Raw genomic sequence first — 224,492 nt, 5'->3', positions numbered from 1 at the left:
GTTGATAGGTTCGGTGTGGAAGCGCGGTAACGCGTGGAGCTGACGAATACTAATCGGTCGAGGACTTATCCACACACTTAGCAATCATGCGTATTCAGTTTTGAAGGAATAAAAGAAGCCATCCAACTTGGATGGTTTTTTTGTGTTAGTACAACTAAGGATACGCTAAAAACAATGGTGTAGCAGGGTGTTTGTTTTCATTCATGGGAGTGTTGTTACGCTAACTGTTTCACTTGATCAATAAAACAGCGGCTGTCTAAGATGACTGTATATCCTTGTCTGAGACGCAACTGTGAAAAAAGATTTTGCAAGTGAAGTCAGAAATCTTCCTGTTCTGCTTTCATAATGGAGGACAAGGAATTTTATTGGGTAACAAAAACCCCATTTTCCCAACGATAAATTTGCAATGTAGTCTCAGGCTTGCCCGGCAGTAGTTCACCTGTATCCGGATTCAATTCCTGCTTCGTTTGCCAGTGGTAGAGCAGTGGTTTTTCACCGTCACCATGCAGGATTTGATAGCTGCCTACGGTCTGAAAAAGCTGACCTCCCGGCACGGAAACCGTTTCCCGTAGCAGTCCTTCCCATGCTTTGACCAGACGACCTTTTTCCAAATACCAAAGATTCGCCTCGTAGACCGATATGCCAGATCCGCCAGTATGCTGGACTGTTTCAAAAACCCGTTTTCCTGCGAGCAGACGCGGTTCATCCTGGTCGTTCTTGCCTATCTGCGGGTGATTCACTTCTCGTGTATAATCCCAACGATCCAATTGCAGGCGGGGTGGATTCCATTCCTCTTCGGCGATAAGGGCATACGTACGATTCGGCTTTTGATCCAAAATGTAAAAGCTTCCGATATGTACGCTGCCGTTATGCTTGGCGACAATTTCTCGTTCCGGGTCATCATCCAGATTAACGAGCTGAAAGTCAAAGTTGTCGGTTACAATTGAGTTTTTGGCTTGCTTGTTAATCCATTCGAGTACTTGGGCTTTGGTAGGCTCCTTGGAGGCAGGGGACACTGGGGCAGCCTGGACGAGAAATGGGATGGCAAGTACAGCTGTTAAGCTGAGCAACAGGCGAGAAATACGCAACGGTAACGAGCTCCTTTCCAGGATGAGATCGCGGATCACGATCTGTTTAGTTGGAAGACGAGCAGTCAGTGGCAAAAGTTACGGCGAAGTGGAGTAAATTTCAACCCGCGAACAGCGCTGTCTTTTGTTACAATGAAAAGCAAACACATGATCGTGGAGAGTGATACAAGTTATGCGGATTTTACATACGGCCGACTGGCATTTCGGGCGACAGCTGGAAGGGCGCGACCGACGAATAGAACAAGCGGCATTTGTGGACGAGCTTTGCGGCATTGCAGATGAGCGGGAAGTAGATTTGGTGCTTATTGCAGGGGATGTGTACGATTCGGTCAATCCGCCTGCTTGGGCTGAAGAGCTTTTTTATGATGCATTGGAGCGCTTGTCTTCGGAAGGCAGGCGAGGTGTCGTCGTGATCGCGGGGAACCATGATCAGCCTGAGCGGGTACGGGCAGCAGCACCGCTTGCCACCAAACACGGGATTGTTCTGTTAGGGTTGCCGAAGGAGGCGCCTTTGCTCACGCAGGAAGCTTCGCCAGATCGTGTGCAAATCATACAGGGCGGCCCTTCCTGGCTGGAAATGAAGATTCCTGGCTGCGCGGCGAACGCGGTCGTTTTGGCCTTGCCATATCCTTCAGAATCAAGATTGAAGGAGCTCTTGAGCGAGAGCTTTACCCAAGAGCAGATGCAGCTTGCTTTTTCCGAGCGTATTGCGCAATTGCTTGCGGAACTGTCTGTTCATTTTCGTGAGGATACCGTGAATTTGGTTACGAGCCATTTGTTTGTCATGGGCGGGATGGAGACAGATTCGGAGCGACCGATTCAGATTGGTGGGGCTTTAACTGTTTCACCGCAGGCTTTTCCAAAGAACGCGGATTATGTGGCGCTCGGTCATCTTCATCGTCTGCAAAAGCTCAGTGACAAGCCGTTGGTACGCTACAGTGGTTCACCGATTTCCTACAGCTTTTCCGAGGCGGGACAAAGCAAGGCAGTTGTGATTGTCGAGGTAGAGCCAGGACAGGATGTGCGCGAGGAGATTGTGTATTTGACGAGTGCACGGCCACTGGCGCGTTGGAGGGCGACGGAGGGGATTGAACAGGTCGAGCGCTGGCTTGCAGAGGGACGCGATGCAGGGGCGTGGATTGACTTGGAACTGCATGTGTCTGGCGTAATCGACCCGGCAGAATTTCAGCGTGTCCGCAAGCTGTCCGATGACTTTTTGAAAATACAACGCGTCGTCGTCCGGGAAGAGCGTGAGGAAGACGATACAGAGAGGGTCGAGCTGACAGAGCTGACGTCTGATCAATTATTCAGACGCTTCTACGAACGGAGAAGGGGAGCTGAGCCGGATGAGCAGCTGGTTGCCCTGTTTCAGCGGCTATTGGCAGAAACCGGAGGAGAGGGGGAGGACGAGTGAGACCGATACGATTGAAGCTGGCAGGGATGCACAGCTACCGGGAAATGCAAGAGGTTGATTTCGAAATGCTTTGTCAGGCGGGATTGTTTGGGATATTCGGCCCGACAGGAAGTGGTAAATCGACGATCCTGGACGCGATCACGCTTGCTTTGTACGGGCAGGTCGTCCGGCTGGGCGGGGGAAATCATCCTAAGGAAGTACTGAATCAGCTGGAGCAACGCGTTTTCGTTTCTTTTACATTTGAGCTGGGGACTGGCGACGAACGCCGACAATATACAGTAGAACGGGAATTTGGTCTGGATAAAAAGGGGAACAAGCGACAGCCTGAAGTGAGGCTGATTCAGTCAGGAGCCTTAACCGGAGAGCCGGATGTCGTATTGGAGTCCAAAGCCACGTCGGCGACAGCAGCGATTGAAGCGCTGATTGGTCTCACTTTGCAGGACTTTACCCGTGCGGTTGTTTTGCCACAGGGTCAATTTTCTCGCTTTCTGACGCTGAAGGGCAGTGAACGAAATGAGATGCTGCAACGGATGTTCCGCCTACATATTTATGGGGAAAAGCTGAGTGAGCGCGTACGACACGCTTTGGAGCAGGTCAAGGAACAGATGCATCGTTTACAGCTGGCAAGCGCGGCTTTGGGAGAAGCAGGGCCTGAAGCATTGGAGCAGGCGAGACAGACGTGGGAGGATGCTGCCCAAAAAGAGCAGGAATTCTCCCAGCAAAAGCAGGAGCTGGTCGGGAAGCTCAAGGAGCTGGAGCAGCTTAACCAGTGGCATCAGGAGCTATTGCATGTCCAGGCGCAGCTGCAGCAGCAGGAAGCAAAAGAAGCGGAAATGACCGTGCTGAAGGCGAAGATTCGCGAGTGGGAATCAAGTATTCGATTGTGGCCATTACTTCAGCAATATGAGCGATTGGATCAGGAATGGCTTGCAACAACAACGGCGTTAGAGCGCAGCCGCGAACGACAGGAGAGCGCGCGTTTGGCCGTGGATGAGGCAGAGCGTGAGTACCAAAAGGTTCAAGCTGAGCTGACTGTCCAGGAGCCGCTGTTAATTGAGCAAAAGGGCAAGCTCGTACAGGCGCAGGAATGGGAAGAGGAGCTCAAGTCGATCCGGGAAGAATGGACAGGCTTGGAGCGCGACTGGAATGAGGTGTCTGTTGCCTTAACCAGCACAGAACAACAGCTGGAAAAGGACGAAGCGGACTTAAAGAACTGGGAGCTTGAGTGGGCCGACCTGCAAGAACAGATGAAGCAGGTCATGATCTCTCCCGAATGGCGTGCACAAATAGCGGCAGCCAGAGAGGCGAAGCAGCAGTGGGAGCGGGACCATGACAAGGTGCGTGAGTTGGAAAAAGAACAACTCGCAGCGCAGCAGCACACTCAGGCCGCAGTCCATACTGCCGATGAGCACAAGCGTAGCTGGGAAGCGTGCGCGAGCCGTCTGGCACAAAAGCGGGAAGAGCTGGCAGCACCACCGGAATCAGCTGTGATGAGCGAAGCGGAGTGGGAAAAAGCAAGAAACGTTTTGGCAGAGATGAAGCAGGTAGGTCGCCAGTGGCGTGAAGTATTGCAGTCTGTTTCAGCTTGGCAGGAGAAGTGGCAGCAAATCGTTCAGGAACGCAAGCAGGTGGAGGAGCGCAATCAGGAGCTGACGCGGGCAGTCGAGGCAAGTGAAGCACTTGTGGCGAGTCAGCTGGCAGAGAGGGATGGCTTGCGTCAGGAATGGGAACGCTGGCAGCAGGAAAATATGGCGCGATTTTTGCGTGAACGTTTAGAAGAAGGCAAGGAGTGCCCGGTATGCGGTTCCGAACACCACCCACATGGCCACCAGAGCCATACGACAGCGACTGACGCGGGGACTGAGGGTGACGGGCTGCGTACTCGAATCAAAGCGTCAGAAGAGGCTTTGCGTGCGGCAGAACAAGAAGCGGCTAAGACCAAGGAAGCTTGGCTGGGAGCCAAGGGAGCGCTGGCTGCATTTGATGAGCGCCTAGCAAGTGTTAAGGCTGAACAGGAGCAGCTGGAAGCGCGCCTTTTGGCGATCAAGGCAGAGTGCAGTGAGTACGGACACCCTTGGACGGTGGATTCTTTTGAAGAGCTTATCGCGGTCTATCAGCGTGAGGAAAAGGATCTGATCGCCAAGCAAGCTGACAGGGAGCGGGCAAAAGCAGAGCGGGAACAATTGCAGCAGCAGCTGGAGGCATTGCGTGAGGAAGAGGCGGAAAAGAAGCGCCTGATGGAACGGAACATGCTGTTGCTAGAGCAGGCACAGAAGGCAGATGAGGAAATCAAAGCCCGTTTGAATGTTGCTTCCACGCAAGAAAAGCATTCAAGAGAAGAATTGGATGCGAAGCGCAACGATCTACCCATCGAGGAAATCGAACAACGCTATGAGAACATCGGAAAGTCAGATCGGCGTCTGGCAGAGCTGCAGCAGGTTCGATCCGAGAAGGAAGCACTGCGCGGGAAGCTGTTGACGCAGGTAGAAGCAGCCAAGTCGCGCAAGGCAGAGGGCAAAGCACGGGAAGCAGCGCTGAAGGAAAAGCTGGAGGACAGAAAGCGCATGTGGGAGCAAAAGCATACTCAATGGCTGGAGCGAACGGCAGGTCTTACTGCGCAGGAGTGTTTAACACGGGTAGAAGATTCACTCCTCGGCTTGCGACAGGCTGTCACGCTGGCAGAGACGAAGCGCAAAGCAACAGCCGAGGCGCGGGAAACGGTGCAAAACAATCTGGTCAAGTATTCGGAGACCTTGGCAATCCTCACACGACAACGAACGGAAGCTCACGAAACATTGTACCAAGGCTTGCAGGAAACTGGTCTCGGTACTGTCGAGTATGTAAGGGAACGGTACGCAGAGCGCGAGCAGTTGCCGCAGGCGCAGGAACAAATCGAGGCGTACACGCGTGTCGCAGGGCAGCTTCGTTACGAGGAAGAAAGACTGCAGCAAGCAGTAGCAGGCCGTTCATTTACGCAAGAAGAGCTCACCACTGCAAAAGAGGCGTGGGAACAATGGGAGCAAGCCTTCCAGGAGGCGCAAAAGCAAGTGGCTGTCGCCAAAGAGCACGTAGATCGCATGGAAAAAAATCATGACAAATGGCAAGAGCTTCATAAAGAGATGGTACAGCAGCAGGATGAGCAGAGCCGTTTGGAAGAGTTGAAAAAGCTGTTCGAGGCCAAGGCGTTTGTCCAGTTCATTGCGGAGGAAAAACTGGTATCAATCGCAAGAGACGCTTCCTATCACCTGAAGCGGATGACCGCCAACCGTTACGGGCTGGAAATCGGTGACGAGGGCGAATTTGTTTTGCGGGACGAGGGAGCTGGAGGAATGCGCCGTTCAGTGAGCACATTGTCTGGCGGGGAAACATTTCTTACTTCCTTGGCGCTGGCCTTGGCCCTGTCGATGGAGATTCAAATGCGTGGCGGACGCCTGGAGTTTTTCTTCTTGGACGAAGGCTTTGGGACACTCGATCCGGAGCTTCTGGAGGTCGTCATGGATGCCCTTGAGCGACTGCGCATGGACGATTTCACCATTGGCGTAATCAGTCACGTCCCGGAAATACGTGTGCGGATGCCGCGTCGTCTGGTTGTAACACCGGCAGAACCGATGGGGAAAGGCAGCACACTGCATCTGGAAATGGAGTAGGGAAGGGGAAAAAACATGGCAGTCCAATTTATATTGGGACGGGCAGGAACGGGGAAGACGGGCGCAATCCATCGGCAGATACAGCAACGCCTGCGGGAAAAGCCGTTGGGGTCGCCCATGATATTGCTCGTACCGGAACAGGCCAGCTTTCAGGAAGAGTATGCCCTCGCCACACTGCCAGAGCTAGGCGGTGTGATGGGGACACAAGTGCTCAGCTTCGGTCGATTGGCTCACAGGCTGATGCAGGAGCTGGGCGATCTGACTACCGTGCCAGTTGACGATTTAGGAAAGCATATGGTCTTGCGCATGCTCTTGGAGCGGCACAAAGAAGAGCTGAACGTATTCGGGCGCTCGGCGACACAGCCTGGATTTGCGTCTCAGCTCGGCCGCTTGATCAGCGAGTGCAAGTCGTATGGGGTATCCTTCACACATTCCGAGAATCTGGAGTGGGGAGGAGCCAATCTCAACCAAAAAATACATGACCTGCGCTTGATTATGAATGCGTACGAGGCTTACTTGTCCGAAGGGTACTGCGATGCTGACGACATCCTGAACCGAGTGGCAAGCGTGGTGCGCGATTCGAAGTACATCAAGCAGGCTGAAATATTTATCGATGGCTTTACCGGGTTTACGAATCAGGAGCTGCGCCTGATCGAGCAGCTGATGCAGCATGCCAAGCAGGTGACGATCGCCCTGACGCTTGACCCGGATGAACGAGATGCCTCTGTGGACGAGCTGGGACTGTTCCACCCTACACTGCGAACGTACCAAGCCTTGACACTGATGGCGCGTGAATTGGGAGTATCGATCGCCAAGCCGCTTTTATTGACTGAAGCACAGCGATTCAAGAATAGTCCGTGGCTGCGTCAGGTCGAACAAGTGTATTTCCAGTGGGGTGACCCGCCGATCCCGGATCAGCCCGGACGTGCAGATGAAGTGACGATGCTCTCAGCAGTGAACAGGCGTGCTGAGGTAGAGGCTGTTGCACTGAAGCTTCTTTCCTTGTCGAGGGAAGAGGGCTATCGCTGGAAGGACATGGCGATCCTGCTTCGGGAAATCGGGACGTACGCCGATGAGATTTCGGCTGTGTTTACCGAATATGGCATCCCGCACTTCTTGGACCAGAAACGCTCCGTCATGCACCATCCATTGGTGGAGCTGGTTCGCTCAGTATTGGAGGTCATTGTCACGAGATGGCGGTACGACGCTGTTTTCCGCTGCTTGAAGACAGATTTGCTGCTGCTGGATATCACGGATGAGCAGACAGCCCGCAATGAAATCGATCGACTGGAAAACTACGTACTCGCTCACGGTGTTTTTGGCTACCAGTGGGCAGAGGAGTCTGCTTGGCATTTCCGCGGGCAAGCAGGTGCCGAGGAAGACGCGCAAATCGATGAGCTGAGACGCAAATACGCAGCACCGCTCTTGTCCTTTGAAAAAGAGATGAAGCAAGCAACGGGCAAAAACGTCCGGGAAATAACGATGGCGCTATACAACCTGCTGGTCGCTCTGGATGTGCCAAACAAGCTGGAGCAGTGGCAGCGAAAGGCAGAGGATAAAGGCGACCTCGATGCAGCACAGGTACACGGACAAGTGTGGACGGGATTGATCGAGCTGATGGATCAGGTCGTAGAGGTAATGGGCGACGAGAGTATGGACTTGGCGACGTACGCCCGTGTGCTCGACAGCGGCCTGGAGACGATTGAATTGGGACTCGTTCCCCCAGCCTTGGATCAAGTGCTGATCGGGGCTATGGAGCGCTCCCGTCAACCGGATGTCAAAGCCTTGTTTTTACTCGGGGTAAACGAGGGCATTATTCCTTTGCGTCCAAAAGAAGAAGGAATTCTGGATGAGGCGGAGCGCGAGCGTTTGGCAGAAATGGGCCAGTCTCTCGCGCCGAGTGCCAAGCAACGGCTGATGGCAGAGCCGTACCTTTTGTACCAGGCGATGACGAGACCGTCGGAGAGGCTGATGTTGAGCTGTGCGTTGGCAGATGAAGAGGGCAAGGCGCTGCTGCCATCCTCCGTATTTACACGCATCCGCGAAGTGCTGCCGGACATTTCGCATCAAGTGTTTTACAACGAACCGACGGGGCTGCACGAGACAGATGCGTTCCTGCTCGGACATCCGCGTCGTGTGTTCCGTCATCTTTTGACGCTATTGCGCTCCATGAAGAAAACAGGTGAGCTTCCCGACTTCTGGTGGGAGGTATACGACTGGTATATTCGTACTTCTTCGGATGTCATACGCGAAAAGTGGCTGTTGTCCGGCCTGCGATATCTGAATCGTCCGCAGGAGCTGGATTCGGAGACGAGCACGACCTTGTACGGCAAACAGCTAAAGATGAGCGTATCACGTCTGGAGCGGTTCCAGTCATGTCCGTTCTCTCATTTTTCTTCACACGGGCTTAGACTGTCCGAGAGAACGATGTACAAGCTGGAGCGTTTCGATGTAGGGGAGCTGTTCCACGCTTCACTGAAACGCGCGGTTGAAAAAATGAACGAAGACAATCTCGAGTGGAGCAGACTGACGGAAGACAACAGCATGCAGCTTGCGAACGAGGTAGTTGAAGAGCTGGTGCCTGCGACTCGCAGCAGCATTTTGACGCGGACAGCCCGTTATCGTTACTTGTCTGGCAAGCTGAAGAGAGCGGTGGGCCGCGCCATTTACGTACTCGGAGAGCATGCGAAGCGCAGCCGTTTTGCTCCGGTTGGACTGGAGGTTTCCTTTGGGCCGAATGCTGATTTGCCAGGCTTGGGCTTAACGCTTGAAAACGGCGTGGAGCTTCAGCTGATTGGACGGATTGACCGGGTAGACCAGTCACTGGATAGTGAGGTTCCTTATTTGCGCGTGATTGACTACAAATCGAGTCCGAAGCAGCTGTCGCTCTCAGACGTCTGGAATGGTCTGAATTTGCAGCTGCTCGTCTATCTCGATGTCGTCGTGGCAAATGCCGAGGAATGGCTAGGGAAAAAAGCCGAAATGGGAGGCGTCTTCTACTATCAGGTAGCCGATCCTTTTGTGACGGCAAAACGTTTGTTAACGGCTGACGAAGCTGCCAAGGAACGGGCGAAGCGCTTGCGTATGAAGGGCTTAATGCTGGCTGACCCTGAGCTGGCGCGGATGATGGATGGATATGTAGAGCAAGGGGCGTCAGAGCTGGTGCCTTTTGAGATCAAAAAGGACGGAACGCTTTCGTCGCGTTCATCCGTGGCTACCGCTGAACAGTTCCAGGCGTTGACCTCCTATGTTCGCGATACCGTGAAGCAAATCAGTACGCGTATGACCAACGGGGAAATCCAGATTGAGCCGTACTCGAACGGTACGATGACCGCTTGCGATTACTGTTCGTACAAGCCGGTATGCAAGTTCGATGGAGATGCAGGCGGGAATGAACACCGACAGCTTGCCAAGTGGAACAACAAGCAAATATGGAGCATGCTGGCTGAGCAGCAGATGGCAGGAGAAGGAGGAATGACCGATGGCGGATCAACAATTGCAGGCCAAGCCTGAACAATGGACGGACGAGCAATGGCAAGCGATTATCCAGCGCGGGAATAATCTCCTGGTCGCAGCGGCGGCAGGCTCAGGGAAAACGTCGGTCCTGGTTGAGCGGATTATCCGGCGCATCATGGATGAGAATGATCCGGTCGGAGTCGACCAGCTATTGGTGGTGACCTTTACCAATGCGGCTGCGGCAGAGATGCGTCACCGGATTGGCGATGCTTTGCGAAAAGCATTGAAAGAAGACCCGCATTCTTCTCACCTGCGCCGTCAGCTGGCGTTGCTGCAGCGAGCGACGATTACGACACTTCACTCGTTTTGCTTGGGCATTTTGCGCCAGTATTACTATCTCATCGAGCTCGATCCTGATTTTCGTATTGCCGATCAGATGGAAGCGGAGCTTTTGCGTCAGGATGTTCTGGAGGAACAGCTCGAGAGCTGGTACGAGAATGACGCAGATTTTCATGCATTAGCTGACGTGATGCTGGACGGTCAGGATGACCATGCGCTGACGATATTGTTGCTGCGTCTCTATGAGTTTTCGCGCAGTCATCCCGCACCTGAGCAATGGCTCTATGAAGCAGCCGGGATGTTTGAGATTAAGGATAAAAGCGGTCTGGACGGGCTCGAGTGGACCAGAAGCGTACTGCGTTCTGTAGAGCTGGCACTCGGTGCAATGACGGCAAAGCTGCGAAGAGCGGTTCTGTTAGCGGGCTCTCCAGAAGGACCTGCTGCATATTTGCCTTTGCTTGAGGCGGAAGCGGCTGCCATGGAGCGTGCTGGAGCGGCTTGCAGAGATGGCTGGGAAGCGACTGTCCAAGCTGTTCGAGGTGTTGTCTTTTCCAAGCTGCCCCCAGTAAAAGGCACAGATCCTCTCGTGAAAGAGCAGGTGCAGGACCTGCGAAACAGCGTGAAAAAGGAACTGGCTGAGCAAATCGAGCAATATTTTTCGACGACAGTCGAGCAGTACGTCGCTGATTTGCAGCGGATTGCCCCTCACATGCAGACGCTGGCAAAGCTGGTTACGGCATTTTCGGACGCTTTTCAATTGGAGAAGCGCTCGCGTGGCTTGGTCGACTTTGGCGATCTGGAGCATCTTGCCCTGCGTGTTCTAACTGAAACGAATGAGCTTGGGGATACAGTTCCTTCGTCTATCTCGACCCAGCTGCGAGAACAGTTCGCTGAAGTGCTGGTAGACGAATATCAGGATATTAACCTCGTGCAGGAGACGATCCTGCAAATGGTTTCCCGAGATGGGACGAGTGGTCAAGCAGCGAATCGCTTCATGGTGGGCGACGTGAAGCAGAGTATTTATCGGTTCCGCTTGGCAGAGCCGAAGCTGTTTCTCGAAAAATATGTCACCTATCAAAAAGATGGTGATGCTAACGAAGAGTGTATCGGGCGGCGCATAGACCTGGCGGCGAACTTCCGCAGCCGAGGTGAAGTCGTGGATGCCGTCAACTTTTTGTTTCGTCAGATTATGTCTCACGGGGTAGGTGAGATCGGCTACGATCCTTCGGCGGAGCTGATCAATCGCGCATCTTATCCAGAAGCACAGCCGAATCGATTACAGGCAGAGCTGCACCTGATTAACAGGAATGCTGCACTAGTAGAAGAAGGACAGACGACAGTGGCAGAGATGACAGAAGAGACCGAAGCAGGTATTCCTGAGACGGCAGGTGAGTCCGCAGAGGAAGCCAGTGTCGCACAGCTGGAAGCGAGACTGATTGCCAGCCGCATTCGCCGTTGGATGGAGCCAGGTGAAGGAGAAGAGCCGCTGCTCGTTTTCGATAAAAAGGCTGGAGGAATGCGCCCGCTCGCCTATCGCGATATCGTTATTTTGCTTCGCGCGACCTCAGGCTGGGGACAAACGATGCAAGAGGAGCTGCATGCAGCAGGTATCCCTGTGTATGCAGAACAGACTGCAGGTTATTTCGCGGCGACAGAAGTGGAGACGATGCTCGCACTGTTGCGTGTAATCGACAACCCGCTGCAAGACATTCCGTTGGCCGCCGTATTGCGCTCTCCAATCGTCGGCTTGCGGGAGGAGCAGCTCGCTCAAATCCGCATTCAATATACAACGGGACCGTTTCATCAAGCTGTTGTTCAATACGCGGAGGAGCGCCCGGCGCAAGCGTCGTGGGAAAAACGGCTGCGGATGTTTTTTGGCCGGCTGGAAGCGTGGCGGACACAGGCTCGCCGAGGTGCTTTGTCCGAGCTGCTTACCATGCTGTATCGGGAGACAGGCTATCTCGACTATGTGGCGGCTCTGGAAAACGGTCAGCAGCGACAGGCCAATCTGCGAGCTCTCTATGATCGTGCGAGACAATACGAAGCTGGCTCCTATCGTGGGCTGTTCCGCTTTTTGCGCTTTGTCGACCGACTGCAAGAGACGGGCAATGATATGGGGGAAGCACGTACCATTGGAGAAAACGAAGATGTCGTCCGCATCATGACGATCCACAAAAGTAAGGGGCTGGAGTTCCCTGTTGTTTTTGTGGCGGGTATGGGCAAGCAGTTCAATACGATGGATTTGAAAAGCCAGTTTTTGCTGCACAAGGATTTGGGCTTCGGTCCGATGGCTGTAGAGCCCTCTATGCAGCTGCGCTATCCGAGTCTGGCTGCATTGGGCATCCGTCAGAAGCTGCGACGGGATATGCTCGCAGAGGAAATGCGCGTGCTGTATGTGGCTTTGACGCGTGCACGCGAGAAGCTCATTCTCGTAGGTTCAGCCAAGGACTTGGCGAAAAGTGTGATGGACTGGGGCAGACAGGATGACAGTGAGCGGCTCAGTGACGAAGACTTGATTCAGGCAAAAGGCTACCTAGACTGGGTAGGACGTGCCATGCTGCGACATCCTGGTGCGGGAATGCTCCGGTTGTATCCGGAGCAACAAGGCGCGGGAGAAGTCGTTCATGTGAGAAGTGTGCCAGATGATTCCGTTTGGTCGTTCCACTTTTATCTAGCAGATGAGCTACGTGCACAAGGCGAGTCAAACAACGACGAGGCGTCACTGTGGCAGCGCATGACCAAGCGGGAGGCAATAGAAGAGCGACCATCTGACGAGTCTTTGCGAGAAATCGTCGACTCGCGATTAGGATGGAAGGACCCGCATCCGATTGCTCCGCGCGTCGCTGCGAAATGGAGCGTCAGCGAACTGAAGCGACATGCCAAAGTCAGCAAGGGTGGACAGCCACTCACACTGCCTTCCATTACGGAGAAACCAAAGTTTTTGTCTGAGCAAAAATCAAATCGACTGACAGCAGCAGAAAAAGGTACGATTACGCACCTTGTGTTCCAGCATCTCGATTTGCAGCGTCCGCTGGATGAAGCGGATATTCGCGAGCAGGTGGCAGTGCTTGCGGCAAAGCGTTTTTTGACAGACGAGCAGGTACAGGCAGTAGATGTGTCCCAGATTGCCCGATTCTTCGCTGATCCTTTGGGACAGCGGATGAAGTCGGCGGCGGTCGTCCATCGTGAACTGCCGTTTACCCTCGTGCTGCCTGCGAATGAAGTAGAAGCGGAGCTAGGCAGTGAGAGCGGTGAGCGGGTCATCGTCCAGGGGGTTATTGATTGCCTGTTGGAGGAGCAGGATGGAGGCCTCGTCCTGATCGATTTCAAGACAGACTGGATGGCAAAAGAGGCGACTGCCCAAGCCATTGAAGAGATGAAGAGAAGATACGAAGGCCAGATCAGGCTATACGTCCGGGCGATCAAGCAAATCCTCAAGCCGACTGCGAACGTGTCTAGCTATCTTTATTTACTCTCAGGTGGATTTTCTCTATCGTTTTCAGATGAAGGTATGGAATAGTTTGTTAGACCGTCGGGATTTGTTCTGGCGGTCTTTTTGTTTGAATTACTGCAGTGGTGGAGGAAGAAGTGCATTTCCAGTCTACGCTTCGGCCTACGCCCCGCAAGGGGAGATTGACTGTCCGCTTCGAAATGCATGGCGGGAGCGCTTCAAACGTAGAAGTTTCGATGAAGGATTCCATGGGTGAAGCTGAAATTCCCCGCCATTTTTTCCTACGCTGAGATGGGCTCCAGAGGCGCTTGAAATGGAAATGCACTTCTTCTACGCCGCTTTTTATTAATTCCTTGAAAGTAGATCTAAGGAGTTTCATGCCAACTGAATTGTTTTTCGGAAGCTTCCTGCGTTAACTTGCAAAATGTTTTAAAACACGAAGGAATCCACAGCTGTACGAAAGTCCTGTCACATGTTTGGAAGGAGACCGCCCGAACGAAGAGAGGATACAGGCGACTGGAAAACATGTGGCAGGGCTTCACCCGACAACTATTGTTAGAAGACAACCACTAAGAATTTTACAAAATACGAACATACGTGCTATAATTAGTTAAAAATTCCCTAATCTTCAAAATGATCAAACAAGGAGTGAATCCAATGAAGATGTTCTTCCAATATAACTGGCAGGTTCGCGACGAGTGGATGGAATGGTGTACACAGCTCGCACCAGAAGAATTGCTGCGCGAGCGCACCGGTGGTGCAGGTACGATTTTGTACACGCTGTTTCATATTGCAGATGTTGAATATAGCTGGCTCCGGGGCGTGCAGGGAAAGCCGGATATTTCCGTGCCGTACGAAGCGTACAAGACGCTGGACAAGGTAAGAGAGCTATCGGATGCATGGCGCGCGGAATTGCGGGATTTTATCGAGAGTTGGTCAGACGAGATGGAGTACGAGCCTGTGAAGGTGGAGTGGGATGATGAAGTGCATACGAAGGGTGAGCTGCTTCGTCATGTCATTGCCCACGAGATTCATCATATGGGACAGCTGTCCGTTTGGGCGAGAGAGGTTGGGATTACACCCGTTTCCGCCAATGTCATTGGGCGTGGATTGGCGCAGCGGGAACGCTGACAGATGAGATCTACAGGCTCTTGTGCATAATTTTCCTCTTCGCGGTTCATACTCCAACTGTTTTCAATCAAAGGTTGTGAGTGGATTGTCCGCTTGGGAGGACGCACAATATGTCATGGAAAAAACAACTGCTACGAAAAAAGACGGTTGCACAAATGCTGGAGCAGGCCGACAACAACGAAGGCTCTCTCAAAAAGTCATTAGGAGCTTTTGACCTGACGATGCTGGGAATTGGAGCAACCATGGGGACTGGGATATTTGTTATGACCGGTGTGGCGGCTGCTTTATATGCTGGGCCAGCACTTGTTGTGTCTTTTGTCATCGCGGGACTTGCCTGTGTATTTGCTGCGCTCTGCTATTCGGAATTTGCTTCGACCGTTCCGGTATCGGGGAGCGCCTATACTTACAGCTATGCGGCTTTTGGAGAACTGGTTGCCTGGATGATCGGATGGGATTTGATTCTCGAATACGCAGTGGCTTGTGCTGCGGTGGCAAGTGGATGGTCAGGCTACGCCCAGGGATTGCTGGCCGGGTTTCATATCTACCTGCCGCATGCGCTCACCAGTGCGTTTGATCCATCGAAAGGGACGATTATTGATTTACCTGCTGTCTTCATCATTGTGATCATAACGGCCTTATTGATGAAGGGAACGAGAGAGTCTGCGAGCCTGAATACGATTATGGTGTTAATAAAAGTAGCAGTGATTGTCCTGTTCCTCGTCGTCGGGGTTATGTATGTCAAGCCGGAAAACTGGAGTCCGTTCATGCCGTTTGGCTTTGCGGGAGTAGCGACGGGTGCGGCAACGGTGTTTTTTGCTTTTATCGGATTTGATGCTGTCTCTTCCGCAGCGGAAGAAGTGCGCAATCCACAGCGAGACATGCCCATCGGAATCATCACGTCCTTGCTTGTGTGCACGATTCTGTACATTGCCGTCTCACTGACTTTGACAGGGATTGTTCCGTACAACATGTTACATGTCAAAAACCCGGTCGCGTTTGCGCTAAACTATGTCAATCAGGACTGGGTAGCAGGCTTTATTTCGGTAGGAGCCATCGTCGGGATTACGACCGTTTTGCTGGTCATGATGTATGGGCAGGCTCGTATGTATTTTGCCATGAGCAGGGATGGATTGCTGCCTGCCCTCTTCTCTCAGGTACACCCTCGAACGCAAGTACCACAGAAGAGTACCCTCGTCGTGGGCATATTAGTGGCGACCTTCAGTGGAGTTTTGCCACTGTCCAGATTGGCCCAGCTCACGAACATCGGCACCTTGTTTGCCTTTATTCTAGTCTCGGTTGGTGTGGTTGTATTGCGCCGCACCCATCCGCAGCTGCACCGGGCTTTTCGTGTCCCATTCGTCCCGCTTGTTCCTATTCTTGCTGTACTCTTTTGTGGATATCTCGTGTACAATCTTCCTGTGCTTACAAAGGTCGCTTTTCTCAGCTGGCTGGCAGTCGGAGCGATTGTCTATTTTCTATATGGACGCAAACACAGTCGGTTGGCAAATGACGACTCTCCCAAGTCATGAGGCTTCTATCATTTGATTTTTAAGTTTCGGGCATGTTCTTTTGCGAGCATGTCTTTGTTTGGTATCTGACAAAGACAGCCAATTCATGATAGAGTAAAAGGAACCAAAACGACGAGGGAGAACAGGCCATGAAGCGAAAACGAGCAGATCGACCTGGTTGGAGACGAGTGAAGCGATTGGGCTACCAGAAGAAATGGGTAGATGCTTTATCTTTTTCTGGGTACGCTGTTCGCCTGACTCTGGACGAGGTAAGTGAACCTGCATACATGCCTGTTGGCGATAAAACACTGTGTGTGGGCGATAGAGGATATGTTTACTTGCAATACTTTCCGCGTGGCCAAGCTTATGCCGTTACGAAAATGATGGATGAGCTGGGGAACACCGTGCAATGGTATATCGATATTTGCAAGGCGCATGGCAAGGATGAGCACGGGAACATTTGGTATGACGATTTGTACCTCGACATCGTAGTGCTGCCGACAGGGGAAGTCTACCTGCTGGATGAGGATGAGCTCGATGATGCATGGAATCAAGGAGTCATCACAAAAGAAGAGCACCAGTTTGCCACGGAGACGGCGGATCGCTTGTTTCAGGATATTTTGGCGGGGAAACGAGATGCTTTTGACTTTCCGAATTTCTTTGCATAGAATGGTGGAGAGTTTTACGCAGGGAAATATAAAAAGGAGGGAATGGGAATGAATGACAAAATCATGCAGCACCCATTCTACTCTGATTTCAAAGAACGAAGGCGATTATTGCTTTCGTTCTTTTTTTGATGGGTTCCGAAGAAAAGAACGTAGGGGGAGGCGCCATGCGGTATAAACGTGTCCTGGTCAAATTAAGCGGTGGAGCGGTAGCCAAGGAAAACGGGTTTGGTTTTGATCCTGAGCAGCTGGAGCATATCGCGGGGGAGATTCTGACTTTGCTGGATATGGGGGTCGAAGTAGCGATCGTGATAGGAGGCGGCAATATTTTTCGCGGAAACATGGCCGATCAATGGGGGATCGAGCGGGTGGAAGCCGATAACATCGGGACATTGGCCACCGTCATTAACAGCTTGATGCTGCGTGGAGTTTTGAAGGCCCGCGTAAACAGGGAAGTCCGAGTCATGACTGCCGTTCCGATTAATGCAGTTGCCGAGCCTTACATTCGTCTTCGTGCCGTACATCATTTGGAAAAGGGGCATGTGGTCATTTTCGCTGGGGGAAATGGTCAGCCTTACGTGACAACGGACTATCCTGCTGTTCAGAGGGCGCTCGAGGTAGGCGCAGACGCGCTTTTGGTAGCGAAGCATGGCGTGGATGGCGTGTACACCGCCGACCCGCGAAAGGATTCTACCGCCAAGCAGTATGTGGAGGTTTCCTTTGACGAGGTAGTCAAAAGAGATTTGCGAGTGATGGATCAAGCCGCGATGATTTTGGCCAGAGATCACCAATTGCCGCTGCACGTGTTTAACTTTGACCAGTCGGGAGCCATGGCGCGGATTTGTCGTGGAGAACAGGTAGGTACGTACATCAGCTCTGAGCTGGAGGCATTGTATAAGTAAGCAGAGGTTGGTGTGCTTGCGCTTGCAAAACGGTTGTCTCGCATCCATGGGGCAGCCTTTTGTATTTATAAGCCCCTTCTTCCTGCTTTTTTGTTTACAATGGATACAAGAATGTTGAATTGGTTTGAAAGGATGTCGTACATGAGTAAAACAGTCGTACTGGCAGAAAAGCCTTCAGTTGGACGTGACATTGCAAAAGTGCTGCAGTGTCACAAAAAAGGAAACGGCTTTTTTGAAGGAGATCAATATATTGTGACGTGGGCGCTCGGGCATTTGGTCACCCTGGCCGATCCGGAAGCGTACGGGCAGCAATTCAGCTCGTGGCGAATCGAGGATTTGCCGATTATGCCGTCGCCATTGCGTTTGGTCGTGATCAAGGAAAGCAACAGGCAGTTCCAGGTCGTCAAACAACAAATGAGACGCAACGATGTCGGGCAGATCGTCATCGCGACGGATGCAGGGCGTGAAGGAGAGCTCGTCGCCCGTTGGATTCTCGAGCTGGTGCACGTGAATAAACCAATCAAGCGCCTGTGGATTTCCTCGGTGACAGATAAAGCGATCCGTGAAGGCTTCCGCAATTTGAAGGACGGCAAAAGCTATGAAAACCTGTTTGCCTCCGCCGCAGCTCGTGCAGAAGCTGACTGGCTCGTAGGAATCAATGCCACCCGCGCCTTGACGTGCAAGCATAACGCCCAGCTATCATGCGGCCGTGTCCAGACGCCAACACTCGCCATCGTGGCGAAGCGAGAAGAGGAGATTCGTCGCTTTACACCCAAGCCGTTTTACGGAATGTCTGCGTTAGCACAAGGACCGATTCAGCTCCAATGGCAGGATCAGCAAACGAAGGATGTCAGAACGTTTGCCAAGGAGAAAGCGGATCAGCTTCTCGTCTCTCTCAAACAGGAGAAAAGCGCTGAGGTCATCGAGGTTACTCGTGCACACAAAAAGACGTTTGCCCCACAGCTGTACGATCTGACAGAGCTGCAACGAGATGCCAACCGGATGTTTGGCTATTCGCCAAAGCAGACGCTCTCCATCATGCAGGGTCTGTATGAGCATCACAAGGCAGTGACGTACCCGAGAACGGACTCTCGCTACCTCTCTGCAGATATCGTCGAGACGCTGCCTGATAGAATCAAGGCTGTCCAAATGAAGCCATATGCACCTCTCGCAGCAAGAATTCTGCGTGCGCCAATCAAAGTGAACAAATCCTTCGTGGATGACAGCAAAGTATCTGACCACCATGCGATCATCCCGACGGAGCAAGCTGTTTTTCTAGGCGATTTAAGTGATAAGGAGCGCAAGATTTTTGACCTCATCGTGAAGCGTTTCCTGGCTGTTCTGCTGCCTGCCTTCGAGTATGAGCAAACAACCATTCAGGCGAAAATCGGGAATGAGACGTTCCTGGCAAAAGGAAAAACCGTGCTCTCCCAAGGCTGGAGGGAGGCGTATGACCACGAGGTGGAAGATGACGAAGCGAAAGACGGCGTAAAAGAACAAATCTTGCCTTCTCTTGCAAAAGGGGATCGCCTGCACATTCAGTCAATATCCCAAACCAAGGGCGAGACGAAGCCACCCGAGCCTTTTACAGAAGCCAGTCTGCTGTCCGCAATGGAAAACCCGGCGAAATACATGGCAAACGAAAGCAAGGATTTGATCAAAACGATCGGGGAAACGGGCGGACTCGGTACAGTAGCAACCCGCGCGGATGTGATCGAGAAGCTGTTTAACAGCTTTTTGCTAGAGAAGCGCGGCAAGCATATTTTTGTCACAGCAAAAGCCAAGCAATTACTAGAACTCGTTCCAGATGAAATGCAGTCGCCGACCTTGACCGCCCAATGGGAGCAAAAGCTCGGTGCGATCGCCAAGGGAAGCTTGAACAAGCGAGCGTTTATCGAGGAGATGAAATCGTACGCCAAAGAAGTCGTCCAACAAATCAAGAACAGCGATCAGACTTTCCGTCACGACAACCTGACCAGAAGCAGGTGCCCGGAGTGCAATAAGATTTTGCTTGAGGTAAACGGAAAGCGCGGCAAAATGCAGGTGTGCCAGGATCGGGAATGCGGCTATCGCAAAAGCATTGCCAAGCAAACGAATGCCAGATGTCCGAAATGCCACAAAAGGCTGGAGCTGCGCGGGGAAGGGGAAGGACAAACCTTTGTTTGCGCGTGCGGGCACAAGGAAAAGCTGACGACCTTCCAGGAGCGCCGCGATAAGGAAAAGGGCAGCAAGGTTTCGAAGAAAGAAGTAGCCAAGTATTTGAAGGGACAGGACAAGGAGCAGGACGACGGAATCAACTCAGCGTTGAAAGACGCACTGTCTAAATTTAAGTTTGACTAAAAACAAAAGGCGGCCGACCATTCCTGTCAGCCGCCTCCTTCTATTTACTTTTTCTCCAGCACAGCAAAGTAATTCTCTTCATCGTCTGCGAAGTTAAAGACGCGGCCCGAAGGCATCGTGACAATGTCTCCAACCTTCACATTTTTATGAACGAGGTCGTTACGCAATTCCTCGATATTTTCCGAAAAAAGCAGGAGCGAAGGAGTACCAAGATTCATTCCGGGTGACATTTTCGCAACGAATTCCTTATTGTGCAGAACGATGCTTGTTTCTGCGCCTTGGGAGGGAGCGATTTCAATCCATCTCATTTCGCCGTTCTTCTCTTCAGAAATAACGCGAAATCCTAGTTTTTCTGTCCAAAAAATCACGGCCTGATCCTGGTTATTGACATACAACATGATTTGACCGACTTTGCTAATCATCATAAATATTTTCCACTCCCTGAATTGTAGTGAAATCCCGACGCTCTTAGTCCTTTCCATCGCCAAGGCATCTGATACCCATTGGAAGGATGACTCGTCTTGCTTGTCTCCATATTAGCATGAATAGTCAGACAGGGTTTCTTTTCGATTGCTCATGTAAAAATGAATTGCATTTTACGGGAGAGGATCATATACTCACAGTAAAAGTGAGTAATCACTCGCTAATTATTGAAGGTCATCGGCATATTGGTTCTGTGGCTTGTTTTTTTGGCATAAAAAGAAAGTGATTACTCACTCTATTATGGTGGTAGGGGGAAGTGTTATGAAACCAGTTGTTCGCTCCATTTGTATCGGAGGACTGTTACTGGCATTGTCGGGCTGCAATTGGACTTCTGAAAATCATCCGTCTTTATCCGGGACAATTGAGGCGATCGAGCTGCCGATCGTAGCTGAAGTTGGCGGATTGGTCACAAACGTTACGGCAGAAGAGGGAACTACAGTGAAAAAAGGAGAGCTGCTGGCCCAAATCGATAAACGGAGCTACCAAATTACTGTGGCAGAAGCGCAGGCAGCGTTGGACCAAGCGACAGCGAGGCTGGAAGAGGCGAAAGCAGGCTCACGCGACACAACGATCCAAAGAAGCATTGCCAATGTCCAACAGGCCAATGCGAACATCGAACTGGCACAAGCGAGAAAAAATCAGGCGGAAGCGGGTAGAGCGCGGGCTAGTGAGCAGATGACGCAGGCAGAGACGCAATGGCAGGGAGCGCAGCAGACTCTCCTTTATCAACAAAAAAGACTGGAGGAAGCAACAGCGCTCTACGAAAAAGGAGCGATCTCAGCCAAAGACCTCGATACACAGAAAGAAGCAGTGAATCAGGCAAAAACACAGGTAGATCAATGGGCGGCACAAGTAGCTCAGGTGCAAGCACAGTACCGTTCTGCTCAAGAAGACATCGCTGCTGCTGCGGCCCAAATCGGCACAGCACAAGCCGCGCAAGCCGGAGCGCAGGCGGATCTCGATCAGGTGAAGGAAGGAAGTACTGATTACGCGATTCGGGCACTGCTCGCCACTCAGCAGCAGGCGAGGGCGAAACTGGATCAAGCCTTATTGCAGCTGGAAAAAGCCCAGATTACCGCAACAGACGACGGCACTCTCTTGCGCTCCTCCATCGAGCAGGGGGAAGTAGCGAAAACAGGAGCTACTCTGTTTACGATGATGAGGACAGATAAACTCGAGCTCGTAGTGTATATCCCGGAGGCACAGTTGAATCGGGTGAAAAAAGGGCAAGAGGTTGGGATACAGGTAGATGCCTATCCTGGTGAGACGTTTACGGGAACGATTAGTCGTATCTCGGAAAAGGCAGAGTTCACACCGAAAAATGTACAGACGCCGGATGAACGTACAAAGCTAGTATTTGCTGTCACGATCCATATCACAGAAGGACTCGACAAAATCAAACCGGGTATGCCTGCCGATGCTTGCAGACGAGGAGGGAGGTCAATGAACTCCGCCATCCAATGCGAGCAGCTGACGAAGCGTTTCGGTGATCGAGTGGCTGTGAACAGTTTGACGCTGACGGTTCCCAGAGGCTCGATCTATGGTTTTCTCGGTCCAAATGGCTCAGGGAAATCGACGACAATCCGGATGCTATGCGGTTTGTTGACCCCGACGACGGGAAAGGGGACGGTGCTTGGCTTCGATGTCATGACGCAAAGTGAGGAAATCAAGCAACGGATCGGCTATATGTCCCAAAAGTTCAGCCTGTATGAAGATTTGACTGTCGAAGAGAATCTTGATTTTTATGCCGGGGTTTATCGATTAGGAGCTGCAGAACGCAAAGAGCGGAAGGCTGAACTGATTGAGATGGCAGGACTGACAGGCAGGGAAAAGCAGCTTGCTGGCTCGCTGTCAGGCGGCTGGAAGCAACGCCTCGCGCTCTCCTGCGCCCTGTTGCATAAGCCAGAGCTGTTAATTTTGGATGAACCGACTGCAGGAGTCGATCCTGTGTCCCGCCGGATTTTTTGGGACGTGATTCATGAGCTGGCGAGCCAAGGGATAACGGTACTGGTGACCACACACTACATGGATGAGGCGCAGACATGCGATTGGATCGGATTTATCTTTTTTGGAAATTTACTGGCGGAAGGCACTCCCCAAGAGCTCATAGACAGCATGGGAGTAGGTAATCTGGAAGATGTCTTCATCGATCTCGTCAGGCGGGAGGAAGCCAGACAGGCGGCGGAGGAGGGAGTCCGATGAAGCATTTTGTCTGGGAGCGTTACTGGTCAGTAGTGAAGAAGGAAGTCATCCAAATCAAGCGGGATCGTCCCAGTCTGGCGATTGCACTGGTCATGCCGCTGATGCTGTTGTTTTTGTTCGGATATGCCGTCAATACAGACGTGAATGATATCAAGATGGCGGTCTGGAATCAAAGTCCTTCTGCTGCCAGCCGGGAGCTGGTCGATCAGTTCGTCAATACGCGTGTGTTTGAGGTGGCAGCTAATGTGAGCGGCTACGAGGCAATAGAAGCCATGCTGGATGACGGCTCGGTGAATGTCGCCCTCATTATCGGTCCGGACTATACACGCAAGCGTGATCGCAACGAGCCTGTTGACGTTCAGATGCTTATTGATGGCTCTGATCCGAATATCGCACGTACTGCTACTTCTCATGCCCAGTTGATCGTTCAACACCAAGCGATTTCCATGCAGGAAACGAAACTGCAAAAGCAAGGACTGGGAGAGCTGGAACAGCCTCTCGGGTTGGACACACGCGTACTATTTAATCCCAACATGGAAAGCATTGTCTTCAATATTCCCGGCTTGATCGGTTTGATCATGCAAAACGTCACGATGATTCTGACGGCGTTTTCTCTCGTACGAGAAAAGGAGCGGGGAACGATGGAGCAGTTAATCGTGACGCCCATACGACCATTGGAGCTGATGCTCGGCAAAATTACGCCTTATGTGGGGGTAGGTCTCTTCTCGTTTTGTCTGGTGTTACTACTCGGAACGTATTGGTTCGGGGTTCCTGTAAAAGGCAGTATCTCACTCTTGGTTACCCTATCGGTCCTGTTTTTGGTGACCACGCTTCTCTTGGGTATTTTCATCTCGACGGTGGCGAAGACACAGCTTCAAGCGATGCAAATGGCGTTTGCCTTCATCTTGCCCAGCGTGCTTCTGTCCGGCTTTATGTTCCCGCGCGATTCGATGCCGCTCGTGATACAATGGTTAGGCGGGCTTGTCCCGTTGACTTATTTTCTGGAAATATTGCGGGGGATTTTCTTAAAGGGCGTGGACATCGATGCGCTCTGGAAGGAAGTCATTGGCATGAGCGGCTTTTGTCTCTTTATCCTGACAGTCGCTATCCTGAGATTCCGCAAGAAGATCGAATAAGAGGAGCGTAATAGTAGGATGAACAAGCCACCAACATTTGTAGAGGGCCTGTTGGAATATGTAGAAGAGCTAAAAGACGAGAGTGAGATGACAGAGAAGCAGCGCAATATTTTGCGTGCATCGGTGAAGCTGTTCGCCGAAAAAGGCTTTCATGCCAGCTCCACCGCCGAGATTGCCAAGGAAGCTGGGGTTGCAGAGGGAACGATTTTTCGTCACTACAAGTCGAAAAAGGAAATTTTGCTTGCCGTCGTAGCGCCTGTGCTGGTCAAATTCGCGGCTCCGTTTATGCTCAAGGATGTTCGTGAGATATTCAAAGAGCAGAACAATAAAACATTTGAACAAATCATGACAGAGCTGTACCGGAACCGGCTCGATCTAGTGATGGCGAACGAAAATCACATTCGCATTTTGCTGCAAGAAGCATTTTTCCATGACGAAATCAGGGAAGCGCTGATCGCTACTGTTTTCACCGGTGTGAAGGAGATGGCGACTAAGCTCATCGAGGCAAAGGTAGACGTAGGCGAATTGCGTCCGCTCCCGACACAGGCTGTCTTTCGGGCGATACTTTCCTCGATGATCGGGCTGGTTCTGTTCCGTCAGGTGTTGGACACAGATGAGTTCAGGACGTATAGCGACGATGAGCAAATCGCCATGACTGTAGATATTTTGCTAAACGGTATTGCAAATCGCGGTTAAAAATATGCTTTATCTAAAATGTTTTATTGATCAATCATCGTTTTTCTCTCTTTTTGGGTATAGAAATTCCAACTGGGAATGGTATAATTGCAAACAACTTTTTGTCTGTAAAAAACGGTCATGCCCGTTTTGTTTATCGATGGAGGAGAGAAAAACATGCATTTGTTATCAGAAAGAGAATGGCTTGCGTACCGAGAGAAAAACAAAGATCGTGCGCGCATGCTGATTTCTTGCCCGGACCGGGCGGGTATCGTTGCGGCGGTGTCAAACTTCTTGTTCCAACAAGGAGCAAACATCGTTCAGTCTGACCAGTATACGACTGACCCGGAAACAGGACGCTTTTTCATGCGGATCGAATTTGACTTGGTTAATCTGGACGAGCGCTGCGAGGAGATCAAGGAAGCATTCAGTCCTGTAGCGGAGAGCTTTGGCATGGAATGGTCCTTGGTCGAAGCGAACAAGCGCAAGAAGGTCGCACTATTTGTTTCCAAAGAAGATCACTGTCTATTGGAACTGCTGTGGCGCTGGAAATCAGGGGAGCTGTTCGCAGATATCGCGGTTGTCGTCAGCAACCATCCTGACATGCAGGAGACCGTAGAGTCGTTTGGCATCCCGTATCGCTGCATCCCTGTTACGAAGGATAACAAGCCGCAAGCAGAAGAAGCACAGCTGGCAGCGGCAGAAGGCGTCGATCTGATTGTCTTGGCGCGTTACATGCAGATTTTGTCCCCGCGCTTTTTGGACGATTACGCGATGCGGATCATCAATATCCACCATTCCTTCCTGCCTGCCTTTGTCGGTGCGAAGCCTTACGAGCAAGCGTATCGTCGCGGCGTAAAGCTGATCGGAGCGACAGCGCATTACGTCACCGAGGAGCTGGACGCAGGGCCAATTATCGAGCAGGACGTTCAACGTGTATCGCACCAGGAAGACGTCGAGGCATTGAAGCAGCTGGGACGTCAGGTAGAGCGTACGGTGCTGGCACGTGCGGTTCGCTGGCATCTCGAGGATCGGGTGCTGGTATACGGCAACAAGACGATTGTGTTTCCATAAGCATTGCCTATAAGAAGAGGCCTTCCTTTTAAGGAAAAGCCTCTTCTTTTTTTGCATTTTTTTCCGTATGAAGAGATTTTCCATTTTTTGATTCGTCATATAGAAGTGTACGAACAAAAAGGCAAAAGCTGCGCAGCGACCTTTTTGGCTGGAGGGGAGCAAACAGATGGAGGACGACAAAGAGATTATCGAGCAGGTGCTTCATGGCAATAGGGAAGCATACACGCAGATTATTCTCAAATATCAGGTGAAGGTGCTTTCTCTTATTCACAAAATGCTTGGGTTTCGCGAAGAGAAGCAGGATATCGTTCAGGAGATTTTTATAAAGGCTTACTATCATCTTCCCGAGTATAAGCCTCAGCACAAATTCTCGTCATGGCTATATCGCATCACGGCGAATCATTGTCTGGACGAGATTCGCAGGAGGAAGCGAACGCCCTATCTCGGTAAATTGGATTTTGAAGTAAGCGATTCCACTACCCCAGAGACTATTTTTCTGGAAAAAGAACAAAAAACGATACTCCAGCAGCGGATAAAGAGCTTGGAGAAAAACTACCGGGTTGTTCTCGAAATGCGTTATCTTCAGTCCTTAACATATGAAGAGATTGGAAATTCATTGGGCGTACCGATAAGCACCGTGCGAACACGCCTCGCTCATGGGAAAAAGAAGCTGCGGGAGATTTTTAACCAAGAGGGTAAAGGAGGGGAGTAGTATCTATGAGTTGTCAGAAAACGAAACAGCTTGTTGCCTATCTGGAAAACACGCTGTCTGATCAAGAAAGTGAAGAGATGGAAGCTCATCTGGAAAATTGTCTTCATTGCCTAGCATCGTTAGATAGTATTGTTGAAGGCATAAGTAGCACATATACAATGGCAGAAGAAGAGCTACGGAAGGAACCGATAGCCGACAAAATCATCGAGAAGCTTCCTGACTATCCCTTGGGAATCTTGAAGCTGAGAACGATAGAAGAAGCACCACCACAAATCGGATGGAAAGAAAGGGGTATCGATATTATGAAAAAAACAGCATTAGCCGTAGCGAGTATTGCCGCTGTTGTAGCGATGGGGACAGCCGTTTCACCGTCGTTTGCTACTTATGTAACTGGCCTGTATGCCAATACCACGAAAAATGTAAGCCCGACTGCGAGTCAAAGCATTCTTTCGAGCATCAAAGAATTGGATCAGGGAGTGTTGAAGGCCGCTTCCAATGGATTTGCGCAACCGCTCAAACTGTCGGCTACCGATCAGGGGCTCACCGTGGAAATGAAAGAAGTGCTAGCCGATCCACTGCGAATTGTAATCGCCGGAGTTATTAAGGATAAAGATGGAAATTCCGTTGGTATCCAAAATTGGAGAGGGAATGTTCAGGTAAAGAATAAAAAAGGAGAGGTTTTAAAACCGTTCCACGAGAGTAAGGTCGGGGGTGAAAAAACGCCAGAAAGGTCAAAGTGGTATGGTGACAACTATGGTGGCTATCTGGTGCTTCAACGGGAATTAAGCAGCTTTTTCAACGACGAGAACCCATTGCCAGATGACATCGTAGTAGAATTCCGGATCAATGAGTTTTTTAATCCTTCCACCGAAAAAAGTATCAAGGGCAAGTGGAATTTTGATATCCCGATCAATGTGAAGCAGACGAAGGCAGCGACGAAAACGCTGGAAGTGAATCAGCAGTACACTAGCCCTCAGGGGACTGCTTTTACGGTAAAAGAAATGAGCTTCGCACCGAGCGGAACCCGGATTGTCACGGAAACAAACATCAAAGGTGGCTGGGACCGAGATATGTTCAGCTTCCAGATTCTTGACGAAAAAGGAAACGTTGCAGCAAACTGGGAGGATGTAAGAAGTGTTCAACGTGATGAAAATGACGTGATAACATTCGGAAAGAACGTCATACGACTAGCGAGTAGCATTCAATACAATACCGAAGACAAAACGACTTTCTTGCCAGTGTTTGCCCCTCTCGATCCGAATGAAAACTATACGCTTGCGCTTGAGGAAATCAACAAGCTGGAGAAAGCGAATTTTAAAACGCAAAAGCTCGTACTCGATAGCCTCAAAGAAAAACCCGTGACGGTGAAACAGGATGGCCATACCTTTACTTTTGGTGAAGCGAAAATGGAGAAGAACGTGCTGGGTAATGAGCATATCGTCATCGACATCGAAGGTACACTGGGCAAAGATATTGTAACTGTGGAAGGCTGGAGTGCGGTAGACGAACATGGGGTAATGCGATCCGCATATTTCGATGGAAAACAGAGCACAGATGGTGCCGGGAATGTGGTGCTAGACGGTAAACTCTTCATGGATACCAAACAGTACAAAATGGAAAATGGAGAAGGAGTGGAAGTTCCTAGAACCAAGGAGATCAAGGAACTGACAATTGATTTCGCCTCCCAGCGAAAAGCACAGCCGAATGTGAACTGGGAAGTACCTTTACAAGCGAAAAACTAGGAAATACACAAAAAAGGGGTTATCTCAAAAGCCGTGGAAGGCTTAAGAGATGACCCTATTTTGTGTGAAATAGAAATTTTCCTATTTTTATATCGTCATCTACAAGTGTACGACAAAAAGGCAAAAGCTGCGCAGCATCCTTTTTGGCTGGAGGGGAGCAAACATATGGGGGACGACAGAGAGATAATTGAGCAGGTGCTTCAAGGCAACAAAGAAGCGTATGAGCAGATTATCCTCAAATATCAAGGGATGGTACTTTCTCTAATCAATAAAATGCTTGGTTATCCAGGGGAAAAGCAGGATATCGTTCAGGAGATATTTATTAAGACTTACTACCATTTGCCTGAGTATAAGCCACAGCACCAATTCTCCTCATGGCTATATCGCATTACAGCCAATCATTGTCTGGACGAGATACGCAGAAGAAAACGAACGCCCTATATGACCGAGATGGATTTCGAAGTAAGTGATCCTTCTACGCCAGAGGCGATCTATCTGGAAAAAGAACAAAAAACGATATTCCGGCAGCGGATGAAGAGCTTAGAGAAACAATACCGAGTTGTTCTCGAAATGCGCTATCTCCAGTTTCTATCCTATGAAGAGATCAGTCGTTCTTTAGGGATACCAATAACGACAGTTCGAATGCGCCTCAATTATGGGAAAAAGAAGCTTCGGGATATTTTTCAAAAACAGGGTAAAGGAGGGGAGTAGTATCTATGAGTTGTCCGAGAACGAAACAACTAGCTGCATATCTGGAAGACAAACTGGCTGAACATGAGCGCAACGAATTGGAAGATCATTTGGAAGATTGCCTTCCATGCCAACGTGCATTAGACAGCATCGTGCTGGAGATTTATCAGGCAGACGCAGAGGTGGAAGAAGAGCTGCGGACGAATCCTGTTTCCAGAAAAATCATAGAGAAGCTTCCTGACTATCCGCTGGGTATCTTGAAGAAAAAAACAATGGATAAAGCACCACTACAAATAGGATGGAAAGAAAGGGGTATCGATATTATGAAAAAATCAGCACTAGCCGTAGCGAGTATTGCCGCAGTGGTAGCGCTGGGGACAAGCGTTTCACCGACATTTGCCACTTATGTAGGCGGTCTGTACGGATACAGCGTCGCAGATGTAGGCGTCAATACGAGCGAAAGTATCATTTCTACGATAAAAGAAATGGATCGTGGTGCACTAGAAGCAGCCAAGAACGGCTATGTACAACCGCTCAACCTGTCTGTTACGGATCAAGGAATCACCATTGAAATCAAGGAGGTTCTGGCTGATCCATTGCGAATCATGATTGCAGGTCAAGTGAAGGGCAAGGATGGTAAGCCCATGAAAGATTCTGTAAGGTGGAATGGCGATTTTACTGTGAAAAACAAAACAGGCGAAGCATTAAAGGCATTTTACGTGCAATATGGCGAAGGGGATGCTGCGACAAAAGAGGGCGATCCTAAGCAAGAAAGCGAAAACTGGTATCACGGCTCTTATGGTGACTACCAGGTACTTGAGCGAGAGTTAAGCAGCTTTTTCAATGATGAGTATCCTCTGCCAGATGAATTGGTAGTAGAAATCAATATTAATGAGATTTATACATTCTCAAGAGAAGCACAAACCGAAGAAAGCATCAAAGGAAACTGGAAGCTGGAGATTCCTGTGAATATGAAGAAAGCAAAAGCCGCTACGAAAAAGGTGGAGATCGATCAGCAATACACCAGCCCAGGAGGCGTTAAGCTTCATGTAAAGGAGTTGAAGTTTGCACCAAGCGGAACACAAATCATCACGGAAACGAACATCAAAGGCGGCTGGAATCGAGACAGCTTCAACTACCAGATTGTCGACGAAAAGGGATCTGTTGTAGCCGTGGCGGACGATACGGGCTTTTACAATGAAAAGGAGAACGGTTCTCATAGCGGATGGAACGTAATCGATGGACTATCTTACGTTCAATACAACACCAAAGACAAAAGCACGTTCATTGATACGTTCGACTATATGAGCTCGGATCAAAAGTATACGCTGAAGCTAGAGGGGATCAATAAGATGGAGAAAGCAGCTTTCGAGACACCGAAGCTCGCATTGGATACACTGGAAAAGAACCCGGTTACGGTAGAAAAGGATGGCGCTATCCTTACATTCAGTAACGCGGAAATCGAGAAGGACGAGCGGGGAGAGGATCAAATCGCCGTCGATATCAAGGGTACACTCGGCACAGGGGTTGTAATGGTTCAAGGCTGGGGTGCTGTAGACGAGCATGGAGCAAAACGAAGAATGGATTTCAAAGGGGAACAGAACAAGGATGCAAATGGAACGATCGAGTTGGACGGTAAACTCTACATGAGTACAGTGGCATACAAAATGGAAAATGGAGAACCAGTTGAAGTGAAGAGCGACAAACCAATTAAGGAACTGACGATCAATTACGCCTATAAGCGGGAGGTACAGCCAAATGTAAGCTGGGAAGTACCCCTGCAACCAAAAAACTAGCATGGTAGTAAAATGGGAGTGTCTCATTTGTCGGGAAAACGACGGTGAGACCTCCCATTTTTTTCACCCAAACCTCTCTCGCTTTAGCAAATCAAGAAACTGCGCAACAACAGGTCGTTGGTCGGTGTCATCATCTCGGGTACAGACGTAAACGGGGCGCTTGATATCGACCCCAGGCACCCGTACGCGACCAATCTCTCCATGCTCGACCATTTCTCGGACTGCCACAGCAGGTGCCAGCATCGTTCCATATCCAGCCCGAACAGATTGGATGGATTCGACCAAGCCGTGGTATTGCAGTCCGACCCGCGGACGCTTGACGCCATGCTCGCTACAAAGAGCAAAGAGCCAATCCCGGGTCGAACTGCCTTGCTCCCGTAACAGAAACGGCTCCTCCACGAGCTGTTCCATACTGATCTCGGTTCCGACAAGCGGATGATGGGCAGGCAAAATAAACCAATAGGGTACATCCATCAAATGGAGTCGCTTAATGGGCAGCTCATCCCACGATTCCTTGATAATGACGGCCACGTCGACCTCGCAACTGAGAAGCAGCTCAATCGATTGCTGAGAATTGCGCGTGCGAATTTCCACATCGACTCCATCATGGTAGCGCTTGTACTGAGCCAGCCACTGAGGCACGAGGTAATGGGAGGGGAGGAACGTAGAAGCAATCCGCAACCGTCCCTTCCTGCCTTGCTTGAATTCTGTCAGCTGTGTTTCGATTTCACGCTCCCAGTCGTAAATACGGCGTGCTTTTTCATAGAGAAAGCGTCCCTCATAGGTGAGAGAGATACCGCGACCATCCGGGATTATCAAAGTCATGCCCAACTCGTTTTCGAGCTTGCGGATTTGGGCACTGACGGCAGGTTGACTGATCGAGAGTGCGATTGCTGCTTCGGTGACACTACCTCGGGAGGCTACTTCTACAAAAATACGGAGTGCATGCAGGTTCATCCAGTACCTCGATTCATAACTTTTATTTATGAGTTGTAGATAAAGATGTATTAGAAATGATGAGTGTCTGATCGTATGGTAGAACGCATAAAGACGAAAAAACGAGTAGAGAGAAGGATAGGGAGATGCGAGAAGTCAGTGGCAAGACACAGGTCGTAGCTGTCGCACTGGTGACGGCATTATGTATGGTAGGAGATTCTATGCTGTACGTGGTGCTTCCTCTTTTCTGGAAGGAAGCGGGGTTAACTTCGTTGTGGGAAGTAGGGGTATTGCTGGCGGTGAATCGCTTCATCCTTGTACCACTCGGACCTCTCGTAGGAAAATGGTATGAGCGCTCGGGAGGACGTACAGGCTTGCTTGTGGCCGTTTCATTGGCTTGTATGACGACCCTCGCGTACAGCTTGCAAGGCTTTTGGCTGTGGCTGGTGATGCGATGCTTGTGGGGAGTGGCCTGGACATTTTTAAGACTAGGTGCGTATTCCTTGATCGTGACCGTTTCTGATGAGTACAATCGAGGACAGCTCATGGGCTTGTACAACGGCTTGTATCGATTAGGGAGCCTCGGGGGTATGCTGGTCGGAGCGCTTCTGGTGTCTTGGTACGGGCTGTCTGTTGCTTCCATTGCTCTCGCGGTGCCACCCTTGTTTGCAGCGATTCTCGTTTTTCGCTATATACGTCCTTCCTTTACCAGTCAGGATCAGACAGGCGTGAAGCGGATGGAAACAAGAAAACGTATGTGGAATCAGGGAGCGGTGCTTATGATGATGATTACGGCACTACTCGTCACGATGGTGTACCAAGGGATATTTACCTCTACGTTAAGCAGAGTAATCGAAGTGCGCGATCCATTTATTGTGGTCGGCGGAATCGTGTTGGGGGCAGCGGTGATTGCGAGTCTGGTACAAGGCATACGCTGGGGATGGGAACCGTGGGCTGCCCCGTTGGTTGGTCAATGGTCTGACAAGCATGGCAGGACGAAAATGTTCATCGTGACTTTACTGGTCGCTGCTGTTCTGTTTGCCGGGTTGCAGGGAATGACTCCACTGCAAGGAACGACTGCGCTTGTGATATGGTTTGCCATTCTATTTGGCATTCAGTTGACTGCGACGATTATCACGACCTTGCTGGATACACTCGCGGCAGATGTAGCAGCGAGACAGGCCAACAGCCAGGCATTGATGACACAATATTCAGTCGTGAGCGATCTGGGCGCGGCGTTGGGGCCGCTCCTTGCCTTTTGGCTGGATGAACATGTAGGACTGAGTGTGATGTACATCGGAATTGCTAGTGTGCTGCTTATGCTTGCACTTGCCTGGTTGGGCCGGCCGAAGCTGATCAAGATGGAAAACGTCTCTTGATCGTGGCCATAACGTGGGCAATCGCAGCCTCTTTGTCAGGTCCGTGCAGCAGCATATGGTTGGAATTCTCGTACCAAGAAATGTGCGGGGAAGCTGCTTCATCCACACTGGTCGCGAGTATTTGTGCACTCACGGCGTGGACAGTATCGTCCCGCTTTGCTTGCAGCAAAACATATGGCGTCGTAATTTTGGATAGAAGCGGCTTTGTTTCTGCCAACAGCCGACGAAACTGCAGCATGCTGCTAAAAGGAATTCGGCCAATACCATGAATGTAACGTTTGGAGTGAGTAGGGAAATCCTCGCGCAAATAATGCATCGCTTCTTTGACATCCCAATATTTATAAGGGGTGTTGATGGTAATAAGCAGGGCGACGGAGTATTTGGTCGTCAAGTGAAAGGCGAGCAGTCCCCCCATGGAAAATCCAATGACCACGATCGTGTCGGCGCGCATGGCCAGGCGCTTGTAGCCTTCCTCTGCCGAGCGGAGCCAGTCGTGGCGGGTGCTTTTTGCCATGTGACGACGAGTAGTCCCATGTCCCTCCAAGGTAGGGCATTCCACCTGATAGCCAGCCTCGCGGAGCTTTTTGGCGAGTGGGAGTATGTCGTTGATGTCTCCGGCGAATCCATGGATGAGTAAGCAACCGACTGTTCCTGACATGGAATCTCTTCCTCTCAGATACTGGGAAATTTGTTTGACCATCATATTATATACGAAAAGGGGAGAGGGAAGCGACAGCACAAGTGTGCTAGCAACAATTGGAAAATGAAAAAGCGACTTCATGCAGCTGCGATGAAGTCGCTTCTCTACTAACGGATGTCTGTACCAGAAAAATAGGTTACAGCCCAATCGTTTTGAGTTCCGGAGAAACAATGAGCGTCGGTTGCGTGCAGGCTTGAATGTCTTCTGCTGTGTAGCCTTCTGCCACTTCGACGAGGACGAGCCCGTCTGGCGTTACGTCCATGACAGCTCGATCCGTTATGATGCGGTTGACAACCTTCTTTCCAGTAAGTGGAAGGGCGCATTCATTCAAAATTTTCGTCTCACCATGCTTGTTCACATGATCCATGATGACGACGATTTTTTTCGCGCCGTGAACGAGATCCATCGCACCGCCCATGCCCTTGACCATTTTGCCAGGGATCATCCAGTTCGCGAGATCGCCCGCAGCGGAAACCTCCATCGCTCCCAAAATAGCGAGGTCAATATGGCCGCCGCGAATCATCGCAAACGATTCAGCACTGGAGAAGTAGGCCGCACCTGGAATAGCAGTAACGGTTTCCTTTCCCGCGTTGATCAGATCAGGATCGAGGTCTTCCTCAGTCGGGTATGGACCGATTCCGAGCAAGCCGTTTTCGGATTGCAGCACGACCGTTTTTCCTTCCGGGATGTAGTTGGCGACGAGCGTGGGCATCCCGATCCCCAGGTTTACGTAAAAGCCATCTTCTATTTCCCTGGCGGCACGAGTGGCGATTTGCTCACGTGAAAGTGACATCTATGTTTCCTCCCTTGAATGTAATCCGTTTCTCTCTGTGGCTGTTTATGAGCGGACTGTGCGTCGCTCGATGCGTTTTTCGAATGAAGGAGCCTGTATCACTCGTTGCACATAGACACTTGGTGTGTGAATATGTTCGGGATCGAGCTCACCTGTCTCCACGATTTCTTCCACCTCGACGATGGTGATTTTTCCGGCTGCTGCCATCATCGGATTGAAGTTTTGCGCTGTTTTTCGGAAGACGAGATTGCCCATCTTGTCTGCCTTCCACGCCTTGATGAGTGCGAAATCACCTGTGATGCCATACTCGAGCAAGTACTCTTTCCCCGCGAAGTCGCGAGTTTCCCGTCCTTCGGCGATGGGTGTACCGACTCCAGCTGGGGTATAGAATGCTGGAATACCAGCTCCGCCGGCGCGAATTCTCTCTGCGAGCGTTCCTTGTGGCGTCAATTCGACTTCGAGCTCACCCGACAGAAATTGACGTTCGAATTCCTTATTTTCTCCCACATAAGAGGAGACCATTTTTTTGATTTGCTTTTCGCGTAAAAGAAGACCGAGTCCCCAATCGTCGACACCACAGTTGTTAGAGACAACTGTCAGGTTTTTCACTGCCTTGTCACGCAAGGCGATAATCAGATTCTCTGGAATTCCTACCAGACCGAAGCCACCCACTAATAAAGTGGCCCCATCGTGGATATCAGCCACGATGTCCGTGTAAGAAGTGTAGATTTTGGCCATGAAGATCACTCCCACCATGAAAAAATAAAGAATGTTTGTAAATGTGTAAGCGCTAACACTCTTATCATACAAGATACGAGTTACAAACAAGTGACGAGACATTTGGATTTTGAACACTCCCTCCACCTTCGCTCATGTTTAGAGGTGGGGGATTCTTGGGTAGTCACCTCTACTGAGGTGAAATGCACCAAGCTATCCCTGTCGTCCCGACAGTTAAGTTGTTTCACACAACAAGCGAAGTCCTTCATGCTTTATATTGATCGCGGCATTCTCGTCACGGTCATGTAGTGTCGCACAGTTAGAACATGTCCATTCTCGTAAATTCAAGTTCTTTACATCTTTGTTGCGGTTTCCGCAGTTGGGAGTGGAGCACAGTTGGCTGGAAGGAAACTGTTTACCGACAAAAGACAGCGTTCTTCCATACCATTCGGCTTTGTAGACCAGCATGGTACGAAAAGTGGACCATGACGCATCAGCAATACTTTTGGCCAATTTGTGATTCTTGATCAGGTGATTCACTTGCAAATCCTCCAAACAGATCACTTTGTTTTCGCGAATCAGTCTGGTGGACAGTTTATGTAAGAAGTCATTTCGGGTGTTGGTTACTTTTTCATGCAAGATGGCTACTTTCCTTCTCGCTTTTTCGTAATTTTTCCCGCTTTTTTGCCTGCGTGAGAGCATCCTTTGCCACTGAACAAGTTTCTTTTCATACAATCGAAGGTACTTGGGATTGCCTATCTTTTCCCCGGTGGAAAACGTTGCAAAATCTTTGAGCCCCAAGTCGATCCCAATGGTTTTCTTTTTATCCACGGGAACATACGAAGAGTAAGGGACTTCACAAAGGACGGAAACAAAATATTTCCCAGTAGGATTCCTTCGCACTGTGACGTTTAGAATCCGACCTTCTACTTCTCTGGATTTTGCGAATTTCACCCAGCCAAGCTTCGGTAGTTTGATTTGGTTACCATCGATCCTGATGTTTCCATTCGTATGTTTCGTCGTAAAAGACTGGACTTTATTTTTCTTGCTTTTGTAACACGGCGCTTCATTTTGTTTTTTGAAAAATCTTGTGAATGCATCTGCGAGGTTTTGAAGGGAGGATTGAATGGCGGTGCTATCTACTTCTTGGAGCCAGGTTAGTTCCTTTTTTAACTGTGGCAGTTGAACTGCACAGGAATGGTAGGATAACCCTTTACCCGTTCGTTTGTAGGTTTCGTTCCAACGTGCAAGAAATCGATTGAAGACAAAGCGACTGCAACCTAATGTTTTCGCGATGAGTACGGCTTGTTCCTGATTGGGAAAAATGCGAAATTGGAACGCTTTTTTACGGAGCATCATGATTCACCTCCTCCCATGAAGAGTTTACCACAAAAAGAACATACGTTCTACAAAAGCTGCAAGAAGTACTGAAAAAGCAACACCCCTTTCTTCACAGTGCCGATTCACCCCCCACTTTCGCCAGGCTATGCAAGGCTTAGAAGTGGGAGTCTTCTCGACTGTTATGATAAAAAATAATGTAAAATGACAGAAAAGTAGTACAATTATACCATGTTTTTCTGTAAAATATATTTTGTCAATGATTATCGATTCTTTGTCATAACAGGAAGATTTAGGGCGAAATGTGGGGTTCAGGAATGATAAATAAGAAAAAATGGATGGGTCTCTCGGTCGTGGTCCTGCTACTCGTAGGGTGCGAAAAGCTGAATGAGAATATTGAAAGTCTGAAGCGAACGAAAGAAGAAACCGTGATCAAGGTGAAAACCGTGAATGCGTATACGGTGGAGCAAGGCCAGGATGAGCGACTGATGGAAGTTGCAGGTGTAGTAGCACCGCGTCAGGAGCTGGCCCTGTCGTTTGGGGCTTCCGGGAAAATCGCCAGCATTCTCGTTGAAAAAGGAGCCACTGTCAAGGCGGGGCAAACGTTGGCAACCTTGGATGGTACGGCCCTGCAGCACGGAATTAGTGCGGCCCAGGGACAAGTAGCAAGTGCTACGATCAAGCGAGAGAAGGCCTCCAAGGGACCGGAGAGCCATGAGTTGCAGACGCAGAAGCTGCAAGTAGAAAAAGCAAGTGAACTGGCGCAAAAAGCGGAGCAGGAGCTCGCAAAAGCGGAGATTCTGTATGCGAATGGAGCCATCTCGAAAGATGACAAAGACAAGCTGACTTCGGCGCTGCGACAGGCCAAGCTGAGTCTGGAAGAAGAGCAAGTCGCATACAACAACTTGCTGAAGGGCGCCGATCCACTGGATATCGAAGAAGCGAATGCAAGCATCCAGCAAGCAAATGTACAATTGAGCCGCGCGAAGCAGGAAGCCGCTGATGCAGTGATAAAGGCTCCGTTTACAGGGGTGGTCGCAGCGATTTCCAAGACAGAGTCGGAGCAAGCTGGCCCTGGGACAGAAGTCATTCGGATGGTCGATACGAGCTCCTGGCTAGTCAAGCTGCAGGTAGAAAGGGAGCAAATCTCCCATTGGCAGGCAGGTAAAGTGGTAAAGGTGAAAGCTCCAGACGGCACTGAAGCTGAAGGAAAAGTGACGTTTGTCTCGCCTGTTATGGATACCAGTTTGGGGTCTTATCCAGTAGAGGTGACGGTAGACGGCAAAAATGTAGCGTGGAAGGGCGGCATGACCGTTACTGCTCAGTATCCGCTGCCTGCGTCAAATGTTGCGCTGGTTCCCGTTAGCAGCATCGGTGTCTCTGATGAGGAATATTTCGTCATGAAAATCAATGAACATACAGTTGAAAAGACGTTTGTCAAAGTGGGAGCATTGCAAGGAACCTTCTATGAGGTAGTGGAAGGTCTAGTGCCTGGTGACCAGATTGTTGCTGCAGGCTTGTCCTATGTAGTGGATGGTGAGGCGGTGAAGGTGGCGGATGAATAACAAGACATTTGTATCCATTATCCCCTCCTTTGCCCGCATCCTGGCGGTTATTTGCTGTCTACTGGCGATAGGGGCATGGTTCAGGCTGGATATCAAGACGTTCCCTGATCGATCTGTGCCGGAATATAGCATTAATCTCACCGTACCCAAGCTCTCCTCTGCGGAAGTGGACGAATCAGTCACGAGAAAAGTAGAGGAAGCCGTCCGAGCGTTAGGCAGTACGCTTACGATGACTTCTGAATCCCGGACGGGGTCAGCGACCATCACCGTAAAAACATCGGAACGAATCGGGTCGGATTACAAGGAGCGATTGGAAAAGAAGCTGGGAGAAGTAACGAAGCAGCTGCCAGTAAAGGAGTACAGTGTCAGCCAAAGCAATCTGGCGGATAGCAAAATTGGCTTTTACGTCCTGTACGGTACTGATTTGCAGACCTTGTCTGATATTGCTCAAAATACCGTCTATGACAAACTGATCAACCTGCCGGGAATCGCTCGCATCGAAATCGACAAGCAAGCTTTGCGGGAACAGGTAGATATCATTTTCCGACCGTCCATGCTACTCGCCTACGGGCTAACACCTGCCGATGTTCTGTCGCAGCTACCGACAGATGTGGTTGGGGAAGAGGTAGGCTCTGTTGGAGCAGAGGCAGATCGAACCATTTTTCAATGGACGAGTAAATCGGAAGGGCTGCAAGGGCTTGGGAAGCAATTGATCTCCACCGATAAAGGATACGTGCCTCTAAATATGTTGGCTGACATTCGTGATCGACGCGGAAGTAAAGGCGAACAAATCGGGATGTATCAAGGCTCTCCTGCATTAGGAATCACTGTGTATGCAGCAGATGTCGGGCAATTGCCTGTGATCAGCAATCACGTACATGAAGCGGTCGAGGAGCTGAATCAGGCTTCAGGCGGCAAGTACAGGCTCGATTTGTTTCGTGACGACGCACAGACAATCACAGTGGCAGTAAGACAGCTTGGAGCGCTGGCTGTTCTGACGGCTATCATTAGCTCGCTCTGTTTGTACCTGACCCGGAAGTCTTTGGCAGGGGCTTTACTCGCGCTTTTGGCGAACGTTCTTGCAGTCGGCAGTGTCCTTGGGGGCATGTGGCTCTCGGGAATCCCGTTGTCACTCTCCACGCTTGGTCCACTCATATTGTTTTCGCTCTTGTTCACAGGAGCAGGCTCTGCACTGTTTCATCAGTTTTCTCAATTGCCCTCGTACTCGTTTGTCCGTTGTTTGCAAGTGGCATGGAGTCTGATGAAGCCGTTTTTGCTTACGGTTGTCGTAGTGGCAGCTTGTTGGACGGGTGTCGTTTTCACTGATTTTCTCAAGGCAGAAGAAAAGGTTGTCTTGTACGATGCTTGGCCTGTTCTTTTGCTGGGGACTTTTGCTCTTATTCTTGTCTATGGATTTATCATGCCGGTACTGACAGGATCGTGGCTGGAAGCTTCCGAACGAGTAGAGAAGCAAATGCCACGTACCTCCAATAAAGTGGCAACTTACTTTCAAACTCGCTGGGAACGTCTAGTGGAGCTTGGGTACTTGCCCTATGGAATCACACTGGTTGCATCGATTGTGTTTGTCTTTTTGCTCAAGTCGTTTATTCTTGTCGATCCGTATGCCAAGCTTGATTATGTGGACAAGTCGCTGTCTTTGCCAATGGTACAGGGAAGCAGCATCGATGAGGCCATGCGGGCAGCACAAATAGCCGAGGAGCGTTTGCTCGCCATTGCGGAAGTCCGAGATGTATACACGATTGCATCCGAAGAAAAGCTGACGTTTCAACTCCTGCTCGTAGACAAATACGATCGGACGCGATCAATCTCGGAGCTGGAAAAAGAACTGGACAAAGAGCTGCGAGATATTCCACAGACAGACCCGTTTGCACTGGTGATTAATGAAGAAAAGGCAACTCGTCTCGTATTGACGATCATGGGGCCATCCTTGCAAACGACGCAGAATATCGCCAACGAAGTTCTGGCATTCATGGAAAAACAGACTGTGAAGAATAAAGATGGGCGTGAACTTGTGACCGATGAAAGAGTCGGTGAGGGTGCAGAGGGAACCTTTATCGACATTCGCCCGAAACAAGAGATGCTGGCACGCTACCGGATTACCCAAGAGGAGATCAAGCGACAACTGGAGAGTTATTTAGGGGAAAAAACGGTTGGCAGCGTCTACTGGAACGATCGTCAGGTACCTATTCACATCCGATTCCCTGACGGGTGGATGGACTATCCGGATCAGGTGAAAAATATTTTGATACGTACATCACAAGGCACAGTGCGCTTGTCTGAGCTGGTAGATTGGTCAATCGGCAGCGAACCAGCTATCTATCAGCGCGAAGACGGACTGTATGTCTTCAAAGTAAGCAGCGCCGTCTCAGACCCAAGTCGAATTGAGCTGTGGTCTTATATCATTCCGTATACCATGCAAGAAAAGGTGACGATGCCTGAAGGCTATACCGTATATAATGACAATGAACTGAATGATTTGGAGGAGAAAAAGCTCAATAAGGTCGATTGGAGCAGCCGGGTCCTGACGGTTGGCACCATGGTAGCCATCGTGCTAATCGCGAGCTTGCTATTGCAAAGGAGAACACGAGATGGAATATTTGCCCTCGTTCTCTTGCCAGCTTTGTCTGGAGGCTTCGCGCTAGGGTTGCTGTGGTTGGATCGACCGATGAACGTCATGGGCTTTTACGGAATGGCTGCTGCTGTTGCCGTCATTGTTCTGCAGACGTTACTTGCAATGGATGAGCTGTACAAGGCACAAGCCGAGCAGGAGCGGGTGTGGGAAGGTATCAAGCTAGGGGCCAAACGCGTCATGACCAATCAAGCAGGAATATACATTTCCATAGGGATAGCGAGCCTGCCACTGGCTGGGGGCTTGGGAGTTGGGAATGATTCGTTTGCGTCTTTTGCTAGCGTATTGTTATTTGGCATCGTGATGGGTGCTTTTTCTACAATGGTGCTCCTTCCTGGCATGCAGAACGCTGCAACGCAAAGACAGGCTGCCCATTCAGAGATGTCTTTACCGACCCTCATTCGTCATGTGCGTATTTGGTGGGAAAACGGCCAAGTACGTCGCCGCGATAGGAAGGAAAGACAACGGGAACAAGACCGCACACGAAAAAAAGGGCAAGCAGAAGCAAAGGACCACAATGCCCGAGAGTATGTGCCTGTAAAAGAAGACTTTCTGCCTCTTTCCTCTTCCACACAAGACGTCAACCGCTAAACGGGTTGACGTCTTTCTTTGTATAATCGTTCACGTAGCTGTAACGGACTAGCAGGGTATGCGTCATGGTAAGATAAGAAAGTGAATCGAAAGCAGGGGGAAGCAAAAACGTGCGTCGATATCGAAAAGTTTGGGATTACTTGTTTTTGGTTGCCATCCTGCTGGGGTTGTTCATTTCTTCTTCACAGCCGTACGCCAAGCAAGACATGCGGGGGACGATAGACAAGCTGGTGGATGAACAGAGCTTACTTGATCGTATGGGCGATATATCCATTCCGTATGCAGGCAAGGAAGTCAGCTTGGAAGAAAAAGGAGCAGCTGGGTTTATTGAGTTTTTCATACGGAAAGGGACACACTTTGTTGTCTTTGCCCTCTTGGCTCTTGGCTGGTATCGCGTGTTTTCACACCATCTCTCGTTTGGGCAAGCCTTGCCATGGAGCGGTTTTTGCAGTGTAATGACGGCTGTTTTGGACGAATGGCACCAGACGTTTACACCAGATCGAACCGGAATGGTTCAAGATGTTTTGCTAGATGCATCCGGATCTGTCACGATGTTGTTGATAATTGCTCTCAATTACCTGTATTCACGAAGAGCATATCGTTATAAAATGTAGGGAGCCTATCCATCCTATGAGGGAGAGAAGGCTGTGAATGAATGATTGGAGAGTGGATTAAATCGTGTTAGAAAAAAAGAATGTCCTTGTACTCAACTGTGGAAGTTCTTCTGTTAAGTACAAGCTGTATGAAATGCCTTCCAAGACTTTGATTGCGCATGACTATTTGGAGCAAATTCAGCGTGATCAATATGAAGATACTATCCGGGGAGTGTTTGAATCCCTCAAACAATATTCGATAGATATCGTTTCCCATCGTGTTGTACATGGCGGGGAAGCCTTCAAGCAGTCCGTTGTTGTAGATGACCAAGTAAAAGATCAAATTCGTAACCTGTCTCGTTTTGCCCCGCTTCACAACCCTATCAACCTGACCGGTATTGAAGTTGCTCAAAGTCTGTTCCCTGATCTGGTTCATGTGGCTGTCTTCGATACAGCGTTTCACCAGACGATGCCACCATCCTCTTATTTGTACGCGCTGCCTTATGAGTACTACGAGGAATACGGGATTCGCAAATACGGTTTTCATGGAACGTCTCACCGTTATGTAATGGGACGCGCAGCAGAAATGATGGGTCGCCCGAAAGAGCAGCTTCGTCTAATCAGCTGCCATATTGGTAGCGGGGTAAGTATTACTGCGATTCGAAACGGTGAATCGTTCGATACGTCGATGGGAATGACGCCATTGGCAGGGTTGTCAATGGGTACCCGCAGCGGAAACATTGATCCAGGGATCATCCCGTACATTGAGGAAATTGAAAAGACCGACACGGCTGGCGCTATTAAAATTTTGAATAACAAGAGCGGGCTGATGGGCGTATCTGGCGTATCCAATGACTTGCGCGACGTTATGAAAAAAGCTGAAGAGGGGCATCACCGCAGTAAGCTTGCGCTGGAATTGTTTACCACGATTCTGCATAAGCATGTTGGGCTGTACCTCGCTCGACTGAACGGAGTCGACGGCATTATCTTTACAGCAGGTGTTGGCGAAAATAGTGCTGCCGTACGAGAACTGGTTTGCGCAGGTCTGGAATTTGCCGGGGTCAACCTTGATCGTGAGGTAAATCGCACAAGCAAAGGTGAGGCATTCATTAGCACGAAGTACTCTCCAGTGAAAGTTATGGTCATCCCGACGAATGAAGAGCTCGTTATGGCGATGGATGCATTCGAACTGGGCCATAAATAGTTTAGAGTATGCACCTAGAAAGAATAGGCTTTTCAGTATTGGAATTTCTCTGCTATACTAAGAGAATGAGGCTTCTGGTTTGAGGTTCTCACCATTTTTCTGAAAAAATAAAAGGAGTGCAAACTGGATGGCAGTACAAGTGGGAAGCATCATCGAAGGAAAAGTGACAGCGATTAAACCGTTTGGGATGTTCGTAGCAGTCAGCGAAACCGAGCAGGGGCTGGTCCACATTTCCCAAGTAGCAAACGGTTTTGTTAAGGATATCAATGATCACTTTACCGTGGGGGCACAAGTAAAGGTAAAAGTACTCTCCATTGATGATGCAGGTAAAATCTCGCTTTCGGTTCGCGCAGCACTCCCAGCGCCTGAGCGTCCGGAACGTGAAGAGCGCCGTGGTGGTGGATATCGTGGAGGCGACCGCGGAGGGAATGCAAAACGAGAAAGCGGAGCTTCTTTCGAAGATAAGATGAAAAAATGGTTGAAGCACAGCGAAGAGAACCTTGCGACAATCAACAAAAAGAACGCAAAACGCGGCTACTAAGCCTTGCGATAACGTAAGAAGGACGGGACCTTGCTCCCGTCCTTTTTTGCGTCTAGTGTTCCAGAGGATTTCCTTCTTTTTCCCAATACTCAATCCCGCCGAGCATCTCTTTTACTTGAAAGCCGAGAGCGGCCAGTTTGGCGCAAGCCTTTGCGGCTCCATTGCAGGCGGGGCCCCAGCAGTAAACGACCAAGAGCTTGGTTCGATCGAGCGCAGCCGTCGTTTCCGTGGAAATCAGGGAATGAGGAAGATGCAGGGCGCCCGGAACGTGCCCGTCCCGATACGCTTTTTCACTGCGGACATCAAGGATACAGAATCCCGATACCTTGTTTTGCAGGTCATTCCATACGTCAGACACATCGGTTTCGAGTGAGAGCTTGGCGAGGAAATGACGCTCGGCTATTTCTGGTGGGGCAGCTGGTGTTTGCAGAACGATTGACATAGACATTCTCCTTACGTATGGTGATTGGGTTGTTTACAGCATAGCATTGAACTAATGATTACAGTTATCTATACTAATTGATGATTACCATTACTAATTTCTATGGGAGGGGACCGGATGGAGCTTGTCTACTTACATACGTTTCGTGAAGTTGCACGATACGGGAGCTTTACGCGAGCGGCGGAGGAGCTAGGATATGCTCAGCCGACAGTTACCGCCCAAATGCAAAAGCTGGAGCAGTCATATGGCGCACCGTTATTTGAAAGATACGGACGCAAGCTGCGGTTGACCCAGGCAGGTGAGGCTCTGCTGCCATACGCCCGAGAATTGATTCGTCTTTATGGGGAGTCTAAAGAAGTAATCAAGCAACAGGCAACGGGTCCGATTACGATTGGAACCATTGATACATTGGCTGCATTCTTTTTGCCTCCTTATTTGCAGGCTTTTTGTCAGGAATTCCCTCAGGTTGATTTGGTATTACGTACGGCAGGGGGAGCAGAAATTGTGCAGCAGATCAGGGATGGCTATCTCGACATGGGGGTCATTTTCGATAGGCCCTGTGCAGACCCTGAGCTAGTTACCCACGTCATTCGCGAGGAAGAACTGGTGATCATCATGCCACCAGAGCATCGATTCGCCCGAGCTGCTACGGTTACTGTCCACGATTTGGACAGAGAGCCCCTTGTATTGACCGAGGAAGGCTGCACATATCGGGGAATGCTGCTTGCGGCGTTTGGAGAGATGGGAATGACCCATCGGATCGCCTGCCAGTTCAGCAATCCGGAAGCCATTAAGCAATGCGTACGCTGTGGGTTGGGAGTGGCATTGTTGCCGTTGATGGCAGTAAAGAGAGAGCTGGCAGAAGGGGTACTCACCGCCATTCCGTTTCAATCGGATAAGCCGCCTTTTTCCATTCAGCTTGTTTATCATAAAAAGAAATGGCTATCACCTTCGATGGTGTCGCTTGTGGATACGATCACGAGATCAAAGAGAGAGGAATCGTGAGCAGGATGCAGCTAGATATTTCACCATTTGTCGCATGTACACCTGAGGAGACAGTTATTTCAGGAGTGCGGCTCTATACTGTCAGCTACTACAGTCAAGACTTGCTGGTAAAAGCAGCCCTGGCAGTACCAGAAGCCTATTTTCAGGAGGGAGCAAATCTGCCAGCGCTTCTGTATTGCCGAGGCGGGATTAAAGGAGTAGGACGTGTAAGACCCGAAAGAATCAGTCAGATGGCAGCTTTTGGCTACGTAATACTCGCTCCTCATTACCGTGGCAACGAAGGCGGAGAAGGGCGGGATGAGTTCGGAGGAGCGGACAGGCATGATGTTTTCGCTGCGTACGAGCTGCTCCGCAAGATGGAGAAAGTGGACAGCGGGAGAATCAGTGTCTATGGGTTTTCACGCGGTGGCGTCATGGCATTGTTCGCTGCTATGGAGTGCAAGGGCGTGCTGTCATGCGTCGTTTGGGGGGGCGTCAGCGACATGTTTTTGACGTACGAGGAACGGGTTGATCTAAGACGGATGCTGCGCAGAATCATCGGTCACCCGCGCAAGCAGGAGGAGGACTATCGTTATCGGACGCCTTTGTACCGGATTGACGAGATTTCTTGTCCTGTGCTCATCATCCATGGGATGGAAGACGAAAATGTCGGAGTGGAGCATGCGCATAAATTAGCTGATGCGCTGAAGCTGGCTGGCAAACCGCATGAAAAATGGCTGGCGCAAGGGGCCAGCCATCTGTTTGTCGGGGAAGATATTGAGACGTATACGCGCAAGATGTTCGCTTGGCTGGATGCACAAGCCTAATCTACTTTGGGTGTCAGCGGCAGAGTGATGATGATTTCTGTTCCGTTCCCAAGCTTACTGTTGACGTGCAGCTCACCGCCGTGGTTTTCGACCATTCGGCGCGAAATCGGCAGTCCCAGACCTGTTCCATCCTCTTTTAAGGAGAAGAACGGGTCGAATATACGCACGAGATACTCTTGGGAAATCCCTTCACCCGTATCCTGTACGTGAATGTGGACAGCTTGATCGTCCAGGCGGCTTTCGATGGACAGAACGCCGCCGTCCTTCATGGCTTCAATACTGTTTTTCATTAAATTTAGCAAGATTTGCTTTAATTGCTCGACATCGACGTGAATGCGAATGCCAGGATCGCAGCGGTCCACGATTTGAATGCCGTGCAGCATCGCCTCGGCATTCATCAACGGAAGAATCGAATGAATGACACCGGCTAGTGCAACCTCCCGATAATCAGGCTTGGACGGCTTGGAGAGCATCAATAATTCCGTCACGATACGGTTGACCCGCTCAATTTCCTGCAAGATCAAGGGCAAGTAGTACAAATCGCGCTCTTGATTCGATAACCGCTGCTCCAATAGCTGGATAAAGCCATAGATGACCGTAAGCGGATTGCGAATCTCATGAGCTGCTCCCGCTGCCAATTGACCGACCATGGCCAGCTTCTCGGATTGGTTCAAGTAATCTTGAATCTGCTCTTGCTCCGTAATATCCAAGAAGGCGACCATCCACCCTGTTTCCTGATCGTGGTGATGATTGTGCAGGGGGATGTACGACACCAGGGCAATGAATGGCGTGTCGTCTTTTTTGTACAAGGTCATTTTGCGATTGACGAACCAGGGAGTCGGCTCATTGCATGTAGGTGCTTCTAAGGAATCCTTGGACACCGGATAGCCCTGATCGTCGAGCTTGACTAATTTCTGTGCCAGCTGGTTTACATGAAGACCTACTGTCGCATGAGAATGGGTGATAATGCCGACAGGCAGGGAGTTTAAGATTTGCTCCCGGATGTTTTTTTCTTCGGTCAAAATTTGCCGCTGTATTTTATCTTGTTCGAACAGATTGGCAATGCTGCTCGACATTTTGTTGAACTCCTGCGCCAACTCAAGGAATTCGTCCTGATGGGTATAGACGATTTGCTGACCGAATGTCCCCTTGGATACTTCACGCGCTTGTTGCATCAAAGACTGAATCGGACGCAACAGCTCATTGCGGAAGTAAAACGTGCAGAATAACCCAAACAAGATAGAAGCAACCGAAACCGAATACGTCAGGATCAGTGAAACCTTGATGCTCTCGTTCGAATTCTGAAACTCTTTGTTCGTCTGATACTCCAGCTGATTGAGTGAAAACGAGAGGTCTCGCTCCAAACGGTCGAGTAATGGCTGGACTTCATTGGTAAGTACATAGCTGACGGCTGGAACATTTCCTGCTTGTAGCAGCGGATTGATTTTGTTCAAAAAGATAAAGTCCAGTTTGGATATCGATTCAATAATGGAAAACAAGCCGCTGTTCGCCTCGGTTTTGGGAAGCGAGGAAAAACGAGTGGTATCAATCAGATTCGTATAGTACTGATCAAGGTAAGACTCGTCACGTGTCAACGTATACATGTTTAGTGCATACGTCTTGGTGTAGATCTGGTTTTTGACCTCCAGCAAGGCGCTCGTTTGCGGCAACAGATTTTGCGTCAAATACACTTCATCAGAGGTGACCTTCGTCATTTGATAGCTGAACAGGGTAGTTACGCAACCGATGAGAAGCATCATTACGAGATAGCTGAGCATGATTTTTTTCTGAAATCCAAGATTGCTGAAAAGGGGCATGCCGATTAACCTCCATACGAGCCACGGGAAGGAATAAGATTTTGCAATTCCCGTTCTAAATCTTCACGTACATCTGCTGGAACCATATGACCGAATTGACTGAGACGGTTGACTCCTTCGGCAAGTCCGTACATGACTTTTCCATTAGGTAGTTGCTCTTGAATAAACTGCTCCATGATGATGCGGTAGCATTGACGAACATCCTGCATCATGGAGGCCAGCACGTAGTCTGGGGCAATGTAGCGCTGGTCTGCAATATATCCGATGGTGAATACTTTTGAGCGTTGGGCTTCTGTAATCACTTCGAGATTGAAGCTGTCGCCTGTGGTGTAGATGACGTCTACGCCTTGTGTAATCATGTCGCGTGTCGTATGAATGGCTCCTTCAATATCATTGAAATCAGGAACCTTTCCCACGATCACAGACGTATTGGGTGAAGCTTTTTTCACTCCCTCGATAAATCCTTCTACTTGGGAGAGCTCTGTCGGCTTGTCTACCATGATGTAGCCGACTTTTTGCGATTTCGTCATTTTCGCTGCAAGCATACCGACTAGCTTACCGGCAGGCTTCATATCGTAACGAATCGTCGTTTGATTGGGATGCGGAGCCTCACCGTTAAAGGAAACAAAGTGAGATTTCGGATAGCGTTTCGCCACATCAGTAAAAGGATCGGAGAAGATGAGGCCATGACCGAGTATCAGATCATAGTCATTGGCTGCATACTTCTCTGCTACTTTTGTGATTTGCTCCGGTTTTATATTGTTGGCGACTTCTAATGAAAAGTTAAATCGTTTTTGCAGTTCTGTCATGCTCTCCAGCGCACTGCTGTTCCATCCCTGATCGTACGTAGGCCCCTCCAATAGCAGGGCGACACGCAATTTTTCAGAAGAATGGCTGCTTTTATTCATGACTTTATCGATATGTTCCATACTTGTTACGAATTGACTGGTAATGAGCAGAAGCAGCCCGACTACTAAACCGGTAAACAAGACGGGAAATGGCAGCAGCTTTGGCATGCGGGATTCCTCCATAGAAAAAAGCATAATCCACTTGAAAATATAGATACATGTCATGCCTATTATATAGGTTCTCTGAAGGTTGTGCATGGAAAAAAGGGATACGGACAGGCTAAGAGTACGAAGAACCTATACCACAGCCATAAGGAAACGGAAGGGAGTCGTACACGAATGGACAACGATATGGTGGAAATCCCCCAGATTCATATTCCTGATGAGGTAACACAGGTCGATCGACCGGAGATCGGAGAGACCACTCCACACCCGAAACCAGATAGCCCACTTGCGTCTGGAGGGACAACTGAGTCTGTCAGCGACAGCAATTCGAATGAGAGTGAGAGTGGCGAGCGAATCGGATTTTTTACATAATGGCGATCGGAATTTGCGCATTCGACAAAAGAAGTCATTTTCTCTCGTGGACAAGGCTTGCGATTTCTGCAAAAGTAGGAAGTAAGATAGCAAGCGAGATGTGAGGGGATAAGAGTGCATGGCCCGATTGCTGATAGTAGATGACGCAGCCTTCACAAGAAGGGTGCTGACGGATATGTTAGGAGAGCAACACGAGATTTGTGGAGAAGCGAGTAATGGCTTGGAGGCAATCGAAAAATACAAGGAGCTCAAGCCAGACATTGTCACGATGGACATTACCATGCCGCACATGCACGGAATTGAAGCGATGCGTCACATATTGGATTTTGATCATGATGCAAAGATTTTGATCTGCTCGGCAGTTGGGCATCGGCAGAAGGTGTTGGAAGCGATGAAAACAGGAGCGAGTGATTTCGTCGTGAAGCCTTTTCAAAAAGAGCAGATGCTCGATGCAATCGCACGACTTTTGTAGACAGGCAAACAGCCGCCAGATCCCGGTTGGGGTGGCGGCTGTTTCTCTTTTACAAGCTGATTTCTGTCCCAATGCCGTTTGCTTTCGCCCGTTCATAGACGGTTTTGGCAACAGCTGTGTCGAGGTACGCAACACCTACGGATTTGAACAACGTGATTTCCGCATCGTTTTCTCTGCCAGGTTTATTCCCGATCAGAATGTCTCCCAACTCGGCATGCATTTGTTCAAAGCTCCATTCTCCACGTTCAATCGGGATGAGCAGATCGCCCGCTTCGTGCTGGGCTCCTTCCAACGTATCGACCACGACTTTACTGTTTTGTACGGTAGTCAAGTCGACCTCCTGCATATGGGGAAGAAAAGCACCGATGGCATTGATATGTGTACCGGGACGCAAGCGTGTCCCATCAAACAATGGGCTGGTAGCCTTGGTGCTGCAAATGACGATATCAGCATTCGCAACGGCCTCGCTGGCATCCTCCACGACGGCAATCTCGCCTTGCCACTCAGGATAGAGGGCCATTAATTTTTGTTTCATTTCGTCGGCTTTCTCACGCGTGCGGTTATAGAGATAAATGGTTGTCAGTGAGCGGACTTCCATGACAGCTTGAATCTGTCCGATGGATTGTGCCCCGCAGCCTAAGACCGCGCAGCTCTCAGCATTTTCTTTCGCCAAGTATTTGGTCGCGACGCCACTGCTGGCTCCTGTGCGCATAATCGTCAACAGGCTCGCGTCCATCATCGCCACATGCTTTCCCGTTTTCGCTTCGGTCAAGACGATGACGCTCTGGAGTGCTTTGATATCGTGCTTGTGGTTCTCCGGGAAAATGCTGATGATCTTCACGGCTACGTAATCGTCGGTTTCCAGATAGGACGGCATATACAGGCTGGTTGCCCCGTATTTCGGATGGTCAATAGCAGTACGGACAGGGGTGGTGACGTTGCCTAGCATATGCTCGCGGAATACGTGCTCCACATCTTCCAAACAATCTTTCATCGTATAGATTTGCTCAATGTTTTCACGGCTTAATACAAGCATCTCATTCTTCCTTTCCATCAGGATTCGTCCAAATCCAAATCCTTTGTTTCCTTCGTAGCAGAGACCGCAATGAGAGAGATCACTCCGGAAATGACGATGTACAAGGCGATTGGCACCCAGGAGTTAAAGGAACTTAACAGGGCAGTAGCAATGAGCGGTGCAGTACCACCCGCTAGAGCTGCACCGAGCTGGTAGCCAACAGTAACCCCAGTATACCGTACATTCGTACTGAAAATCTCAGAGAACATCGTACCCAATACAGCTGTGACCGGAGCCCAGAGAATGCCGAGTCCGATGACGGTAGCGACTGTAAGCCAGAGGGCCGATTTCAAAGACAGCATATAAAAGTAAGGGAATGCAAACAGCATCATGGCTACAGTCCCCGCGATATACAATGGCTTTCTGCCTACTTTATCTGACAGCATGCCCATGTACGGAATCGCGATGGTAGTCACCAATGTGGCGATCGTCACGGCATTGAGTACCGTTATTCGGTCATAGCCCAAGTAGTTCGTCGCGTAGGCAATAATAAACGTTGAGAAAATGTAGAACGGCGCCGTTTCTACCACCTTCGCTCCAACGGCGATCAGTACAGCCTTCCAGTGGTAGCGGAATGTATCAACGATGGGTACTTTTGCGATGTTCCCGGTCTTTTTTGCTTCCTGAAAAGCTGGAGTTTCATCGATGCCATTGCGAATCCAGAGTCCTACAAAGACAAGAGCGGCACTCAACAGAAACGGAATTCGCCAGCCCCAAGACATGAATTGGTCGTCTGGAAGTGCACTCATCAATGAAATCGCCAACGTACCGAGCAGCATGCCGATCGTTACACCCATTTGCGGGATACTTCCAAAAAAGCCGCGTCTGCCTTTTCCGGAGTACTCTACGGCAAGAAGCAACGCACCTCCCCATTCACCGCCAATCCCCAAGCCTTGAATCAAGCGCATCAGGACGAGAAGAATCGGAGCCCAAATGCCTATGGCGTTGTAATCAGGCAGCAAACCGATCAGGACGGTGGCGCCTCCCATCAGCGATAACGTCAAGACCAGCGTCTTTTTGCGGCCAATTTTGTCCCCGATATGACTGAAGATAACGCCACCCAAAGGACGGATGAAAAAAGGAAGACCAAACGAAAGATAAGAGAGCAGTAAGCCTACAGTCGGATCTGAGGAAGGAAAAAATAGCTTGTTGAATACGAGTGAAGCCATGGTTCCATACAGAAAAAAGTCAAACCATTCAATGGAGCTGCCAATCAGGCTCGCGACCAATGCTTTGTTTTGAACCTTTTTGGAAACGCCCGCTTGTGTTTGTAATGCCATCGGGTAATCCTCCTTTGTCGGTAGATATTGAAGTGTCACTTCAATCAATGAGTGAAGTAGCACTTCAATTTTGAGAATAAAGCGATTACATATCTGATAATAGTAAAGATTATAAGTTGCAATACAATTTCTAGCAATAGTAAAAATTGATACTTATGCTAACTTTACAACTTTTTTGCGCAAAGAGTATGATAGACCTATCCTTTTTACGACGAGGTATGCAAATGGAACCTACCATTGGTGTATTACTTAAATCGCTTCGTGTCGGCAAGAAGAAGACGCTCAAACAAATCGCTGAAAAAACGCAGCTGTCGATCAGCTTTTTGTCCCAAGTGGAGCGCGGGAAGTCTTCCATAACGTTGGAGTCCTTAAAAAAAATTTCGGAGGCCTTGGGAGTGAGCCCGGGCTATTTCTTTTCAGGTGAAGCGAGCGGGACAAAAGAGCATGTGCGCAGGGCGAGCAGAGAGAAATCCCAGCTTACGCGTGCTCCGTTTGTGTATGAGGACCTGTCAGGTGATTTGGCGAATCCGTCGCTCGTCCCGATTCTTGTCACGCTTTCACCGAATGGGGAAAAAGGCACGCCTTTTGTGCATAAGGGTCAGGAGTTTATTTACGTCCTCGAAGGAGTGCTGACTCTTTTGCTGGGAGAAGAGGAGCATGACTTGTTCCCGGGGGACAGCATTCATATGGATTCTTCCGTCCCGCACAACTGGTTGAATCGTACAGGCGAGGTTACCAGATTTCTGTGTGTCAATTCACAGGAAGAGACTTGAAGTCCGTTTTTCTACTATAATAAAGGAATGCGTAGAAAAGAGCGGTAAAGAGGTGGAAATGTGCCCGTAGAGCCTAACTATTTTCAACAGTATCAGCATGCTGATATCGACGAATTGGCTGATGTCATTGGAGAACTTTTGCAAAATCCGATAACGGTTGAAGATGCCGATCATAAACTGATTGCTTACAGCTCACACGGAGAGAGCACCGATGAAGCGCGCTGGTCTACCATCATGGGGCGACGGGTACCGGAAAAAGTGCTGACGCGCCTCTGGAAGGACGGCGTATTTCAGGAGCTGTTAACGAAAGACGACCCTGTACACATCCCTGCCAAGGACGAAATCGGTTTGGGTAAACGCGTGGCGATTGCCATCCGCAGAGGGAGTGATGTGCTTGGCTACATTTGGGCACAAGAGGTGAATCGACCGATTACCCGAGAAGATGATGAGATTCTCCGCCAAGCTGCACGCGTGGCTGTCTCGCGTCTCATTCAGCGGCAGGGAAAGCGCAAGGCGGAGGAACAGCGGCGCAAGGAATTTCTGTGGGAGCTGTTGCTGGGGAATCACAGCAGTGAGACCGTCATTCGCCAAAAAGCAGACAGCTTGCAAATGCAGCTACCGACCTCTTATTTAATCTGTATCATTGAAGCGGCAGGCGCGCGTCTGGATCAGTACTTGTATCCATTATTAATGCGTGACAAGCTGCTCTGGGTTGTGGACGGCTCCCAAATCATCTTATTGATCGGTCTGTCCGAGGCGAAAAAAGACAAGAGTGATGTGCTCATTCGCAAGGTGGAGCAGTTCCTGTCCGATTCGCTAGGCAAGCTCGAAGCGCATGTCACGGAAGGACGCCAGGTGATCGCCGGGTACGGCAGAGATTACAAGACGTATACGGATATTGTGAAAAGCTACAGGGAAGCGCTACATGCGGTCAAGATCAAGAAGCTGTTCCCGCGAGAAAATGAGGGCATTCACGGGTACCATCAGCTTGGGATATATCGATATCTGCTACAGCTGAAGCAGTGGGAAGAGGAGCAGGGCTATCAGAATGAACGGCTGGAAAAGCTTCGTCAGTACGATCGCGACAACCAGACTATGCTCTTGACGACATTAGAGACTTTTTTGGATGCAGCAGGCAAGGTCAACAAGACGGCTGAGCGACTGCACATTCACATCAATACGCTGAGCTATCGATTGCGGCGTATTGAGGAAATCATCCGTGTCGATCTCGACAATATGAACCAGCGGGCTGCCTTATACTTAGAACTGAAAATAGCAAAATTGGATGGGGAACAGTAGTTTGTTTGTGAATTTTCACAAATGAAAAGATGCTAAAATTAAAGGAATCTCCAAGGAGTATGCCGGAAGATACGCTGTACAATAATAGTAATCGCAAAGAAATCGGCGTTTCCAAGGAGGACATACTTATCATGATCGTCGGAATTCCTAAAGAAATTAAAAATAATGAGAACCGCGTAGCAATTACCCCAGCAGGTGTAGCTGCTCTCGTACAAAACGGTCATTCGGTTCGTGTAGAGACAAGTGCAGGTCAAGGTAGCGGTTTTACGAACGAAGATTACACAGCAGTAGGCGCAGAGATCGTCGAAACAGCAGCAGATGCATGGGCGGCTGACATGGTGATGAAAGTAAAAGAGCCACTCCCTGCTGAGTACGGATATTTCCGCGAGGGTCTGATTCTGTTCACCTATTTGCATCTGGCACCAGAGCCTGAGTTGACGCGTGAGCTTCTCGATAAAAAAGTGATTGCAATCGCTTACGAAACCATTCAGCTCGACAATGGCGCACTGCCACTGTTGATGCCGATGTCTGAAGTAGCTGGGCGTATGTCCGTTCAAATCGGTGCTCAATTCCTGGAAAAGCAATACGGTGGAAAAGGCGTTCTGCTCGGTGGCGTACCTGGCGTACCAAAAGGCGAGGTCGTTGTCATTGGCGGCGGGATCGTAGGTACGAATGCAGCGAAAATGGCGCTCGGACTGGGTGCCAATGTGACGATCATCGATGTAAACGCAGACCGTCTGCGTCAGCTGGATGACCTGTTCCAAGGCCGCGTTCAGACACTGATCTCCAATTCCTTCAATATCGCAAACGCTGTGAAAAAAGCAGATTTGCTGGTAGGTGCTGTACTCATTCCGGGTGCTCGTGCTCCACGTCTGGTAACAGAAGATATGGTAAAAGACATGACACCTGGCTCTGTGATCGTAGACGTAGCGATTGACCAAGGTGGATCGATTGAAACGGTTGATCGCATCACGACCCACGACAAGCCAACCTATGAGAAGCACGGTGTGATTCACTACGCAGTAGCGAATATGCCTGGTGCAGTCGCTCGCACATCTACATTGGCACTGACCAACGTAACGGTTCCTTACGCTGTACAATTGGCGAACAAAGGCTACGCACAAGCGATTCGTGACAACAAGGCTTTGGCAAAAGGGGTAAACGTTATCGACGGTAAAGTGGCTTACAAGGCAGTGGCAGATGCACACAACCTGCCATATGCTTCTATTGAAGAAGTTTTGCTGGTGAAAAACTAGCTTCAACGGTAAATAGAAAAGAAGAAACTGCTTGTCCGAGCTTACGGCAAGCAGTTTTTTTTATTCATTCATTCGGCCCAAGGGGGTCAGGGTATTTCACCGGATCCATCTTCATTTTTCCGGAATCACTTAAGTACATATTCACCTGAATTTCGGTCAGGGAATCAGGTGTGAGCTTATTGCGCTTGCGTATTTCGTACTTTCTCCAAGCCTGGTAGTCTTTTTTAAACAAACCTTCCTCCAAGCTATACAGATCAACCCCTGCTTTGACTCCTTTTAGAAACGTCCCGCGAATTTGCTCGGCTACCTGTTCTTCGGAGTTTTTTCGCACGAAAGCAGGCGTAACGGTACTCATCAGTTCACGAATGAATCCCTTTAGTCGGACATTGACCTGATAACGAGGATACTCCCCGGTGGTAATCGGAATAACCTCCAATTCAACGTGCTCAATGCGCATTGTTGCTTTGGGAGTGTTGTTTTGTCTCACAATGAGTCCTGCAAATTGCGTGTCATTATTCATCCACCGAAGCCCCATTAGATCACGACTGGGGAAGTAACCCTTCCAATGTCCACGATAAATGGCGTGGATGCCATCGATGGAGAGGCGAGAGATGAAAGTGTTATTTTCTTTCCAGGAACGCTTGTAAAGCGTGATGTTTGGCAATAATACGGTGTTCGATGGCTCCCAAAAGCTCGAGATAAACCGATAAAATTGGAGCGGCTCGATAAAGGAACGCTGCTGGTAAACATCCTTTGGTTGATGCAAGAGAGAGTCCAATGGAGAAAATCCGACCAAAGAATGAGAGCTTAATACTTTGTCAATCGGCTCCCGCGTTCCGAATACCCATTTGGTGTAACGAATCAGACCGTATCTGTTCATAATATCGTGGGAGGTGAGAACGCCCTTTTGCAAGAGGCGCTCATGAAATACGAGGGAGGATACAAAGCCTAGAAACACGGGTACCTGTGCGTTTTTTTGCAGATTATCAAAGGCAGACTGAAGTGTTTTCCCTTTTCCGATCGAAATGGTGGCAGGTGGCGATTGCAGGGTGGTTGATGACTCCTGCTTGGCGACGGTAGACAGATCGGTGGATTGGGCGTATAAAACATACTCGTTGTTGACGTAATCAATGCCCATTGCAGATAAATAGCGAAGGTCCTGAATCGATTTCTGGTCCCAGCAGCCGCTAAGAAGAGTCATTGCCAACAGCAGCATTGCCGAAGCAATCCGCATGCACTTCATTTGTTATCGCCACCCTTGGCATGCCTCGTCCGAAAAAAACCGGTCATGGACTTGAACAAGACATTGAGCAGTGTGGACAAGGAGTTGGATGAGCCCATCAAAATATACGATCTACCAAAGGAGGTCAAGGTGGACAAGTAGTACACGATGGCAATCATTCCAAGGACAAAGCCGTACATGCCGATGGTTGCAGAAAGGAAGAAAACAGCGAAACGAGCTACGGTAACTGCTCCGCTTAATGCCTGATTGACCAGTGTGAAGGACGCAACGACTGTAAGGGAGCCGATAAACAGCATCGAGGGAGATGTCAGTCCTGCACGAATGGAAGCATCCCCAATAATCAGTGCGCCGACCAGTGCTAGAGTTTGCCCGACGTTTTTGGGTAAACGGGCCCCTGCCTCGCGCAGAAATTCAAAGATAAACAAGATGATAAATAGCTCCATCGGCGCGGAAAAGGGCAGCCCTTTTCGGCCTTGTGTAACGGTAGCGAGTAATTGAAAAGGATATTGCTCGATATTATAGGCGGACAGTGCGATCCAGAAGCCTGGCAGAAAGATTGCGATCCAAAATCCACCCAGGCGCAGCATGCGTTCCAGCCATACATAAGTTACAGGATACTGATCATCCTCGGGAGATTTGATCAGTTCGAGCAAGGTAACAGGTGCCACGATGCCTAAGGGCGAACCGTCTACCAACACGATAACCTTACCTTGCAGCAGCATGTAAATCGCAAAATCAGGACGTCCCGTATAATCAACCAATGGAAACACGGAACGAGTGTTGTCGCTCAGCAGTTTTTCCAAAATGGCGCTGTTCACAATTTTTTTTGAGGTACATTTGCGTAGTCTCTCACGCATCATCTCTACCAGACCTTCAGATACACCGTCTGTGATATACATCATTCCGACTCTTGTACGCGAGCGCGTCCCGAGAACAAAAGGCTCATAGGCCAGGGTAATGGTTCGCATGCGCTTGCGAATGAGAGCCACGTTCGTGGAAAGATCCTCGACGAAGCCGTCACGGGGACCTTTGATCGAAATCTCCGTATTAGCTTCCTCAGTGCCGCGCTCTGGCCGCTTGGAGATATCCCAGGCAAATGGCGGGGAGTCTCCAATGAAAATCAGCAAATCTCCTGCAAACAGTCGCTCAACCCACAGCTCTGGATCGGTGAAGAGTGGGAAAAGAGGCAGAGAACGCAAATCACCAATAGCCAGGAATCGCTCCAGCTGTGGCAAGGCCGTATCTTGTAATTGACGTACGTCTGCAAGTCCTTCGCAATAAAGCATCAACACAGGCTGGTCTTCGGTAGTGACTGTGCGCATAAAAACGACATCCGCACAGTGTGCGAATTTTTCCCGCAATTCCTCTTCAAGGGTCATGGCCTATTCCCTCCTGTCTGGGTGGCTTGCGCAGAGTAACCAGAATGAGTGCGAGAGTAATCACTAAGATAATGACTAAGTAAAGCGGATAGTATACGTGCGTCAGGAACGATACGAACTGCATGTCACTGAAGGGGAGGCTGGTAAAGGCGATCATGCTTCCAGCTAGAAACATCATCATGAATTTGCGCTGTTTTCGGGTACGGATTGCGAGTAAATCTCCCAAGAGCAGCAAGCAAATAGTGATACGTATAAAAGCGCCAGCAAGCCATTGAAAAATCGAGAAAAACTCCATATTCTCGATGTCTTTTCCAATCGTGAGTAGCCGCCATTGCTCAAAGGCTGGAAAGCGTTGACGCGCAGACTCCACGGGTCCAAATTCAGCAATAGCCCCTGTCAACGGACTGAGTGTTAGCAGAAGCGTGATACCGAGCATGACCAAAAAGTGCACAAGGCGAAATGGCTGACGGACATGATGCTGGAGCAATAGCAGCAGAAACAGCTCCGTAAAACCGCCACCTACGTAGAGCATCCCGTGAAGCAGAGGACGATACCCTTGCTGGAAAAGTGGCAACAAAAGACTATAATCCTTTTTAGGAATATTGCCAAAAGCAACGAAAAATCCGAGCAACACGACTATGGGCAGCAAGATTCCTGCTGTGATTCCAACGGAGGTCATTCCTCCAATAGATGCGAGTACACATAGCCCCATCAAGGCAAAAGCAGTCACCCACTCGGGCGTTCGCGGCAAATAGTTAACGGTTGTCCATGTCTGCGTATCGATCAGATTCGTTAGCGCCATCATGTACAAACAGATCATGATCGGGACGAGCAAGAGATGGCTGACGAGTTTTCCTGATCGTTGCGAAAGCCATTCATACAAGGACTGTTGGTTCAAACTTCGATTTACGACAAACAAGAGATACACCCACAAGGAAAAGGGAATACCAGCAAGCAACACGCTAAACCAAGCATCTCTTCCAGCCTTACTGAGTAAGAGGGGGATGACGGTTACGTGGTTCGTAATGCCGATCGTCAGCATCATCACCATGATGGCTTGGCCAATCCCGATTTTTCCATCCACTTTCATAAAAGACTTGTCCCCCTGTGCGTGGTGGTGCTGTTAGGATTTGCCTGCTCACTTGGAAATATGTATCATGCATAAAGGTTACCTCCTCCCGAAAAAGTGTGGTATTCTACTATGAGGTGTAGAGGTAGAAACGGAGTAAGGAGTGCAGCCGTGATGTATCAACTCATACGAAACTATCTGTTTAAGCAGGATACGGAAGAGATTCATGAAAAGACAATTGGTGCCTTAAGGCTGGTAGAGGATTCTGCCCCAGGCAAAAGTATATTGAAGATGATGTACCAAGTGAAAGACGAGCGTCTGGAGAACAAGCTGTGGGGGCTGACTTTTCCCAATCCAGTTGGACTTGCAGCTGGTTTTGATAAAAATGCTGAGGTTTATCATGCGTTAGGTGCGTTAGGTTTCGGGTTTGTGGAAATCGGGACGTTGACGCCGCAGGGGCAGCCTGGCAATCCGAAGCCGCGTTTATTCCGCTTGCCGGAATATCAGGCAATCATTAACCGGATGGGCTTCAACAATCACGGTGCGTATCTGGCTTCCCAGCACCTGGTCGATTACGCCTATTCAGACGTTCCGATCGGGATTAATATCGGGAAAAACAAAGTAACTCCGAATGAGGAGGCGGCCAGCGACTATAGCAAATGTATGGACATGCTCTATGCATACGGACATTACTTTGTGATTAACATCAGTTCTCCCAATACCCCGAATCTGCGTGACTTGCAGGAAACGGAGAGCTTGCGTCATTTGGTTCGTGCGGTAAGGGAAAAAGCTTCTGAAATGGAATCACGCAGCATCAAGAAGAAGCCGATTTTGTTGAAAGTAGCACCAGACATGTCGGATGAGCACATGCGTGATGTCGTCCACGCCGCGGTAGAAGAAGGCATCTCGGGAATTATTGCCACCAATACGACGCTGTCACGCGAGGCGGTTGAAAGGCATCGTTATGCCGAGGAAGCGGGCGGCTTGAGCGGAAGACCGCTTACGGAGCGTTCTACTGCTTGGGTGAAGGAAATTTATCAAGAAGTAGGGGATAAGGTACCAATCGTCGGCGTCGGGGGCATATTTACCGGTGAAGACGCCTACGCGAAAATACGCGCAGGGGCCAGCCTCGTTCAGGTTTATACGGGGATGATTTATCAGGGACCAGGTATCGCCAAGCAAATCAACAAAAAACTGCTCAAGCTCATGAAGCGTGATGGTTTTAATCATATTAGTGAAGTGATTGGCGTAGACGCAAAAGAATAGATAGAACAAGTACGCATAAGCCGATGGCTCCGTTCGTAGCGGATCATCGGCTTATGCGTTTTTGCTTATATTCTTCCGCTTTATGTAGTGATCCGGTATAATGATGTGGGGCAAACATGAATTGTCTGCCAATTTCATATTGTCGGCGTTAGGTGCCTTTATGTGACGCATAAAGGGTAACAGGGAATCGGGTGAAAGTCCCGAGCGGTCCCGCCACTGTAACCAGGGAGCTCTCTTTGAAAGAAAACCACTCATTTTCGTATGGGGAAGGACAAAGAGCGCATGGATCTGGAAGCCAGGAGACCTACCTAGTAGCCACACCCACAAAAACCTTCGCGGAAAGGAGCGGTGAATACGAGGCAATGAGGCTGTGCAATCAGTCTATTGTTTTGTGCGCGTATCTCGTCCATTGATGGATGGGATTTTTTTGTTTGTACGAAAGAATGAGAAGCAGTGAAGGAGGAATGAACATGAATCGATCACGTATCGTATCTACTTGTCTGTTGATCACGGGCTTTGTCCTTTATTTTCTTTTGAATGAACCAGAGACAGGACATGCGATGCACATCATGGAAGGGTATTTGCCATTATCCTGGGCATTATTTTGGTGGGCTGTCTTCTTGCCGTTTTTTATTCTCGGGCTTCGCTCGATTAACAAAATCGTCAAAGAGCATCCAGAGATGAAGCTCCTGATAGGAGTGGCAGGAGCTTTTGCGTTTGTTTTATCTGCACTAAAAATTCCATCCGTTACAGGCAGCAGCTCTCACCCGACTGGAACGGGTCTTGGCGCCATTATGTTTGGGCCTTTCGCGATGTCTGTGCTAGGGAGCATGGTGCTCTTGTTTCAAGCCTTGCTTTTAGCGCATGGAGGTTTGACTACGCTAGGAGCAAATGCTGTATCCATGGCAGTAGTAGGACCACTGGTGGCATACGGAATCTACCGGATGATCATGAAAGCCAAGGGAAGCCAACGTCTGGCTGTTTTTGCGGCGGCGGCCTTGGCTGACCTTGCTACTTATGTAGTGACATCGATTCAACTGGCACTGGCATTCCCGGCTGAATCTGGCGGAGTGCTGGCCTCGTTTGCCAAATTCGCAGGAATCTTTGCATTCACACAAGTACCGCTTGCAATCAGTGAGGGTCTATTGACCGTCCTCGTCTGGAACTGGTTGTTATCCTATAACGCAAAAGAGCTGACACAGCTCCGTTTGCTCAAACGGGAGGAATCGCTGTGAAAAAAGGATGGAACTGGCTATTGCTCTTGGGGGTAGTCGTACTGGCTATTGTCCCGCTTTTATTGGTACAGGATTCGGAATTTGGCGGCGCAGATGGCGTGGCAGAAGAAGCGATCAAGGAAATCGCTCCGAACTACGAACCGTGGTTTCAACCGCTGATAGAACCACCAGGTGGAGAAACGGAGAGCTTGTTGTTTGCTGTACAGGCGGCATTGGGAGCCGGAGTAATCGGCTATGCTGTGGGTTTGTACAAAGGTCGGTTGGATAAGCGGAAAAAATGAACTGGCAGCAGCTTGATTCTCTTTCCTATCAAAATCGGCTGAAGCTTTTGCCGCCAGTCCACAAGCTATTGCTGGCGAGTGCATTGTTACTGCTCGTCTTGGTAGGGCATGTATGGATGCAGATGGCCGTCGTTGTCTGGATGACGGTATGGGTAGTGGTGTACGCTCGTATTCCTGTCCGTATCTATTGTTTATTTATGATGTTGTCCCTCTCGTTTTTTGTTGTGGGACTCCCTGCGTTATTGGTGGAAGGGGCGAGAGCAGGAGAAGTGCAGGTCCAGTACGTCGCATCGTGGGAGCTGGGTTCGTATGTGCTCTATGTGCCACTCTCATCGTTTGGTAAGGTATGGATACTACTTTGGCGTACCATGGCGAGCTTGACTTGTTTTGCTTTCATTTTGTTTACCGTGCCGTTTGCGGAGATCCTGCAGGTGCTTCGCCGACTGCGTATCCCTGTCATTGTGACCGATCTTTTGATGATCATGTATCGATTTATCTTTGTATTGTTGACGATTTCACACCAGCTCTGGATTGCGCAGCGTTCTCGTGGAGGCCATCGTGGTTTTTTGGCGACACTTCGAGATGCAGGGGTTCTTGTTGCTCAATTGTTCATCAGAGCGATGCGCAAATACGAAGCCTTGTACAAAGGAATGGCGGCTAGAGGATTCGGAGAAAGCATGCAGGTGCTCTCTTTTCATACGCATACGCGTTCGCGTCGCTATGAATGGGAGTCGATAGCAGGCTGCATCGTACTGATCCTGCTAGAGTGGTGGACAGGAGGCTGGCGGTTATGACAGCGCGGTTGTTGGAGTTCATCGATTTGCATTACACGTATCCGGGAGGGCGGAGGCCCGTCCTGTGTGGGCTGTCCTTATGGATTCCAGAGGGGAAAAAATGCGTCCTTCTGGGTCGAAACGGCTGTGGGAAATCCACCTTGTTCTTGCATGGCAACGGGATTATCCAGCCACAGCAGGGACAGGTGCTGTGGAAGGGGAAACCGCTTGTCTACAAACGAGCCGCACTGCAAGAGATGACGCAAAAGGTAGGCTTGGTCTTTCAAGATCCCGAGCATCAGCTGATCGCAAGCACGGTCGCGGAGGATATATCCTACGGATTATGCAATCAGAAGCTGCCTGCGGACGTAATCCGGGCAAAAGTAGAAAAGGTGCTGGATGCATTCGGGTTGAGAGAGCTGGCAGATGCTCCGATTCATCACTTGAGCCTTGGACAAAAGCGGCGTTTGGCACTGGCGGGGGTCATGGTTATGGAGCCTGAGCTTTTGCTCTTGGACGAGCCTACGGCATATCTGGACCGTTATCAGACGAAAAATTTGCTGAGAGAGCTCGATACCATTCATCGGCAAGGAACGACTGTTTTGATGGCGACACACGATATGGACATTGCGTTTGAATGGGCAGAGTGGATTTGTGTGATGGACGAAGGTAAGCTTGTTTTCGCGGGAGATCCTCAAGAGGCATTGGAGAACAGAAGAATGCTGGAGAGCCTTCATCTGGGTATGCCGTTGCTCGTTGATGTGTGGGAGGCATTGCCTGGGCAGTGGAAGCGGGAACTGGGCGGAAATACGCCGCGTTCGGTCGACGAGCTGCGCAAAATGCTCAGTGTTCAGCGGGTGTGGTGAATGGGGTGGCCGCTTTCGGGCAAGCTAAGCCAAAAAACCATGGAGGTACGCTGGTATGGAACAAGACTCTGTCATGAGTACATCGGTCCCGAATCACCAGGAAAAAGAAATTTCACGCAAGGTGAAGGATGAACTGATGTATCAAGTATTGGAAAAAGATATGACAACGGTCGAACAGGAAAAGAAAGTAAAAGACGATTATTTAAAAGGAAAGGCGTAAAATTGCGCCAAAAAGCCCTTCTCGCCACATAAAGGCGTGAAGGGCTTTTTTACATGGAATGATCCCCGTACCCACCCTCGTCTGTCCGTCAAAATCAACACATGGTAGTAACAATACAATGTGCTCATTACTCATGTCACATTACTGGGCGTCTTATGTAAGAGAGGGATTTGAACCCTCGGGTGGCCCCTCGACCCTACCGATAAGTTTTCAACATATAACCCTGTTGAACGGGGGACGTGTTCGCCTTTTGCAGACAGACTACCGACTTTCCATGAACGTGGGCTTACGCTTCCTGCAATTCCGTTAACCAGTTGAATTGTTGAATACCTGCATCCAATTCCCGGTACTGCTTGGACAGCTCATCGACTTGCTTTTGCAGCTGGGCAATATTTACGGTCGAACAAATCTTGACCTCGGAACGGCTGTAGCGATCATGCTTGACTGTAGCCGCTCTGATCAGGTCGGCCAGCTCATTTCGCTTTGAACCGAGAACATCACGTTTGGTTAACGCATCAGAGAGCGTCATGGATTCAATAAAACGGCAAGCTGCATTGGTGCGATTTATTTGCTGCACAATACGTTCGAGCTGGTCAAACAGCTGATTCAGCTCAGATAAGAGATCGTTAGGATTTTCAGGAGGAAGCTCGCCTTCCTGAACCTTTGCGCTGTTATGCAAACGGTGACCCATCTGTTCGATTCTTTTTTGATAATCGGCACGAATGATTAACGCTTCCGCGAGTTTCACAACCGTTACCCCCTATACCAATCTGATTGTTTATACGCTTGATTTTTCTGTTAGTTGTGGTGATATCTATATTTTTTGGTAAAAGTTACTTTTCGCTGAAAAGTTAAGAAGATTTGTGCGGATTTTGTAGGGATATGTCCGTTCATCACGAATAACGTTAAGGAGGCACTTACTTACAATGGGAGAAGTGATGAGGTTGTGATTTCAACTTTGAATAAGACGCTATGCGTTCAGCAACTCGTAGAAAAATTAAGAGACAAGCAGCTTCTTCATGTACCGATATTTGATCTAAGAGAATCGAACAGAGCGTTGTATGAGTACGTCAATCAGCTCAATGATTCGATTGCGATCATTCCGACCACGATTAATTCAGTCATTACAGGTGTGATTCGCTTTCAGGAAGGGTACTTTATTACCTTGGGCATGCTGATCTGGAAGGACGCCAACAAAAAAGGGGCCTTCAAAGAAGGGACGTTTCTTTTTTACAAGCATGACTCTCATGATTCCATTGAGGAATGCGTCCATATTACGAACTCGATCGAGAACCACAATCTGATGGAGAGCTTGTTCTTTGCATGCTGCGAAAGCAAGGATGGTGATTCAGTGCTTACCTATTCGCACATCGAGCATGCGATTACATACGGAGAGTTATATCGGGACATGAAGTCAAAAATTAAAAAAGGGTTTGCCTAATAACTGTGATACAAAAGATGGAGTGGTAGATTTTGAAATGGCTTATATGCTTGCTGCTTGCGACAAGTGCTACAGGTTCATGGGGAGAGTCATTGGATGTGATCCAGACGGAGCTTGCCGAGCGTGAAGCACATACATTCGTTGAGCGATTCATGGCGGAAGATCTGGAGAAGCATCCAGATGTCAAAGCGTATATCGTAGGAAAAGGGTACGAGCATGTATTGAAAAAGGATGGACAGACAGACGCAGCGTTAGTTTCGCAGTTTGAGCTGCAGGATCCTGAGAGAAAAATCGAAGGCATAGATAAGGAAACGATTGAAAGACTTGAACAAAAATACAACTTAAAGCCACCAGAGCCCGAAATTATAGCCTATGATCAGCATATTCTAGTCGAGCGTTTTAAAAAAGACAACAAGATTCGCAATGTGATGATCTTCACGATCATTAACACACACGCGCGAGGAAGAATAGATGTTTTGAATGTAAGAACAGGCGAGCTCGAGTCTCAGAAGTTCAATGGCCCGATGTCCTATGATTTTGGTGGTCCAGGGTGGCCGGAAGAGCCAATTAAAAAGTAGTCATTTTCCTCCTTGGAGAAACTTTACATCCCAGGTTTTGAATGATATACTACTAAAAATTTTTAAAAATTTCCAATTGAAGAGGAGTTTTCCACTTGATGATGACCAAGAAGTAACGTCCTGCCATTTACCAGTTGGCCCGACCCCCTCCATGTAAATGGTTTCGTCTTAGTAAAAGAAAAAACCACTTACAACCAAATGGAGGAATATAACGATGAGTAAACCAGAAATGAATGTTGCCTTAGTAATCGGTCCGGATACGGATCTGGATAGCCAAGCAATCCGAAATACACTTGAGTATTTTGGTGCTCGAGTCTTTACGTACTGGATTGGTCGACCAAGCGATTTAATTGATGTATTGAATGGCAGTGACCTATATCCGAATACCGACATGATTATTCTGAATTTCCATGGCGATGAGGGAACCTTCGTCATGCCAGAGCTGGGCGAGGACGTTTACGAAGAAGGAGAACCAAAGAATGATTTTGGTCCTGACGAGATTAGACGTTTTGCCAAGCTGGATGGAAAAATCGTCATAGGTAACGGATGCACGCTCGGTGATCCCGAACTAGCCAAGGCTTTTCTGGACAGTGGTTGCCATACGTATATCGGGCCAAATGATTACCCGGACGGAAATTCTGCACTGATGTTCGCGCTGCGCTATTTCTACGAGGTAATCCAAAACAAGAAAAGCGTGGAAGAAGCTTTTCGAATCGCAAAAGCTACAGATGAAGTAACCGAGATGTATCAGCTTTACGTAAAAGAGTAATTGCCATGCAAAGGGAGCCTGCTTGTGGGCTCTTTTTGCGTTATTATAGGCCCAAGAACCCATGGTAGTACGATCCGGAGCCAATGCCAGCTTTCCTTTCCTGGACGGGATTCTTCAAGGCAAATCGCGGATGGGATTGCAATAGGATGAAAAAGGGCGTAGGCAAATGCTTGCGTCCTTTTTGCTGTAGGTGAATGTACAGGCGAAACATGAGCAAAGCGCATAGAGTAATATGTCTATGGAAAGGGGGAGGCAGATTGGGATTCTTTGATGGCTTTGATGACTTTGCTCTGATCCTGGTCCTTTTCGTTTTGCTGGTCATTGTCGGTTGTTCCTTAGATTAAAGCAGTATATGTGCACGAAAAGAGTAATGCAAAGGGAGAGGTATTCCCTTTGCATTATTCATTTGAGAATCGAGGTGAGCGTGAGAGGTGGCTAGACATATCAACGGTTTTACCCCTGAATTTACGGATTGGCTGAAGTCGAATAAGGTCTCGATCAGAAAGCTGCATAAAAATCCTGAATCGTTAGGGCAATATTATCAAGAGTGGGTAAAATCGAACCGTAGGGAAAGAAGACAGTCTCGACTAAGGCTTTCTAACTTAAACCTAAATATAGATACAATAGTAAATGGAGTACACATAGCAAACGAGGTTATCAGAACTTTCCAGGGAACGAATGGGCTTGCCAATTTATTTCGATTCAAATAAATAGCAAGCGGTGTCCAGGAAATGAAAAGCCCTCCTCATCAGAGAAGGGCTTCGCCTTTTGCGTGATTTTACAGATCATAATACAGTTCATACTCTTTCGGATTCACAGTTCGCTCCACTTGCTCAATCTCACTGCGCTTTTGCGAAATCCAGCCTTCAATCACTTCTTTTGTAAAGACATCGCCTTCGAGCAAGAAATCATGATCTTGTTCTAGTGCAACAAGTGCTTCTGAGAGAGAGCCTGGAGCGCTCTTGATTTCGTGTTTTTCCGCATCGGACAAGTCATAGATGTTTTTATCCAATGGACCAAAGCCTAGCTCGCGCGGGTCGAGCTTGCGTTTGATTCCATCGAGACCAGCCATCAGCATGGCTGCGAATGCCAAATACGGGTTAGCAGTAGAATCCGGGGTGCGGAACTCAATGCGGGACGCTTTTGGTGTGACGGCAGCAATCGGAATCCGCACGGCTGCAGAGCGATTTCCTTGGGAGAAGACCAAATTCACAGGTGCTTCGTAACCAGGAACCAGACGCTTGAATGAGTTGGTACTCGGGTTCGTCAGGGCGATGAGCGCAGGGGCGTGGTGCAAAATACCACCGATGTAGTGCAAAGCAGTCTCACTTACGTTTGCGTACCCACCTTGCTCATAAAACAATGGGGTATCGCCGTTAAACAAGCTTTGGTGAACGTGCATCCCAGACCCGTTGTCGCCAACGATTGGCTTTGGCATGAAGGTCGCTGTTTTTCCGTGTTTCGCTGCGACATTACGCACAATGTATTTGAACAGCAATAGATTGTCTGCTGTACGAGTTAGCGTGTCGAAGCGGAAGTTAATCTCACCTTGACCAGCTGTTGCCACTTCATGGTGATGGCGCTCCACATGCATACCGCATTTCGTCATCAACGTGCACATTTCATTTCGGATATCCATTTGGGAGTCCGTTGGTTGAACAGGGAAGTAACCGCCTTTGTTGCGTACTTTGTAGCCTAGATTTTGTCCCTCTTTTCCGGTGTTCCAGAAAGCTTCTTCTGAATCAATATGGAAGAAGGAGCCGGATGGACCAGAGGCATAGCGTACGTTATCAAAGAGGAAAAACTCGGACTCGGGACCAAAGTAAGCAGCAGTAGCGAGGCCAGTTTGTTGCAGGTAAGCTTCTGCCTTGAGTGCAATGCCGCGGGGATCGCGTGTGTAGACGGTGTTGTCAGGATTGACGATGTTGCAGATGATATTCATCGTTTTGGCTTCCACGAACGGATCGATGAAGGCAGTTGCTGCATCTGGCATAGCCACCATGTCGCTTTCCTCGATGGATTTGTAGCCGGTCAGACTGGAGCCGTCAAAAGCGACACCATGGCGGAATGTCCCTTCATCTACCGCGTAGGCAGGAACGGTGACATGATGTTGACGGCCGAGCAGGTCAACGATGCGAAAATCTACATACTCCACTTTTTCTGCGTCAATTGTGGACAAGACTGTTTTCATATCCAAAACGATTCACTCCATTCACGAATTATAGTTAGGAAATCATTTTTCAATGTTCGGATTTTTCTTGTTTTCTATATTTCGAATTATATCGACAATTAACATTGTTCGTCAAGAGGTTTTCTAACGTTAATTGTAAGGTTTTCTAACATGATATTACGGGGTTTAGAAAATGGTTACTTTTTTATAGAATGTAGACAAACAATGACGAATAAAAGCGGAGGCGATTCAGATGAAGGTTCTCGTATTGGGAGCGGGGGGCATTGGCGGATATTTTGGCGGTAGGCTGGTAGAAGCAGGTGTAGATGTAACATTTCTCGTGCGTGAACGTAGATACAAACAGCTGCAGGAGCGTGGCTTGCGCGTGCAGAGCATTCATGGGGATTTGCAGCTGGAGCATCCGCAGCTAATTCAGGCGGGTGAGGAAGCGGGACCATTTGATGTTGTGCTCTTGTCCAACAAAGCTTACACGCTGGCAGATAGTGTCGATGCCATTGCTCCGTACGTGGGTGAGGACACTGTTGTCATCCCGTTATTGAATGGAATCGCGCATATGGAGCTGCTATGGGATCGTTTTGGTCGGGAGCGTGTGCTCGGAGGTCTCTGTTTCATTGAGACGACGTTGAATGCAGACGGAGATGTCGTACAGACCAGTCCCATTCACGATGCTGTATTCGGTGAGTGGGAAGGCGGTAAAAGTAAGCGTGTAGAGCGGATCGAGCAAGCTTTTTCCAAGATCAACGGAACGATGCGTGCAAGTGCGAACATTCAGCGGGAAGCCTGGCACAAATACTTGTTTATCGCGACGTTTTCCGGTATTACTACGCTGATGAATTCGGCTGTTGGACCGATCCGCGAGTCTGCATGGGGCGTAGAGCTGACACGCCAACTGGCTGAAGAAATCGCTTCTGTCATGAATGCTTTGGAGGCGCCAATCAAACCGGATATCGTCGACAAGCAGATGGAAACTTTCCAGAATCAGCGTCCACAGACGAAATCGTCCATGCTGCGCGATATGGAAAAAGGTCTTCCGGTGGAAGCGGATCATCTTCAAGGTTATCTCTTGGAGCGAGCAGAACAAAAAGGCTTGTCCACCCCGCTTTTGAAAGTTGTCTACAATAATCTGAAGGTTTACGAACAGAAGCGTGATGCAGACAAATAAGGTATAATAATGAACGTATGTTATTAGAGGATGTTCAAAAAGTCGCCTTTTGATCACGAAGTAGTTCTGGGAGCTATTTCGACATCCTATTTGAACTTGAATTATTTAGAAGAATAGGAGGGGTAAAGATGGAAGTCATCAAGATTTCCCCCCGTGGATATTGTTACGGTGTAGTGGATGCTATGGTATTGGCACTGCGAACAGCGCAAAACTTTGACTTGCCCCGCCCGATTCACATTTTGGGCATGATTGTACACAATGCACACGTCGTCGAGGCGTTTGAAAAACAAGGGATAAAAACATTGGATGGAGAAGATCGACTGGCTCTCTTGGATCAGGTCAATGAGGGAACCGTAATCTTCACCGCCCATGGCGTGTCTCCCGAGGTGCGCAAGAAAGCGCGCGATAAAGGCTTGACCGTAGTCGATGCGACCTGCCCGGATGTAACGAAGACACATGACTTGATTCGCGAGAAAGTAGCAGATGGCTATCATGTGATCTACATCGGGAAAAAAGGACATCCAGAGCCAGAGGGCGCTATGGGAATTGCGCCGGATCACGTACATCTGGTACAAAAGCTGGAGGAGCTGGATGCACTTGATCTGCCGACAGACAAGCTGATTGTTACCAACCAGACGACGATGAGCCAATGGGATGTCAAACACTTGATGGATGCGATTCTCAAGCGTTATCCTGGGGTGGAAGTGCACAATGAAATTTGTCTCGCTACACAGGTGCGTCAGGAAGCCGTGGCGGAGCAAGTAGGAGAGGCAGATTTGTGCATCGTGGTAGGTGATCCGCGCAGCAACAACTCCAACCGTTTGGCACAGGTATCGGAAGAAATCGCAAATGTTCCGTCGTATCGAATCGCCGATTTGTCTGAGCTGGATATTGAATGGCTGCGTGGAAAGAAAAATGTGGCGGTTACCTCCGGAGCATCGACGCCGACTCCATTGACCAAGGAAGTCATTTCCTTCCTGGAGCAGTTCGATGAATTCAATCCTGCTACATGGGACAAAAAGCGGACCGTCAATATGGCGAAAATATTGCCAACGGTAAAATAACCTCAAAATAGGAGAGTTATATGCCAGAATCTCTTTCCGGTATAGGGCTGGGGGGCGCAAGAGGCAGATTCGTAAGTCTTTGCGCCCTTTATCTTTTTATTTACTACGGGTTTGGCGCCTTTGCTCCGTTAATTACGCAATACTACGAATCCATCCACTTAACAGGGACCCAAATCGGTCTCATCAGTGCAGTCGCGCCGATTGTGTCCATTGTGGCGCAGCCGATGTGGGGCGTGATCTGTGATCGCTACCAAATTCGCAAAACTGTGCTGATTCTGACTTTGGTAATTACCGGTTTGGTTGGCCTTTTCTTTACAGGCGTTTCCACATTTGCTTACGTGTTTTTGCTCTACATCTTGCTGTCATTTTTTCAAAGTGCTGTCGTTCCCATCTCAGACAGCTTGGCTCTTGGCTATGCCAAGGGACATGGCATGCAATTCGGTGACATTCGCTTATGGGGAGCGATCGGCTTTGCGCTAGCGGCATTCATCACAGGTCTTCTCGTCGAGCGATGGGGGCCAAACGTTCTTTTTTACTCATTTTGCATGGCGTTTCTGATTGCGATTCTGTTTCTTCTGAAGGTTCCGGAAGAAGTGACAGAGGCATCGCGGTTTCGCGTCAGTATGCTTGCGGGGATAAGAGATTTGGCGCGGATTCCACGCTTTGCGTTGTTTTTGATTTCATCGTTTTGCATGATGGGCTCTGTAAACGCCAATAATATTTGGTTTTCCCTGTTCTATCAGGACATTGGAGGGACGGTTGCAGGGATAGGTCTTGCCTTCTTGTTGTTTGCGGGAAGTGAGGCCCCATTTATGAAGCTGGCGGGTTATATCGTCCGCCGCTGGGGATTGGAGCTCACGCTGCTGTTATCTGCGATTTTTTGCGCAATGCGCTGGTTCTGGTATAGCTCTGCTCCGAGTACGACTGCCGTGATTGCCATGTTTTTTGTGCAGGGGATTTCCGTTGGCTTTTATTTGGCGACAGCGGCCCAATTTGTGCGCGAAAATACGCCCGCTTCCCTTCAGGTGACGGCGTTGGCCATCTTCTTTTCGGTGGGAGGCGGGCTTGGTACGATGTTCTGCAATTTGGTCGCCGGATGGATCAAGGATTCGTTTTCGGTGCTAGCGATTTATTTGTTTTTCGGAACCATCACCACGATCGGGATTATTCCTCTTCTCATGATCAAATTCGGTCGGTGGAAGAAAATCTCACATGAAGATGAAGTGCATACTAGTCAATGACCAGCATGCCTTGGAATCCTGTTTCCGGATAGCCGGGTGCGTCCGAGACGAAATGATATCGTCCGCGTTTATCGGCAGAAAACTGCAAGAGAGTAGATTGAGTCGGCTTTAGTTCTGTAGATGTCAGGTTCAGGTCACGAATCGATAAATTGTGAGGGCGCGTATCGGTGTTGACGATCATCAACGAGACGCGCTCTCCTTCGTGTGCGGTTAATTGATTCGGTAAAAAGCCGGCGCTAGAAATCGTAATCGTATGCGTTCGCGTGGCCACAGCGTATGAAGCGGGCAATCGAAAGTGATGATGTGTCCAAAGTAGCGATAATGTCACAGCCAGAGCGATGATTGGATAACGAAGCAGCCGATACCATTGACGAGACATTTTGCTTTCAACTCCTTTGTGGACAATAGCATGGGAAGTTACTATTATCCTGTCCCCGGAGTGAATCTGATAAACACTTTTTTCCTATTCGGTTGAAGTCAATCACGAGACCTTCTTGGAAGAGGAACGACTTGTGTAGGGCTACCTTACTAACTCCAATGAGCAGGCCCATGTCTAATGATGGATTCCTTTCATAGTTGCACTAAATTACAATAGGAGTTGGTTTTTATATCCAAATTGGAAGAAGGGATGGAAAAACGTATGAAAAAAATCGTTTCAGGTATGATCAGTTTCTGTATGGCCGCACTTCTTGTACTTTCCCTGCAATCCGCAACCAGTCCGTCACAAGCTTTTGCCTCAACGAATGCCGTAACGACTACGAATGCAGCAACAACGACAGAGGCAGCCTCGAAAAATACTGAAAGTGCCTTGCAAAGCCAATTCCATCTGGGTCACGTGGTCAAAATCTATGTTCCGTCCACAATGAACGGAAGCACGCCGGTTACAGATGAGGTACATGCAAAATACGTCGATCAATCATTGACGCAATTTTCAAACCTTTTTGGTGGAGCGACTGCTGTTAGCGGAACAGGGGCGTGGGTGGACGATGACAAGAAACTGATTAAGGAAAAAGTCACGATCGTGTACAGCTTTGCTGAAAAACTCGACAAAAAGGCATTGGATGAAGTCGTAGCCTACGCCAAGCAATTGAAGAAGGACATGACGCAATCCGCTATTTCTCTTGAAGTGGACGGCAAAATGTATTTCATAGAATAACGGGATAGACGCTGAAAGACTGTTGATTGATTCAACAGTCTTTTTTATTTTGCATTTTTTGTAACCTTTTGCTATTTCTTACGATTAATTAACGTTGAAAAAATACGGGGAGGATGTAAATAATGAAAAAGCTGAATAAAGTGATTTTTGTGGTAACAGCTGCAACGCTACTTGCTACTACACCAATCCATCTGACGAACAATGGACAAGTGCTGGCGGAGGAGAGCAAGGCAAAGGAGCTCGGGCCTGAATGGAAAGTGAAGGTAGAGCGGGCAATCCAAAAGGTGAAGGAAAGACTGTCGTACTTGGCCGATTTTTCTTACAGTACACTTGAGATTTTAGAAAATGATGATGGTACGAATGACATAACGATTATCTTGCAAACCTCCAAGGAGAAGAAGAAGCCGTCTTTTGAATTCAGTTTGGATGAACAAGGGAATCCGGATACTTTTCGCTACAACGAGGAATTTCCCGAAGAAGGCAGACCGAAGATTGAGCATGACAAGGTAGTCAGCAAAGCAACAGATTTTATGAAGCAATGGTACGGAGCAGATATGGGTAGCTTCAAATATAACCCTAATTATTCGGATAAAAATAATGCTTTTTTTACGAAACAGGTAAACGGTCTTCCGTATCTGAATGTGGGTGTTTATCTAACCGTAAACAGCAAGGGAGAAGTCATATCGAAAGGGTCAGGCTTTTATCAGCTCGGGGACGATGCACCAGCCCTCGAAGATTTGAAGTTTGCTGATCCTAAGGAAGCCATATCCAAGGATCAGGCTGAACAAGCCTTCGCCAAACACCTGAAGCTCTTTTATTTGAAGCGGCCAGTAGTGGGATGGGACGAGCAAACGAAGAACAACCTGTATGGCTCTCCTACCTTACGCTACAAATCGGAATTCTCGGAATTCATTGACGCTAAAACAGGCAAGGAAGTTCCTGTTTATGACGGTACGGGGAGTGCATATAATCCCATTGTCAACGTGAATCCTGTCGGTAAGGAAGTAACCGTAAAGACGACAGAGGAAGCAGCAGCCATGTTTGCGGCCTTTGGGCTTGAGAGCAAAGCTGACAAAGTCAAAGAAGGCTTGTCTGAAGACACGAAAGGGAAGACATATACGCATGAAATCAATAAAGACTTTGAAGCCGAAATTGAGACGCAGGAAAAAACAGGACGATTCATGAGCTACCGTGTGGTTGACAAGAGAAAGGGAGAAAAAGAAGTCCCTCAAGAAGATCCAAACGGAAAGAAATGGCTAACGCGAGAAGATTCGATGAAACTAGCGATTGCTGCGTTGGAAAAGTACGCACCAAAGCATCTAAAAGAAGTGATGCCGATTGGGACAGCAGAGTTTGGACAGAGACTTAGTGGGCAGCAGTTCAAATTTGTAAGTGTTCACGAAGGGATTCCCGTTCTGGATGATGAGATTTATATCAGAATAGACCGTATCACGGGAGAGGTGATAGGTCTGCATATGGAGGATGTATCTTGGGAACCACTTATTCTGCCTGACCCCAAAAAGGCTGTTTCACATGAGCAGGCTGTAAAGGAATACCTAAAAGTACGTCCGCTGGAGCTGCAATATTTCACATCGGATGTCGATATCGAGTCGGATAACCGAAACTATCAACCCATTCTGGTATACAGAACAGCTATCTCGCTAGACCATCGGGAAATTGATGCCTTAACCGGCAAATTCACTACATCAGGTGAAATGCATTACAGTCCGTACTAAGAAAGGAGGCTAACCCGTGCAGGAGGATATCGAGCAGCGGATCAGCGCGATCTATCATGCTCACTATCAGGACGTTTACTACTTTCTGCTCCATTTTACCGGCAACCAGAATGATGCCGAGGATTTGACGCAGGAGGTTTTTACGAGAGTGTTAAAAGGGCTCGCCGGATTTGATGGCAGAGTCACTCTGAAAACATGGCTCTTCTCTATTGCCAAGCATGCGGCGATCGACCAGCATCGCAAGCAGAAGGTCAAGTCCTTTTTCTCAGAAAACTGGCTGATGAAGCTGGCGACCAAGGAAGGGAGTCCGGAAAACGTCCTGACCAAGAGGGAAAACGCTCGTGAGCTGAAGCAAGCGATCCAAAAGCTTGCGCCTCATTATCGTCTTGTTCTGATCTTGCGCTGCATTGAGGAATACAGCGTCAAGGAGACGGCAGAAATCCTGGGTGTAACGGAATCCAAGGTAAAAGTAAATACACATCGGGCATTAAAGCTGGTCAAAGAAATGATGGATGATACGGAGGAAGGGGGCTTTCTAAATGAGTGGGCTAGAGGATGAGAAGCTGACGGTCCAACTGCGCGGGTTAAGAAGGCAGGACCCACCACCCCGTCAGGAATTTGTTACCTATTTGGATCAGACACTGGTTAAACAGGCACGGCAGATAAAGAAGAGGCAAAAAGTGAGCCGCATCTTGTCGATGACAGGAGGCGCAGCTGCGGCTGTAGTACTCGCTCTATTGGTCGCTGTGCCTGACGGAAAAGAAGTACCAGACGGGACAAGCAGTGTACGCACGGAGCAGCGGGCAGAGAATGCGCCCTCACTGGCAAAGGAGAAGGAAATACCGGAGCAAAGTAATATTCCCCCTGTTGCCGAGCAACGGAAAACAAGCCAGGTGAAAGAACAGCCCAAACAGAAAGAACAGAGTATCATTACGAAATCTCAACCGCTCCCAAAAAGCCGAACACAGCCAAAAACGGCAACCACGGTAAGCAATGCGCCAACTCTGCCTGTGGAGCAATATATCAAGCAGAAATTAGGCGATAAGAGTAAGCAGTATCAACTCGCTTCTAACCATCAGGAAAAAGATACGGCTGTTTTTCAACGCGTGATTAACGGTATTCCGTTCGCCGACAGTGTCGTGAAGGTTCCATTGGAGTCAGATGGAAGACCGGCGGGTATGGTTATTGAAGAGAATCTCGATGCAGCAACGGATCTCTCGATATTCCCCAGTCCAGCAAAGGCAATTTCCAAAGAGGAAGCAGTACAAAGGCTGACTGCCAGTTTGAAACAAGAAGAAGTCGCGACTTTTGCAGGCTATATCAACGCATTGAGCGGGGAAGTTCTCGACCGTCACTTTCAGAGCGTGGCAGCAGCTCGTAGCTACAGCCTGATCCCTATTCAGGCACAAGGTAAGCTGCTCGTGGCCAGCTCAGAAGAGGAGATAGCTTCTCTCATCCAGGAAGAATTCGGTGTTCGTATCGGAGGGGAAAACCGTCCATTATCAACGGAACAACACGAAGCGTACATGGAATACACCTGGAAAATGACGGATGATACTTATCTCACTGCAAGATTTGCGAGCAAGTCTGGTCAACTTCTGGCGTACCGGATGAAAAATAAGACGGAGTCAGATACTTCCGCGGAGTTGTCCCAAGCGCAGGCTGCCGAAATCGGTGCCAAAAAACTGGCGTCGTATTTACCAAGACAAATCACACAGCTTGCAATAGAAGGTGCTGCAGTGGAAGACTCAGCAATCAGGCTAGACTTCATAGCCATTACCCAAGGAGCAAGAGTAGAGAGTCACAAGTATAAGGTGTGGGTGGATAGCACCAGCAAACAGGTAGTAGGCCTGGAAGGGAATTTTTCAGAGATTGGCGAGTCATCTACAGAGTCCAACAAGGGGAATAGCCCCTCACTTGAACTGCTTTATGTTTGGCCGGAAGTAAACGGAAAACGGACGCCAGCACCCTATCTGGTGTACCAGGTGAAACAATGAAACGAACTGGCTGTCTATTTGTTCAAGACCATCTCGACTTTTTTGAGTGGTCTTGTTTTTTTTATGAGCAGAAGCAACATGACACATACTACTTTGTTACACATAGTAATATGTGTTATGCTGTAGATGCGAGGTGAAGGGGATGAGTGACAGCAGTATTAGCAGTGACATTATCCGCGGTCATATCGATACGATTATTCTTCGTGTACTGTGTGACGGCGATAACTATGGGTACGAAATCATCAAAGCCATTTTCAAAAACAGCGGCGGTCGCTACGAACTGAAAGAGCCCTCTTTGTATACCAGCCTGAAAAGATTGGAGTCACAAAAACTAATCGCTTCCTACTGGGGAGATGAGAGTCAGGGGGGCAGGCGCAAATATTATCAGGTGACTGCGGAGGGCAGAGAGGCGTATGAAAAAGCGCTGGCATCCTGGAAAGTCGCCAAGGAATTAATTGACCAGCTCATCGAAAGGCGGGAGGAAGTGTAATGGAGAGTTTACACCACCATGTCGATCAAATCTTTCAAAAGTATAGAGGAAGTAAACAAATCGAAGAGCTCAAGTGGGAAGTACTGAGCAATCTGGAGGCGAAGGTGGCCGATTTGGTTGCGGATGGTCTATCGCTGGATGAGGCAGTGATAAAAGCAAAGGCCAATCTCCCGTCAATTGATGCGATTGTCGGCGAACGCCGCAGGGTATTCATAACCCCACTCTTGCAAGAGCTACTGCAGCACGGATTGCTGTACGCACTCATTGCCTGGATTGTAACCATGCCTCTGCGTATATGGGGAATGGGTATCTTCTTGAACTATGGCTTGTTTGCCATCTGCATTTTTATCGGAATCCTCTACTTGATCGTGCTTGGGATCAAACGACCGATATCCTCGCAGCATTTCACCAGCATGAATGTACGGTCAGCCTTTTTGTTGCGGAAAACGGGGTGGATGCTATGGGCGCTTTATATAGTCGGGACACTCGTGTTTACGACCGCTCTTCATTTTGGCAGTAATCTGTGGTTCTCCACTCCAGTTAATCTCACTGGACCATATCAATTCGCCAAAATTGCCGTAACGTATGCACTGCCTTTCATCTCCATTCTCATACCACTGTGGCTCCACGCCATTCCGCGGCTTATTTTGAAATACGATGCAGGGGAAAGTGACAAATATGCGTAATAAAATCATTCTTGCTTTGGTACTTGTCGGGGTTGTTCTGTTCATGATCATACAGTTTGCGATCATCCCGAAACAAGAAGAACAATCAGAGCAATATCGTTTGGCTCAGCAAAGCCCGCTGACTCATGATTTGGAATCAATCTTGCCTTATAAAAACAAGTATATGGGAGCGACTTCGAATCTGGTCATGTTCAATCATCTACCTCTGGATCATCTCAAGGGCACCTTTCAGCTCCGTCCGGATACGTTTACGATTGAGATTCATTACGAGGAGAAGACGACCAGCGTCGAACCGAAATTGTTTAACCAAGCCATGCTCTATAACTCTGTCGCAGCCTTTGCTTTGGTGGACAATCTGCAAGTGGTTGAATATCGTTTTACTGATCAGATCATTGTTGCTGCGCGCACGGACATTCAGAGCCTATTCGGTGAAAATTTGACTTCACTTCTCACAAAAGAAAAATGGCGTACAGGCGTACAGGACAAATTGCGGGATGACAGCTTTATAGAAGAGGGCATGAAAATCCTGATGAAAAAGGAATAGACGAAAACCAATAAAAGGGACTAGCCTGCTTCTAACAGACTCGTCCCTTTTCTGTTTCTTAGATAAACAAGCTTAGCAACAAATAAATGGCTGCAGCGAGCAAGGCAGAAATCGGCAGCGTAATAAACCAGGTGATCACAATGCGTTTTGCGACGCCCCAATTGACGCTCTTCAGTCGCTTGGCGGCACCGACCCCCATGATCCCGGAGGAGATGACATGGGTAGAGCTGACAGGCAGTCCTAACTGCGTAAACGTAAAAATAATCGAGGACGACGTGAGATCAGCGGTGGCTCCATTGATTGGTTCAATCTTGGTAATTTTGCCCCCGACCGTCTTAATTATCTTCCAGCCACCTACAGAAGTGCCTAATCCCATGGCGAGAGCGCATATAAACTGAACCCAAAACGGAATGGTGTTCGTATCCCCATGCAGGTCAGCCGCAACGAGTGCGAACACGATAATGCCCATCGCTTTTTGTGCGTCGTTCGTTCCATGGGTAAAGGATTGCAGAGCAGCCGTGAAAATCTGAAAGAAGCGAAACCCTCGGTTTACCTTGGTAGGGGGAGCCATGATCTTGCTGAAAATAAAATAAACCAATTTCATCATGAGGTAGGCGGCTACCAGTGCGATAACAGGTGACAAAATGAGCGCCTGAAAGATTTTCAAAAAACCAGCCCAGTTGATTTGCGAGCTCCCGGCGGAAGCGAGGACTGCTCCAACGAGAGAGCCGATGAGAGCGTGAGAAGAGCTGCTGGGAATGCCGTACCACCACGTAATCAAGTTCCAGAAGATCGCAGCCAAGAGAGCCGCCATGACCACCAGTACACCGTATTCCAGCTTGGCAGGATCGGCGATGTCACCACCGATCGTTTTGGCAACCCCGGTAAATGTCAGGGCACCGATAAAATTCATAATGGCCGCTAACCCAATGGCGATTTTGGGCGGAAGCGCTTTTGTGGACACAGTGGTAGCGATGGCATTGGCTGTATCGTGAAACCCGTTGATGAAATCGAAGGAAACAGCCAGGATAATAACAGCGACAACAAGTGGGAGGCTCGTTTGCATAGAAAGTAGGTCTCCTTGGTTAAGAGTTGCCCATGATTACTGATTCCATCGCATCCGCGACATCCTCACAATGGTCCATGACATCTTCTAGCACCTCATAAATTTCTTTGAGCTGCATGATGTGAATCGGATCGCTTGATGTCTTGAACAATCGCCGGATGCTATCCCGTACTAAGTCATCCCCTTCGCTTTCCAAATCGTTAATGCGGATGATGTATTCCTTCATGGCCGACAGCTTTTGCTTTTGCAATAGCTCGATGGCGAGAAGAATTTGCTTGGTAGCGTCTTCGATAAGTTGGCCGAATCTCACCATCGTATCATCCGCTTCCATGATGTCGTACATATAGAGCCTTGAAGCGCAAAACTCCAGTCCATCCAGCACATCATCCAGCTTGACGGCAAGGTCCAAGACGTCCTCGCGCTCGATGGCGGTTATAAATGTCTTGTTGATTTGAACGATGATTTCATGGATGAGCTTGTCGCCTTTTGTTTCATATTCCTTCATCGCTGTAGCAAAGCTTTTGACCGTTTCTAATGAAGTAATTTTGTATTCGTTAAAATAAATCGCTGTTTGATGAACATTTTTCGCAATCTCATACAACTCATCCAAGAGTGCGTCCGATTTGGTAAAAAGCATAAACAGACCTCCACTTCGAAAAACCCGAATAGAAGTATTGTGAGTGGAGGCGGTGGGGATTATTCACTTTTTTCCCGAACGCTTTACGTGGTAAGAAGCTGGACTGCCATGTAGATGGCAACGGCCCACATGATTACAGCAGAAACCATATTCAAACTACGCTGCAATTTTCCAGAACGGTCCAATCGTCTAGCCGTACGACCTGCTACCGAAAGTCCGAAGAACCAGAGGCAGGATACGAGAATGCAAGCAATCGTAAAGCCCCATTTCTCTGTTCCGGTATAGCTGAGTGAGCTGGTGCCAATGACGCCAATCGTATCGAGTATGGCATGTGGGTTCAGTAAAGAGACGGAGGCAGCAAACATGATTTGCTTTTTGGCCGAAAAACGCTCCTTCTCCCCATCATCTGTGTTTGGCCGGCTACGCCATGTTAAGTAACCCATGTACATCAAAAAGAAGAAGCCGACGACGTACAGTACGGTTTTCAGCCATGTGACAGTCAATACGACCAAGGAGACTCCCAATACCGCCAACAAAATGAGCAACGTATCACAGAGTGCCGCAGTCAGTACGACGGGCATGGCTCGTAGCAAGGTAGGTTGTAGAGCCCCTTGATTAAAAACGAAAACATTTTGTGCGCCCAACGGTAAAATAAGTCCAAAAGCAAGCACAAAGCCGTGCAAAATCGCTTCAAGCATGATAACTTCCTCCCCGTTTCTCTCTGGATGCAAAAACAATTTGCATTACTGTCATTATTCACGGTCGTGAATCAATTGTCTCCAGCCAATTGGTTTACATGCAATCCAACCAATTTGTACAATGATAAGACGAGGAGGAATGAGCCTGTGCTTACGATAGACTGGAAGCCTGATAAATCATCTGACATACCGATCTACGCGCAGATTGTGGTTTATATAAAGGGAAAAATTGCTGGGGGAGAGTGGCCGATCAACAGTAAATTACCGACCCAAAGAGCGTTGGCCCAAGCCTTTGAAGTAAACCGCAGCACGGTTGTGACTGCGCTGGAAGAGCTAAAAGCGGATGGCTTCATCGAAGCAACAGTTGGGAGTGGCTCCGTCGTTAGCAACAATACATGGTCCTTACTGACGACCGCGCCACCGCCAAATTGGCTGGGCTATGTTCAGGCGGGGGCCCATCTCCCCAACTCGCCAACGATTCAGGACATCAATCGTTATGAGCCAGACCCGAGCTACATTCGCTTAGGGACAGGTGAATTGTCGCCCAGCCTGATTCCTGTTGCAGAAATGGAGGAGGTTCTGGCTAGCTTGCAGGGAAAGATGACACATCTCGGATATTCAGAGCCAAAAGGACTGTTGCCTTTGCGACAGGCGATCAGCAAGCATTTGCGGAGCAGGGGAATCGAAGCTTCGCCAGCCTCTATTTTGGTCGTTTCGGGAGCTCTTCAGGCTCTGCAGCTGATATCGATTGGCATCCTTCATCGTGGATCGGCCATCCTGCTCGAACAGCCTTCGTATTTATTCTCCTTGCCGTTGTTTCAATCATCGGGGATGCGCCTTATCGGCGTACCTATGGATGCGGAAGGAATTTCTCCCCATGTGCTGACGAGACAAAAGCAGGCACATAACGCTGCGTTACTCTATACCATTTCGGCCTATCACAATCCAACGGGAATAAGCATGACCGAAACGAGAAGGGAGCAAGTGTTAGCGGCTTGCGAGCGGGAGCGACTGCCTGTGTTGGAAGACGATGTGTACGGGGAAATGTGGTTAGACGAGCCCGGGCCATTGCCGCTGAAGGCAAGGGATCAGAGTGGATTGGTTCTGTATTTGGGCAGCTTGTCCAAAACGCTAAGCCCTGGTCTGCGGATTGGTTGGATTGTAGGTCCTGAGCCTGTCATTGAACGCCTCGCGGATGTGAAAATGCAGACTGACTACGGAGCGAGTGCCATTTCCCAATGGGTGGCGACGGAATGGTTGACTTCCGACAGGTATTCCAGGCATATGGATCGGATTAGAGCCGAACTGCGAGAGAGAAGGGATCGGATGTGCGAATGCCTCAATCGCTGGTTTAACGATTTGGCCGAATGGAGCGTTCCCTCAGGCGGTTTTTATATTTGGCTTCGTTTGCGTCAGGCTGTTTCAATGCGAAAGCTATTCACGGAAGCGCTGGCAAAAGGGGTTTTGTTAAATCCCGGCTTTGTCTACGATCAAACGGACAGTCATCATTTACGGTTGTCTTATGTGTACGCAGAGGATGCCGAGATGGAAAAGGCATTATTGATCCTATCTCAGTTGCTCCGTGACAGGGGCTAATCATGAACAGAAGACACCTGCTTGGGCCAGGTGTCTTCCGCTATCCTCAATGGTAAGGGAACTGTGTAGAGTACCCGCTAAACTGCTGATAAGCCTGTTGCAGCTGTTGCTGCTCGGCAGCCTCCATCTTGTACCAGCCCTTTTGGAACATAAGATTGAAAGCATCTCGTGCAGATTGATGCGTTTCATTCAAAATTTGCACCATGTCATCATAGAGCTGCTGATGGCTAGCTTCACGGACCGCAATGTTAAAGTTATCCGTCAAATATTTGCAGGTAGCCAGACAGTCGTTGAGATAATCACGATCGTTCATTTGTGGCCCCTTCGCTTGAGGCAGCTGACCTGATTGTGGATTTGCGATCTGGTTTTGGTTTGGCATCCCGATTCCTCCCTTACTGCATCTGTTGTTGCTGCTGTTGTTGCTGTTGCTGGGATTGCATCTGCGGAATGCTGGCCATGACTGCGGTGTTATTGTTTTGGAGGTGACCCAGCAGCTTTTGGTAATGCCGTTGATGCATTTGTCCTTGCTGCTCCAGACATTGCTTGACCTGTGGATCGGTAGCCTGCTGCGCGAAGGCATGGAGCTTTTTGAAAGCGATCAGTTCCCATGACAATGCATCCTTGAGGTAGCTCAAGTCCTTTGTCGTGATGACCTTGGGCGGTTCGGGAATCGGTGCTTGCGTAAAGGGCTTGGAAGACAACATGGATGGCATCGGGTTGCTCCTTTCAGATGGAATCAAGTATAGGATGAGCAACAAGGCAGGATGTAACCCCTGAGGATTGCAGCCAAAAAAATCCGGTCGCAAAGGACCGGATCAGGATAGCTCCAGCGAAGAAATGACGATGTCGATGCTGGCGGGAGCGATATTGAGACAATATTGAGCTTCCTTGTACAACGTAGATTGAAGTTCATGGATAAGTGCTGGAATATTGGTCATGTAAGGCAGCGTAAGAGCAATCGAGACCTGAAACCGGGGTAAACCCTCAAAGGAGGAAACAATCTTGACCACATGATGGACCTCGTCAAACTGGTTGCAGGCCGCTTGCACGATTTTTCGCAACACCTGGGGATGAATGATGATACGTCCGCCTGAAAAAGGAGGATGTACCACAGTCGTCTCCCCAATCACTTCTTTTTTCGAGCTGAAAATTTGTTGGGCAGAAGAGATCAGTCGCTGGAGGAAATCTTTTTCTACCTCCACACGCGGAATCGGTATCGTGTGCTTGCCCATTGTTTCCCGCACGTAGCGAGCAGCCTCGATATCCTGTGGGGGCTTGATGGATTCAATCGGAATGAAATCCACTTGAAAAGGCAAATGCAGGGCTTCGACAATCCGTCCGATCATCCGCTGCGACGTCCCCAGAATCAGTAGGCGAGCTGGTTGAACCTCACCGAGGCTTCGCCGTACTTCATCTGCGTGCTCCTTATAGTGAAAAATGGCTCGTTTTACCGCCTGGATTTTTGTCTTCTCGTATTTGGCAGAGGTTCCGGCCACCTTGCGTCCCTGGTAAATCAGGATGCCATCGTCAATAATGGCGTCGATGTTCATTCGGTGAGCGAGTTCTAATGCACTGGTGCTTTTTCCTGTTCCACTGGTGCCGTACAAGGCGTAAATTTCCATGGGACCTCCTTCGTCCATTTTCTCGACTTTGCTTGATCCCTTTTATTATACATGACTTTTGATTATACATGACATAGAGGGAGCAAAACGCCCTTACTGGTATTGTGCCCCCATCTCCCGCGATCTTTCTGCTGCCCGCAGGATGGCAGCTGTGACGGCCTCCTGGAATTGATAGGCTTCCAATACTTCAAGTCCTGCCTGTGTCGTTCCACCAGGGCTCGTTACTTTTTGGCGGAGAACAGAAGGCTCTTCTCGCGTGTCGAGCAGCATATGCGCCGCTCCAATTACTGTTTGCAACGTTAGCTGGCGTGCCATTTCCCGATCCAGTCCCGCAGTGGCTCCCGCACCCATCATGGCTTCTACCAAATAGTAAATGTAAGCAGGGCCGCTTCCGGACAATCCGGTAATGATGTCCAGCTCTTCTTCGGCTACTTCGTATACCGTGCCAATCGCTTCGAAGAGTCGGGTAGCCAGCTCACGGTGCTCTGCCTGGACAAAAGGATTCGCGGACAGACCTGTAGCAGACAGACCCACCGCGGACGATGTATTGGGCATCGTGCGAATGATCGGGCAATCTGTACCGAGCCACTCTCCGATCAGGCTGGTGGAGACGCCAGCGACCACGGAAATAATCAATTGGTCACAACGAACGATTCCACGCAAATCCTGTAATGCCTCCGCAGCATCCTTCGGCTTGATTGCCAAAATCAAAATATCGGAAGAACGGACTACCTCGAATTTGTCTTCTGTAGAGGATACGCCATAATCATTTTCTAACTGCTCCAAGCGCTCCATGTTGTTGCGGTTGGTAACGGCGATACGCTCAGAAGGGAGTAAACCTTTCTTTACGATACCGGAAAGCATGGCCTCCACGATGGAGCCTGCACCGAGAAAACCGATCCGCCCTTCTGTAATCGCTGTTGCTTGGTTACTCATGGTGATTCCCTCCCTTTGGACTAGCGGATTTGGCCGCTTCCGCGTACGACATACTTGTAAGAAGTGAGCGCTGGCAAGCCCATAGGACCGCGAGCGTGAAGCTTTTGCGTACTGATGCCGATCTCGGCACCGAAGCCGAATTCTCCTCCGTCTGTAAAGCGGGTAGACGCATTATGATAAACGGCTGTCGCATCGATTGCAGTCAAAAACTGACGTGCTGCGTGTTCGTCTTCCGTTACGATCGCCTCGGAATGACCTGTGGAGTGTGTGGTAATATGCTCGATGGCATCTTCTAGACTATCGACAGTACGGACAGCCAGAATCAGCTCGGAGTATTCTGTATCCCAGTCTTCTGCGGCAGCATGGTGCAGCTGTTCAGCGAGGTCGACATGCAGCTCCCTCGTAAGCTCGCAAGCACGGAGTTCAACGCCTTTTGCGAGTAGCTTTTGGAGCAAAGCTCGCTGATTGTCCTGTGGCCAACTGCGGTGCAAGAGCAATGTTTCAGCAGCGTTACATACAGCAGGTCGACTTGTTTTCGCATTGATCACGATGTTTTCTGCCATGTCATATGGAGCTGCTTGATCCACAAAAATGTGGCAGTTGCCGACGCCCGTTTCGAGTACAGGGACGCTGGCGATTTGCAAAACTCGTTGGATCAATCCTGCACCACCGCGAGGGATGATGACATCCACGAGGCCGTTGGCGGTGCATAAGAAGTCGACTGAGGCATGCTCGGCAAAAGGCAAATATTGCACAGCTTCAGCCGGAAGACCTGTATCGGTGAGCGCTTGACGAATGCTTTTCACCAAGGCGAGATTGCTGTGAACAGCGCTGTGGCTACCGCGCAGGACGATCGTGTTGCCTGTTTTAATGGCGATAGCAGCAGCGTCAACGGTTACGTTCGGTCTGGCTTCGTACACCATTCCAATGACACCGAGAGGAACGCGGATTTGTTCGATGAAAAGTCCGTTGGGCCGTGTCCACGAGTCGATTCTTTCTCCGACCGGATCGTCGAGTGATGCCAGCTGCGAGAGGCTATCCACGAGCTGCGTAATTCGCTCCGGGGTCAACAGGAGACGATCGAGATAAGAGGCAGGCTGACCGTCTGCTTCCGCGCGGGCGAGGTCCTTGGCGTTTTCAGAGAGGATATGAGCCTCATCTGCCAGGAGCTGATTGCCAATTGCGACCAGCACATGGTCTTTTTCTTTGCGAGAGAGTATCGCCATTCTTCGTGATGCCTGTTTCGCCAGGCTGATTTGTGCATGCACTTTTTGCTTCAAGCTGTCCATGGTTTCTCCAACTCCTTATTCTGTCTACGTGGATTCGTTTAAATGACGGGCGTCCATTCATCCCGATGTATAACAGTACCGCTGTGTCGCGTTACGTTATCAGGGGAAAGAAAATCACTTAACTGTGATGCAGTGAATCTGCTGATACCGCGACCAATCAAGGTGCCCTCACAATAAACCTCGATCACCTCGCCTTGGTCGAACATGCCTGATACATCGCGGACACCTGCCAAGAGCAAGCTTTTGCTGTTTTCCAAAATCGCTTCAGCCGCGCCACTATCCACTGTGATTTTTCCGCGGGTAGGTGAGTGAAGTGCAATCCATTGCTTCCGTGTAGGAACGCCATTCGTTGCAGGCGCTTCCGGGTGATAGTTGACATAGGTGCCGTTTCCGCTGCCGGTAAGAACATCCAGCAAATCCGATGAGTCCGTCAATTTTCCGATAAAGCTAGGGATTCCTAATGATTGGGCAGTCTTTGCTGCGATCAGCTTTGAGCGCATGCCGCCCGTTCCTAGCTGCGAAGCTCCACCTGCAAGTGCCTCGATTTCGTCGGTCACGCGTTCAAGCCAGCTAATGTGTTTGGCATCTGTATGATGACGAGGGTCTTTATCATACAAGCCATTCGTATCGGTCAGGATCATGTACAAATCAGCGTGAATGAGACCAGCGACGAGTGCGCCAAGCATATCATTGTCTCCGAAGGTCAACTCTGCTACGGATACCGTGTCGTTTTCGTTGATAATTGGCAAAATATTTTTATCTAGCAGCAGTGACAGGGTGGAGAATGCGTGCTGATACCGCTCCTTGTGGGAGAAGTCGCCACGGGTCAGCAGGATTTGTGCCACGCTAAAGTTATGGGCGCCGAACATTTGTGTGTAGGTTTGCATCAACAGGCTTTGTCCGATGGCAGCAGCTGCTTGCTTGGCTGCCAAGGATCGCGGTCGTTGCTGATAACCGAGACTTTGATAGCCGCTGGCGACTGCTCCCGAGGACACTAACACAACCTGATGACCAGCCTCACGTAATTGGCTGACAGCGGAGACGAGCAGTGACATTTTCGCCGGATCAACACCACCTGTAGCTGCCGCTATTGAGCTGCTTCCCACTTTTACTACCAAACGCAATTTACCCTTTTTCATGCGTAAAACCTCCTTGTTTCCAACAAAACGGTCACGACCGTTTTGTTTGACCGCAAGCGATCACATCCATTTTTATGAAAAACGTCGAGACGTTTTTCACAGAAAAAAGCCCTCTCGTCTCTTTGATAAGGACGAAAGGGCTTGATAACCTCACGCGGTACCACCTTATTTGACGTTTTTGACCAAAAGACATACTTCGGTCAAGAAACACCCGGCTCTCTTTCTTTGATAACAGGTGAAAGAAACCTGTCCAGGTCTTCCCTGGATGCTCTGGGGTGGGTTCAAACCGATTCAAGGACGAAACCTCTCAGCCGGTGGATTTCGCTCTCTGGACCTGAAGGGCGGTTTTACTATTCCCCGTCATTGCCGCTCACTATGTGCTTATTAATTCACTATTATTCGCTGGTTCCCTAAGAAATGTCAAGAGGCTTATTGAAATTGTTCATTTCCGTAAGCGCCGACCCGGGATTTGATTTCGAACCGTTTTGATTTTTGATCGCGTACGAGTCGATAGCGGAGCGTACGGTCAGAAGCAAAGGAGGAATCCGTCGCATCCTCGATCGTCACGCTGATTTCCCCATTGCTTTTTTGAACGGTCGTATTTCGTACGGAGATCAAAGTCGGATAGTCGACGCGGGGGATCGCCACGTATAATTTTTCCTTCACGAGCTTGGTTGTCATGTTGTCGTACATGGCTTCTGCCAGTGGACGACTCCAAAAACGACCGAAGTAACCCGTTATTTTATCTTTGCTGTCAAAGCGCTTGGGCAATTCACGAAAGACGAGACCATCCTCATACACAGACTTGCCCTTCGCATTGTCCGCAGCCGCATAATACACATCTTCGAGCAGATGCTCCGCCTGATTCAGAAAGAGGACAACATCCATTTTGTTATCACCAAGCTTTTGGATAGCAGATTGCTTGGGTGGCTTGCTTTGTGTTTTGGCCTTGCTTTTTGCCTGCTCCTGCTTGCCGGGAGTCATGCATCCTGTGACGAGCAAAGAGAGAGCAAGAATAAATATCCAGTTTTTCCAGTTGATTTTCATAGCGCACCTCACTTGGAAGCAATCGTTATTACTTTAGCGTGTGTTCAAAAAAGACAATTAGCCAAGTTAATATTTGGATAGGGGTTGTCTGACTCTCGGATTATGTCTATCATGGAGAGAGTTGGACAGATCGAATAATTGAGGTGGAATCTATGTTTGGGTTTGGAAAAAAAGCAAAGAAACCGGACGGTATTGATATTTTGATTATCAAAACGGAAGAAGCAAAAAATCGCAACTTCTATCAAGTTGCTTTTCCGAGTGTGCTAGCGAATGATATTTTGTCCATGCTGCAAAAATTGGAGAAATCAAAAATAAACAAGCAAGAATTCCTTGGGGAAATCGGCGGTTTTCGTATCGTGACTCACTTGGAGGCCTTGACTGGCTTTGATATTTTGGATGAGGCCGACATGGAGGCACATCCGGTACAGATTCAGGATTTTGCCAACATGCTTCTGCGTCGTTTGGAAGCGTTGGAGGAAAGTGGCAAGCTGGACGAGAACGAAGATTTTGCTTTCATCATGGGTGAATTGACAATGCTGCGTGATGGCAGCTTTGTACCGCAAAACTAATAAAGAGAGCCGTTGGGGATGACTGACGGCTCTTTTACTTTTCTTGGAACTTTTTCTTGATTCACTCGTAATAAAAGGGAAAAGGAGAGAATCCAACAATGATTGATCTGGTCAATGTGACGAAAAGCTACAACGGCACCATAAAAGCAGTGGATCAAATGAATCTCACAGTGCCCAAAGGAGAAATTTTTGGTTTCCTCGGTCCAAACGGAGCTGGCAAGACAACCACGATCAAAATGATCACAGGTATCACACGTCCGGATCAAGGCGAGATCACGATAAATGGAAAAAATATTCGATCTGAAGCACTCGAAGCAAAGCATCAATTCGGTTATGTACCGGATAGCCCTGATCTTTTTTTGCGACTGAAGGGCCTAGAGTATGTCAGCTTCATGGCAGATATTTATGAGGTGCCGCAAGACGTACGAGGAACCCGGATATTGCAGCTTGCGGATCGCTTTGATATGAAAAGCGCGCTGGGTGATCCGATTCAGAGCTATTCGCATGGCATGCGTCAAAAAATCATGATCATGGGTGCGCTCGTTCATCAGCCGGAGGTATGGATTCTCGATGAGCCTTTGACTGGACTTGATCCCAAGTCATCCTTTACGCTAAAAGAAATGATGCGAGAGCACGCCGATAGCGGTCGAACCGTATTCTTTTCCACACATGTACTGGAGGTCGCGGAGAAGCTGTGTGATCGAGTCGGGATCATCAACAAGGGCAAAATCTTGTTCTCTGGGACCTTTTCTGAGCTGCGCGAGCATTTTCAGTCAAACGTATCGCTGGAAAGCTTGTTCCTGGAGTTGACGAAGCATGAATAAAGTGCTGATTTTGACGAGGATGATGATGAAGAACGCGGAACCTGCCTGGAGAATGGGGAAGGGGAGTGGCTGGAAGACTGCGCTCTTGTATATCGTCATTGCAATAGGTGTTCTTCCAGTGGTTGCTTCGGCTGTCGTGATGATTTCAGAGCTGTACGACGGATTGGCTCCGCTTGGACAGGAGGGTGCCATCCTCGGATTAGGTGTGGCCATGTCTTCTCTCGCCATCTTTTTGTTCGGAATATTGTACGTCTTAAGCGTTTTCTACTATTCGAAGGATGTCGAGCATTTGCTGCCAATGCCGTTTGCTCCCGGACACATTCTCGGTGCGAAATTTGCCCTCGCCCTCTTGTATGAATATTATACAGCGCTGGTTTTTCTGGGACCGTTGTTCATTACGTATGGAGTGAAAAGTGGCGCAGGGATCATCTACTATCTGCTGGCGATCCTTGTCTTTCTGATCGTTCCTGTCTTGCCGCTTGTTTTTGCGGCTCTTATCGTGATGCTGTTCATGAGCTTTACGAACGTCAAAAAATACAAAGAACGCTTCCGGATCATTGGGGGTCTAATCGGGATTGGCATCGTCGTTGGTCTTCAAGCGATGTTCCAACGCCAGTCTAGCGGAAGTGAATTTGGTATCGAGCAATTTCAGCAAATGCTGTTGACACAAGAAAATGGGCTGTTGAGTCTTGTCACACAGCTGTTCCCTGGGAGTAATCTGGCTGCCCTTGCCTTGGTAGACAGCGGAACATGGGGCTCTCTCGGGTATTTGATTGCTTTTCTTCTCGTGGCAATGACTGCTGTAGCAGTCTTACTCTACGTCGGACAGCATATCTACTTTTCGGGTGTTATGGGAATGAGTGAGTCAGTTGCCAAACGAAAAGAAGTAGTCGATACTGCATTTGCCAAGCTGATTCAAAAACGTCCAGCAGTACTTGCCTATGCGCTCAAGGAATGGAAAATGTTATGGCGGACACCAGCTTTTCTGATGAATTGTTCGTTATCCAGCATTTTGATTCCGATACTCGTTTTGATCCCATTGCTAAGTCGCCGTGACAGTGGGGAGACGATTGCGTTCATTCAAATGGTCATGCAGAAGGAATCGGTAGCGGGTATGAGTATAGCGATCGCCTTTGCTGCTTTTCTCCTCATGGGTGCAATGAATAGCACGTCTGTAACCGCCATATCCAGAGAGGGTCAGGGGTTTTTTACGAATAAGCTTTTGCCGATGCCATATCGACAGATCCTGCTGGCGAAGCTTTTTCCAGGACTGGTGCTAAGCGCGGTGAGTATGTTGTTGCTTCTTGCAGAAGCCGTGTGGTTATTGCAGCTTTCACCTACTTTTATCATGCTTGCCATCGTGAGCGGAATTTCTGGCCTGATTTTTATCAATCTTGTTGGTATCATAGTGGATTTGCAGCTGCCCAAGCTGCGCTGGAGCTCGGAACAGGAGGCGGTTAAACAAAATCTCAATCCGCTTTTCCCGCTGGTAATAGGGCTAATGGCAGGAGGCCTGGTCGTACTGACCAGTTTTTCGCTGGGGATCTCTATGCTTGGTACAGCGCTTGGGATATTCGTCCTGTTCACTCTCATCAACATTTTCTTATATCGATTGCTTGTGACCAAGGGACCAATCTGGCTAGAACAGATCGAGGGCTAGTCAGTGTATGCAGGAAAAGAATATTTTTGGGCCGCTATATGCAAAGTGCGGCTTTTTTTCATTACTTTTGAAAAAGTATAATGAACTCCCCCGTTCATCCCGATACAAGAAAGGGAGAGATCAGACCCAGGAAAAATAGACCAATCTGGCAGGAATGGATGCTACTGGGGACGAAATACCAGAAAAAGGGAGTAAGGAATCTATCATGAAAAGAAAGGAGTTATCGTAAGTCATGGTAAAGCGTTTTGCTGCCGTTTTTCTCATGGCATTGCTAGTAGTGCAAAGCGTTTATTCAGGGAGTGCGAATGCAGCTGCACCTGGTATGTTTACGGACATACAGGAACACTGGGCTCGTGAGCACATTAACGAGATGGCAGATCTGGGTATCGTAAAAAGGAAGGGTTATCAGCCTTTTTACCCAAACAAACCGGTTACACGAGGCGAAGCTTTGGCTATGCTGAATCGCGTCTTTGAGACGGTATATGGTCCTATCGAAAAGCCAGAACGAAAAGCAAACCTGGATCATCGCTATCTACTCCGGGGGGAAGTAGATCAACTGCTGAGCAATCTGAAGACCCTGATGAGAATCGAGACGGACGATCTGAGCAAATTCGATCCAGGAGACCGGATGCTGTACTATTTATATTTGGCTGAAAACGGTCACTTGATGAAGAAGCAAGCGAAGGAAAACCCGGAATGGTGGATGTCCAGTGCCGGGATGCAGTGGCCACTGTCGAGAGAAGAAGCCAGTCTGGTGCTATTGCATATGCTTGCGCCGCAAAAATACCGTACGGCCAATATTAAACCACAGGATGCAGCATCTTACTTTAACAGCTACTACGAATGGAAGCGTGATCGCTTCTACCGGGATACATATTCACCGTACGCACTAGGCATCCGAGAGTTCAATTTGTTTCTCACGGACAAGACCTTTTCGCCGGATAAGATCATGACGCGAGCAGAATACGTAGTTGTCATGAAGCGACTGATCGATTATTACCGGGTTGATACGGCAGCGCAGTTTCGTGGTTCGCCTGCGAATCAGCAACACATCGCGCAGGTGTACTTACGAGCAGCGAATTTGGCGTACGAAACGAAAAATCAGAAGCATCTGTCTGCGATTTTCACAGAAGATGCACTCAAAAGCATGACAAAGCTTGCGCAAGTGCCGAAGTATAACGGACCGGTTAAAATAACGGTCAAGGCAGACGAAAACAATTCCAAAGCCATTTGGGTAATTGCCCATTATCTCGACCCGAAAAATGGAGACTTCCAGATTGAATACAAATTGGAAGAGGACGCGTCCAATATTTTCGGGCGCAAGATCACCACACTGATTTACTCGCAAAAATAGCAAAGTATACAGGGGCGCCGGACACCGGTACGCCCCTTTTGTTTTCTTTATAAAAAGAAGCGACAAGTGACGATTGCAACTGACAGAATTTTCGATTACAATAAAAACTGAACGGTGATTCAGTTGGTGGGAGCGTAACATCTCCGGGCGTGCAAGGGAGCCCAAACGTGGGATGTCCTTTTTTAACCCACATACTGAATGAGTATTCATTCAACAAGAGACATGAGCTGATGTATACAGGAATATCCTATGGAAAAGTAGAAGTTTTACAAATGCTCTGTTAGTCTGAATATTAGGTATTTACTGTAGCGAGGCCATTCTTTTGACCATGAAAAAGCCATGACTAGGTTTTAAAAGGAGGATTTGGAGATGGAACGCAAAATTCGCAAGGCGGCTGTTCTCGGTTCAGGCGTCATGGGCGCTGGGATCGCAGCACATTTAGCCAACGTCGGTATTCCCACTTATTTACTGGACATCGTGCCGCGTGAATTGACAGCAGATGAGAGCAAAAAAGGACTTACTTTGTCTGATAGCGTGGTGAAAAACCGGATCGCACAGGCGGGCCGTGACCGACTTTTGAAGGAAAAGCCGGCGCCGCTCTACGATATTAAGAACATCGATTTGATTACGGTTGGTAACTTCGCAGACCACCTCTCTTACTTGAGCGAGGTCGATTGGATTATTGAGGTAGTTGTCGAGAACATCGAGGTGAAGAAAAGCGTCTTCGCCATGGTAGAAGCGCATCGCAAGCCAGGGACAATCGTCTCTTCCAATACGTCCGGGGTTTCTATCAATGAAATGGCAGAGGGTCGCTCGGATGACTTCCGCAAGCACTTCCTTGGCACGCACTTTTTCAACCCACCGCGCTACTTGAAGCTGCTGGAGTTGATTCCAGGGCAAGATACAGACCCGCAAGTCGTCTCTTTCATGAAGCATTTTGGTGAGCAAGTGCTCGGAAAAGGAATGGTCGTGTGCAAGGACACGCCTAACTTCATCGCTAATCGCATCGGTACATATGGATTGCAGGTGTCGATCCACGAAATGGTGCGTATTGGGCTTGGGGTAGATGAGGTAGATGCGTTGACAGGGCCGGTCATTGGCCGACCGAAAAGCGCGACGTTCCGCACTCTGGATGTCGTCGGACTGGATACTTACGTGCATGTGGCGGGCAACGTCAGGAACAAAAGCACGGATGAGCTGGAGCGTTCGGTTTTTGAAGTGCCGGAATTCGTCCTGCAAATGGTAGAGAAAAGATGGATCGGGCAAAAGGCAGGTCAAGGCTTTTTCAAGCAAGTGAAAACGGAGAAAGGGAAAGAGATCCTAGCGCTGTCGGTTGACACGCTGGAATACCGTCCAAGTGTGAGGCCGAAGTTCGCTTCCCTCGAAGCAGCCAAAACAGCCAAGACATTGCCTGATAAGTTGAGAGCGCTCGCATACGGCAAGGACAAGGGCAGCGAATTCGTCTGGAGTGTTTTCAAAAAGGTACTGCTGTACTCGGCTGAAAAGGCTCATGAGATCGCAGACGATATCGTCGCTGTCGATCAGGCTATGAAGTGGGGCTTCGGCTGGGAGATGGGGCCATTCGAGACATGGGATGCCATCGGAGTCGAAAAGTCAGTTGCGAGAATGCGTGAGGAAAACGAGAAGATTCCAGCACTCGTCGAAGAGCTGCTCGCGAGCGGGAAAACTTCCTTCTATCAAAAAGAGCAAGGGAAGAGCCGCGTGTTTTCTATCGGGGGCGCCTACAAGGACGTCGAAGAGAGCAAGGAAAACATCAATCTGGCTGCGCTTAAGGAACAGGGCAAGCTGATCAAGAAAAATGCGGGGGCTGCACTGGTCGATTTGGGGGATGGAGTGGCATGTCTGGAATTCACTTCCCCGCACAATGCGCTCGGGATGGATGTTCTGCAGATGGCGAATCAGGCAGCAGAGGAAGTGCAGAAGAACTTCGCCGGACTGGTTATCGGAAATCAGGGCAAAAACTTCTGCGTCGGAATGAATCTCGCAATGGCGCTGATGGAAGCACAGGATGAGAACTGGCTAGAGCTCGACATGCTCGTCACCAACTTCCACAAAACCGCACGGGCATTGCGCTACATGCATCGTCCAGTCGTCGCAGCACCGTTTGGCATGACGTTGGGCGGCGGTGTCGAGGTCGTCTATCTCGCGGATCGTGTGCAGGCGTCGGCTGAAACCTACCTCGGATTGGTAGAGGTTGGCGTAGGACTTCTGCCAGGTGGTGGAGGAACGAAGGAAATGCTGTTCAGAGCCATGGAAAACGTTCCGGAGGGAGGCAGCGTGCCAGTCGATCCGTTCCCGTTCGTGGCGAAGGCGTTTGAAGCGATTGCCATGGCAAAGGTATCTACCAGCGGACAGGAAGCGATCAATTTGGGATACCTGCGCCCAACTGACCGCGTCAGTGTCAATGCTGACCACCTGCTATACGATGCGAAGCAGCTGGTACTGATGATGGATAAAGAGGGCTACACGCCCCCGGCACCACGCAAAATCCGCGTGATCGGAGAAACCGGTTATGCGAACCTGCGCCAAAATATTTATGCGATGAAAAAGAGCGGATATATTTCCGAGCATGACGAGCTGATCGCAAGCAAGGTCGCGTATGTCATGTCAGGTGGTAATGTGCCAGCGGGTACAGAAGTGACCGAGAGCTACATTCTGGAGCTGGAGAAGCAAGCGTTCCTCGAACTGATCAAGACGCCGAAAAGCCAGCAGCGGATGCAGCACATGCTGACCAAAAACAAGCCTTTGCGTAACTAGGGAGAGGGAGGGGTAACGATGAGAGAAGCAGTTATCGTCGCGGGCGCCCGCACCGCGATCGGCAAAGCGAAAAAAGGTAGCCTCAAGGATGTTCATCCAGTCGATATGGGAGCCGCAGTCGTAAGTGACCTGTTGCGCCGCGTCCCACAGCTCGATCCGGCTGACATCGAGGATATCATCATGGGGACGGCTGTACCGGAAGCAGAACAAGGAATGAATATGGCTCGCTTGATTGGACTGCGCGCCGGTCTGCCGACAAATGTATCGGGAATCACGATCAACCGCTTTTGCTCCTCCGGCTTGCAGACGATCGCCTACGCTGCTCAGCAGATCATGGTCGGCAGCTCTGATGTGGTCGTTGCTGGCGGTGTAGAGAGCATGAGTCTGGTACCGATGCTCGGTCACAAAATTGCACTCAATCCGACACTGGTAGAAACGAAGCCGGAAGCGTACATGAGCATGGGCCATACAGCAGAAGAAGTAGCGAAGCGGTACAACATTTCCCGTGAGGATCAGGATGCTTTTGCTCTGCAAAGCCATCAACGTGCCACGGCCGCGATTACCACAGGGAAATTCCAGGATGAGATCGTACCGTTGACTGTGAAGCACCATTTTGTGGATGAAGCAGGCAAGGTTCACGTTCAGGAACGTGTTTTTGACAAGGATGAAGGAGCGCGTGCGGATACGACGATGGAGGCACTCGCCAAGCTGAGACCAGTCTTTCATGTACAAGGCAGCGTAACGGCAGGTAACTCCTCGCAAACAAGCGACGGTGCAGCAGCAGTTCTCGTCATGTCTGCTGAAAAAGCAGCCGAGCTGGGTGTCGAGCCGATTGCCAAGTTCCGGTCCTTTACGGTTGGCGGTGTAGATCCAGATATCATGGGCATCGGACCTGTCGTCGCGATTCCAAAAGCATTGAAGCTGGCGGGAATCAGTGTCGAGGATGTCGATCTGTTCGAGCTCAATGAAGCGTTTGCTTCTCAGTCGATCGCAGTCATTCGCGAGCTGGGACTCGATCCTGAAAAGGTCAATGTAAATGGCGGAGCTATCGCATTAGGCCACCCACTCGGTTGCAGCGGTGCGAAGCTGACCGTACAGCTTTTGAACGAAATGAGACGCAGGGGCGGCAAATACGGAGTCGTTACAATGTGTATCGGCGGGGGTATGGGTGCTGCTGGTGTTTTTGAAATGATCTAATTTCAATATAAGGAGAGGGATAGTTATGGCAGAAACAAAAGATTTGATCCGCGGTGGAAGCTTTTTGATTGATGCAGGCTCGGCTGATGATGTGTTCGTGCCAGAAGAGTACAGCGACGAGCAGAAGATGATCGCCAAGACGACAGAGGATTTCGTCAACAATGAAGTTCGTCCACATTTGGAAGAGCTGGAGAACCATCAGTTTGATATTTCGGTTCGTTTGTTGAAGGAAGCAGGCGAGCTGGGTCTCTTGGCTGGTGATGTTCCGGAGAAATACGAAGGTTTGGGGCTGGATAAAGTCAGCACCGCATTGGTAACAGAGAAGTTCTCGCTTGCTCGTGGCTTTGCGCTCAGCTATGGTGCGCATGTCGGAATCGGATCATTGCCGATCGTGTACTTCGGAAACGAGGAGCAAAAACAACGCTACCTGCCTGATTTGGCGTACGGAAAACGAATTGCCGCTTACTGCCTGACCGAGCCTGGCTCCGGCTCGGATGCGCTGGGGGCGAAGACGACGGCTACCCTCTCCGAAGATGGTACGCACTATATTCTCAACGGGGAGAAGCAATGGATTACAAACGCTGGCTTCGCTGATGTATTTATCGTGTACGCCAAAATTGATGGCGAGAAATTCACTGCGTTTATCGTCGAGCGCACGTTCCCGGGCGTTTCGTTTGGACCGGAAGAGAAGAAGATGGGGATCAAATGCTCTTCTACACGCACCGTGATTTTGGAAGATGTACCTGTGCCTGTAGCCAATCTGCTCGGTGAGCCTGGAAGAGGTCATGTGATCGCGTTCAACATCTTGAACGTCGGTCGTTACAAGCTCGCTGTTGGTGCAGTCGGCTCCGCAAAAAAAGCGGTGGAAATCGCGACGAACTACGCAAAAGAGCGCAAACAGTTCAAAACGCCAATTGCCAACTTTACCTTAATCAAAAATAAATTGGCGAACATGGCAGTGAAAACGTATGCGGCAGAAAGCTCCGTCTATCGGACAGTTGGTTTGTTCGATACTGCGCTGACACGCTTGGGTGAAAAAGCGGACGATGGCGCAGAGGTGGCGAAGGCGATTGCCGATTACGCGATTGAATGCTCGATCAATAAAGTATTTGCCACAGAGGTTCTGGATTACTGCGTGGACGAAGGCGTGCAAATCCACGGTGGCTATGGTTTCATGTCCGAGTACGAGATCGAGAACATGTACCGTGACTCGCGTATTAACCGCATTTTCGAAGGAACGAATGAAATCAACCGCTTGCTCATCCCGGATACGCTGGTGAAAAAGGCGATGAAAGGCGAGCTGCCGCTCCTGCAAGCAGCAAGCAGTCTGCAAGCAGAGCTGATGAGCTATTATCCGGAAGAGATTGAGGATGCGCCTTTGGCTGTAGAGAAGCACCTCATTGACATCACGCGCAAAATCATTTTGATGGTGGCTGGTTCAGCACTGATGAAATACCAGCAGGCGATTTCCAAGGAACAGGAGCTCTTGGCATTCGCGGCTGACATGCTGATCGAGCTGTATGCGATGGACAGCATCGTGAAACGGACGGAAAAAGCGATTGCGGCAAATGGCATCGAGGCGGAGCAGCAGAAGCTGGAAATGACCGCTGTCTATGTGCATGAAGCGTTCGACCGTGTCGAAGGCTGGGCGAAGGAAGCATTGGCGGCGATGGAGGAGGGCGATGAGCTTCGTCTACGCCTCTCGATCCTGAAAAAGCTGACGCGCCGTACACCGATCAATACAGTAGCGCTCAAACGTTCGATTGCGGATCGCCTGATCGAAGCGGGAGAATACGTAGTGTAGTCTAAGGAGAAAACGAGGGAGCAAAGCGTTGAGCTTTGCTCCTTTTTCTTTTCACTATCCGTTTATCCGCAGAAAAAATAGCAAGATCATGAATATACTAACTTTAGTTAGATTTCTTTTAGAGAGATTATTGCTATATTTTTCTTGATTGAAATCTGGAGGTGGTCGATCGTGATGGAATTTCTGATGAAAGGAGGAAACATAAGGCGTCTATGAAAAAAATGTTGGCTCGTTTCCTGATATTCATTCTGATTTTTACGATGATTCAGCCGATTTATTTTCATGAAGGAGCACAAGCTGCTGGTACAACTGATTCAATCCCAGTAACCCTTGATAAATTTGTGGAAAACGACACGAAATCTTATAAAGATGGTGATAGGGATGGTGCTGAATACCCGTATATTCATTGGGTCGGCTTTTATACAGAAGGCGGAAAACCGATCTATTCCAAAGCAGCTTTGCAATTCGATTTACCCAAAGATCGAGTCATTGAAAAAGCTGAGTTAAAAATTGAAATCAAGCGAATCAATATAATTGCTACTCCAGAACCCGAGACTTTCATGAATATTTATGGTTCAAAAGACGATGCATGGACAGAATCAGATACCAAAATACCTGATCCGAATGATCACACTAAAACCGTTCCCATAGTATCCAAAGAGGTATTGAAGTACCCGGGAACAAATGTAAGTAAGAAATTCGATGTCACTTCCTTTATAGTGGAACAACAACAGACAGATCAAAAAGCCAGCTTTGTCCTAACCGGTCCAGATGCTTCCACTGGAGGAGATACTTCACACTATTTGTTCTATGACAAATTAACCTCTGGAAAGGGCGCCGAATTGATTGTCACGTACGCTGCTGTGCAGCTGTCTAAAAATCAAATTGCCGAGAATAACAATGTCGGTGATACGATTGGGACTCTCTCTACACCGGGAATGACTGCCACCAGCTATACAAGGAGTGGCGTAGATGCTGATGCATTTACGATTGCAGGAAATCAATTGAAAGCAAATCAGTCATTTGACTTCGAGACGAAGAACAGTTATACGGTGACGATTGAGGCAAAAGACGGGGCAGGGGCTACGATGGCGAGTAAAGAGTTTACCATTCAAGTCACCAATGTCGATGAGCCACCAACGGCCGCTACGATTGCGATCAATGCAGGAGCAATAATCACAAATAATACAGATGTGACGCTCGGCTTAACCCACAACGACCCTGACTCTGTACCACAATACCGCCTATCCAATAACGGAGTCGATGGATGGAGTGAATGGAAGGCGTTTGCTGCGACTGTTCCTTGGCGTCTTTCCTCAGGGGACGAAAATAAAACGGTGTATATGGAGCTACAAGATACGACAGGCGGTGTAATAAAAGCACAGGATGACATTGTGCTTGATACGACATCACCAACAGTAACAGGGGTAGCGAATAACACTGTTTACAATACGGACGTCAAAATCGATTTTACCGAGGGAACTGCCACCCTGAATGGAAGTCCATTTACGAGCGGGACAAAAGTGAGCAGCGATAACAACTATTTATTGATCGTGACAGATGCGGCAGGCAATACGACGACGATTACGTTTATCATCGATAGAACAGCACCGACTGGATCGGTTAACATCAATAGTGGTGCGGCCTACACCCGAAATCAAGACGTCATGCTGACCGTTGACGGAAGAGATGGCGGTTCAGGTAATGTCCAGATGAGTTTTTCTAGCGATAACACCACTTGGACTGCGTTTGAACCGTTCCTGCCTGCCAAACCGTTCACTTTGTTGCCTCCGGGCGAAGGGGAAAAAACGGTTTACATGAAGCTGATGGATGGAGCAGGGAACACCGCGAGCTTCGAGGATCAGATCACGCTAGATATGACGCCTCCGACCGCAACGATGGTCATCAATGAGGGGAAGGAAGCTACCTCGACAGAAAAGGTAGCCCTGACGATCAGCGCGAGTGATGTCCACGGGGCAGTACAGGTGAGCTTATCCAACGACAGTAGCACTACAGGGGACTGGCAGCCTGTACCACCTAGCAACACCTTGGACTGGACCTTGGCCAGTGGTGATGGGGAAAAAACGGTTTATGCCACGTTCCGCGATGGCGCCGGAAATGAAAAGACGATCTCTGATACAATCATGCTGGATACGAAGAGCCCCATCGTTAGCGGGGTTGTAGACGGCAGCTTTTACAATACAGATGTGACGCCTACCTTCACGGAAGGGACAGCGACGCTTGACGGAGACAGCTTTACCAGTGGTACTACGATTAAGAATGAAGGCGTGCATACGCTGGTTGTGAAGGATGCAGCGAACAATACTACGACGGTTACCTTTACGATTGATAAAACCGCACCTACTGGCAGTCTTGTGATCAATAACGGAGACACCCATACGAAACAATCAGATGTAAACCTGCAAATCACATTCACTGACGCCAATGCTGGTGTGCAAATGCAGTTCTCATCCGACAACACCACATGGAGTGCACCAGAGAGCGCTGCGACGAGCAAAGCATGGACATTGCCTAGCGGCGACGGTTCGAAAACGGTCTACATGAAGCTGATCGACAGGGCTGGCAATACCGTTGACTTGCAGAAGTCGATTACATTGGACACGGTTCTCCCAGTGGTCACAGGTGTAGAAAATAACAAGCTGTACAGCGAAAATGTCACGATCCACTTCAATGAAGGAACGGCTACTTTAAATGGCAAGAAGATTGAAGACGGAGAGGTTGTCAGCGAAGACGGTGAGTATACGCTGGTCGTTACTGATGAGGCTGGCAATCAGGTGACGCTTCAGTTCTCCGTAGATGTGACGAAGCCGACGGGTAGTCTCTCGATTAATAACGGTGCGGCAATGACCAATACACTCGCCAGTACGCTGAAAATTGATGTGAATGATTCAAGCAGCGGTCTGCAAATGCGTTTTACCCATGACAATAGCGATCCGGCTAGCTGGAGTGCGTGGGAAGCGCTGGCACCAACAAAACCATGGACTCTGTTAGCAGGAGACGGAAGCAAGACAGTGTTCATGGAAGTAAAAGATCAGGCAGGCAATACCGCGAGCATGAGTGACGAGATCGTACTTGATATGATTCAACCAACGGGCAGTATTACGATCAATGAAGGAAAAGATCAAACGAATGCAAGCAAAGTGACCTTGGGCATTGAGTCTGCTGATACACACAAGGTACAAATGCGCCTCTCAAACGACAATGTTACATGGAGCGCTTGGGAAGCGGCCCCGGCGAAAGGGAATGTTTCCTGGGAGCTGGATGGATCAGATGGCATCAAAACGGTCTACGTGGAGCTGAAGGATGAAGCGGGTAACCAGATTTCGTACCAAGATCAAATTACGCTGGATACAAAAGCACCCGTCGTCACGGGTGTAGCCGATAATCAGACTTACAGCAATGACGTTACGATTACGTTTGATGAGGGCACGGCTTTGCTCAACGGCACCCCTTTCACGAGTGGCTCTGTCGTCAGCACAGAAGGAACGCATAAGCTGGTCGTGACAGACAGCGCGCAAAACAGCACGACCGTTACCTTTACACTCGATAAAACACCGCCGACTGGAAGCGTCAGCATCAACGAAGGAGCAGAGTTCACTACATCCGAAGACGTCACGCTCCAAATCAACGTGCCAGGCGATACAAACGGCATCGAGATGCTGGTGTCCAACGTGGATGACAGCTCGGGCACATGGGAGAAGTTGACTGAGACGAAGACATGGAATCTCGCGGATGGCAGTACAAACGGTATAAAAACCGTCTACGTAAAGCTGAGAGATAAAGCGGACAACATGACAAAGCTGAGCGATACGATTGAGCTGGACGCTGTCGCTCCAACTGGATCAATCTCCATCAACAACGGTGCCGGTGAGACGAAGTCCCGCGACGTCACGCTCACAGTAACTGCCAGCGACAGCACGAGCGATGTGCAGGTGCGCTTCGCAAACGGCGACAGTGACTGGAGCGGCTGGGAAGCTCCTGCTGGGACAAAAGCATGGAAGCTAACAGCCGATGACGGAACGAAGACCGTTGAGATGGAGATCAAGGACGAGGCAGGAAACGTTACGACCGTCTCTGATACGATCGAGCTGGATGCAGGCGTTCCAGTCGTCAAAGGTGTAGAAGACAAAGGGATTTACAACGAAGACGTCACGATCACCTTTAACGAAGGAACAGCGACATTGAACGGAGCGTCTTTTGCAAGTGGTGATCAGGTCACCAGCGAAGGCGTGCACGAGCTGCGAGTCGTCGATGCTGCTGGCAACGAAACCGTCCTGACCTTTACCTTGGACAAAACGGCGCCGGATGGTTCTATTCAGATTAACGGAGGCGCTGAAATTACGACGTCTACACAAGTGAAGCTCGACATTACGGCTACAGACGCACTTGGCGATGTCGAAATGCGCATTTCCAATGAAAAAGCCAAATGGACGGATTGGGAAAAGATAAAGGCTGACGTCACTTGGAGAGTCGATTACGGTAACGGAAAGAAAAAGGTACTGCTAGAGCTACGTGATGAAGCAGGAAATACCGCTTCGTTTGAGGATACGATCGAGCTGTATATTCCACATCGCCCTGATCCGCCTACAGGTGAGCCAGTAACCGGGGTAGAGCTGGACGAGGAGGAGCTGTCGCTTCGAATCGGTGAAACCGAAACTCTACGTGCTAAGGTGAAGCCTAGCAATGCCACGAACAAGCGAGTCAAGTGGGAAAGCAGTGATCCCGATATCGCCCGGGTAGATGAAGAAGGAAAGATCACGGCGATTAGCGCGGGAACCGCGATCATCACGGTGACGACGGAGGACGGCAACAAGACCGCTACGTGCGAAGTAACCGTCAAGGACAAAGCAACGTTTAAGCTGGAAGCATCGGAAGCGTCCTTCTGGCTCAAGCCAAAAGCAAAAGCAACCTTCAAGCTGTACAAGGTTGATGGCAAAAAACGGACCGAGATCACCAAAGACAACCATGTAGAATACGAGACGGAAAACGAGCTCGTCACCATCAAGCAGGGACGTATTACTGCCGGAAAAACAGAGGGAGAAGATACGATCACCGTTATCTACCTGGGCGAAGAGCTGGAGATTCCGGTAACGGTATCGAAGAAAACAATCCGTTCGTTAATCCCTTCCCAGAAGGAAGCGGTGCTGGAGGAAGGCGACGAGGTACAGCTTACTCTTACAGCCATCTACAGTGACAAGAACGAGCAAGAGGTGACGGAGCTGGCCACTTGGTCTTCCAGCGACGAAGATGTCGTAGAGGTAACAGAAGATGGCGAACTGACTGCGCAGGGAGAGGGAAGAGCAACCATCACCGCGACATATGGCGGTAAAAAGGTAACGATCCGCATCCTGGTCGTGGAAGAAAAGGAACTGGAGAGTCTGAGGGCATCGAGTACCTCTATTCGCCTGAGAGCTGACAAAACAGGAGAGGTCATCCTGTATGGGGTTTACAACCAGGGCTACAAAGAAGTCGTAACTGAAGAGGTTGAATGGACCGTAGAAGATTCAGAGATTGTAACCGTAGAGAAGGGTGTCATTACAGCATTGAAACCAGGTCGCACCAAGATCACAGTAGAGTTCGGTGGAGAGACGGTCACAATAAAAATTTCCGTCTGGTAGCTGTGGAAGTGTCAGCTCGGGCTGACACTTCCTGCTTTTTCTCTTATGTTGATGAGCTGACCTGAAAAGTATTAGAATAGATAGAAAAGTGAAATTATTTTTCGTTTATGGAGGATTATGATTCAGACAAGGTTAGTCATTCCTGAGCAAGACGAGGCTTTTTTACACGAGCTATACCGTTCGACCAGAGAGGAAGAAATGGCGCATTGGGGCTGGAATGAAGCGGACAAGCTGACATTTATGCAGATGCAATTTCGTATGCAGCAGCACTCGTATCACGCGCGGTTTCCTGTGCTGCTCCACCAAATCATTGTGCATGATCAATGGGCGGTCGGCAGGATCATGACGGCAAATGCATCCGAAGCGATGCAGCTCGTCGACATCTCTTTGTTGCCTGCCTTTCGTGGAAAGGGAATCGGCACACAGTTGATCGGAAAGCTACAGGATGAAGCATCCGGGTCAAATATGCCTGTTCGCTTACACGTGCAATGCGAAAATCCAGCCATGCGTCTGTACGAACGGCTCGGGTTTGTCGTGACGGGTTCAACGGAAATGTATCACGCCATGGAGTGGCGCTCATCAAAGACTCCAACACAAAAATAGGACAAAACAGGAGTGAGACGATGGTTATCCCTACTTACGTAGCTTTTTTGGAGCAAGTCAACACGGCATTCCAGGTTCCGCTTCCTGCGCCTTACGAGACCATCGAGATTTCGTTACAGGAAGCAAATGAACGTGAGGATGAAATGTTTTCCAGCTTCACCCTGCTCTTTCAGGGACCAGTATCTGTGCAATTGGAACAGGGCACATATGCCCTATCACATCCGACGTTAGGCGAAGTCTTCTTGTTTCTCGTCCCAGTCATGCGTACGCCCCAAGGGTTTCAGTATGAGGCAGTGATTAATCGATATAAGTAGCAGTAAGGGTGGACAAGCATTCATCGAAACGATGAGGAGGATGAAGAAATGGCAGAACCGTATCTTGGAGAAATCCGTATGTTTGGCGGGAACTTTGCCCCAGCTAACTGGGCATTATGTAATGGGCAACTGCTGTCTATTGCAGAGTACGAAACTTTGTATGCGCTGATCGGAACGACGTATGGTGGAAACGGGGTCACCACATTTGCTCTTCCGGATTTGTGTGGTCGCATACCAGTTCACCAAGGGAAGGCTACGGACCAGCCTACTGATTTTGTAATAGGGCAAAAAGCGGGGGTAGAATCGGTGTTCTTGACCAAAGATAATCTCCCTGCCCATACACACACGGTTACATGCTCGAGCCAGCTTGGTACAAAAGATAGTCCGTCAGGTGCCGTATGGGCTAAACAAGCACAGGAGTTTTCCACGAATGCACCGGAAATTGCGTTGAATGCAGCTTCTATTAGTAGTGTCGGTGGAAATCAGCCTCATGAAAATTTGATGCCATTTGGTGTGATTACCTTCATTATTGCTGTGCACGGAGTATACCCTAGCCAAGACTAACACTTTCACAAATCGGAAGGAGGACGTACGTATGGCAGAACCATTTCTCGGGGAAATCAGGCAGTTTTCATTCTCTTTCGCTCCAAGAGGTTGGGCGTTATGTAATGGACAGCTCTTAAATATTAATCAGAACCAAGCACTGTATGCGCTACTTGGCACTACATATGGGGGAAACGGGACAACGAATTTTGCCTTACCGGATTTACGGGGACGTGTTCCTGTTCATTGGGGGAATGGTGTTACTTTCGGACAGAAAGCTGGGGCCGAGACGCACACGTTAACCGTTAAGGAAATGCCAGCTCATAATCACCTGGCAATTGGGACAAATACGATTGGCGACACAAGAGTTGCCGATAAAAACTATTGGGCGCAAAACAATTCCACCACGTACGCAATGGTCATGGACGCTGACATGAGCGCACAAGCATTGGCAAAAAGCGGCGGGTCCCTTCCGCATCAAAATATGCAGCCATATACCGTCGTCAATTTTTGTATCGCGTTGCAGGGCATTTTTCCGACAAGAAATTAGAGGAGGCTAGCATATGGCTGACGCATTTTTTGGAGAAATTCGTATCTTTGCTGGAAGCTTTCCACCGAAAGACTGGGCCTTTTGCAACGGGCAGCTCATACCAATTCATCAAAACACCGCGTTGTTTTCCATTTTGGGGGTTCAATTTGGTGGGGATGGAAAAAGTACATTTGCCCTGCCTAACTTGCAGGGAAAAGTGCCGATGGGTCAAGGGGCTGGGCCAGGTCTAACTCCTCGTGTTGTTGGGGAAATAGGGGGCGTTGCTAATGTGACGTTGCTCCACACGAATATGCCTGCTCATACCCATGAAGCCAAAGCCTCCAATACGCCGACAATTGACAGTCCTGTAAATGCGATCTGGTCGAGCACAAGCGGACGCGGAGGGATTGGTGCTTATGGAACGACTAGTGACAACACACACCTAAGCCCGGAAGCAATCGGAATTACGGGAGAAACACATCCTCATAGCAACATGCAGCCTTATTTGGGACTTTCTTTTATCATTTGTTTAAATGGAATCTTCCCGCCGAGGGGATAAGCAGGAAGGAGCAAAGTTCAACGCTTTGCTCCTTTCCCATTTAACGCACTTGTTTCACCTTCGAAATCCCGCCATCGTGAATCTTTACTTGGACGTTTACAGCCCCCAGAGAAGACGAATGGAGGGGGAGAGCTTCATTTTTCTGCAGGCGTTTCCATTCTTTCGGATATTTGCGATAAAGGGTGTGCCCTAGTTGGAGTGTGTCCATATTTTGCTTCAACCCTTTTTCGTACAACCCCCGAATCTCCTCTTCGATTTTTTTCGCAGCTTCCTTCTCGATTTCCCGAATCGGGCTTATGTGCTGGTGTTGCGGTATGAAGCCCAGCAGCTCCACATCAATCTGAAAAGTGACTTGATTGTCTCGCAACAGCGGCTCAATTTTTACTTTTGGTTTTTGCAGGACGAGATTAGCCAGAGGCTGATTGCCCTTCTTTATTGTCAGTAACGATCGGTTCATCTGCTCGTCGACCCAGCGCAATCCTAGAAGCTCTGAGCGTGGCCAGCATCCCTTGACCTCCTTGTTTTGCAGCATGCAGGCACCTGTTGTTTTTAGCTGGGGTAACGGTTTATCGTCCTCCGACCAAGTCTTCGTGTTAATGGAGAGCATTGGTACGTAGACAACCTTGTTTGGCTCATCTCTTTTGCTGACGACTTGAAACAGCTTCAGCGGATAAAGAACAGAGTTTTGCTTGTAGAGATCTTGTGGATTGGACAGTTGCGAATAAATCACGGGCTGGTTGAATACTTGCTTGGGCGTAAGAATATCCATCAGTGGCTCTTGGGTTGCATACGTCCAGAGGGTGTAACGAAATTCGTAAAATCGGTCGAGTTCGTCCAGGACCTGATCGAAATGAGGACGCTTCAGTACCTGTTCACTAAGAACAATGGAGCGAATATGGCTCCAAGTCATTTGCTCCTGATTCGCAGGATACAAACTAAACAATGCACTGACAAAAGAGTCACCGCTGCCTTTTGCAATAGCAACCCCGCTCGTAGTTTGCTCTCCACCTGCTTCTTGCTTGGCGATTGTGGAGAAGCTCAAAATTTGGGCGTATACGACAAATTTGTTATCAACATAATCCACACCCAGTGCAGTGACATAAAGCAGATTCTCAATTTCACGCGCGTTCCAGCAGCCACTGAGCAAGAGCGAGAGGAGGAGGGTTACGGCAATGACGCGGATGCGAGTCATGTCAGGATCCCTTCCTTTTTTGAGGGGACTGATGAAGAAACTCAGGGCTTTTCTCTGCTTTGCGCCAAGGTGTGCGAATTAAGGTTTTATACAAGTCAGGCCAGGAGGTCGGGGCAAGCGGTGACAAATAGTATACGCCAAATGAGCGCATGTTGGAAAAGAACAGAACCATTGCCAACAGAGACATCATAAAACCAAACATCCCGAGAAGAGAGCATAAGAGCAAGATTCCGAACCGAAACAGTGTTATCGTCGAGACGATATGTTGATTCGATAATGTAAAAGTAGCCATTACGGACAGAGCGACAATGACAAGGCTGCCTGTGGACGTCAAGCCTGCCGATATCGCTGCTTGTCCAACGATCAAGCCTCCTACAACAGACAGCGTTTGACCGATGGACATCGGAAGGCGCAAACCAGCCTCCTTGAACAGATCAAACAACAGCACCATGAGCAAAACCTCCAAGGCAGCTGGCAAGGGAACGCCTTGTCTCGATTTTACAATGGTGGCTATCAGTGTATAGGGGAGCTGTTCTTGATGATACGTAGTAAGCGCGACCCAAAAGCCAGGTAAAAAAAGCGAAATGATCACACAGGCGATCCGCAACACACGAACGAATACCACAGAAAAAACAGAGGAGCTGGTATCTTCGGCAGCGTTCAGCAGCATGAAAAAGTTAACCGGGCCAATGAACGCAATGGGAGAGCCATCGACCAAAATAGCAAACCGTCCTTTTAACAGGGCGTTCACTACGTAATCCGGTCTACCGGTGTACTGATATTCTGGCAAAAGAGTAAAGGGGGATCGAGATAGCCTTTCTTCTACCTGCATACCGCTAATGATGCCCTTACTATCAAGCGAATCCATTCTGTCGTGAATTTCCTTCAACAGTTGCGGATCGATTTGGTCCTGCAAATACAATAAACCAATCCGCGTATGAGTATGGGTACCGACAATATACGGAACGAATTTCAATTGATACGTCCGAAGCCTTTTGCGGATCAAGCCCAGATTCGTATTGATTTCCTCCGTGAAGCCGTCGCGTGGGCCGCTAATCGATGCATCAGTGTTGGTTTCTTCGGGTTCACGTCTGGGTGGATTCCCAGTCTCCACATAATAAACAGCTTGAAAGTCTTCAAACAACATTAACAAATTTCCGGAAAAAACATGCCTGCATATCCAATCGACATTCGTCGGCTGAGTCAGCTCATTCATATAAAAGAGTCGTTTTTCAAGTAAATCCTCTGCATCGAGGATGACTTCGTTGACAAAAAGCTGCATGAGCTGCGGCATCAAATACTCGCTGATGTGGTCTAAATCGCAAATGCAGTCCGCGTATATAAAATGCACGCGTATGGGAGAGGGCCCCGGAACCAGCGTGTGCGTATCAATGCATACGTCATTGCAGTCTTGAAACAGAGTTTGAAAAGCCGGTACGGAAATAGAAGGTAATTCCTTGAAGTCAGATGCTTGTGCATATCCTTTCACCTTGGCAAACCTACGATTCTTCATGTTGTTTCCTCCTGGGGGCGAAGGCTGTCAAGAGAGCAAAAACGATGGAAAGAAACAGGGCTATTACCAAGAGACTGGGCAAAAGCTGTTTTGATAACAGGCTGTAAAATTGAATCGCACTCATGGGATAAAGAGAGAGAGCAGATGAGATGAGAAAGAGACCGATTAACCACCAAACCCGTTTCTTGCCGTACGGAATTATTAGAATTTCTACGATCAGCAACAGCGATAGAGAAATCCGCGTAAAGGCACCGCTAAACCATTGGTATATGCTCAGGAAATCGAGATGCTCGATATACAAGCCAATATTGGCGAGCCGCCACTCTTCATAGGCAGGATAGCGCAATTTTCCTGCTTTATCAGGACCGAATTCCACAATAGCCCCTAGTGTGGGACCGAATGTAAGACCAATCAGGACAAACGCAAGGATGAAGATTTGATAGTACGGCACTCTGGATTGAAGGTGATGCTTGATAAACAAAAAGAGGAGCAGCTCGGCAAAGCCTGTGCCCGCATACATCATTCCTTTTAAAACAGGTGTCATCCCATGTTCCAGCATAGGGAGGAGCAGGCTGTAATCCTTGTTGGGAAAGTTCGTTGACATGATAAAAAAACCAAGGAGTACAACCAACGGCAAAAGTACAGAAGAAGTAATCGCAATAGAGCGAATGCCAAACATCGCATTTACGAGACACAGGACTGCAAACAGGATCGTGTGAACTTCCAGTGGTGTTTCTGGAGCAAACGATAAATTGATCCAGGTAATCGTATCGGTCATCGTCATGGTGGCGATTGTAAAGCAGTATACACAAGTCAGCAGCGCCAATACGAAATAAAGCGGGAAGCCGTACGTCTTTTTGATCCAGTGAAACAAATGTTCATGCTCCGTTTTTTTATAGATGGAATAAAGTAAGCCTGTCCACAACAAGTAAAGCAGACCAGCTAACAAAACCGAAATCCAGGAGTCTCTTTTGGCCGAATCTAGCATCATCGGAATGACAATGACGTGGTTCATCAATCCGTTGGTTAAGAGCAGCATGACGACGATTTGTGTAAAAGATAATCCGTTTTTCATGATTCTCCCGCCAAAGTAATCTCTTACTCCCAACAGTATTTGCAGGGCGTTGGGATTTATTCGATTTGGCGGCAGGATGTGCCAAGTTGCATGCATATTTTTGGAAGCTCTCACGAACGCTAATGGAACATTATTCGGTAAGGGCGGGAGCGTACGAGATGGCGATGAGAGGGTGGCTGAGAAGGAGAAAGACATCGATCAAAGACAGGCTTCTCCACTCGGGTGAGTCTATCCGTGTCCGCGAAATCCATGGTCAATTAAGCGAGAACATTGCAGAACTGAATGCGATCTTTACGTTGACGCCTGATTTGGTGATCCGTACGTTTGACAGCCGACATGCGGGAGGGAAAGTCACACTCGTCTATCTCACCGGATTGGTTGACAAAAACTCCATAAACAATAACGTGCTTCGTCCGCTTCTGTCTCAAAAGGTAGAAGGGGTAAGCAGCAGCATTTTTGACCTGTTATCTGTTGGAAAGGTATTTGTTGCCTATGACTTTCAGACCGTAGAAAACGAGATTCTGAAAGGCAGCAGTGTTTTGTTTATCGAGGGGCGAAAAGAAGCGCTCGTAATGGAAACGAATGGATGGCCGCAGAGGGCTATTGAAGATCCGTCATTGGAGGCCGCACTGAAGGGGGCCCATCAAGGATTTGTTGAAACGGACTCCCAAAACGTCGCCTTGATTCGCCGCTATATCCCTAATCGCGAGCTGAAAATCAAAGAGCTTTGGATCGGAGAACGAGGGGGGACGAAGCTCTCTATCATGTTTTTGGCCGATGTCGCGAATCCGCAGGTGCTACAGGAGCTGGAAGAGCGGCTCGGGCGTATTCAGGTTGATGCGATCCTCAATACGGCAGAGCTGGAGGAGTACATCGAGGATAGTCCATTCTCACCTTTTCCGCAGTTCATTACATCGGAAAGACCAGATACTGCGGCCTCTCATTTACTCCAAGGGAAGATTGTCGTTGTCTGTGATCGTTCGCCAAGCGTATTGATAGGTCCTGTTGGTTTCGCTTCCTTTTTCCAAAATGTCGACGACTACAGCATGCGCTGGCCTGTTGCCTCATTTATTCGCTTGCTTCGATACCTGGCTTTCCTGGTGGCAACTTTTTTGCCTGCGATCTATATAGCGTTGATTTCATTCAATTATGAGGTCATTCCGCTCGATTTGATCCTGTCGATCGGAGAGTCGCGCGAAAAAGTGCCATTTCCTCCTTTGATCGAAGCGCTGCTCATGGAGCTCACGCTGGAAATGCTTCGGGAATCGGGAATTCGTTTACCGGCTCCGATCGGACAAACAGTCGGTATCGTCGGCGGTATCGTTATCGGCCAAGCAGTTGTTCAGGCAGGAATCGTGAGCAATATTATGGTGATTGTCGTGGCTTTTACTGCAATCTCGTCTTTTATCATTCCGAATTATGACATGGCTTCCGCTGTTAGGCTCATCCGATTTCTCATGATGGTATTAGCAGCGATGTTTGGAATCGTCGGGATTGTAGTGGGGCTGATGGCGTTGATTGGGCACTTGATAGGGTTACAATCCCTGGGTGTCCCCTATGGAAGTCCTCTTGCTCCTGTTCGCTTCGCAGATTGGAAAGACCTGTTTATCCGCTTGCCTCTGTGGAAAATGATTGACCGCCCAAAAGGAGCCAGAGCGGTTCAACCAAAAAGGCAGGAGGATAATCAGCCAAAGGGGAGTGGCGAATGAAAAAATATGCGTATTATGAGTTGTCCGTCCTGCAATACATTTTTCTCATTCACGGGACACAGATTGGGATTGGCGTCTTGACAATCCCGCGAGAATTGGCGGAGCAGGCAGGTACAGACGGATGGATATCCCTGTTTATTGGATGGGCAGCAGCGGTGCTCGTAAGCCTCGTTACCACCAATATGATGAAACGTTACCCGGATAAGACGATCATTGATATTTTCCATCTTCTCTTGGGCAAATGGTTAGGAAAAGTGGCAACGATTTTCATGTGCATGTATTGCGGGTTTGCAGCGACTGTCCTCTTTGTCAACACAACTGCGATTATCAATGTATGGATATTGTCGCAAACACCTGGATACATCATTGTCGCATTATTTGCGATTCCCGCCTATATTGTCGTGCAGGGGGGACTGCGTGTGATTGGGAGGTATTCTGAGCTGGTGTTCTATCTCACTCTCTGGATGCCGCTCGTACTCGCGACAGCTTTAAGGGACGCACATTGGTTGCACTTTTTGCCTCTGATAAAAGAGGGATGGATGCCTATCGTGTTGGCTAGCAAGACTACCGTCCTGTCTTTTCTTGGGTTTGAATTAGCCTATTTTGTATACCCCTTTCTTCAGAAAAAGCAGTACGCATCGATCGGTATTGTAGTGGCAAATACACTTACCTTGCTCGTTTATTTGTACATCACCATCATTTGCTATACCTTTTTCTGTCCAGATGAGATCACCCAATATACTTGGCCTACGCTCAACTTGTGGAAGGTGATTGAATACCGCTTTCTGGAGCGCATCGATATTATTTTTCTTGCGTTTTATTTGTTCATTTTATCGACAACGGCAATGACCTATATGTATTTCACCGTTTTTTCCACAAGCCAGTTATTCAATAGCCCGGATCATCGAAAGCATTTGCTGGTGTTTCTCTGCTTGGTATCGGTCGCGGCTTGGTTGTATACGCCTTCTTTCATCGAGGTGAATACTATAACGGAGACCTGGAGTTTTGTTGGAATGCTCTTCGCTTACTTGCTTCCTCTATTGGCTTGGGGGCCGATCTGGCTATCAAAGCGAAATGAGAGGGGAGAAAAGGCATGAAGGCGTTTGTGCAGATCATCCTATCGACTGTATTGGTCGTCATGCTAACCGGATGTATGGATCGGATCAATCTGGAGGATGCGACCCTTTCTTTGATGATGGGAATCGATTTGAATGAAAAAAATGAACTTCTCTTTTATATGTCAAGCCCGGTGTTCAGCAAGGAAGCAAAAGAAAAGACGGAGGAATACGGAGTCAGGGCCTCTAGCACAAGAGAGTCGAGAATGGGCTTTGATGAGATCGTAACGGCTCTGACTGTATCAGGCAAAATCCAGATTATTGTGCTAGGTAAGCGGCTGTTGCAGCATCCGGACTGGTTTTCGATACTGGATGTAGTTTTTCGCGATGCGAAGTTCAGTGTTAACGCACGAATGGTCATGCTGGATGGCCCTTTGAACGAGATGTTTGAATACAAGCCGAAGGACAAGCCTCGTCTTGCTCTGCATCTGACAAAGCTGATTGATACAGCCAATCGAAGAAATCTGACGGTAAAGACGAGAGCGCAGGAATTTCATCGGCAAATGTTTGAAAAAGGTATGACTCCCCACATCACAGAGCTGAAGAAGGAGAAACATGGGGTAAGAATAAAGGGAACAGCATTGTTAACGAAAAAAGGAGTCTATGCCGGATCTGTCGATACGCATAATACGGTGCTCTTGCAGATGATGCTTCATGAAAAACAGGGGGAAATATCCATCACCATCCCAGTGAAGTTGCAGAACGAACAGCACCCAATTATAAAGGACAGAATCAGCTTTATCGTAAAAGGCGTCAATAAAAAAGTAAAGACGACCTATCGGGACGGCAAGTTCCATTTCGATGTTCAAATGAATTTTCGTGTGGCGATATCAGAAAGATTGTTTGCATACAACATGGAAAAGGACTACAGAAAGCTGGAACAGTTGATCATTGAGGAACTACGAAAGGATTACGCTCAGATGATCAAGAAATGCCAAGAAGCCAAGACGGACCCGTTTGGTTTTGGACTGTATGCACGTGCCTATGAATACGAGGAATGGAAAAAGGTTCAACATGATTGGCCGACAGCATTTGCAGATGCAACAGTTCAACTCAAACCAGAAGTATCTATTAAAGGAAATGGAGTCGTGAAATAAAAGAAACACCCTGGCAACCGAAATGGACCAGGGTGTTGACGATTAATAGATCGCTTCCCAGCCTGCTGGAGTCACGAACAGGCGGATCGCTTTTATTTTGCGGTCGTCCATCAAGGTGAAGTAGTGACGGTAGTTTGGCGGTACGGAGATCAAATCGCCTGGTTCCAGCTCAACGTCAAAGTAACGACCGTCCTTGCCTTTAATCGCGAAAATACCGTGGCCGTCTACGCAGAAGCGGCACTCATCGTCGGTATGGTGATGCTCGCCTTTGAATTTTACGAGCAGCTCGTCGAGATTAGGCGTTTTGTCAGAGAGAACGATAATATCTGCAGTCAAGTAACCGCGACGTTCGCTGATCGCATCGATTTCCGGCTTGAAGGTGTCCAGAATTTCTTGTTTCTCTTCGTCTGTCGGGCTGTAGTTATCACGGTGCTTCGGATCGAGACGATCGACGCCCCATTTTTCGTAAATGATTTCTTGGGTGTCCAGGAAGGAGACAACTTCCTCAGGTGATGAGATGTACTCATTGTTGTCGTGGAAACGAATTTGTGCCATCGTTTGTTCCTCCTTAATTGGTGGTTGTAGTGGACACGACTGCTTGGCGCAATTGCAGCCAGCGGGCGTGATACTCGAACAGGAATTCAAATGTTTCCAGGTGGCGCTTGGCCTCGAAGTCATTTCCGCCCCAGGTGTAGATACCGTGGTTGCGGATGAGTACACCGGGAACCTCCGGCGTGATCACTTTTTCGATCGCTGCAGCCAAGGTCGGAATATCAGCAAAGTTCTCAACAATCGGAACAGTAATGCGCGCGTTTTCCTCCCAGATTCCGAGTCCCTTGATCAGCTCTTGCCCCTGGATGGAGAAAGCGCGTTGACCAAAGTACAGCTCGGAGATGAGATTGTTCCACACTGTATGGACGTGGAAGCAAGCGCCCGCATTCGGGAAGTTTTTATAGACGATGGCGTGGATGAGCGTTTCCGCGGAAGGCTTGAGCGTGGTTTCATCAACCGGGCGCGAGTCTTCATCTACTACCAGATAATCTTCAGGGGACAGCTTCGTTTTGTCTTTGCCGCTTGCCGTTACAGCAAATTGCAAAGGCTCACTTTGTATTTTTATCGAGAGATTGCCGCTGGTGCCGGGAAACCAGTCCCGGCGGGCAAACGTTAGCTTGGCATCATCCAGACGGCGAAAGGCATCCAGACGTTGTTCGAGTGTTGCGGTCATGAGTTAGACAACCTCCTGTTTTACTTCCTGTATAATGCGAATCACGTCGTGGAACGTGGCAAATGTGCTGTGCGGCAATTGCAGCTCTTCTGCCTTTTCGGCGAGGAAGGAACGGGCAATCACGTAGTCGGCAATTTTTGCTCCAGCCAAATCCGTAATGGAGTCACCGATGACGATACGGAAATGGTTCTCTGGATCGTAACGGCGGATGATCGTCGTTTTGCACATGCCGCAGCCGTTCGTGCAATGCTCATCGCAAGCGTTGGGCCACGTAATGGTGATCCGCTCTCCGCCAAAATCACTGCCATTGCAGTAGATCGGCACATCAGTCAGATCAAATGGGGCGAGGATGGGCTCCAGGAAAAAGTCGATGCCACCGCTCGTAATCAACAGCTCGATGCCTTCTTCGCGGCAATAGCTCACGAATTCAGCGAATCCAGGGCGAATGGTCGCTTCATGGACAATGAAATCGATAATTTCCTGGCGCAAGGAGGAGGGCAGTAGTTGAAATAGCTTGCCTACGCCTTCCTGAACACTTATTTTTTGGGAAAGGATTTGCTCCGTTAGTGCTTCCCACTCAGGGGGAGCAAACTTGCGGACAATCGCTACGATGTTGTCTTTTTCGGTAATCGTTCCGTCGAAATCGCAGAACAGGACGAGCTTCTTGCTCATCGTGCGCCACCCCACTTTTCCAATGCAATTGCCAGTTCTTGTGACTGGGAGGCTGCTTCTGCAAGAGTACGACCAGCAGTGACAGCTTCAATCGCAGCGACAAACGCTTTCGCTCCTGCTGTTGCTCCACCAGGATGTCCGTGAATACCGCCACCCGCGTTGACGATTTGGTCCAAGCCGAAATCCGCGAACAGCTGTGGAACGAGTCCTGGATGAATTCCAGCAGATGGGACTGGGAAGGAGCGTCGAATTCCTTCCAGTGGGTCTGTCAAATGCGTTGCCAGTTGTAGTGCTTCTGTTTTGTCCAGTGCCACATTGCCGTATGGAGATGGGAAAAGAACCAAATCAGCTCCTGCTACGCGCATCAAAGTACCGAGTAGCAGCGGAGTAGCGATTCCGTAGTCAGGTGACGGATAGTAAGCCCCTGCCAATGCTGGATGAGCCATGATCGGTACGTGTACATCAGGATCGTCAGCCAAACGGTGCAGAGCATCGAAGCCAAAGGCCAGCACGTTGAACAAAAGGCAATCAGCACCTGCATCTACCGCGCGTTTCGCTTTTTCGTTCAGCTCATGCACAGGTCCGGTCAGATTCGCCGCATAGAGGACGGGCTTGCCTGTTTCGGCTTCCGTCTGCAGTGCGATTTGCTTGAACGCTTTGATCCGTTCGATAAAAGGAGCACGGTCATCTGCAAAGAAGATTTCGTCATCTTTTACGAGATCAACGCCGCCCAATGCCTGTGCACGGAATTGTGTCTTCAGGTCGTCGAAAGGAAGACCCAGGCACGATTTGAAAATGCTCATCAAGAGCGGACGGTTATGTGCCCCTAATCGTTCGCGTAGACCTTCAATGCCGAACTTCGGTCCGGGAAAAGCTTGGAGGAATGAGTCAGGGAAAACGATGTCGATTAGCTTGATTTTGCCGTCCATCGACAGTTTGCCGAATATTCCGGTCAACAAGGATGGGATGTCCGCTGTAAAATTGCGAGTCGGATAGCTGACGGTAATCAGACCGCGTGTTTCTCCGTTTTCGAGTGTCTCAAGTGGTGTCGCACTCACGGCTTCACCAAGATAAGGCGCTAGCTCAGCTTGCTTGGCTAGAGGCAGGTCTGTCCAGGAACCGACAGTCATGCCGACAGCAATGGCTTGGGCCTTCTTGTTCAAGTCTTTCGCTTGTGTTAGATAGGTTACGAGGATACGTTGCTCACTCATGGTACGTCTAATCCTCCTTCGAAGAATGAAAAAAGCCTCCCCATTGAGCGGGGAGGCGGTTGTCGACTATGAAAGCGTCTCGTCTCCTCTCATCTCTCGGGTCAGTAGCCGAGACGAGTGTAAAGATGCTCCATCTCGACTCTTATCCGTTGGAATTAGCACCGTTTCGCTATCCAGAGTACGCATCATCATCGTACGGTTCATGGTATAGCGCCGGTTGCCGGGCATCATAGGGCCAGTCCCTCAGCCAGCTCGCGATAAGAGTTATTCGTTTCCCCCATGATATGACGTTCGCTGGGAGGAAGTCAATCCTTGTTTTTGCGAGGAATATGCAGTCTTCTGTCAGAAAAATGGGACGAAGTGGAACTTTTTCGCTACCATTTCGTGGTAAGGGATGAAAGGGTGTGAACGGCTTGGGAAAGTAGGTCTGGAGGAAGTGTACCAGCTGCATGTAAACGATATTTACCGCTATCTTTTCCGGCTGACACGAGATGAGAGGCTGGCAGAGGATCTGACACAGGAGACCTTTTGTCGCGCCTACTCTTCCCTGGACGATTACCATGGAGAAAAAGTACGGCCGTGGCTGTTCAAGGTGGCCTATCACGCTTTTGTAGACGGGCATCGCAAGCAAGCGAAGCGCCCGGTTACTTTGGTGCAAAGCCTCCCGGACCAGCACGATCACTCTGTTGTAGACCCGGCAGATCAGCTCGTAAACAAGGAGCTGTGGGAAATTGCCTATGACTATTTGGAGCGACTACCGGAAAAACAGCGACAAGTGATTTTACTGGCAGCGATGCAGTTTACCTACGCGGAAATGGCAGAAGTGCTTGAAATTGATTTGGCAGACGTCAAGCGTTCGTTGTTTCGGGGGAGACAAAAGATGCGGCAGTTGTGGAGGGAGGAGAGCTAGTGAAGAATATGGGTGATCATGAGCGGGAACAAAGGCTGCTCGCTTATTTGCGTAAAGAGATGTCAGGGGAAGAGGTAAAACGATTCGAGGAGGAGATTGCCGCTGACGAGGAGTACGCACAGCGGTTGGAGAGGTTGTTGCTGGGGGAAGAAATGGGTGAAGACAGTACGGAGGCAAAACAGACTGCAACGTTGTCGGCTGAAAAACAGCGTGCCATTGTTCGCCGGGGGAAATGGAAAAATCGGTTGTCCAACGCTGGATTCACCATAGGGCTTCCCTTTTTGACTGCTATGGTGCTGTTATTTTTGAATGGCTGGGTAGGGTCACTGATGCATGAAGATCTGTTCCGCGTCGCGAAGGCAATGGTTAATTTTACTCAGCCAGGTGTAAGTGTAGGCGGGAGTGGCTCGCAGGTCGGATTGCTATACGGCAATATCAGCATGGAGCTGCGTGAAAGGGTTGGAGCGGAAGAAAAGAATGCTGGCCGCTTTGAAAGCTCAAATGTGCTGTGGAACGTAGATGCTGGGCCGCAATGGCTGAATGGGGTCAGGGAGCAGAAGCTATATTTCCGTTATCCGAAAGAGGGGGCAACGCAGGATACACAGTCTTTCTCATCACCTGCCTGGACGACGATGGAGAAGCTGCCTGAGGGAACTGTTTCTCAGCTTGCGATTTCCTTCGATCGTTTCCTGACGTACGAGGAGTATTATGAATTGGTTTCACGTCATGTTCCTTCTTCGGGACAAGATACGGTTTGGTTTGCCGTAGACACAGGGGTAGAGACCAAGGAGAGTGAAGATGGAAAATTGATGTTGGGCCCGGGACGTGTATGGGGTTTTGCAGAGCATGAGCTGAATTATGGCGGACCTATTCTTGTAAACGGAGAATGGGATAGGCGGATGGCGACTTATTTGAACGAAATGAAGTACTTGTCCGAGAGAGAAGGTTTGACTCGCGAGATCGGCAGATCCTTGTTATTTCATAGGGACCCACAAATTACAGAACGATACAACTACATGCAGCAAAACGGAGTGCGAATCTACGGAGCTGTCCTCACCGGACCTACGAAAGAACTCCTGAAGCTCAAGGCTGAAAAGTCAATTACAGCAGCGCTTTTAGGCAAGGTAGACTGGTGGAATTGGGAGCGACCCGCGGCCTCGGGAATACATTACACCTACTAGTAGCAAGGTGCGAATTTTTGCACAAAAGGGTGTTGACATCGTGGAAGCGTTGGTTGTATGATTCAAACTAAATCAAAAACCGAATACGTTTTGGATACCTTATCCAGAGAAGGTGGAGGGACTGGCCCGATGATACCCGGCAACCGACATGACGCCATTCAGACGCGAGCAGCGAATGATTGACAGGCGACATGCACGGTGCTAATTCCTGCAGAAACAAAAGTGGTCTGGAAGATAAGGGGGACATCAACACGGTTCTTACACGTGACGACACGACCTCTTTTCTTCGGGAAAAGAGGTCTTTTTTTTACTCCAGGTACGCAAACAAAACAAGTAGAGATAGAGGAAAAATACGTAGAGGGGAGTTTTGTAATCATGGCATATCGCGCATTGACTGAGCAGGAAGCAGTAGAGTACGTAAAAGGAATACCGGGACTTTTTAGTGAAGGAGCAGAGCTGACCAGCCACGAAATCGGGGATGGCAACCTCAATCTGGTCTTTGACATTCAGGAGCCGGCAACCGGAAAGAGCGTCATTGTCAAGCAAGCACTGCCTTTTGCCCGCGTCGTGGGAGAATCTTGGCCGCTGACGATTGATCGGGCTCGCATCGAGAGCGAAGCACTCCGCATTCAGCACAAATACGTACCAGACCTGGTGCCGCAGGTGTATCACTTCGATGGGGAACTCGCGTTGACCGTCATGGAAAACGTCGGGGACCACATCATCATGCGCAAAGGTCTGATAGAAGGAAGACGCTATCCGCTTTTCGCGAAACAAATTGGTCGTTTTCTGGCGCAAACCTTGTTCTTCACTTCTGACTTGGGCGCGCATCCGTACGATAAAAAAGCGCTAGTCGGAACATTCATAAATCCAGAATTATGCAAAATCACAGAGGATCTCGTCTTTACCGATCCGTATGAAAATGCGCCAACCAACAATTTCAACCCGCTGATCCGTCGAGAGGTCGAGGCGATCTGGAACAACAAACCGCTGAAGCTGGAAATCGCCAAGCTGAAATACGATTTCCTCACGCGCTCGGAAGCGCTGCTGCATGGTGACTTGCATACGGGTAGTATTTTCATCACGGAAAACAGCCTGAAAGCGATCGACCCGGAGTTCGCTTACTACGGTCCCATCGGTTTTGACATTGGGGCGGTCATTGCGAATCTGCTGCTCAACTACGCAGGACAGCACGGTTTGCAAAAAGATCAAGGAGAACGGGAAGCGTATCGCGAATATTTACTGGAAACGGTCGAGGATGTCTGGAATGAATTCGTTTCGCAATTCGTTCAGCTCTGGCACAAGCACGCGAAAGAGCGCAGCGCCCATGTCGAAGGACTGTGGCAAAGCTACGTGAAGCGCGTGATTCAGGATACAGCAGGCTATGCTGGATGCAAAATCTTGCGCCGTGTTATCGGTTTGGCAGGAGTAGCGGACCTGAATGCCATTGAAGACGACCATACCCGCGCAGAAGCAGAGCGTCTGGCTCTCTCGATTGGAGAAGCGCTGATTCTCGGTCGCGGCAGCATAGACGAATCGACAGACATCACAGACATCGTTCGCACTGTGACCGAACGTTACTATCAGGAGGCTACAACAGTATGACAACCAGCACACGATTGGCACCTGTAAAGTGGGAGAATGATGCACTGGTCTTGCTTGACCAGACACGTCTGCCAGTAGAAACGATCTATTTGAACTTGACCACCTCCGAACAGGTATGGGGTTCTATTCGTAACTTGGAAGTGCGCGGCGCACCAGCGATTGGCATGGCGGCTGCTTACGGGCTCTACCTGGGCGTTCGTGGCAGTGAAGCGAGTAACTATGACGAGTTTTGGCAGGAGCTGACCAAGCAGGCTGATTATCTGGGCTCTTCCCGTCCGACAGCCGTGAATCTGTTCTGGGCGTTGGATCGCATCAAGGCTCGGGTGGAAAAAGAAAGCGGAGCGTCGATTGCCGAGTTGAAGGCGGCCGTGCTCGATGAAGCACTGGCGATTCAAAAGGAAGACGCTGAAGTTTGCAGGACTATCGGAGAGCATCTGCTCACGCTGTTGCATGATGGTATGGGAATTCTCACGCACTGTAATCCAGGGGCATTGGCTACGGCGGCGTATGGAACGGCTACCGCCCCATTTTATTTGGCAAAGGAACGCGGCTGGAATCTGAAAGTGTACGCAGACGAAACTCGTCCGGTACTGCAAGGTGCTCGTCTCACTGCTTTTGAGCTGCAGCAAGCAGGGATTGATGTGACGCTCATCTGCGACAACATGGCGGCGATGGTCATGTCTCAAGGAAAAGTAGAGGCTGTCATCGTGGGTACAGACCGCGTAGCAGCAAATGGCGATGTCGCCAACAAAATTGGTACGTATGGGGTAGCAGTATTGGCAAAAGCACACGGCATTCCTTTTTACGTAGCAGCACCTTTGTCATCCGTCGATTTGGAGACACCGACAGGCGCAGATATTCCGATTGAGGAGCGTCCAGCCGAAGAAATTACTCATGGCTTGGGCAAACAGGTAGCTCCAGACGATATCAAGGTGTACAATCCTGCGTTCGATGTGACGCCAGCGAAGTACATCACAGCCATTGTCACGGAGACAGGCATTTTCAAGCCGGAAGAGATCGGCAATAGCAAAAAGTAAACGACATCTGTTAGCGTTCGCCCTCTTGCTGGCGAGCGCTTTTTGCTCGTTTTAGCGTTTTTTAGTAAAATATCCAACAAAAGGGGAGAGTCGTATGCCGAATATTCAAAGGATAGCAATCAATGAAGACACGTACCTGAAACAGTTGGAATTAGCCGATGCTGAGGAGTTGTTTTTGCTTACGGATTCGAACCGGGAGAATCTTAGGGAATGGCTGCCGTGGCTGAATTTTACAAAGCAAGTGGAGGATTCGCGCCAATTCATCCAAGCGACGATCAATCAGTACAACGATAATCGCGGCATTAACTACGGCATTTGGTACCAAGGGCGTCTGGCGGGAACAGTCGGCGTACATACGGTGGATTGGATCAACAAAAAGACTTCCATTGGCTATTGGCTGGGTGCAGAGTTCCAGGGCAAGGGCTTGATGACAGAAGCGGTGGCGACCTATTTGGACGTTTTGATCTTCGGGTCTTGGGATTTGGAAAAAGTAACGATTCAGGCTGCTACGGAAAACTACAAGAGCAGATTGATCCCGGAGCGATTAGGGTTTCATCTGGAAGGGGTACTCCGTCGGAATGAATTCCTTTACGATCATTACGTGGATCATGCGACTTACAGCCTGCTAAAAGAGGAATGGCTTGACTGGAAAACCGATAAAAAAAGTTAGACTGAACTGTATGGGCAGATTGACAATGAAAATTCTGTAAATTACGATGGTGAGGACAGATCAAGAGGGCTGCGCGTGATTCGCAAGCCCTTTTTTTAGTCCTGCAATTAGGTTTGAATAAATAGAGGTGATTTACATGCAGACTCTTCGGCAATTATCGTGGTTTTTTCGCGCCCATTGGAAGCGGTACATCATTGGAATTTCTGTGCTGTTCATCATTGACGTACTTATGCTTTGGCCTCCGAAGCTAATCGGGGACACGGTCGATTCTATACGTAACAGTTCCCTGACAAACGCTGCCTTGACGCAAACGGTGGTCATCTTGCTCGCATTGGGTGTTAGCTTGTATGGATTGCGCTTTCTATGGCGGTACTTGTTAAATGGGGGAGCCTTGATATTGGAGCGGACGTTGCGAGAGCGACTGTTTGCCCATTTGACGAGAATGACCCCGTCATTTTTTCATCGAAAACGCAGTGGAGATCTGATGGCAGTTGCAACAAACGATATTCCTGCCATTGAACAAACGGCGAGTACAGGGGTGCTTACGCTTGTCGATGCGCTGTTCATGACCTTGTTAACGCTGGGCGTCATGGTGACAGCGATCGATTGGAAGCTGACGTTGGCTGCACTGATTCCGATGCCGTTTTTGGCTTGGTCTACTGCTTATTATGGAAGACTGCTGCATGAGCGCTTTTACTTGGCGCAGGAAGCCTTCGGAGAGATGAACGATCATGTACAACAATCGGTCTCAGGTGTTCGTGTTTTGAGAGCGTTCGTTCAGGAAAAAGCCGATGTAGAAGCATATCGCAAGGTCAGTGAAAAAACGCTGGAGCGAAATGTGAGCGTATCGCGGATCGACGCCCTTTTTGAGCCGACGATCGCAATTATTATTGGCTTCAGCTTTTTGATCGGGCTGGGCTATGGGACGTATCTGGTTTTTACCAGCGCGATTTCTTTGGGTGATTTGGTTGCGTTCAATTTATACTTGGGACTTTTAATTTGGCCCATGTTCGCCTTTGGTTGGCTGGTCAATGTGCTGCAACGCGGTGGCGCTTCTCACAAGCGTTTTACAGAGCTAATGGTGGAGAAGCCAGATGTGACGGAGGTTGCGAATCCGATCACGAACCAAGCAGCCAATACCGTGGAAGCACGCCAGTTTTCCTTTGCGTATCCGGGAACTGACAAGCCGGCACTCACCGACATCTCGTTTCGTTTGGGTGAGGGTGAAACGCTTGGGATTGTCGGGCGGACGGGAAGCGGGAAGTCGACTCTTTGCCGTGCCTTGCTGCATCAATATCAGATGAAGGAGCAGGCGCTGTTTATCGGTGGAATCCCGATTGAGGAGCTCGCGTTCGATACGCTGCGGGAAAAAATCGCCTATGTACCTCAGGAGCATTTGCTGTTCTCGCGGACGATCGCTGAGAATGTCACATTCGGTAAACCGGAAGCGACAACAGAGGACGTCATTCACGCTTTGGAGCTGGCTGAAATGAGTAGAGATCTGGCTCAATTCAGAGAGGGCTTGCAAACCATGGTTGGAGAGAAGGGGGTCACCCTCTCCGGGGGGCAAAAACAGCGCATTTCCATCGCGCGTGCTCTTCTGATGGATGCGGGGATTCTGATTCTCGATGATTCTTTATCGGCGGTTGACGCGCGGACAGAGGAGAGCATCCTCCGGCATCTGCGACAGGAGCGCGCGGATAAAACGACGATTATTACGGCACATCGCCTGTCTGCCGTACAGCATGCGCAGCTGATTCTCGTGTTGGATGAGGGGCAGATCGTCGAGCGAGGGACACATGACGAGCTGATGCTGCTCAATGGCTGGTATGCGGAGCAGTACCGCCGTCAGCAAATGGAACAGGATGTGGCCGGTTGAGAGAGGGGGAGAGCGTCTCATGAGCAAAGAAAATATATGGGGGCGTCTGACCGATTACGCCAGACCCTTTCAAAAGCAAATCTTCGGAGCGCTGTTCCTGCTCTTATTAGGAACGAGCGCTGAGCTGGCAGGTCCATTTTTAGCCAAGGTCATGATCGATAATCACATCCTGGCGATCCAGAAGCCCTGGTATCAACTGGACGAGGTACCACAGCAAGCAGAGGGCCAAGTCGCCTCACTCAACGGTACGAATTATATTCGCGAAGATGTGGCAGCGAAGACTGGTCTCGTAATCAACAGCGTTAAACAAAAAGAGGTAACCGTGCTTGCAGAAGGCACGACGTATTATTTGGTAGCGGGCAAGGTAACTCAAAACGCCGAGAAGCAAATCACCCCGATAGCACCGGAAAACGGACGGGAGCGCTTCGAGGTAACGACGAAGGATGCCTCAGGCAATCAAGCGACTTCGACAGGCATTCGGCTGACCGCAGAAGAAGTCAAGGCGATGTATCAGGGGGATGTCCTGCCCATTGTCTGGCTGTCCGTAGGCTATGGAGCACTGATCTTGCTCTCGGCTGGCTTCAACTACGTCCAGATTTTGTGGCTGCAAAAAATCGCGCAGCGCATCATTCAGCAGATGCGGATGAAGCTGTTTATCCATCTGCAAAAGCTCCCGGTTGCCTTTTTTGACAAGACGCCAGTAGGTGCGCTGGTCTCGCGTGTAAGCAATGACACAGAAGCCATTCGCGAGCTGTATGTAAGTGTGCTCGCCACGTTTGTGCAGAACGGTCTGTATTTGATCGGAATCTTGATCGCGCTCTACATCTTGCAGCCTGAGCTGGCCCTCTTCTGCTTTTTGACGGTGCCCGTGCTCGTACTGTTGGTCTACGTATATCAAAAGTACAGTTCCCGCTATTATGCGGTGATTCGGGCGAAGCTCGGTGATATGAACACGACGATCAATGAAATGATCCAGAACATGACAATCGTGCAGGCTCTTCGTCGGGAAAAAGGCGTGCAAAAGGAGTTTTCAGATGTAAACGCAGATTACTTCAAGGTGCGGATGAAGGAAATCAATCTGGAATCCTTGCTGTTGCGCCCAGCAGTAGACCTGATCTGGAAAATTTCCTTGACCCTGATCGTCTGGTATTACGGCTCGACGTCCTTTCACAGTGCGATTTCCTTCGGTGCGCTTTTTGCTTTTGTAGACTATATGGGACGTTTTTTCGAACCGATCAACATGATTATGAACCGTTTGTCGCAAATGCAGCAGGCGACGATTTCGGCGGGGCGTGTCTTCGAAATTATGGATGAGCTGCCGGAGAAGGCAGAAACCGGTGCACAGATCGAGCGCCCGCGTGGAGAAGTCGTATTTGATCATGTCTCCTTTGCCTATCAAGGTGACGATTACGTCTTGAAAAACGTCTCCTTCACCGCGAAGCCTGGTCAGACGATTGCACTGGTTGGGCATACCGGCTCAGGGAAAAGCTCCTTGATGAATTTGCTGCTCGGATTTTATCCGGTGACAAAAGGGAGTATCTTCATCGACGGACAGGATATGAGACAGATTGACACGCACTCGCTGCGCAGTCATGTCGGACTTGTTTTGCAGGACCCGTTCTTGTTTACAGGAAGCATTGGATTCAATATCCGCATGTATAATGAAACGATTACGGATGAAGAAGTGAAGCGGGCTGCAGAAGCCGTACGCGCTGACGAATTCATTTCGAAGCTGCCAGGTGGCTATGACGAGCCAGTCGTTGAGCGAGGCATGACGCTATCCGCAGGCCAGCGTCAACTGATCTCTTTTGCACGGGCACTGGCTGCCGATCCTGCCATGCTGATTTTGGATGAAGCTACGGCAAGCATTGACAGTGAAACAGAGCTAGCCATTCAGGAAGCATTGCATGTACTATCAAAAGGTAGGACGACATTCATCATTGCGCATCGGCTGTCGACGATTCAGCACGCTGACCAGATTCTTGTTCTGTCCCGTGGAGAAATCATGGAGCGAGGCACGCATGATGAACTGATGGCGAAGAACGGGCTGTATCAAAAAATGTATCAGCTTCAGCAGGGGAGTGCTTCTGTAGAGAGTGCTTAAGTAGGGAGCTAGGAAGGAGAAACAACACCATGTCACAGTCGCGCTACACCTTTTGGGTGTTGATATTGGTTGTCGGTATTGCGGGGTTAAGCCAAGGCTTGACGATCCCGATGCTGACGGTATTATTGGAAAAACAAGGTGTTTCATCCGTGATGAACGGACTCAACGCTGCTGCTTTGTATATTGGGATGGTCATGGTCAATCCATTTTTGGAAATCCCGCTGCGGCGCATCGGATACAGGGCCACGATATTGTGGGGGTTGCTGTTGGTGACGATCGCAACAGCACTCATCCCGATGTTTAACCATTTGGCAATCTGGTTCTTTTTGCGTTTATTAATGGGTGTGGGCGATAGCGGTTTGCATTACGCCAGCCAAATGTGGGTGACCAAGATTGCAGCTCCCGAGAATCGGGGACGTGATCTTTCCATTTACGGGCTGGCCTATGGAGTGGGCTTCAGTATTGGTCCATTGGGCTTAAGTGTGTTGCATTTGGGGATTTGGGTACCGTTTGGCGCTCTGCTCGCTTTGTATCTCGTTGCCTTTTTGCTATTATCCCGGATCAAAAATGAGTTTCCCGAACAGATCAAACAAACGGAAAAGAAGCAAAACAAATACGCGTTTGTTTTGCGACTCGCTTGGCTGGCGCTGATTCCTTCGTTTTTGTACGGCTTCATGGAGACGTCACTCAACGGAAGTTTTCCCGTGTATGCCTTGCGTACGGGCTTGTCCGTTGAATGGGTTTCCTTGATCCTTCCGTCGTTTGTCGTGGGAAGTATTATCTTGCAGATGCCGCTGGGGGCATTGAGTGACCGCATAGGACGCAAACAGGTTATGCTCGTGTGTGCTCTCGTAGGGGGATTGGCCTTCTTCTTATTCCCATTTGCAGGTGAAAACGTATGGCTGATGATGCTGCTGTTGGCTATAGCAGGTGCGGCTGTTGGTTCCTTTTACTCGCTGGGATTGGCTTTCTCGGCAGATATTTTACCAGCATCGATGGTTCCTACCGCAGGAATTATCGCGGGCGTCAATTTTGGTGTCGCCAGTATTTTGGCTCCGAATGTGAATGGCCTGCTGATGGACATGTGGGAGCCGTGGACGATCTTTTGGCTGATGGGATCGCTGCTTATTGTTTTTGCGGCAGCTTGCCTGTTTTTCAAACAAAAAGCAAGCCAAGAAGAGACGTATTCGATGCCGTTGCAAAAGCAGGGGTAAATACAAAGATGGGTAAGCTTCGCCAAGCTTTTGGCGAGGCTTTTATTTTTTTCGCCCAAAAAAGCATAAACGGGCATCAAGGAGGGAAGCGTATGAATAGTAAGTAGAACTGCATGATTGGAAGGGGTTACCCAATGCTGACACCATGCATTTTCAGAAGAGGCATTGCTTGGATTTTGTTTTTCGTGCTCAGTCTGGTAATCATCCCGTTTTTCTCAGATGACGCCCAGGCTCCGACACCGTCTGTACCTGCACCTGCCACTACTAATGCAACTTCCCAGCCATAGCAACTGACAAAGAGGCTACAAAAAAAGACCGGTTGATCTGAGAAAGGTACAGTCACTCACAAAAGATGAGGGGACTGTACCTTTTTCTTTAGAAAAAATGTGATTGAGCTTTTTTGATTTGAAGAAGCATGCAGGTGACAAATCGAAAATAAGGGGGGATTGCTGAAATTTTAAGGGGGTAAATCGAGATATGTACACATTTACGAATTTTCACATACGCGAATGATCTCTTTAGGTATTGACTCAAAAACCAACACTTCTGGTTTTAGATAAGGTTTTTTTAACAAGTACTCTCCTAGTGTCATCATACTATTCCAATACAATTTGATCCAATGCTCAAGAGATTCACCAGTATCAAAATCCAACGCCTCTTCAAAGGTGAATTTATTATCTTCATAGAATGATTGGTCATATATATTCATTGTAATATTCCCATCAAAAACTAAAATTTTATCCGTAAAGATAGGAAAGTAAAACGATTTAGGCTTGTGAGGCTCTATGTTTACTCCTATAGCTGTCTGAAAGTTCACCCAGATAGGAGCATTAAGAGGTTTTAACCTATCAGCTATCTGTGACTTAATTTCCCCACCATTCCCATACCAGTTATTAGATTTTGTTGAATACTTTATCCCTCGACTCATAATTTCTTCGATTGAAACATGGTGATCATGATCTTCAGGCAATATTGCATGATAAAGAAACATAGCCATTTGTGTACCTGCTTTCTATTCTTTATTTCTAGGAACATGAGGAAAATGGGAACTATTTTTCGGATTATCTAAATTTTCGAAGACCCTGTGACTTCCTGTCGGTGTGTCAGGCGTACTTATATTCCCGTCAAATTCCTTATAATATTCGTTATTTTATTTGGATTTGGATTATTGGGATTGGGCCAATTTGTATAAGCTTTGTCTGGATTAGTCATGGTTTCCCTTCTCAATTCTTTTACATCAACATCCTGACCATACTGGGATCTATTCTTTGTGGAAGGTTTACTAGAATCGTAAATATGTTTTTTCGCATGCTCATTTACAAAATTTAGATCGCTCCCCCCACCGATTTTTATAGGAACTGGAGGTTTACCCGTTGCCTTCTTTCCCTTCCTTAAAGCACTCACTAAATCCTGAATGGATTTACTTCTTCCCAAAGTCAGAGCTTGTATGGCAAGCCCACTGATTGCAGATGAATGACTGATATCCAATCTATATAAATAAAGGTAATAATACCCATATATTGAAGTATCGGATGTGAAGTGGTCACAAACAATAGATAGAAAGCCTTGAATGTACTATGCATCTATAGGTACTTGGATATAATTTCTAGATGAAACATACAAAAGACGACCCTATCCCAAAAATTTGAGGAAAGGGTCGTCTTTTGAAGCAGTTACGGAAATCTTTAACGAGTGACAAAATTTTGCGTGAAATACGGGCGGCCGTCTTTCATAACGACACCGACACCGAGCTGCTTGAATTTCGGTTGGAGCAAGTTTTGACGATGACCTGCGGAGTTCATCCAGCTCATATGGACTTCAATCCCGTCTAGCTGTCCGTAGGCGATATTTTCACCAGCCAAGCTGTAGCGAATGCCGGCTTGCTTCAAGCGATCAAACGGACTTCCCGTAGATGGGGAGGTATGGTTGAAAAAGTTATACTGGGCCATGTCTTGGCTGTGTGCTCTGGCCACTGCTGCAACTTGTTCATCCCAAGTGACAACAGGCAGCTTGGCACGCTGTCTCGCAACGTTGAGCAAGTCCAAATTTTGTTTCTCGTATGCGAGCGCTGCTTGCTTCATCTGTGTGTCTGTCAGTTTCGGCAGTTCAGGTAATTTCGTATAGGAAATGGGATACATCAAGCCAATCGCAATGGTGGCAAAATGCTCAGGGGTAGAGATACGCACGCCTGCGACTTTATTTTCACCCAGTTTATCAATAGAGAACGTGATCACCTGATTGTTTTGTACATAGGTCGGGTTAGCAAGCGTATTTTTTTGGATACGCAGTGTCGGGATGATCGTCAATGTGCTTTGTGGTGCGCCCCAGCTATCCTGCAGCGCTTTGGTTGTAGAGCCAATCGTGATGCCACCCACATTCAGCTTGGCGCCGTTGGTAAACAACGTCACTACTTTGCCATTTTGCATACCGACTTGGATATAGTTGTTCAAATCTTGATTGTAAATCCACCACTCTACACCTGTATGACTAGGGTCGATGCGGGCAGGCTTGCCTAATGCTTGTTCTACCTGCGCTGCGCTCATTCCTAGCTGAAGGTTATAGACGTGATTCGTTTTGACGGCTGCTTTTTGGGGGACAGCAGTTGCAGCTGAAACAGGAAGGACAGGGGCAAGGTGGCCGAGCAGAGCCAGCGAAAGGCTCAGGGCGAGGATGCTGGTTACTTTCTGTTTACGCATGTATCTTCCTCCTCGGTTGGATAGGATCTGCCTTGTTGATAATGGTATCGGCAGGAAGCCTCTACAAAAATAGGGACCAAGGAAGCAAAAATAAAACCCCCGCGATGGAGCGGAGGTTATGGTTTGCGGTCTCGGATGACGTACGTTTTGGCGATCAGGTCATGCCAGCCTTGCTTGCGCGGGTGCCATGCGACCCATAAATAACCCAGTCCGAACACGAGCGAAGCGACGAATTTGCCGATCACTTCGCGCAGAAGTACCTGTCCAACAGACAAACTGCCTCGCGCCTGTCTGGCACTGATGACACGTATACCTGTGATCAGCTTTCCCAAGGTTTGTCCGGACCACCAGGTCAGCAAGATCAAGTAGAGGAGATCAAAGACGACCTCTAACAAGTCGATGAAGTGAAAAGAGGCGTAAGGAACGGCAAAAACGCGCCGTAACGGATTGAATACAAGGTAGCTGATCCCAATCAAGAAGAGCGAATCCAGAAGTGATGCGACGACGCGAATCCAGAAGCCAGCATACAAATGCTGTGGATGGGCTTCTGGATAAGGCTCAAGGGATGCGGGATCATTTGCTTTTTCTTCGTCGGGTAGCTGGTTCATGTGAAGTCACTCCTTTAAGTTATATAAGGCTACGGAATGAACTGATACAGCAGGCGAGGCGAGGTTTGGCGGTCCATAAAGCGTGTCAGACCGAGCGGATCAGGATTCGACCAGTACTGCTTCATGCTGAATAACAGCTTGCTGATTGAGAGCTGGTCTGCATAGCGTATGACCATGGCTTCCTTTTCACCAGACAAGGAGAGCGCGTAGCGTGTCGCTTCCTCCAAATCGCCGAATTCATCGATCAGCCCCAGTCGCTTTGCTTGCTCACCGGAATAGACACGACCATCGGCGATTTCCACCACGCGTTGGCGGGAGAGGTTGCGGCCTTTGACGATGACATCGACGAAATTGCTGTAGCTTTCGTTGACGAGTGTTTGGAAAATTTGCCGCTCCGGGTCCGTCAGTGGCCGGGCGGGGCTGCCAATGTCCTTGAAGCGTCCGCTTTTGATCGCGTATTGATGAACCCCGAGCTTGTTGGCGGCTTCGCTGTAGTTGAACAGATTGAAAATGACACCGAGACTGCCGGTTAGTGTGTTGGGATTGGCAAAAATCGCATCGCCTGTTGTGGCCAAGTAATAGCCGCCTGAGGCTGCTGTGGACCCCATGCTGACAACGATGGGAAGATTGCGGACCTGCTTGAGCCGCAGCAAGCGCCGATACAGTTCATCGGTAGCGACGACCTCTCCGCCTGGACTATCAATGCGCAGTACCAATGCTTTCACCATTTCATCCTCTTCAATCCGGCGAAGCTGTTCCGTCAACAGCTCCGTCATCGAAGGCAACCCGGCGCTATTTTGTTGTCCGGTAATGACACCGTTCACAAACAGCTGCACGATTTTGCTGTTGCCATAGCCGGACACCACATTTTCTTCCCAAGCAAATCCGGGATGGTCGACTAGCTCCGTGTAAGTCCCGTAAATCCCTTCCACCGCAATCCCTAATGCAAATACGAGCAGTACGATTAATAAAGCGATCCATTTTTTGCGATGCATGAAAACCACCTCACACTTAGCATGAGCCGTCGAGGGCAGAGTTACGCATGAGACAGAGTAAACAGTAAATTCATGCAATTTTTAGATTATTGCGGTAAAATGAGATGACAAGAAAAGCTGCTTGATCGCAATAGGGGGAAAGACAAATGATTATTCAAGTGTCGAATTTGACGAAGAACTACGGCGAGCTAAAAGTTCTGAAAGGTATTACGACTCAGGTAGCAGAAAAGGAAGTCGTCTGCATCATCGGTCCGTCAGGCTCGGGTAAGAGCACATTTTTGCGTTGCCTGAATCAGCTGGAGGAAATGAGCAGTGGAAGAATTGTCATCAACGGACATGATTTGTCTGACCCTAAGACCGATATTAATAAAGTCAGGGAAGAGGTCGGGATGGTCTTTCAGCGCTTTAATCTTTTTCCGCATAAAACGGTGCTGGAAAACGTCATGCTGGCCCCCATTAAAGTGAAGAAAATTTCTCAAGAGGAAGCACGCAAGCAAGGCTTGGCACTGTTACAAAAGGTAGGGCTGCAGGACAAGGCAGATGTGTATCCGGAAAGGCTGTCTGGTGGTCAAATGCAGCGTGTGGCAATCGCTCGGGCGCTCGCGATGAATCCAAAGGTGATGCTGTTTGACGAGCCGACATCGGCCCTTGATCCGGAGCTGGTGGGTGAAGTGCTCGCCGTCATCAAAAATTTGGCCAAAGAAGGCATGACGATGGTTGTAGTCACGCACGAAATGAATTTTGCCAAAGAAGTGGGGGACCGAATCATTTTCATGGATCAAGGTGTCATCATGGCAGAAGGTCATCCCAGTGAGGTTTTTGGCAGCAGCAGTAACGATCGCTTGCGTTCCTTCTTGGGCAAAGTATTGGCTTAAACCGTTAAACCGTTGGCACCAGCTGCTTCGTTTCAATGAAAAACGAGGCACTGGTGCCGTGTTATTTTGCTGCATCCAACAATTGACTAACCGTAACAAAGCGATAGCCTTGCGAGCGCAAATCTATTATGAGTTCTCGGAGTGCAGCGACCGTTTGCCGCTGGTTAAAACCGCCGTCATGAAACAGGATGATATCTCCGGATGAGACATTGCTTTTGACGCTTTTGGCGATGATGTTGGCCGTACGTGCCAAGGACCAATCACGAGGATCAACGGACCAGCGAATGATGTCGTAGCCACTGGATTGAACAGCATTCATGACATCGTGTGTGAGGATGCCGTATGGTGGACGATAGTATTGCACCAAAACTCCGGTCGTCTTTAAAATGGATCGCTCGGCATGCTTGATGTCTTCATACACCTCATGCTCGGTCAGCTTGTTCAGGTCATAATGGTGGTAGCCGTGATTGCCGATTTCGTGCCCAGCTTTGTAAATCCATTGCATGACTTTCGGATGCTTGTCCACTTGGGAGCCGAGGACGAAAAACGTAGCTTGTACGTTATACTGATGCAGCACCTCGAGAATTTTGGGGGTGTAGACAGCATCAGGCCCATCATCAAAGGTGAGTGCGACGACCTTCCTCTGCGTGTCGATTCGGTGGATAGGCTCATAAGATGGCAGCGTTTGTTGGGAAAAAGCAGGTAGGGTGCCGTAGCCGAGAAGGCAGGCGAAAAGAAAGGCGAAAAGAAAGGCGTACAGTATGCATTTTCGCATGAGCAATCGCCTCCTTCTTCTGGGATGTGATTAGGTTCACCGCATGATAGGGAAAACATGCTACCAAAAGAAAACAGCGGTCAGAGTTAGGGTGGGTTATGTTAAAATGAAAGCACCGTACATAGGAGAGGAGAGAGTTTGGTGGAACTCCGCGGTATTTTGCAAGGACTAACTCACGAGTACCATGGAGGGGACAAGCCGGTAGACTACTATTTGAACATCGGTGAAGATCGCCTTCCGCTTAATGAATGGCTGGGCTGTGAATTGACGATTTCTTTTTTGGGCCAAAAAAACTGCATCGCCTGTGGTCGCAAAACGAACAAGACGTTTAACAGCGGGTACTGCTATCCCTGTTTTACCAAGCTGCCGGAAAATGACTTGTGCATCGTCAAGCCGCACGAATGTCATTTTGACTTGGGGACTTGCCGGGACGAGAGCTTCGGTGAGAGATATTGCATGATTCCTCATTTTGTCTATCTGGCAGTGTCGAGTGATATAAAGGTAGGATTGACTCGCAAGCATAATGAATTGAAGCGTTGGGTGGATCAAGGCGCAATTCGCGCGATTCCGATTGCGGAGGTTCCTACTCGTCGCATGGCTGGAGAGCTGGAGTTTCATTTGAGCCAGTTTTTGCCGGACAAGACCAATTGGCGCAAAATGCTCAAGGGAGATGTGAAGGAAATTGATCTGATCGCCATGCGAGACGAGGTGTACGGTCATTTCCCTGAACAGTTTAAACCATTCCAATATCGCGAGGACGAATGGGTAGACATTGCCTATCCGATTCTGGAGTCTCTGGATAAAATCAATTCCAAGTCACTCGATAAAGAGGAACAGCTCGGCGGCCGATTGATCGGTGTGAAGGCACAGTATTTGATTTTTGAGAATGGTGTATTCCAGACGAGAAAGCACGCGGGCTATCAAGTCGAGATCAAAGCAAAACCGTCTGCATAATGTCGTCCAAACTCCTCACACTAGCTAGGAAGACCTACGCCAATGTGAAGGAGGATGGGCAGATGGATGAGCACATCGAATACACGATGCCTTTAACCGGGACACTGGCTGAGGCCGTGGAGGTTCAGGATGCCAAGCAACTAGGGGTGCCCTACTCGCCGCTTTCGCAAATGTGGCAGGTAAATCCTGATGCTCAGACGAATGAAGAAGAGACTGCGAAAAGCAGTGAAAGCCACATTCCACTATAGAAGCTTACGTATGTACGACAGCCAGAAGAGAGTCATGGCTGTCGTTTTTGTTTGCACGGTGAATAGGTGAGGAGGAAGTGGTATGCGGGTCTGGGTGCATTCTTTTTTGGTGGCGATGGTGCTGATTGGTTGCATGTGGGGGATGTACGAATTCGGGGTGACACTTGAAACGTCAGTTACTTCCACAAAAGCGCGTCAGAAGTTGGTGGACCGGGACGCCGTTGTTGAAGCGTTCGATTGGACAGACGACAAAGGAGTGGGCATCGAGTATAACGAAGATGAGATGTTACAACTGCAAAACGATCCGGACAACCGTAACTACAAAAAAGTTCTACGCCGTTTTGTACAGAGTGAGCTAGAAACGGAAATCGAGAGCTTTCAAACGATAGGCAGTCAGTTAAATCCTCGGAGAATCCTTGTAGCGACGATTGACGGGATGCTATATGAGGTAACGATGAAGAAACGAAGTACACATCGTCAAATGTGGACAGTGGAAGGGTACAACATGATGGCTGGATATACGACGGATGTGGAGCAAGAGCAAGACCAACTACCAGAGGAGCTGTATCCAACCTTTCGTGTGATCGAGCTGGCCGAAGCCGATCAGCAGGTCCAGGCGTGGGCGAAACCACTTATTCAAAACAGTCAGAGCAATACGTTTTACACTGCTCTAAACGGCAAAACCTATCTCTTGATCAAAACATCACAGAGTGAAACAGATACGGTGGAGATTGAGGGAATTAGAATTTGGGTGGAAGAGATGCTCGTCCACTATCAAACATATGAACATGGAGACGGTGCAGATCGTTCCATCATAAATAACTACTTGCTCATTGAAGTGCCGGAAATCGCAGAATCAGGCGTGATGTTTTACAATACGGTAACCGTTGTCCGCTAGGTGTACTTCTTTTACAATGAAAGAAACGACGATATAAACGAAAAAGCGAGGAAATACATATGACAATGAAAGCCTACCTATACAACAAATGTGATACTTGCCGCAAAGCAAAAAAATGGCTCACCGATCAAAATATTGGTTTCGAGGAATTTCCGATCGTGGATGCACCTCCGTCAAAAGAAGAGCTGCGTCAAATATGGCAGACGAGCGGTCTCGATTTGCGCAAGTTTTTCAATGTGAGTGGTGTACATTACCGCGAGCTGGGCTTAAAGGACAAGCTCCCTTCCATGTCAGAGGAGGAAATGCTCGAGCTGTTGGCTTCTAATGGGAAGTTGATCAAACGCCCTCTTCTGGCGAGCGACCAAACAGTCACACTTGGCTTCAAGGAAGAAGAGCTAATGAAGGCTTGGGGAGGGAAGGCATGATGCGCCAACCTTCCAAAAGACTGGATCATCTAACGGCTGACATTTTTTCGGAGATGGAGGCTCGCAAACGAGAGGTGGCCCAAACAAGAACGGTATACGACTTGAGTATCGGAAGCCCGGATCAGCCGCCTGACGAGAAGCTCCTGCAGACGTTAATCGATGCGATTCAGCAGCCAGCTGCTTTTCGCTACCCACTAAGCGATGGAACGGCGGCCTTCCGTGAGGAGGTCGCTCGCTGGTATCAGTATCGTTTTGGGGTGGAGCTTGCGCCAGATGGGGAGGTCCATTCCTTGATGGGCTCACAGGATGGTTTGGCTCACTTTGCATTGGCTTGGACTGATCCTGGCGACATCGTCCTCGTCCCTGATCCTGGCTATCCCATCTACGAAGGCAGTATTCACTTGGCGGGAGCTGTTCCTTATCGGATGCCTCTGCGTGCAGAAAATGAATTTTTGCCAAAGCTGACAGACATTCCAGAGGATATTGCCACTCGTGCCAAGTTCATGATTCTGAACTATCCGAATAATCCTGTTTCGGCTGTGGCTACCCTATCCTTTTTCGAAGAGGTCGTGGCTTTTGCCAAACGTTTTGAGCTGATTGTCGTTCATGATCTGGCTTACTCGGAAATGGTGTTTGACGGCTATCAGGCTCCGAGCTTTTTGCAAGTACCGGGCGCGAAGGAAGTGGGAATAGAGTTTAACTCGTTTTCCAAGAGCTTCAATATGGCAGGCTGTCGGATCGCTTATGTCGTAGGGAATGCAGACATCATCAAGCCGCTTGCGGTCGTGAAGTCCAATATCGATTACGGCGTCTTCCTGCCTGTGCAGCAAATGGCGATAGAAGCGATGCGCAATGATCGGGAGTCTGGTGGGAAGAATACAGTCGCGCCAGTTTACCAGGAGCGGCGTGATGTTCTGTTAGGTGCATTGGCCAAAGCAGGATGGAGCATTGCTTCTCCCAAGGCGACTATGTTCGTCTGGGCAGCTGTACCCAAGGGATGGACGTCGCGAGAGTTTGCTTTTGCTTTACTGGAGAGAGCGGGAGTCGTCGTCATTCCGGGAAGTGCATTCGGCGAAGAAGGGGAAGGGTATGTTCGAATCGCTCTCGTCCAACCTCCTGAGATCCTCTTAGAGGCTGCAGCTGCCATCGATGAATCAGGGGTTCTCCTGCCATACATGAAATAAAAGAGGGGATGAGCTTTCATGCGTTTGCGCGAAGAATTGCCTGATTTTCCTGGGATTGCAGAGTGGATCAATGGTCAACTAACCAAAGCCGATTTAGCTGGAAGTCCTGTCTTGGTGCATTTTTGGTCAGTCAGTTGTTACATGTGCAACGAGTCTATGCCAAGCATCAACGAATGGCGAGACAAATACGCTGCTAACGGTTTGAAGGTCATTGGCATTCATATGCCTCGTTCGGAAAAGGATACAGATATCGAGACGATCAAGCAAGCGATTGCCGAGCACCATTTGACACACCCTATCGCAATCGATAATGATAGGAAGACAGTCGATGCATTCCAGAATGAATACGTCCCCGCTTTTTACCTGTTTGACGAAAATCTCCAGCTGCGTCACTTCCAGGCAGGAGAGAAGGGTCTCAACCTGGTAAAAAAACGCTTGTTCAGAATTTTGGGGATCGAAGAGGAATCCTAGAATGTTCGTCTAATTATGTATGTGTAATGGATTGTACCCGATAGGAGGATATGTAAACGATGGAATTCCCGAAAAATCTACGTTACAGTGAAGAGCATGAGTGGGTGCGAGTAGAAGGAAACAAGGCGTACATCGGAATCACTTCTTTTGCTCAATCAGAGCTGGGTGACATCGTGTTTGTCGAGTTGCCTGAGGTAGGCGCGACAATCCAACAGGATGAGCCGTTTGGCAGTGTAGAATCGGTTAAAACCGTTTCTGAGCTATACGCTCCTGTAACTGGTAAAGTAGTAGAAGTAAATGGCGAACTGGAAGACGCACCTGAACTGGTTAACTCCTCGCCATATGAGCAAGCATGGATGATCGTCGTGGAATTGTCGGATACAGCTGAGCTAGACAAGCTGATGGACGCTGACAAATACGAAGCGATGGTAAAAGAATAGGAATGAAAAAAGGCCGGGGCATAGTTGCTCCGGCCTTATTCTTTTGTAACAAAAATCAGATGCAACAGCTAGTCTAGCTTGAACGACCGTACGGCATCATTCAGCTCCTCAGCCATTTTTGCCAGCATGGTGGCAGCAGACGAGATTTCTTCCATAGAAGCGTTTTGTTCCTCGGCTGCAGCTGCGACGGTCTGAGAATTGCCTGCGGACTGCTCCGCGATTTGTGTAATATGCGTGATGGACGAAACAATCGTCTGCATCTGGAGGCTGATCTTGCTCATTTCCGCAGTCACCTCATTCATGCGGACCAGTAACCCCGCGGTGGAGCTTGTAATTTGGTCAAATGCGTTTCCAGTAGAGCGGACGAGGGTCATCCCTTCACCCAAAATAGAAGAGCCGTGATTCATTGCAGCAATTGCCGAGCCTGTGTCCTGCTGAATGACTGTGACGATGTTGCTGACCTGCTCAGCGGCTGAGCTGGATTGTTCGGCTAGCTTGCGTACCTCGTCGGCTACGACAGCAAATCCGCGTCCTTGCTCTCCAGCACGAGCAGCTTCGATTGCAGCGTTCAGAGCGAGCAGGTTGGTTTGATTGGCAATGGTCGTAATAAGTGAAATCATTTCTCCAATCTCTTGGGAGCGTATGCCTAGCCCATTGACGATCGTAGAGGTCTTGGCCATCTGGCTATGGATGACATCCATGTGCTCGACCGTTTTAACCGCCATTTGATTGCCTTCTGTGGCTTGGCGATTCGCTTCTTGTGTAGACAGATTCACGTCTTCAATTCCTTTTTCCATTGCCTCGATGTGCACCGCAATCTCGTTGATGACGTCATAGCCTTGAACGGTGGCATCCACCTGCTGTTCGGTTCCATAAGCAATTTCCTGGACGGATTCAGCGATTTGCTCTGTCGCTTTGCTGGTCTGCTCTGAACTGGCCATCAATTGCTCAGACGTGGCGGCTACCTGCTGTGCGTTGAAGCTGACTTGACCCAGCGTTTCGCGCAATGTGGCAGTCATGGAGTTAAAGCGGTTTGCCATAACCCCCATTTCATCCGAAGTCTTAATATCCATTGATGCTGTGAAATCTCCATTGGAGAGAGCATGCGCCAGCTGGTTGGCCCGATCGATTTGCTTTGTCAGGTATTTGCTGAAGTAATAAATAACCGCAATCATAATCAGGAGACCGAACAGACTGACAGCACAAAGCTCAAAGAACAACTCGTAGAGTGGATCATAAAATTCTTTTTCCGGCATGACGAGGGCAATTGTCCAGTTTGTATCCCCGAGTTTTTGGAAGTAAACGCGATTGTCCCCGTTATCATCACTGAACAATTTTATTCCCGATTGCTCTGAAAGAAGAGCAGACCCTATTTCAGCCAAGGACGCATTTTCGTCCGTTTGGACAGAGTGATTCATCAGCTTTTCTGCTTGAGGGTGCGAGAGATATCGTCCTTTTTGATCCACCAAAAAGGCCCAGCCTGTTTCCCCTACTTTTGTGCTGGAGACGAGGTTTTGTACATCTGTCAGTGTAATATCGTCGGTAGCTACACCCAAAAGCTTTTTATCTGGTGTATAAAAAGGAGCGACCACCGTCACCATAGATACCTTTGAAATATCGTCGAAGTACGGTTCAGAGAAGTCGGTTTCTTTTTGGGTCGAAATACCGAGCTTGTACCAGTCTTGATTTGGATAGTTGTAAGATTCGCTTGCGTATTCATCCGTAATTTTTACTTTCCCATCAACCTTACCACCATAGGTCGCAACGAACTTTTTGTTCGAATCGAAGGCGTAGGGCTCCATGAAAATTCCCATGCCGATGGTTGTATCATTCATGAGAACGGTTTTTGAGAGCAGGGAATTCAATTGCTCCATCGAATACGTAATAGGAGTCATTTCAATAAAGCGAGCCATGCTTAACGTTACCTTGCTGTGGGCTTCCAGTTGTTTTTCCACGTTGCCACTGAGCATATCCAGTTGGTAATTCATTTTGTCCCCAATTTGCTGATTCAATTGAACGACTGAGAACCAGAAACCGATTCCAACGACGAGCAATAGGGTCAAGATAATAACAGGAAGGGTAATGGTCAGTGTGCGAGCACGAAGACTTTTGAAACGAAACATAAAACCGCTCTCCTTTTGAATGTTTGCTAAAATGATTGCTATTCCTTATTATCGGATAGATTAAGACTATCTTGTATGATGGATTTAGGCAAATGAGGGAAAATATTCATAAAACTCAGAAAATGTTGCGGGTATGTGAGCAAATCGAGTAAAATGGATAAACCAAATCTTTATTCGATCAACTTATTGGTATCTTTTGCGGGTGGAGTGTTAGTGGGCATATAGGCTACAATGCGGATACAGACAGAGTTTCGACCAAATAACGGACATGGACGTTTCATTTGGCGAAGAAGGAGGGAGACTATATGAGTTTTTGTTGTGGTGCTGGAATGGTAGGTTCCGTAGGCTCAGTCCGTCATTATAAAACGCTTGTACACAATGTCCCCATCATGTTTTGTCCTGTATGTGACAGAATTGAGGTTCATCCCGGTATTGAGGGAGAATACGAAATTTTAGTAGAATATGCTCAGGGAGATCAGGCTCCAGAAGTGGATTTCGCTGACTTTGTGAGTGTTGACAATACATCCGAGTTGTTTGAGAATTGTACCATGACGGATGAAGCAGCCAGCTTCGCCGACGTACTAAAACAGCAGATCGATATTTCGCTTGATTTGCTCGGGATCGCCAAGGAGTTACAAGATGACGATTGGCGGGAAGCATTGATGATTCGTTTAAGACGGTTAAGCGAGCGACTGAAGCAGTACAATAAAAGAAAAGCAAATGTCGCACAAGAGCGCATGACCTGAGTTGACGTGGGAGGCAGTGTGAATGTTTCATTTGAAAGCCGTTCACCACATCGCATTGAATTGCAGTGATGTTGTGAAGGTAGCTCGTTTTTTTAAGGACATTTTGGAAGTCCCTATCCCGGAAGAGAATATGACGGAAGGAGCACCTGTCTACTTTCAAATTGGCACATACACACGGATTGGTCTTCATCCTCATGGCGGGGCAGAAGGGAAAGGCGGCGTAGGGCAGGTTGATCATCTCGCCTTCTCCGTACAGAGCCGTGCTGAGCTGGACTATCTGGTCGACAAGCTGGAAGCAGAGAACATTTGCTATCGTGGTCCAATTACACAGCCGACGAGCTATAATGTGTATTTTGAGACACCCGATGGTCACCACCTTGAGGTGCGACTAGATAAAGACGAGTTTGATGAGTAGTGTTTCAGGAAGCATCTGCGTAAAGCGGATGCTTTTTTATTTTTTGCCATCTTACTACTGTGGTTTGGAAAAAAGGTTGTGGATGATCTTCCTAAGTTTTAAGAGGTATCGACGAACACACAAAGCTGGTGAGAAGAAAAAGCACAGGGCTCGCAGACCTTGACAACGCCTACCCAGTCGGAACTGCAAAAAGAGGACCACGCTTGTCGAACACTTCTTCCTCGAGAATCTTCCGCCCGTAGGGTGGCTTTGGCTCGACGGTCCTCTTTTTGCAGTGGAGACGGACAGTCAATCCAGCAAGCTGGCGTGTCAGAGTCGAAGAGAACTGTGCTTTTTCTTCTCCTCCACTATGTTGACTCAAAAGGTCTTTCTTACAATGTCGAGAAAAAGATGGCTCCCCTGACAACAGCCGACAGTGACTCTCATTCCTCGCCAAAGGATTCGACCTGACAGGCCACGAACCCAATTGGGAAGAGAGGGGTGGCGTGCAGATGATCGGAATGGGCAGACTGCTTTTGGAGCTGGGAGAGAGATTGCAAGGAAAAGCACACTTGCGATTCATAACAGCAGGATGGGAGCGCAGGATCGGAATTGTTGTGGATGATTCACCGTCACAGTGGCAATTGACGATATCAAAAGGCGTTGCATCCTGGGATGTATGGACAGAAGAGCAGTCTGCCGATCTGATCATCAGGGGAGCGGAGAAGCAAATGTACATGCTGTTTGGCGGCGATGAGCTCGTTTATTCTCTCGCCAAAGAAAAGGTGCAAATAGCAGGACCATTGCGCGATCAATTGAAGCTCGATGCCATTTTGAGGCTTACCTGTAGGTGAACTGTCAATTGGGCAGTGTGCTATAATAGGAAGAAACGGTTTTGGAGGAGGCGCGTTGATGTCCACTGGTATGTCGTTGCAACAGACGGTTGCCGCACGTAAAGAATCTATTGCCGAAACATTCCGTCATCTGCATGAGAATCCGGAGATCAGCTGGAAGGAAGTAGAAACGACTCGTTATTTGGCAGATCGTATGCGTGCCTTGGGACTACGGGTTACGACTTTTGACGATTGTACTGGTTTAGTTGCTGAATGGGGCGAAGGAAAACCAGTAGTTGGCTTGCGTACAGACATCGACGCTCTCTGGCAAGAAGTAAACGGAGAGTGGCGCGCGAATCATTCCTGCGGTCATGACGCCCATATGACGTTGATCGTGGAAACGGTAGAGGCATTGGTTGCCGCTGGATATCAACCGCCAGGAACGTTAAAAATATTGTTCCAACCAGCAGAAGAAAAAGGAACGGGAGCGCTGAAGCTGGTGGAGAAGGGTGTCGTCGACGATATCGATTATTTGTACGGTGTTCACTTAAGACCGATTCAGGAGATGGCTAATGGCACGGCAGGACCCGCCATCTACAACGGAGCAGCCATGTTCCTCTATGGGGAAATTACAGGGGTAGCTGCACACGGAGCGAGACCGCATCTCGGGATCAATGTGATTGAAGTAGCGGGAGCGATTATTTCTGGGCTCGGACAAGTACATATCGATCCGATGGTACCGACTACCGTCAAAATGACCATGCTGCAAGCTGGAGGAGAGAGCTACAACATTATTCCGGACAAGGCGCGTTTTGCCCTCGATCTGCGAGCACAGACGAATCAGGCGATGGATACCCTCGTGAACCGAGTTCGTCAGATGATTGACGGAGTCGCCGAGTCTTTTCAGGCACGCATTGAGATACAGCCCGGCTCTCGCATGGTGGCGGCGGAGGTCGATGAGCAAGCGAAGGCATTTATGGAGCAGGCCATCGTGGACGTGCTCGGTAAAGAGAATCTGCGAGCGGCGCCTGTCAGTCCGGGAGCGGAGGATTTCCACTACTACACGGTGGAGCGCCCGCATATCAAGGCGACGATGCTGGCTCTCGGTTGTGATTTGGTGCCAGGGCTACATCACCCGTTGATGCATTTTGATCGCCAGGCATTGGATAAAGGTGTGGCGATTTTGTGTCAGGCAGTCGTAAAAACGTTTGAAAATACGTAAATCTTTATGCCTTGTGAGAGCAACACTAAGAGAGTAAACTCTTGGTGTTGCTCTTTTTGTGGGGAAATTGCCTCTGCGTTGTTCGCTAATAGAAGATAGACTGCTTGGTTTGTGGACAAAATACTGCAGTTGGGGAATAATACGCAGGAGGAGGGTTATTCACACATTCTCTATAAGAGATTATAAAATTATGTAGCTTATTTAGCTAAATGTGATATACTAATTACAAATCGAGCGACAATTAGAAAGTCACAATAAATGGTACACATATTGGGAAGGAGATCGTTCACACATGGAAACCAATACGGTTCATACGCTTACTGACATTCTTGGAGCTACAAAAGTGTATCGCAACTTGCCTGTAGCTAATCTCGTTGAGATGGCAGTGAAGCGTGGCGAAGGGATATTGACCGACAAGGGGGCGCTCAATGCGCTAACAGGGAAGTTTACCGGCCGTTCGCCAAAGGACAAATTTGTGGTGGACGAAGCTTCCGTACACGATAAGATCAACTGGGGTCCGGTTAACCAACCAATCTCCGCAGAAAAATTCCAAGCACTGCAACAAGACGTGCTTCAATACTTGCAAACAAAAGATGAACTGTTTGTCTTCGATGGCTTTGCTGGGGCAGATACAACCTATCGTCTGCCAATCCGTGTGGTGAACGAATTTGCTTGGCATAACCTGTTCGCACGTCAACTGTTCATCCGTCCATCGGAAGAAGAACTGGCTGCACACGAAGCAGATTTCACTGTGATCTACGCGCCTAATTTCAAGGCTAATCCTGCGGTGCACGGTACGAACTCCGAGACCTTCATCGTGATGAGCTTTGAACAAAAGACAGTGCTGATCGGTGGAACCGAGTATGCAGGCGAAATGAAAAAATCGATCTTCAGTGTAATGAACATGCTGCTTCCAGAGCGCAACGTACTCCCTATGCACTGCTCTGCAAACGTAGGCAAAGACGGAGATGTTGCCCTGTTCTTCGGATTGTCTGGTACAGGAAAAACAACGCTGTCTGCTGATCCGGACCGTTTCCTGATCGGTGATGATGAGCATGGCTGGTCTGACAATGGCGTGTTCAATATCGAAGGCGGATGCTATGCAAAATGCGTCAAGCTGACTGAAGAAGGCGAACCGCAAATCTGGAAAGCAATCCAGTTCGGTACTGTACTTGAAAATGTAGACGTAAATGAAGCGACTCGTGTGGCTGACTACGATAGCACCAAATATACAGAGAATACACGCGCTGCGTACCCAGTGGAAGCAATTCCGGGTGCTGTGATTCCGGGCGTGGGCGGGCAACCAAATGTCATCGTCTTTTTGACAGCAGACTCGTTCGGCGTGTTGCCTCCAATCTCCAAGCTCAATAAAGAACAAGCGATGTACCACTTCCTGTCTGGCTACACCAGCAAAATGGCTGGTACAGAGCGTGGCGTAACCGCTCCGCAAACCGAGTTCTCTACTTGCTTCGGATCTCCTTTCTTGCCACTGCATCCAGTTGTTTATGCGGAAATGCTCGGTAAGAAGATCGACGAGCGCGATGTTCAAGTATACCTGGTGAACACCGGTTGGACTGGTGGTCCGGTAGGTGTTGGCCAACGTATGAAGCTGTCCTACACGCGTGCGATGGTAACAGCAGCATTGAATGGCGAACTGGAAAACGTAGAGTATGTTGCGGACGCGACCTTCGGCGTGCAAGTACCGACTTCTTGCCCGAACGTGCCTGCTGAAGTTCTGCAACCACGAAATACATGGGCGAACAAGGAAGATTACGACAAGCAAGCAGCTGATTTGGCAGGACGCTTCATCGAGAACTTCCAGAAGAAATTCCCGAATGCAGCAGATATTGCAAATGCGGGTCCAAAAGTACAATAATTTGGTAGTGATGTATAACGAGAAAACGGTTAGGCGACCAGGTCTAACCGTTTTTTTGTTATTTTATTGTATGGAAAATTTAAATAATAAAGAGTTGTCTGATAAAAAGCGCAGACTTATAATAATAATAGCAATATTTTTATAAATGATATGAACGATTGAGGAGGGGTTGTTTCTGGAAGCGTTCGTAAAAGCGTTGAATGATTTAATCTGGAGTGAAGCGTTAATCTATCTCTGTTTGGGAACGGGCCTGTTCTATAGCATCGCTACTCGGTTTCTGCAGGTCCGGCATCTGAAGGATATGATTGTCCTCATGTTCGATGGCAAAAAATCCGATACTGGAGTCTCTTCTTTTCAAGCACTATCGATGGCTCTTTCCGGGCGAGTGGGAACGGGAAATATTGCAGGTGTAGCCACTGCGATTGCATTCGGCGGACCAGGTGCCGTGTTCTGGATGTGGGTTATGGCATTTTTAGGATCGGCTTCAGGGTTTGTCGAGGCGACGCTGGGACAGGTGTACAAATCGAAACAGGACGGCCAATTCCGCGGGGGTCCAGCCTACTACATTGAAAAAGGGTTAAAAATAAAATGGTACGCAGTTCTATTTGCCATCGTAACTGTTATCGCAACAGGATTATTACTGCCCGGGGTCCAAGCAAACAGTATCGCTGCTAGCGTAGAAAGCGCTTTTGGCATCAATCCTTGGATTACCGGATTCGTGCTTGCTGGAGTATTGGGCGCCATCGTATTCGGTGGAGTGAAGCGCATTGCAAATGTAGCACAAGTTGTCGTTCCGTTCATGGCATTAGGATACATTGTGGTAGCTTTGATCGTTGTTTTTGCGAATTTTTCTCAAGTACCTGATATGATTGCACTTATTTTTAAAAGCGCTTTCGGTGCAGAAGCGGCATTCGGCGGAATTTTGGGTTCTGCTATAATGTGGGGCGTTAAGAGGGGAATTTACTCTAATGAGGCAGGGCAAGGGACGGCGCCACATGCTGCGGCAGCGGCTGAAGTTACTCATCCTGCAAAACAAGGGATCGTTCAGGCATTTTCCGTATATGTTGATACGTTGTTTGTCTGTTCCGCTACGGCATTTATGATTCTCATTACAGGTATGTATAATGTAACGCCAGAAGGCAAGAGTCCCATTGTAAACAATCTGGGGGACCTTGAACCAGGACCGATTTATACGCAACAAGCAGTAGAATCAGTCATGCCAGGCTTTGGAGCACCTTTCATCGCCGTTGCGCTTTTGTTTTTCGCGTTTACGACAATCATGGCCTATTATTACATGGCTGAAACCAATCTTCGCTACTTAAACGGTAAAGTAAAAAGGGAATGGGTAAGCCATATTTTAAAAGTCGTGATGATGGGGATGGTCGTGTACGGCAGTGTCAAGTCTGCTGGACTGGCTTGGACGCTTGGTGACATTGGAGTAGGCAGCATGGCGTGGCTAAACATTATCGCGATTCTTTTACTGACCAAGCCGGCTCTTCGCGTGTTAAAAGACTATGAGCAACAAAAGCGTGAGGGAAAAGACCCTGTGTTTGATCCGGTGAGGGCAGGAGTAGAGAACGCTGATTTCTGGGAGAAGGAATACCAGCATCCCGACCTCCCCAAACCGAATCGGAAGCTATCGTCGTAATCATGTTAAAAACAAACCGCCAGCTCAAAGCGATTGGCGGTTTGTTTTGTCTATTTAATTGCTCATCTTATATACTTGTGAAGTATTGACTGGTACAACTTTTCCATTTGACTGGCGGAATAGAGTCAGGTAAGCTTCCCAAGGGATCCCTTCAATAGAGTGATAGCGATACATAACGAGAAACTCCTGATCACTCGTTCCGGTCAGATTGACATAACCTTTGGAAACGACCTCTCTCTCAGGTCCGCAAAAGTACAAGCTGCCTTTCACATCGGAAGGGTCACATGGAAGCGGTAAGATGTTTTTTGCCTGCTGGACAATTGCTTCTGGAATGTTACTGCCACCGGTGTTTCCGCCAGCGTCGGAGAAACGGACAGCAGGAGTTTTGTTGTCCCATTCCTGCTTGATCCCGAGTGCATTTGCAACAGTAGCAACAGGTGCATAAACGTTTCCATTATAGATGAATGGTTCTGCTTTGGTTTTAATGACCTGATCATTGACAATCAATTTAATGTTGGAGAAGCGAGCGGATATTTTCTCCGTGCCCGTTTTTGCAAAGACAGTGGTGCCACCGACGAGTAGTAAGACAACAGCTAGTCCAATTGCGAGTTTCTTGTTACGCTTTTTCAAAATCATCCATCCCTTTCCAGTTATCCAGTGGTGTTATTGACAAAAAGTACCTGGAATTTAGACGGAAATGTATGTCCAAAAGTTACAAAGGGAAAACTGCTGCGGTGGCGAGAATATTTAGGAAAGGATTCATGCGCAAAAACGGACTTTCTAAATATAATGATATAAAAAATACAGATATGTTTCATTCCTTGATTTATAATTATTCTTATTATAAGATAGTTATTGAGAATGGATTGAGAATTTACCAACTCACTTTTGACGTGTATGGAGGGAATTCAGATGACAGCAGTACCGCATTTGCAAATAAAAAACCTTCGCGCCAAGATCGAGGACAAAGAGATCCTCAAGGGCCTGAACCTGGAAATCAAGGGCGGCGAAGTGCACGCGATCATGGGACCAAATGGTACCGGTAAATCGACACTGGCATCCACGCTAATGGGTCACCCAAAATATGAGGTAACCGACGGCGAAGTGCTGATCAATGACGAAGATTTGTTGGAAATGGCAGTAGACGAGCGCGCACGTGCAGGCCTGTTCCTGGCTATGCAATACCCGTCCGAAATCAGTGGTGTAACTAACTCTGACTTCCTGCGTTCCGCGATTAACGCACGCCGTGGCGAAGGAAACGAAATCTCCCTGATGAAATTCATCCGTGAGATGGACAAAAAGATGAACACGCTGGAAATGGATGAGTCTTTCTCCCACCGTTACCTGAACGAAGGTTTCTCTGGTGGTGAGAAAAAGCGTAACGAGATTCTGCAAATGATGCTCTTGGAGCCAGCTATCTGTATTCTGGATGAAATCGACTCCGGTTTGGACATCGACGCATTGAAAATCGTTGCAGCTGGTGTAAACGAAATGCGCTCCGCAGACCGCGGATTCTTGATTATTACGCACTACCAGCGTTTGCTGAACTATGTAAAGCCTGACTTCGTACACGTCATGATGCAAGGTCGTATCGTGAAGTCCGGTGGTCCTGAGCTGGCTGAACGCCTGGAGGCAGAAGGCTATGACTGGATCAAGGAAGAGCTCGGCATCGAGGACGAAACCGTAAACGCCAACGTGTAGGAAGAAGGAGGCAGCAGTGAAATGAGTGTGGATGTACAGCTACGCTTCGATTCCGAGGCGATCACCCAGTACTCCAAAGCTAATCAGGAGCCTGCCTGGTTCCTGGAAAAGCGCCTCGCTGGACTGAAGGCGGCGGGAGAGCTGGCGCTCCCTGCCTTGGAGAAAACGAAGATTGATAAATGGAATACCGCTGATTTCGATCCGTTCCAAACCACTGCAAAAGTGGCGGCGGCAAATGAACTCAGCGACTTGGTAAAAGCACAAATCGATGTCGACAGCGTGAAGAACCTGTTGGTACAAAAAAATGCTTCTACCGTTTTTCAAGCAGTTTCCGAAGAGCTAAAGGCACAAGGCGTTATTTTTACGACTTTTGCTGATGCTCTGCAAGCACATGGCGATCTCGTGCAAAAATATTTGCTGAACGTCATCGCCCTTGATGAGCACAAGCTCACTGCTTTGCATACCGCAGTTGTTAACGGTGGTGTATTCCTCTACGTTCCGAAAAACGTGGAAGTAGATGTTCCACTGCAAGCTGTTTATGAAATCGCAGGCGATCACGCTCTAGTGGCTCCGCATGTTTTGATCGTGGCAGAAGCGAACAGCAAAGTGACCTACGTGGATACGTATGTATCTGGCGAAGGCAAAAACATGGTCGCGAACAGCGTTGTTGAAGTATATGTAGGCGCAGGGGCAACTGTGCAATTCGCATCCGTTCGTTCCCTGTCTGTAGACGTTCATGACTATAGCTTCCGCCGTGCAACGGTTGATCGCGACGGAAAAATGGAATGGATTTTGGGTGAGATGAACGACGGTAATACCGTTGCGAACAACACGACCATCCTTAAAGGTACTGCGTCTACTGCAGAGACCAAATCCATTACGGTAGGGACAGGTTCCCAACGCCAAAACCTCACTTCTCAAGTTACGCATATCGGCACGCATACCGAGTCTGATATGGTGAGCAAGGCTGTTATGACGGATGAAGCAGTGAGTATCTTGAACGGTATTACGAAAATCGAAAAAGGCGCTGAAAAGTCAAACGGTGTACAGGCGGAAAACATCCTGATGCTGAGCGATAAATCTCGCGGTGATGCCAACCCGATCTTGTTGATCGATGAGGATGACGTTAAAGCGGGTCACGCAGCTTCGGTAGGACGTTTCAGTGAAGAGTCGATCTTCTACTTGATGTCTCGTGGTATTACTCGTCAAGGCGCAGAACGTCTGATCATTCTCGGCTTCCTGGATCCAGTTGTCGCTGAGATTCCTGTGGAAGAAGTGAAAAACAGACTCCGTCAGGCGCTTGAAAGGAAGTTAGGCTAATGAACGCCAAGGAGCTTCGGAAATATTTCCCCATCCTTCACCAGGAAGTAAACGGGCATCCACTCGTTTACTTGGACAATGGTGCAACCTCTCAAAAGCCGATTCAGGTTATTGAGGCGATGGATAAATACTACAGGGAGTATAACTCTAATGTGCACCGTGGCGTGCACACCTTGGGTAACATAGCGACAGATGGGTACGAAGGCGCGCGTGAAAAGGTTCGCGCCTTCATCAACGCCCCTGAAGCCGCAGAAATCGTCTTTACGCGTGGTACGACCTCTGCTTGTAATACGGTAGCGTATGGCTATGCTCGCATGTTCCTTAAGCCGGGAGATGAAATCGTGACCACCTTGGTGGAGCATCACGCCAATTTCATTCCATGGCAGCAGGCAGCCAAGGCGACCGGAGCGACTTTTAAGTTCATTCCGCTGGCAGAGGACGGAACCGTTACTCTGGAGGCGGTCAAGGAAACGATTACGGACAATACCAAGATCGTTGCCATTCACCATGTTTCCAACGTATTGGGGGATACTACCCCAATCAAGGAAATTGCCCAAATCGCCCATCAGCATGGCGCACTTGTGTTTGTTGATGGAGCGCAGGGTGCTCCACACAAGAAAATCGACGTCCAGGATTTGGATTGCGATTTTTATACGTTTTCAGCGCATAAGATGGCTGGCCCGACAGGCGTAGGTGTCCTGTACGGCAAGCGTGAGGTGTTGGAGCGTGTGGAGCCGATGGAGTTCGGCGGAGAAATGATCGACTATGTGGATATGTACGATTCCACGTGGAAGGAGCTTCCTTGGAAATTCGAAGGAGGTACACCGATCATCGCAGGAGCTATCGGTTTGGGAGCAGCGATTGACTTTTTGGAAGAGATCGGTATGGACAATATCGAGCGTCATGAAAAACATCTCGTCCAGTACGCGATGGAACAAATGCGCGAGATAGAAGGTCTGAAGATTTACGGCCCACAGCAGGACCGCAGCTGTTTAATTACATTCAACCTGGATACAGTACATCCGCATGACCTGGCGACGGTGCTGGACAGTTACGGAATCGCAGTTCGTGCCGGTTATCACTGCGCACAACCGCTGATGCGTTGGCTGAATGTGACGGCTACCGCTCGGGCAAGCTTCTACCTGTACAACACAGAGGAAGAAGTAGATGTGCTGATCGCGGGCTTGAAGAAGACGAAGGAGTATTTCGGCAATGTCTTCTCTTGATGATTTATACCGCCGCGTCATTATGGATCACTACCAGAAACCGCGCAATCGCGGCAAGCTGGAAGAATCCGACGGACTCATTGTGAATTTGAACAACCCGACCTGTGGCGACAGCATCTCGCTCTCCTTGAAAGTGGAGGATGGCAAGGTGGTTGACGCGAAGTTTCTCGGTGAAGGCTGCTCAATCAGCATGTCATCCGCTTCGATGATGACAGATGCTATCAAAGGCAAGCCAGTAGCAGAAGCACTGGAGCTGTCGCAAAAATTCTCCGATATGATGCAAGGCAAAGAAATCGATGACTCGATTGATCTCGGTGATATCGAAGCCTTGTCTGGCGTAGCCAAGTTCCCAGCGCGAATCAAGTGCGCGACATTGGCTTGGAAAGCATTGGAGCAAGGTGTCAAACAGGCAGAGCAGGAATAGTGATGGGTAAGGGACATGAACATGAAGGAGTGAGCAACGATGGCTGTTAAAGGCCCAGAAATACAAGAGTATCAGTACGGCTTCCACGATAAAGACGTTTCAGTATTCCGTACGAAAAAGGGTTTGACCCGCGAGATCGTCGAAGAAATTTCGAAGATCAAGGATGAGCCAGCGTGGATGCTGGAATTCCGTCTGAAGTCGCTGGACATCTTCAACAGCATGCCGATGCCAAAATGGGGCGGCGATCTGGATGACCTCGATTTTGACAGCATTACCTACTACGTAAAGCCTTCTGAGAAGCAAGGCCGTAGCTGGGATGAGGTGCCAGAAGAAATCAAGGCAACCTTTGACAAGCTGGGTATTCCAGAAGCAGAGCAGAAGTTCCTCGCTGGTGTATCTGCTCAGTATGAATCTGAGGTAGTTTACCACAACATGCAGGAAGACCTGGAAAAACTGGGCGTTCTCTTCTGTGACATGGATTCCGCAGTAAAACTGCATCCAGAAATCGTGAAGGAATACTTCGCGACGGTTATTCCTCCAGCAGATAACAAGTTTTCTGCACTGAACTCGGCAGTATGGTCCGGTGGTTCCTTCATTTACGTACCAAAAGGCGTAAAAGTAGAAACTCCGCTGCAAGCATACTTCCGCATTAACTCCGAGAACATGGGTCAATTCGAGCGTACGCTGATCATCGCCGATGAAGATTCCTTCGTTCACTACGTAGAGGGCTGTACAGCTCCAATCTACAGCACGGACTCCTTGCACTCCGCAGTTGTAGAAATCATCGTAAAAGAACGCGCTCGTTGCCGTTACACCACGATCCAAAACTGGTCCAACAACGTATACAACCTCGTTACCAAACGTGCGGTTGCTTACGCGGATGCGAACATGGAATGGATCGATGGTAACATCGGCTCCAAGCTGACGATGAAATATCCAGCTGTTATCATGAAAGGACCTCGCGCGAAAGGTACCGTTCTTTCCATTGCAGTAGCAGGAAAAGGACAGCACCAAGACGCAGGTGCGAAAATGATTCACCTGGCGCCAGATTGCACATCGACGATCATTTCCAAGTCGATCTCCCGTGATGGCGGAAAAGTAACCTACCGTGGTCTGTCCCAGTTTGGACGCAAATCGGAAGGCTCCAAGTCCAACATCAAGTGCGATACGCTGATTCTGGATAAACTGTCCACGTCCGACACGATCCCGTACAACGAGATCATGAACGACAGCATCACGCTGGAGCACGAAGCGACTGTATCCAAAGTATCCGAGGATCAGCTTTTCTACCTGATGAGCCGCGGCCTGTCGGAAGCAGAAGCAACTGAGATGATCGTAATGGGCTTCATCGAGCCATTCACGAAAGAATTGCCGATGGAATATGCGGTAGAGATGAACCGTCTCATTAAGTTTGAGATGGAAGGTTCTATCGGATAATTGATCATGTGTAAATACGTGTCTGTGGTGACTGATCATGCTTTTATGATTAGTAACCTGGGCACGTATTTTTTTTATGCCTGCCTTAATAGGGAAAACGCATGGGAATATCTGCGTGCAAAGCAACGGAGCTTACTCAATAGCAAGACGGCGGAAAGAAATATGGCATCAGGCATATGGGCAATCATGCCATAAATGTGACGAAGCCCTCCTTCGGAATAACGATCCGGAGGAGGGCTTTTATTACATGCGGAGTCATCCCCATCCACGGAGCATTTTCACTCCGCTCGATGAACGACCTGGTGTTTCAGAATGCTCCTTTTTACGTTCTTAGTCTTGGTAGAGCCATTACGCTAACGGGCAGATTAGTTCAGTAATAACCGAATCGAGGTGGTCATTGCCGGGATCAGATTATCTCGTCGATTCACAGATAGAGAATGACTAATTTGTCTTACAGAAAAATTCCGTTACGAACTCCAAGAATTTTCTAGCTGCTACAGATAAATATCGTGATTCAAGCCAAATGAACTTATAATTACGTTTCATACTGTGGTCATGAATCTTTAATAAAGTGAGTGGAGAGTCAGAGTTTCGTCCGCACTCACCTACAAGAGCGACACCAACGCCGGCCCGGACAAGACTCGCAATAGCAGAAGGCTCATTTACCCTGCATATATATTTAGGATGAATTCCGGCCTCTCCAAAAAAGATATCGTTCAGTGGTTGATAAAATTGCCCCTCATTGTAACCAATGAAAGCTTCAGAAGCAGCTTCTGCCAAAGAAATGCTCTGTCGGTCTGAGAATCGATGGTTAGGAGAAACAGCAAGGTATACTTCTTCCTCCAAGACATGGGAGGAGCATACTCCAGCATTTTGCGTAGGTAACGCTGTGAGACATATGTCCACTTCTCCATTCAGAAGAAGAGGCTCCAATTCCATCATAGAAACCTGGGTTATTCGGAAATCGGTTTTCGGGTATTGGGATAGAAAGTCAGCAAGTGGCCTAGACAAGAGCTCGACGCTCGTAACCGCTAAGTGAACACTGCCCGAATACAACCCAGAAAGTTCTTCAATTTCTTTCCTTCCATCTTCCAATGCGTTTAAAGCAATTTCTACCTTTCGAAGGAACGTTTTACCAAACGTGTTTAATCTAATATTTCTCCCCTGTCGGTCAAAGAGGGGGACACCAAGATCTTCCTCAAGTCGAGCGATTATTTTGCTTAATGCAGGTTGAGCAATTTGCAGTTCTTCGGCTGCTTTGGTCATATGTTGAATTTTAGCGATAGTACGAAAGTAATGTAAATGTGAAGTATCCATGATTACCTCCATTTATATACGATTTAGCATGATACTCATGAAATTTATGCATTAGATATTATTGATATTATGATATAGTATCAGATTTAACAATGAAGTAAGCAATAAAGGGAGGAATTTCTATGGTATACAAAGAAGAGGAACCATTGGAGCATGATCGCGAGCTTATCAAACATGTAGTTAATGAAATGGAGGCAGCGTTTAATCGGCACGATGCAGATGCGTTAGACAGCCATTTCACACAAAACGCCACTTGGGTGAATGTAATGGGTGAAAAGTTGTCGGGTTGGGATGAAATAAATAAAGTGCACAAAATCGTCTTGACAGGTCCTTTAAGTAATTCTTATAGCAAATATACTGTTGACAGCATCTCGTTCATTAATTCGAATGTAGCTGTTGTTCATGTCCGTCAATATTCAACAACTTCCGATGGTAAACGAATTGGCGGAGGGCAAGAAAGCATTGCTATCTACGTAATGGTCAAGGAAACGAATGTTTGGAGGCTAGCAGCAGGACAAAACACACTTCTAAAATCCGTCTAACTAGATATTGTGAGTGAGCTAACGGGGTCGATAGTTCAATAAAAACAGCGGTGAGTTTAAGACTTTATTATCAGGTCTTAAGTCGCCGCTGTTTCATGTATTGGCTTAGACTAATCATACAGTTGAAGAGGAAATTGCCACCGTAGAAAATGGCGTTATTACAGGACATGCAAAAGGAACAACGAAGCTCAAGGTGAAGTACCAAGGAAAAAACATGACGATTTCGGTGAAAGTCACGAAATAAAACAAGAACAAGGCCCTCGGAAAAACCAGGGGCTTTTTGTGCGTGTTCAAACATGTACATTCCCTTCACACAATGATAAAATGTTCGTATATACAAGACAACAACAACGAAGTATGCCTACGTATCCAGGCATGCTTTTTTCGGGCGAGCACAAACCTTTTCACAAAAGCACAGTTGCTCTGCTATGAGCAGGCAGCCGTAGAGGTTTTCATACTTTTTGGAGCGGGGTTGCACATATGATAGTGGTAAAGCAATTAATGGATCATTGCCACCGCTTTTTTGGGAGCATGGGAGAGCTGTATCAATCCGAGGATGCGGATATCCTGATTGCCGTCTATCCGGCTACGCGCAAGCGAGGATGGTGGACGTATGCCACACTTGAGCTGCACAAGATGGGGGCGACGGAGTACCTCGTCTATTCCTATCAGTTTGAGCAGAGAATGATCACGCATTTGGCAAGAGTTGCGGCCCGGGTGATTCAGCAGTGGGAGAGTCAAACTACCCGTATGGAGTCTGGGAGCATCTTTTCGCTCGGGGATACAATCGTGGAAAAATCGGTTTTGAATCATCTGGTACTGACCCCTGCCTACTACGAAGAGGCTGGATTTGAATATTATACAAACGGCAAGGACGTAATCAGGTTCATGATGCTTCATGCAATCGCAGATTCGGAAGCAAGGTTTGTGGAACAATATGGACTTACGGCATTACAGGAATGGTTAGCGCACTCCGGTGTCGATTCCCTGAATGTTACGCGTACGCCTGCCATCTGAGAAGGGAGCGAGCGATATGTCAGCGATTCGCTTGAGAGTCACCGTAGTAGTGGAACACGAAGGGAAAGTCCTCCTCATCCGGGAGCAAACACAACGAGGAGTCTTTTACAACCTGCCAGGAGGAGTCGTCGAGTATTTAGAAGCGATTCCAGATGCAGCGAAAAGAGAAGTGATGGAAGAGACCGGACTACTCGTAGAAATGGATCGATTGATCTGGATCGATGATCGGATTGATCAGGAAGGGAACGGCAAGCATACAGTTGGGGTGGGAGTTCTCGCGAAGCTCATCGGAGACGAGAAGAATCCTACTCCAGGTGGCATTGTTGATGAAGAAATCGAATGGGCTGGCTGGGTTACCCTAGACGAGTGGAAGCAGCTGCCAAACGACCACAAAACACGCCCGGATCAAGTCAAGCAGGCTTTGTCTGATCCGGCTTACCAGCCGATGTACTTGGGAAATATGCTGAGCAAAGCTGAATAAATGAGAAACACCGTCCTATGCGTCAAAACGAAGGGCGGTGTTTTTGTTTTGGCTATCCTTTTTGCTGAATCGTGGCTTTTCTTCCATTGGCAACAGCAATCACGACGATCACAGCTGCAAGTACCGCACCAAGGGTGAATGGCTCAGATAGAAGGAACCACGAAGCGATGATCGATAAAAAGGGTTGAAGGTATTGGACTTGGCTGACTTTGGCTACACCACCGATTGCCAGCCCATGGTACCAGGCAAAAAAACCGAGAAACATGCTCACGGCGCTAACATAGCCAAACCCGATCCAGACGGACCAAGTAGCTTGTTTTAACTCAGCCAAGAGGGGACCTGCGATGGGGAATACGAGAAAAGGAAATGCGAAGATCAACGACCAGCTGATGACCTGCCAACCGCCCATCGTTTTCGAGAGTTCACCGCCGACCGCGTATCCGACCGCCGCACTGATGACTGCGCCGAGCAAAGCGAGATCGGCCCACTGAAGAGCACCAAAGCCAGAGCCGATGGCATAAGCCAAAATCGTGACGCAGGCTACCCCGCTCGATAGCCAATACTTGCGGGCAGGTCGCTCTCCTGTAAAGTAAATCGCTGCTCCTGCTGTTGCCAATGGCAGGAGCGCAATGATGACAGCACCATGGGTAGCAGGTACCCGCTCCATAGCCCACGAGGAGAAAAAAGGGAAGCCAACTACGACACCAGCAGATACGAGAACCAACTGCTTAGTCTGCTGCCAGGTAGGGAATGGGACTCTTTTGATCAGGAGTACGAATGCGGCCAGCACAGCAGCAATCAGGGCACGTCCCAATCCTGCTGAGACAGGAGAGAGAGCAGTTACAACCAATTTCGTTACAGGCAGAGTCAAGCTGAAGCTAAGCACGCCAATAAAGCCATACACCAATCCTATTGTTTCGGTGTGTAACAGGCCGAGGGTGCCCTGTGCAGTGCGTAAATGCTGCTTCTCAACAGGAAGCTGTGTGCTCATATGAATCCCGCCCTTTGCGTGATAGAAGTATCTGTTGTTCCATCTTAGAGGGGGTCAATAGCAAAAGGTAGAGCCAATTGGCAGCAGGAGTGGTAAGCCAATTTGTCGAAAGGGAGAAAAAACATGTGTGGAAGGACGAGCATAGATGGAATGGAAGCCGGATAAAGAAGCGGGAGTGCCCGTCTATTTGCAAATCGCAAAGGAGCTGGAGCAACAAATTGTACTAGGAGTGCTGCCACCCGGTGCGTCTCTTCCACCAGAGAGAGTTTTGGCGCGACGATTCGGCGTTAATCGCGGGACCGTATCGGCAGCGTATGAAGAATTGCGGTCAAAAGGAATTTTACAATCGTGGCAAGGAAGCGGTACATGGGTCAGTCGTGATCTGTGGGGCGTAAAACAAATGCCGAACTGGTTTACCTACACAAATGGCGGAGCCTTCTTGCCGGCCTATCCACTTGCCAAACGCATACAGGATGCGTGCTTCGATTCATCGATCATTAATCTGGCAAAGGCTGAATTGGCTACACCGATGATCCCGTCTTTGACGACGAGGTCGTTGGGAGAAGATAATCAAGTCCGGCTCGAATTAGGGTACGCGCAGCCAAAAGGAGAGCCAGGGTTGCGCGAGACACTGTCTGTGCACTTGCGAGAAAACTACGGAATCTATTCTTCTCCCGATGAAATTTTGGTGACCTCGGGAGCACAGCAGGCATTACATCTCATCACACTTTGTCTCTTGAATCCTGGAGATGCTATTGCGATGGAGGGACCGTCTTATTCGTATTCATTGCCCTTATTCAGCTCAGCGGGTCTGCGATTATTTCGTTTACCGATGGATGAATATGGCATCGTGCCTGAGACTGTCTACGACTTGCAGCGGGAGCATCGGATTCGAATGGTTTTCACGAACCCGACCTATCATAATCCAACCGGGACGATTATGAGTATGGCTCGCCGATCCCAGCTGCTCGATATTTGTCAGGAGCTGCGTTTGCCGCTGGTGGAGGACGACGCGTACGGCGCGCTAACATTGGCGGGAAGCCCTAGACCTCCCAGACCGATCAAAGCCATCGACAAGACGGGTGCTGTCTTGTACGTCGGTAGCCTCTCCAAAACGATTGCACCAGGCTTGCGAATCGGTTGGCTGGTCGGACCGAGATCAGTCGTAGAGAGACTAGCCGATGCCAAGCAGCAAATGGATTTTGGCACGAGTAGCGTCTCTCAGCAATTAGCGCGGCAATTTTTAGAGCGGGAGAGCTGGAACAATCAGATGGAGCGAATGTCTCATTACTTGTTTGAGCAGCAACAAGCGATGCGTCGTGCCTTACAGAAATACCTTACTGATTACGCCGTATGGAATGAGCCTGATGGCAGCTTTCACATTTGGTGTCGTTTGCATGCCCCGAGGGACGAAAAGGAATTGCTGGATGATGCGATCAGGGAAGGGGTCGTTTTTACGCCTGGCAGCGTTTATGGAGCGGAAGCGGGCTGGCTACGATTGACCTATTCGTGGGAAAGCATAGGGAACATCGAGGAAGGAATTCGCCGTCTAAAAAGAGTGATTCAACAGGAAAAATGATGATTCATGGGATTATTTCCTTATTTATGAAACTATTTTCCATTTTACTCGTATGCACTATAGAGGCATTTTTAGAAAGGGGTGACAGTCGTGGGCGTACTTGAAACCGTCTACATGGTCTGCCTTGTACTTGGTCTAATTTACACCCTCCTCTCGCTGTTGTTTGGCGATACGGTCTCGGATTGGCTGGGACATCTGCATCTGCCTTTTGCACAGCCCATTTTGCTGGTCAGCGGCATGACTGCTTTTGGGGGAGCCGGGTATTTGCTATCTCGGTATACTTCTCTTGGCGCAATTGTCGTATTGATGCTGGCTGTGGTCATTGGCGCAGCATTGGCTCTCGCGTCGTTCTTCCTCTGGGTAAAGCCGATGAGCCGTGCAGAAAACTCCACCAGCTATTCCATGAGCCAGTTGGGAGGGAAGCTGGGGGAAGTAGGAACGACGATACCAGCAAAAGGACTTGGAGAGGTATTGCTGCCGATGATTAGCGGAACCACCTATCATATGGCGGCGAGTCTTGAGGGCCAGATCATCCCGCAAGGAACCCGTGTCGTCGTGGTCGAGGTGCGTGACCATGTCTTGTATGTGATCCCCTTTTATACTGATTCAAGCGAAGGAGATGAGAAGTGATGTTAGATCCCGGTATTTTGACGATAGTGGGTGTTGTCGTCGCAGTCTTTCTCGTTTTGGGTATTGCCTTTTGGGCGCGTTACAAGACAGTTGGTGCAGATGAAGCGATGATCGTGACGGGTAGCTATCTCGGCTCAAAAAACGTGCTCAGCGACGAATCCGGACGCAAAATGAAGATCGTCCGCGGAGGCGGTGCATTTATCCTCCCTATTTTTCAACAGGCGAATTTTCTGAGTCTTCTGTCTCACAAGCTGGATGTATCGACCCCAGAGGTGTACACCGAGCAGGGCGTTCCTGTTATGGCAGATGGCGTAGCGATCATTAAGGTAGGCGGTTCGATTGAAGACATCGCGACCGCAGCCGAGCAATTTATGGGCAAGACAGACGAGGCGCTGCGCGGAGAGGCACAGGAAGTACTCGAAGGTTACTTGCGTGCGATTCTCGGCAGTATGACCGTAGAAGAAATTTACAAAAATCGTGAACGCTTTGCGCAAGAGGTGCAAGCCGTAGCGACCAAGGACTTGAAGAAAATGGGTCTGTCAGTCGTCAGCTTCACGATCAAGGATGTCCGCGACAAAAACGGATATTTAGCCGCTCTCGGAATTCCGCAAATTGCGGCAGTAAAGCGGGACGCGACCATCTCACAGGCTGATGCAGACAAGGAAGCGCGGATCAAGCAGGCACAGGCAGAGGAAGAGGCGCGCAAGGCTGAGCTGCTCAAGGAAACGAACATTGCCGAAGCAGAGAAGGAAAAAGAGCTGAAGGTAGCGGCGTTTAAGCAAGAGCAGGACAAAGCGAAGGCGAGCGCGGACCAAGCCTACAAGCTGCAAGAGGCTGTCGCCAAGCAGCAGGTAACCGAAGAGGAAATGAAAGTCGATCTCGTCCGCAAGCAGAAGGAAATCGAGCTGGAGGAGAAAGAAATTCTACGCCGCGAAAGACAGTATGATGCGGAAGTGAAGAAAAAGGCCGACGCCGACCGCTACTCTGTAGAGCAAGCAGCAGAAGCGGAAAAAGCGAAAAAATTGAGAGAAGCAGACGCGATCAAATACCGAATCGAAGCAGAGGCAAAGGCAAATGCCGAGCAGAAGCGTCTGGAAGGCTTGGCGATTGCCGAGGCCGAAAAAGCAAAAGGTAGTGCTGAGGCTGAGGTAACGCGACTCAAGCTGGAAGCCGAAGCAGAAGGGAAAGAGAAGCTGGCTGAAGCATTTGAAAAATTCGGTCATGCGGCTGTACTCGACATTATTGCGAAGATGCTTCCTGAGCTGGCAGAGAAAATTGCGGAGCCTATGAAGGCGATCGACAAGGTTACGATCGTGGACGCGGGCGGCGGTCAGGGAGATGGCGTCAATCGTCTAAGCGGGAATGTCACGAAGCTGATGGCACAGCTGCCTGAAATGCTGAAAGATGTATCCGGTTTGGATATGAACAAAATGATCACAGACTTTATGCAAAAGGGCGGGGCTGCGACTACGACTACGACTACGCAGCAACAGCCCGTACCCGTAAAAGTTCAGGTAGAGACTGATTTAGATAACGAAAAGCAATAACGAAAAAGTGCCCCTTTTAGTGCGAGGGGCACTTTTTCTTCGTAAGACGAGTGCTAATCAAGGGTAGTCTACCTGCTTCGCATGGCCGTAGTTCCTCATCAATTCGCTAACCGTTACGAACTTATACCCTCTCTTTTTTAACTCGGGTAATATTTGCTCGAGCGCCTGTACGGTCTGTCGACGATCCCCTCCGTAATCATGAAAAAGCACGATGTCTCCATTCCGAGCATTGTTTAAAACTTTGTTGACGATTTTTTTTACGCCAGGATCGGTCCAATCACGTGTATCTTGATGCCAAGACCACATGATCACCAGAAAACCGGCTTGTTTAGCGGTATGGACGACAGTCTCGTTATAAAATCCCCCGGGAGGACGGAACAAGGTGGGCAGTACGCCTGTTGCGGATTGAATGATTTCCTGCGTTTTTTGGACCTCTTCCAACAATCTGTTCGCCGATAGTTTTCGGATATCTGGATGATTGTAAGTGTGGTTCGCAATCTCGTGCTGATCATCAGCAAGTGATTTGACGATTTCCGGGTACTCGCTCACACGATTGCCTACGACAAAGAAGGTAGACCTCGCCTGATACTGTTTCAGCAGTGCTGCGATCTGAGGAGTGTATACCTGATGAGGACCATCGTCAAAGGTAAGGGCAATCACCTTGCTTTCTGTCGGCACTTCCCAAACAATATCTCCTCTTGTCTCGTAATACTCGCGATTTTTTTCCCGAAGGGCATAGGCTGCTTCACTAAAGGAAGGAGCAAGAATGATAGCCAGCAAAAGTGGGAAAAAGAGGATATGCTTTTTCATTTGTTCACCTCGCTGCCAGAGACTTTCGTGTTAGTAACCTACGTGACTATGTACATACCGTTACTATGCGCCAATTCTTAATGGTTATCCCTTTTTGTCTTTGTGGAAAAGACACTTGTTCTTTTTGTGTGGATAAATTAAGCTAGTAACAGCGAATTGACTTGGAAATAGCGTTGAATATACGACGAGGATTCAGATGGAGGAAGAGAACATGAAGGTAGCGAAGTTTGGTGGAACATCACTGGCAAATGCCGAGCAAATAAAAAAAGTAGGTCAAATCGTCCTGGCGGATCGTGACAGACGAGTTATCGTGGTATCGGCACCTGGTAAACGACACAAGGAGGACACGAAGGTTACGGATTTGCTTATCGCATATGCTGAGCGATTTTTGGCTGGGGAACCAACAGAGGAAGCGAAAACAGCTATTTTCTTGCGGTATCAGGAAATTGTGGCTGGTCTCGGCCTATCGGAGGAGGTTGGTCAAGCCATCGAATCTGAGCTCGGGGAGGTTCTCGCAAACAAAGCAGGCTTGTCCTCTGAAAGATTCATGGATGCGGTAAAAGCAGCGGGAGAGGATACATGCGCCAAAATCGTCGCTCGTTATTTGCAGAGCTTGGGCGAGGTGGCAACCTACGTCAATCCGAAAGAGGCAGGAATGCTTGTAACGGATGAAGCCAGCAATGCCCATATATTGCCCGAAGCGTATGCCCAATTAGCGAAATTGCGAGAAAAGGAGGGAATTGTTATATTCCCTGGCTTCTTCGGCTATTCGCTGAGTGGCGATCTGGTTACTTTTTCACGCGGTGGCTCAGATATTACGGGATCGATTCTGGCTGCGGCTGTTAAGGCAGAGGTATACGAGAACTTTACGGATGTCGATTCGGTATATGTGGTCAATCCGAACCTGATTGCTGACCCGAAAAAGGTAACAGAGATCACGTACCGAGAGATGAGGGAGCTGTCCTACTCCGGTTTTAGTGTGTTCCATGAAGAAGCGTTGATTCCAGCGTATCAAGCGGACATCCCTGTCTGCATCAAAAATACAAACAATCCGTCTGCGCCTGGGACGATGATTGTAGCCGAGCGTCCATCTGCGACAAATAGAGTGTCTGGTATTGCCAGTGACGGCGGGTTTTGCAGCATTTATGTCAGCAAGTATTTAATGAACCGCGAAATTGGCTTTGGGCGCAAGCTGCTGCAAATTCTTGAGGAAGAAGAGCTATCGTATGAGCATACTCCATCCGGCATTGATAACATTTCTGTCATCCTTCGCGAACGCGATCTCACCATAGAAAAGGAGCAGCGAATTGTGGAGCGTATACGCCGAGAGCTGTTGGCTGACGACGTCGCTGTTGCGCACAGTCTCGCACTCGTCATGATTGTCGGGGAAGGCATGCGTCAATCGGTAGGGACAACAGCGAGAGCCACTACTGCATTGGCTGCCGCGAAAATCAATCTGGAAATGATCAATCAGGGATCATCTGAAGTAAGTATGATGTTCGGAGTAAATGCTGAGGAGGCAGACCGAGCCGTAATTGCCTTGTATCAAGAGTTTTTTGGAGCAGAAGAGCAATTGGTTGCCGCATCATCTCCTGCAGCTTCTGTCAGCGTGTAATCTCGTGCTTCAAATGAACAGTGATGCTCGTCCTGCACCCATTGATAGACACGCCATTCTGGTTGCTCGGTTGCGAGTCCCACGATCCAATAGCTGAGCATGGGGTAGTGCCAGCCCGCTATGTCACGTGCCGAGGGGATTGGTGGCGTATGGGGGTGTGTATGCAAGACACCGAGCCATTGAAGCTTGTGCTTGCGTATGTGCTGCAAGGCTTGAAGAAACGCAGTGCCATCCCAGGCAAACACGTGTTTATCGGATGATACGGGCATCGGTACACAGGTCGTAATCGTTGCTCCACGTCCTGCGAGCAGCGCCGAATACTCATAAGGAAACGCCTCTTGTGCTTCGGCCAGGAGGCGTTTCGCTACTTTTTTCGTCAGGAATATTTTGTTATCCTTATTCGCAAAGGGTTCACCCAACCAGTCAGGATTTTTCATGCGGGCTCTTCCGTCCTTTTTCTATATTCAATATTCGACCATGGTTTGGAGGTTAGCATTCGATGACGACGATACAAGTGGGAGTTTGCGGCTGGGGTGATCAGCACGAATTGTACGTGCAAGGTGTGCGCAGTCGGGACAAGCTGTCCGTCTACGCCAGTCATTTTCCCATTGTAGAGGTGGATAGTTCTTTTTATGCTATTTTACCACAGCGAAATTACGAATCGTGGGTGCGGGATACACCTGAGCGATTTGGCTTTATCGTCAAGCCTCATCAGGGGATGACGGGACATCAACGGGGAGAGGCAACGGGAAGCCGTCGGGAATTGTTTCGGCAGTTTGAGGAGAGTATTCAGCCTGTCGTGGAGGCTGGTAAGCTCAAGGCGCTGTTATTTCAGTTTCCGCCGTGGTTTGATTGTACCCGAGAGCATGTCCAGTATGTGACGGCTTGCCGCCAAGCGATGAGCGCGTATCCGTTTGCAGTTGAGTTTCGGCATCAGAGCTGGTTTGAATCACGCTATGCGGAGCGTACTCTGGACTTTCTGCGCAAGATGGATGCGATACATGTCGTATGCGATGAACCGCAAGTAGGAAAAGGCTCGGTTCCGATCGTTCCTGCGGTAACACATCCTTCCTTGTCTTTGGTCCGTTTTCATGGTCGCAACAAAGCAGGCTGGAGAGATCCCGGAGAGGGACAAAATTGGCGGGACGTCCGTTATTTATATCGATACAATGAGACTGAGCTTGCGGAGTGGGTTGGACACATCAGACAGCTCGAACGGGAAGCGGATGAAGTCTGCATTTTGTTCAACAATAACTCTGGAGGAGATGCAGCAGCGAATGCGAAGCAGTTTTCGGACATGCTTGGGCTTGCTCCCACTGGTCTGAATCCGCGCCAGATGGACCTGTTCTCCACGTAAGCTAGAAAGAAGGGGAGTTCATGCTAGTAGCAATTGCCATCTTATTTGTCATCATCGGAGTGGTGGCAGGGGTCATTGGCAGTATCGCTGGGCTGGGTGGTGGAATTTTTTTCGTGCCTGCTCTCTTATTTTTGGCGAACTGGTACATGCCCGGATCGATGAACCCGCAGGTAGCGGCGGCGACTTCGCTGATCGTGATTGCGGTCACAGCCCTTTCCTCCTCCCTTTCCTATATCAAGCAAAAAAAAGTGGACATGCAAAGTGCCCTGCTCTTTATTATCGGGAGTGCACCCGGTGCTATTGTGGGTGTGTACCTTAATACATTACTAGCAGTGGAGGGCTTTACGCTGCTGTTTGGCTTGTTTCAGCTCTGCATGTTTGTCGTATTGATGGTCAAAGACAAAATTCAGCCACGAAGGATTGAGTGGGAAGTTCAACGCCATTTTGTCGACAACGAAGGAAAAGAATATGTGTATGGGTATAGCAAATGGACTGTCATTACGCTCGCCTTTTTCGTAGGGATTACCTCCTCGCTGTTTGGCGTGGGTGGCGGCATTCTGATGGTTCCAGCTATGATCATTTTGTTTCGCTTCCCGCCCCACATCGCCACGGCTACGTCGATGCTGGTCATTTTTTTCTCGGCGGTGGTTGGATCGATCACGAATATTTTCCACGAAAACATACATTGGCTCTATGCAGCGATGCTTGCGCCGGGGGCATGGGCAGGCGGCAAGCTAGGGGCGATTGCTGCCAGTAAAATGAAGGGGCGTACCATCGTACTGTTTTTGCGTGTTCTGATAGTAGGGATTGCCATACAAATGATCGGAGAAGCGATTTTTGGATAAAGAGATAGCGGGAGGGGAAAGTCGTGGCTGACACCTGTACCTTGCACATTTTGCACACGAATGATTTGCATAGCCATTTCGAGACGATGCCGCGGATTGCGACCTGCCTGAGAATGCACCGAGAGGAGTGGGAGGGCAGGGGAGAGCATGTGCTAACGGTCGATATTGGCGACCATATGGATCGAATGGATATCCGCTCGGAAGCGAGCTTCGGGAAAACGAACGTCGAGATCATGAACCGAAGCGGGGTTCAATTCGCGACGATTGGAAACAACGAAGGCATCACACTCCCCAAAGACAAGCTGAATGAGCTATACACGGAAGCGCGCTTCACGATCGTAACTGGCAATCTGTTTGAGCAAACAACAAAATCTGTTCCGGCTTGGGCTGTACCATACGCCATTCATACCGTGGGCGAGCTGCGATTAGCGATCTTGGGCATGACGATTCCTTTTGGACCCTCCTATGAAAGTATGGGATGGGAGATCAAGGAGCCCATTCCCATCCTGCGTGAGCAGATTGCGACACTGCGCGCTGCTGTGGATGTTATCATTTTGATTTCGCATCTTGGCTATCAGACAGATTGTTTACTAGCCAATGAAGTTGAGGGGCTGGATATCATTTTGGGCGGACATTCCCATCGGACTCTGCCAGACGGAGAACGAGTGGGCGGCACCTTGATTACACAAGCTGGGCGATTTGGCGAGTATGTCGGCCATGTACAGCTCGTCTGGAACCGGACACGCAAGAAGATCGCAGACGTGCACGCAGAGCTTTTTCATACAGAACAGTATCAGGCAGACGAACCATTGAGCCAGTTCATTGATAGTGAAAAAGTATGGGCGGAGCAACGTTTGTTTCAGCCAATTGTTCAATTGGAGCAAGAGATGCACATAGGCTGGACAGAGGAGACCCCCTACGGCTCCTTTATTGCAGCGAGCATTCGCAAATGGACGGGGGCTGAGATCGGCATGGCCAATGGAGGGCTATTGCTTGCTGAATTGCCGCGGGGCAGCTTGTCTTTTGCCGATTTGCTGCACAGTATGCCGCACCCGATCAATGCCTGCGCGGTCACGATTACTGGTGCGCAGCTCACGACTGTTCTGGAGCAAGCCATTCAACCGGAAATGGTTCATCGGGAGCTGCGAGGGTACGGCTTTCGGGGGAAAATAGAGGGCTGGATGTGCGTGGACGGATTGCACATCCGCTACAGCGAGGATGATCATCCGCAAATTATCCAGATCGAAGTAAATGGGCAACCACTTGAGCGAGAGCGGCTGTATCGAGTTGGAACGATCGACATGTTCATGTACAACCGCATGTTTCCTGATTTGCTGCTCGGCAGTGAGGTTACGTTTTTCTTGCCGGAGATGCTGCGTGAAGTGCTCGCCACCACGATCAAGGATCAGCAGATGCTGCAAAATGCTTTTCTTCCTCGCTGGGAGAAGGTATCGCCATCGTCAAAAAACCAATCGTAGAGACCGGGATTTCGGGAATGCTATCGAAAAACGGGAGGAGACGAGCGATGCGGTTCATTGATGAAGTATACGAGCTGTACAAAGGACATTTTAACGGTGACGAAGAGGACATTACAGCTGTCGTCGTAGGCATCCTCGCTGAGCAGTCTCGGGATGATTTACTGGACTTGGTCGAGGAAATGGACGGGGAAGAGCTGTTTCACATGCTCGCTACTTACATGATTGAAGTGATGAAACGAAAGGTCGCGATGGAGGATGAACGCTTTCCGACCAACATGATGCATTAAGAATAAGATCCAGGAACTACCTATTGGAGACCTCACACTTCTCTTCTGGATGTCATAGGATGGTAACGCCAACAGACAGGAGAGAAAAGGAGGAATCTTGATGGTCGAGGTAGTGCCCATCCACTTTCCAGAAGGTACGGCTATTGCTGTCACCGTACGCTTGCCCAAGACGACGTTATTGGCTGTAACGACCGATCATGGCTACATCATGTGCGGCGCGCTGGATGTAGGGCTCTTGAACGAGCGCCTGGCGGCAAGAGAAATTCTTGCTGGTCGGGCGGTTGGGGTCAAGACCATTCAGGAATTGCTGGATGCGCCGCTAGAGTCTGTGACGACTACAGCGGAACAGAAGGGAATTACGGCTGGCATGATCGGTCGGGATGCTGTTGTGAAAATGCTGTAACCAATAGGAGCCTTCGCCTATACAAAAAACCTTTGTCCCATGACAAAGGTTTTTTTGACGTATCAGAAAGTATAAATTTGAGGGGTATAAGAGCCCCCCTGCCCGCTCCGAAGAGATTAGCGGGGAAACGCAAAAGTGGCAGCCGCTAGGTCTGGAAATATTCTTCTCTGGCGTAACTGACTCCATTTTTCCATTCTTTTAAAAACCGAATAACTAGGAAAGCTCGTACGTGTTGGACTACTTTGGACGCGGATTTCAGTGCAACGAAGGTTACGCCAAAGGCTTGAGGCATTGTGAAGATCATCCTTCAGTCTATACTGTTAAGGATGGTCTTCTTAGGTTTAGAAGGTATCGATGAACGAACAAAGCTGGTGAGAAGAAAAAGCACAGGGCTCGTAGACCTTGACAACGCCTGCCCAGTCGGAACTTCCAAAAGGGGACCACGCTTGTCGAACACTTCTTCCTTGAGAAACTTCCGCCCGTAGGGTGGCTTTGGCTCGACGGTCCCCTTTTGGAAGTGGAGACGGCCAGGGAATCCCCCTGCTGGCGTGTCAGAGTCGAAGAGAACTGTGCTTTTTCTTCTCCTCCACTATGTTGACTCAATTCAGAAGGACCTCTATAGGTCTTTCTTAGTCGTTGTACGTTCTGTTTACCAACGCGCAGACTGTTCCTCACAAATTCCGATTTTGCTTAGAACCGCAATTGTTTTGCCATCAGCGGTCGAGATCGTTCCGTCATAACGGCCGATGAATTGAAGCAGCGTGGTTCGCACCAATGCAAAATTTTTGTGCTCGGTTCGAGCATAGAGCGGAGTAAAGGTGAGGCGCACGGCTGTCGATTCCTCACTCGTAAGCTCCCAAGGGAGCATCCGGTTGTCAGGATCGTAGGAGAAACGAATTTGTTCACTCAGCTTGTAGAGGACACCGTCGATCATGAGACCATTCTCCGTCATGCCCGTTCCGTCCGTCCAGCCTCTGCCAAAGTTAAAGCCAGCCACGCCCTCCTCGTGCCGAAATGAGCAGCTAGTCCAGTTCCAGCGCGTGTGATAAGGCCAAACCCCACGTCCATAATCCAAACTGGCAAACGCATTCTGCCGATCGAGCTGATAGGCTTTCCCGTTATAGCGGATCGTGCCGCTGACAGGCCGGGCTGTTTGCTTCGATGTAAACTGAAAACGGTCCGCACTCCACGGAATCACGACATTCAAGGACTCACTTGGTGGATCAATTACGATGCCGAGCGACAGCGTTTTATCACCAGGACAAATGGCAGTCGCTTCTACGCTCGTTCCATTTGTTCCAGGTTGAAAGGAGACAGAGAGCTTGCGACTCGCAAAATGGCAGGGCTCCTCAACGGTTGCGCCAAGTCGAATCCCGGCGCCAAAGGGGACGGTTACGGCACTATCGGCAGTTTCACCTGTCGTCAAATCAATAAAATGAACAAAGACAATACCGGCGTAATCGAGATTGACCATGGCAATCGACATCGCGCATTCAGGAGCGGTGATAAACCAAAAATTCCATTTTTTCCGGCGTAGCCAATGTCCACTAAATTGGCAATCGTGCAACGGATAACGGGACCAGCCAATCGCTTCAGGCAGCAAGCGGCCATCTTGATCGCATAATGAGATTGGCTGGGTCAACTCTTTTTCGATAAGCGGCATGCTGATCAACTCCTTTGCAAACAACGATTTTATCTTACGAAGTAACCGAGTGTCTCTCCCCGGTAGACATGAGAAGATAAACTAGAAAAAATTTCATGTAGAATCAAGTCGAATCACGCTATAATAGGGATACCCTGAGGAAAGGCGAAGGAAAGGAAATGCGACTGAAATCCATTCAAAAATGCCAGCCGGGTGACAAACTGGCTCGTTCCATCTATACAGAGAATGGAACGATTCTCGTTGGGGCCGGAGTAGAACTTACCCAACGTATGATAGCTCGACTCAAAAACCAAAACGTGAACAGTCTCTACATTCAAGACAAGCGTACGGATGATATCATCGTGGAGACAGTCATTTCCGAAAATACTCGTAGACAAGCAATGTCTATGATACATGATACATTCCGCACCGTTCACCAAGTCCCGGACAAATGGCAGCAGCTTTTTTCGGACAAGGGTTTGGGACGTAGGCTGCGTGATGTCATGAAAGCCGTAGCAGATGAATTGAATAGCTGTGATTCAGCGATGAACTTATTGGCAGACGCCTGCGCCTTCGACAACTATATTTTCACACACTCCTTTAACGTTGCCTTGTATAGCACAGCTCTCGCCATAAATACCGGCTGTTCGGAAAAAGATGTGCTGGAGATTAGTATCGGTGGCATGCTCCATGACATCGGAAAAGTACATATTCCAGACAACATCTTGAAAAAGCCGGGCCGACTTACTCAAGAAGAATTTGAAATCATGAAAAGACACACAGAGATCGGATTTGAGATGCTGCGTCGGCAAGACGACATCCCGCTGCTTGCCGCCCACTGTGCTTTTCAGCATCATGAGCGCTGGGATGGCTCCGGTTATCCGCGGCATCTGAAAAAGGAAGAGATTCATCCGTTTGGCCGCTTAATGGCAGTTGCCGATGTATTCGATGCTCTGACGTCGCATCGGGTATATCGACGCGGGATGCTTCCACATGAAGCGATGGAGGTGCTCTATTCCGGTTCAGGCAAGCTGTTTGATCAAATGTATGTGGAGGCTTTGCGCAATACGATTGCCCTCTACCCGGTGGGATTGACCGTCACACTGAACAATGGTGTTTCCGGTGTGGTCGTCGACTCGAACAAAGGGATGCCGAGCCGTCCGATCATCAGAGTCCTGGTTGATGAAACGGGTCAGGATGTCGAACAGCCATATGAGTGTGACTTGTCTAAAATGCTGACGCTCATGATCATTGCCTGTGGCGATTTAGTATAATTACAGCCAGTCCTTCTTTTTGAAAATGAAAAACATCGTCGTGCCAATGGCAGCCATACATCCGAGGACGATGTAGTAGCCATACGGTGAACGCAGCTCAGGCATGACATCAAAGTTCATTCCGTAGATTCCCGTCACGATCGTAAGTGGCATAAATATCGTCGTCAAGGCTGTGAAGACACGCATAATATCGTTGGCTCTGCCAGCAAGAGCAGCTTGATACGCTTCGCGCAAGTTTCCGATGAGGTCGCGAAAAGCTTCAAAGCTTTCTACAATTTTGCTAGCATCCTCAACAATATCGCCAAAGTACTTCCGCAGGTAAGGTTGAATAAGCGGGAGTTCTTTTTTATGTAAGGCGTCAATCAAATCCCGCTGAGGAACGAGCATTTTGCGGGCGTACAAGATTTCGCTGCGTAGCCCGATAATTTGATCAAGATGAGATTTACGCGTGTGCATCAATATTTGTTCTTCCAGGTCTTCAATCAGTTCCTCGATTTTCTCCGTCACATCAAAATAACGATCCACAATTTGATCAACCAAATAGTAAAGAAAAGCATCGGGACGATTGACTTCCTTTTCCCGGATGATCGATAGCATGGAGGTGAATTCGGGTGCCTCCTGCTTCGTTACGGTAATGATGGTACTGCTGCCCAGAAAAATATTGATCTCGCGCAAGAAAATATCATGATTGTGGAAGGTAATGCCATTGATCACCATAAAGTAATGGTCATCGTAATTTTGCAGCTTGGGCCGCTGTTCTTCCTCGTCTATGCAGTCCTCGACAGCCAGATGATGCAGTCCGAACAGCGGCTGTAAAATATCCAAATCGAATGGGGTAGCATGAATCCAGTAAAATCCGTTAACAGGAGGAGTAGCTGCCTCTTCGATGTCTTCTATTTCAGTGATGATTCCGTTTTGTACGAGTCTGATCTTCATGATCGATTCTCCTGCAAGTGGATTCGGTAGCAGCGGGTAGACGGGGCAAAATCTGTGTGAGAATCAGTTCATAAGCAGAGCGAAGCGCTCGGCGGCTAGGGGGAGCCTGTGATGCACGATGTTGTTTGGGCGTCGTCATGCTAGTTCGCCTCCTTGAAGAAAAACTCGGCATTGCCTCACCCTAAATGTATGAACGTCAACTTGTCTTTTTTCTCGCTGCTGCCAGCTGTGATAAATCTCTTGATTCGTGCTCATGTGTATCACGAAGGCCAAGAGAGGCAATGTAATGCATGGCTCCTGCGACATCTGCTGCGGTTACCGGCTGATAGGCACGTAACGGTCCAATCCAGAGGAACGAGAGGGATTGTGATAGCTTCGCACCGAGCTCTTCAGATCGACGATTTTCCTGTCGCGGACCAAGTAAAAGGGAAGGGCGGAAAATATGCAGACAGGAAAGCTTTAACTCGTGCAGCGCTTCCTCCAGCTCACCTTTTACACGATTATAGAAAAAGACGGATCGGCTATTTGCGCCGATTGCTGTGATGATAAGAAACTGGCTGGCTCCTTCTTCTTTTGCCAAACGCGCAATTTCTAGCGGGTATTGATAATCTACTTTGCGAAACGCTTCGCGACTCCCTGCTTTTTTCATAGTCGTCCCCAAGCAGCAGAACACATCTGCTCCTTCTAAAAACACTCGACAATCTCCCAACTGATGAAAGTCCATGACAACGGTCTGCAAGCGAGGATGCACAATGGAGAGCTCGCTTCGTACAACAGCGATGATTTGTCCATATGCTTCATCTTCCAAGAGAAGTCGCAATAACTCACTGCCGACGAGTCCGGTTGCTCCAAATAATACCGCTCGTTTCATCCTGTAGTGTTCCTCACTTTCTTACGATCCATCTCTCTTATTTTACCGTTTTGGACGGTTTGACCAAAGCCATTTTTTGCATACTACGGATAGGTTGAACATGAGAAAAGGTGGATGTATAGATATGTGGATGTGGACAAGCAAAAGGGTAGGCATGATAGGCTGTATCGTATGGATGCTGGCAGTGTGGGGACAGGCGGCTTTTGCCTTGGACACGAGAGATGATCAGCCTCCTCCAGCGGTTTTCGAGGAAATTCAAATCAAACGGGAGGATGTGACGGGGGATGGTCGACGGGATATCGTTACTTTGCTAGGAAAGAGATTTGCGGCTGACAGCCCTTACTTCGAACGGTTAAAAATCATGGTTCAAGACCCGGCAGCCAAAAAAACAACCTTTTTCACAACACCGTACGGCGCTTATCAGCCGGAGATGTTCTTTTGCGATTTTACCGGAAGCGGTGTACAGCAGATATTGCTTCAGGCGCCGACAGGAGGCAGTGGAGGGACCTCCGAGTTTTATTTATTCGCAGATAAAGACAATAAGCCAACGATTCTGCCTGTTCCGCAGCCATTGACGATTACTGGCTCCTATCAGGACGATTACAAAGTACCCTTGACGATCAAGGAGACGGGGCAGACCGTCGTTCTCGATTTGTCCGATCGCAAAAAAATATATGAAGAGAATGGCGTATACAAGAATGGGAAGCTGGTTTCGCCAGTAGAGGTCATGCCCAATACGTTTAGCGTACTTACGCCCATCGATGAAAACCGGGATGGCATCTGTGAATTAAAAGGGGAACAGCGGGTAAGTGGTGTTGCCAATGCGGATACGATTGCCTATGTGGAATCGTACTGGAAGTGGGACAAGACAAGCTGGAAGCTGCAACGGGCAGTGGTGAGAAAAGCTGAAATGTAGGCGGCTGCTGGTCTTATACAAACCGCCCGCGATAAGGTGGGCGGTTTACACTCGTTTGTAAAGGGGTATATAATTGAAAGGATATTCCAGAGTTTTATGTACTCGGATAAAAGGAGTTCAGGCTATGAGCACATGTCCGTTTTCCACCTTTTTTGGATTGAAAGGGAAAGGAAAAAGCGAATCTTTTTTTCAGGGGGTGAAGGAAAAGGGAGAAGTGCAAATTGAAGGGAAGAGCACTCTCGCGAAACAACTGGCGTTGATCAACCTGACCGAGGAAGACTTGGCCATTGTCAAAGCACTTCAGCCCCTTATCATTCAAAATATTGACGCTATTGTTGATTATTTTTATGCTGGGATTGAAAACGAACCACTTTTGATGAAAATTGTAAGCCAAAACAGCACGATTGAACGGTTGAAACTAACGCTGAACCGCCATATTTCCGAGATGTTTAGCGGTCGAATCGATAGCGCTTACATTGAACAGCGCAGTCGAATTGCCGTTATCCATATGCGAATTGGCTTGGAACCGAAATGGTACATGAGTGCGTTCCAAAACATGTTGGTCTCCTTGATCGATCTCTTGCAAAAAAACATCGCAGACAAGGCAGAGTTCGTACAAGCCCTCACGGCAGTTACGAAGATTCTCAGCATCGAACAGCAAATCGTGCTGGAGGAATACGAAAACGAGCACGAAATGGCGCGACGGGCGGAACAAGATAAAAAGGACGAGCTGCGAGTCATCCTCACCAATTCTGCGCATGAACTGGCAGCGGTCTCCGAAGAAAACAGCGCGTCTGTCGAGCAATTGACAGAGCAGTCGAGAGAAGTGCTTCGTTTTGCCGAGAATGGGACAGGCTTTTCAACTAAAGCACAAGACCTGTCACGGGAAGGTAAAGAAAAGCTGGAAAAACAACAGGAGCAAATGGGCTTGATCCAAAGCAGCGTCAAGCAAATCGCGGAAGAAATGAACGCGATGGAAGCAAATGCTGAAAAAATTCAGGGAATTGTCGATGTGGTCACGGCAATAGCTGAGCAGACGAATCTCTTGGCGTTAAATGCCGCGATTGAAGCAGCACGTGCTGGCGAGCAGGGACGTGGATTTGCCGTCGTAGCCGATGAGGTACGCAAGCTGGCGGAGCAGACCAAAAAGTCGGTATTCGGTGTGCGTGAGCTGATCGAGAAGACGAACCAGCAAACAGTGGTCCTCTCGTCTGTCGTTGTAGAAATCCAGGCGCTTGTTCAGTCAAGCACCACGGTAGTAAACGAGACGAATGCCTTTTTTGAAGGAATCATGAGTGCAGTCTCAGACAGCAAGGAACAGAGCTCACGGATTCAGCGGGAGCTGGAAAACTTCTTCAAGGTCATGGAGGATATGAACCAAGCGGTGGCACAAGTAGCCAGTTCTGCGGATGAGCTATCAGAAATAACAGAAAACCTGTAAAAAAACAGCACATCCACTCGCTATGCAAGCGATGTACTGTTTTTTGTATGTTCAGACTATATTAAGTAGCAGGTTGAAACAGGCGATATTGGCGCGAATTACGCAAAGGAGGACTGTAAACGTTTACGGAAATAACGGGATGATGCCCATTATTGCGGATGGCGTGAATTTCTCCAGGTTCTACAAAATAGCTTTCACCTGTGCCAACATGAGTCGTTTGTGCAAGTTGAACTTCATCTTCATTATCTGTTTGGACATAAATAAAATTCGTTAGCGTGCCTGAGACAATCCACTCCCAACCGAAAGAGTCACCGTGATTATGAGGGACTGAGCCTTCGTTTGCGGGCAGATGGATCAAGACAACTTCTACATGTGGCGTGGCGAATAAAACTTTGCGGCCATAGGGTAGGTTTTGTGGCTCAGGGATGTATGGATCGAGTTGTTCTAGGCAAGGAGACAGTGAAACAAGAGCCTGTCTAAGCTGTGCAGGAGTAGGGAAAACAAGGTCGCCAAATGCTTGTTCCAGTTGTTTCAGATTCATGCAGGACCTCCCGAACTAAAGTCATACTCACTACATCCATATGATCAAAACCAAAGAGCAGTGATAAATGATGCGGGGACGGCTCCTGTCGATGTTTGTCGAGAATATGAGCTTGTTTCAGAAAAAGGAATTATTTACTATTATAATCACGTTGTAAGTGAAGAGTCGTTTGTTTGTTCAGGGGACGCTTTCGAATAAAGAGCGCCCCTTTTGTTTTGTATAGACTTAGGATTATTTGGGGGATTTGTAAATGAAGAGGAAGATGTGGCTGCTAGCAAAAGGCATGCTCACGATCATGTTCACAGTTGGAGCATCACAAGGGGCATTTGCACAAGGAAGCGTCCCGGTTGTCTCAAAGACTTCGTACGCATCGATCGTGGAAGCGGATATTCCGGGGGTAGTAGCGCGTGTTTCTGCGAGTGTGGTGGCGATCGTAGGGAAGCCGGAAGGGAATGGGAGCGATAGAGATAACCGTTTTAATCTCGCTCACGGGACCGGTGTCATTGTAAAAGCAGACGGCTGGATATTGACGAACGCCCATGTCGTCAAGGATATGCGCAATCTCACAGTCATTACGGTAGACGGCAAGCAATACGCGGGAACCGTTACGAATATGGATGAAGAGAGTGACCTGGCTCTGGTAAAAATTAATGCGACAGGCTTGCAGCCAGCCAAATTCGCGACCAATTACGCCATCCGTGTAGGGGAGCCAGTCATTGCAATCGGGACACCGATTTCCGTTTCATTACGCAACTCAGCCACGATGGGCATTATTAGTGGAGCGGATCGTTCGGTCAGCTCGACATATCGTCTGATACAGACAGATGCTTCCATCAATCCGGGAAATAGCGGTGGACCACTTGTTAATGTAAAAGGCGAGGTCGTCGGGATTAATTCGATGAAATTCGTTTCAGTAGGAATCGATAATCTTAGCTTTGCGATCCCTGCCGATACAGCGCAATACGTCATGAACCACTTTTTTACGTATGGCAAAGTAAATCGACCATACTGGGGCGCAGAATTGGAGGAGAGCTGGGCTGCTGTGGTTGGACTACCGACGAAAGAGCCTTTGCGTATTACAAGGATCGATGCGGGCTCTCCGGCGGCAAAGGCAGGCTTTCAAGTAGGTGATGTCATTTATTCCATCAACCAGGCTCCGTTCAACACTTTGGTTGAATTCAATGAACTGCTCAAGAAATATTTGCCAGGACAAACGGTGGAGCTCATGGTGCAGTCTGGCGGCGATATGGTGAAACGCAAGGTACAATTTACGAAGCAGCCATAGAGAAGTGCGGAAAAATGATGAAATGGGGAGTAGGCAATGGTCAAGAAAGATTGGAAAATGATATGTGCTATAACAGCGTTGACTGTCTCGTTGGCAGGGACTCAGGTAGCTTGGGCCAACACAACATCTGAGCAAAACGTAGTGGTCAAACTCAAACTAAACACGAGCAGTGCGAAGGTGAATGGTGTGGATATCCCTGTCGAGGAGCCATACTTCTCACAAGGAACGACGATGGTCCCACTCAGTTTGTTGACCTCTGCATTTGGAGTTACGCTGCAATATGACAATGAGACGCAGCTGATTGAGCTCATTTACAAAACAAAGAGCGTGAAGCTCAAGTCCGGCAGCAAGGAAGTGTGGATCAATGGCAAGGCAGTGACCTTGACTGCATCGCCTGAGACGAAAAACGGCAAAACAATGGTGCCGCTTACGCTCATTACGCAAGGTTTGGGTCTCACGATTGCCGTCGATGCCAAGACGAGCGACGTGAGCATCATGGGTACGAAGCAGGCAGATGCACCCCAGAAGGACAGCTCGCTTGACAGCGATGTGGGCAAAACCATGATCGGAGACAGCTACTACGGCTGGTCAATGAAATACCCTACGGGGATGATTCAGGAAAATCAAAGCTTCCAGGGAAATTACGTCCTGTTCAAGGATGCCAAGGAAGCGTCCTATTGGCTCGAAATTTACATCGAGACAAACCAACCGGAGAATCTGTCTGGCAGTGGACTGTTGACTCGTTTGACTGACTCGACGGAAAATTCGATCCTGTCCAAAGAGTTTATCGCGAATGACAAACAGCCGTATGCGCGTCTGACTACGAAGTCTTCTGATGGCAGTATGAATGAAGAACGTGCCTATCAAAAAGGGAGCAATATTTATTACGTGACGCTGTCGATCGCAAAAGAAGCCGACTTCCGCAATCCAGCGAAGTACGGCACCTACAAAAGCTTGCTGGACAGCTTCACCTTGGACTTCCCGGCTGGTGATAAGTCGGTGAAAGATTTGTCTACCGTGGAAGGGAACTACCGCTGGTACACCAACGATGATTTTGCATTGAAAGTAAAAGTCCCTGCTGAGTGGACGCCGGATTACAGTAATGACATGTATTTCACAAGCGATGAAGGCACGGAATGGATGCAGATCAAGATTACGTCTAAGGAAAAAGACCTTACACTCGATGATTGGGTCAAAGACCATGAGAAGCGGAACAGGGAAGAAACAAATGAAAATTATATAAAGATCAACCCGGAGGTGGGTTCTTCCACAATTGCTGGTGAGGCAGCAAAGGAACAGGAATACAGCTACCTGGATGGAGGCACCTGGTACACGGAACAAAGCCTGTTTTTTGTGAAAGGCAATTATAAATATTGGATTTCTATCGGGTATAAGAAGGACCAGCCATCAGAGGAAGTAGCTGACCTCACGCGGACGGTCAAGCAGTCCCTTTCGATTGATCCAGCGAAAATGAATCCGTCCCTCGGTGAAATTACGGATGATGATCGAATCGACAAGAATAAGACGGTTATCATCAAAGACAAGGATGCAACGTTTTCCTTGGAGCTTCCGGAGTATTGGCAGGAATCTCGGGAAGCAGATGGAGGACGGTCTTATCAATTTCGTGGTGGAGATTTTAATTTTGCGAGCGGACCCGGCAATTTGAATGAAGTGAAGAATATCTTTATCGAAGCCATCGAGAGTAACAAGACACTGAATTATACGTTCAAAGAAAACAAAGAGACAACGTTGGCAGGGAACCCCGCACACAAGTTGCTTGTTCAGGGAACCGATGGGGGTACACGCTTTGAGAGGACCGTTTACTTCGTTCAAAAAGGAAATAAGACGTTTACCATGTATTGGACGCTAGCGGAATTCGCCAAAACAAAAGTGATGGAAGAGCGTATTCAAAAAGTAGTGGATTCTTTCAAATTTACGAAATAGCGAATATAGCGAGGAGGAACGGCTGTCACAAAGGCAGCCGTTTTTTCGTGTCGACAGAAACCAACAGACCAACTATCATGAAAGTGCGGCAGCATATGTCGTACAGGAAGATTTGGGGAAGCGCCCCCGTCAGAATGTTTTGCAAAAATAAGGCCTTTATTTACTTTCGTTCATGAGGAGGCATGCGCATGTCAACTGCCATAATCAGTGTACGCACCCACTAGAGGGGGGCGTTGATTCAAACCACCTGGTATTCTCGGGAGGTTTGAACACAGATGAATAAGAAATGGTATTTGTATGTCAATGCGTTGTCATCCTTGGGTTCGCGGATGAATTTGATCGCTTGCAGCGCATTGATTTTCACATTTGAACATAGTGCGTATTGGATGACCGCTTTTTTCGTCGCCAGGCAGCTGGGTGGGATGCTATTTAGTCCTTTGGCTGGGATGCTGGCTGATCGAATGGACAGGAGACGTACCATGATCGCGAGTGACTTGGGAGCAGGTCTTGCTATTCTCGCCATCGCTTTTTTTCCGACTCCGTATGTCTTGATCGCAGCAGCTTTTCTTAATGGGATGCTGTATACGCTGTTTCACATTAGTTTTCAGGCTTCCTTGCCACAAATATTCGGGAGCGAGCAGTTGGTTCAGATCAATGGACGGAAGGTAAGGCTGGAGTCGCTGGTAGGCATCGTCGGCTTTTTGCTGGGAGGATGGCTGACGGATCACTTCGGCTATACGATTGTGATCGTCTGTGATGCCGCGACCTTTCTTTTCTCGGCATGGATCTTGACGAGACTCCATTGGGCAGCGCATACTGCATCATCTGACACGAGTGCCCAGGTCTCATCTGCGAGCGGCTTTCGTGCCACCCTTCGATATTTGTGCGCTACACCTGTTCTCCTAACCATTAGCCTGTTAGCTTTTCTCGTATCGATCAGCACTTCCTCGTATAATTACGGGTTGCCTTTTTTGGCCGATCAACTAAGTGGAAGTAACGCCACCTTGCACGGATTGATGTGGACGGCGATGAGCGTTGGGGGGTTGATCGGCGCGTATTTGGCATCTCGTTTGCGGGTGAAGCTGGTGAGCAGGATGCTCATTGCTTATGTAGTTTTTGCGATAGTGATCGTCTTTGCATTCGCGGTATCCGATGCTGTTGTCGTGCTATTGCTGCTGACTTTTGCGGGGCTTTTTACCAGTGCTGCCCAGGTTTATGAGAGTACGTTATTGCAGCAAGCCAAGAATGAGCTGCGTGGCAAGGTGATGGGCGTCCAGGGACTCTTGAGTCGAAGTGGGTATTTCGTCGGTTTTCTCATCGCTCCGTTCATGACGGGTGCTTTCACTTTATTTGGCATGATGGTACTTGCACAGTTGTTGTTTGTCACAGGACTGATCGGATTTGGCTTGTTTCTCATGAGGCGTAGTCTTTTTTCCACCTTCTAACCATAGGATGTACCAGTTGGGAGGTGTCGGGATTGGCTGTATTTCGACCCCGTCGGCGTTGGCGGAACCCGCTTTCTCGTACGAAAGCGTTTTTGATCGCACTGGTGATTATGTTCTTCTTAACGATTCAGACGCTTGTGTTTTTGCAAAATCGGCTGGAGCCTACGCTCTTGATCCTGGCTACCCAAAAAGCGGAGCAATTGGCGAAGGAAGCGATAACAGATGCTGTAACCAAGCGGATTTCCCAACAGGGCGTCGACTTCAACCAGATTGTCAAAATCGAGAAGAACAACGAGGGGCAGATTCAGGCGTATCAGTTCAACTTCAAGGAATATGCAAGAATCGTGGGCGAGACAACAGCGAGAGTCCAGAACAAGCTCCAAGAGTTTGAGGAAGAAAAAGTAGACCGCACGATCCCGCTCGGCTTGGCAACCGGGAACTCCTTTTTGGCGTCGATGGGTCCGAATCTGCCAGTAACTTTCGTGCCCATTGGCTCGGTTAAGACCAAGCTGGAGACAGAACTGAAGGAAGCGGGCATCAACATGGTGCTGGCAACGGTTTATATTTTCGTGGAAGTCGATCTGCGTATCGTCATCCCATTTGCGACCGAGGAGCAGACGGTGACGACGAAAATCCCGATCACCCATTCCTTGATCATTGGCGATGTACCGACGTATCTGTACAACAACCCGGAAGGCAAGCCGGATGTGCCACGTGCCCCGATGGAAACACCGAACAGTACTCCCTAATGGATAAACAGGAAAAAGCGGCAGCCCGTTGCTGTCGCTTTTTTCATGAAGTCTTTTATGAAAGCAGGCGGGAAAGCCCCCGATCGTTTTTTCCGGTACCCGTCGGATGAAAGACCTTCCTGCACAACTCAATACTTTCACGACGAATCCCCTTTAAAGACTCACCCAAAATCGATTTCGCTCTCGTCTCGGAATACACATCCGCCGTATCGAACGTGGTGATTCCAGCGTCTAACGCAGCATGTACGCACGCTTACGCTGTGGTGTCATCTACTTGTGCACCGTGAGTGATCCAGTTTCCGAATGCAATCTCGCTTACGGACAAGCCGCTTTTGCCAAGTTTCCGATACTCGATGAAGTCCTTCCTCCTTCCCAATATACAACCGATTATAACGAGCGTAATTAAATAGATCAAATATATAAAATCATCATGATTCATATGAAAATCATATTACTTAAACCAATTCGTATGGATTGACCAAGGTTTGTTAATTATTCACATTTTCTACCATCATTTGCCGCTATGATGAAAGTTGGATGTGATACCTATGAAGAAACAAGCGAAAATCCTTTTTCTCATCTTGTTAGCGGCAGGAACGCTTTTCGATTGGTCCAGCAGTCTGCATAAACAGGACGTCGATCTTTACACGATAGGAATTGTGATTGCCAATGAGGATAGAAAAGATAAAGTAGCGGGATTGAAGGCAGGATTGCAATCGTTAGGTCTCGGTAAAGGAGCACGCGTTCAGTATGTGCCAGTATATTTGAATACGGCTCAGACTCTTGAAGAGGAGCGCTCTCTTGTCCAGAGCTTGATCTCAAAAAAGCCGGATGTAATCGTAACGACAGGGGCGCACGAGACCTTGTTGACTCAAAAGGCGACATCGACGGTTCCCATTGTTTTTATTGGTGTCGCCTCAATGGTAGAGCTGCCACTTGTTGAGACCGAGGGAACGGTTAGGTGTGGCATCAGCAATGGCCAAATGAATGTGATTGGGAAAAGACTGGAGCTGACAACTCGTTTGTTGCCTGATGCCAAGCGCATTCTGATCATTGCCGATTCTCATGCTCCTACGACAGAGCAAGCCATCGCAGAAGCACGATCGGCTGCTTCCTTGCTGAGAATTCACTTGCAGGTGAAGCAGGTTTTTTCCCCAAAAGAATTGGAGCAATTGCTCAGTAGTCTCACTCCAGGAGAATACGACGCCATGCTTCCTTTACCCAGCTATGTTCTGGAAGACGCGATTACCGATTGCATGCCTCTTTTGTTCGAGAAGCAATTGTTTGTCATGGGCGCATACCCCGAGCAGGTGAAAGCTGGTTTACATGCCGCTTATGGCGTTTCCTTTCATGCACAAGGCATGCAGGCTCGCTCATATGGTGGCTCGGGTGTTGGATGGCGTTCCTCCTACAGCTCTGTCAATCGAATGGCCGGATGACGTGCGGCTAACGGTCAATGCCTCTTCCCTGTCCAAGCTTCCGATTACCGTAACAGACCAACAGTGGTCACTGGCACAAGAATGGTATGGAGTGAAGAACAAATGAGGTGGAGCATCATACCGCGCATCAGTAGACTGAAGACAAAAATGCTCCTTTTTGGCCTGTGCATGTCCATCATCCCTTTTCTGATTCTTGGTTATATCAATTTGCATACCAGCAAATAAAAGGTTCGAGAAGAGGTAGACAGAGCCAATCAGATCTACGTGGAAAATACGTTAGCGCAGCTAGATATGCTTTTTTTACATACGTCCCAATCCATGCAAGTCGTTCAGCAGCGTTTCCGCAATGAGCGCCCTGGCGATGATGATGCTTATTTTTTGATGAATACATTATTGAAAACCTCGCTTTACATGGAGGAGGTCGCGCTTTTTAATCAGGATGGAGAGCCGCAGTATTTACTGAATCGCTGGAAACACCAAAGGCAGGACACACCAAGGGACAACCAACTTCTTCTCACCATACAGTCGGGAAAACCATACATCGGAAGCATTGTCCGATCAGAGGAAGGAAAGCTGCTGGTAACGGTCGCGATCCCTCATGTATCTGCCAAAGGTGTCAAAGGCGGCATGTACGCAAAGCTCAATGTAAAACAGCTGCTCGAACAAGTCACACTGCGGGCTCGATATGAAAACGAGGCCTATTTGTTTGTCACAGATGGGAAAAGCGACAGGTTTGCCGATCCGTTTATGCTCGGCAAACCTTCTGATGGCTCTTTGACCTATTACGAACAAGCGGTTCCTCCCGCTTGGACACTACCAGCTCGAACGGACAAGCCTGTTATCCGCACGTATCAAGCTTCGAATGGCGATCTCATGGTCAACTATGCCATGCGGTCCTCTGTCACACATTGGGTCATTATGCTGGAACAGTCGAGCCAAACGGCATTTGCGGCCTTTTCAAAATTAGAACAGTCTCTGCTGCTTACGACCTTATTCATTGCCCTTCTCGTTTTGGGAATTAGCATTGTGTTTTCTGTTTCGTTTAGTCGGTTGATGGAAAAGATCGAATCCGCAGTGCAAAAAATCGCAAATGGCGACTTATCCGTACGAATACCAGTGACGACCTCAGATGAAATTGGCAGGTTAGCAGCGTCCTGCAATGAAATGGCACAAAGTCTGGAGATGAAGACCAATCAGCTTCTCGAAGAAAAAAAACGGCTTGATCTTGTCGTCAGTGGCATGGGGATGGGGTTGATTCTCGTAGATGAATCCTTTCGCATTCGCTGGATTAACCAAACAGCGTCAGGGTGGTTCCAGGATGCTTCTTATCTCCTGGGGAAAGACTGCCATCAAACGATTGGTCAGCAATTCAGTTCATGCAGTAGTTGCATGCTCCGAACGCGACAAATGGTGAGTAAAAAGCAGACCGACCTTACTTCCTCCAGAGTCGATCAGGATGGACGTGTCCGTTTTTATCGACATCAGGTTTTCCCTCTGCATCCCGAGAAAGTGTCGTCTGCTTTTCTAGAGGTCATCGAGGACATCACGGAGAAGCGAGAGCTGGGAGCCGCAATTACACAAGCAGACAAGCTCCCTGCGATTGGACTCTTGGCGTCGGGCATCGCCCATGAAATCAATAATCCATTAGGCATTCTGTCGTTGTATGGACAAGACCTGCGAGACCGGCTAGTGGACGAGGATATACGAGAGTTGCAGGACACAGGAGAGCTTACCCAGTACTTGGACACGATGGACAAACAAATTAACCGTTGTAAGGAGATTACGACCCGATTGCTGCACTTTTCGGGGAAATCACCACTTACCACAGAAAAAGCAGATATTCATCGATCAGCTATTGGTTGCCAATGAACCTTAAGAGCGGATTCCACCGCATCTGGAACAGCCCCTTTTCTTTTTGCTTATATACTACTTGGTGAGATCGATACTTTAATACTTGAGAAATATTTATATATTAATGGATTTACTGTAAAAAAATGGTATTGTATACTTAGGTGGTAAAACTATAAAAATTAAGGAAGGTAAATGGGAATGAACAAAAAAACTAAACTGTTTTCGGTAGCCACAGCCACAATTTTGGGTACTTCTCTTGTAACTTCTGGCGGAATACATGCAAATGCAATATCGAATCCGAATACTAGTAATATTCAAGCAGGCTACTATTACATCAATGGAATGGAGTATCAAGTACCAAACAGCGAGATTTATAACTTCGTAAATGAAAATAGAATCACAAATTTGCCGCATGATACTTCAAATATCTCAACTTCATCAAATAAAGGGGATGCGCGTAAAGTAAAACCCACAGCGGGGTGTGATCAAGGTGAATGGGTATTTACAGCAAAAAGAACAGCAAGTGGCTTCAAGCTGGGAGATTCCGGTACGAGAGTAATTAATAAAACCAGTAAAGATTTGACTGAAACATCGAAATTAAGTTCAAGTACAACGATTTCAGGTAAAGTAACTGGATCAGGCAAATGGAATTGGGGTGTAATCGAAGCGACAGCAGGCTTCGAAATAGGAGGTAGCGTAACATGGACGACAGAAGAGTCAACTACAATTACAGTAAGCCCTGGTGAGTGGGGATGGATTGATTATGGTGCTTATACGGAGACCTGGGAAGGAGATCATTACTATGTAACCCCCACTTGCAAAATTCAAGACAAAAAGAGAATTAAGGTAATAGGTCCAAAATACAAAGCCAAACTAGCAAGAACTGAAAAATTCTAATAACTGCTAAGAAGGAGAAGAGCTGAGAATGAGAAATATACTCCTAATACCTGTATTACTCCTAGCTGTATGTAGCCTCTTATTAGGGTGCCAGGAAGATAATCTGAAGGATCAGAACGATAAAGTGCTGCCTAATAATACTGCAGCTCCTAAACCGGAGAATCATGCATCAAAAGAAGTGGAGTGGGTTAAGGTTGTTGAACCACCTCAAAATGTCTCTTCTCCTTCCGAAGCTGTTGTCCATCAATACGAGGTTGGATTTAAAGATGGAACAAAAGAATTACCTAAGAAAGATTCGGTCATTTTTGAAACGACTCTTGGGCAAAAAAGTGTAGTGGCTATTCGTTCACCAGAGGGAAAAAACAATTTTGCTATATTTTTGTATGAACATGTTCCCTCAGAGAGCTGGGGGGTTTATGGACTTGTACGGTTGCTGGGGAATACAGAGTTTGCAGATAAGGAGGGTTTACCATTACCTTTCGAAAAGTTCAATGCAACAAAAATGAGTATTCCAGAAAAAGAAGTGAATGTTTGGGTGTTTGCAAACGAAAAAGAGATCGTTACGATTACCGTATATAAACGCTTCCCGTTTGCACCTAGTTCTGATCGCGAAACGATCTTTCAAAAAAATGGGAACGAAGCATATGTAGGTAAGGATCATTTGAAAAATAGCTATTTGTATTACTTTGATACCGAAAAGACGATTGTTGTTTCTGGTAATGTAGCCAAGCAGAATGTTATCAATGTGGCAAATTCTTTACCTCCTGTTACTTCTGCCTTGTTTCCTAGCCCGAAGAAAAAGGAACAATAAAGCAGGCCTTCCAACGAGCTAAGCCAGAGGGATGTGCCGCGTGCACAGTTCGATTGGCAGGATAATCCATGGTGTATGGAGAAAAGCGACAGTGTAGAGCTGTCGTTTTTCTTTTTTGCCAATGAATGTAGGAGGATTCGAAATGCTGATCAAATGGATTACGTGTAAAGTAACGGAAAGTCAGAAGCAATCGTTTTCCCTAGCACAAGAGAAATGGAGGCCTTTAGAGGGAATAGAAGGCTTCCTGGGACAAGTAGGAGGCTGGAATCAGCATCAGCCGTTGGAAGCGTGTATCCTTACTTTTTGGGAGGGCATGGACCACTATCAATCTTTCATGGAGAAGGATCACGATCCGATTTTTCATCAGACAGGACAGAGTCAGTCGTACGAAGCCATATCTGTACAGCTTTTCTCGACGATCACCGACATGGATGAACGAAACATCTTGGATGCAATTGACTCCGGTCAAATTCTTCGCGTAGCAAATACAAAAGAAATAGACGGGATGACGGAAAGCGATGGAATGCTGGTAGGAGTCGTTGGTCAAAGTCTGAAAAGCAGTGAACAGTATGTGACGGTGTCTCTATGGAAAAATGAACAGCTGTCACTGCCGAGAGCTCATACAGCTGTGCTTGAACCGACATGGCGTGTTGTGAAAAGAGGTCGCCAATCATGAGCAGAAGCTTTCAAAAAGGCATTATTTTCGATATGGACAATACCTTGCTGCAATCCAGAATCAACTTTTCAGAAATGAAGCGGACTATTTTTCAACTGTGGGCGGACAATGGGATCGTTCCTTCTACACTCGATTGGCAAAATCACACGGCATCGCAGCTCATTGAGATCGGGCGAAAAGCAGAGCGGATGACGAGAGAGCTGGAGCAAGCGATGTGGGATGCGGTAACCGCGATCGAGAAGGAAGGGATGCATGGCGCTGTTTTGGAGCAGCATGCAGTAGAAGTGCTAGAGCAGTTGAAAAACAGCTACCAGCTGTACATCCTGACCAACAACGCCTACGCAGCGGCAGAGGAGGCGTTGAACGAGACGGGAATCGCCTCCTACTTTGATGAAATCGTAGCACGCGAACAGATGACGACCTTGAAGCCATCTCCATCGGGCATTCACTATATTCGCAGCCGCAAGCCGGAATGGCCTGTATCAGCTTGGACGATGATCGGGGATTCGTGGATCGATGGAAAAGCGGCCTGCGACGGACAAGTCGCTTTTATTGCCTATCAAGCAAACGAGCTGGACATGGAGCGCAATGGCGTAGTGCCTAAGGCGTACATAACCGATTTGAAAGAGCTCTTGGTGGTCCTTGAGGAGTGCGAGCAGAGCTAAAAGTGCCGTTCTCCAATAAATGATCACAGACAATTGCGGAAAGTGTGCTATACTTTGCATAACTGAATACCAGCCTTCAGGGTAGGGTGCAATTCCCGACCGGCGGTAATGACGAACGCACGTCTGAGCCCGCGACTCGCTATCGAAAGTAGTTGATAGCGACTGACTTGGTGCAAATCCAAGGCCGACGGTACAGTCCGGATGGGAGAAGGTATTTGGAATAGCCTTATCAGCTGTTTTTTCGAAAAACGGTTGGAGCAAGGCTTCTTTCTCAACGCCCTGAGTATATCATTCACGGGCGTTTTTGTTTTTCATAAAACTTCATAGCGACAATCTTCAGGGCAAGGTGCAATTCCTGACCGGCGGTAATGACGAACGTACGTCTGAGCCCGCGACTCGCTGACCACGCATGGAAGCGACTGATCTGGTGAAAGTCCAGAGCCGACGGTACAGTCCGGATGAAAGAAGATTTTTGTGCTTTCTTCATTTGTTTTTTTGAACGTATAGGAATTTATAAAATAAATTCCGGAGCGTATGAAAACTTTCCGCTAAAACGCGGTCGCTCCCCCTCGAAGAGGCCTTGGTAGAGGTTTTCTTAAAAACGGATGAGGTAAGGCTTCTTTCCCTATGCCCTGAAACGCTTTGAGGTTTCGAGGGCTTTTTGCGTTGTGCTTGGCTGGAATCAGGAACAGAAAGGAGTGCGGTATGGAACAGGACAGCAAGTACATGGACTTGGCGCTGGAACTGGCACGATCGGCACGAGGTCAAACCAGCCCGAATCCGATGGTCGGAGCTGTGATTGTGAAGGATGGAACCATCGTTGGAATGGGGGCGCATCTGTGTGCAGGAGAACCCCATGCTGAGGTGCACGCTCTGCGGATGGCCGGGGAAAAAGCGCAAGATGCGACCGTGTACGTGACACTGGAGCCTTGCAGTCACTACGGAAAAACACCTCCGTGTGCAGAGGCGTTGATTGCAGCTGAAGTACGTCGTGTCGTTGTAGCGACGCTCGACCCGAATCCATTGGTAGCTGGACGAGGAGTGGAGTTGCTGCGGGCAGCAGGAATGGAAGTGTTGGTGGGTGTGGGAGAAGAGGAAGCGAAGGCGCTCAATGAAGTCTTTTTCCATTTCATCCAGACAAGACGTCCATTTGTGACGGTAAAGACAGCCAGCACATTAGACGGGAAAATCGCTTCGTCCACTGGACACAGTCGGTGGATCACCGGAGCAGAGGCTCGGGCAGAGGTGCATGAACTGCGCAGGCAGCACGATGCGATCCTGGTTGGGGTTGGGACGATTCTCGCGGATGACCCACTGTTGACCGCACGACATGAAGAGCAACGTTTTGGAAAGCAGCCAGTTCGAGTGATTTTGGACAGCCATTTACGGACTCCGCTGGATGCCCGTGTCGTCCAGAATGCAGATGCGCAGACATGGATCTTTACGACAGATGCTGCTCCAAGCGAAAAGCAGGAGCGGCTTACGGAAAGAGGAGTAAAGGTCATCACAACGGAAGCGCCGATTCGTGTAGAAAAGGTGCTGGATACGCTGGGAGAACTGGGGATCACCTCGTTGCTAGTGGAAGGCGGACAGGAAGTAAACGGCTCCTTTTTGCAGGCGAGAGCCATTCAAAAGGTCGTGAGCCATATCGCACTAAAGCTCATCGGGGGAAGCAGCGCGCCCTCGCCATTCGGTGGGAAAGGCTTTGCGACGATGGGAGAAGCTGTACAGCTGACAAATGTCACGATCACTCCAATCGGAAAAGGGGATGTACAGATCGTCGGGTACCCGCAATGGGAGGGTCAGACGTAGCCAGATGAGGAGGAGAGAGCATGTTCACGGGACTAGTCGAAGAAGTGGGCGTATTGGAATCGATTCAAGGGAACGAGCAAGCGAGTCGACTGATCATCCGTGCACAGCAGGTGCTAGAAGGGGTGAAGATCGGAGATAGCATCGCGGTCAACGGCATTTGCCTTACCGTTACCTCTTATACGAATCGTCAGTTTAGCGTCGATGTGATGCCGCAGACGATGAACAAGACGAGCTTGCGTCAATTACGCAGTGGTCAGCGGGTCAATCTGGAGAGAGCGATGCGTCTGGGTGATCGTTTTGGTGGACATATCGTCTCCGGACATGTGGATGGGACTGGCACGGTTGTGTCACGAGAGGTGAATGCGAATGCCGTATTGTTTCAGATCGAAGCCAGTTCGCAGCTGTTGAAGTACGTCATTGCCCGTGGATCGATTTGCATAGATGGCATCAGTTTGACGGTGGTGGACGTGGAGAACAGCCGTTTTACCGTTTCGATCATTCCACATACGCTGGCGAATACGAGTCTAGCAGACAGACGACCAGGGGATATGGTCAATCTCGAAGCAGATGTCATCGGCAAATATGTAGAGCGTCTGTTAGGCTACCACAACCATGTCGGTAACCAAAAATCTGATGGACTAAGTCTAGCCTTTTTGCAGGAAAACGGCTTCGTGTAATGAGGAGGGGAAAAGGATGTTTCATCGCATAGAAGAAGCATTGGAAGATTTGCGTCTGGGGAAGGCAGTCATCGTGGTAGATGATGAAGATCGGGAAAACGAAGGGGATTTTGTCTGCATGGCCGAAGCGGCTACACCAGAAATGATCAACTTCATGGTCACACATGGCAGAGGACTCGTTTGCGTACCTGTTACGGAGGAGCACGCTGCTCGTTTGCAGCTCAGCCCGATGGTGAATGCCAATACGGACAAGCAAGGGACTGCTTTTACTGTGTCCATTGATGAAAGGAGTACCCACACAGGGATATCCGCCCAAGAACGTTCCCTGACCGTGTTGGCGATGCTCGATGATCATAAGACGGCAGAAGATTTCCGCAGACCGGGACACATCTTTCCGTTGATCGCCAAGCCGGGTGGTGTATTGCGCAGAGCGGGACATACGGAGGCGGCAGTCGATTTGGCTCGCATGGCCGGGGGCATTCCGGCGGGAGTTATTTGCGAAATCATGAACGAAGACGGCTCGATGGCACGTCTGCCGCAATTGGTAGAAATCGCACGCCGCTTCGATCTCAAGCTGATTACAATTGCGGACCTGATTGCGTATCGGATGCGCACAGAGTCTTTCGTGAAACGGGAAATAGAAGTGCAGCTCCCGACCGCCTACGGTGATTTTCGTATCGCGGCTTATACGAACGAGCTGGATGGCAAAGAGCATGTGGCTCTCATTAAGGGAGAGATCGAGCCTGATGAGCCGATTCTTGTTCGCGTGCACTCGGAGTGCTTGACCGGAGATATTTTTGGCTCCCATCGCTGCGACTGCGGGCCGCAGCTGCACGCTGCATTGGAGCAGATGGAAGCGCATGGACGCGGCGTTTTATTATATATGCGCCAGGAGGGCAGAGGGATCGGCTTGATTAATAAGCTGCGTGCCTACAAGCTGCAGGAGGAAGGCTTGGACACCGTTGAGGCCAATGAAAGGCTTGGATTCGCCGCCGATCTGCGAGATTACGGTATCGGCGCGCAAATTTTGCGAGATTTAGGGGTACAGCACATGCGGCTTTTGACTAACAACCCACGAAAAATCCGCGGTCTCACTGGATATGGTCTAAAAGTAGAAGAGCGGGTGCCGCTTCAAATGCCTGAGCATCTGCACAACAAACGTTACCTATCGACAAAACAAGAGAAGCTGGGTCACCTGCTTCATCTACACGGATAAAAGGAGAGGGAATAAGCAATGAGAACATTCGAGGGACATTTGGTTGGAACGGGTTTGCGTGTTGGGATTGTGGCTGGACGCTTTAACGAATTGATCGTGAGCAAGCTGGTGGGAGGCGCTCTCGATGCCTTGAAGCGCCATGGCGTGGAGGAAGAGCATGTCGATGTGGCATGGGTGCCGGGAGCATTTGAAATACCGTTGATCGCGAAAAAAATGGCGGAATCCGGTCGCTATGATGCGGTTGTTACGTTGGGGGCTGTCATTCGCGGGTCGACTCCGCACTTCGATTACGTCTGCAATGAGACAGCCAAAGGTGTCGCGGCCCTATCGCTTTCGACCGGAATTCCTGTTATTTTTGGCGTACTGACTACAGACAATATCGAGCAAGCCATCGAGCGCGCAGGAACCAAGGCAGGGAACAAAGGGTGGGAAGCAGCAGCGGCAGCGATTGAAATGGCCAATTTATCCAAGCAATTTGCGTAACCAATTCATATGAATCGTTCAATCATTTGGCGGGGGCTTCGGCTCCCGTTTTCTATTTTTTTGGATAAAATCGCCACGGACAGGTCAAAGTAAGAAAGATTTTCCTGAAAAAAAGGGGGGATCTAGCCTGAGGCCGACTGATTGGTGGAGAGCGCAAGTAGAGGCAATAAAAGCAAAGCGGCGCACCGATTCGGGGCAAGCGCGGCGAAGTGAACAAGTTACGCCAGAGATGGTGAAACAGCGCATGCAAAACGTGGATGACCTCAGCAGCTTGTCATTGAAGATGAATGACGAGGAGGTACACGTTTTTTTTCTCGATACGCTCGTGGATGTGTCCCAAATATATGAGACGGTATTTCTTCCGTTGCAGCGTTCCGATGGTAGAGACCCGATGCAGGCGCTCCCTTTCTCACAGGAATGTCGCCTTGACGATATGGAGACGTTGATAAGTAACTTGCTTCGCGGTCATACCATCTTGTTTTTCCTCGAAAGGAATCTCATTCTGCATGTGAATACATTTCAGGTCGCACATCGTTCCATTACGAAGTCAGAGACGGAGGCGACCGTCCTTGGACCGCAAGACTCCTTTGTTGAGATGCTGGAGATCAATTTGTCTTTGATCAGGAGAAGACTCGCTACGCCTCATCTGAAAATATCGAGCTACACGATTGGCACCGTGACGCAGAACAAGGTAGCTGTCATTTATTTGGACAATATCGCGAATGCGGAAAATGTGGAACGCGTGAAAAAAAGGATCGACAACGTCATTTACCATGGATTTGTCGGGATGCCTATATTAAAGCAAATGCTGGAGGACAAGCCGTACTCTCCGTTCCCGCAGTTTGGCTTGACAGGTCGGCCAGACAATGCAGCAGCAGCTCTGTTGGATGGCAGGATCGTGATCATGCTGAATGGCAGTCCAGATGCCGCAATCTGTCCGACTTCCTTTCTGGAGATGTTTAGTAGCCCCGAAGATTTTTACAATCGATGGTCAACGGCAAGCTTGCTGCGGATGATTCGCTTTTTCGGTTTGTTCATTACGATTATGCTCACATCCAGCTACGTATCTGTATTGACGTTTCATCCAGAAATGCTTCCCCCCGCTTTGCTGACGATTTTGTCTGAATCGCGCAGTCGGGTGCCTTTTCCGCCCGTGATCGAGGTACTCATTATTGAGCTCGTCATCGAGATTCTGCGAGAAGCGGGGATACGCATGCCGACTAAAATCGGCCAGACAATCGGTATCGTTGGCGGTATCGTGATCGGGACAGCCTCTGTACAAGCGGGGTTAGCCAGTAATATCTTGATCGTCCTTGTTTCCGTATCGGCACTGCTTTCTTTTGTGCCACCCAATTTTTTGATGAGTAATGCGATTCGGCTCGTTCGCTATGGTTTCATCTTGATGGCAGGCGTATTGGGGATGTACGGCCAGATGCTGGCACTGGCGTTTTTGTTTGGACACTTGCTCAACCTGACTTCGCTCGGAACGCCGTACATGGCTCCGGGGGTTCCGCGTCAATGGTCCGATCTGATGAATAGTCTCGTACGTGCACCTTTGAGGTTTATCGTCAATCGCAGCCGCATGTCCCGGCCAAAGCAGAAGCAAGTCCGGCCAGTTGGGGAGGACTAGGGGAGATGGATAGAGGGAGAATTCACAGCCTGAATCCGATCCTGGTAATCGGATTGATTATGAATACGATGGTGGGGGTTAATTTACTCGGACTGGCTCATCATGCAAGCAAAATGGGCTACAATCTGTGGTGGTCTCCGATTTTGCTGGGATGCATCGTCAGCCTAACGCTATTTCCGATGATGGCCTTGTGCCGTCGCTATCCAGAGGATAATCTTTTTCGGATTCACGAAAAGCTGTTGGGAAAATGGCTGGGACGCTGTTTCAATATCCTGATTATCGTCTACGCCATTCTGAATGTATCTACCGCCAATGAAGGATATGTCAGGCTGGTTCAAACCTCCATGCTGAGCAATCAGACAGCTACATTGCCATTGCTTGGATTGACATTGGTCATGGTCTACATTACAAACGGCGGCATCAAATTGATCGCGCGTTTTTGCCTGCTAACGTTCTTTTTTACGGGCTGGATGATTTTTCTTTTGCAGTATGGATTTCAAAAGGGAGGAATCACGCATATTTTTCCTCTTTTTAATACAGATTGGCGCAGCATAGCCGAAACGGTGCACAATTCTTACGCGAGTATGCTTGGGTATGAATTGGTCCTGTTTTTCTACCCGTATATCCAAGAGAAGAACAAGGCACACAAGCATGTGCTGATTGGGATATGGATCGTTGTTTTGTTGTACGTCATGATCTTGATCACGAGCATCTCTTATTTTTCCGAATGGCAAATGGACAATCTCATTTATCCCATTTTGAATTTGTTCAAGGCTGTAGAGCTGTCTTTTTTGGAGCGGATCGAAAATCTCGGGATTGGCCTCTGGGTCTTCCTTATTCTCAGCACGAGTACGGGGTATTTGTGGGTTGCGCGTACCGGTCTTGAAGAAATGGCAGAAAAGACACGGCTGTGGCATCTGCTTGTACCGACAATCCTTTCGTTTTTATTCATTGTGGGGCCATTATCGGTAGAAAAACAACGCTACATTTATGACAAGGTGACTGTTTATATGGCCTATGGACTGATCTTGTGGCCGATTTTTTTGTTAGTGCTTCATTTCTTGAAGTTCGGTAGAGGAGAGCGGGTATCATGAAGCGGGCGAGCTGGTTCATCGCTACGGTTGTCCTCTTGCTTTGCCTTTGCGGTTGTGGGCGCGAACTCGAACGGCCGTCACTGGAAGACATGGCCATGATTGGGGTTATGGGCTTCGATTATGTGGATCGTGAAAAGATAGATGTCACCGTATCGGTACCGGTACCCGCCAAGAATAAGGAAACAACACAGGTGTACTCGACTCATGCAACGATGACGAGCGAGGCGATGCTGAATCTCGCGACAAAAGCAGAGAGGACCATGTCCCTCTCGCAATTGCGTGTGATTTTGTTCAGTGAAGAATACGCCCGCAAAGTAGGAATCGGAAAAGTCATCCTTGACCTCTATCGCAATCCGATTGTAGGAGAAAATGTATACATAGCCGTCGTAAAAGGAAAAGCGAAAGATGTCATCAAAGGAACCTATAACCACAGGCCGGAAATCAACACGTATTTGAACAACCTGCTCCGTCCGCGAGTGGAAACGGCCTTTTCGTCTTTTGCCACCATTCACGATTTTGTATTTATGATGACCAGCAACACGATGGACCCCAATCTTCCTTATCTCATCCACGTTAACGGAGAGATACAGATCTTCAAGGTGGCTCTTTTTCGAGTGGACAGGATGATCGGATTGTATTCACAGCGAGAAGGGAAGGTGGTTCAGGGGTTGCTGGGAAGAGAACGCTTGCCACGTATGAGCTTCGAGTTTCAACACGAGGCGAAGGCAGGTAAAAAACAAACGGAAAAGATCGTCTTCGATTTTGTTCGGGCACAAACGAAGGTAAGAAGCAAGGGAAGCCTGAAAAAGCCTGTCATCGACATCGATCTTCGGGTAAGAGGGATGCTGGTGGGCTATTCAGGCAACAGGGATTTGGAAAAGCGTTCTCAGTTTCGGACCTTGGTTCGAGAGCTTGAGACACGGATCAAAAAGGAAGGCACGGATATGCTGGTACGTTTTCAAAAGCAAGGGGTTGACCCGGCGCAGCTAGAGGAGAGCATTCGCCAAAAACACTATGGCAAATGGACGCGGGAAACGGGTCTCGCCCTTTATAAAAAAGCTAGATTCAACGTCAAAGTTCATGTGGATATTGTCGGTTTTGGCACACTCAAATAAGGGAAAGTGGCTATCCGGTGTAGCTAAAACAAACGCTTGAATTCGCGCCAGATCGCACTCAAATTCCGGCGATTTACATGTTGGAGCTTGCCGTACAGCAGGTTGGTCAAACCTACGAAGGTGAGCTCCTGGTCCTTCGTGTACGGATACCAGTTGAACTCGCGCTTGCGTGTGCCGGGGTCATGAATGACAGATATGCTGTGCGTAAAGGCTTGTAATCCCGAAGGACCACGATATCGGCCAATACCGCTCTGCTTGACCCCGCCAAAAGGAAGGTGGGGATTAGCGTAGCTGATGATGACATCGTTGATGCAGACATTGCCGCTGTCGAGCTTACGAGCTACGCGATCCGCTTTTGCTTTATCAGCTGACCATACCGAGGCATTCAGTCCGTACGGTGAGCTGTTTGCGAGGCGGATAGCCTCTTCTTCACTGGTAAAAGTCATAATGGGCAGCACAGGACCAAATGTCTCTTCCCGCATGATTTTCATGTCAGACGTCATGTTTGTGAGAATGGTTGGCGTGATATACAGGCTGTCAGAGGAAGGAAGTCCTCCGGTGACCGCGGTCGCGCCCGCAGCCAGTGCTTGATCTACGTGGTCACGGACAATTTCGATTTGCTGCGGCGAAGTCATCGACCCGACCTCCGCCTGATCCGGATACCCTTGGCGCAATGCTTTTGTCTTTTCGGTGATCAGTCTGAGAAATTCAGGATATACCTTTTCATGCACGTAAAGCCGTTCGACAGACATGCATACCTGTCCGGAGTTCGTAAATGCCCCCCACACCGCGCCATTCGCTGCCCGTTCCAGATGAGCGTCCTCAAACACGATCATCGGGTCTTTGCCACCAAGCTCCAGTTCAACGGGGATCAAATGCTCCGAGGCTGCCGCCATAATTTTTTTGCCTGTTGCAACAGAGCCTGTAAAAAATATTTTATCCGGGCGCGCAGCTACCAGCGCCTGTCCTGCTTCGCGTCCTCCATGCAAGATAGTCACGACACCTTCAGGCATGGAAACGGCAGAAAACACCTCTTCTATGAGCAGTCCGGTAGAAGCAGTCACTTCAGATGGTTTCAAAATCACGGTATTGCCTGCTACAAGGGCGGATAGCACAGGGATAATGGCAAGCTGAAACGGATAATTCCAAGGAGAGATGACTGCCACCACACCCATTGGCTTGTAGTGGATATACGATTTCTTTGGCCACAGCACGAGGGAGGTCGGTACCGGCTGATCAGCCAGCATCTGAAACGCATGTTTTTCGTAAAAGCGGATGGTGTCGACCGTTACGAATATTTCAGTCATGTACGCTTCCAATGTGACTTTTCCGGTAGCTTCACTAATTTTACGGGCGATTTCTTCGCCGTGATCGACTAAATAGTGCCGCAACTTCGTCAAATAGCTCAGACGCTCGGCCAAGGATGTGGTGGACCAAGCTGGAAAGGCTAGACGTGCACGTGTCATTGCGTCTTCTACTTGTTGTGGAGTTGCTTCCTGCAAGGAGCCAAGCAGCTCGCCAGTGGCGGGATTTTGCATGGACATGTTTGCCATCATCATTCACCTCGTTAAGGGGATTAAGATTCAGAAGAGAAGAGTGTAAGCATCAAATGGGAAATGGCCAGTTCAAAACGGGCAATCGCTTCTTCCGGTCTCTGTAGCTCATCGAGCAAAAATTGAAAAAGGAATCCGTCGATTGCAGAGTAAATGAGCGAGATTGCAGATTCTTCGTCAATGGTCAAGACAGTTTGCTCTTCGTGCTGCAAACGTACCAGCATGCGAGCGATGAGACTATGCAGCCGGGCACGGATGTCTTTTACCTGCTCACTAAAAGCAGGAACGTACATGGCCTGTACTTGTAAGTCATACCAGAGTCGATGCAGCTTGCGATCTTCTTGCAGGCTCCGGCTTAAGACTCGGGCTAAAGCACCAGACCATTCGCCTGACGGAGCAGCAATTACTTCCCGTTCCAATTCCTCAATAAATCGTCCCTTGTAGCCAGAGATGACAGCGAGCAGCAGCTCCTCCTTGCTTGCAAAATAATAATGCAAAATGCCGAGTGAGACGCCAGATTCCTTGGCAATATCACGCAAGGAAACATGGGCGTACCCTTTTTCGGCCAGACAAGCAGTAGCTTGCTCGATCAAAAAAGCCCGTTTTGCTTCTGCTTTTTTTGGGAGAGGCACCTTCTCACCTCTTTTTTTGGACGACTGTCCAGTTTTTCTGACTTTATTGTACCATAAAAAAGAAGCGGCTTCATTACCGCTTCTTTTGTCGTTCCCAACGTCTTAAATAGGGATAAGGATCGAATGACCAATCTGCGCCGCCTGTTTCCCGATACATACCGTAATGCAGATGCGGAGGGAATTTGCCAGATGTACCGGGCTTCCCGTATCCAGAGCTGCCGACATATCCGATAACTTCCCCTGGCTCCACGATGTCACCGGGCTTCATGCCCTTTTTGAACGAGGACAGATGTGCAAAATAATGATACACATTGCCCATGTCACGCATGCCGATTCGCCATCCGCCAAACCGGTTCCAGCCAATTACCTCAATGACGCCGTATGCTGTGCTAAGTACTGGTGTGCCGTGACTCGCAAAAATATCGGTGCCTTCGTGGATACGTCGTCCACCCCAGCCTCGAGGAGCCCCCCATGTACTGCGATAGCTGTATTCGTACCTCGCTGGAATGGGAAAATGACGTTCATCTAGCTGAAGATGCTGATACTTCCCATACACCTGGGCAAACTGCCTAATCGTCTTCACGGACCGATCGCGCTGGTAGTATGACCAGAGACCGATTTGCCAATCTTCATGGGAGAAGCCGTATTCGGATAGGTAGTGAATGAGAGTAGTGAGTGCATCGAGATCATTGTGGCGATCCGCGATCCCATCGCCATCTCCATCCATCCCGAGCCCCTGAAAGAACTGGATCGATATCAGATTGGTGTCCTCGGCATCGGGATTGAACGCACCAGCCCAGCGATCACTGGGAATGTCCACGGCAGTCAGACGAGAGACCTTTGTTTCTTCCTGCTTCTTCCTGCGGATTTTCATGGTGCGCTCGTATTGATCTATAGCAGCTATGTAATTCCACGGAATGCCGTACATCGATTCCAATCGCTGAAAAAGCTGCAAGCGCTGCTGAAGAACGGGGTCTTGCCCATTGGCGGATGGAGCGATTCCGGCGACGGATTCTAGTGGAGAAATAGCTGCAATCACGCACAAGCTGATCTGAATGATTAGGCGGAAAACTCGCATGCCGTCTCCCTCCAGCCTAGTAGTCTTTTGTTGTAGTTTCTGCCAGTTGAAGTGGATTATCCAAGATACTTTTGGAAGAAAGTTTTGTTAATTTACGGTAAAAGAGGCAGGAGCACAGCGTACATCCAAAGAATTGAAAACGAGAGGAGTGTATTCCTTAAAAACCCGTCATAAGGAGGCTGTGTGATGAGCAAAAAAGTGTTGATTGTAACAGGGGACGCCGTAGAGGCACTGGAAGTTTTCTATCCGTATTACCGCTGCCTGGAAGAAGGGTTTGAAACGGTAATTGCAGCACCCAGCGTGAAAACCCTGCACACCGTTTGCCATGATTTCGAAGCACACAGTGAGACGTACACGGAAAAGCCGGCTTATCAGCTTCCCGCCCATGCTGCATTCTCAGACATTAATCCAGAGGCGTTCGACGCATTGATTATTCCGGGCGGACGAGCACCTGAGCATATCAGGCTGAATGTACATCTGAAGACGATTGTTGCGCATTTTTTCGAAGCCAACAAGCCAGTCGCTGCCATTTGCCATGGCTCTCAAGTATTGACCATTGTCCGCGAGCATTTAGCAGGCCGTGAAATGACAGCTTATCAGGCATGCAGACCGGATGTAGAGGCGTGCGGCGCGATTTACCAAACAGAAACACTCCATGTCGATGGCAATCTCGTTTCCGGACATGCATGGCCAGACTTGCCAGGCTTCATGCGTGAATTCCTCCGTTTGCTGAAATAACCACCAAGATTCTAGAACTTCCGTCACTCATCTGGCGGAAGTTTTTTTCGTTCGTACAGATCTTTTCATCCAGCCTTTTCCTCTGTATCATAAAGGGAAAGTATGTTCGTCTGTTTCATGTGAGGAGTGGAAAGATTGTGCTGTCATTTATACATACAGCGGACGTCCATCTGGATGCACCGCTTCAAATGCTGGGAGAGCGCTATGAGCTGCGTCAGGATGATTTTCGCCGCACCATGACAAAAATTCGTGACCTCGTCTGCGATAAAGAGGCTGACTTCTGGCTCATTGCTGGAGATTTGCTCGAATACCACGGGGGAAGACGATCAACTGCGATGTTTTTACGTGATCTATTCGCAAGTATCGCACCAACCCCTGTCGTGATCGCACCAGGCAATCACGATCCGTGGCGAGCAGATTCGTTTTATCAAACATTGGAATGGTCGGGGAACGTCTACTGGTTTACACCGGAGTGGGGCGTGTATGAGTTTCCGGAAAAGTCATGTGTCATATACGGGTGGGGCTTCGGGCAGCCACATGTGTACGAGTCGCCACTCGATACGTTTCCAGGCAGATTGGAAGGCTATGCGCATCATCTAATGGTTCTGCATGCCAGCGTGCTCACCAATGCAGGAGAGGAGCATCATCCGTATGCGCCAGTGACTTTGCAGCAGCTCGTACAGACGGGGATGGATTACGTCGCGATGGGACACATTCACAAGCCAGAGCAATTCATGCATCCCGTCAAAAAACAGCCATTTGCTGCTTACCCGGGTTCTCCAGAAGGCTTGACGAGCAAGGAAGCAGGAGAACGAAATGTCCTGTATGGAGAGCTGGATCATCAGGGAAGATTGCAGCTCACGGCGATTCCTGTGCAGGCACGCAAAATTCGCAAGCTGGAAATCGAGGTAAAAGGAGTCGAAACGACTGAGCAGCTCATCGATTGGATGGAGCAGCAGCTTGCAGGGGAAGAGGATTCGAACATGCTGTACGTCACACTGACAGGGGAGCGTGCGGCACATTTTCAGCCACCTCTATCGGTACTTCAACAGCGATTCTCCCGTTTTTTTGTGCTGCAGCTTACAGATCGGACATGGCCTGACGTGGATGAGGACAAGCTGATTGCAGAAGGTGGCGTGTGGGGGAGGTGGCTTTCCAAGCTGGCAGAGGCGGAGTCCCGCGCACAAAATGAGGACGAGCGAGAGATAGTGAGGTTAGCCAAGCAAGAGGCTTTGGCACGGATTGGAGGGACCATTCGATGAGAATCGAGGAGCTGGTTTTAAAGGGCTTCGGAAAATGGCAGGATGCTTCCTTTCGCTTCGCTCCCGGGATCAATTTGTTCTATGCACCCAATGAGTCTGGAAAATCAACCGTGCTGCAAGGCATATTCGCTGCCTTGTATGGAATGAAGCGCGATTACGTCAAATCGGCGCGGTACTTGCCTGAATATGAAAAATACCGACCATGGCAGAGTGGCGCTTACGAAACGATCATTTCGTACGAATTGGCGGGAAAAACCTATCGCTTGCATCGTCAGTTGACGAAGGAGCGCGAAGAAGCACGCCTCTTTTTGGACCCTGAATGGACAGAGCTGACCGATATTTACATGGAGGACAGGCGCAAGGAACGGAATTTTATTGAGAAGCATACGGGTCTGACACGCAGCCTATTTACGGATTTGACGTGGATCAGACGGGAGCCTCTGCAAGCGGCAGAGCATTTGATTCCGACCTTTGCGACTGCGGAAGAAGCCAATCCAGCTGTCCAGCAAATAGTGGCGGAACTGGATCGCGAGCTTACGGGCATCGGCAAAAAAGAGCGGGCCGAAAATACGCTCTTGGGAAGGGCCGCGACGAAGGTTGCACAAAAAGAGCAGGAAATGGAGAATGCAAAAGCAGCTTGGAGAGCGATCAGCCAACTGACACTGCAAATGGCGGAAGCGAAAGAAGAAAGTCAGCAACTAGAGCTGCGTCGAAGCCGATTGCAGCAGCGTCTGGATCGCTCAACCGAACAAGCCAAAGAGCTTCAGGAGCGCTGGCAACGAAGCCATGCTCCCGTCATCCAACAAGACTGGGCGTGGTGGGAGCATACGGCTCGCTCAGAGGAAGAATTGGCTATTCACGAAGAGGCCAAGCGTAGTTTGGCTCAACTAAACACGCAGACTGTCGCTGTTCGGCAGGTGGATGACCGTCATGAATCCTTGCAGCAAGACTATGAAAAAGGCGTACAACTGCTCAAACAGCGTGAAGAGCGGCATATGCACTTGGCAAGCTTGGCTGTTGCTGCCCTGTCGACAGGCTCGCGAAGTACAGCATCACGTTCGAATAGACAAGGGAATCAGGCAAAAAGGAGGCGGGGTGCTGCTCTTATATGGGGCAGTGCAGGTGTGCTTACCGTTTTTGGCCTCATCGGATTCCTGACTGGACATCCCGTGCTTGGAGGACTTTCTGCTATATTCGCTGTGTTGCTGTTCGGGCTGGGGATTCTCTTGCTTCGGGTAAAAGGAAATACAGGCGGGCAGAGACAGGCAGCAGAAAATAACACGGTACAAGAAAGTCAAAGAGTACAAGAAGAGATTGCTGTACTCGATGCTGAACGAAGCGCACTCGTTCAAAAATGGGGAGCGAGTGATTGGGATACATTTTTGAAAAGACGGGAAGAGCTACTGAAAAGCACACGCACTCAACAATCCGAGCAGCTTCTGTCGGAGGTGGCGAAAACGAAGCAAGAGGCTGAGCTGTCAGCAAGCTGGGGTGAGGCGCTTCGGACCTTGCTTGATCAGGAAAAAAGCGAGCTTGAGACGGAGCAGGGCAAATGGCGAATGGAAATGATAAAGATCGAGGAGAGACTGCAAGGGTTGCGTGAACAATTGGCCAGAGGCAATGGTGAGATGACGGTTCACGAGACCCTGTCATTATCGCGTGCAACGGATGAGCATGAGGAAGCGCAAGAAGTACTTCGTCAGCTGCAAAGGAAGCGAGATGCTCTTCAATTGGCCAGGGATACGTTGCAGGACGCAGTAGGAGAATGGAAACGGGATAGCACGCCCGCTGTGAATCAACAGGCTTCCGAGATTATTGACCATATTACAGCAGGGGCGTACCAGGATGTCAGGCTGGACCCGCGTGACGGTTTTGCTGTCCGTTTGCTGGAACCGAATAGACAAATGGTGCTGGAGCAAGACCAATGCTCTACGGGGACAATTGATCAGCTATACCTTGCCCAACGTTTGGCTTTGGTGCATCACGCCAGCAAGCAATCAGGGCCATTACCGCTCTTTTTCGATGATCATTTTGTTCATTATGATGAAGAACGACTGCACCGTACGCTAGATTATGTAGCCATGCTGGCACAGGAACAACAAGTGTTTCTTTTCACTTGTCATGAGCGAGAGCTCCGCATGCTCGAGCCATTGTTTCGCCAAGGGAACCGCCATGCCGTGCATCGGATTGGGTAATTGTTTCCGAGGCAGGAAAGAGGTTGCCCCTCCGAAATCCAACCTCTATAATGGAGATTGTTATTGTCTCGTACCATGATGTTACATGAGGAGTGGGCCCTATGACGCAACGCAAGCCGGAGTGGCTCAAGATCAACCTTGTTTCAGGATCAGAACTGGCCAGCTTTAAAGAGCTTAAGCAAACCATGCGCACGAAGACGCTACATACCGTTTGTGAAGAAGCGAAATGCCCCAACATTCATGAATGCTGGGCAAGCGGTACAGCAACCTTCATGATTTTGGGTGATATATGTACCCGAGCCTGTCGGTTTTGTGCAGTAAAAACTGGACTGCCGACGGAGCTTGATACGGCCGAACCAGAACGCGTAGCAGAAGCAGCAGAGCAAATGCGTTTGAAGCATGTCGTTGTTACTTCTGTTGCTCGTGATGATTTGGCAGATGGTGGCGCGCAGATTTTTGCCGATACGATTCGTGCGATCCGTCGTCGACTGCCGTTTGCCTCTGTGGAAGTATTGATTCCCGATTTTATGGGGAACTGGGATGCCTTAAAAGTGGTCATGGACGCAAAGCCTGACGTATTGAACCACAACATTGAGGCTGTTCGCAGGATGTCAGATCGTGTACGGGCAAGAGCCAAATACGATCGGACACTGGAGCTCTTGAAAAAGGCGAAGGAATTCCAGCCGAGCATTCCGACGAAGTCCAGTCTGATGATTGGTGTAGGCGAGACAATGGAGGAAATCATCGAGACGATGGATGACCTTCGTTCTGTCGACGTCAATATCATGACAATCGGTCAGTATTTACAGCCAACCAAGAAGCATTTGAAGGTAGAAAAGTTCTACCATCCAGACGAATTTGCTCGCTTGAAGGAAGAGGGCATGAAGCGCGGCTTTAGCCACGTGGAGTCAGGACCGTTAGTACGCAGCTCGTACCACGCGCATGAGCAGGCAAGCGCCGCGAAGGAAACGATTGCGAAAGAATCGATGCCAAAAGCGCAATAATAATGAACCCCCTCACCCGCAGTAAAGCGGAAAAGAGGGGGTTTTTCACTACATGGGGGAGAAAAACGTCTTAGCGACTGGTTGTACCTGTATGAGCTTTGTGAGTAGCCTTCATAGGCTGGGGTGTTCCACCCATGCGCTTGACCAGCGTATCAATGCTTGTCTTATCTTCTGTACGGGCAGTGTTCACATTAGTGGAGCGGCTGGCTACACGAGCGATTTCCTGGATGTCATTTGGATTATCGGTTACATACACTCTGTAATAGCGTGGAGAAACCGATTCGGCGTTCATTTTTGCCTGTTTTTTCGCTGTACGTGCATCTGCTCCCTGTGTGTGCACCCCTACAAAAATTTCTCTATCCGTTACCAAAACGGTAGAACGCTGAACACCAGGGCAACTGGCGGTGACGTTCCCTACAGCTTTTGCCAACGCATTGCGGTCTACATAGACGTTTGCTGCATTGGCGGTCTTCATATGCTGACGGTCAGTCTGCGCATAGCCCATGCGTGGCATGCTGGTTTGCATGATTCCCGCGCCACCACGGTTCCCAGCCTGATTTTGATAAATGGACTGGTTCATACCTGCTGGCGCGTTGTTAGTACCCATCGTGCCCATCCCTGCTTTATGATCCGTAAAGGCATTATACGGTCTCATACCGCTCGTGAAGGCGTTGTAGTTGTTGACATTTGCTCGCGGATTGGTACCATTTGGGAACATGCCATTGTTGTTCATTCCATCGTTGTTCGCGAGCCCCATTCCATTACGGACGTGACGGTCGCCAAAATTGTTGGTACGTACTCCGTTGTTGCCGCCGTTGAACCAGTCAAAATTGTTGGTGCGTGCTCCGTTGTTGTCGCCGTTGAACCAGTCAAAGTTGTTCAAGCCCATGCCATCGTAATTGCGAACGTGCATTCCATCAACGTTCCTGGTGTAAGGCGCTGCTTGATTCGTCATCGTCCTGTTCGGCTGCGTGTTATTGGGCGCAGCATTATTTGCACAACCAGAAGCCAAGAGCACAATACCTGCGATTGCAGGATACAACCATGTCTTTTTCAATGGTAACACCCCCTACACGATAGAATGTCCAAAGGTACATGGCCGTTATCGTGGGAATTTTAGCTCATGTTGTGTGAAATATGATAAGATGGACATAGTATACATGCGTAAGGAGGAAGCGAGTTTGATTCGCACGCAAGCCGGTACTTATGAAGTCATGGAAGTAAATCGAGACGGCTGGAACCTGGAAGCGTTCAAGGAGCGCTATAGCGACATCCTCGACAAGTACGATTATATTGTAGGGGACTGGGGCTATGGGCAGCTTCGTCTTCGGGGATTTTATACTGACGCCAATCGCAAAGTACCGTTCGAGCAGCGGATCGCCGCTTTGGATGAGTACCTGCATGAATTCTGCAATTTTGGTTGTCCGTACTTCGTATTGCGCAAGGTAAAAGCAAATGCAGGCAACGGCGACGACCAAGGACAAGATGAAGCAGACTTTGATGTCATCATTGACATTCGCCAGGACATCCCTCGTGAAGAGGGTGGATCATCTCCTTTTGTAGAACGGAAAGAACGCAGACGGTACCATCCCCGTCAAAACAAACAGGAGCGTCAGGACAAGAACAACGGTTCTTCTGCTGATCGGCATGGAACAGGGAGAAACGAACGCTCTGAGAAGCCAAAGTTTCAAAAGGATCGACCAGATAAAAACGGCAAGGATTCTGGTTCACGAGAGCGTCGTCCCAATCAACTGAGACAAAATCGTGAACGCGATAAGGTTCCAACAGGGCCAAATGCGCCGAAGCGTGATTCTTAAACCGAACAAGAATAAGTAAGAACATAAAAACGAGCCCTGAATATCCAAGGGCTCGTTTCGCTTTTGTACGAACTGTCATGAAAAGAGGGGCATGCTGTCAGCCGCCCCAACTACTACCGCCACCCCAGCCAGGCGCTCCGCCCCAGCCAGGTGTTCCACCCCAGCCAGGTGTTCCACCCCAGCCAGGTGTTCCACCCCAGCCAGGTGTTCCGCCCCAGCCAGGTGTTCCGCCCCAACCAGGGTAACCAGGCCAAGTAGGCCAATAACCAGGCCAGCATGTATTGCATCCCCACCAAGGATAAGGCTGAGGAACGACAACGACTTCAGGACCTCGTCTTCTGCGGAAGAAGACAGGATGAGCCTGATCTTCCGGAATATATTGAAAATCCTGATCCGATGGGTAATACGGTTGTTGATCATATTGAGCTTGAACGAATTGGTTTTGATTGTATTCGTTTTGGTCATATTGATTTTGATCATATTGGGTTTGATCGTATTGGTTTTGGTCGTATGGATAAGGTTGCATTGTGCGATTCGCACTCCTCTCGTTATCTGTCTATGCAGTAGCAGTATACGAGGCATTCGCCTGTAAGGAGCATTGTCCGGCAGGAAATGGGCGGAGCGAGCCGTATCCATAATAAAAGGAAGAGCCCGCGAGAGCCCTTCCCTTGATCGTTAAATAGCCGCTTCCAAAAACGTTTTCAATTCTTCTGCTTCACGCTCGTTCAAGTTAAACGCGAATTCCAGGTAGCCTTCTTCTTCGAGATCATCATGTCCGATAATGGCAGAGCGTCCATTTTGGATGTTGATGACGATCGCCTTGCCATAGAAACGGTTGGTCGTTGTAATCGCGAGGTCAAAACGCGTAGCTTCTCCCGTAAAGCTGACAAAGCGTGTTCGAGTATCCTCGGCTTCGTCATACAAGTAGAACAAATCATTTGCCATATAGGTATCCCTCTACTTCCATAAAAGATTTGGTTTGTGTTCCGTATTGTGCAGCGCGCGGACAAAGCGAATGGTTTTGGTTTGGGCACGCATCACGATGGAATGAGTCTCCACCATATCATCTCCGAGGTAGCGCACGCCTTGCAGCAGCTCTCCATCCGAGACACCTGTTGCAGCAAAAATGGCGTCGTCCCCTTTGACCAAATCGTTCAGAGTCAACAGCTGTTCCGGATTGACGAGCCCCATTTTGATGCAGCGTTCACGCTCGATGTCGTTCTGCGGCTTGAGCTGGGCTTGCATGTCGCCACCCAGACATTTGATCGCTGCAGCACTAATCACGCCCTCTGGAGCACCACCAATACCCAAGAACAGGTCAATCCCCGTTTGCGGCAGACAGGCAGCAATGGCAGCGCCCACATCGCCATCTCCAAAAAGCTTGACGCGTGCGCCCTTTTCACGAATGGCGTCGATGATCGCCTGGTGACGTTCGCGTTCCTGAATAATCACAGTCACATCCTGTACGCGCTTGTTGTTTGCCTTTGCTACAACCTCTATCATTTTATCCACTGGATCGTAAAGGTTGATTTGTCCAGCAGCACGTTTGCCGACGGCCATTTTCATCATGTACATGTCTGGAGCATGCAAGAGTGTTCCACGATCACCGATAGCGATGACAGACATGGCATTGTTGTGACCCTTGGCAACAATTGTAGTTCCTTCTAACGGGTCAACTGCCACATCGACCTCTGGGCCGCCTGCTTCCGGGTGACCGAGCTTTTCACCGATATAGAGCATGGGGGCCTCATCCAGTTCACCTTCGCCAATCACGACGGTACCCCTCATGTTGATCGTGTCAAACATGGCGCGCATGGCGCTGGTTGCTGCTCCATCTGCTTCATTCTTTTTCCCGCGTCCCATCCAGTGAGAAGAGGCGAGTGCAGCCATTTCCGTTACCCGCACAATTTCCAGTGCCAATTCGCGTTCCACAGTGTGTTCCTCCCCTTATGCTTGCCGGCAAAAATTCACCCCATCATTGTATCACAAAGTCATCGTTCAAAAAGTCGTCTTTTCAGCACCGAGAAAGTGAAGTCGATTCGTGACAGGTCGTACAAATTTGGTATACTGATGGATGAAAAGGGGTGAAACCGGTGAGCAATTCCTATTTGCAGGAAGGGGAATTGGTGCTTCTCGTCCTGGTGCTAACATTTGTGTTTACTGTTTACTACTCAAAACGGAAAGCAAAAAAGCGAAAGTAAGGAGAAATATATGTACGATGTGAATACAAAACGAATCGACCAAGTATTGGAACATATGTCTCGTATGCTTGATTTGTTGGACAAGCTGGGGGAACGAGGAGCCAACGCGGTTTTGGCAGATGAAGTAGCTGTTGCAGCGATGGAGCGAGCCCTGCACTTGTCTATCGAAGGCATTGTTGATGTCGGAAACGCACTGATTGATGGTTTCATTATGCGTGATCCAGGTAGCTACAGTGACATCGTGGAAATTTTAAGGGATGAACAAGTCATTACCGATGAACAGGCAGTAATCCTGACACGTGTGACTGATTTCCGCAAGCATCTGGTCAATGATTATACAAACGTGCCAGCTAATGAAATGTATGCCCTTGTAGAAGAAGCTTCGTCTACCATTCGTCAGTTTGAGCCGCAGGTAAGAGCCTTTTTGAAAAAGGAACTGTTCTAAAAGACGTCTTGATTGATAACGGATTCGCGGATATTTTATACAAAACACTTTCGTTTGTTTACTAAAACGTCTCGATCCACTACAATAAGGAGAAAGGACGGTGATACGTATGACAAACGAAGGAACGTCCACTCGTGATCAAATCCTGCACATGCTCAAGGTCAAAGGTTCACTCCCTGTCAGCGACATGGCCGTCGAGCTAGGGATTACAGAAATGGCGGTACGACGCCATTTGAACACCCTGGAGAGAGATAATTTGATCAAGTCTACGCTTGTTCGCCAAGCGATGGGACGCCCAACGAATGTATATTCTTTGTCGCAGGAGGCAGATGAGCTGTTTCCGCGCAATTATTCTCATTTGACATTAGATTTTTTGCAAGACATAAAGGAAATCGACGGTCTGTCCAAAGTAGAAATGCTATTTAGACGCCGTGAGAATCGCTTGGAGGAGAATTATCGCTCCCACATGCAAGGTGACTTGGAGCAGCGTGTAGCCAAGCTAGCCGAGCTGCAAAACGATAAGGGCTATATGGTGGAATGGGAAAAGGACGAGAATGGAGACGGTTATCGGATTCAGGAGTTCAATTGCCCAATCTCGCAGGTGGCTCGTGAATTCAACCAAGCGTGTAGCTGTGAGCTTTCCTTGTTCCGTCGGGTATTGAATGCCAATGTGGAGCAAACCTCCTGCATGGCAAAAGGCGGAGACAAATGCGTGTTCCAAATCAAGGAAGCGAAATAAAATAGCGAAAATGAAAATCCACTCGGAATCGGGTGGGTTTTTTTGCGATAGGAAAGGTGAAGGTTTACACTAAAATGGTAGAGCTTGCATAACTGACTGATTACAACAGATGGGAGATTGAACAAGTTGAAACGATATAAGGGCTACTTGCTTGATTTGGACGGAACCATTTATCGGGGAAAAGAAGCGATACCAGGAGCGGCAGATTTCATCACTCACTTAAAAAATCAGCAGATTCCTTATTTGTTTCTGACCAATAATTCATCAGCCTCAGCACAGCACGTGGCAGAAAGATTGGTCGCGATGGGAGTAGAAGCAAAAGCTCAGGACGTGTATACCACGAGCATGGCGACGGCGACCTATTTGCGAGAGCAGGCACCACCTGGTACGCGTGTTTATGTGATTGGAGAGGCGGGCTTGCGTGAACAGCTGACGGATGCCGGCTATGTGATTACAGAAGAAGATCCGGCTTATGTCATTGTCGGGATTGATCGTGCTTTTACGTACGAAAAGCTCGCGATCGCCACTCGTGCCATCCGCGCAGGAGCAACTTTTATCGCCACGAATGCAGATGCTGCCCTGCCGACGGATGCAGGTCTGTTCCCCGGCAATGGCTCACTGGTAGCTGCCGTCTCCGTGGCTTCTGCGACCAAGCCAATCGTGATGGGAAAGCCGGAGTCGATCATCGTCCGATACGCTCTGGAGCAGCTCGGTACAGCGGCTGCTGACACGCTGATCGTCGGGGATAATTTATATACAGACATTGAGGCAGGTGCCAACAGCGGATTGGATAGCTTGCTTGTCTTGACAGGCTATTCTACCCGCGAAGAAGCAGGCAAGCATCATGCTGCACCTACACATATTGCGGAAGACTTGCCGGAATGGCAGCGACGAATCTCACTCTGATTCTGAGCATTCCTCCTGCTGCTTCTGGCGGTGGGCAATACGGCTGGAGGCGGCAGCTGCGACCGCACCGACGAGATCGTCCAGGAAAGTATGGACGCCAAAACGCTTGTCGTTGAGATCTGCGAGCTTACCGTGCTTCAGCTTGTCTACATAACCGAAGTTGGTGAACCCGATGCTACCGTACAGATTCACGATGGCGAGTGCGAGTACCTCATCAATGCCGTACAGCGGCTCGTCTGATTCAATAATGGCCTGAAGAGGAGGCAGCAGCTGCTTTTGTTCTGCCAGTATGTCGAGCTGAATCCCGGTCAGTAACGCATTTTGGACTTCGCGCTTTTTCAAGACTGACGATACACTATCCAGACACATGTCCAAGGTGATGTCAGGGATGTATTTTGACTGCAGGAACATGACGATTTCCGCAATGTCGTTCATAGTGACTCCGCGTTTTTCCATCAGCTCAATAACGAAGTCCAGGCAGCCCTCGCTATTTAGTGGATGCTCACTCATGCATGTGGTTCCTCCTTATGAAAGTGTGTGTTTTAGTATCTGCATCCAAGTAGGCACCTATCCCGATATGCCGACATACAATGCCAGAAGAGCAGTAGGCAGGGAGGGTGAACTACTACATGGAAGAAAAAGAGCTTCTGCAGGACAAATATGGTTTTGAGCTCCAAGGCTATCGCACGACAGGAGCCAGTAAAGTACTGGAAACGGATCGGGGCCTTTACTACATGTACGAGGCGCCAGCAGGATATAAATACAAAAGCAAGTTTATTGAAAAAGTAAAAAAGCATCTGAGTCAACAGCAAGACATCCGCTTGCTAAAGCTGGTGAGGACAACAAGCGGGCAGGCTCACATCGTCGATGATGAGCAGCTTTATTATTTATACAGAGGTGTTCGAGAGTCGGTTCCCGACAATCAACATTATGCCAGTGGGCAGTCGTTGGCGCAGTTCCATCAGGCAACGGGCGATTTTTCATCTGACAAGATGTTTATCCCATACAGCTCTCTTGGCAACTGGCCTGGCATGTGGCGCAGAAAACTGCGGCATTTTAATGAGTACCGGGATGAGATGGATGAGGATAATGTAGAGCTCACACCAATGGATGAATACTTGTTGACCTGCTACACGTACATTACCCAGCTCGGTGAATTATCGGTTCAATATTTGCTGGATGCCAAATACGATAAAGTCGTGAAGGAAACAGCCAGTCTCGGTAAAGTAGCCTACCAAAATTTTGATCAAGGGTATATGCTATGGAAAGAGAAGGATGTACGTCTAATGGCAGGTGAATGGAACTGGGTTCTTGATATGCGGGCTCGTGATGTTGGGCAGTGGATAAAGGCCGAGATTAAGAGAAACGGCTGGAATGAAGAGGCTGTAGCGAGCTTTCTCGATGGCTATAACAGCGTCTCTGCTCTCATTGCGGATGAATATGCCGTGATCTATGCACTCATGCTCTACCCAGGCAGGTTTTTGAAGCTCGTAGAGACTTATATGGAGCTACCGATAGAAGAGCGCCAGGAAGTCAACATTCAAGCGTGGCAAACACAGCTGGAAGACGAGCTGACAAATATGGAAGAGGGACTTCGAAGGTACCCGCCATTCATTGCACAGCGTTATGACGTATCCATTCCACAAATTGATTGGTTGTGGAGGAAAAAAGATGATCAAGCCGCAAGTATTCGTGACGAGGAAACTCAATCCTGAAGTGATCGCCATGCTTGAAAAAGTAGCCCGTGTCGAGCAATGGACGAAAAACACTCCGATCCCTCGTGAGCTGCTACTGGAAAAAATTGAGCATGCAGATGCCGTACTGACCATGCTGACAGAACGGGTAGACGAACAATTTTTGGCGAGTACAAAACGGTTGAGAATCGTGGCGAACATGGCGGTGGGTTACGACAATATTGATTTGGAAGCGTGCAGAAGACACGAAGTTATCGTAACCAACACGCCAGATGTACTGACAGAGGCTACAGCCGACTTGGCTTTCGCTCTATTGATGGCAACAGGCCGCCGATTGACGGAAGCCAACCGATTTTTATTACAGGGTGATTGGACATCATGGAGTCCGAACCTGATGGCGGGTCAAAATGTGTATGGTTCGACCCTGGGGATTATTGGGATGGGGCGGATCGGGGAAGCTGTGGCGAGACGCGCCAAAGGTTTTGGCATGCGCATCGTATATCACAACCGGAATCGCAAGCCTCAGGCAGAGAAAGAGACAGGAGCGCGGTACGCTGATTTGGCGGAGCTTCTACAAGAGTCCGATTACGTCGTTCTACTTACACCACTGACAGAAGAGACACGCATGCTAATGGGGGAAAAACAATTTTCGCTCATGAAAGAAACCGCTGTTTTTATCAATGTCTCTCGTGGTGGGACTGTAGACGAGGCGGCACTGTACCAGGCGCTGGTGGACAAAAAAATATGGGCGGCTGGACTGGACGTTTTTGCGGTTGAACCTGTCCCCATGGATAACCCGCTCTTGCAATTGCCAAATGTCGTAGCCTTGCCGCACATCGGCAGTGCGACTGTGCAAACGAGGGCGGAGATGGCGCGTCTGGCTGCTGCTAACATCGTAGCTGTTTTAAGTGGAAAGGAACCATTGAGCGCCGTATGAACACGTACTTCATTTTGATCATTGGACTGTTATTGATTCTCTTGATTGCCGCCGTAGCTGTAGCGTTTCATGTAACCTGGCGCTTGACGCACCCTGTTCGAAAGCCGATTAACATGGACCCGCGAGACTTTGGGATCGAACAGGTGGAAGCGGTTGTTTTTCCGAGCAGGGAAGAGACGATTTCGCTGGCGGGATGGTACTTGTCGGCTGATAAAAATGGTCGAGTTTCGAATGGGCGCACGCTTGTCTTTGCCCATGGGTATAGTCAAAACCGATTAGAGCCGCATCTGCCTGCTTTATCACTGGCTGCGAGACTTGTGCATGCCGGCTTTGATGTGTTGATGTTTGACTTTCGCAATGCGGGTGAGTCCAGCGACGCGCTGACGACGATCGGTCTTCGTGAGCAGCAGGATTTGCTCGGGGCCATCGACTTTGCAGCTGCCAAGAAGCCGGAACACACACTAGGTCTCATTGGATTTTCTATGGGAGCGGCTACTTCCTTGATGGTTGGGGGAATGGATGAACGGATTACAGCGATTGTGGCAGATTCACCGTTCTATTCCTTGCGTGAATACTTGATTGAGAACTTGCCACAGTGGACGGGCCTGCCCAGAATTCCATTCAACTGGCTCATCCTCACCTTGTGTCCGATACTCTTGGGAGCAAATCCGCGCGATGTCAATCCGTATCAGGCAGTACAGCAGGCGAGAAAACCGATTCTTTTTATTCACGGGGATTGCGATACGACCATCCCTATGGTAAACAGTCAACGACTATTTGAGCTTACGCAAGACGCAGATTCCGACATCTGGATTGTACCGCGTGCGGGTCACGTCCGCAGCTATCCGTTAGTTCCTGACGAATACGGGAAGCGCGTCATTGCTTTTTTGGAAAAAGGAATGGGGAAATGAAAAAAAGCAGCTACGCGGTTGCTGTAGCTGCTTTCATGTCGGTGTGCCTGGTTTAGAATACTTGTTGAACTTCTTTGATGCCTGGGATTTCTTCCACCAGTGCACGCTCGATTCCTGCTTTCAGGGTGATTGTGGAGGAAGGGCAGCTACCGCATGCACCCATCAGGCGCAGCTTTACGATGCCATCTTCTACATCAACGAGTTGTACGTCCCCGCCGTCACGTTGCAGGTAAGGGCGCAGTTTATCGAGAACTTCTTGTACTTGATCCATGATATCCATATTACATTCACTCCTTTCAAACCTCTCCTTTATTATAATCATACCATGGTGAGAAATCCATGGCTTACATGCCCTGTTGACACTTTAAGTTCAGACGAGACACCGAAGTTTAGTCGCATGGACTTTTTGTAATCTTTGCATGTTATAATGAAAAAGTAAAAGAAAGAAGCAAGTACTTCAACATAAGGAGTCAGATCTTCGTGAACGTATTTCGCAATGTGAAGGAACTGATTGGTAATACGCCGATCGTCGAAATTACACAATTTGAGCTTCCGGAGGGTGTCCGCTTGTTTGCCAAGCTGGAGTATTTTAACCCGGGAGGCAGCGTAAAAGACAGACTGGGCATGGAACTGATCCGCGCCGCAGAAGAGAACGGCCAGTTGGCCCCAGGTGGTACGATTATTGAACCGACAGCAGGAAATACAGGCATTGGTGTAGCGCTGGCCGCTGTAGGAACAGGTTATAAAGTTATTTTCTGCGTACCAGCGAAGTTTTCTGAGGAAAAGCAAGAGCTGATGCGTGCTCTCGGAGCAGAAGTTGTCAACACGCCAACTGAGCTGGGAATTAAGGGTGCGATTGCGAAGGCAAAGGAACTCGCAGAGTCTATTCCAGGTGCTTTTGTGCCACAGCAATTTGCTAACCCGGCAAATCCAGATGCACACTACAAGACAACGGGTCCGGAAATTTGGAGTCAGATGGACGGTCAAGTAAACGTGTTTGTTGCAGGTGCAGGGTCTGGCGGTACTTTCATGGGTGCTGCTCGTTATTTGAAAGAGCAAAATCCAAACGTGAAAACGGTGATTGTCGAGCCAGAAGGTTCCATCTTGAATGGGGGAGAATCAGGCCCGCATAAGACAGAAGGAATCGGGATGGAGTTTTTGCCTCCGTTCATGGATACGAGCTACTTCAACGCGATTCACACGATTCTCGATGTGGAAGCATTCGATCTGGTCAAGCAGCTGGCCGCCAAGGAAGGCTTGCTCGTAGGCAGCTCCTCAGGCGCAGCGATGGCAGCGGCTCTGCGCGAGGCGAGAGAAGCAGCTCCGGGAACGAACATCGTTACCTTGTTTGCTGACGGCAGCGAACGTTATCTAAGCAAGAAAATTTACCAGGGAGGAATTTAAGATGCGTATCAAAACTCGTCTGATTCACGGCGGAATCGATGGAGATCCACATACAGGAGCCGTATCTGTTCCGATTTATCAGGTAAGCACATACAAGCAAGAAGCAATTGGCGTTCACAAGGGCTTCGAATACTCCCGTACCGGGAATCCGACCCGTCACGCCTTGGAAACATACATCGCTGAAATCGAAGGCGGAGCACGCGGCTTTGCATTTGGTTCCGGTATGGCTGCGCTCTCTACGATCCTCTCGCTGTTCAACAAAGGCGACCATCTCGTAGTAGGTGACGATGTATACGGCGGTACTTACCGCGTCATTACTCGCGTATTCTCCCGTATGGGTCTGGAAGCGACTTATGTAGACACAAGCGATCTGGCAGCTGTAGAGGCGGCAATTCGCCCGGAAACAAAAGCAATTATCATGGAAACACCGACAAACCCATTGTTGAAAGTAAGCGACATCAGCGCGTTGGGAGAAATCGCGAAGGCAAAAGGCGTGCTGCTCGTGGTAGACAACACGTTCATGACTCCATACTGGCAAAATCCACTGGATCTCGGTGCTGACATCGTCTTCCACAGTGCAACGAAATATTTGGGCGGACACAGCGACGTAGTAGCAGGTCTGGTCGTAGCGAAGGATGCTCAAGTAGGTGAAGACCTCCACTTTGTACAAAATGCGATTGGCGGCGTGCTCGGACCACAAGATTCTTGGCTTTTGCTGCGCGGTATGAAGACGTTGGGAATTCGTATGGAAGAGCATGAGCACAACGCACGTACGCTGGCAAAATGGCTGTCTGAGCGCAGCGACATCAAACGAGTGATCTATCCTGGTCTGTCCAGCCATTCTGGTCATGAGCTGATTCAAAAGCAAGCACGTGGCTTTGGCGGGATGATTTCCTTCGACGTAGGCAGCGCAGAGCGTGCTGACGAAGTGTTGGCGAAGGTGAAATACTACACGCTGGCAGAATCGCTGGGTGCAGTAGAGAGCTTGATCAGCGTACCTGCACGCATGACACATGCTTCTATCCCGGCAGAGCGCCGTGCTGAGCTGGGCATTACGGATGGCTTGGTACGAATCTCTGTTGGTATTGAGGATGTTCAGGACTTGATCGAGGACCTGGATCAAGCGTTGTCCTAAGCTAGCAGACCCGGGGAGGGCGGATATAGTGACTGTCGATATCAAGGTTTTTGGAACAGAGCAATTGTGCGCGAGCTGCGTCAATTTGCCATCTGCAAAGGAAACAGCCGAGTGGCTGGAGGCCGCACTCTCACGGAAGTACGGGAGTGACAGCATCCGCATCGTTTATAGCGACTTTCAACAGCCGCAGACAGACGATGACAAAAGCTGGGCGAATCGTATCATCGAGGAAGATTTATGGTATCCGCTTGTCGTAATTTCCGGGGAAATTGTCGGTGAGGGAAATCCGAAATTAAAGGACATCTATGAAAAGCTAGAGAGCATGGGCGTGCAGCCGATTGCTTCTTTGGCTGAATAAGAGCGCACTAGAAACGACCAGATGAGTTTATGTCTGGTCGTTTTTTCATTTAAGTGTTCTCATGTGTATAAAGATAGAAAGGATGATTTTTCTATGGTTGGAAACAAAGTGATAAATGCTGTGCTCGCATGCACCTTATGTTTTACCACTATGTTCCTATTTCCACCAGCTACGAATATTGCGGAGGCAAAAGTAACCAGCTATCAGATTACATACAAGCTACCTCATAATCCAGAGAAATACTTGTTTTTGAATAAACAGATGGTCTCGATTGCTAATCCACTACCAACGCTATCGGGACTGCGCCCATATTCTTTCGAAGACTACCTCATCGACATGGAAACAAAAGACACGTATTACAAACTGTATTTACAGTATCGTTTGAATTTCTTGTCTTCGAAAAAAGGCTTTCTCTGGAATATCTATCATTTTATTGGCACATTAGCACCTGCTTATCCGGCTGACGTGGATCTGGATCAGCTGGATATAGACATTATGAATACGAGCCCCTTTTCTGATGAGGGTAGAGCACTGCGTGAATCCAGAGCCCAAATCAATATGAATGCCCGATTGCAACCACTCATTCAAGCCGGCTATGTCATGCCCAACGAAATTGATGACGGGGTAGCAACGAAGGAATTCGTAGCAACAGTACTCTATCGCATGTTTGGAGCAACCAGACCATATCATGGCGGAATTGACCTGAAGGACTCAGAAAATGTTGCCGTTCGCTGGGCTGTCGAAGTAGGTCTGCCTGGCTTTGTAGTCGATAAAGAAGGCTATATTTATCCGCAGACTCCACTTAGCATGGACCCTGGTCCGGAACAATACGCGCAGGAATATGCCTATGATCGGCTGTTTCACTTTATCACGCTCATCATGCCGGGAAAAAAGACGGACGGTGGCTGGGAGTATTATCAGGTCAAGCTGTATGATGACATGCTGCCCACTCGCGCGGATGAAATGATCTATGTGAATGGGAAACCTGCAAAAGATCATCCGAACTTCTACTCCATTCAAGACACGAAGGAATATCAGAATGTGACGAGTAAAATCTATCAGCATTTTGTCCCTCGTTTTCCACAGACGATTGACCTTGCGCGCAAGGATGCGATGAAGCCCCGCGTATGGGACTGGAGCCGTGATCTCATCCACAATCCGAAGTTTTCAAAGCAAATGGCTGCCTACCGTAAAAACAAAAGCAGCAAAAACGTAAACGCCGTTTATCAAGCGGTCAGACAGCAATACAACCTGAACAGAGCCCAAGACTCAGCAGCTATCATCAAAAGTGTACTGGATAACGTCAAATAAGACTTGTTTACCTAATTGTTATTCATTCGTAAACCTTTTGTAACGAAATGGATCAGGCTTCGTCCTATAGTAGTAAATGTAACCAATAACCTAAAACATCTAGTGGAGGCTATTACGATGAATAAAAAATGGATGAAGCCTGTTACATATTTGCTGCTTGCAGGAGTTGTAGGAGTAACTGGATTTTCTGCGTTGAATACGCAGGTAGCTCATGCGGACTCTGAAAAAGGAAAGCCATTCTCTGCCGCAGCTGAACTGAAGCTCGATAAAAACACGTACGTAATCGATCAAAAAACGGCTGACGTGAATGGCGATAAAAAGGATGACATCGTTTATCTGGTTGGTCAAAAAGAAAAAGCGGATGACATCTATTCTTCCAATATGAACATCGTCGTAAAAGACGGAAAATCCGGTGCTTATAGCCAAACAGACATCAAAGAATTGGGCGGCTATGAAGGGGAGTTGACGCTCGTAGATTTCACGGGTGATCATGTTGCCGATGCGTTCGTAAAAACAGCGACTGGCGGCAGCGGCGGTGTCTACAGCCATGTGATCGCTACTTTTGAAAATAACAAGCCAGCCGTCATTTTTGGTGAGAAAGAAAACGAAGGAATCCGTTACGAGGGTAAATTCGTAGATGGCTTTAAAGTAGAGGGCAAAGGCTCCCATCTGGACAAACCACTGACGATTGACGTGAGCGCCAACCAAGATGTATACGTGGCTGCCAAGCTGTATGACAAAGCAGGCAAAGTACAGCAAACCGAAGAAGCAGTTTCTGTGTTCTCCTATCCTTTCGGCGCTTTGACTCCGATCGATATGGATGCGAATGGAACGTTTGAGCTGGTAGGAGAGCAACGACTCGTAGGGATCAACAACACCGATACTGTCTCCCGTATCAACTCCGTATGGGGCTACCAAGGTGAAGGCAAGTGGAATGCATGGGAAGTCGAGTATTCTACCTTCTTGAAAAAACACCCGGGTGAAGCGATCAACACAATGATTGGCAAGTAATATTTCTTAGGCTTGAAACGACATAGCCTCCTTATCTATGTAGATGAAAAGGAGGCTATTTTTCATGGCAAGACAATGGTTCTATCAACCGACTTTTCCTCATAAGGATTTTGGGTACAGGGGTAACCAAAGGAGGTAGAGCGGATGGACCAACAGATTGCTCGCTACTATGAGTTGAAAGAAATTCAAAAGCAAGTAGAAGAAGAGTTAAATGAGCTGCGGAGTCAATTGATTGAAGCCTACAGTGAAGCAGGCAGTGCAGAGGAAGGCGAATACAAGCTGCTGATTACTTATCAGGAGCGGCGCGAATACAATGACGATCGGCTGTACAACGCCTTGCCAGACCCGTCTCTTTGGAGGCTCATGTCGAAGGCGGATACCGGAAAAATCTCCAGTCTGCTCAAGCTGAATGTCATCCAAGAGAAGATACTGGCAGACACCTATGAACCGAAAAAAGTACCTGTTTTACGCGTTCAAAAGCGATAAGTGAACAGGAAGAAGCGAAACCGTCGGGATCAGTCTTGACGGTTTTTTTTACGTTCTCATGATAATCTTGTATAATGAGGAAATATTGTGATTTCCTTATTTTCCCTACTTTTCTCTTTCTAGTGAGAGGAGGAGCGCTTGGATGAAATTCTTATTTTGCAGTCAACCATTTCATGATTCCAAAGTCGATGAAAGCTACGAGCATGAGTATACATGCGCCAAACAACTTGGCTTGGACATCCATCTGATCAGCTTGGAGCAACTGATTTACGATGACAACCCGCTCGCAGCTATCAAGCATATAAAACCTGTTCCCCAAAAAGTCACGGCTATCTACAGGGGATGGATGCTAAAGCCAGTACAGTACAAAAAATTGTATGACGCCCTGCTAACCAAAAATGTACAACTAATCAATACGCCTGAAAAATACGTCCATTGCCATTACTTGCCCGAGTCGTATGAGGTAATCAAGGATTTCACACCGCGATCGGTTTGGCTGCATCAATCAGCGATCGACGAATCGTTTGACAACGTGCATCAGATTGTAAAAATATTTGGGCAGTCTCCAATCATGATCAAAGATTTTGTAAAGTCCCGTAAACACGATTGGAATGAGGCTTGCTATATTCCCGATGCTTCCGATAAAGACAAGGTACAGCAGGTGACGAGACGATTTTTGGAGCTACAGCAGGATGAGTTGAATGAGGGAATCGTCTTTCGAGAATTTGTAAAGCTGCAATTTTTGACCTTTCATTCGCAGAGCAGTATGCCATTATCACAGGAATATCGCATTTTCTTTTTCGATGGCGAGCCCTTGTTCATGGCGAACTATTGGGAGGAAGGCGAATATGACGTCACCCCGCCGGATCTCCATCCGTTTTTAGATGTAGCGAAAAAAATTCAGAGCTGCTTTTTTACCATGGATATCGCCAAGCTGGAAAATGGCTCGTGGACGATTCTAGAGCTAGGGGATGCACAGGTTTCTGCATTGCCTGAACAGGCTGATCCGTTTGAATTTTTCACGAAAATAAAAAGGATTCTTACATAGAAAGAGGTGTCCCTGTTGAAAATTGGCTTGGCTCAGACGAGGTTCCCCCAATCAGCGGCGGATGGACTCGCGATCATCAAGCAACAGATCATGAACGCTGCCAACAGTAACTGCGATCTGGTTTGCTTTCCTGAATCCGTCATTCCAGGGCTGCGCGGTGTAGGCTATGAAGTGGAGGCTTACGACCATCAAGTACAGCTGAGAGCGTTAGCGGACATTCGTGCTCTGGCTGGTGAGTGCCGGATCGCCGTTATTTTACCGATGGAGTGGAAGGATGAACACGGCTATCACTTGGTCGCCTTTGTTGTCGGAAAAAATGGAGAAGACCTCGGGCTACAAATCAAAAATCAGATTGATCCAGATGAGGACCAGTTCGATTATGTTCCAGGTGAAGGACGCCAGCTGTTCACCATGGAGGATGTGACATTTGGTATTGTCATTTGTCATGAAGGATGGCGATATCCAGAGACGGTACGGTGGGCTGCAAGACGCGGTGCGAGTATCGTTTTTCATCCGATGTTTACAGGTGAAGTGAGCAATCCTGATTTTTACAATGGGGCAATGGTTTGCAGAAGCTTGGAAAACAACATCTACTTCGCAAGCGTGAATTACGCTATACCGAATCAACAAGTGACGACGGCTCTGATCTCACCAACCGGGGAACGGCTGAGTGTTGCAGAGGCAGGCGTCGAGGAGCTGCTTGTGTACGAGATTGATCCTGCGAGAGCTACTCGGTTACTGGCGCAGCGTTTCTTGCCGGAGCTCGTTGAATAGGAAATAGGTCGTCTTACCTTTATGAAATGAGCGTGAATGCATGAATCCAGAATTGTTTCAACCGAGTCTGAAGCCCGGTGTCAACTACGAAACCAAATCGTACGATCTGACCTACTACTGCATAGCCTCTATCATCGGTGGATTTTTGCCAGCGTTTGTATTGGGGACGAAGAATGCATGTTGGCTACAGGTCAATCCGCTGTGGCGTAACATTGTGATAGCAGTGAGCATAGGTCTGTTTTTATTTACGCCGCTTAGCATGCGCTCTTTTTTGGGAATTGGTGTAGGTGTGATGTTTTTCTTCTTGATGAGGGCACGGTACAAACACCATTTGGCGATCCATACCACGAGAAAACCGATTTTGGTAGAAGCCATCGTTTTCGCTGTACTTAGCCGAGCGCTTGAATATTTTTATCTGACAAAAGGAGTGCCGCTATTGTATGGATACTGAAGTGATAGAGAATTCGCACTATCGGTTGGGCGAGCATTATTATGAGATGGGACGCTATGAACAGGCCAGGGAACAGTTCAAGCAGGCATTGGCTGAAAACGCAACGCATCCCAGGCTGCTCTACAAGATGGCGTATTGTGAATACCAACTGGACAATTATGAAGAAGCCTATGAGCTCTGCACAAATGCCATTCGGGAAGGATTCGTAACCGCCTACGTGTACAAAACCCTTGGTCTGATCCTGAAGCATCAAAAAAAGTGGTATGAAGCGGAGCAGGCGATGCTGTATGCGTTATCCTTAGATCCAGGGGAGCCAGCTATTATCGCAACCTATGCGTTCCTGATGTATGAGACGGGACATATAAAAAAGGCCAGGCTGCTCATGGAAGAAGCGAAACGAATAGACCCGATGGACTCAACGGTGCTGCATTACCAGTTCTATATGGGAATGATCGACGGAAAGGAAAAAGAGAAGCGTGAAGCCCTGGCTGGTTATGTTCAAGTAGCTGAGGATGATCTGTACAAGCTGATCAAAATCGGGGAAGAAGCTTATTTCCGGGATGACTACAAAACAGCAAAGGAAAGCCTGGTCCAAGCCTTTATGCTAGACCCGACAAATGCCCGTGTAAAAGAACTGCTGGACGCAATCGAAAAGGAGACACATATCATCTTTTTGCCGAATCGAATTGTAGGCAAGCTGGGAGGACCGTTCGGCTCATGGGCAGTGTGTATGGGACTCATTTTCCTGGCGATTTTCTTGTTTCCACCAGCATTGGCTATCATCATTCCTTTTTTGTTAATCTTCAATGTTTACACGTGGATTTCGGGGTTCGTTTATAAACTGTTTGTAAAGTGAGGAGTTCCGATTGAATAAAATCGATGTCGTCAAACAAATGGCAGAAAGCAACCCGGAAAATGGGTCTGCATGGTATCTGTTGGGCTTGGAATACGCGCAAATCGGTCAAAATAATGAAGCGCTGCAAGCGTTCACCCAGGCGCTCCGTTTTAGTGATCAAGCACTTCAGCAGCAAATCATCGTGGAGCTGGGCAAGCTGGCTGCTGCTCCTAGCCCAACACCAAGTCAGCCCTCCATACCGCAAGAGGCTGCTGAGGAAGCATCTGTAGCTGCGCATGACGCCAAACCTTTTCAAGTTATTTCTGGCGGACAAGCTGGCAGACGGGATAAAGAAAAAGACCGAGTGACCTTCGAGGATGTAGGCGGACTGCACGATGTGAAGAATGCCATTCATATGAAAATTATCAAACCGTTTGTGTCCCCAGGGTTGTTTGAACGCTTCAAGAAAAAAGTAGGGGGCGGAATCCTCTTGTACGGGCCGCCAGGATGCGGCAAAACGTTTATTGCCAAAGCAACAGCAGGGGAGTGCCGTGCCCGCTTTGTGCCCGTACATATTGCGGATATTCTCGATCCGTACATCGGAGTCAGTGAGCAAAACCTCCGCGAGCTGTTTTCGTCTGCGAGAGCGAACAAGCCAAGTGTACTATTCCTCGATGAAATGGATGCACTCGGCTACAACCGCGGCCGTTCTTCGTCCAACTCGATGCGGACGCTCATTGATACGCTTTTGACCGAGATTGAAGGGATTGATACCAGCACCGACAAAATGCTCATCATCGGTGCGACCAATATGCCGTGGGATGTGGACCCTGCCTTTAAGCGCCCTGGTCGCTTTGACAAGATGATTTTTGTCTCTCCTCCAGATGAAGAAGCGAGGAAGACGATATTTCAAATTAAGCTGGCAGAACGTCCCGTGGTTGAGATCGATTACGACTGGTTGGCAAAGGAAACGGACCTGTATTCTGGTGCAGACATCGAGAATGTCATAGAAACTGCTACAGAAATGGTGATCGCTGAAATCATGAAGACAGGCGTTGAACGTCCGATCCAAATGAATGATTTGAAGCAGGCAATCGCATCCACCCATCCTTCTACCATTGAATGGCTGCGCACGGTCAAAAATTACGTGAAATATGCCAATCAGGGCGGGCTGTATAATGATGTGGAAGCATTCTTATCCCGCTATAAGCATTTAACCATAACAACGACAAACAGATAAAGCTGACGCCCGTATCATGATATTATCCCCTTTAGGTAGACAGTTAAGAGATTGACTCTTACTGTTAATTTGGAGGGGATTTTTTCATGAAAAGATTACAACATACTCATTCAGCTGAATCGAAATATAAAGCAGTTCAGATGTATCTTGAATGTGGCTATAAACGCGTTGCTAAAGAGTTGAATATTCCAGAGGCTTCAATAAGACGCTGGGTTAAATACTACGAAAATGA

Annotated in this window: 211 protein-coding genes, 2 pseudogenes and 5 riboswitches; of the genes and pseudogenes, 151 read left to right on the top strand and 62 right to left on the bottom strand. The window is 48.8% G+C overall.

Annotated elements, in window-relative coordinates:
- Nucleotides 1-362: 362 nt before the first annotated feature.
- Entirely contained in the window at nucleotides 363-1,088 is a 726-nt protein-coding gene (locus tag AB1L17_RS12440) for a hypothetical protein (protein WP_412844953.1), read from the bottom strand.
- 172 nt (nucleotides 1,089-1,260) lie between these two features.
- Here AB1L17_RS12440 and AB1L17_RS12435 point away from each other — a divergent pair, with 172 nt between their 5' ends.
- The 9 genes from AB1L17_RS12435 (at nucleotide 1,261) to AB1L17_RS12395 (ending at nucleotide 19,941) form a co-directional block, all read left to right on the top strand.
- On the top strand, nucleotides 1,261-2,502 hold the full coding sequence (locus tag AB1L17_RS12435; RefSeq protein ID WP_412844954.1) for an exonuclease SbcCD subunit D: 1,242 nt from the start codon (nucleotides 1,261-1,263) through the stop codon (nucleotides 2,500-2,502).
- Nucleotides 2,499-6,149, top strand: coding sequence for an AAA family ATPase (locus AB1L17_RS12430; RefSeq protein ID WP_412844955.1), 3,651 nt, complete (start codon nucleotides 2,499-2,501; stop codon nucleotides 6,147-6,149). The genes AB1L17_RS12435 and AB1L17_RS12430 overlap by 4 nt, the downstream gene beginning before the upstream one ends.
- 15 nt (nucleotides 6,150-6,164) lie before the next feature.
- Nucleotides 6,165-9,662 carry a helicase-exonuclease AddAB subunit AddB gene (addB, locus tag AB1L17_RS12425; protein ID WP_412844956.1) on the top strand — a complete coding sequence of 1,166 codons (3,498 nt, stop codon included), beginning with the start codon at nucleotides 6,165-6,167 and terminating at the stop codon, nucleotides 9,660-9,662.
- Nucleotides 9,631-13,464: a helicase-exonuclease AddAB subunit AddA gene (addA, locus tag AB1L17_RS12420; RefSeq protein ID WP_412844958.1), complete on the top strand. Its 3,834-nt coding sequence runs from the start codon at nucleotides 9,631-9,633 to the stop codon at nucleotides 13,462-13,464. The genes addB and addA overlap by 32 nt, the downstream gene beginning before the upstream one ends.
- A 588-nt stretch (nucleotides 13,465-14,052) precedes the next feature.
- Entirely contained in the window at nucleotides 14,053-14,526 is a 474-nt protein-coding gene (locus tag AB1L17_RS12415) for a DinB family protein (RefSeq protein WP_412844959.1), read from the top strand.
- A gap of 110 nt (nucleotides 14,527-14,636) precedes the next feature.
- A complete protein-coding gene (gene bcaP, locus AB1L17_RS12410; protein ID WP_412844960.1) occupies nucleotides 14,637-16,055 on the top strand; it encodes a branched-chain amino acid transporter BcaP in 1,419 nt (472 codons plus the stop codon).
- A gap of 128 nt (nucleotides 16,056-16,183) precedes the next feature.
- Nucleotides 16,184-16,702 (top strand): ribonuclease FAU-1 family protein, encoded by a 519-nt coding sequence (locus tag AB1L17_RS12405; RefSeq protein ID WP_412844961.1) that lies wholly within the window; start codon nucleotides 16,184-16,186, stop codon nucleotides 16,700-16,702.
- 164 nt (nucleotides 16,703-16,866) lie between these two features.
- Nucleotides 16,867-17,601, top strand: coding sequence for a UMP kinase (gene pyrH, locus AB1L17_RS12400; RefSeq protein ID WP_412844962.1), 735 nt, complete (start codon nucleotides 16,867-16,869; stop codon nucleotides 17,599-17,601).
- A 141-nt stretch (nucleotides 17,602-17,742) separates the two neighbouring features.
- The gene (locus AB1L17_RS12395; RefSeq protein ID WP_412844963.1) at nucleotides 17,743-19,941 is read left to right on the top strand and encodes a DNA topoisomerase III; all 2,199 of its coding nucleotides are present in this window, start codon (nucleotides 17,743-17,745) and stop codon (nucleotides 19,939-19,941) included.
- 44 nt (nucleotides 19,942-19,985) lie between these two features.
- Here the strand turns inward: AB1L17_RS12395 and AB1L17_RS12390 are convergent, their stop codons facing one another.
- Nucleotides 19,986-20,363: a VOC family protein gene (locus tag AB1L17_RS12390; RefSeq protein ID WP_412845150.1), complete on the bottom strand. Its 378-nt coding sequence runs from the start codon at nucleotides 20,361-20,363 to the stop codon at nucleotides 19,986-19,988.
- Between the two features lie 301 nt (nucleotides 20,364-20,664).
- Between AB1L17_RS12390 and AB1L17_RS12385 the strand changes: the two are divergent.
- From AB1L17_RS12385 to AB1L17_RS12345, 9 genes and pseudogenes are all read left to right on the top strand, one after another.
- Nucleotides 20,665-21,774 (top strand): annotated as a pseudogene (locus tag AB1L17_RS12385) (HlyD family secretion protein); the annotation flags it as partial.
- A gap of 93 nt (nucleotides 21,775-21,867) precedes the next feature.
- Nucleotides 21,868-22,626, top strand: coding sequence for an ABC transporter ATP-binding protein (locus tag AB1L17_RS12380; RefSeq protein ID WP_412845151.1), 759 nt, complete (start codon nucleotides 21,868-21,870; stop codon nucleotides 22,624-22,626).
- Nucleotides 22,623-23,762, top strand: a complete 1,140-nt coding sequence (locus AB1L17_RS12375; RefSeq protein WP_412844964.1) for an ABC transporter permease — start codon at nucleotides 22,623-22,625, stop codon at nucleotides 23,760-23,762. The genes AB1L17_RS12380 and AB1L17_RS12375 overlap by 4 nt, the downstream gene beginning before the upstream one ends.
- A gap of 18 nt (nucleotides 23,763-23,780) precedes the next feature.
- Nucleotides 23,781-24,458, top strand: coding sequence for a TetR/AcrR family transcriptional regulator (locus AB1L17_RS12370; RefSeq protein ID WP_412844965.1), 678 nt, complete (start codon nucleotides 23,781-23,783; stop codon nucleotides 24,456-24,458).
- 156 nt (nucleotides 24,459-24,614) lie between these two features.
- Nucleotides 24,615-25,511, top strand: a complete 897-nt coding sequence (gene purU / locus AB1L17_RS12365) for a formyltetrahydrofolate deformylase (protein ID WP_412844966.1) — start codon at nucleotides 24,615-24,617, stop codon at nucleotides 25,509-25,511.
- A 166-nt stretch (nucleotides 25,512-25,677) separates the two neighbouring features.
- Nucleotides 25,678-26,223, top strand: a complete 546-nt coding sequence (locus AB1L17_RS12360) for an RNA polymerase sigma factor (RefSeq protein WP_412844967.1) — start codon at nucleotides 25,678-25,680, stop codon at nucleotides 26,221-26,223.
- A gap of 5 nt (nucleotides 26,224-26,228) precedes the next feature.
- Complete coding sequence (locus AB1L17_RS12355) at nucleotides 26,229-27,965, top strand: DUF4179 domain-containing protein (RefSeq protein ID WP_412844968.1); 1,737 nt, start codon at nucleotides 26,229-26,231, stop codon at nucleotides 27,963-27,965.
- 165 nt (nucleotides 27,966-28,130) lie between these two features.
- A complete protein-coding gene (locus AB1L17_RS12350; RefSeq protein ID WP_412844969.1) occupies nucleotides 28,131-28,676 on the top strand; it encodes an RNA polymerase sigma factor in 546 nt (181 codons plus the stop codon).
- A gap of 5 nt (nucleotides 28,677-28,681) precedes the next feature.
- Nucleotides 28,682-30,451 carry a DUF4179 domain-containing protein gene (locus AB1L17_RS12345; RefSeq protein WP_412844970.1) on the top strand — a complete coding sequence of 590 codons (1,770 nt, stop codon included), beginning with the start codon at nucleotides 28,682-28,684 and terminating at the stop codon, nucleotides 30,449-30,451.
- Nucleotides 30,452-30,514: 63 nt separating this feature from the next.
- Here the strand turns inward: AB1L17_RS12345 and AB1L17_RS12340 are convergent, their stop codons facing one another.
- Nucleotides 30,515-31,408 carry a LysR family transcriptional regulator gene (locus AB1L17_RS12340; protein ID WP_412844971.1) on the bottom strand — a complete coding sequence of 298 codons (894 nt, stop codon included), beginning with the start codon at nucleotides 31,406-31,408 and terminating at the stop codon, nucleotides 30,515-30,517.
- A gap of 125 nt (nucleotides 31,409-31,533) precedes the next feature.
- Here AB1L17_RS12340 and AB1L17_RS12335 point away from each other — a divergent pair, with 125 nt between their 5' ends.
- A complete protein-coding gene (locus AB1L17_RS12335) occupies nucleotides 31,534-32,766 on the top strand; it encodes an MFS transporter (RefSeq protein ID WP_412844972.1) in 1,233 nt (410 codons plus the stop codon).
- Here the strand turns inward: AB1L17_RS12335 and AB1L17_RS12330 are convergent.
- From AB1L17_RS12330 to tnpB, 4 genes are all read right to left on the bottom strand, one after another.
- Nucleotides 32,744-33,424 (bottom strand): alpha/beta hydrolase, encoded by a 681-nt coding sequence (locus AB1L17_RS12330; RefSeq protein ID WP_412844973.1) that lies wholly within the window; start codon nucleotides 33,422-33,424, stop codon nucleotides 32,744-32,746. The two genes, AB1L17_RS12335 and AB1L17_RS12330, sit on opposite strands and share 23 nt — an antisense overlap.
- Nucleotides 33,425-33,602: 178 nt before the next feature.
- Complete coding sequence (locus AB1L17_RS12325; protein WP_412844974.1) at nucleotides 33,603-34,259, bottom strand: CoA transferase subunit B; 657 nt, start codon at nucleotides 34,257-34,259, stop codon at nucleotides 33,603-33,605.
- 45 nt (nucleotides 34,260-34,304) lie between these two features.
- Complete coding sequence (locus AB1L17_RS12320) at nucleotides 34,305-34,997, bottom strand: CoA transferase subunit A (protein WP_015893185.1); 693 nt, start codon at nucleotides 34,995-34,997, stop codon at nucleotides 34,305-34,307.
- Between the two features lie 213 nt (nucleotides 34,998-35,210).
- A complete protein-coding gene (tnpB, locus tag AB1L17_RS12315; RefSeq protein ID WP_412844975.1) occupies nucleotides 35,211-36,335 on the bottom strand; it encodes an IS200/IS605 family element RNA-guided endonuclease TnpB in 1,125 nt (374 codons plus the stop codon).
- 296 nt (nucleotides 36,336-36,631) lie between these two features.
- Between tnpB and AB1L17_RS12310 the strand changes: the two genes are divergently transcribed.
- From AB1L17_RS12310 to AB1L17_RS12290, 5 genes are all read left to right on the top strand, one after another.
- Complete coding sequence (locus AB1L17_RS12310) at nucleotides 36,632-37,879, top strand: efflux RND transporter periplasmic adaptor subunit (RefSeq protein ID WP_412844976.1); 1,248 nt, start codon at nucleotides 36,632-36,634, stop codon at nucleotides 37,877-37,879.
- Nucleotides 37,872-41,120 carry an efflux RND transporter permease subunit gene (locus AB1L17_RS12305; RefSeq protein ID WP_412844977.1) on the top strand — a complete coding sequence of 1,083 codons (3,249 nt, stop codon included), beginning with the start codon at nucleotides 37,872-37,874 and terminating at the stop codon, nucleotides 41,118-41,120. Before AB1L17_RS12310 ends, AB1L17_RS12305 begins: the two co-directional genes overlap by 8 nt.
- Before the next feature lie 110 nt (nucleotides 41,121-41,230).
- Nucleotides 41,231-41,734 carry a VanZ family protein gene (locus tag AB1L17_RS12300; RefSeq protein WP_412844978.1) on the top strand — a complete coding sequence of 168 codons (504 nt, stop codon included), beginning with the start codon at nucleotides 41,231-41,233 and terminating at the stop codon, nucleotides 41,732-41,734.
- Between the two features lie 64 nt (nucleotides 41,735-41,798).
- Nucleotides 41,799-42,917, top strand: coding sequence for an acetate/propionate family kinase (locus AB1L17_RS12295; RefSeq protein WP_412844979.1), 1,119 nt, complete (start codon nucleotides 41,799-41,801; stop codon nucleotides 42,915-42,917).
- A 127-nt stretch (nucleotides 42,918-43,044) separates the two neighbouring features.
- Nucleotides 43,045-43,458, top strand: a complete 414-nt coding sequence (locus AB1L17_RS12290) for a S1 RNA-binding domain-containing protein (protein ID WP_173609935.1) — start codon at nucleotides 43,045-43,047, stop codon at nucleotides 43,456-43,458.
- 52 nt (nucleotides 43,459-43,510) lie between these two features.
- Here AB1L17_RS12290 and AB1L17_RS12285 read toward each other — a convergent pair whose 3' ends face one another.
- Nucleotides 43,511-43,900 (bottom strand): rhodanese-like domain-containing protein, encoded by a 390-nt coding sequence (locus AB1L17_RS12285; RefSeq protein WP_412844980.1) that lies wholly within the window; start codon nucleotides 43,898-43,900, stop codon nucleotides 43,511-43,513.
- A gap of 117 nt (nucleotides 43,901-44,017) precedes the next feature.
- Between AB1L17_RS12285 and AB1L17_RS12280 the strand changes: the two genes are divergently transcribed.
- Together AB1L17_RS12280 and AB1L17_RS12275 are read left to right on the top strand one after the other, a co-directional pair.
- Entirely contained in the window at nucleotides 44,018-44,905 is an 888-nt protein-coding gene (locus AB1L17_RS12280) for a LysR family transcriptional regulator (protein WP_412844981.1), read from the top strand.
- A 5-nt stretch (nucleotides 44,906-44,910) separates the two neighbouring features.
- A complete protein-coding gene (locus tag AB1L17_RS12275; RefSeq protein ID WP_412845152.1) occupies nucleotides 44,911-45,711 on the top strand; it encodes an alpha/beta hydrolase family protein in 801 nt (266 codons plus the stop codon).
- On the opposite strand, the gene AB1L17_RS12270 is transcribed toward AB1L17_RS12275, so the two are convergent.
- Nucleotides 45,708-47,528, bottom strand: coding sequence for a sensor histidine kinase (locus AB1L17_RS12270; RefSeq protein ID WP_412844982.1), 1,821 nt, complete (start codon nucleotides 47,526-47,528; stop codon nucleotides 45,708-45,710). The two genes, AB1L17_RS12275 and AB1L17_RS12270, sit on opposite strands and share 4 nt — an antisense overlap.
- Nucleotides 47,529-47,533: 5 nt before the next feature.
- Complete coding sequence (locus tag AB1L17_RS12265; protein ID WP_412844983.1) at nucleotides 47,534-48,544, bottom strand: BMP family ABC transporter substrate-binding protein; 1,011 nt, start codon at nucleotides 48,542-48,544, stop codon at nucleotides 47,534-47,536.
- A 171-nt stretch (nucleotides 48,545-48,715) separates the two neighbouring features.
- On the opposite strand from AB1L17_RS12265, the gene AB1L17_RS12260 reads away from it, so the two are divergent.
- Complete coding sequence (locus AB1L17_RS12260) at nucleotides 48,716-48,913, top strand: hypothetical protein (protein WP_412844984.1); 198 nt, start codon at nucleotides 48,716-48,718, stop codon at nucleotides 48,911-48,913.
- A gap of 118 nt (nucleotides 48,914-49,031) precedes the next feature.
- A complete protein-coding gene (locus tag AB1L17_RS12255; RefSeq protein WP_412844985.1) occupies nucleotides 49,032-49,385 on the top strand; it encodes a response regulator in 354 nt (117 codons plus the stop codon).
- 49 nt (nucleotides 49,386-49,434) lie between these two features.
- Here AB1L17_RS12255 and AB1L17_RS12250 read toward each other — a convergent pair whose 3' ends face one another.
- Together AB1L17_RS12250 and AB1L17_RS12245 are read right to left on the bottom strand one after the other, a co-directional pair.
- Nucleotides 49,435-50,421, bottom strand: a complete 987-nt coding sequence (locus tag AB1L17_RS12250) for an ornithine cyclodeaminase family protein (RefSeq protein WP_412844986.1) — start codon at nucleotides 50,419-50,421, stop codon at nucleotides 49,435-49,437.
- Between the two features lie 17 nt (nucleotides 50,422-50,438).
- Nucleotides 50,439-51,740 (bottom strand): MFS transporter, encoded by a 1,302-nt coding sequence (locus tag AB1L17_RS12245; RefSeq protein WP_412844987.1) that lies wholly within the window; start codon nucleotides 51,738-51,740, stop codon nucleotides 50,439-50,441.
- Between the two features lie 224 nt (nucleotides 51,741-51,964).
- Here AB1L17_RS12245 and AB1L17_RS12240 point away from each other — a divergent pair, with 224 nt between their 5' ends.
- From AB1L17_RS12240 to ald, 3 genes are all read left to right on the top strand, one after another.
- Nucleotides 51,965-52,513 carry a helix-turn-helix domain-containing protein gene (locus AB1L17_RS12240; protein ID WP_412844988.1) on the top strand — a complete coding sequence of 183 codons (549 nt, stop codon included), beginning with the start codon at nucleotides 51,965-51,967 and terminating at the stop codon, nucleotides 52,511-52,513.
- A gap of 60 nt (nucleotides 52,514-52,573) precedes the next feature.
- A complete protein-coding gene (locus tag AB1L17_RS12235; RefSeq protein ID WP_412844989.1) occupies nucleotides 52,574-53,812 on the top strand; it encodes a PucR family transcriptional regulator in 1,239 nt (412 codons plus the stop codon).
- A 131-nt stretch (nucleotides 53,813-53,943) separates the two neighbouring features.
- On the top strand, nucleotides 53,944-55,068 hold the full coding sequence (gene ald, locus AB1L17_RS12230) for an alanine dehydrogenase (RefSeq protein ID WP_412844990.1): 1,125 nt from the start codon (nucleotides 53,944-53,946) through the stop codon (nucleotides 55,066-55,068).
- Nucleotides 55,069-55,132: 64 nt separating this feature from the next.
- On the opposite strand, the gene AB1L17_RS12225 is transcribed toward ald, so the two are convergent.
- Genes AB1L17_RS12225 through AB1L17_RS12215 form a run of 3 tightly spaced genes read right to left on the bottom strand, consistent with a single transcriptional unit; the run spans nucleotide 55,133 to nucleotide 58,780 of the window.
- A complete protein-coding gene (locus tag AB1L17_RS12225; protein WP_412844991.1) occupies nucleotides 55,133-56,311 on the bottom strand; it encodes a Ger(x)C family spore germination protein in 1,179 nt (392 codons plus the stop codon).
- Nucleotides 56,308-57,690 carry a spore germination protein gene (locus AB1L17_RS12220; RefSeq protein WP_412844992.1) on the bottom strand — a complete coding sequence of 461 codons (1,383 nt, stop codon included), beginning with the start codon at nucleotides 57,688-57,690 and terminating at the stop codon, nucleotides 56,308-56,310. Before AB1L17_RS12220 ends, AB1L17_RS12225 begins: the two co-directional genes overlap by 4 nt.
- Nucleotides 57,680-58,780, bottom strand: a complete 1,101-nt coding sequence (locus tag AB1L17_RS12215) for a GerAB/ArcD/ProY family transporter (protein WP_412844993.1) — start codon at nucleotides 58,778-58,780, stop codon at nucleotides 57,680-57,682. Before AB1L17_RS12215 ends, AB1L17_RS12220 begins: the two co-directional genes overlap by 11 nt.
- Before the next feature lie 153 nt (nucleotides 58,781-58,933).
- Between AB1L17_RS12215 and AB1L17_RS12210 the strand changes: the two genes are divergently transcribed.
- From AB1L17_RS12210 to AB1L17_RS12185, 6 genes are all read left to right on the top strand, one after another.
- Nucleotides 58,934-60,025 (top strand): quinone-dependent dihydroorotate dehydrogenase, encoded by a 1,092-nt coding sequence (locus tag AB1L17_RS12210; protein ID WP_412844994.1) that lies wholly within the window; start codon nucleotides 58,934-58,936, stop codon nucleotides 60,023-60,025.
- A 133-nt stretch (nucleotides 60,026-60,158) separates the two neighbouring features.
- Nucleotides 60,159-60,351, top strand: a riboswitch (cobalamin riboswitch).
- A gap of 144 nt (nucleotides 60,352-60,495) precedes the next feature.
- Nucleotides 60,496-61,260, top strand: coding sequence for an energy-coupling factor ABC transporter permease (locus tag AB1L17_RS12205; protein WP_412844995.1), 765 nt, complete (start codon nucleotides 60,496-60,498; stop codon nucleotides 61,258-61,260).
- Nucleotides 61,257-61,541 (top strand): cobalt ECF transporter S component CbiN, encoded by a 285-nt coding sequence (locus tag AB1L17_RS12200; protein ID WP_412844996.1) that lies wholly within the window; start codon nucleotides 61,257-61,259, stop codon nucleotides 61,539-61,541. Before AB1L17_RS12205 ends, AB1L17_RS12200 begins: the two co-directional genes overlap by 4 nt.
- Nucleotides 61,538-62,335: a cobalt ECF transporter T component CbiQ gene (gene cbiQ, locus AB1L17_RS12195; RefSeq protein ID WP_412844997.1), complete on the top strand. Its 798-nt coding sequence runs from the start codon at nucleotides 61,538-61,540 to the stop codon at nucleotides 62,333-62,335. Before AB1L17_RS12200 ends, cbiQ begins: the two co-directional genes overlap by 4 nt.
- The gene (locus AB1L17_RS12190) at nucleotides 62,332-63,180 is read left to right on the top strand and encodes an energy-coupling factor ABC transporter ATP-binding protein (protein WP_412844998.1); all 849 of its coding nucleotides are present in this window, start codon (nucleotides 62,332-62,334) and stop codon (nucleotides 63,178-63,180) included. Before cbiQ ends, AB1L17_RS12190 begins: the two co-directional genes overlap by 4 nt.
- A 55-nt stretch (nucleotides 63,181-63,235) precedes the next feature.
- Nucleotides 63,236-63,400, top strand: a complete 165-nt coding sequence (locus AB1L17_RS12185; RefSeq protein WP_412844999.1) for a hypothetical protein — start codon at nucleotides 63,236-63,238, stop codon at nucleotides 63,398-63,400.
- A 286-nt stretch (nucleotides 63,401-63,686) separates the two neighbouring features.
- On the opposite strand, the gene AB1L17_RS12180 is transcribed toward AB1L17_RS12185, so the two are convergent.
- Nucleotides 63,687-64,148, bottom strand: coding sequence for a DIP1984 family protein (locus tag AB1L17_RS12180; protein ID WP_412845000.1), 462 nt, complete (start codon nucleotides 64,146-64,148; stop codon nucleotides 63,687-63,689).
- Nucleotides 64,149-64,346: 198 nt separating this feature from the next.
- Between AB1L17_RS12180 and AB1L17_RS12175 the strand changes: the two genes are divergently transcribed.
- The 4 genes from AB1L17_RS12175 to AB1L17_RS12160 all read left to right on the top strand — a co-directional run bounded on the left by AB1L17_RS12175 (nucleotide 64,347) and on the right by AB1L17_RS12160 (nucleotide 66,532).
- Complete coding sequence (locus tag AB1L17_RS12175; protein ID WP_412845001.1) at nucleotides 64,347-64,841, top strand: hypothetical protein; 495 nt, start codon at nucleotides 64,347-64,349, stop codon at nucleotides 64,839-64,841.
- A 32-nt stretch (nucleotides 64,842-64,873) separates the two neighbouring features.
- Nucleotides 64,874-65,419 carry a hypothetical protein gene (locus AB1L17_RS12170; RefSeq protein ID WP_412845002.1) on the top strand — a complete coding sequence of 182 codons (546 nt, stop codon included), beginning with the start codon at nucleotides 64,874-64,876 and terminating at the stop codon, nucleotides 65,417-65,419.
- 214 nt (nucleotides 65,420-65,633) lie between these two features.
- On the top strand, nucleotides 65,634-66,188 hold the full coding sequence (locus tag AB1L17_RS12165; RefSeq protein WP_412845003.1) for a delta-aminolevulinic acid dehydratase: 555 nt from the start codon (nucleotides 65,634-65,636) through the stop codon (nucleotides 66,186-66,188).
- Between the two features lie 257 nt (nucleotides 66,189-66,445).
- Entirely contained in the window at nucleotides 66,446-66,532 is an 87-nt protein-coding gene (locus tag AB1L17_RS12160) for a YjcZ family sporulation protein (protein WP_106839195.1), read from the top strand.
- 434 nt (nucleotides 66,533-66,966) lie between these two features.
- On the opposite strand, the gene glnA is transcribed toward AB1L17_RS12160, so the two are convergent.
- On the bottom strand, nucleotides 66,967-68,385 hold the full coding sequence (gene glnA, locus AB1L17_RS12155; protein ID WP_412845004.1) for a type I glutamate--ammonia ligase: 1,419 nt from the start codon (nucleotides 68,383-68,385) through the stop codon (nucleotides 66,967-66,969).
- Between the two features lie 226 nt (nucleotides 68,386-68,611).
- On the opposite strand from glnA, the gene AB1L17_RS12150 reads away from it, so the two are divergent.
- The 3 genes from AB1L17_RS12150 (at nucleotide 68,612) to AB1L17_RS12140 (ending at nucleotide 71,846) form a co-directional block, all read left to right on the top strand.
- On the top strand, nucleotides 68,612-69,541 hold the full coding sequence (locus AB1L17_RS12150) for a ketopantoate reductase family protein (protein ID WP_412845005.1): 930 nt from the start codon (nucleotides 68,612-68,614) through the stop codon (nucleotides 69,539-69,541).
- Between the two features lie 128 nt (nucleotides 69,542-69,669).
- Complete coding sequence (locus AB1L17_RS12145) at nucleotides 69,670-70,605, top strand: 4-hydroxy-3-methylbut-2-enyl diphosphate reductase (protein WP_412845006.1); 936 nt, start codon at nucleotides 69,670-69,672, stop codon at nucleotides 70,603-70,605.
- A 20-nt stretch (nucleotides 70,606-70,625) separates the two neighbouring features.
- Nucleotides 70,626-71,846 (top strand): MFS transporter, encoded by a 1,221-nt coding sequence (locus AB1L17_RS12140; protein ID WP_412845007.1) that lies wholly within the window; start codon nucleotides 70,626-70,628, stop codon nucleotides 71,844-71,846.
- Here AB1L17_RS12140 and AB1L17_RS12135 read toward each other — a convergent pair.
- Nucleotides 71,836-72,225, bottom strand: a complete 390-nt coding sequence (locus tag AB1L17_RS12135; RefSeq protein ID WP_412845008.1) for a cupredoxin domain-containing protein — start codon at nucleotides 72,223-72,225, stop codon at nucleotides 71,836-71,838. The two genes, AB1L17_RS12140 and AB1L17_RS12135, sit on opposite strands and share 11 nt — an antisense overlap.
- Nucleotides 72,226-72,486: 261 nt before the next feature.
- Between AB1L17_RS12135 and AB1L17_RS12130 the strand changes: the two genes are divergently transcribed.
- The 7 genes from AB1L17_RS12130 to AB1L17_RS12100 all read left to right on the top strand — a co-directional run bounded on the left by AB1L17_RS12130 (nucleotide 72,487) and on the right by AB1L17_RS12100 (nucleotide 78,455).
- Nucleotides 72,487-73,002: a DUF3574 domain-containing protein gene (locus tag AB1L17_RS12130; RefSeq protein WP_412845009.1), complete on the top strand. Its 516-nt coding sequence runs from the start codon at nucleotides 72,487-72,489 to the stop codon at nucleotides 73,000-73,002.
- A gap of 122 nt (nucleotides 73,003-73,124) precedes the next feature.
- The gene (locus AB1L17_RS12125; RefSeq protein WP_412845010.1) at nucleotides 73,125-74,738 is read left to right on the top strand and encodes a YcdB/YcdC domain-containing protein; all 1,614 of its coding nucleotides are present in this window, start codon (nucleotides 73,125-73,127) and stop codon (nucleotides 74,736-74,738) included.
- A gap of 16 nt (nucleotides 74,739-74,754) precedes the next feature.
- Entirely contained in the window at nucleotides 74,755-75,297 is a 543-nt protein-coding gene (locus tag AB1L17_RS12120; protein ID WP_412845011.1) for an RNA polymerase sigma factor, read from the top strand.
- Nucleotides 75,278-76,735, top strand: a complete 1,458-nt coding sequence (locus AB1L17_RS12115) for a YcdB/YcdC domain-containing protein (RefSeq protein WP_412845012.1) — start codon at nucleotides 75,278-75,280, stop codon at nucleotides 76,733-76,735. Before AB1L17_RS12120 ends, AB1L17_RS12115 begins: the two co-directional genes overlap by 20 nt.
- 142 nt (nucleotides 76,736-76,877) lie before the next feature.
- A complete protein-coding gene (locus AB1L17_RS12110) occupies nucleotides 76,878-77,225 on the top strand; it encodes a PadR family transcriptional regulator (protein WP_412845013.1) in 348 nt (115 codons plus the stop codon).
- Complete coding sequence (locus AB1L17_RS12105) at nucleotides 77,225-77,911, top strand: permease prefix domain 1-containing protein (RefSeq protein WP_412845014.1); 687 nt, start codon at nucleotides 77,225-77,227, stop codon at nucleotides 77,909-77,911. Before AB1L17_RS12110 ends, AB1L17_RS12105 begins: the two co-directional genes overlap by 1 nt.
- Nucleotides 77,904-78,455 carry a DUF4825 domain-containing protein gene (locus AB1L17_RS12100; RefSeq protein ID WP_412845015.1) on the top strand — a complete coding sequence of 184 codons (552 nt, stop codon included), beginning with the start codon at nucleotides 77,904-77,906 and terminating at the stop codon, nucleotides 78,453-78,455. The genes AB1L17_RS12105 and AB1L17_RS12100 overlap by 8 nt, the downstream gene beginning before the upstream one ends.
- A 58-nt stretch (nucleotides 78,456-78,513) precedes the next feature.
- Here AB1L17_RS12100 and AB1L17_RS12095 read toward each other — a convergent pair whose 3' ends face one another.
- The 3 genes from AB1L17_RS12095 to AB1L17_RS12085 form a co-directional block, all read right to left on the bottom strand.
- Nucleotides 78,514-79,521 (bottom strand): inorganic phosphate transporter, encoded by a 1,008-nt coding sequence (locus AB1L17_RS12095; protein ID WP_412845016.1) that lies wholly within the window; start codon nucleotides 79,519-79,521, stop codon nucleotides 78,514-78,516.
- Nucleotides 79,522-79,540: 19 nt separating this feature from the next.
- Nucleotides 79,541-80,158: a DUF47 domain-containing protein gene (locus tag AB1L17_RS12090; protein ID WP_412845017.1), complete on the bottom strand. Its 618-nt coding sequence runs from the start codon at nucleotides 80,156-80,158 to the stop codon at nucleotides 79,541-79,543.
- Between the two features lie 83 nt (nucleotides 80,159-80,241).
- The gene (locus AB1L17_RS12085) at nucleotides 80,242-80,856 is read right to left on the bottom strand and encodes a LysE/ArgO family amino acid transporter (RefSeq protein ID WP_412845018.1); all 615 of its coding nucleotides are present in this window, start codon (nucleotides 80,854-80,856) and stop codon (nucleotides 80,242-80,244) included.
- A gap of 147 nt (nucleotides 80,857-81,003) precedes the next feature.
- On the opposite strand from AB1L17_RS12085, the gene AB1L17_RS12080 reads away from it, so the two are divergent.
- Entirely contained in the window at nucleotides 81,004-82,452 is a 1,449-nt protein-coding gene (locus AB1L17_RS12080; RefSeq protein ID WP_412845019.1) for an aminotransferase-like domain-containing protein, read from the top strand.
- 46 nt (nucleotides 82,453-82,498) lie between these two features.
- On the opposite strand, the gene AB1L17_RS12075 is transcribed toward AB1L17_RS12080, so the two are convergent.
- The 7 genes from AB1L17_RS12075 to AB1L17_RS12045 all read right to left on the bottom strand — a co-directional run bounded on the left by AB1L17_RS12075 (nucleotide 82,499) and on the right by AB1L17_RS12045 (nucleotide 88,485).
- Nucleotides 82,499-82,831, bottom strand: coding sequence for a spore coat protein (locus AB1L17_RS12075; protein ID WP_412845021.1), 333 nt, complete (start codon nucleotides 82,829-82,831; stop codon nucleotides 82,499-82,501).
- Between the two features lie 13 nt (nucleotides 82,832-82,844).
- A complete protein-coding gene (locus tag AB1L17_RS12070; RefSeq protein WP_412845022.1) occupies nucleotides 82,845-83,165 on the bottom strand; it encodes a ferritin-like domain-containing protein in 321 nt (106 codons plus the stop codon).
- Between the two features lie 102 nt (nucleotides 83,166-83,267).
- The gene (locus AB1L17_RS12065; RefSeq protein ID WP_412845023.1) at nucleotides 83,268-84,074 is read right to left on the bottom strand and encodes a hypothetical protein; all 807 of its coding nucleotides are present in this window, start codon (nucleotides 84,072-84,074) and stop codon (nucleotides 83,268-83,270) included.
- Nucleotides 84,075-84,167: 93 nt separating this feature from the next.
- Nucleotides 84,168-85,010, bottom strand: coding sequence for a pyrroline-5-carboxylate reductase (proC, locus tag AB1L17_RS12060; protein WP_412845024.1), 843 nt, complete (start codon nucleotides 85,008-85,010; stop codon nucleotides 84,168-84,170).
- A 20-nt stretch (nucleotides 85,011-85,030) separates the two neighbouring features.
- Nucleotides 85,031-86,299, bottom strand: a complete 1,269-nt coding sequence (locus AB1L17_RS12055) for a glutamate-5-semialdehyde dehydrogenase (protein ID WP_412845025.1) — start codon at nucleotides 86,297-86,299, stop codon at nucleotides 85,031-85,033.
- A 38-nt stretch (nucleotides 86,300-86,337) separates the two neighbouring features.
- On the bottom strand, nucleotides 86,338-87,438 hold the full coding sequence (gene proB / locus AB1L17_RS12050) for a glutamate 5-kinase (RefSeq protein ID WP_412845026.1): 1,101 nt from the start codon (nucleotides 87,436-87,438) through the stop codon (nucleotides 86,338-86,340).
- 429 nt (nucleotides 87,439-87,867) lie between these two features.
- Complete coding sequence (locus AB1L17_RS12045) at nucleotides 87,868-88,485, bottom strand: hypothetical protein (protein WP_412845027.1); 618 nt, start codon at nucleotides 88,483-88,485, stop codon at nucleotides 87,868-87,870.
- A 152-nt stretch (nucleotides 88,486-88,637) separates the two neighbouring features.
- Between AB1L17_RS12045 and AB1L17_RS12040 the strand changes: the two genes are divergently transcribed.
- From AB1L17_RS12040 to AB1L17_RS11980, 13 genes are all read left to right on the top strand, one after another.
- Entirely contained in the window at nucleotides 88,638-89,054 is a 417-nt protein-coding gene (locus AB1L17_RS12040) for a hypothetical protein (RefSeq protein ID WP_412845028.1), read from the top strand.
- A gap of 98 nt (nucleotides 89,055-89,152) precedes the next feature.
- Entirely contained in the window at nucleotides 89,153-89,878 is a 726-nt protein-coding gene (locus AB1L17_RS12035) for an ABC transporter ATP-binding protein (protein WP_412845029.1), read from the top strand.
- Entirely contained in the window at nucleotides 89,871-91,538 is a 1,668-nt protein-coding gene (locus tag AB1L17_RS12030) for a putative ABC transporter permease subunit (RefSeq protein ID WP_412845030.1), read from the top strand. The genes AB1L17_RS12035 and AB1L17_RS12030 overlap by 8 nt, the downstream gene beginning before the upstream one ends.
- Nucleotides 91,539-91,770: 232 nt before the next feature.
- Nucleotides 91,771-92,892: an S-layer homology domain-containing protein gene (locus tag AB1L17_RS12025; RefSeq protein ID WP_412845031.1), complete on the top strand. Its 1,122-nt coding sequence runs from the start codon at nucleotides 91,771-91,773 to the stop codon at nucleotides 92,890-92,892.
- Between the two features lie 369 nt (nucleotides 92,893-93,261).
- A complete protein-coding gene (locus AB1L17_RS12020) occupies nucleotides 93,262-95,670 on the top strand; it encodes a 3-hydroxyacyl-CoA dehydrogenase/enoyl-CoA hydratase family protein (protein ID WP_412845033.1) in 2,409 nt (802 codons plus the stop codon).
- Nucleotides 95,671-95,688: 18 nt separating this feature from the next.
- Nucleotides 95,689-96,867 carry an acetyl-CoA C-acetyltransferase gene (locus AB1L17_RS12015; protein WP_412845034.1) on the top strand — a complete coding sequence of 393 codons (1,179 nt, stop codon included), beginning with the start codon at nucleotides 95,689-95,691 and terminating at the stop codon, nucleotides 96,865-96,867.
- 25 nt (nucleotides 96,868-96,892) lie between these two features.
- A complete protein-coding gene (locus tag AB1L17_RS12010; protein ID WP_412845035.1) occupies nucleotides 96,893-98,671 on the top strand; it encodes an acyl-CoA dehydrogenase FadE in 1,779 nt (592 codons plus the stop codon).
- A gap of 212 nt (nucleotides 98,672-98,883) precedes the next feature.
- On the top strand, nucleotides 98,884-104,310 hold the full coding sequence (locus AB1L17_RS12005; RefSeq protein WP_412845036.1) for an Ig-like domain-containing protein: 5,427 nt from the start codon (nucleotides 98,884-98,886) through the stop codon (nucleotides 104,308-104,310).
- Nucleotides 104,311-104,427: 117 nt separating this feature from the next.
- The gene (locus tag AB1L17_RS12000) at nucleotides 104,428-104,913 is read left to right on the top strand and encodes a GNAT family N-acetyltransferase (protein WP_412845037.1); all 486 of its coding nucleotides are present in this window, start codon (nucleotides 104,428-104,430) and stop codon (nucleotides 104,911-104,913) included.
- A gap of 20 nt (nucleotides 104,914-104,933) precedes the next feature.
- Nucleotides 104,934-105,227 carry a DUF6916 family protein gene (locus AB1L17_RS11995; protein WP_412845039.1) on the top strand — a complete coding sequence of 98 codons (294 nt, stop codon included), beginning with the start codon at nucleotides 104,934-104,936 and terminating at the stop codon, nucleotides 105,225-105,227.
- Nucleotides 105,228-105,275: 48 nt separating this feature from the next.
- On the top strand, nucleotides 105,276-105,791 hold the full coding sequence (locus AB1L17_RS11990) for a phage tail protein (protein ID WP_412845040.1): 516 nt from the start codon (nucleotides 105,276-105,278) through the stop codon (nucleotides 105,789-105,791).
- Between the two features lie 31 nt (nucleotides 105,792-105,822).
- Nucleotides 105,823-106,320: a phage tail protein gene (locus AB1L17_RS11985; RefSeq protein WP_412845041.1), complete on the top strand. Its 498-nt coding sequence runs from the start codon at nucleotides 105,823-105,825 to the stop codon at nucleotides 106,318-106,320.
- A gap of 13 nt (nucleotides 106,321-106,333) precedes the next feature.
- The gene (locus AB1L17_RS11980; protein WP_412845042.1) at nucleotides 106,334-106,858 is read left to right on the top strand and encodes a phage tail protein; all 525 of its coding nucleotides are present in this window, start codon (nucleotides 106,334-106,336) and stop codon (nucleotides 106,856-106,858) included.
- Nucleotides 106,859-106,898: 40 nt separating this feature from the next.
- Here the strand turns inward: AB1L17_RS11980 and AB1L17_RS11975 are convergent, their stop codons facing one another.
- Genes AB1L17_RS11975 through AB1L17_RS11965 form a run of 3 tightly spaced genes read right to left on the bottom strand, consistent with a single transcriptional unit; the run spans nucleotide 106,899 to nucleotide 110,638 of the window.
- On the bottom strand, nucleotides 106,899-108,050 hold the full coding sequence (locus tag AB1L17_RS11975; RefSeq protein ID WP_412845043.1) for a Ger(x)C family spore germination protein: 1,152 nt from the start codon (nucleotides 108,048-108,050) through the stop codon (nucleotides 106,899-106,901).
- 1 nt (nucleotide 108,051) lies between these two features.
- Nucleotides 108,052-109,563, bottom strand: coding sequence for a spore germination protein (locus AB1L17_RS11970; RefSeq protein ID WP_412845045.1), 1,512 nt, complete (start codon nucleotides 109,561-109,563; stop codon nucleotides 108,052-108,054).
- Nucleotides 109,550-110,638, bottom strand: coding sequence for an endospore germination permease (locus AB1L17_RS11965; protein WP_412845047.1), 1,089 nt, complete (start codon nucleotides 110,636-110,638; stop codon nucleotides 109,550-109,552). The genes AB1L17_RS11970 and AB1L17_RS11965 overlap by 14 nt, the downstream gene beginning before the upstream one ends.
- Nucleotides 110,639-110,796: 158 nt before the next feature.
- Between AB1L17_RS11965 and AB1L17_RS11960 the strand changes: the two genes are divergently transcribed.
- From AB1L17_RS11960 to AB1L17_RS11950, 3 genes are read left to right on the top strand one after another with little or no spacing between them, the layout of a single operon-like run.
- Nucleotides 110,797-112,347 carry a spore germination protein gene (locus AB1L17_RS11960; protein WP_412845048.1) on the top strand — a complete coding sequence of 517 codons (1,551 nt, stop codon included), beginning with the start codon at nucleotides 110,797-110,799 and terminating at the stop codon, nucleotides 112,345-112,347.
- The gene (locus AB1L17_RS11955) at nucleotides 112,344-113,444 is read left to right on the top strand and encodes a GerAB/ArcD/ProY family transporter (RefSeq protein WP_412845049.1); all 1,101 of its coding nucleotides are present in this window, start codon (nucleotides 112,344-112,346) and stop codon (nucleotides 113,442-113,444) included. Before AB1L17_RS11960 ends, AB1L17_RS11955 begins: the two co-directional genes overlap by 4 nt.
- Nucleotides 113,441-114,559, top strand: coding sequence for a Ger(x)C family spore germination protein (locus AB1L17_RS11950; RefSeq protein ID WP_412845050.1), 1,119 nt, complete (start codon nucleotides 113,441-113,443; stop codon nucleotides 114,557-114,559). The genes AB1L17_RS11955 and AB1L17_RS11950 overlap by 4 nt, the downstream gene beginning before the upstream one ends.
- A gap of 42 nt (nucleotides 114,560-114,601) precedes the next feature.
- On the opposite strand, the gene AB1L17_RS11945 is transcribed toward AB1L17_RS11950, so the two are convergent.
- The 4 genes from AB1L17_RS11945 to AB1L17_RS11930 are packed head-to-tail and all read right to left on the bottom strand — an operon-like array spanning nucleotide 114,602 to nucleotide 117,667.
- Nucleotides 114,602-115,114 carry an acireductone dioxygenase gene (locus AB1L17_RS11945; RefSeq protein WP_412845051.1) on the bottom strand — a complete coding sequence of 171 codons (513 nt, stop codon included), beginning with the start codon at nucleotides 115,112-115,114 and terminating at the stop codon, nucleotides 114,602-114,604.
- A gap of 13 nt (nucleotides 115,115-115,127) precedes the next feature.
- Nucleotides 115,128-115,784, bottom strand: coding sequence for a methylthioribulose 1-phosphate dehydratase (locus tag AB1L17_RS11940; protein ID WP_412845052.1), 657 nt, complete (start codon nucleotides 115,782-115,784; stop codon nucleotides 115,128-115,130).
- A 3-nt stretch (nucleotides 115,785-115,787) separates the two neighbouring features.
- Complete coding sequence (locus AB1L17_RS11935; RefSeq protein ID WP_412845053.1) at nucleotides 115,788-116,456, bottom strand: 2-hydroxy-3-keto-5-methylthiopentenyl-1-phosphate phosphatase; 669 nt, start codon at nucleotides 116,454-116,456, stop codon at nucleotides 115,788-115,790.
- Complete coding sequence (locus AB1L17_RS11930) at nucleotides 116,453-117,667, bottom strand: 2,3-diketo-5-methylthiopentyl-1-phosphate enolase (RefSeq protein WP_412845055.1); 1,215 nt, start codon at nucleotides 117,665-117,667, stop codon at nucleotides 116,453-116,455. Before AB1L17_RS11930 ends, AB1L17_RS11935 begins: the two co-directional genes overlap by 4 nt.
- Nucleotides 117,668-117,753: 86 nt before the next feature.
- A riboswitch (SAM riboswitch) is annotated at nucleotides 117,754-117,931 on the bottom strand.
- A gap of 130 nt (nucleotides 117,932-118,061) precedes the next feature.
- Here AB1L17_RS11930 and AB1L17_RS11925 point away from each other — a divergent pair.
- The 8 genes from AB1L17_RS11925 (at nucleotide 118,062) to AB1L17_RS11890 (ending at nucleotide 128,267) form a co-directional block, all read left to right on the top strand.
- Nucleotides 118,062-118,577: a sigma-70 family RNA polymerase sigma factor gene (locus AB1L17_RS11925; protein WP_412845056.1), complete on the top strand. Its 516-nt coding sequence runs from the start codon at nucleotides 118,062-118,064 to the stop codon at nucleotides 118,575-118,577.
- Between the two features lie 8 nt (nucleotides 118,578-118,585).
- On the top strand, nucleotides 118,586-119,758 hold the full coding sequence (locus AB1L17_RS11920; protein ID WP_412845153.1) for an anti sigma factor C-terminal domain-containing protein: 1,173 nt from the start codon (nucleotides 118,586-118,588) through the stop codon (nucleotides 119,756-119,758).
- A 96-nt stretch (nucleotides 119,759-119,854) separates the two neighbouring features.
- Nucleotides 119,855-119,999, top strand: a riboswitch (SAM riboswitch).
- Between the two features lie 134 nt (nucleotides 120,000-120,133).
- A complete protein-coding gene (mtnK, locus tag AB1L17_RS11915; protein ID WP_412845057.1) occupies nucleotides 120,134-121,363 on the top strand; it encodes an S-methyl-5-thioribose kinase in 1,230 nt (409 codons plus the stop codon).
- On the top strand, nucleotides 121,360-122,400 hold the full coding sequence (gene mtnA / locus AB1L17_RS11910) for an S-methyl-5-thioribose-1-phosphate isomerase (RefSeq protein WP_412845058.1): 1,041 nt from the start codon (nucleotides 121,360-121,362) through the stop codon (nucleotides 122,398-122,400). Before mtnK ends, mtnA begins: the two co-directional genes overlap by 4 nt.
- Before the next feature lie 94 nt (nucleotides 122,401-122,494).
- On the top strand, nucleotides 122,495-123,070 hold the full coding sequence (locus AB1L17_RS11905) for a GNAT family N-acetyltransferase (RefSeq protein WP_412845059.1): 576 nt from the start codon (nucleotides 122,495-122,497) through the stop codon (nucleotides 123,068-123,070).
- 136 nt (nucleotides 123,071-123,206) lie between these two features.
- Nucleotides 123,207-124,949, top strand: coding sequence for an ABC transporter ATP-binding protein (locus tag AB1L17_RS11900; RefSeq protein WP_412845060.1), 1,743 nt, complete (start codon nucleotides 123,207-123,209; stop codon nucleotides 124,947-124,949).
- Nucleotides 124,950-124,968: 19 nt separating this feature from the next.
- Entirely contained in the window at nucleotides 124,969-127,053 is a 2,085-nt protein-coding gene (locus AB1L17_RS11895; protein ID WP_412845061.1) for an ABC transporter ATP-binding protein, read from the top strand.
- Between the two features lie 29 nt (nucleotides 127,054-127,082).
- Nucleotides 127,083-128,267, top strand: a complete 1,185-nt coding sequence (locus AB1L17_RS11890) for an MFS transporter (protein WP_412845062.1) — start codon at nucleotides 127,083-127,085, stop codon at nucleotides 128,265-128,267.
- 487 nt (nucleotides 128,268-128,754) lie between these two features.
- Here AB1L17_RS11890 and AB1L17_RS11885 read toward each other — a convergent pair whose 3' ends face one another.
- From AB1L17_RS11885 to sppA, 5 genes are all read right to left on the bottom strand, one after another.
- A complete protein-coding gene (locus tag AB1L17_RS11885) occupies nucleotides 128,755-129,264 on the bottom strand; it encodes a DNA polymerase III (protein WP_412845063.1) in 510 nt (169 codons plus the stop codon).
- Between the two features lie 116 nt (nucleotides 129,265-129,380).
- Nucleotides 129,381-129,701: a hypothetical protein gene (locus AB1L17_RS11880; RefSeq protein ID WP_412845064.1), complete on the bottom strand. Its 321-nt coding sequence runs from the start codon at nucleotides 129,699-129,701 to the stop codon at nucleotides 129,381-129,383.
- A 251-nt stretch (nucleotides 129,702-129,952) separates the two neighbouring features.
- Nucleotides 129,953-130,963, bottom strand: a complete 1,011-nt coding sequence (locus AB1L17_RS11875) for a CAP domain-containing protein (RefSeq protein ID WP_412845065.1) — start codon at nucleotides 130,961-130,963, stop codon at nucleotides 129,953-129,955.
- 116 nt (nucleotides 130,964-131,079) lie between these two features.
- Nucleotides 131,080-131,571, bottom strand: coding sequence for an RDD family protein (locus AB1L17_RS11870; RefSeq protein ID WP_412845066.1), 492 nt, complete (start codon nucleotides 131,569-131,571; stop codon nucleotides 131,080-131,082).
- A gap of 29 nt (nucleotides 131,572-131,600) precedes the next feature.
- Nucleotides 131,601-132,566, bottom strand: coding sequence for a signal peptide peptidase SppA (sppA, locus tag AB1L17_RS11865; protein WP_412845067.1), 966 nt, complete (start codon nucleotides 132,564-132,566; stop codon nucleotides 131,601-131,603).
- Nucleotides 132,567-132,712: 146 nt separating this feature from the next.
- Between sppA and AB1L17_RS11860 the strand changes: the two genes are divergently transcribed.
- The gene (locus AB1L17_RS11860; RefSeq protein WP_412845068.1) at nucleotides 132,713-133,441 is read left to right on the top strand and encodes an amino acid ABC transporter ATP-binding protein; all 729 of its coding nucleotides are present in this window, start codon (nucleotides 132,713-132,715) and stop codon (nucleotides 133,439-133,441) included.
- Between the two features lie 61 nt (nucleotides 133,442-133,502).
- Here AB1L17_RS11860 and AB1L17_RS11855 read toward each other — a convergent pair whose 3' ends face one another.
- Nucleotides 133,503-134,216 (bottom strand): polysaccharide deacetylase family protein, encoded by a 714-nt coding sequence (locus tag AB1L17_RS11855; RefSeq protein WP_412845069.1) that lies wholly within the window; start codon nucleotides 134,214-134,216, stop codon nucleotides 133,503-133,505.
- A 141-nt stretch (nucleotides 134,217-134,357) separates the two neighbouring features.
- Here AB1L17_RS11855 and AB1L17_RS11850 point away from each other — a divergent pair, with 141 nt between their 5' ends.
- The 7 genes from AB1L17_RS11850 (at nucleotide 134,358) to gcvH (ending at nucleotide 138,836) form a co-directional block, all read left to right on the top strand.
- On the top strand, nucleotides 134,358-135,170 hold the full coding sequence (locus AB1L17_RS11850; RefSeq protein WP_412845070.1) for a DUF2797 domain-containing protein: 813 nt from the start codon (nucleotides 134,358-134,360) through the stop codon (nucleotides 135,168-135,170).
- Nucleotides 135,171-135,232: 62 nt separating this feature from the next.
- Nucleotides 135,233-135,418 carry a hypothetical protein gene (locus AB1L17_RS11845; RefSeq protein ID WP_412845071.1) on the top strand — a complete coding sequence of 62 codons (186 nt, stop codon included), beginning with the start codon at nucleotides 135,233-135,235 and terminating at the stop codon, nucleotides 135,416-135,418.
- A gap of 82 nt (nucleotides 135,419-135,500) precedes the next feature.
- Complete coding sequence (locus tag AB1L17_RS11840) at nucleotides 135,501-136,316, top strand: hypothetical protein (RefSeq protein ID WP_412845072.1); 816 nt, start codon at nucleotides 135,501-135,503, stop codon at nucleotides 136,314-136,316.
- Nucleotides 136,317-136,375: 59 nt separating this feature from the next.
- Nucleotides 136,376-136,741: an arsenate reductase family protein gene (locus AB1L17_RS11835; RefSeq protein WP_412845073.1), complete on the top strand. Its 366-nt coding sequence runs from the start codon at nucleotides 136,376-136,378 to the stop codon at nucleotides 136,739-136,741.
- Nucleotides 136,738-137,925 carry an aminotransferase class I/II-fold pyridoxal phosphate-dependent enzyme gene (locus AB1L17_RS11830; RefSeq protein ID WP_412845074.1) on the top strand — a complete coding sequence of 396 codons (1,188 nt, stop codon included), beginning with the start codon at nucleotides 136,738-136,740 and terminating at the stop codon, nucleotides 137,923-137,925. The genes AB1L17_RS11835 and AB1L17_RS11830 overlap by 4 nt, the downstream gene beginning before the upstream one ends.
- Before the next feature lie 18 nt (nucleotides 137,926-137,943).
- A complete protein-coding gene (locus tag AB1L17_RS11825; RefSeq protein WP_412845075.1) occupies nucleotides 137,944-138,396 on the top strand; it encodes a redoxin domain-containing protein in 453 nt (150 codons plus the stop codon).
- Between the two features lie 59 nt (nucleotides 138,397-138,455).
- Nucleotides 138,456-138,836: a glycine cleavage system protein GcvH gene (gene gcvH / locus AB1L17_RS11820; protein ID WP_047073101.1), complete on the top strand. Its 381-nt coding sequence runs from the start codon at nucleotides 138,456-138,458 to the stop codon at nucleotides 138,834-138,836.
- A gap of 68 nt (nucleotides 138,837-138,904) precedes the next feature.
- On the opposite strand, the gene AB1L17_RS11815 is transcribed toward gcvH, so the two are convergent.
- Complete coding sequence (locus AB1L17_RS11815) at nucleotides 138,905-140,959, bottom strand: methyl-accepting chemotaxis protein (RefSeq protein ID WP_412845076.1); 2,055 nt, start codon at nucleotides 140,957-140,959, stop codon at nucleotides 138,905-138,907.
- 305 nt (nucleotides 140,960-141,264) lie between these two features.
- Here AB1L17_RS11815 and AB1L17_RS11810 point away from each other — a divergent pair, with 305 nt between their 5' ends.
- The 6 genes from AB1L17_RS11810 (at nucleotide 141,265) to AB1L17_RS11785 (ending at nucleotide 147,678) form a co-directional block, all read left to right on the top strand.
- Nucleotides 141,265-141,705 carry a hypothetical protein gene (locus AB1L17_RS11810; RefSeq protein ID WP_412845077.1) on the top strand — a complete coding sequence of 147 codons (441 nt, stop codon included), beginning with the start codon at nucleotides 141,265-141,267 and terminating at the stop codon, nucleotides 141,703-141,705.
- Nucleotides 141,706-141,727: 22 nt separating this feature from the next.
- Nucleotides 141,728-142,120 (top strand): VOC family protein, encoded by a 393-nt coding sequence (locus AB1L17_RS11805; protein WP_412845078.1) that lies wholly within the window; start codon nucleotides 141,728-141,730, stop codon nucleotides 142,118-142,120.
- A gap of 491 nt (nucleotides 142,121-142,611) precedes the next feature.
- Nucleotides 142,612-142,953, top strand: a complete 342-nt coding sequence (locus AB1L17_RS11800) for an SCP-2 sterol transfer family protein (protein ID WP_412845154.1) — start codon at nucleotides 142,612-142,614, stop codon at nucleotides 142,951-142,953.
- Between the two features lie 58 nt (nucleotides 142,954-143,011).
- Entirely contained in the window at nucleotides 143,012-144,154 is a 1,143-nt protein-coding gene (locus AB1L17_RS11795; RefSeq protein WP_412845079.1) for a M20 peptidase aminoacylase family protein, read from the top strand.
- A gap of 292 nt (nucleotides 144,155-144,446) precedes the next feature.
- Nucleotides 144,447-146,030: a phosphoenolpyruvate carboxykinase (ATP) gene (pckA, locus tag AB1L17_RS11790; protein ID WP_412845080.1), complete on the top strand. Its 1,584-nt coding sequence runs from the start codon at nucleotides 144,447-144,449 to the stop codon at nucleotides 146,028-146,030.
- Nucleotides 146,031-146,205: 175 nt separating this feature from the next.
- Nucleotides 146,206-147,678 (top strand): alanine/glycine:cation symporter family protein, encoded by a 1,473-nt coding sequence (locus tag AB1L17_RS11785; RefSeq protein WP_412845155.1) that lies wholly within the window; start codon nucleotides 146,206-146,208, stop codon nucleotides 147,676-147,678.
- Nucleotides 147,679-147,732: 54 nt separating this feature from the next.
- On the opposite strand, the gene AB1L17_RS11780 is transcribed toward AB1L17_RS11785, so the two are convergent.
- The gene (locus tag AB1L17_RS11780; RefSeq protein ID WP_412845081.1) at nucleotides 147,733-148,308 is read right to left on the bottom strand and encodes a stalk domain-containing protein; all 576 of its coding nucleotides are present in this window, start codon (nucleotides 148,306-148,308) and stop codon (nucleotides 147,733-147,735) included.
- Nucleotides 148,309-148,590: 282 nt separating this feature from the next.
- Between AB1L17_RS11780 and sufC the strand changes: the two genes are divergently transcribed.
- The 5 genes from sufC to sufB are packed head-to-tail and all read left to right on the top strand — an operon-like array spanning nucleotide 148,591 to nucleotide 153,786.
- Nucleotides 148,591-149,379 carry a Fe-S cluster assembly ATPase SufC gene (gene sufC / locus AB1L17_RS11775; RefSeq protein ID WP_017251436.1) on the top strand — a complete coding sequence of 263 codons (789 nt, stop codon included), beginning with the start codon at nucleotides 148,591-148,593 and terminating at the stop codon, nucleotides 149,377-149,379.
- Nucleotides 149,380-149,400: 21 nt separating this feature from the next.
- Nucleotides 149,401-150,699 (top strand): Fe-S cluster assembly protein SufD, encoded by a 1,299-nt coding sequence (gene sufD, locus AB1L17_RS11770; protein ID WP_412845082.1) that lies wholly within the window; start codon nucleotides 149,401-149,403, stop codon nucleotides 150,697-150,699.
- Nucleotides 150,699-151,925: a cysteine desulfurase gene (locus tag AB1L17_RS11765; RefSeq protein ID WP_412845083.1), complete on the top strand. Its 1,227-nt coding sequence runs from the start codon at nucleotides 150,699-150,701 to the stop codon at nucleotides 151,923-151,925. Before sufD ends, AB1L17_RS11765 begins: the two co-directional genes overlap by 1 nt.
- Complete coding sequence (gene sufU / locus AB1L17_RS11760; RefSeq protein ID WP_106783725.1) at nucleotides 151,912-152,349, top strand: Fe-S cluster assembly sulfur transfer protein SufU; 438 nt, start codon at nucleotides 151,912-151,914, stop codon at nucleotides 152,347-152,349. Before AB1L17_RS11765 ends, sufU begins: the two co-directional genes overlap by 14 nt.
- Nucleotides 152,350-152,388: 39 nt before the next feature.
- Nucleotides 152,389-153,786 (top strand): Fe-S cluster assembly protein SufB, encoded by a 1,398-nt coding sequence (gene sufB, locus AB1L17_RS11755; protein WP_017251432.1) that lies wholly within the window; start codon nucleotides 152,389-152,391, stop codon nucleotides 153,784-153,786.
- A 441-nt stretch (nucleotides 153,787-154,227) separates the two neighbouring features.
- On the opposite strand, the gene AB1L17_RS11750 is transcribed toward sufB, so the two are convergent.
- A complete protein-coding gene (locus tag AB1L17_RS11750) occupies nucleotides 154,228-155,103 on the bottom strand; it encodes a LysR family transcriptional regulator (protein ID WP_412845084.1) in 876 nt (291 codons plus the stop codon).
- A 122-nt stretch (nucleotides 155,104-155,225) separates the two neighbouring features.
- Between AB1L17_RS11750 and AB1L17_RS11745 the strand changes: the two genes are divergently transcribed.
- The 4 genes from AB1L17_RS11745 (at nucleotide 155,226) to AB1L17_RS11730 (ending at nucleotide 157,143) form a co-directional block, all read left to right on the top strand.
- Nucleotides 155,226-155,645 carry an SgcJ/EcaC family oxidoreductase gene (locus AB1L17_RS11745; protein ID WP_412845085.1) on the top strand — a complete coding sequence of 140 codons (420 nt, stop codon included), beginning with the start codon at nucleotides 155,226-155,228 and terminating at the stop codon, nucleotides 155,643-155,645.
- 133 nt (nucleotides 155,646-155,778) lie between these two features.
- A complete protein-coding gene (locus AB1L17_RS11740; protein ID WP_412845156.1) occupies nucleotides 155,779-155,889 on the top strand; it encodes a hypothetical protein in 111 nt (36 codons plus the stop codon).
- Nucleotides 155,890-156,125: 236 nt separating this feature from the next.
- Nucleotides 156,126-156,662 carry a suppressor of fused domain protein gene (locus tag AB1L17_RS11735; protein ID WP_412845086.1) on the top strand — a complete coding sequence of 179 codons (537 nt, stop codon included), beginning with the start codon at nucleotides 156,126-156,128 and terminating at the stop codon, nucleotides 156,660-156,662.
- A 16-nt stretch (nucleotides 156,663-156,678) separates the two neighbouring features.
- On the top strand, nucleotides 156,679-157,143 hold the full coding sequence (locus AB1L17_RS11730) for an NUDIX domain-containing protein (protein WP_412845087.1): 465 nt from the start codon (nucleotides 156,679-156,681) through the stop codon (nucleotides 157,141-157,143).
- A gap of 52 nt (nucleotides 157,144-157,195) precedes the next feature.
- Here AB1L17_RS11730 and AB1L17_RS11725 read toward each other — a convergent pair whose 3' ends face one another.
- Complete coding sequence (locus AB1L17_RS11725; RefSeq protein ID WP_412845088.1) at nucleotides 157,196-158,134, bottom strand: DMT family transporter; 939 nt, start codon at nucleotides 158,132-158,134, stop codon at nucleotides 157,196-157,198.
- Between the two features lie 145 nt (nucleotides 158,135-158,279).
- On the opposite strand from AB1L17_RS11725, the gene AB1L17_RS11720 reads away from it, so the two are divergent.
- The 3 genes from AB1L17_RS11720 to floT all read left to right on the top strand — a co-directional run bounded on the left by AB1L17_RS11720 (nucleotide 158,280) and on the right by floT (nucleotide 161,890).
- The gene (locus AB1L17_RS11720; protein WP_412845089.1) at nucleotides 158,280-159,713 is read left to right on the top strand and encodes an aminotransferase-like domain-containing protein; all 1,434 of its coding nucleotides are present in this window, start codon (nucleotides 158,280-158,282) and stop codon (nucleotides 159,711-159,713) included.
- A gap of 90 nt (nucleotides 159,714-159,803) precedes the next feature.
- Nucleotides 159,804-160,343 carry an NfeD family membrane protein gene (locus tag AB1L17_RS11715; protein ID WP_412845090.1) on the top strand — a complete coding sequence of 180 codons (540 nt, stop codon included), beginning with the start codon at nucleotides 159,804-159,806 and terminating at the stop codon, nucleotides 160,341-160,343.
- Complete coding sequence (gene floT, locus AB1L17_RS11710; RefSeq protein ID WP_412845091.1) at nucleotides 160,343-161,890, top strand: flotillin lipid rafts scaffold protein FloT; 1,548 nt, start codon at nucleotides 160,343-160,345, stop codon at nucleotides 161,888-161,890. Before AB1L17_RS11715 ends, floT begins: the two co-directional genes overlap by 1 nt.
- Before the next feature lie 57 nt (nucleotides 161,891-161,947).
- On the opposite strand, the gene AB1L17_RS11705 is transcribed toward floT, so the two are convergent.
- Nucleotides 161,948-162,700 (bottom strand): polysaccharide deacetylase family protein, encoded by a 753-nt coding sequence (locus tag AB1L17_RS11705; RefSeq protein ID WP_412845092.1) that lies wholly within the window; start codon nucleotides 162,698-162,700, stop codon nucleotides 161,948-161,950.
- A gap of 211 nt (nucleotides 162,701-162,911) precedes the next feature.
- Here AB1L17_RS11705 and AB1L17_RS11700 point away from each other — a divergent pair, with 211 nt between their 5' ends.
- Entirely contained in the window at nucleotides 162,912-164,315 is a 1,404-nt protein-coding gene (locus AB1L17_RS11700; protein WP_412845093.1) for an aspartate kinase, read from the top strand.
- Here AB1L17_RS11700 and AB1L17_RS11695 read toward each other — a convergent pair.
- Nucleotides 164,246-164,752 carry a M67 family metallopeptidase gene (locus tag AB1L17_RS11695; RefSeq protein ID WP_412845094.1) on the bottom strand — a complete coding sequence of 169 codons (507 nt, stop codon included), beginning with the start codon at nucleotides 164,750-164,752 and terminating at the stop codon, nucleotides 164,246-164,248. The genes AB1L17_RS11700 and AB1L17_RS11695 overlap by 70 nt on opposite strands.
- 62 nt (nucleotides 164,753-164,814) lie before the next feature.
- Between AB1L17_RS11695 and AB1L17_RS11690 the strand changes: the two genes are divergently transcribed.
- From AB1L17_RS11690 to AB1L17_RS11670, 5 genes are all read left to right on the top strand, one after another.
- Nucleotides 164,815-165,672, top strand: a complete 858-nt coding sequence (locus tag AB1L17_RS11690) for a DUF72 domain-containing protein (RefSeq protein ID WP_412845095.1) — start codon at nucleotides 164,815-164,817, stop codon at nucleotides 165,670-165,672.
- Nucleotides 165,673-165,692: 20 nt separating this feature from the next.
- A complete protein-coding gene (locus AB1L17_RS11685) occupies nucleotides 165,693-166,517 on the top strand; it encodes a sulfite exporter TauE/SafE family protein (protein ID WP_412845096.1) in 825 nt (274 codons plus the stop codon).
- 23 nt (nucleotides 166,518-166,540) lie between these two features.
- Nucleotides 166,541-167,995, top strand: coding sequence for a bifunctional metallophosphatase/5'-nucleotidase (locus AB1L17_RS11680; RefSeq protein ID WP_412845097.1), 1,455 nt, complete (start codon nucleotides 166,541-166,543; stop codon nucleotides 167,993-167,995).
- Between the two features lie 47 nt (nucleotides 167,996-168,042).
- Nucleotides 168,043-168,282, top strand: coding sequence for a DUF6154 family protein (locus AB1L17_RS11675; RefSeq protein ID WP_412845098.1), 240 nt, complete (start codon nucleotides 168,043-168,045; stop codon nucleotides 168,280-168,282).
- 100 nt (nucleotides 168,283-168,382) lie between these two features.
- Nucleotides 168,383-168,685 carry a YunC family protein gene (locus AB1L17_RS11670; RefSeq protein WP_412845099.1) on the top strand — a complete coding sequence of 101 codons (303 nt, stop codon included), beginning with the start codon at nucleotides 168,383-168,385 and terminating at the stop codon, nucleotides 168,683-168,685.
- A 649-nt stretch (nucleotides 168,686-169,334) separates the two neighbouring features.
- Here AB1L17_RS11670 and AB1L17_RS11665 read toward each other — a convergent pair.
- Complete coding sequence (locus AB1L17_RS11665; RefSeq protein ID WP_412845100.1) at nucleotides 169,335-170,348, bottom strand: DUF2804 domain-containing protein; 1,014 nt, start codon at nucleotides 170,346-170,348, stop codon at nucleotides 169,335-169,337.
- 158 nt (nucleotides 170,349-170,506) lie between these two features.
- Here AB1L17_RS11665 and AB1L17_RS11660 point away from each other — a divergent pair, with 158 nt between their 5' ends.
- The gene (locus AB1L17_RS11660; protein ID WP_412845101.1) at nucleotides 170,507-171,601 is read left to right on the top strand and encodes an HD-GYP domain-containing protein; all 1,095 of its coding nucleotides are present in this window, start codon (nucleotides 170,507-170,509) and stop codon (nucleotides 171,599-171,601) included.
- Here AB1L17_RS11660 and corA read toward each other — a convergent pair whose 3' ends face one another.
- From corA to AB1L17_RS11645, 3 genes are read right to left on the bottom strand one after another with little or no spacing between them, the layout of a single operon-like run.
- Entirely contained in the window at nucleotides 171,602-172,537 is a 936-nt protein-coding gene (gene corA / locus AB1L17_RS11655; protein WP_412845102.1) for a magnesium/cobalt transporter CorA, read from the bottom strand.
- Complete coding sequence (locus AB1L17_RS11650) at nucleotides 172,500-172,676, bottom strand: hypothetical protein (protein ID WP_412845103.1); 177 nt, start codon at nucleotides 172,674-172,676, stop codon at nucleotides 172,500-172,502. The genes corA and AB1L17_RS11650 overlap by 38 nt, the downstream gene beginning before the upstream one ends.
- 57 nt (nucleotides 172,677-172,733) lie before the next feature.
- Nucleotides 172,734-173,408: an NAD(P)H-binding protein gene (locus AB1L17_RS11645; protein WP_412845104.1), complete on the bottom strand. Its 675-nt coding sequence runs from the start codon at nucleotides 173,406-173,408 to the stop codon at nucleotides 172,734-172,736.
- Nucleotides 173,409-173,532: 124 nt separating this feature from the next.
- On the opposite strand from AB1L17_RS11645, the gene AB1L17_RS11640 reads away from it, so the two are divergent.
- Nucleotides 173,533-174,324, top strand: coding sequence for a YybI family spore inner coat protein (locus tag AB1L17_RS11640; protein ID WP_412845105.1), 792 nt, complete (start codon nucleotides 173,533-173,535; stop codon nucleotides 174,322-174,324).
- A 124-nt stretch (nucleotides 174,325-174,448) separates the two neighbouring features.
- Complete coding sequence (locus AB1L17_RS11635) at nucleotides 174,449-175,765, top strand: globin-coupled sensor protein (protein ID WP_412845106.1); 1,317 nt, start codon at nucleotides 174,449-174,451, stop codon at nucleotides 175,763-175,765.
- 61 nt (nucleotides 175,766-175,826) lie between these two features.
- On the opposite strand, the gene AB1L17_RS11630 is transcribed toward AB1L17_RS11635, so the two are convergent.
- Complete coding sequence (locus AB1L17_RS11630; RefSeq protein ID WP_412845107.1) at nucleotides 175,827-176,306, bottom strand: cysteine dioxygenase; 480 nt, start codon at nucleotides 176,304-176,306, stop codon at nucleotides 175,827-175,829.
- 250 nt (nucleotides 176,307-176,556) lie between these two features.
- Here AB1L17_RS11630 and AB1L17_RS11625 point away from each other — a divergent pair, with 250 nt between their 5' ends.
- The 4 genes from AB1L17_RS11625 (at nucleotide 176,557) to yunB (ending at nucleotide 181,729) form a co-directional block, all read left to right on the top strand.
- Nucleotides 176,557-177,591, top strand: a complete 1,035-nt coding sequence (locus AB1L17_RS11625) for a S1C family serine protease (RefSeq protein WP_412845108.1) — start codon at nucleotides 176,557-176,559, stop codon at nucleotides 177,589-177,591.
- 36 nt (nucleotides 177,592-177,627) lie between these two features.
- Nucleotides 177,628-179,535, top strand: coding sequence for a stalk domain-containing protein (locus AB1L17_RS11620; protein WP_412845109.1), 1,908 nt, complete (start codon nucleotides 177,628-177,630; stop codon nucleotides 179,533-179,535).
- 275 nt (nucleotides 179,536-179,810) lie between these two features.
- Nucleotides 179,811-180,980 carry an MFS transporter gene (locus AB1L17_RS11615; protein WP_412845110.1) on the top strand — a complete coding sequence of 390 codons (1,170 nt, stop codon included), beginning with the start codon at nucleotides 179,811-179,813 and terminating at the stop codon, nucleotides 180,978-180,980.
- A gap of 23 nt (nucleotides 180,981-181,003) precedes the next feature.
- A complete protein-coding gene (gene yunB, locus AB1L17_RS11610; RefSeq protein WP_412845111.1) occupies nucleotides 181,004-181,729 on the top strand; it encodes a sporulation protein YunB in 726 nt (241 codons plus the stop codon).
- Between the two features lie 67 nt (nucleotides 181,730-181,796).
- On the opposite strand, the pseudogene AB1L17_RS11605 reads toward yunB, so the two are convergent.
- Nucleotides 181,797-182,084, bottom strand: a pseudogene (locus tag AB1L17_RS11605) (aldo/keto reductase); the annotation flags it as partial.
- Between the two features lie 193 nt (nucleotides 182,085-182,277).
- On the opposite strand from AB1L17_RS11605, the gene AB1L17_RS11600 reads away from it, so the two are divergent.
- The 13 genes from AB1L17_RS11600 to AB1L17_RS11540 all read left to right on the top strand — a co-directional run bounded on the left by AB1L17_RS11600 (nucleotide 182,278) and on the right by AB1L17_RS11540 (nucleotide 196,095).
- On the top strand, nucleotides 182,278-183,168 hold the full coding sequence (locus tag AB1L17_RS11600) for an ABC transporter substrate binding protein (RefSeq protein WP_412845112.1): 891 nt from the start codon (nucleotides 182,278-182,280) through the stop codon (nucleotides 183,166-183,168).
- Nucleotides 183,169-183,432: 264 nt separating this feature from the next.
- Nucleotides 183,433-185,037 (top strand): HAMP domain-containing protein, encoded by a 1,605-nt coding sequence (locus tag AB1L17_RS11595; RefSeq protein WP_412845113.1) that lies wholly within the window; start codon nucleotides 183,433-183,435, stop codon nucleotides 185,035-185,037.
- A 180-nt stretch (nucleotides 185,038-185,217) separates the two neighbouring features.
- Complete coding sequence (locus tag AB1L17_RS11590; RefSeq protein ID WP_412845114.1) at nucleotides 185,218-185,916, top strand: hypothetical protein; 699 nt, start codon at nucleotides 185,218-185,220, stop codon at nucleotides 185,914-185,916.
- Between the two features lie 28 nt (nucleotides 185,917-185,944).
- On the top strand, nucleotides 185,945-186,727 hold the full coding sequence (locus AB1L17_RS11585) for a hypothetical protein (protein ID WP_412845115.1): 783 nt from the start codon (nucleotides 185,945-185,947) through the stop codon (nucleotides 186,725-186,727).
- 142 nt (nucleotides 186,728-186,869) lie between these two features.
- Entirely contained in the window at nucleotides 186,870-187,403 is a 534-nt protein-coding gene (locus AB1L17_RS11580) for a YdbC family protein (RefSeq protein ID WP_412845116.1), read from the top strand.
- Entirely contained in the window at nucleotides 187,400-188,068 is a 669-nt protein-coding gene (locus AB1L17_RS11575; protein ID WP_412845117.1) for an HAD family hydrolase, read from the top strand. The genes AB1L17_RS11580 and AB1L17_RS11575 overlap by 4 nt, the downstream gene beginning before the upstream one ends.
- A gap of 68 nt (nucleotides 188,069-188,136) precedes the next feature.
- A riboswitch (FMN riboswitch) is annotated at nucleotides 188,137-188,285 on the top strand.
- A gap of 111 nt (nucleotides 188,286-188,396) precedes the next feature.
- Nucleotides 188,397-188,542, top strand: a riboswitch (FMN riboswitch).
- 231 nt (nucleotides 188,543-188,773) lie between these two features.
- A complete protein-coding gene (gene ribD / locus AB1L17_RS11570; protein ID WP_412845118.1) occupies nucleotides 188,774-189,880 on the top strand; it encodes a bifunctional diaminohydroxyphosphoribosylaminopyrimidine deaminase/5-amino-6-(5-phosphoribosylamino)uracil reductase RibD in 1,107 nt (368 codons plus the stop codon).
- A 20-nt stretch (nucleotides 189,881-189,900) separates the two neighbouring features.
- Nucleotides 189,901-190,557, top strand: a complete 657-nt coding sequence (locus AB1L17_RS11565) for a riboflavin synthase (RefSeq protein WP_412845119.1) — start codon at nucleotides 189,901-189,903, stop codon at nucleotides 190,555-190,557.
- Nucleotides 190,558-190,573: 16 nt separating this feature from the next.
- On the top strand, nucleotides 190,574-191,773 hold the full coding sequence (locus AB1L17_RS11560; protein ID WP_412845120.1) for a bifunctional 3,4-dihydroxy-2-butanone-4-phosphate synthase/GTP cyclohydrolase II: 1,200 nt from the start codon (nucleotides 190,574-190,576) through the stop codon (nucleotides 191,771-191,773).
- Nucleotides 191,774-191,791: 18 nt separating this feature from the next.
- Nucleotides 191,792-192,256: a 6,7-dimethyl-8-ribityllumazine synthase gene (ribH, locus tag AB1L17_RS11555; RefSeq protein WP_412845121.1), complete on the top strand. Its 465-nt coding sequence runs from the start codon at nucleotides 191,792-191,794 to the stop codon at nucleotides 192,254-192,256.
- Between the two features lie 127 nt (nucleotides 192,257-192,383).
- Complete coding sequence (locus AB1L17_RS11550) at nucleotides 192,384-193,886, top strand: spore germination protein (protein ID WP_412845157.1); 1,503 nt, start codon at nucleotides 192,384-192,386, stop codon at nucleotides 193,884-193,886.
- Between the two features lie 5 nt (nucleotides 193,887-193,891).
- Nucleotides 193,892-194,980 (top strand): GerAB/ArcD/ProY family transporter, encoded by a 1,089-nt coding sequence (locus AB1L17_RS11545; protein WP_412845122.1) that lies wholly within the window; start codon nucleotides 193,892-193,894, stop codon nucleotides 194,978-194,980.
- A complete protein-coding gene (locus AB1L17_RS11540) occupies nucleotides 194,977-196,095 on the top strand; it encodes a Ger(x)C family spore germination protein (RefSeq protein ID WP_412845123.1) in 1,119 nt (372 codons plus the stop codon). Before AB1L17_RS11545 ends, AB1L17_RS11540 begins: the two co-directional genes overlap by 4 nt.
- A 23-nt stretch (nucleotides 196,096-196,118) precedes the next feature.
- Here the strand turns inward: AB1L17_RS11540 and AB1L17_RS11535 are convergent, their stop codons facing one another.
- From AB1L17_RS11535 to AB1L17_RS11525, 3 genes are all read right to left on the bottom strand, one after another.
- Nucleotides 196,119-197,651 (bottom strand): aldehyde dehydrogenase family protein, encoded by a 1,533-nt coding sequence (locus tag AB1L17_RS11535; RefSeq protein ID WP_412845124.1) that lies wholly within the window; start codon nucleotides 197,649-197,651, stop codon nucleotides 196,119-196,121.
- Nucleotides 197,652-197,671: 20 nt separating this feature from the next.
- Nucleotides 197,672-198,280 carry a TetR/AcrR family transcriptional regulator gene (locus AB1L17_RS11530; RefSeq protein ID WP_412845125.1) on the bottom strand — a complete coding sequence of 203 codons (609 nt, stop codon included), beginning with the start codon at nucleotides 198,278-198,280 and terminating at the stop codon, nucleotides 197,672-197,674.
- 73 nt (nucleotides 198,281-198,353) lie between these two features.
- Nucleotides 198,354-199,358, bottom strand: a complete 1,005-nt coding sequence (locus tag AB1L17_RS11525) for a M23 family metallopeptidase (protein ID WP_412845126.1) — start codon at nucleotides 199,356-199,358, stop codon at nucleotides 198,354-198,356.
- A 186-nt stretch (nucleotides 199,359-199,544) separates the two neighbouring features.
- Between AB1L17_RS11525 and AB1L17_RS11520 the strand changes: the two genes are divergently transcribed.
- From AB1L17_RS11520 to lipA, 4 genes are all read left to right on the top strand, one after another.
- On the top strand, nucleotides 199,545-200,096 hold the full coding sequence (locus tag AB1L17_RS11520) for a DJ-1/PfpI family protein (protein ID WP_412845127.1): 552 nt from the start codon (nucleotides 199,545-199,547) through the stop codon (nucleotides 200,094-200,096).
- Nucleotides 200,097-200,233: 137 nt separating this feature from the next.
- Complete coding sequence (locus AB1L17_RS11515; RefSeq protein WP_412845128.1) at nucleotides 200,234-201,358, top strand: metallophosphoesterase family protein; 1,125 nt, start codon at nucleotides 200,234-200,236, stop codon at nucleotides 201,356-201,358.
- A complete protein-coding gene (locus tag AB1L17_RS11510; protein ID WP_412845129.1) occupies nucleotides 201,355-203,553 on the top strand; it encodes an ATP-binding protein in 2,199 nt (732 codons plus the stop codon). The genes AB1L17_RS11515 and AB1L17_RS11510 overlap by 4 nt, the downstream gene beginning before the upstream one ends.
- A 101-nt stretch (nucleotides 203,554-203,654) precedes the next feature.
- Nucleotides 203,655-204,557, top strand: a complete 903-nt coding sequence (gene lipA / locus AB1L17_RS11505; protein WP_142066645.1) for a lipoyl synthase — start codon at nucleotides 203,655-203,657, stop codon at nucleotides 204,555-204,557.
- 70 nt (nucleotides 204,558-204,627) lie between these two features.
- On the opposite strand, the gene AB1L17_RS11500 is transcribed toward lipA, so the two are convergent.
- On the bottom strand, nucleotides 204,628-205,623 hold the full coding sequence (locus AB1L17_RS11500) for a YhcN/YlaJ family sporulation lipoprotein (RefSeq protein ID WP_412845130.1): 996 nt from the start codon (nucleotides 205,621-205,623) through the stop codon (nucleotides 204,628-204,630).
- A 79-nt stretch (nucleotides 205,624-205,702) separates the two neighbouring features.
- Between AB1L17_RS11500 and AB1L17_RS11495 the strand changes: the two genes are divergently transcribed.
- Nucleotides 205,703-206,374 carry a YutD family protein gene (locus AB1L17_RS11495; RefSeq protein ID WP_412845131.1) on the top strand — a complete coding sequence of 224 codons (672 nt, stop codon included), beginning with the start codon at nucleotides 205,703-205,705 and terminating at the stop codon, nucleotides 206,372-206,374.
- A 97-nt stretch (nucleotides 206,375-206,471) separates the two neighbouring features.
- On the opposite strand, the gene AB1L17_RS11490 is transcribed toward AB1L17_RS11495, so the two are convergent.
- From AB1L17_RS11490 to glpX, 3 genes are all read right to left on the bottom strand, one after another.
- The gene (locus AB1L17_RS11490) at nucleotides 206,472-206,900 is read right to left on the bottom strand and encodes a hypothetical protein (protein WP_412845132.1); all 429 of its coding nucleotides are present in this window, start codon (nucleotides 206,898-206,900) and stop codon (nucleotides 206,472-206,474) included.
- 149 nt (nucleotides 206,901-207,049) lie between these two features.
- Nucleotides 207,050-207,319, bottom strand: coding sequence for a DUF3055 domain-containing protein (locus AB1L17_RS11485; protein ID WP_412845133.1), 270 nt, complete (start codon nucleotides 207,317-207,319; stop codon nucleotides 207,050-207,052).
- A gap of 12 nt (nucleotides 207,320-207,331) precedes the next feature.
- Entirely contained in the window at nucleotides 207,332-208,306 is a 975-nt protein-coding gene (glpX, locus tag AB1L17_RS11480; RefSeq protein ID WP_412845134.1) for a class II fructose-bisphosphatase, read from the bottom strand.
- A 279-nt stretch (nucleotides 208,307-208,585) separates the two neighbouring features.
- Here glpX and AB1L17_RS11475 point away from each other — a divergent pair, with 279 nt between their 5' ends.
- The 3 genes from AB1L17_RS11475 to AB1L17_RS11465 all read left to right on the top strand — a co-directional run bounded on the left by AB1L17_RS11475 (nucleotide 208,586) and on the right by AB1L17_RS11465 (nucleotide 210,665).
- Nucleotides 208,586-209,020: a DUF86 domain-containing protein gene (locus tag AB1L17_RS11475; protein ID WP_412845135.1), complete on the top strand. Its 435-nt coding sequence runs from the start codon at nucleotides 208,586-208,588 to the stop codon at nucleotides 209,018-209,020.
- A gap of 109 nt (nucleotides 209,021-209,129) precedes the next feature.
- Nucleotides 209,130-209,759 (top strand): helix-turn-helix transcriptional regulator, encoded by a 630-nt coding sequence (locus tag AB1L17_RS11470; RefSeq protein WP_412845158.1) that lies wholly within the window; start codon nucleotides 209,130-209,132, stop codon nucleotides 209,757-209,759.
- Between the two features lie 126 nt (nucleotides 209,760-209,885).
- Entirely contained in the window at nucleotides 209,886-210,665 is a 780-nt protein-coding gene (locus AB1L17_RS11465) for a 5' nucleotidase NucF (protein WP_412845136.1), read from the top strand.
- Here the strand turns inward: AB1L17_RS11465 and AB1L17_RS11460 are convergent.
- On the bottom strand, nucleotides 210,657-211,175 hold the full coding sequence (locus AB1L17_RS11460; protein WP_412845137.1) for a phosphatidylglycerophosphatase A family protein: 519 nt from the start codon (nucleotides 211,173-211,175) through the stop codon (nucleotides 210,657-210,659). The two genes, AB1L17_RS11465 and AB1L17_RS11460, sit on opposite strands and share 9 nt — an antisense overlap.
- 107 nt (nucleotides 211,176-211,282) lie before the next feature.
- Here AB1L17_RS11460 and AB1L17_RS11455 point away from each other — a divergent pair, with 107 nt between their 5' ends.
- The 3 genes from AB1L17_RS11455 to AB1L17_RS11445 are packed head-to-tail and all read left to right on the top strand — an operon-like array spanning nucleotide 211,283 to nucleotide 214,207.
- Nucleotides 211,283-212,380 carry a YutH/CotS family kinase-like spore coat protein gene (locus tag AB1L17_RS11455; protein ID WP_412848871.1) on the top strand — a complete coding sequence of 366 codons (1,098 nt, stop codon included), beginning with the start codon at nucleotides 211,283-211,285 and terminating at the stop codon, nucleotides 212,378-212,380.
- A complete protein-coding gene (locus tag AB1L17_RS11450; RefSeq protein WP_412845139.1) occupies nucleotides 212,337-213,296 on the top strand; it encodes a 2-hydroxyacid dehydrogenase in 960 nt (319 codons plus the stop codon). Before AB1L17_RS11455 ends, AB1L17_RS11450 begins: the two co-directional genes overlap by 44 nt.
- Nucleotides 213,293-214,207: an alpha/beta hydrolase gene (locus AB1L17_RS11445; RefSeq protein WP_412845140.1), complete on the top strand. Its 915-nt coding sequence runs from the start codon at nucleotides 213,293-213,295 to the stop codon at nucleotides 214,205-214,207. The genes AB1L17_RS11450 and AB1L17_RS11445 overlap by 4 nt, the downstream gene beginning before the upstream one ends.
- Nucleotides 214,208-214,259: 52 nt before the next feature.
- Here AB1L17_RS11445 and AB1L17_RS11440 read toward each other — a convergent pair whose 3' ends face one another.
- Complete coding sequence (locus AB1L17_RS11440) at nucleotides 214,260-214,487, bottom strand: NifU family protein (RefSeq protein WP_007715787.1); 228 nt, start codon at nucleotides 214,485-214,487, stop codon at nucleotides 214,260-214,262.
- A gap of 200 nt (nucleotides 214,488-214,687) precedes the next feature.
- Between AB1L17_RS11440 and cysK the strand changes: the two genes are divergently transcribed.
- From cysK to AB1L17_RS11380, 12 genes are all read left to right on the top strand, one after another.
- On the top strand, nucleotides 214,688-215,611 hold the full coding sequence (gene cysK, locus AB1L17_RS11435; RefSeq protein ID WP_007715789.1) for a cysteine synthase A: 924 nt from the start codon (nucleotides 214,688-214,690) through the stop codon (nucleotides 215,609-215,611).
- 1 nt (nucleotide 215,612) lies between these two features.
- The gene (locus AB1L17_RS11430; RefSeq protein ID WP_412845141.1) at nucleotides 215,613-216,746 is read left to right on the top strand and encodes a bifunctional cystathionine gamma-lyase/homocysteine desulfhydrase; all 1,134 of its coding nucleotides are present in this window, start codon (nucleotides 215,613-215,615) and stop codon (nucleotides 216,744-216,746) included.
- Between the two features lie 28 nt (nucleotides 216,747-216,774).
- Nucleotides 216,775-217,104: a YuzD family protein gene (locus tag AB1L17_RS11425; protein WP_007715795.1), complete on the top strand. Its 330-nt coding sequence runs from the start codon at nucleotides 216,775-216,777 to the stop codon at nucleotides 217,102-217,104.
- 93 nt (nucleotides 217,105-217,197) lie between these two features.
- Nucleotides 217,198-218,415, top strand: coding sequence for a hypothetical protein (locus AB1L17_RS11420; RefSeq protein ID WP_412845142.1), 1,218 nt, complete (start codon nucleotides 217,198-217,200; stop codon nucleotides 218,413-218,415).
- A 117-nt stretch (nucleotides 218,416-218,532) separates the two neighbouring features.
- Complete coding sequence (locus AB1L17_RS11415) at nucleotides 218,533-219,426, top strand: YybI family spore inner coat protein (RefSeq protein ID WP_412845143.1); 894 nt, start codon at nucleotides 218,533-218,535, stop codon at nucleotides 219,424-219,426.
- 144 nt (nucleotides 219,427-219,570) lie between these two features.
- Entirely contained in the window at nucleotides 219,571-219,912 is a 342-nt protein-coding gene (locus tag AB1L17_RS11410; RefSeq protein ID WP_412845144.1) for a hypothetical protein, read from the top strand.
- 142 nt (nucleotides 219,913-220,054) lie between these two features.
- On the top strand, nucleotides 220,055-220,960 hold the full coding sequence (locus tag AB1L17_RS11405) for an ATP-grasp domain-containing protein (RefSeq protein ID WP_412845145.1): 906 nt from the start codon (nucleotides 220,055-220,057) through the stop codon (nucleotides 220,958-220,960).
- 15 nt (nucleotides 220,961-220,975) lie between these two features.
- Complete coding sequence (locus tag AB1L17_RS11400) at nucleotides 220,976-221,734, top strand: carbon-nitrogen hydrolase family protein (RefSeq protein ID WP_412848870.1); 759 nt, start codon at nucleotides 220,976-220,978, stop codon at nucleotides 221,732-221,734.
- A gap of 40 nt (nucleotides 221,735-221,774) precedes the next feature.
- A complete protein-coding gene (locus AB1L17_RS11395) occupies nucleotides 221,775-222,185 on the top strand; it encodes a hypothetical protein (protein ID WP_412845147.1) in 411 nt (136 codons plus the stop codon).
- A complete protein-coding gene (locus tag AB1L17_RS11390; RefSeq protein ID WP_412845148.1) occupies nucleotides 222,175-223,041 on the top strand; it encodes a tetratricopeptide repeat protein in 867 nt (288 codons plus the stop codon). Before AB1L17_RS11395 ends, AB1L17_RS11390 begins: the two co-directional genes overlap by 11 nt.
- Before the next feature lie 10 nt (nucleotides 223,042-223,051).
- Complete coding sequence (locus AB1L17_RS11385; RefSeq protein ID WP_412845149.1) at nucleotides 223,052-224,260, top strand: AAA family ATPase; 1,209 nt, start codon at nucleotides 223,052-223,054, stop codon at nucleotides 224,258-224,260.
- A gap of 86 nt (nucleotides 224,261-224,346) precedes the next feature.
- Nucleotides 224,347-224,492, top strand: a 146-nt coding sequence (locus AB1L17_RS11380; RefSeq protein WP_412845159.1) for a transposase, incomplete at its 3' end; no start/stop codon positions are given.

Origin of the sequence: Brevibacillus jepli (assembly GCF_047229145.1) — a bacterium.
GTDB lineage: Bacteria > Bacillota > Bacilli > Brevibacillales > Brevibacillaceae > Brevibacillus.
Note: the sequence above shows the minus strand (reverse complement) of the source record. Positions and strands in the feature narration are given on the sequence as shown.

Excerpts from the sequence above, each read along its gene's own strand:
- AB1L17_RS12435 (WP_412844954.1), top strand. The coding sequence starts at position 1,261 with ATGCGGATTTTACATACGGCCGACTGGCATTTCGGGCGACAGCTGGAA.
- addB (WP_412844956.1), top strand. The coding sequence starts at position 6,165 with ATGGCAGTCCAATTTATATTGGGACGGGCAGGAACGGGGAAGACGGGC.
- addA (WP_412844958.1), top strand. The coding sequence starts at position 9,631 with ATGGCGGATCAACAATTGCAGGCCAAGCCTGAACAATGGACGGACGAG.
- AB1L17_RS12415 (WP_412844959.1), top strand. The coding sequence starts at position 14,053 with ATGAAGATGTTCTTCCAATATAACTGGCAGGTTCGCGACGAGTGGATG.
- bcaP (WP_412844960.1), top strand. The coding sequence starts at position 14,637 with ATGTCATGGAAAAAACAACTGCTACGAAAAAAGACGGTTGCACAAATG.
- AB1L17_RS12405 (WP_412844961.1), top strand. The coding sequence starts at position 16,184 with ATGAAGCGAAAACGAGCAGATCGACCTGGTTGGAGACGAGTGAAGCGA.
- pyrH (WP_412844962.1), top strand. The coding sequence starts at position 16,867 with ATGCGGTATAAACGTGTCCTGGTCAAATTAAGCGGTGGAGCGGTAGCC.
- AB1L17_RS12395 (WP_412844963.1), top strand. The coding sequence starts at position 17,743 with ATGAGTAAAACAGTCGTACTGGCAGAAAAGCCTTCAGTTGGACGTGAC.
- AB1L17_RS12390 (WP_412845150.1), bottom strand. The coding sequence starts at position 20,363 with ATGATTAGCAAAGTCGGTCAAATCATGTTGTATGTCAATAACCAGGAT.
- AB1L17_RS12380 (WP_412845151.1), top strand. The coding sequence starts at position 21,868 with ATGAACTCCGCCATCCAATGCGAGCAGCTGACGAAGCGTTTCGGTGAT.
- AB1L17_RS12375 (WP_412844964.1), top strand. The coding sequence starts at position 22,623 with ATGAAGCATTTTGTCTGGGAGCGTTACTGGTCAGTAGTGAAGAAGGAA.
- AB1L17_RS12370 (WP_412844965.1), top strand. The coding sequence starts at position 23,781 with ATGAACAAGCCACCAACATTTGTAGAGGGCCTGTTGGAATATGTAGAA.
- purU (WP_412844966.1), top strand. The coding sequence starts at position 24,615 with ATGCATTTGTTATCAGAAAGAGAATGGCTTGCGTACCGAGAGAAAAAC.
- AB1L17_RS12360 (WP_412844967.1), top strand. The coding sequence starts at position 25,678 with ATGGAGGACGACAAAGAGATTATCGAGCAGGTGCTTCATGGCAATAGG.
- AB1L17_RS12355 (WP_412844968.1), top strand. The coding sequence starts at position 26,229 with ATGAGTTGTCAGAAAACGAAACAGCTTGTTGCCTATCTGGAAAACACG.
- AB1L17_RS12350 (WP_412844969.1), top strand. The coding sequence starts at position 28,131 with ATGGGGGACGACAGAGAGATAATTGAGCAGGTGCTTCAAGGCAACAAA.
- AB1L17_RS12345 (WP_412844970.1), top strand. The coding sequence starts at position 28,682 with ATGAGTTGTCCGAGAACGAAACAACTAGCTGCATATCTGGAAGACAAA.
- AB1L17_RS12340 (WP_412844971.1), bottom strand. The coding sequence starts at position 31,408 with ATGAACCTGCATGCACTCCGTATTTTTGTAGAAGTAGCCTCCCGAGGT.
- AB1L17_RS12335 (WP_412844972.1), top strand. The coding sequence starts at position 31,534 with ATGCGAGAAGTCAGTGGCAAGACACAGGTCGTAGCTGTCGCACTGGTG.
- AB1L17_RS12330 (WP_412844973.1), bottom strand. The coding sequence starts at position 33,424 with ATGTCAGGAACAGTCGGTTGCTTACTCATCCATGGATTCGCCGGAGAC.
- AB1L17_RS12325 (WP_412844974.1), bottom strand. The coding sequence starts at position 34,259 with ATGTCACTTTCACGTGAGCAAATCGCCACTCGTGCCGCCAGGGAAATA.
- AB1L17_RS12320 (WP_015893185.1), bottom strand. The coding sequence starts at position 34,997 with ATGGCCAAAATCTACACTTCTTACACGGACATCGTGGCTGATATCCAC.
- tnpB (WP_412844975.1), bottom strand. The coding sequence starts at position 36,335 with ATGATGCTCCGTAAAAAAGCGTTCCAATTTCGCATTTTTCCCAATCAG.
- AB1L17_RS12310 (WP_412844976.1), top strand. The coding sequence starts at position 36,632 with ATGATAAATAAGAAAAAATGGATGGGTCTCTCGGTCGTGGTCCTGCTA.
- AB1L17_RS12305 (WP_412844977.1), top strand. The coding sequence starts at position 37,872 with ATGAATAACAAGACATTTGTATCCATTATCCCCTCCTTTGCCCGCATC.
- AB1L17_RS12290 (WP_173609935.1), top strand. The coding sequence starts at position 43,045 with ATGGCAGTACAAGTGGGAAGCATCATCGAAGGAAAAGTGACAGCGATT.
- AB1L17_RS12285 (WP_412844980.1), bottom strand. The coding sequence starts at position 43,900 with ATGTCAATCGTTCTGCAAACACCAGCTGCCCCACCAGAAATAGCCGAG.
- AB1L17_RS12280 (WP_412844981.1), top strand. The coding sequence starts at position 44,018 with ATGGAGCTTGTCTACTTACATACGTTTCGTGAAGTTGCACGATACGGG.
- AB1L17_RS12275 (WP_412845152.1), top strand. The coding sequence starts at position 44,911 with ATGCAGCTAGATATTTCACCATTTGTCGCATGTACACCTGAGGAGACA.
- AB1L17_RS12270 (WP_412844982.1), bottom strand. The coding sequence starts at position 47,528 with ATGCCCCTTTTCAGCAATCTTGGATTTCAGAAAAAAATCATGCTCAGC.
- AB1L17_RS12265 (WP_412844983.1), bottom strand. The coding sequence starts at position 48,544 with ATGCCAAAGCTGCTGCCATTTCCCGTCTTGTTTACCGGTTTAGTAGTC.
- AB1L17_RS12260 (WP_412844984.1), top strand. The coding sequence starts at position 48,716 with ATGGACAACGATATGGTGGAAATCCCCCAGATTCATATTCCTGATGAG.
- AB1L17_RS12255 (WP_412844985.1), top strand. The coding sequence starts at position 49,032 with ATGGCCCGATTGCTGATAGTAGATGACGCAGCCTTCACAAGAAGGGTG.
- AB1L17_RS12250 (WP_412844986.1), bottom strand. The coding sequence starts at position 50,421 with ATGCTTGTATTAAGCCGTGAAAACATTGAGCAAATCTATACGATGAAA.
- AB1L17_RS12245 (WP_412844987.1), bottom strand. The coding sequence starts at position 51,740 with ATGGCATTACAAACACAAGCGGGCGTTTCCAAAAAGGTTCAAAACAAA.
- AB1L17_RS12240 (WP_412844988.1), top strand. The coding sequence starts at position 51,965 with ATGGAACCTACCATTGGTGTATTACTTAAATCGCTTCGTGTCGGCAAG.
- ald (WP_412844990.1), top strand. The coding sequence starts at position 53,944 with ATGATCGTCGGAATTCCTAAAGAAATTAAAAATAATGAGAACCGCGTA.
- AB1L17_RS12225 (WP_412844991.1), bottom strand. The coding sequence starts at position 56,311 with ATGAAGTGCATGCGGATTGCTTCGGCAATGCTGCTGTTGGCAATGACT.
- AB1L17_RS12220 (WP_412844992.1), bottom strand. The coding sequence starts at position 57,690 with ATGACCCTTGAAGAGGAATTGCGGGAAAAATTCGCACACTGTGCGGAT.
- AB1L17_RS12215 (WP_412844993.1), bottom strand. The coding sequence starts at position 58,780 with ATGAAAGTGGATGGAAAAATCGGGATTGGCCAAGCCATCATGGTGATG.
- AB1L17_RS12210 (WP_412844994.1), top strand. The coding sequence starts at position 58,934 with ATGTATCAACTCATACGAAACTATCTGTTTAAGCAGGATACGGAAGAG.
- AB1L17_RS12205 (WP_412844995.1), top strand. The coding sequence starts at position 60,496 with ATGAATCGATCACGTATCGTATCTACTTGTCTGTTGATCACGGGCTTT.
- cbiQ (WP_412844997.1), top strand. The coding sequence starts at position 61,538 with ATGAACTGGCAGCAGCTTGATTCTCTTTCCTATCAAAATCGGCTGAAG.
- AB1L17_RS12190 (WP_412844998.1), top strand. The coding sequence starts at position 62,332 with ATGACAGCGCGGTTGTTGGAGTTCATCGATTTGCATTACACGTATCCG.
- AB1L17_RS12185 (WP_412844999.1), top strand. The coding sequence starts at position 63,236 with ATGGAACAAGACTCTGTCATGAGTACATCGGTCCCGAATCACCAGGAA.
- AB1L17_RS12165 (WP_412845003.1), top strand. The coding sequence starts at position 65,634 with ATGAGTAAACCAGAAATGAATGTTGCCTTAGTAATCGGTCCGGATACG.
- AB1L17_RS12150 (WP_412845005.1), top strand. The coding sequence starts at position 68,612 with ATGAAGGTTCTCGTATTGGGAGCGGGGGGCATTGGCGGATATTTTGGC.
- AB1L17_RS12145 (WP_412845006.1), top strand. The coding sequence starts at position 69,670 with ATGGAAGTCATCAAGATTTCCCCCCGTGGATATTGTTACGGTGTAGTG.
- AB1L17_RS12140 (WP_412845007.1), top strand. The coding sequence starts at position 70,626 with ATGCCAGAATCTCTTTCCGGTATAGGGCTGGGGGGCGCAAGAGGCAGA.
- AB1L17_RS12135 (WP_412845008.1), bottom strand. The coding sequence starts at position 72,225 with ATGTCTCGTCAATGGTATCGGCTGCTTCGTTATCCAATCATCGCTCTG.
- AB1L17_RS12130 (WP_412845009.1), top strand. The coding sequence starts at position 72,487 with ATGAAAAAAATCGTTTCAGGTATGATCAGTTTCTGTATGGCCGCACTT.
- AB1L17_RS12125 (WP_412845010.1), top strand. The coding sequence starts at position 73,125 with ATGAAAAAGCTGAATAAAGTGATTTTTGTGGTAACAGCTGCAACGCTA.
- AB1L17_RS12115 (WP_412845012.1), top strand. The coding sequence starts at position 75,278 with ATGAGTGGGCTAGAGGATGAGAAGCTGACGGTCCAACTGCGCGGGTTA.
- AB1L17_RS12110 (WP_412845013.1), top strand. The coding sequence starts at position 76,878 with ATGAGTGACAGCAGTATTAGCAGTGACATTATCCGCGGTCATATCGAT.
- AB1L17_RS12105 (WP_412845014.1), top strand. The coding sequence starts at position 77,225 with ATGGAGAGTTTACACCACCATGTCGATCAAATCTTTCAAAAGTATAGA.
- AB1L17_RS12100 (WP_412845015.1), top strand. The coding sequence starts at position 77,904 with ATGCGTAATAAAATCATTCTTGCTTTGGTACTTGTCGGGGTTGTTCTG.
- AB1L17_RS12095 (WP_412845016.1), bottom strand. The coding sequence starts at position 79,521 with ATGCAAACGAGCCTCCCACTTGTTGTCGCTGTTATTATCCTGGCTGTT.
- AB1L17_RS12090 (WP_412845017.1), bottom strand. The coding sequence starts at position 80,158 with ATGCTTTTTACCAAATCGGACGCACTCTTGGATGAGTTGTATGAGATT.
- AB1L17_RS12085 (WP_412845018.1), bottom strand. The coding sequence starts at position 80,856 with ATGCTTGAAGCGATTTTGCACGGCTTTGTGCTTGCTTTTGGACTTATT.
- AB1L17_RS12075 (WP_412845021.1), bottom strand. The coding sequence starts at position 82,831 with ATGCCAAACCAAAACCAGATCGCAAATCCACAATCAGGTCAGCTGCCT.
- AB1L17_RS12070 (WP_412845022.1), bottom strand. The coding sequence starts at position 83,165 with ATGCCATCCATGTTGTCTTCCAAGCCCTTTACGCAAGCACCGATTCCC.
- AB1L17_RS12065 (WP_412845023.1), bottom strand. The coding sequence starts at position 84,074 with ATGGAAATTTACGCCTTGTACGGCACCAGTGGAACAGGAAAAAGCACC.
- proC (WP_412845024.1), bottom strand. The coding sequence starts at position 85,010 with ATGAGTAACCAAGCAACAGCGATTACAGAAGGGCGGATCGGTTTTCTC.
- AB1L17_RS12055 (WP_412845025.1), bottom strand. The coding sequence starts at position 86,299 with ATGGACAGCTTGAAGCAAAAAGTGCATGCACAAATCAGCCTGGCGAAA.
- proB (WP_412845026.1), bottom strand. The coding sequence starts at position 87,438 with ATGAAAAAGGGTAAATTGCGTTTGGTAGTAAAAGTGGGAAGCAGCTCA.
- AB1L17_RS12045 (WP_412845027.1), bottom strand. The coding sequence starts at position 88,485 with ATGAAAATCAACTGGAAAAACTGGATATTTATTCTTGCTCTCTCTTTG.
- AB1L17_RS12040 (WP_412845028.1), top strand. The coding sequence starts at position 88,638 with ATGTTTGGGTTTGGAAAAAAAGCAAAGAAACCGGACGGTATTGATATT.
- AB1L17_RS12035 (WP_412845029.1), top strand. The coding sequence starts at position 89,153 with ATGATTGATCTGGTCAATGTGACGAAAAGCTACAACGGCACCATAAAA.
- AB1L17_RS12030 (WP_412845030.1), top strand. The coding sequence starts at position 89,871 with ATGAATAAAGTGCTGATTTTGACGAGGATGATGATGAAGAACGCGGAA.
- AB1L17_RS12025 (WP_412845031.1), top strand. The coding sequence starts at position 91,771 with ATGGTAAAGCGTTTTGCTGCCGTTTTTCTCATGGCATTGCTAGTAGTG.
- AB1L17_RS12020 (WP_412845033.1), top strand. The coding sequence starts at position 93,262 with ATGGAACGCAAAATTCGCAAGGCGGCTGTTCTCGGTTCAGGCGTCATG.
- AB1L17_RS12015 (WP_412845034.1), top strand. The coding sequence starts at position 95,689 with ATGAGAGAAGCAGTTATCGTCGCGGGCGCCCGCACCGCGATCGGCAAA.
- AB1L17_RS12010 (WP_412845035.1), top strand. The coding sequence starts at position 96,893 with ATGGCAGAAACAAAAGATTTGATCCGCGGTGGAAGCTTTTTGATTGAT.
- AB1L17_RS12005 (WP_412845036.1), top strand. The coding sequence starts at position 98,884 with ATGAAAAAAATGTTGGCTCGTTTCCTGATATTCATTCTGATTTTTACG.
- AB1L17_RS12000 (WP_412845037.1), top strand. The coding sequence starts at position 104,428 with ATGATTCAGACAAGGTTAGTCATTCCTGAGCAAGACGAGGCTTTTTTA.
- AB1L17_RS11995 (WP_412845039.1), top strand. The coding sequence starts at position 104,934 with ATGGTTATCCCTACTTACGTAGCTTTTTTGGAGCAAGTCAACACGGCA.
- AB1L17_RS11990 (WP_412845040.1), top strand. The coding sequence starts at position 105,276 with ATGGCAGAACCGTATCTTGGAGAAATCCGTATGTTTGGCGGGAACTTT.
- AB1L17_RS11985 (WP_412845041.1), top strand. The coding sequence starts at position 105,823 with ATGGCAGAACCATTTCTCGGGGAAATCAGGCAGTTTTCATTCTCTTTC.
- AB1L17_RS11980 (WP_412845042.1), top strand. The coding sequence starts at position 106,334 with ATGGCTGACGCATTTTTTGGAGAAATTCGTATCTTTGCTGGAAGCTTT.
- AB1L17_RS11975 (WP_412845043.1), bottom strand. The coding sequence starts at position 108,050 with ATGACTCGCATCCGCGTCATTGCCGTAACCCTCCTCCTCTCGCTCTTG.
- AB1L17_RS11970 (WP_412845045.1), bottom strand. The coding sequence starts at position 109,563 with ATGAAGAATCGTAGGTTTGCCAAGGTGAAAGGATATGCACAAGCATCT.
- AB1L17_RS11965 (WP_412845047.1), bottom strand. The coding sequence starts at position 110,638 with ATGAAAAACGGATTATCTTTTACACAAATCGTCGTCATGCTGCTCTTA.
- AB1L17_RS11960 (WP_412845048.1), top strand. The coding sequence starts at position 110,797 with ATGGCGATGAGAGGGTGGCTGAGAAGGAGAAAGACATCGATCAAAGAC.
- AB1L17_RS11955 (WP_412845049.1), top strand. The coding sequence starts at position 112,344 with ATGAAAAAATATGCGTATTATGAGTTGTCCGTCCTGCAATACATTTTT.
- AB1L17_RS11950 (WP_412845050.1), top strand. The coding sequence starts at position 113,441 with ATGAAGGCGTTTGTGCAGATCATCCTATCGACTGTATTGGTCGTCATG.
- AB1L17_RS11945 (WP_412845051.1), bottom strand. The coding sequence starts at position 115,114 with ATGGCACAAATTCGTTTCCACGACAACAATGAGTACATCTCATCACCT.
- AB1L17_RS11940 (WP_412845052.1), bottom strand. The coding sequence starts at position 115,784 with ATGACCGCAACACTCGAACAACGTCTGGATGCCTTTCGCCGTCTGGAT.
- AB1L17_RS11935 (WP_412845053.1), bottom strand. The coding sequence starts at position 116,456 with ATGAGCAAGAAGCTCGTCCTGTTCTGCGATTTCGACGGAACGATTACC.
- AB1L17_RS11930 (WP_412845055.1), bottom strand. The coding sequence starts at position 117,667 with ATGAGTGAGCAACGTATCCTCGTAACCTATCTAACACAAGCGAAAGAC.
- AB1L17_RS11925 (WP_412845056.1), top strand. The coding sequence starts at position 118,062 with ATGAAAGGGTGTGAACGGCTTGGGAAAGTAGGTCTGGAGGAAGTGTAC.
- AB1L17_RS11920 (WP_412845153.1), top strand. The coding sequence starts at position 118,586 with ATGGGTGATCATGAGCGGGAACAAAGGCTGCTCGCTTATTTGCGTAAA.
- mtnK (WP_412845057.1), top strand. The coding sequence starts at position 120,134 with ATGGCATATCGCGCATTGACTGAGCAGGAAGCAGTAGAGTACGTAAAA.
- mtnA (WP_412845058.1), top strand. The coding sequence starts at position 121,360 with ATGACAACCAGCACACGATTGGCACCTGTAAAGTGGGAGAATGATGCA.
- AB1L17_RS11905 (WP_412845059.1), top strand. The coding sequence starts at position 122,495 with ATGCCGAATATTCAAAGGATAGCAATCAATGAAGACACGTACCTGAAA.
- AB1L17_RS11900 (WP_412845060.1), top strand. The coding sequence starts at position 123,207 with ATGCAGACTCTTCGGCAATTATCGTGGTTTTTTCGCGCCCATTGGAAG.
- AB1L17_RS11895 (WP_412845061.1), top strand. The coding sequence starts at position 124,969 with ATGAGCAAAGAAAATATATGGGGGCGTCTGACCGATTACGCCAGACCC.
- AB1L17_RS11890 (WP_412845062.1), top strand. The coding sequence starts at position 127,083 with ATGTCACAGTCGCGCTACACCTTTTGGGTGTTGATATTGGTTGTCGGT.
- AB1L17_RS11885 (WP_412845063.1), bottom strand. The coding sequence starts at position 129,264 with ATGGCTATGTTTCTTTATCATGCAATATTGCCTGAAGATCATGATCAC.
- AB1L17_RS11875 (WP_412845065.1), bottom strand. The coding sequence starts at position 130,963 with ATGCGTAAACAGAAAGTAACCAGCATCCTCGCCCTGAGCCTTTCGCTG.
- AB1L17_RS11870 (WP_412845066.1), bottom strand. The coding sequence starts at position 131,571 with ATGAACCAGCTACCCGACGAAGAAAAAGCAAATGATCCCGCATCCCTT.
- sppA (WP_412845067.1), bottom strand. The coding sequence starts at position 132,566 with ATGCATCGCAAAAAATGGATCGCTTTATTAATCGTACTGCTCGTATTT.
- AB1L17_RS11860 (WP_412845068.1), top strand. The coding sequence starts at position 132,713 with ATGATTATTCAAGTGTCGAATTTGACGAAGAACTACGGCGAGCTAAAA.
- AB1L17_RS11855 (WP_412845069.1), bottom strand. The coding sequence starts at position 134,216 with ATGCGAAAATGCATACTGTACGCCTTTCTTTTCGCCTTTCTTTTCGCC.
- AB1L17_RS11845 (WP_412845071.1), top strand. The coding sequence starts at position 135,233 with ATGGATGAGCACATCGAATACACGATGCCTTTAACCGGGACACTGGCT.
- AB1L17_RS11840 (WP_412845072.1), top strand. The coding sequence starts at position 135,501 with ATGCGGGTCTGGGTGCATTCTTTTTTGGTGGCGATGGTGCTGATTGGT.
- AB1L17_RS11835 (WP_412845073.1), top strand. The coding sequence starts at position 136,376 with ATGACAATGAAAGCCTACCTATACAACAAATGTGATACTTGCCGCAAA.
- AB1L17_RS11830 (WP_412845074.1), top strand. The coding sequence starts at position 136,738 with ATGATGCGCCAACCTTCCAAAAGACTGGATCATCTAACGGCTGACATT.
- AB1L17_RS11825 (WP_412845075.1), top strand. The coding sequence starts at position 137,944 with ATGCGTTTGCGCGAAGAATTGCCTGATTTTCCTGGGATTGCAGAGTGG.
- gcvH (WP_047073101.1), top strand. The coding sequence starts at position 138,456 with ATGGAATTCCCGAAAAATCTACGTTACAGTGAAGAGCATGAGTGGGTG.
- AB1L17_RS11815 (WP_412845076.1), bottom strand. The coding sequence starts at position 140,959 with ATGTTTCGTTTCAAAAGTCTTCGTGCTCGCACACTGACCATTACCCTT.
- AB1L17_RS11810 (WP_412845077.1), top strand. The coding sequence starts at position 141,265 with ATGAGTTTTTGTTGTGGTGCTGGAATGGTAGGTTCCGTAGGCTCAGTC.
- AB1L17_RS11805 (WP_412845078.1), top strand. The coding sequence starts at position 141,728 with ATGTTTCATTTGAAAGCCGTTCACCACATCGCATTGAATTGCAGTGAT.
- AB1L17_RS11800 (WP_412845154.1), top strand. The coding sequence starts at position 142,612 with ATGATCGGAATGGGCAGACTGCTTTTGGAGCTGGGAGAGAGATTGCAA.
- AB1L17_RS11795 (WP_412845079.1), top strand. The coding sequence starts at position 143,012 with ATGTCCACTGGTATGTCGTTGCAACAGACGGTTGCCGCACGTAAAGAA.
- pckA (WP_412845080.1), top strand. The coding sequence starts at position 144,447 with ATGGAAACCAATACGGTTCATACGCTTACTGACATTCTTGGAGCTACA.
- sufC (WP_017251436.1), top strand. The coding sequence starts at position 148,591 with ATGACAGCAGTACCGCATTTGCAAATAAAAAACCTTCGCGCCAAGATC.
- sufD (WP_412845082.1), top strand. The coding sequence starts at position 149,401 with ATGAGTGTGGATGTACAGCTACGCTTCGATTCCGAGGCGATCACCCAG.
- AB1L17_RS11765 (WP_412845083.1), top strand. The coding sequence starts at position 150,699 with ATGAACGCCAAGGAGCTTCGGAAATATTTCCCCATCCTTCACCAGGAA.
- sufU (WP_106783725.1), top strand. The coding sequence starts at position 151,912 with ATGTCTTCTCTTGATGATTTATACCGCCGCGTCATTATGGATCACTAC.
- sufB (WP_017251432.1), top strand. The coding sequence starts at position 152,389 with ATGGCTGTTAAAGGCCCAGAAATACAAGAGTATCAGTACGGCTTCCAC.
- AB1L17_RS11750 (WP_412845084.1), bottom strand. The coding sequence starts at position 155,103 with ATGGATACTTCACATTTACATTACTTTCGTACTATCGCTAAAATTCAA.
- AB1L17_RS11745 (WP_412845085.1), top strand. The coding sequence starts at position 155,226 with ATGGTATACAAAGAAGAGGAACCATTGGAGCATGATCGCGAGCTTATC.
- AB1L17_RS11735 (WP_412845086.1), top strand. The coding sequence starts at position 156,126 with ATGATAGTGGTAAAGCAATTAATGGATCATTGCCACCGCTTTTTTGGG.
- AB1L17_RS11730 (WP_412845087.1), top strand. The coding sequence starts at position 156,679 with ATGTCAGCGATTCGCTTGAGAGTCACCGTAGTAGTGGAACACGAAGGG.
- AB1L17_RS11725 (WP_412845088.1), bottom strand. The coding sequence starts at position 158,134 with ATGAGCACACAGCTTCCTGTTGAGAAGCAGCATTTACGCACTGCACAG.
- AB1L17_RS11720 (WP_412845089.1), top strand. The coding sequence starts at position 158,280 with ATGGAATGGAAGCCGGATAAAGAAGCGGGAGTGCCCGTCTATTTGCAA.
- floT (WP_412845091.1), top strand. The coding sequence starts at position 160,343 with ATGTTAGATCCCGGTATTTTGACGATAGTGGGTGTTGTCGTCGCAGTC.
- AB1L17_RS11705 (WP_412845092.1), bottom strand. The coding sequence starts at position 162,700 with ATGAAAAAGCATATCCTCTTTTTCCCACTTTTGCTGGCTATCATTCTT.
- AB1L17_RS11700 (WP_412845093.1), top strand. The coding sequence starts at position 162,912 with ATGAAGGTAGCGAAGTTTGGTGGAACATCACTGGCAAATGCCGAGCAA.
- AB1L17_RS11695 (WP_412845094.1), bottom strand. The coding sequence starts at position 164,752 with ATGAAAAATCCTGACTGGTTGGGTGAACCCTTTGCGAATAAGGATAAC.
- AB1L17_RS11690 (WP_412845095.1), top strand. The coding sequence starts at position 164,815 with ATGACGACGATACAAGTGGGAGTTTGCGGCTGGGGTGATCAGCACGAA.
- AB1L17_RS11685 (WP_412845096.1), top strand. The coding sequence starts at position 165,693 with ATGCTAGTAGCAATTGCCATCTTATTTGTCATCATCGGAGTGGTGGCA.
- AB1L17_RS11675 (WP_412845098.1), top strand. The coding sequence starts at position 168,043 with ATGCGGTTCATTGATGAAGTATACGAGCTGTACAAAGGACATTTTAAC.
- AB1L17_RS11670 (WP_412845099.1), top strand. The coding sequence starts at position 168,383 with ATGGTCGAGGTAGTGCCCATCCACTTTCCAGAAGGTACGGCTATTGCT.
- AB1L17_RS11665 (WP_412845100.1), bottom strand. The coding sequence starts at position 170,348 with ATGCCGCTTATCGAAAAAGAGTTGACCCAGCCAATCTCATTATGCGAT.
- AB1L17_RS11660 (WP_412845101.1), top strand. The coding sequence starts at position 170,507 with ATGCGACTGAAATCCATTCAAAAATGCCAGCCGGGTGACAAACTGGCT.
- corA (WP_412845102.1), bottom strand. The coding sequence starts at position 172,537 with ATGAAGATCAGACTCGTACAAAACGGAATCATCACTGAAATAGAAGAC.
- AB1L17_RS11650 (WP_412845103.1), bottom strand. The coding sequence starts at position 172,676 with ATGACGACGCCCAAACAACATCGTGCATCACAGGCTCCCCCTAGCCGC.
- AB1L17_RS11645 (WP_412845104.1), bottom strand. The coding sequence starts at position 173,408 with ATGAAACGAGCGGTATTATTTGGAGCAACCGGACTCGTCGGCAGTGAG.
- AB1L17_RS11640 (WP_412845105.1), top strand. The coding sequence starts at position 173,533 with ATGTGGATGTGGACAAGCAAAAGGGTAGGCATGATAGGCTGTATCGTA.
- AB1L17_RS11635 (WP_412845106.1), top strand. The coding sequence starts at position 174,449 with ATGAGCACATGTCCGTTTTCCACCTTTTTTGGATTGAAAGGGAAAGGA.
- AB1L17_RS11630 (WP_412845107.1), bottom strand. The coding sequence starts at position 176,306 with ATGAATCTGAAACAACTGGAACAAGCATTTGGCGACCTTGTTTTCCCT.
- AB1L17_RS11625 (WP_412845108.1), top strand. The coding sequence starts at position 176,557 with ATGAAGAGGAAGATGTGGCTGCTAGCAAAAGGCATGCTCACGATCATG.
- AB1L17_RS11620 (WP_412845109.1), top strand. The coding sequence starts at position 177,628 with ATGGTCAAGAAAGATTGGAAAATGATATGTGCTATAACAGCGTTGACT.
- AB1L17_RS11615 (WP_412845110.1), top strand. The coding sequence starts at position 179,811 with ATGAATAAGAAATGGTATTTGTATGTCAATGCGTTGTCATCCTTGGGT.
- AB1L17_RS11600 (WP_412845112.1), top strand. The coding sequence starts at position 182,278 with ATGAAGAAACAAGCGAAAATCCTTTTTCTCATCTTGTTAGCGGCAGGA.
- AB1L17_RS11590 (WP_412845114.1), top strand. The coding sequence starts at position 185,218 with ATGAACAAAAAAACTAAACTGTTTTCGGTAGCCACAGCCACAATTTTG.
- AB1L17_RS11585 (WP_412845115.1), top strand. The coding sequence starts at position 185,945 with ATGAGAAATATACTCCTAATACCTGTATTACTCCTAGCTGTATGTAGC.
- AB1L17_RS11580 (WP_412845116.1), top strand. The coding sequence starts at position 186,870 with ATGCTGATCAAATGGATTACGTGTAAAGTAACGGAAAGTCAGAAGCAA.
- AB1L17_RS11575 (WP_412845117.1), top strand. The coding sequence starts at position 187,400 with ATGAGCAGAAGCTTTCAAAAAGGCATTATTTTCGATATGGACAATACC.
- ribD (WP_412845118.1), top strand. The coding sequence starts at position 188,774 with ATGGAACAGGACAGCAAGTACATGGACTTGGCGCTGGAACTGGCACGA.
- AB1L17_RS11565 (WP_412845119.1), top strand. The coding sequence starts at position 189,901 with ATGTTCACGGGACTAGTCGAAGAAGTGGGCGTATTGGAATCGATTCAA.
- AB1L17_RS11560 (WP_412845120.1), top strand. The coding sequence starts at position 190,574 with ATGTTTCATCGCATAGAAGAAGCATTGGAAGATTTGCGTCTGGGGAAG.
- ribH (WP_412845121.1), top strand. The coding sequence starts at position 191,792 with ATGAGAACATTCGAGGGACATTTGGTTGGAACGGGTTTGCGTGTTGGG.
- AB1L17_RS11545 (WP_412845122.1), top strand. The coding sequence starts at position 193,892 with ATGGATAGAGGGAGAATTCACAGCCTGAATCCGATCCTGGTAATCGGA.
- AB1L17_RS11540 (WP_412845123.1), top strand. The coding sequence starts at position 194,977 with ATGAAGCGGGCGAGCTGGTTCATCGCTACGGTTGTCCTCTTGCTTTGC.
- AB1L17_RS11535 (WP_412845124.1), bottom strand. The coding sequence starts at position 197,651 with ATGATGGCAAACATGTCCATGCAAAATCCCGCCACTGGCGAGCTGCTT.
- AB1L17_RS11525 (WP_412845126.1), bottom strand. The coding sequence starts at position 199,358 with ATGCGAGTTTTCCGCCTAATCATTCAGATCAGCTTGTGCGTGATTGCA.
- AB1L17_RS11520 (WP_412845127.1), top strand. The coding sequence starts at position 199,545 with ATGAGCAAAAAAGTGTTGATTGTAACAGGGGACGCCGTAGAGGCACTG.
- AB1L17_RS11510 (WP_412845129.1), top strand. The coding sequence starts at position 201,355 with ATGAGAATCGAGGAGCTGGTTTTAAAGGGCTTCGGAAAATGGCAGGAT.
- lipA (WP_142066645.1), top strand. The coding sequence starts at position 203,655 with ATGACGCAACGCAAGCCGGAGTGGCTCAAGATCAACCTTGTTTCAGGA.
- AB1L17_RS11495 (WP_412845131.1), top strand. The coding sequence starts at position 205,703 with ATGGACATAGTATACATGCGTAAGGAGGAAGCGAGTTTGATTCGCACG.
- AB1L17_RS11490 (WP_412845132.1), bottom strand. The coding sequence starts at position 206,900 with ATGCAACCTTATCCATACGACCAAAACCAATACGATCAAACCCAATAT.
- AB1L17_RS11485 (WP_412845133.1), bottom strand. The coding sequence starts at position 207,319 with ATGGCAAATGATTTGTTCTACTTGTATGACGAAGCCGAGGATACTCGA.
- AB1L17_RS11475 (WP_412845135.1), top strand. The coding sequence starts at position 208,586 with ATGTACGATGTGAATACAAAACGAATCGACCAAGTATTGGAACATATG.
- AB1L17_RS11470 (WP_412845158.1), top strand. The coding sequence starts at position 209,130 with ATGACAAACGAAGGAACGTCCACTCGTGATCAAATCCTGCACATGCTC.
- AB1L17_RS11460 (WP_412845137.1), bottom strand. The coding sequence starts at position 211,175 with ATGAGTGAGCATCCACTAAATAGCGAGGGCTGCCTGGACTTCGTTATT.
- AB1L17_RS11450 (WP_412845139.1), top strand. The coding sequence starts at position 212,337 with ATGATCAAGCCGCAAGTATTCGTGACGAGGAAACTCAATCCTGAAGTG.
- AB1L17_RS11445 (WP_412845140.1), top strand. The coding sequence starts at position 213,293 with ATGAACACGTACTTCATTTTGATCATTGGACTGTTATTGATTCTCTTG.
- AB1L17_RS11440 (WP_007715787.1), bottom strand. The coding sequence starts at position 214,487 with ATGGATATCATGGATCAAGTACAAGAAGTTCTCGATAAACTGCGCCCT.
- AB1L17_RS11430 (WP_412845141.1), top strand. The coding sequence starts at position 215,613 with ATGCGTATCAAAACTCGTCTGATTCACGGCGGAATCGATGGAGATCCA.
- AB1L17_RS11420 (WP_412845142.1), top strand. The coding sequence starts at position 217,198 with ATGGTTGGAAACAAAGTGATAAATGCTGTGCTCGCATGCACCTTATGT.
- AB1L17_RS11415 (WP_412845143.1), top strand. The coding sequence starts at position 218,533 with ATGAATAAAAAATGGATGAAGCCTGTTACATATTTGCTGCTTGCAGGA.
- AB1L17_RS11410 (WP_412845144.1), top strand. The coding sequence starts at position 219,571 with ATGGACCAACAGATTGCTCGCTACTATGAGTTGAAAGAAATTCAAAAG.
- AB1L17_RS11405 (WP_412845145.1), top strand. The coding sequence starts at position 220,055 with ATGAAATTCTTATTTTGCAGTCAACCATTTCATGATTCCAAAGTCGAT.
- AB1L17_RS11395 (WP_412845147.1), top strand. The coding sequence starts at position 221,775 with ATGAATCCAGAATTGTTTCAACCGAGTCTGAAGCCCGGTGTCAACTAC.
- AB1L17_RS11390 (WP_412845148.1), top strand. The coding sequence starts at position 222,175 with ATGGATACTGAAGTGATAGAGAATTCGCACTATCGGTTGGGCGAGCAT.